The following is a 230,686-nucleotide window of genomic DNA, read 5'->3' on the forward strand; positions in this document are numbered from 1 at the left end:
ATCGAAGGTTAACTTGTGTTGGCTATCGCCATTAAATTGTTTGTCGTAGCTTAATGCATACTGTATGGTTTTATCGTCTTCGAGTTCTGGGTCTCTCCGAATAGTGGTCTCTAAAAGATTATTGTTAATATCAAATCGTTCGGTACGATTAAAGGTATTACGTTCATTGTCACTATCTCTATAGACTAAACTTGCGGTTAATGAACTCGTTTCATTGATGTACCATTCAATTCCGGTATTTGTACTGTAGCCTTTTCGCACACGATCAAATTCACGCTTTTCAAAACTAAAGGCTGTGTTGCCAGGATCTGGATCGAAAAATTCAGTTTCGTTAAGGGCATTTCCTGGGGATTCTCTGTAATCGTAGTTTGTGGTATTAAAGATATTGATATCACCAGTTCTGTAATTGATATTTCCAGAGATACCAGCTTGTGATGGGTAACCACCATTCACCGTTATAGCACCGTTAAGCCCCTGTAACTTACTGCGTCTAAGTATTATGTTTAAAATTCCTGCAGATCCTTCGGCATCATATCTTGCAGATGGAGAAGTTATGACTTCGACACGTTCTATGGCTTCGGCAGGCAATTGGCGTAAGGCATCAGTTGAATTTAGACCTACGAGACCAGAAGGTTTTCCATTAATAAGAATCCTAACATCGTCATTACCTCTCAACGATACAGCACCTTCTACATCTACCGAAACTGAGGGTACATTATCTAGAACATCACTAACGGTACCACCTCTTACAGTTAAATCCTTACCAACGTTATAGATTTTTTTATCGAGTTTTATATCTACCGTAGTAGTTTCTGCTACTATGGTAACTTCACCCAAAGCTTCTATATCTAGCGATAAGCCAACGGTGCCTAAATTTATGGGTTTGGTTAATGTTTTGTTTAAGTACTCTTTGGTCTTGTAGGAGATATATTCGACATATATATTATAAGTACCAGCGACAATCTCAACACTAAATTTTCCCTTACCGTCAGTTATTCCACCAGTTATAATGCTATTATCTGTTGTGGTATTAAAAGTTATTGTAGCATATTCTAGAGGAATGTTTGTACCATCTTCAACAACAGTGCCTTCTATCTTAACTTTTTTTTGGGCAGAGACTATAGAGATTGTAAAGCATACAAATAGTAGGGAGAGCAGATTTAATTTCATTACAAGTAATTAGTATTTTGATGCTTTTTAGATGCGCAAAAATACTTTTGCTTGTCCTGTTTATGGTTAATCTTATGTTAAAGCACAACGCAGAGAAATCTTAAGTGGATTGTTGATTAGCCTTTATCTTTATTTCGCTTTTTGCGTTTTTTCTTTTTAACTTCTTTTTCGTCAAAATCACCTTGTATCAACTCTTTTATCTTTTTCATATCGTTTTCTGATATAAGTTCTTCGAGTTCAACAAAATGCGTGTCTTCGAGTTTTTTTATAGCTTCTTGACGTTCAATGATTCTATCAAATCTTGTCTTTAAAATCGCCAACTTCTCATCAAAAAAACTATTAACTTTTTGTTTAATAATCTCTTTTTGAAAATCATCAGCTTCTAAAGTGGTAAGAAAATTGGTTATATATTCTTTTCTGCGATCTTCAATCATTTGCTTACGTTTAGCAATTTCTTTTTCTGTAGGTTCTCTTGGAACTACAGGGTTGCCCATACGATCTCTACGGGTTTGTGCGTAGGTATTAAAACCTAGCAATAGCGCGAATGCGATTAATACAGCTTTTTTCATTTTAAATAATGTTTAATATCGATTCTGGTGGCCTGCCGACTACGGCTTTTTTTTTATTAATTACTATTGGTCGTTCTATCAGTTTGGGATGTGCAACCATAGCATCAATAATCTGTTTATCACTAAGTGTTTTTCCTTTATAATCTGATTTCCAAATGGCTTCGTTTTTTCTAACCAAGTCAATTGGTTTTATATTTAATTTTGATAAGACTTCCCTTAACTGCTCGGCAGTGAGTTGATCATCTAAATATTTGATGATTTCAAACTCTTTGCCAGATGCTTCCAGTATAGCTAGTCCTTCTCTTGATTTTCTGCACCTTGGGTTGTGGTATATTCTAATCATTTAGATATTAATTGAATAATGTTTTAGTTGTTCTCTTAATGTTTTTGGTGATTCAAAATGTATGCCATTTATCCCCAGTTCTCTTGAAGCTTCTATATTTCTTAGATTATCATCTATAAATATGGATTCTTCAGGATTAATATTGTAGCGTTTTAAAGTCAGTTCGTATATATCTTTAAAAGGTTTTCTTGTTTTTTCTTCACCAGATACTACAATACCTTCAAACCAATGCAAAAAATCAAATCGTTTTAATGCAATAGGAAACGTTTCGTGACTCCAGTTGGTCAATGCAATAACTTTATAGCTTGTATTACCAATTAAGCTTTTTAAAATGTCTACAGTACCTTCAATCGCATTACCCAACATTTCTTCCCATCTATCGTAATAAATACGTATAAGGTCTTCGTGCTCTGGGAATAATGCTATTCTTTCTGATGTTGCTTTTTGTAAAGGATAGCCAGCATCTTGATTTTCGTTCCAATCTTGAGTGCAGATGGTTTTAAAAAACCAATCCATTTTTTCTCTGTTTCCTTCGAATACTTCTAAATAGACATATTCTGGATTCCAGTCTATTAACACACCACCTAAATCAAATATAACGGTATTAATTGTTTTCATTTATATGGCATTTGCATTATCTTCTTTTTGTCCCATCATCATTAAATAAGCTTTTAAAAAGGGCTCAATATCTCCATCCATAACAGCATCTACATTTCCTGTTTCGTGGGCGGAACGCACATCTTTTACCAACTTATAAGGATGCATTACATAATTGCGTATCTGGCTTCCCCATTCAATTTTCATTTTACTGGCTTCAATATCATCGCGCTGTGCCATTTGCTTTTGCAGTTCTATTTCATACAATTGTGACTTTAGCATTTGAAGCGCTCTGGCACGATTATCGTGTTGCGAACGTGTCTCAGAACATTGAATCTGTATACCAGTTGGCTTATGCAACAACTGTACTTTGGTTTCAACCTTGTTTACGTTTTGTCCACCTGCGCCACTAGAGCGTGCTGTAGTGATTTCTAGGTCGGAAGGATTAATGTCTATTTCTATGGAATCATCTACCAAAGGGTATACATATACTGATGCAAAACTTGTGTGTCGCTTGGCATTGCTGTCAAAAGGTGAAATACGAACCAAACGATGTACGCCATTTTCTCCCTTTAGCCAACCAAAGGCGTAATCACCTTCAATCTCTAGAGTTACGGTTTTTATACCAGCAACATCTCCTTCTTGGTGGTTGAGCTCTTTCACTTTAAATCCACTTTTTTCAGCGTACATTAAGTACATGCGCATTAGCATACTTGCCCAATCGCAAGATTCTGTTCCGCCGGCACCTGCGGTAATTTGCAGTACAGCACTTAAACTGTCACCTTCCTCAGAGAGCATATTCTTAAATTCTAGTTTCTCTATAGCATTTAGGGCCTTTTCAAAACGTGCTTCAACATTTGCCATTGGAGCTTCATCTTCCTTATAAAATTCGTAAATAACTTCTAAGTCTTCAAAAAGTGTCTTGGCAGCATTATAGTCGTTAACCCAGCTTTTTTTCTCACGGATGGACCGCATTACTTGTTCGGCTTTTTTAGAGTCGTTCCAAAAATTGGGGTCAAAGGTTTGTTCTTCTTCGTTAGCTATTTCAACGAGTTTGGCATCTAAGTCAAAGATACTGTCTAAGTATGTCTAGACGGGAATTAAGGTTTTTTATTTGATCTGATGTTATCATATTTTGAAGTAATTTCTACAAATATAAGATGCGATATTAAAGTGCCATAATTTTGAATTGCTTTTTTAGAAATTCCGTAGTTTTATATCTCAGTATTATACATATGACTATAGACCTAAGAAGCGATACCGTAACCAAACCAACAAAAGGGATGTTGAATGCAATGTTGACTGCAAAAGTTGGTGACGATGTTTATAAGGAAGACCCAACGGTTAATGCCTTAGAAAAACGACTGGCCAATATGTTCGGTAAGGACGATGCCTTGTTTTTCCCTACCGGAAGTATGGCCAATCAAGCAGCCCTAAAGTTGCATACCAATCCTGGTGAACAAGTGATATGCGATACGTATGCACACATTTATAACTATGAAGGTGGAGGAGCATCTTTTAATAGTGGTATTTCGTGTAAGCTAATTGATGGACATAGAGGTATGTTTACAGCAGAACAGGCAGAAGCATCTATAAATCCACCAGATTTTTATCATAGTCCACTAACATCATTGATTGCCATAGAAAATACTACCAATAAAGGAGGTGGAGCATGCTGGGATTTTGAAGAACTGAAACGTATTAAAAATGTTGCGGATAATTATAATTTAGGGTACCACTTAGATGGTGCACGACTTTGGAATGCATTGGTCGCTAAAGGTGAAAATCCAAAGCATTATGGTGAGCTCTTCGATACCATTTCTGTATGTTTGAGTAAAGGTTTGGGATGCCCAATAGGCTCAGTACTAATTGGAAACAAAGATATAATGAAAGGGGCCATAAGGATAAGGAAGATTCTCGGAGGAGGTATGCGACAAGTAGGATATTTGGCCGCTGCTGGTTTATACGCTTTGGACCATCACTTAGAGCGCTTACGAGAAGATCATATTAAAGCTAAGGAAGTAGGAGAGGTGCTTCAAAATTTGGCATCGATTAAAAAAGTTGAGCCTATCGAAACCAATATCATAATTTTTGAATTAAACGACGATGTGGATGAGGCTAAGTTTTTAAGCAAGCTGAATGAAAAGAATATACATATCATTGGAATGGGAAGCAACAAACTACGAATGGTAACACACTTGGACTATTCAGATGCAATGCACAATACACTTATTGAAACATTAAGAGCTTTGTGATGTTAAGAGTATATCTTTAGCATGTTAACGAGTATTTTTAATTGTAAGGCATAATAGGTATATTTTCGTTTCGACCTAAATTTATAATGATGAAACTCAGCATATTGATTCCTATGTACAATGTCGAAGATCATATTGATAATTGTTTAAATAGTGTCATTAACCAAGATATTCCTACCGAAGATTACGAAATAATTATAATCAATGATGGTTCTACCGACAGTTCGTATAAGATTGCTAAGCGTTATGCGGATAAGTACAATAACATAAGACTCTACTCGCATGAGAATATTGGTTTGTACGCTACTCGTAATAAATTGTTGGAGTTAGCAACAGGCAAGTACATTTACAACCTTGATTCTGATGATTATATCGTTCATAATTCATTTGGCAAAGTAATAAATACAGCACTAGAAAATGATATAGATGTTTTGGGTTTTGATCACATCTCTACACCAAAAAAGGATATGCATGCATCGACTAAGACAAATCAAAAGCTAGATATAAAAGTAGAAAGTGGTAATGATTTTTTGGTAAACAATGCCTACCATGCCAATACTGTATGGTGGTACATCATAAAAAGAGAGTTTATGAATAAACATGCATTGCGCTTTGATGAAAACAATCCATTGGGTGATGGACCATTTACGCTTAGATTGCTCCATATGGCTGAACGTATGCTATATCTGCCACTAGATATTCACAGGTATGTAATAGTTCCTACTTCTATTATGAATAGTAATGAAAGAAAGCACCTTACAAAAATGATTGATAACTATATGGAGATTTTTGATCGTTACAATCTATTGGCTTCTGATATTGCTAAAAAGAATAACCCGAAATTAACTGGTGTGATTAATAGAGTGGAGCATTGGCGCGATGTTAATGTCTATGTTATGTTTTATACATTAATAAAATCTGGAATACCTATAAATGAAATAAATGAAATTCTACGAAAGCTTAAAGCAATTGGAGCCTATCCAATCAGAAATTTCATAGGGGAACGTTATAGTTCTCTAAAGCACAGGGTATTGATTTATATTTTTAATCATAAATTTTTATTTTATACTATATTGTTTCCTTGTAGGTTACTTTATAGGCTTAGACTATTAAATTTTTAAGAAATATTAATGAAGCTAAGCATCATCATCCCGCTTTATAATTCTGGACATTTTCTCCACAAGTGTGTAGATAGTCTACTCAATCAAGATATTCAATTGGATGAGTATGAGATTCTAATCATTAATGATGGCTCCACGGATAATAGTTTAGAAGTTGCAATTACGCTTGAAGAAAAACACTCTAACATAGCAGTTCATACTAAAGCGAATGGAGGTGTTGGCAGTGCTAGAAACTTAGGGCTATCATTATCTAAAGGCGACTATGTTTATTTTATAGATCCAGATGATTATTTAGCTCCCAATGTTTTAAAAACAGTATACAATACTGCCAAAAATAATTCATTAGATATCCTAACTTTTTTATACCAACCCACCAGAGATTCTAAATTGTTTAATGACAATCCGAATTTTGAGAATATAAAACTATCTCAAATTTGTAGTGGCATAGATTACATTGCCGATAATCCATTTCAGAATGAAGTATGGTGGTACTTAATAAAAAATACCTTTATTCAGAAAGCGAATATTACTTTTATTGAAGATCGTTGGATGGAAGATGCCATTATAACGGCTCAGTTATTCTTAGCTGCAAATAAAATGGCCAAACTACCATTAGATGTTCACAGACATTTAATCGTTGAAGGTTCTGCAATGACCAGTAAAGAACCTATACATTATCTAAAGGTTATAGATGACAATAGAAATGCAGCTGTCGTTTATGAGTCGTTAATAAAAGGTCTAATTAAAAAGAATTCAAATCCTAACTGCATAAATAGATTAAGAATAAAACAACAGTCTTTTGTTTTCTTTATGATGGTAAGAATGCTTAAGTCTACAATACATTTAGATCAGGTAAAGCAAACCATTGAAGAACTTTCTAAAACAGGAGCATATCCGTTAACTCATTTTATTAGTAACGATTACAACAAGTTATACTACAGCATACTGACCAAGCTTTTTAATGGCAAAAAAGGCTTTTACCTTCTCTTCAAATTATTCAATCCTATCTTAAGAGTTATTTCCTAACTCAAAATAGCTATTGGTTTTCTAGAATCCTTACAAAATAAAAAAGGAGACAAATTAATGTCTCCTTTTTTATTATTAAAGCTATATTATTTATAGCGTTAGGTTAGGGTATTTAGATAGAAATTAAGTTCTACCACCACCAGCACCAGTGATGTGGAGGTTCGTATTCGCATAATTCACCACCTTGAGAACTATAACCACTTACTACTTCTACAACACCTCTTCTGTATCCAGGGCCGATGTTTAAGTAACAATTTGTTTTTATTTTTGTGTAATAGCAATTGCCAACATAAATGTAAACCCACTTTCCAAAAGTACCATTATTATTAGCACCGTTGATTGTAAAGTTTTCATTTGCTCCTACTACACCATCAAAAATCTTTGTTGCGTAGCATGTGTTTCTATAACGTTGGTAAACTCTTACTCTGTAGTCATGATGCCAATCCCAGTTTAATGTTAGGTTAGTCACCTTGCCAATACAGTCATCACACTCGTCTGGTTGTGCCTCTAATCTAAAGTTGAAATCCATGATGTATAAATGCTCACCAGTAGATAAGTCTGTAAACCATCCCCAAGCACTTAATCCAAAAGCTCCAACGTTAGAGTCATAATTTGCTCCACCAGGACCAATATGAGATCCATAATTTGGTGTACTTGGATCATTAGGGTCAGGTCTTTGCGTTAAGCCAAAAGTACCAGTCATATCACAGTCACCACCACTAGCGGTTACAGTACTTCTAGTATCATCTATTACATAGAAACTCATGTCTTCAGAATTTGAAGCATTACCAGCTGTACCTTCTTTTTTGTGGCCACCACCAATAGCTTCCCATTCATCCCATGTTTTTTTGTCTTTAAACCAAACATCAAGATCAACTGAGCAAGTACCAGAAACTGTGGTTCCTACTAAATGTGCAGTACCATCTTCGTATTCTGTAAAGACTAAGTTATCGTCTCCTACAGTACTGAAGTAAGATGATGGACTATCATAATCTGTACCAGTAATTGACCACCACATATTAGATATTGGCTGACCATCATTACTGTTTGGTGCTCTATCTGCATCAATTACAGTGTAAACTTGCTTAACATCAGCAGAGCTTGACTTTTCGGTCATAGCAAACATACCATTGTTACCCTTAATGGTTTCGCTTTCTGCGTTAAACATAAGTTCTTTGTCTTCTTCACCGTCAGATACGACGATGCCATTTTCGAAACGTAAAGCGTCTAGTCTTTCAGACTCTTGAGGTTCGTTAGATTCTTTTTGACACGATGCAAAAGTAAAAAGCACTGCCAACAAGATCAATTTAGATAATTGTTTCATAATTATGAATTAGGTTAATAGCATTAATATGAAACAAATATATATTTTAACAATTCTTTGAGATTTTTTTTTAGACCAAATACCAAACTTTTAGTTTTAAAAAAACAGCCTAGCACTTTATCGCTTTTTTTTGCACTTCTAGGATGTTTTTTATAAATATTTGATTCTCTGACTTGTACAAAGCAAAAAAGGCAAACTATTAAAACAAAAAAGCCACTCCTAAAATTATTTTATCTAGGAGTGGCTTTTAGTATTATATTCTTAAAGCTTATTTAAACATATCCATGCCCGGTATATTGGGCATACCTTCTTTTGCAACTGCAGCAATTTCTGTTTCGTTAACATTTGTAGCTTTCTCAATAGCTTTGTTTAGCGTAAGGATAAGATAATCCTCTAGCATATCCTTGTCTTGTAATAGCTCATCATCAATTACAATAGATTTAATTGTTCTATTGGCTGTAATTGTAACCTTCAGTTTGTCATCGTTACTAGATTCATCAATTAACACCGAATGTAGGCGCTCTTTAGTTTCTTCAACTTTTTTTTGGGCTTCTTTGAGTTTGCCCATCATTCCCATCATATCTCCAAACATAATTTTATCTTTTAATTTTTTACGTCGCAAAATTACTAAATTGCGCTATTTTCTTGATTAAAATTTTCATAAAACAGATAATAAAAATTTGATGACTAATCCACCTTTAGCTAAAAAGATTCCACATCAGCTAGAAAAACATGACGATATAAGAATAGATAATTACTTTTGGATGAAAGATAGAACGCATCCCGAAGTAATTGATTATCTCAATGCCGAAAACAACTACTGTGATGCTAAAATGGCACATACTAAGAGTTTTCAAAAGGATTTGTTCGAAGAAATGAAAGCCAGAATCAAAGAAGATGATTCTTCTGTACCATATAAGTACAATGGTTATTGGTACATTACTAAATTTGAAAAAGGAAAGGATTACCCAATCTATACAAGAAAAAAAGATACACTGGATAATCCCGAGGAGTTATTATTTGACTGTAACGAAATGGCAGAAGGGGAAAGCTATTTTAAACTGGCAGGCATAAGCATTAGCCCTGACAATAAAAAAGTCTCTTATGGTATAGATACAACAGGAAGGCGTAACTACACCATATATATAAAGAACATAAAATCTGGTAAGCTAGAAAATGATAAGGTAGCTAACACTACAGGTTCTTCAAGCTGGGCTAATGATAATCAAACCTTGTTCTATACCAAAAAAGATGAAATTACGCTAAGAGCTTACCAGATTTATAAGCATAAGTTAGGCGAGAATAAGGATGAGCTAATTTTTCAAGAAGGAGATGAAACGTTTGGTGTTACAGTTTATAAATCAAAATCAAGAAAGTATATTATCATTGCTTGTTATAGTACGTTAACCAACGAGTATCATATTCTAAATGCAGACGAGCCCAACGGTAAGTTTGAAGTGTTTCAACCACGAGTAAGAGGTTTGGAGTATAGTATTTCTCATTACGATGAGCACTTCTATATTTTAACCAATAAAGATAAGGCAACCAACTTTAAACTTATGAAGTGCAAGGAAGAGCACAGAGACATTAAAGATTGGGATGACGTTATAACGCACCGAAAAGATGTATTGATAGAAAACATTGATATCTTTAAAGATTACCTTGTGGTTAGCGAAAGAAGCAATGGGCTAAACGAAATACGAATAAAGCGTTGGGACGGCACACAAGATTATTACCTGCCATTTGATAACGAAACTTACACGGCATATACCAATACCAATATAGAATTTGATACCGAAATTTTGCGATATGGCTATAATGCACTGACCACACCAGCTTCGATCATCGAGTTTAATATGCGTACAAAGACCAAAACGATTTTAAAAGAGCAGCAGGTATTGGGCGGGAAATTTAAAAAAGAAAATTATATATCTGAGCGTATTTGGGCAATAGCCGATGATGGTACAAAAATACCGATGTCCATAGTCTATAGAAAAGATGTTAAGAAAGACGGTAACAATCCTTTACTGCAATATGCTTACGGCAGTTATGGCTCAACAGTAGATCCATACTTCTCTACCATACGTTTAAGTCTGCTAGACAGAGGCTTTATTTATGTCATCGCACACGTAAGAGGTGGTGAGTATTTAGGGCGACAGTGGTACAAAGATGGAAAACTGCTTAATAAAAAAAATACGTTTACCGATTTTGTAACGTGTTCAATCCACTTAATTAAAGAACGCTATACATCATCAAAACATTTATATGCTATGGGCGGAAGTGCTGGTGGATTACTAATGGGAGCCATTGTTAATAAAGCACCAGAACTCTATAATGGTATTATTGCAGCTGTTCCATTTGTTGATGTTGTAACAACCATGTTAGATGATTCCATTCCGCTAACAACAGGTGAATATGATGAATGGGGAAACCCTAATGATATTCTATATTATAACTATATGAAATCCTATTCGCCTTACGATAATGTTGAGGCCAAGGATTACCCTAACATGTTAATCACCACAGGATTGCATGACTCACAAGTACAATACTGGGAACCAGCTAAATGGGTGGCTAAACTACGAGATATGAAAACAGATTCAAATCAATTGTATTTAAAAACCAATATGGATGCAGGTCATGGAGGTGCTTCAGGTCGTTTTGAAAGTTTAAAAGAAGATGCAGAGGAATTTGCCTTTCTATTTGATTTGGAGGGGATTTCGAGCTGATTAAAAAAAAAATGTTACTTTTGCATGTTTTAAATGTCCAACTTTTATTAGCTTAGGATAGATAAACTACATTTATGAGACAAAACAAAAATGTATTTGATAATGTACTTCAACTTATAGGGAGTACACCGCTTATCAAACTAAATAGAATGACCACTGACTTTGATGGTGATTTTTACGCTAAAGTAGAAGCATTTAATCCAGGTCATTCTTCTAAAGATAGGATAGCACTGCACATTATAGAAGAAGCTGAGCGCCAAGGTATTTTAACACCTGGTGATACCATTATCGAAACAACTTCTGGTAATACAGGGTTTAGTATTGCCATGGTAAGCATTATTAAAGGGTATGAATGTATTCTTGCGGTAAGCTCAAAATCCTCTGGAGATAAGATCGATATGCTAAAATCCATGGGGGCAAAAGTTTACGTTTGTCCGGCTCATGTTAATGCAGATGACCCAAGGTCGTATTATCAGGTAGCAAAACGTTTACACGAAGAGAATAAAGGCTCAATCTATATCAATCAATATTTTAACCAACTGAATATTGATGCGCATTACAACACCACTGGTCCAGAAATATGGGATCAAACTGATGGAGAAATCACACATTTAGTGGCTTGTAGTGGTACAGGAGGAACAATTTCTGGTATTTCTAAATATTTAAAAGAACAAAATCCAGATGTCAAAGTTATAGGTGTCGATGCTTATGGCTCGGTACTTAAGAAGTATCACGAAACACGTGAGTTTGATGATAAAGAGATTTATCCATACCGAATAGAAGGTTTAGGTAAAAATTTAATACCAACAGCTACAGACTTTGATTTAATCGATAAGTTTGTAAAAGTCACTGATGAAGAAAGCGCGCACACTGCAAGAGAGATTTCTAATACCGAAGGTCTTTTTGTTGGCTATACAAGTGGTGCAGCAATGCAGGCCGTTAAGCAATTAGTTTTAGAAGACGAATTTAAGCCCACAGATAAAGTTGTTGTTGTATTTCCAGACCACGGATCGCGTTATATGAGCAAAATTTACAGTGATAAATGGATGCAAGATCAAGGTTTCTTTGATAGTAAAAATGAAGTTTCTACAACAATAGAGTATATTAAATAAGATAATTTACACCGCATTGGCCTACTATAGAGATATGGTAGGCTTTTTTATGTTCAAAACATAGTGGATACTTAGATTAAATAATATTATGCTGTCATCATATTATTAATTAATTTTGCAGATACTAACAAAACTAAATTAACGAAGATTAACGTGTAATTTATGCTTTATGAGTATAATGGCAGCGATTAATGGCAAACGCAATTTATGAAGGATTTATTTGAAAAGATTTATAGAGATAAAGGACCGTTAGGAAAATGGGCTGCACAAGCCGAAGGTTATTTTGTATTTCCAAAGCTTGAAGGTGAGATTTCCAATAGGATGAAGTTTCAAGGCAAAGAAGTTATTACTTGGAGTATCAATGATTATTTAGGATTGGCCAATCACCCAGAAGTTAGAAAAGTAGATGCTGAAGCCGCTGCACAGTATGGCTCTGCTTACCCTATGGGAGCGAGAATGATGTCTGGCCATACAGAACTGCATGAGCAATTGCAAAACGAGTTAGCTGAGTTTGTTAATAAAGAAGCCGCCTATTTGTTAAATTTTGGTTACCAAGGTATGGTATCTACAGTTGATGCATTGGTGGGTAAAGATGATATTATTGTTTATGATGTTGATGCGCATGCGTGTATCATTGACGGTGTTCGTTTGCACATGGGTAAGCGTTTCACCTATAAGCATAATGATGTAGAAAGCTTAGAGAAAAACCTTGAACGTGCTACAAAAATGGCAGAACAAACCGGAGGAGGAATTTTAGTTATTTCTGAGGGTGTGTTTGGTATGCGAGGAGAACAAGGGCGTTTAAAAGAGATTGTAGCCCTAAAGAAAAAATTCAATTTTAGACTTTTTGTCGATGATGCTCATGGTTTTGGTACACTGGGTGCAACAGGAGCTGGAGCTGGTGAAGAGCAAGGCGTGCAAGACGACATCGATGTGTATTTTGCAACATTTGCCAAATCTTTGGCAAGTACAGGTGCATTTATCGCAGGTGATAAGGAGATTATTGATTATCTAAAATACAACTTACGTTCTCAAATGTTTGCTAAATCATTGCAAATGCAATTAGTGGTAGGAGCATTAAAACGTTTGGATATGTTACGTACTATGCCAGAGCTTAAAAAGAATCTTTGGACGATAGTTAACGCACTTCAATCTGGATTAAAAGAACGTGGTTTTGATATTGGTACGACACAAAGTTGTGTTACACCAGTATATTTAAAAGGAAGTATTCCTGAAGCAATGGCACTTGTAAAAGACTTACGTGAAAATCACGGAATATTCTGTTCTATAGTAGTTTATCCCGTTATACCTAAAGGATTAATTTTGTTAAGGATGATTCCTACCGCAACACATACTTTAGAGGATGTTAAAGAAACTTTAGATGCTTTTGATGCCATTAGAGAGCGTTTAGTTAATGGAACTTACAAAAGAATGTCTGCAGCATTAATTGCAGCTATGGGAGAATAATTCAATACAATTATCTAAGATTGATTGACGACATAAATAAAAAGGGTTTGCAGAATCTGCAAACCCTTTTTATTTATAAATCCTTCCGAAAGGTTTTTCGTCGTTTATATACAACAGGATCAAAATGCTTCCAAATTTTATGAATAGCTTCGTTATCCTCTAATTCTGGAGTTCTATAACATGTTTTAATACCTTTTTTTGTAAAAGTCTCATACATTTCGTTGAAAATAACAGCATGTACGCCTTTATTTTGATAATCGGGATGTATCCCTATTAAATAGAAAATTACATCCTTACTGCTCTTTTTAGCTTTAAGAATATGTCTAAATCCAAATGGAAATAATTTACCTTTGGCCTTTTGCAAAGCTTCAGCAAACCTTGGCATTACAATAGCAAATCCAATTAGTCTATCATTTTCATCTATAACAAATTTGATATATTCAGGATTAACAAAGCTGATAAATTTATTTTTAAAGTATTCCTTTTGTATATCTGTAATTTCAACAAAAGACGAAAGTGAAGCGTAGCTCTTATTAAATAGGTCGAACATACGATCTGCATAAGGCATTACCTCTTCAGTTTTAGTAAATTTTAAGGCTTTTAGCTTATAACGACGCTTTATTAGCTCTTGCGCTTTTTTGAAGAATTCTGGCTTTACATTTTCAAAAGGAAATTTACTTTCAGAATATTGCTTTTCTATCTCATAGCCATGTTCAACATAATGATTGACATAATAGGGATGATTGTACCACGTAATCATTGGCGCAATACTATCAAAGCCTTCTGTCATTACACCTACTTTATCCAAGTTTGAAAACCCAACTGGACCTTCAGCATATTCCAATTGGTGCTCTTTGCCAATATTTTCTACAATTTCCAATAAAGCCTTGCTGACTTCAAAATCATCAATAAAATCAAACCAACCAAAACGCATTTTCTTGATTTGTTGCTTATTAACTTCTAGCCAATTAACAATGGCTGCAACACGACCTACAATTTCATTACCTCTATAGGCTAGAAAAAAACGCGCATCTGCATCTTTAAAAATCGGATTTTTATCCTTATTAAAAGTTTCAAGTTCTTGTTTAATAATAGGCGGGACCCAGTATTCCGAATCTTTGTAAAGTGAAAATGGAAACTTTACAAACGTCTTTAATTCTTTTTTGGATATGGCTTCTTTAATTGTAATCATGCAGTAGTCTATATGCCATCAGAATCAAAATCATCAGTCTCTTTTTTCTTCTTCTTTTTTCTTTTCTTTTTAAAATTCCCATCATTGCCGTTTCCATTATCAATTTTCTTGTCTTTATGAAAATCTAAACGGTAAGACGCTCCGAAAGCAATATTAAAAACCGAAGGTGTGTCTTTGGTATTAAAAGCTATGTTGGCATCGAGTTGAAAATCTCTAGTCCATAGATAAGCACCACCAAACCTAAAAATATTATCGGCATAAAAATCACCATCAATACCTTGAGCCTCGCCAAAAACTACCCATTGTGGAGTAAAGGAATGGGTTAAAGTAAAAATGTATTGAAACTCTGAAAAATCGGTACCGATTCTATCTTTTATTAAATTCATTACAAACACCCAGCCACCGTTAAAATTGTTTTGAGTGGCAACCATTACTTTTGGGCTAAAGCCACCATCGTTACTAAAAGCACTAACAGCATTGTAAGGAATAAATGGATTGTCTTTGGTGTCGAAATTTGCACCAGCATATACGGCAACTGCTGGGATTAAGGATTTCCACTGAAATTTCCTGTTGGCATGGTAACTATATAGGTTTGGTTTGGCTTCTTCTGCATTTTTATACGGATCATAAACCAAATATTTAGCTCCAATGGTAAAGTTTCTGAAATTAGATCGGGAGTTTTTCTGGGGTATCACGGCTCTATTGTTAGTTACCTCATCATTTTGATAAACACCATCTAGAGACAGTTCTAACTGCTCAAATAGCAAACCATAACGAACCGAAAAATCTAAACCAAATCCAGAAATTTCGTAGTTTAAAGGAGTATGTTCTTCATTTACAGTATAGGCACCAGCTTCAAACTGTACCACATTAGTCCCAACGGAGAAGGCACTTTCTGACACACCAGGGCGATTAGAATTGATGACTTCTGTATATTGAGCATGGATTGTAGAATAGTTAATTAAAAGTAGGAAAACAAAAAATGGTTTTAGTATGCGCATTTGTTTATGGTTTAAAGTCAAATATATATATTTTATACTTTTTTTAAGTATAAATAACGCATTATAAATAACTATAATTGTATTTTTGAATATTACTTAATTTATAATGATACAAGAAGCTTCGGCAATGGGATTATTAAGAACGATATTAATTATTTTGCTGGTTTGGTTTGGATTAAAAATTTTAGCCAGACTTTTTGCTCCTTTACTGATGCGTTTTGTAGCAAAGAAGGCCGAAGAGAAATTTGGTCAACGATTTGGAGGATTTCAAAATCAAAACGGTCAAAGGCAACAACAGCAAAGAAAAGAAGGCGAGACTGTAATAGATAAAATACCCAATCAAAACAGAAAATCCAACGAAAAAGTTGGTGAATACATAGACTACGAAGAGCTTAATTGAGATTGTTGCTAGACGAATCTTTATCTTACCAAAAAAATAACTACTTTTCAGAATCAATTATTAAGCAGATTTTCATGGCTTTTTCTTTCAAACGTTTTTTGCCACACGTCCTTATTTTAATTGGATTTGTGGTATTGTCATTAACATATTTTAGTCCAGTTTTACAAGGCAAAAAGATTTTTCAAAGTGATATTATGCATTATATTGGCATGGCTCAGCAACAAAAAGAGTTTGCCGAAAAAACGGGTGAAGAAACCTATTGGACCAACAGTGCATTTGGAGGTATGCCAACTTACCAATTAGGTGCCAAATATCCGCATAACTATATTAAGAAATTAGATTTAAGCTTACGTTTTCTTCCAAGGCCAGCGGATTATTTATTCCTGTATTTTTTAGGCTTTTATATTTTGCTGCTGGCGCTCAAGGTCGATTTTAAACTCGCAGCTCTTGGTGCATTAGCCTTTGGCTTTTCGACCTATTTAATTATTATTCTTGGAGTAGGGCATAACTCAAAAGCACACGCTATTGCTTATATGCCTATGGTTTTAGCGGGGATTATCCTCACATTCAGAAAAAAGTATATTCTAGGTTTTTTGTTAACGGTCGTTGCGTTAGGTCTAGAAATTGTTGCCAATCACTTTCAGATGACGTATTACTTGCTCTTGTTGGTCATAGTGCTTGGTATTGCATATTTTATTGATGCTTATCGTAAAAAGCTATTGCCACACTTTTTTAAATCTGTAGGTCTACTTTCCATTGCTGCAATTTTGGCCGTTGGCTTAAATGCCACAAATATTATGGCGACCCAAGAGTATGCAAAGGAAAGCACACGAGGAAAAAGTGAATTAACTATTAGTACAGATGGTTCGTCCAAAGAGCCCACAAATGGTCTGAGCAAAGATTATATCACCGAATACAGTTATGGTTTTGCAGAAACCTTTAACCTCTATATTCCAAAATTTATGGGAGGTGGAAATACTGAAGATGTTGGTAAGGATTCTGAAACTTACAAAGCCTATATTAACCTTGGTGCTTCTCCAATTGAAGCGCTAGAAGCTTCTAAAAATGCACCAATGTATTGGGGAGACCAGCCCATAGTAGAAGCACCGGCCTATGTCGGAGCTGTGATTATATTTCTTTTTGTCTTAGGATTGTTTTTAGTTAAAGGAAGGTTGAAATGGTGGCTGGTAGGAGGAACGATTTTATCACTGTTATTGTCTTATGGTAAAAATCTCGATTTCTTAACCAATTTCTTTATTGATTATGTACCACTCTATAATAAGTTTAGAGCTGTGACATCCATACAGGTGATTTTGGAATTGTGTATTCCAATATTGGGAATTTTTGCTTTGGTACGTTTATTTAACGACTTTCAAAAAGATGAGGAAAAGCTTAAAGCTTTAAAGTATACGGTTGGTATTACTGCTGGTTTAGCATTGGTATTCCTTTTGTTTAAATCGATTTTATTCGATTTTGAAGGTTTGCGTGATGACGATTACATAGGAGCTTATGGGCAACCGTTTATTAATGCTGTTATAGAAGATAGAAAAGCTTTGTTTACAGCAGATACCATTAGAACATTGATTTTAGTATTACTTTCTGCAGGAACTGTATTTCTTTTCTTAAAAAAGAAATTATCTGAAACCTTGGTTGTAGTAGTTTTTGCTATTTTAATTTTGTTTGATTTGGTAAGTGTAAATAGGCAATACGTTAACAGCGATAATTTTGAATCGGCGTTACGTGTCGATAAACCTTACCAGCCTAATGCTGCGGATAAGCAAATCTTAAAGGATAAAGGACATTTTAGAGTTTTGGATATGTCTTCAGAAGGCCAACAACGGCCTGGACGCGCTGCTTATTTCCATAATTCGCTATTTGGTTATCATGCGGCAAAATTGGGCCGCTACAACGAACTCATGGAGTTTCATATTTATAATAATAATATGAATGTTCTTAACATGCTCAATACCAAATATATCATTGCAGAAGATCAAGGTCGTGTATTTCCGTATGACAATCCTGATGCTAATGGCAATGCTTGGTTTATTGGCGAATTGAAACAATTACGCGATGCAAATTCTGAAATTAAGGCTTTGGACAGCTTAGATACAAAAACGAAAGCAGTAACTACAGTGTCTGACTTTAGCAGCAAACCCGATATTATCAAATACCAAGTTGATTCTACAGCTTCCATTCAGCTTACAGAGTTTAAGCCAAATTATTTAAAGTATGAATCCACTAATACAAACGATGGATTTGCCGTGTTTTCAGAAATTTATTATGACCAAGGATGGAATGCTTACCTAAATGGTGATTTAGTACCGCACCAGCGTGTTAATTATGTATTACGAGGTATGGAAATCCCAAAAGGAAATCACACTATAGAGTTTAAATTTGAACCTAAAGTCGTAGCTACAGGAAGTAAAATTGCTTTAGCGAGCTCTGTTATATTTGGGGTTTTGTTGCTGTTGGGTATATTCTATACTTTTAAAAGGAAAAGCGATTGATTGTCATTCCTGCATAAGAGGAATCCATATCATTAATTTTGTTAAAATATATTCCTGCTGAAGTATGTCTTGAGCGATAGTAGGAAAGCGGGGAAAGCCAAAATGGACAAAAAAAAGAAAATACTTATAATATGCTATTATTGGCCACCAGCAGGCGGGCCAGGTGTACAGCGTTGGTTAAAATTTGTAAAATACTTACCTGATTTTGGTATAGAGCCTATTGTATATTGTCCAGAAAACCCCAATTACCCAATTATCGATGAGAGTCTAATAAATGAAGTACCAAGTGACATTACCGTTCTTAAGCAACCCATAAAAGAGCCTTATGCTTTAGCGAGCTTGTTTTCTAAGAAAAGTGCAAAAACAATAAGCTCAGGAGTGATACCAAAAGCAAAAAAGCAATCATTAATAGAAAAATTAATGCTTTATGTTCGGGGTAATTTTTTTATTCCAGATGCTCGTAAAAACTGGGTAAAACCTTCGGTAACATACTTATCAGAGTATATTCAAAAGCATCACATAAAAACAATTATAACTACAGGTCCACCGCATAGTTTGCATCTGATTGGACTTCAATTAAAAACGCAACTGAATATTAATTGGATATCTGATTTTAGAGATCCTTGGACAACAATTGGCTATCATAAAGATTTAAAACTGAGCCAATCTTCTCAACAAAAGCATAAAGCACTTGAGTTACAGGTTTTAAATTTGGCTGATGAAATCATTGTAACGAGCAACCATACCAAAAATGAATTTCAAAATAAAACCAAGCAACCTATTTCTGTAATTACCAATGGTTACGATCCACATTCAGTTAGAGTAGAAGGGAAGGACAAAAAATTTACTTTATCGCACATAGGTTCTTTGTTATCTGAGCGTAACCCAAAGGTGTTCTGGAAAGTACTTTCAGAACTAATTACTGAAAATGAAGTATTTTCAAAAACGTTTCAGCTTAATTTAGTTGGATTAGTTAGCGATGATGTTATGGAATCAATTTATCAAAATGGGTTAAAAGACCATCTGAATATTGTAGGTTATGTAAGTCATGATGAAGCGATTAAATTCCAAATGCAATCTCAACTGCTACTGCTTATTGAAATTGATTCGGAAGATACCAAAGCAATTATTCCAGGAAAGGTGTTTGAATATTTAATTTCTGAAACCCCAATATTAGCAATTGGCCCAGAGAATTCTGATGTAGAACACATCATTAAATCAACCCATACTGGCACTTACTTTAATTATAACGATAAAGGGCAATTAAAGACTCAGGTCTTAAAATATTTTGAGGCATATCAAAACAATAATTTAAGCGTCATGGCTATAGGCTTGCAACCTTACAGTAGAAAAGCACTTACTGAGAAATTGAGTAAGCGTATTAATAGTTTATGATTTGTCATTCATTTTTTAATATAAGAGTTTATAGTTGTAATTTGAATTTTTTTAAAGCTTCCAAGTTAGATTTACTATAGTTTAAGCAATGAGCATCGTATTAAAACAAACCTTTAAAAATACAATAAGTACATACTTAGGTTTTGGTATTGGTGCCATAAATACACTTTTTTTATATACTAATTTTTTAACCGATGAATATTACGGCTTAGTGGCATTTTTGCTATCCGCAGCAAATATTATGATGCCGTTTATGGCGTTTGGTGTGCATAATGCCGTAATTAAATTCTATTCGTCATTTAAATCTAAGGCAAGTATCAATAGCTTTTTTACCTTAATGCTATTCTTACCTTTAGCATTCATAATTCCAACAGCCTTAATAGGTTATATTTTTTATGAAGGCATTGGTAATTTACTTTCCAATGAAAACAAAATAGTTGGAGATCACATTTTGCACATCTTTGTTTTAGCAATAGCCATGGCCTATTTTGAAATCTTTTTTGCGTGGTCTAAAGTACAGTTACAAACGGTCTTTGGTAATGTAATGAAAGAGATATTTCATCGTGCATGTATCATGATATTGCTATTTCTGGTGTATTTAGATTGGTTGACTGTGGATCAATTTATTTTGGCACTTGTTGCCGTTTACGTACTGCGCATGCTAATAATGAAGCTTTATGCATACTCAGTTAGATTTCCGAAGATAAGATTTCAAAAAATTAAAGACCTTCCAGCGATTTTAAAATACGCTTTACTTATGATTATTGCGGGCTCCGTAGCCATGTTGATTCTAGACATCGATAAATTTATGATTGGTTTAATGATAGAGGATATAGGGCAAGTGGCTTACTATAGTGTGGCTATTTTTATTGCTACGGTCATTGCGGTTCCACAACGTGCCATGCATCAAATTATGATGCCATTGACCGCAAAATATTTAAATGATAAAAACAAGATAGCTTTAGAAGATCTTTACAAGCGAAGTTCCATGAGCCTATTAATAATAAGTGGATTCATTTTTTTGCTGATTGTTTTAAACATCAACCAATTGTATGAAGTTCTTCCGCAGGAATTTAGAGGTGGGCTTTTTGTAGTTCTTATTGTGAGTTTGGCTAAGCTTTACGATAATAGTATTGGAAACAATAATGCCATTTTATTTAATAGTGATTATTATAGAATGGTACTATTTTTTGGGGTATTACTGGCCTTTTTAGCTATTGTTCTCAACTATATTTTTATTCCCATCTATGGTATAGAAGGCTCTGCTTTTGCTACATTTTTGGCTGTTGCAATTTACAACACTATTAAGGTGGTTTTTGTAAAACAGAAATTTAATATGTTGCCCTTTTCCAGGTCGTCCTTAAAGGTTGTCTTACTTTTAATTCTGCTCACAGGTCTAATGTATTTTTGGGAATTTCCGTTTCATCCTATTATGAATATTGTTTTAAAATCTTTAATGGTAGGAGTCTTGTATTTTACGTCTGTTTATAAGCTCAAGGTTTCTGAAGATGTTTCAAATCAGATAAAAAAGTATTTACGGTTAAAGTGATTCGTGTTTTTATCCTTCAACCTAGCGGGAAATTTTATCTAACTGTAACTGTAGACTTTTCACTATGCTCTAAATGACAAAAAAGATTCCCACGAAAATAGGTATTGTAACGAGAAATCCCGCAAGGTGCTCTGAGGCATACATCATGCGGGATTTCTACTAACCAACCAAAAAAATTATTTTACTTTTTTATCCTCTAGATCGTCTTGTATTAGATCTCGTAGAACGCTGATTGCTCTTTCTACTTGTATTAGATCTGTTCGATACAGAAGATGATTTTCTTTTATTCTGAACTGTACTTCGTTGTCTATTATTTTGCGAGCTAGCTTTATTATATGTACGAGATTTAGTCGCTTTTGGTTTTCTAACCGAAGTACTTTTTGTTCGCTCTACTTTATTAGACACCGAACTTCGTGCTTTGGTCACATTTTTATTTACATTTCTTGTTGACCTTGCTGAATTTGAACCTACAGAAGTTCTTGATGGTGTTGACACATTTCTGTTAGAACGTGTTGACACTGTTCTGCTTGCCGCTCTAGTACTTTCACTAGATCGCGTTGCTCTAGTATTAGTACGTGTCGTTGTCGCTCTATCAGATTGTCTCGTTGTAGACCGAGCTGCACTGGTTTCAGGACTTCTTGTGCTTCTAGTAGAACGCGTCGCTGTACTGTTCTGTGCTAAACGTGTACTTCTGGTACGTGTTATTTCGGTATTTCTACGTGTAACATTTCTCTGTATAGTACGCTCTCTATTATTTCTTGGAGCTTGCACGTACACATTACTTCTATTTCTCCTCGTAGCGACTCTGGTATTACCACGTCTCGTATTATTGACGTTAAAATATCTTACGTTATTTCTGTAAGGTCTATAGTAAATATGTCTCACAGGCGTATAAAATTGTCTATACGGATTTACATTAACAACACAATAGTTAACAGGTGGTACTATGTAAAATCTATGCCATGGTCTGAATATATATGCTCTGTTGTACACATTGATAAACCCGTCATATCTCCAAAACGCATTGTTTCTGTAATATACATTTAGTCCACCAATTCTATTGATTCTATTGAATCTGTTATATGTGATGAATATGTCACCAATTTGATTGACTCTACCATAAAAATCGTAAAAGATTGGTGTATTTTCAATTTGAATAATAGCTCCAAAACTATCATACTGCACATATGGGTTATAGTTATAACCAGAATTAAAACTTAGGGTAAAACCGGGTGTATCAATACCTACGCTTACATCAGGTCCATAATCTGGAATATAAAAATCGAATTGACCATCTCTATATACCGAGAATTCAATACCACCTTCATTAAATATGAAAGAATTACTATAACCTCTCACATAGTTATTGATTGAAGCATCGGCTTCTGATGTTGTGGTGTTGGCTGCAAATGCAGTAGTGCTAAAAGCAACTATGGCTGCAAAAAAATATAGTATCCGTTTCATAGTTAAGGGTTTTAAAATTAAACTCGTTAAGTAATACACAAACAGCGTGCCAAAAAATACAACTATTTGATTATCAGTATTTTTAAAAAAATAAAAACCCCGAAGCATTGGGGAAAGCTTTCGGGATTTTTGGATCTCAATTTCACATTGAGATATTAGTGCTTATGTTTCTTCTGTTTTTTTACTTTACCGTTTTTTCGGTAATAGTAATAACTGTTATCATTGCTCCAACTTTCATCCCAATCATCATTAAAGGAATGGTCATTAAAATGATCTATGGTACAGCTTGTGGTTCCACAGAAACCACAACCTTGATTACTAAAGTTAACATGCCCTCGAGTGCCAATAACATTACCATATCTATTATAAAGAATTCTTAAGCCACCAACTTGCTTTAGTTGACCTCTTCTGTAGCCCATGTATACAGAACCAGCACGTTTAATTCGACCTTGTCTGTCATAGTTAATAAATACGTTGCCGATACGTCTTACACGACCCCATCTGTCGTGTCTTACCAAAACACCTCTGTCTCCACGATGGTAACGTGTTCCGGGAGCACCATATGTACGATTCGTTTGACGCCTATTACGTTTGTAATAGTAATCATCATTATCTGGTATTGTAGGCAGAATTTCGGTATTAAAATCGAAGCTTCCATCCGGAAAAATTAAAAATTCTACACCACGCTCAATGAACACTATGGGTTCGGTAAAACGATAGCGTGCATTATTAAAATCTTCCCCATTAAAAACAGCATCTCCTGCTGTTGTCGCTGTGGCCGATGTTATTCCTAATAACACCATCACCAAAAAAAGTACTTGCTTTTTCATAATTTATAGGTTTTTAGATTTACCCAGTCGCTAACGTATTTAGGACTTTTGGGTTTACGCTATATATTTTTTTGAAAACCAATTAACGTGCCAAGAATTGTAATGTTTTTAAAACCAGATACTTGAGTTGTGATTTGAATATTGAATTGCAATAACTCTAGAATTCTCACTTCTGATTAATAGGGCATATTAACATTAATTTTATTATTTTTAATCCAAGACCAATCATCGCAGATGAAAACCAACCAAGACACTTGTCAAAATTGTGAGCAACCTTACGATAAAGGATTTCAGTTTTGTCCTTATTGTGGGCAAAAAATCAATGATGAACTTACATTGGGTGTACTTTTCTATAATACAATCAGTAATTACTTTTCGTTTGACGCACGCTTTTTAAAGAGTTTCGTTCCGTTAATGTTTAAACCTGGTTATTTAGCGAAGAAATTTTTGGAAGGTAAGCGACTGCTTTATTTGCACCCTGCGCAGATGTACTTGTTTATTTCTGTGGTATTCTTTTTCGTATCCTCATTCACTATTGATAAATGGCAGAAAGATATAGAGGAAATTAATAAAAAAATCGCCAATGCTCCAGTGGAGGTTAATGAAAAGAAGCAATCTAAAGTTAAGTTAGATTCAATAAAAAAAGCAGATCTATTAGAAAATCTAAAAGAAAATAGGTCGAAATTGGGTTTAAATACCGACGAATTAAAGAAAGCAGATTCGATCATTCAATCGGAAACAAATAATACCAGCTTTACTTGGGATTTTGATAAAGCCAAGGTTGATTCTTTAATTGGCGCTGGTGCAAACGACGATATTATATACAAAGAAATGGGAATGTCTGATAATGCTAATTATTTTGAACGAGGCATTTATAAAGGTTTTCTAAATATAGCCAAAGGCTCTGGTGCTGGTAATATGTTTCGACGTGCATTTGATGCTGTGCCAATAACCATGTTTATACTTCTGCCGCTTTTTGCATTATTGCTAAAACTGTTTTATTTTAGGAGGGGACGTTATGCTTACCATTTGGTATTTACATTTTATCTCTTTTCTTTTCTTTTTACACTGTTTACAATTTTAATGGTATTTGATTTATTAATATTGCCAATACCAGGATGGATTAGTACACTCATTATACTTTCAACCTTCTTTTACTTTTATATGGCATTGCTTAAATTCTATGAGCGTCATTGGTTTACAACTTTAATTAAAAGCGGAGTAATTACTTTTATATTCTCAATTTTGGTACTAATAACTACAGTAGGATTGGTGTTTTTTGGTATTTTTAATGGGTAACATAATTAACAAAAATATCAAAAATTAAGTTGTAAAGTCTTACAAATCAACAAATGGAATCCCAAGATTTATCGATTTGGGTTTTAAGTATTAAGTAGATGAAAAATTTGTAAAGATAGCCAATGGGAAATTTCAAAATTGGTTGACTTATTCTATAGAACAAAAGACGAGAGCTGTCATTGGTTTTTGTGTAGGAAGTAATTCTATAGAAAACATTAAACTAATCATAGGTAAACTTCTATTACTAAAACCACAAAAAAATTATACTGACAGATTACCGCTTTCTAGAAATTTAATTCCAAGGCATATTCATAAAGTATTTCAATACTTTACAAACAGAATAGAACGAAAGAACCTGGCTCTTAGGACTCATATTAAAAGATTATTTAGGAAAACGATTTATTATTCAAAAAAAGAAAAGTATCTCGAAGCTTATCTAAGAATCTATTATTGGGGATGATTACTTAAAAGAACTGAGTTAAAAAGACTTGTTTTTTAACTCAGTTCTTTGTGGGCAACGGTAACGGTATTTGATTTTTTGGCAAATGTGTTTAATTTTTAGGATTTACAATTTGCTGTTCCAAATTTTCTAAATACTCAATCGCTTTATTTGAAAACGAGAAGTAATCATCATTATTAAGAGCTGCATCGTTATAAATATAGAAAAAACTAAAAGGATTGGTTAGGGTCTCAATAATCTTTTCTTTTCCAAATTCATTTTCGATTAACTCTGCCATATAAAAACCGTTTGGGTGACAATTAACTGGAAAATTTTTGAATATTTGACTTCCATAACTAACAATACTGTCATTACTCACAGATAGGTATTCTAGTTTATCATTCATAAACTTCAGCTTTTTATTTGAAGTATAGTAGGCGTCCACCCATTTAATGTTGACACTATCTTCAACAGTGGCTCTTTTGTCAATTAGGTCGGCCACTCCTTCAACTTGCAATTGTTTTATTGGTCGATACAAATTATACAATTTGCTCTCTCTATCTGGGCCTTCAATTCTATCCTCAATGAAACCCAAATAATAATGGTGAAATTCATGTCCAATTAGGTTTGACAATTCTTCAGGATTCATATCCATTATGAATTTCATATCAAATATGATGTTACCGCCCATAACCCTTGCATCAGGTGAAAAAACTAAAAACTGAAGTGGTGGAGTTGTATATACTGTATCAATATATTTGGGCAAATACTTTAGCGCTTTTTGCCTACCTTCTACAATGTAATCGTCTATATCTAAAGACTCCACATATCGCTTAAGTCTTGGTTTACGTTCCCTTACTGAAACCAAATGATTTAAATCTCTTTTAAGCCAATATCCAGCAGTATAAGTAATGTATCCAATCGACCCTGTCTTTCTGGATTGAAAACAAGAGTTATTATGGATTTAATATATTCATTGTTTTTTAATGCTTTATACCCTTTGGTTTCAAAGAGATTATCCCAAGCAGCTTCTGAAACATTAACATTATCTTCTAAAGAGTCTGTAATGGCCAAGAACTGATCTACCCCAGAAAAGTCATAGTCAAATTCAATTTTTGGCTCTACAACTTTGGTCTTTACTTTTTCATTACATGAACAAAACACCAGAAAAATTAATAGAGTATGGGCTGAAGTTGATAAAATATTTTTTATGTTCATTATAGTACGTCTTTAAGGTTAATTAATCGCATTTCTGGTGATGCTTTTACAGCGTGTTTTATTATGGGCATATGTCCGTTGCCAAAAATCACTAAAACCCTGTCATTTTTATTTTCAATCGTCTTTCGAATGTTCGAAAATATTCTCAAATTTCTACTATACCACCCAGCCGCCAATGCGTCAGCTTTTGGATAATCTTCACTATTGTTTATTCCTATTGGGCTTAAGATATAATGTCCATGGTTTTCAATTTGATGATCGTCTTCATTAATGTAGATTAAGAAATCTTTTAGAGGTATGGTTGTCTTTAAGGAATCTATATATTCGTATTTTTTCTTAAACAGCTTACCATAATCACTTGATAATAAATGACTTAAATTTTCCTCATTCGCTATATCTTCTCTATCCTTCAGCCCATCCACGCCCATTGATTCAGCATCACCTGCAATTAGCTTTTCGTGTTTCAAGATTTTTCCGAGACGGAAACCCAATTGAAAAATTTCATTAGTCCTCAATTCAAACTTATCCTGGAGGTATAAATTATAAAGCGAATCTATCCTTCTATGCTTGTTTGCCTTAACCTCAATAACGATCTTAGTTGGATTGAATTCTTTTAGGGCATTTGTTATCTCTTCTATTTCTTTTTGTCGGGAATCGGACATTACATCTAAATGAAACTTAGGTTTGTAACCGTCCCTACCAGCATCCCTGAAGTGAAACATCCCCATTAAAAGTATCTGTGGTTTTTTTTGTTTTTTCCTTAAGAAGTCTGGAACTGAATCATTTGCGATTTCTTGACTAACCTCTGTATCCGTTTTATTTTGGTTACACGAAGTCAATATCAATAAAGCGGCCATCGTGTGACCCAGAAATGAAATGGGCTTAAACATTTTAAAAGGTTTCGGCAGGATAATTTTTCTGATCATTTATACAAGATTTACTAATTCATAGATAGGTATTTAATTAAAATGTTACACTTTATATCGCTACAGAAGTTCTGTGTATAGGGTAATGTAGTAAACCGGTGCTTGGCTATTCTTATAAATATGAAATGTAAAAGCTTCATCCAATCCAACTGTATAAAAAAGTAAAAAGTATGTCGAAGCACATCCAAAGATCTACTTTTGGGGATAAAAACGTAAAAGAATATGCTATATTTATAATATGAGCGGAATCTATTACAATTACGCAAAACTTGTGAGCAAGGAAGAACTCGACCAAGAACGAAAACAAATCATTGATCAGCTTATCAAGGAGGCAGTAAATGATGACAATCTAATCGATGATGAAGATTTAGATTTTATTTGAATGAAACACAAAAAATGAGTGGCTAAGTGAGCTACCAAGTTAAGCGTGCAGAAAAAGCATTGTCGCACGATCTCAATGTTCAAAATTATATTTGGATTTGGGCCTATACCATTTAACTACATTTTAATTACAGTTTGATTACATCTCAATCAACCGCTAATTTTAAAATCTACAAAGAAGTCCTTCAAATTCATGTCCTATGCAACATAGCAGGTTTATATTTTTATCTAGTTCCAAAGCTGAAAAGTCAGTTAAATAATCTAAAGACACTTAGAGAGCTTTAGCAATTTTAAACGCAGTCTCAATAAATGGTTTTACTTTATCACGTTCATAACATCCAATTACAGGAGCGTGTACATCAATCTGTTTAGCAAAAGTTCTTATTGCAGTGAGGCTAACTATCATCTACAATTTTTCCTGAAGATACACACCTGTAACTGATTTCTTATTCGAGGCTATTTCTTCAGGAGTGCCTGAGGCTACCAAGTGCCCACCTCGTTTTCCGCCTTCCGGTCCTAAATCAATAATATAATCGGCGCATTTAATTAATTCGATATTATGTTCAATAACGATAATAGAATGTCCTTTTGCAATCAATGCCTGAAAGGATTTTAATAACTTTTGAATATCGTGAAAATGTAATCCTGTTGTAGGTTCATCAAAAATAAACAGTGCATTGTCACTCTTACTGCCTTTACCTAAAAATGTTGCTAATTTAATACGCTGTGCCTCACCACCAGAAAGGGTAGAGGAGGACTGTCCCAAAGTAACATAACCCAAACCAACATCTTGTAAGGGCTGTAACTTGTTCTTGATTTTTGTTTGTTTATACGTGTCAAAGAAATCTATAGCATCATCAATGGTCATGTTAAGAATGTCATCGATGGATTTGTTTTCAAAATGAACCTCTAAAACTTCTTTTTTAAAACGTTTGCCTCCACAAGTATCACAGGTGAGATGCACATCTGCCATAAATTGCATCTCTATAGTCACTTCGCCTTCACCTTTACAGGTTTCGCAACGCCCTCCATCTACATTGAAGCTAAAATGCTTAGCTGCATAATTTCTAATTTTACTCAGCTTTTGGGATGCAAAAAGTGAGCGAATATCATCATAGGCCTTAATATAAGTAACAGGATTAGAACGCGACGAGCGACCTATTGGATTCTGGTCTACAAATTCTACATGTTGAATGTTACTGTGGTTGCCAGTTAAATAGGTAAACTGACCCGCTTTGTCACTAAATCCGGTTAGCTTTTTTTGAATGGCAGGAAAGAGTATCTTTTTTACCAATGTACTTTTTCCGCTTCCAGAAACTCCAGTAACAACAGTGAGCATTTGCAATGGAAACGTTACATCAATATTTTTAAGGTTGTTCTCTCGAGCTCCAACAATATCGATATGATATTTTGATGTTCTACGTTTCTCTGGCACTTTAATTTCTAATTGACCATTTAGATATTTGGCTGTTAAGGTATCGGAAACTAAAATATCCTTAAAATCGCCAGATGCCACAACTTCACCACCAAAAGTACCAGCTTCTGGGCCAATATCAATAATTTGGTCTGCGGCTTTCATAATGTCTTCATCATGCTCCACAACGATGACGGTGTTACCTAAATCCCGTAAAGATTTAAGCACTTCGATTAAGCGCTCCGTATCTTTTGGGTGCAGGCCAATACTGGGTTCATCTAATATGTACATAGAACCTACTAGGCTACTGCCAAGCGAAGTCGCTAAATTGATACGTTGACTTTCACCTCCAGACAATGTATTGGATTTTCGGTTTAGTGTTAGATAATTTAAACCTACATTAGAAAGGAATTCTAGTCTTGTATTAATTTCTGTTAGAAGGCGTTTGGCTATTTTAATGTCGTATTTGTTTAGCTTTAAATTTTTGAAAAATTCCGCTAATTCATTTAATGGTAAATCAACCAAATCGGTGATGGTAGCATCATTTATCTTTACATAACTGGCTTCTTCCCGTAAACGCTTTCCTTTACAAACATTACATTTTGTTTTTCCGCGATAGCGCGACAACATCACACGATTCTGAATTTTATAGGCCTTAGATTCCAGTTCGGCAAAGAAACTGTCCAGTCCCTCAAAATATTTATTTCCAGACCATATCAAAGCTTTATGCTTTTCACTTAGTTCAAAATAGGGTTTGTGTATGGGGAAATCGAATTTGTGTGAGTTATTAACCAGTTGATCCCTATACCAACTCATGCTTTCTCCTCTCCATGGAAAAATAGCATTTTCGTAGACCGATAGTGCACTATTAGGTATAACCAAATCTTCATCTATACCAATTACATCACCATAGCCTTCACACTTAGGACAAGCTCCGTAAGGATTATTAAAGCTAAATAGATGTGCGTTAGGCTCTAGAAACGTTATGCCATCCAATTCAAATTTATTATTGAATGTTGTTTGTTTATTATCTGAAAGTGATTCGATAATACAAGTCCCGACACCTTCAAAAAAAGCAGTTTCAATTGCATCTGCCAAACGATTTAGAAAGTCTTCATCATCTTTGTAGACAATTCTATCAACAACTAGAAATAAATTTTTATCTGATTTAATATTTTGCTTTAAGGCATCATCAATTCTCAAAACACCATCCTTATATTTAATCCTTGCATAGCCTTGCTGCTGAAGCGTTTGTAGTTTATTCTCTACAGTTCTGCCTTCTTCTAGGATAATAGGTGAGAGGAGTAGAAGTTTTGCGCCTTCATCAAACTTTGAGATATAATCGATAACATCTGTTACCCTATGCTTTTTAACTTCTTCACCAGAAATCGGAGAGTAGGTTTTTCCTATTCGAGCAAATAATAATTTTAAGTAATCATAAATTTCTGTAGTTGTGCCAACCGTAGAACGCGGATTGGTAGAGTTCACCTTTTGCTCAATTGCAATAGCGGGTGCAATACCTTTTATATAATCTACTTTGGGTTTGTTTAAACGGCCTAAAAACTGACGTGCATAGCTCGATAGGCTTTCTACATAACGCCTTTGACCCTCAGCGTATAAGGTATCGAAAGCTAAACTCGACTTCCCGGAACCCGATAATCCTGTTATAACAACTAATTTGTTTCTAGGGATAACGACATCAATATTTTTTAGATTGTGAAGCTTGGCACCTTTAATAATGATGTTTTCTTTGGGATTAACGTCTAAAATAGTAGTGTTCATAGGATATCTAGGTGATAGAATTTTGCAAAGATACGTTATCTAATTCAGCTGTTAAAATGCAATAATGGCAAGCTAAATGTTAAAATTTGGTAGTTTTTTTTGTTTTTTCGGAATGATTGTTGTTATATTTACCACATAATCATTTAAAAAACAACTGCGTATAAATAATATTACTTTAAAAAATTAACCCCTTGCTAAGAAGTTTACTTCTTACTACTAAGAGTAATATTATGAAAAGAGAACTTATCCAAGACGCAGAGTTGGTAAGCAACTACATTAAAGGAGACGAGAGTGCACTATCGGTTTTGATAGGAAGGCATAAACAAAAAATCTATAGTTTTATATATTCTAAGGTTTACGATAGAGACATTACTGAAGATGTTTTTCAGGATACCTTTATTAAAGTCATTAGAACCTTAAAGCGTGGCAAATACAACGAAGAGGGTAAATTTTTACCTTGGGTAATGCGAATTGCACACAATTTAGTTATTGACCACTTTAGAAAGAATAGCCGTATGCCTAAGTTTGATAATACTGGGGAATTTAGCATTTTTTCAGTATTAAGTGATTCTAGCCTTAATGCAGAAAAGAGTATGATTAAAGATCAGGTAGAATTGGATGTAAGACGTGTTATTGAGGAATTGCCTGAAGATCAAAAACAAGTTTTAATAATGCGCATGTACCAAGATATGAGTTTTAAGGAAATATCTGAGCGTACAGGTGTTAGTATCAATACGGCACTAGGCAGAATGCGTTATGCACTTATTAATATGCGTAAGGTTATAGAACAAAACAATATCGTTTTAACGAATTAGGCTAAACCTTTTTCGGATTTAAAGTCTTAGAGTTTTTAATTTTTAATTTGAATTTTATTTGTTAGACACAATAAACAAAGTTCAATTGCGTTTTAACCATATAATAAATCCTAAATTATTAATATGGAAAAAATTTACTCTAACATTTCCCGAAAAAATGACAACCTAAAACCAAAAGATGAAACTATAAGTTTCCTTTTGAATTACTCAAAGGCTTTAAGTGTTATAGATTATAATAAATTGAAGTTTGAAGCACTTCTAAATTAAGTTGAAGAAAAAATCCTAATGTGAAAGCATTAGGATTTTTTTGTAAATAACTGCACTTTGTAATTTTTGGTTGTTAAATATTTTTGCTTTAAGTCCTTAAGATATCGAAATATTTTAGATTCCATGGGATGCTTATCTAATAAGTAGTTTTTTAAACTTTCATCATAAACTGTTACGATAAGATACCAATGTCCTTTTCGTGTAGTATGAAGCCCTTCTTCAAACAAAGGATCATTGAATTAGTTGAAAATTCAATGTATCTCGATTTTGCTCAAAACGACAGTATAGGTTATTTCTTCTTTTTGTAATAGTTATCCAAAACCGACTTCCTCCCAATCGTTTTGGTAATAATGTCCTTTTCTAAATCCCAACCACGTGCAGGTGAATATTCACGACCATACCAAATGATTTGAAGATGCAAATCGTTCCAGAGTTCTTTTGGAAATAGACGTTTTGCATCTTTTTCGGTTTGTACCACATTTTTTCCGTTAGTTAAATTCCAACGGTACATTAAGCGGTGAATATGGGTATCTACAGGAAAGGCAGGTATTCCAAATGCTTGGGATAAAACAACGGCAGCAGTCTTATGGCCAACGGCAGGTAAGGCTTCTAATTCTTCATACGTCTGCGGCACTTTACCATTATGCTTATCAATTAAAATATGTGATAAACCATGGATGCCTTTACTTTTCATGGGTGACAAACCAACGGGTTTTATTATTTCCCTAATTTCCTCAATACTCAACTTAATCATATCATAGGGATTGTCAGCACGTTCAAATAACAGTGGTGTAATTTGGTTAACGCGTACATCCGTGCTTTGGGCAGACATTAAAACCGCAATCAATAGTGTATAAGGATCTTTATGGTCTAATGGTATCGGAATTTCAGGATACAGTTGATTTAACGTATTTATAACAAATTGTACCTTTTCTTGCTTAGTCATTCATCGTATTTTTACAGAAACACAAATTTAAGCAATATGACGCATTTAAAAGCAGGTGATAAAGCACCAGATTTTTCAGCAAAAGACGAACAGGGAAATACAGTTTCGTTATCTGATTATAAAGGAAAAAAGCTAGTTGTTTTCTTTTACCCAAAGGCAAGTACGCCTGGCTGTACAGCTGAAGCTTGTAACTTAAACGATAATTACGATAGGTTTAAAGCGCTGGGTTATGAGATCTTGGGTGTGAGTGCAGATAGTGCAAAACGTCAATCGAATTTTAAAAACAAATACGGTTTTCAATACCCATTATTGGCAGACGAAGACAAAGCTGTAATAGAAGCCTTTGGTGTTTGGGGGCCAAAGAAATTTATGGGTAGAGAGTACGATGGTATTCACAGAACTACTTTTGTTATTGACGAACATGGTGTTTTAGAGGACGTTATCACTAAAGTGAAGACAAAGGAGCACGCAGCTCAGATACTAACAGAATAAGGGCTTTTGCATTAACGGAAAATAAAACGACCTATTTCACTTACTCATGGTAGTCAAAATAGGTCGTTTTTTCTTTTATTAAACAGTGTTTTACTTATGCATCACCTCTTCAGACTCGCAACCAAACAAACTCTTCTCCTTTATAAGCTTGGCCACACCTTCAGGTAACATTTCTTCCCAACCTTCTTTTCCTTCTGCTATCATCTTTAAGACAGTTCTTGAGAAAACAGTGAGGTTAGAGGTATCAAAATCGGTAATATCAACTACTTTTCCATTGTACTTAAAGAATTTGTAGAGTTCTTTCATACGTGGATGAACTTTTAGATTTTCGCTTGTAGTTAAGCTGCCATCTTCATTTTGCATAGGGTAAAGATATACGCGCAAATCTTTATAGAACAATTTACCGAATGCTTCTAAAATTCCACCACTTAAATGACGATAGTACTTTTCGTCAAAAATATCGACCAAATTATTCACTCCCATAGCTAATCCCATTCTGCTTCTGGTATACTGGGAGAAATATTCAACTAACTTGTAGTATTCCTGAAAATTGGATATCAAAACCGTTTGTCCTAAAGAGCACAGTAGTTTCGCACGATCCATAAAATCTTGTTCGTCTATTTCTCCTTCTGCTCTTAAATTTGATAAAGTGATTTCAAAAATGACTTGCGTTTTGTCCTTATCTACCTTATTCTCTTTGATAAACATTTCGTATGATTTCTCATACATATCCATATTTACTTTGGTAACAGGCCTAAAACTACCTCTTAAGGCAAGGATATTTTTTTTGTAAAGTACACGTGCCGGAAGTACATTATTGCCGTCTGGAGCAAACATTACAGCATCTGTCATACCATTTTTAACAAGTTGTAGACTCATTAAACGATTATCGACATCTTTATAGACAGGGCCCGAAAAGTTTATGGTATCGATTTCTAATTGATCTTTATCCAGATGGTCATATAAATAGCGAAGTAACTTGCGTGGTTGATTGTACTTGTAAAAAGCACCGTAGATCAGGTTTGTGCCTAATTTCCCAAGAGTTTCTTGCTGTAAACGCGCATCATTTTCTTTAAACCGAATATGAAGAATAATATCATTATAGTCTTGGTCTGGAGCCACTTGATATTTAATGCCTACCCAACCATGTCCTTTATACTTCTTTGCAAAATCTATAGTAGCAACAGTATTGGCATAAGAAAAGAATATCTTATTTGGATTATCGTCTCTTGGAATACGTTGCTCCATGAGATTTACCTCATGAGATAACATTTTACGTAACCTTGCTTCGGTAACATAACGTTTATCGTCTTCAATACCATAAATGGCATCACTAAAATGTTTATCATAAGCCGACATGGCTTTTGCTATAGTACCTGAAGCACCACCAGCTCGAAAAAAATGACGGACCGTTTCTTGGCCAGCACCTATTTCTGAAAATGTACCATAAATGTCTTTATTGAGATTAATACGTAGGGCTTTGTCTTTAAGGGAAGGAATATTTTCAAATTCCGAGTCGCCAGTATACGTTATTTCTTCCATAGATATTGGGATTGCATCATTTTAGCAAAGGTATCAATTTACTATTGCAAACAAAAAAATAAACTTATTTTTGTTTCAAACTAAGAGGCCTTTGAAAATTACATTTTTAGGGACAGGAACTTCACAGGGAATTCCAATAATTGGAAGCACACATCCTGTATGTTTAAGTGACAATCCAAAAGATAAACGCTTACGTGTATCTGTTCTTGTAGAATGGGATAACTTTACCTATGTTGTGGATTGTGGGCCAGATTTTAGGCAACAAATGCTCAATGCCAAAGTTAACAAAATCGATGGTGTTATTTTTACCCATGAACATGCGGATCATACCATGGGTTTGGACGATATTCGTCCATTTTTTTTTAGGCAAGGAGATATAGATTTATATGCGCACAAACGTGTTTTTAAAGCCTTGGAAAAACGATTCGATTATATTTTTACAACCCAACCAAAATACCCTGGTGTACCAAGTGTTACTAAGCATCTAATTAAGAACAAACCTTTTAAAGCTGGTAACATTGAAGTAATACCTGTCGATGGCCTGCATCACAAACTTCAGGTATTTGGATTTCGATTTAAAGATTTTGCATATTTAACAGATATGAAAACTGTACCAGATGAAGAAGTTGAAAAACTGGGTAATCTCGAAGTCCTTGTGGTTAATGCGCTTAGAGAAGAACCACACATGTCGCATTTTAATTTAGAAGAGGCTTTGGCATTCATTAACAAAGTAAAGCCAAAGCGTGCTTATTTAACACATATTAGTCATCATATGGGGTTTCATGATGATGTACAACAAAAACTGCCAGACAACGTTTTTTTGGCATACGATAACTTACAAATTACCATTTAAGATATGAAGAGTAGAGTTTTTATGTATTTGTTTATTTTTTCGGCATTACTGATTATTTTTCAATATGTCAATTCGAAGAGTATCATTGATAAATACGAAAAAGATATTGCTAGCTATAAAACCACTATGGCCGAACAAGAAAAAACTATAGCCACTCTAGAAGAGCAGAATTTTGAACTCAACTACTTTAATATAGATCGTAATGATAATGCCTTAGACTATTTCATTACACAAGGTTATAATGCAGATAAGCTCATTGCAGCAATTACCGAAGGGCTTTATAACATGAATAATTACGAAGGTGAAGAGCATCCAATTGTACCTTTTGTATCGATGACTGATTCTAAGTTGTTAATCAATAAAATACGAATTTTAAATCATAGATGGATTGTTGCCAACTTTACTGACGGCCAGCATTGGGGAGAAATTTTTGTGACTTACGAAATTGATGAGGAAAATAACTTAAAGTATAAACTGGTGGAATACTTTATGTATCCAAAATTCGATTAGATGTATTGGTTTAACCAAGCCTTAAAATCATAAAAGTTCTGTGGAGCTACGCCATGACCCACTGGATATTCCTTGTATATGTAATTAACCTTCAAAGCCTCTAAAAATCCGGGAGTTTTTCTGGCCCAATCTACAGGTATAACTTGGTCAACAGATCCATGGGAGCAAAAAAAGTTTAAATGAGAAACATCTTTGTCTTTAATCGTATCGGGTAAGATATCTTCATTAATATAGCCGCTTAAAGCTACAACATTTTTTACCTTTTGAGGGTAGGTAAGTGCTACGGCATAACTTAAAATAGTGCCTTGACTAAAGCCTAGAAGTGTAACATTCTCAGAATTTAGAGGATAAGCTTTACAAGCATAATCAATAAATTTTGAGATTAGACCTACAGATTTTTTGGCTTGTTCATTATCACTCCATTTGCCTTGCACAGCATCAAAATTTATGGAGTACCATGCATTTCCAAAGGGTTGCATAGGATATGGTGCTCTTAAGGAGATGATGAATAGTTCTTCGGGCAATTCTGAAGCAAAAGCGAATAAATCATTTTCATCACTGCCGTAGCCATGACACATTATGAGTAATGGAGCATTTTCTTTTAGTGACGAAGGTCTTTTAATATAATGCAAATCTACCATGCTTACTGTCCAATATTTTTAAATATATTCTGAAAAACATCCCCTAGCAATGGGATTTTGTTCACTTTACCAGTAACGGCACCAAAAATACCATAGAGATATAATATCGAGAAAAACAACCAAAAAGCCATACTTATATTGATACTGTTAAAACTACTCACAACAAAGGCTATCATTATATATAACAGGCCCAGGCCAAGGGCTTGTCTTGTATGAAAAGACGTAAAAGGGTTCTTTTTATCCTGATTCATAAAAAAAGCAATTAAAGTGCCGAATAGCGTTAAATAAGCAACAACAGCTAAAGTTTTGCCTTCGTCGATTGTATTTTGATTCATTATTTTAAAACAATTTTATTATTGGCAATAACCCCATAAGTTCTGCCTTTTAATTTCATGCCCAAGAAGGCACTGTTTTTAGATCGCGACGTTATATCTGCTTTACTGAATTGGTATTCCCCATTTGGATCAAACAAGCTTAAATCAGCAACTTCACCAACATTTATTGATGCTTCCGCGATACCAAACCTTGACTTTCCTTGGTTTAGAACACTTACAGTTTTCTTGGTGGTAAATATGGTTTGAAGCGCTCCAAAAGCAGATTCTAAGCCTATGGTGCCATATTTAGCGTAATCGAACTCTATTTTTTTGTCCTCTATGTCTATTGGGTTATGGTCTGTGGTGACCATGTCTATAGTACCATCTTTTAATCCTTCGATTAAGGCGTCACAATCCTTTTGTGTTCGTAAAGGAGGTAATACTTTATATCTGGTATCAAAACCGTCGAGAGCATCATCTGTTATCATTAGGTTGTGAATAGCAACACTACATGTAACATCTAACTTCTTGGCTTTTGCTGCTCTTATTAATTCTACAGACTTAGCTGTTGATATTGTTGGAATATGAAGTTTACCTTCGGTGTATTCTAACAAAAATAGATCTCTGGCAATTTGAAGCTCTTCAGCTAAAGCCGGATTTCCCTTTAAGCCTAATTGTGTACTATTAATATGCTCATTGGCAACACCATGACCTGAGATTTTAGATTCTTGGGGAAATGAGCACACCAAACCACCAAAATTACTGGCATATTGTAGCGCAATCTTCATTAAATTTGGATTTCCAATCGGTTTCTGGTAATCGTAAAACGCTATTGCGCCAGCGTTTTTCATATCGTAAAGCTCTGCTAAATCCTTACCGTTACTGGCTTTGGTCAATGCGCCAAGAGGATAAAGGCTTGTGGCCTTATCTTGAGCTTTAGACTTTACAAACGTTATATCTGCATAACTATCAATTGCGGGATTAGAATTGGCATTTAGCGCTACAGCTGTAAAACCAGATTGTGCTGCAGTTTTTAAACCATTGGCAATAGTTTCGCGTTCTTCATAACCAGGTTCACCAAAAGACACGCTACTATCAAACCAACCCTGAGATACATGGAGGTTATCTAGTGTTATCTCTTTGTAATTGTTGGGATTGGAAATACGTTTAGAAATCTTAGCAATACGACCTTTTTCAATTAAAATATCAACCGTTTCGTTGTGAAAATCACTTTTAGAATCAACGATAGTGGCAGATTTTATGAGTGCGTTCATTTAAGATATTTTAGTAGAAGTATTTCTATAATTAAAAATACTAGCGCAAAAATAACAAACCATTTCCATAACGCGTTAATAGTTGCGTTACTTTTTATAGCGTTTATTGTAGTGACTAGACTTTCGCTCACTGTATTGTTAACTGTGTCTTTTAAATTGTAGTAATCTAAATTACTTTCACTGCGATTATAATTAAAGCTTAAGTTTTGCAATACTTCAGACTTGTCTTTAACACTTAAAATTCCTGCTGTATTCGGATAATCTTCAGTTTCCAGTACAACAGATTTACTATATGTTTTTTGAAGCGGAATTACCGAAATTTCATCAGAGCTCAAAGTTAATATGTCATCCTGCCCCAAAAGCGCATTGATAGCAATAGTATTGGGCTGTCCAATAGTATAATAAAGCTGTGATAATTTTAAACTTTGTTTTCCAATATTATACAATATAGGCACTATTAATGGAGAATTCTTGAAATTTGAATTCCGTTGATTTAAAGCCGAGGCAAACACAAAAGCGTTTGAGTTTCCTACGAGAAAAGGTGTACCGTCTTCATAAGATAAAACAGCATTATTATTAGAAGTGAAACGATAAGATGTTTCTACTTTTGGATATTGAAAATTGGTCACTTTAGAATAAAATGCATTTTTCAAAAGTGGGTGATTATAATTAATGGATGTGATCCTCTTTGGGCTAGTGTTAACAGTATTAAAATTAGAAATATTTGATTTATTAAGTAATTGATTATAAGAATTTAATGATATGTTATTTGATGGAATAATTAAAATATGACCATCATCAAGAATAAATGTTTGAAGTGCGATTATTAATGCGTTTGAAATCGTCTCTAACTCATTTAGAACAATTAGGTTTTGATCTGGAATTAAATTAAAATTCAATGTGTTTAAATTGAAACTTTTATAATCAAATTCGTCATTGGTATAGATACGTTTTAAGAACGAATCGTCCGCAGTTTCATTAATGACTAAAACCTTGGTCTTTGGCTTTGAATTAATGTTAAAATAAAACGTATTGTCGTATTGCAAACCTGCATCTTCCAATACGATTCTTCCATTTATAACGGTATTGTTTGCAATTGTAAATGTTGTTTCAGCTTCATCTTCAATATCCACAGCACTTTTAGTCAGCAAAGTATCATTGTTAAATAAAGAGATGGTCACATTCTCTAATGTTTCACCTTGATTAGATAATAATACCTTTAAATTTAGAGACTCAGCAGTAGCATTTTCAATATAAACACTATCAATGCTCACATTGGCAGCTAAAGACGATTTTGGCTGCACCAGTTTTAACTGAACCGTACTATCGGCTTCAAAGGTGATTGAATTATTTTTTTGCTGAAAATCGGAAACTAAAACCAAATTCTTTGTTGCTGTATTGTTTTTAGAGAATAATTGTTTTCCCTTTAAATATAGAGCGTCATAATTGAGCTGAGTAGGTGAATACTCTAACTGAATTAAATCATTTTTAAGTGCTTTAACCGTTGTGTTTTTAAAAGTTTGATTGTTAGTAAAGAGGCTTATCTGCTCATCCTCGGGCAAGGTGTTAATGACATCTTGTATTGCTTCGTTCAAAAGTGTGCCATTCTTACCTTTGGCCTGCATACTATAAGAGTTGTCTAAATAAATAACCGTTTCTTGAGCTTCGTTAAAATCTTCAGTATTTGGAATATAGGGCTGGGCAAAAGCAATGATAGCAAATGCTAAAAGTAACATTCGTGATAAAAGTGTTAACCATTTTTTTAGTTGTGAGCTTTTGCGAGTTTGCAGTTTTACTGTTTTTAGAAACTTTACATTGGTAAACTCAACTTTCTGAAAACGACGTAATTGAAACAAATGAATAAGAATAGGAATGACCAGTAAAAATAAGGCGTAAAGTAATTCTGGGTGTTTAAACTGCATTCGTTATTTTTGATAACCCTAGAGGTTTTATACAGTACTTGATTCAGTATCTAACCTGACAGGTCTTAAAGTCCAAATATAGAAAATACAAAACGATAACGGTATTTAGCTTTTGAGAAATTTAACAGAAAAAGAAATAATCTTGCATTGATAGCATTTTCTGTTGCTCAAAGTAGAGTCGTATGTCTTTTTGCGCATCCGCATTGGCAACAGTGACAATACTCTGCGGACGATTAAGCTTTGCTAAATAATTAAAGTTAAAAAGTTTCTTTCCATAAATATATTTTCCAATTTTCTTTTTGTTATCGCAAATCCAGTGGAATGGTATTCCTTTTTCAATTAATAATTTCGCAACGGTTTTGCCTTTATTGCCAGCGCCCCAAATAGTTAAAGGTCTATTGCTATCATGATCGAGCTCTAAAAAGTAATGCACCTTAATGTCTAAAAAGTAATTAATCGCGTAATGCTCGTGGGTTCTAGAAGTGCGTGTGCTATAATCACGCCAATGAAGTAGGACTTTATCACATGGAATACAAGTGTAACCAGCTTTATAAAACCTGAAAGCGAGGTCATAATCCTCAGGGTAACGATTGGGATTAAAACCCTCACAAGCTTCAAAATCATTACGATGCAACATCCAACACGGAGAAGGAATAACACATTCTTTGTAGATTTCAGAGTAATTGCTACCTGTTTTGGTTAGCTTATTTATCCAAGTTTCATAGCGTGCGTAACCATCACTAACCCCATCGGCTCTAAAATATTTCACCTGCCCAATTGCTAAATGGTTTTTACCATGTTTTAACAAGCTATCCATCATAACTTCAAGACGATTAGAAGTCATAATATCATCGCTATCCATTCTCGTAATATAAGTGCCTTTAGACTTAGAATATGCTGTCTGTAATGCCGGAATGATATCACTTCCCTTATTTTTAAAAAGTTTTATCCTGTTGTCTTTACCAGAAAAGTTTTCAACAATACTGTACGACAGATCTTCTGAATTGTCATCAATAAAAATAGCTTCCCAATTGGTATAGCTTTGATCTATAATTGATGTTATACATTTAGAAATAAAGGTTTCGGTATTCTTAAAAGGAATCAATATGCTAACAAGAGCTTGTGACATGGTGCGAATTTAACAAAACCTTTAGATTTAAAGCAGTAACAGATTGTAGATTTGTGCGTCAAAGTAAAAACTAAAATATTAAATATGAAGAATTCCCTAGCCATTCTTGGCCTAAGTTTAATATTGGTTAGCTGTGGTTCGGCTAAACCAAAAGCTGATGATTTAGCAGTAAATAATCCTATTGAAACTGCGTTGGATTTAACATCCGTGGTGGATGATAAAGTACCTGTTACGATTAACCCTGGTCGTTTTACTACAGAAACCGTAACATACAGATTGCCAAGAGTAGTACAGGGCACATACTCGGTAAGTGATTTTGGAAAATATATTGACGATATGAAAGCCCTTGATTATGATGGTAAAGAGCTTAAAGTAACCAAAGTAGACACCAATACTTGGACTATTTCTGATGCAACCAAATTAGATAAGTTAATGTATTATGTGAATGATACGTTTGATATTGAATCTACAGGAGGTATAGGAGGTGAGAATCCATTTTCTCCAGCTGGTACAAATATCGAAGAAGACAATTATGTGTTAAATCTTCATGGATTTATAGGGTATTTCGATTCTTTAAAAAATAATCAATATGCATTAGACGTAACTGCACCTGCAACTTTTGTTAGAACTTCTGCTTTAGAAGACAAAGGCATGAAATCTAGTGCAGATGGCAAATCTATAACCAGTAGTTATTTTGCTCAACGTTATTTTGATATTACTGATAATCCAATGATGTATGGAAAGTTAGACGTAGAAGAGTTTATGGTTGGTGATATAAAGATTGTATTGAGTGTTTATTCTCCAAACAAAGTTCATACTGCAGCAAGTCAGAAAGAGACAGTTTATAAAATGATGCAAGCTCAGAAAGCGTATTTGGGAGATATTAATAGTACGGCACGTTACGATATTTACCTGTATTTATCAGATGGCAGCGAAACAGCACCAAAAGGAATGGGAGCTTTAGAGCATCATACATCTACAGTAGTAGTTTTACCAGAATCCTCAAGTAAAGAAGGTTTGGCAAGCTCTATTATCGATGTAGTGGCACATGAATTTTTTCATATTGTAACACCATTATCGGTACATTCTGAAGACGTACATTATTTTGATTACAACAAACCAACATTCTCTAAACATTTATGGATGTACGAAGGCGTAACGGAATATTTTGCGCAGCACTTCCAAGTATATGAAGGTCTTGTAGAACCAGATGCATTTTATAATACAATTATGTCCAAGATAGCAACGTCTAAAAATTTAGATGATGCTATGAGCTTTACTATAATGAGTGAAAATGTATTAGAAGAGCCTTACGCATCTAACTACTACAATGTATACATGAAAGGGGCTTTAATTGGCATGTGCATAGATATTTTAATGCGTGAAGAGAGCAACGGAAACAGAAGTATGTTATCATTAATGAAAGAACTTTCTGCAAAATACGGGAAAGAAAAGCCATTTGTGGATGACAATATCATTACTGAAATTACAGAAATGACCTATCCAAGTGTCGGTGAGTTCTTAAGAACACATGTAGAAGGAGATGTACCAATTAATTATAATGACTTTTTTGCCAAAGTGGGCTTGACTTTAGGCGAATCTGAAGTCCCGACAAATTATATTTTTGCAGGAGGACAAAACATTATTTTTGATGGAGACCAAGAAAAAGGAACGATTTTCTTTTCGCCAATGGCATTAAAGAATTCGTTTTGGGCCTCTCAAGGTGTACAGGCTGGTGACGTTATCAAAAAAATCAACGGACAGGATTTAACATTACAGAATGCACAGCAATTGATTGGTGGTATGTTTGGATGGCAAGAAGGTCAAGTATTTAGTGTAGACTTAGAACGTGATGGCCAACCTATAGCACTTAAAGGTAAATTAACTAAAGCTGTGGCTAAAAGTGAAACCTTAATTGAGGATAAAAATGCAACCGAAGCGCAAAAATCCTTAAGATCAGCTTGGCTAAAAGGATAAACTATGTCATTCAGAGCATAGTGAAGGATCTCATTCTTATATAAAAAGGCTTTCAAAAAGAAAGCCTTTTTATATTCTAGAAATTATAATGACTACCAAAACAACAAATGCAATTCCGATTATAGTATTTAAGCAACCGTTTGCTCCATCGTGGCGTAATATGTCTTCTTCAGAACTATAAATATATTCTCTGAAAGAATGTTTTGGCGTATTGAAAATTAACTTCCATGTAGTCGCAAAAAACCATCTAATGGAGCCACCTATAAAGTTTAAGATGGTAAAAACAATCATTCCACCTATAATCTCTCCCATGGACTAATACTTAGCGGACTTACCTTTTGGTAATGAGTTTTCAATAAATTCCCTTAAATCATCATTAGCTTTGATTAAATCTTCATTTCGTAAATACATCATGTGACCACTTCTATAACCTTTAAAGGAAAAACGGTCTTTCATTTTTCCACTGGGGTCGATTTGCCATTGTGAGTATTTTGCAGAGAAGTAGGTTGTAGCACCATCGTAATAACCCGATTGTGTCAAGACTTTCAAGTACGGATTCTGGGCCATAGCTTGTCGTAGGTTTTTGCGTGTATTATCATTCGTTCTATCCCAATTACCCACATTGCCAAAAACATTGTATTTTACATCGGTCTTAAAGCCTAATTCATTCTGAATGTAATAATTAATAGCTGGTGTAAAACTATGTAGCCAAGACGTTAGTTCTGCACTGTAATCTGGGCTTGAACCCGTTTCAACTTTATCTAAGCCAATATATCTTGAGTCTAATCTTCCAATAGTTTCACCTGTCTTATTTCTTAATAATTCTTTCCAAAAGAAACGATTCGGAACATCTAAATTCATTTGAAGAATCACCTTTTTGGACAACCCAGAATAGTAGCTCATTTGCCCTGCTATGAATTGTTTTTCAGTATCAGAAATAAAACCACCTTTAGCAATTGCTGGCATGAGTTTATTGATTGCAAAATCTTCTGCTTCTGGCAAAATTTCTAATAAATCCTTATTCTGAAGCTTTGGTGGCAAAGCTTTGTGATACCAAGCAGCGGCGGTATAATATGGTAAGTTTAAACTCGATGATAGCGGGCCGCCAACACGCAATACTTTGTAGTCTGCTGGCGAAACCAAAATTACCCCATTAAGATACATCCATTGACTGTTCTGAAGCTCTAGTGACAATCCCATTACTCGCGTGCCACCATAACTCTCTCCAATGATATATTTTGGTGACTCCCAACGGTTGTGGCGCGTCGTAAAAGTGTTCATCCAACCAGCTAAATATTTTATATCTGCATTCACGCCAAAAAACAGTTTATCATCTGGCATCTTACCATCTTTGTTGGCAATTTTTCGGGAATAGCCTGTGTTTACAGGGTTAATAAATACAATATCTGCAACGTCTAAAATGGAATTCGGATTGTCTTTTATGCCATAAGGTTGTACAGGATAACCTTCTTCATCGATTTTAAGAACTTTTGGACCTGTATAAGCAATATGCATCCAGACCGAAGCAGAACCTGGTCCGCCATTAAACGAATAAATGATTGGGCGTTGATTACCCTTAGTATCGTTAGTCCGTTTATAATACGTGTAATACAACGAGGCTATCATTTTTCCTTCTGCATCCCAAACCGGTTGAAAACCAGTTTCCGCTTTATAGTTGATTTGTTTTCCTTTTATGGTCACTGAACCTGTTGTAACATAAGCCGTGTCAACAGGAATTTTTAAATCTTGTGAAAAGCTAAAAATGAATGTTAGTAAGAATAAGAGTGTAATTTGAAGTTTCATAAATTAAATTTTATAGTATAGTGCTGCAATAAGCGCAGTCTAAGTGCGATGACTGGTAACTTAGTTTAAGATTTTAAAGATAAGCAACCAAAACTAAAATCCTTCAAAAATGCCTAACCCAAATAAAGCAAAATCATATTTTACAGGATCGTTTATATCTAGTTGGCGTAAGTTTTTGTCTAGTTCTGCTAAGGCTTTACCATCGTTCTGTTTACGTTTTAAGAGTCCTAATTTACGGGCTACGTTGCCAGAATGTACATCTAGTGGACAACTGAGTTGGGCGGGAGAGAGGCTTTTCCAAATACCAAAGTCAACACCAGCATTATCGTGGCGTACCATCCAACGCAAATACATATTAATACGTTTGGCTGCTGAGTTTTTTAAGGGGTCACTCACATGCTTTTTTGTACGTTCTAAATGTGGAACTTCAAAAAATACTTTTTTAAACTCATGGATGCTTTTTTGTAATGAATTGTGTTCTACGTATTTTGCAAAAACGGCTTCTAATCCACCATGAATATTATATACATGTTGCAAGCTCTTTATAAATTGTGTAAAGTCGTTGCCATTAAACGTACGGTGTACAAAGGCTTGTAAAGTCTCTAAATCTGAATCTTTGTGCTGCATAACAAACTCAAAAGGGGAGTGGTCCAATAACTCCATCATTCTATGGGCATTTTTAATAATGCTTTTACGATTTCCCCAAGCTATGGTTGCTGTTAAAAATCCTGCAATTTCAATATCCTCTTTTTTTGAGAATTGATGAGGAACTTGTATTGGGTCACTCTCAATAAACTTTGGGTTATTGTAAAGATGGACTTTTTCGTCTAGGAAGATTTTGAGTTCTGAATGTTTAAGTTTCAAAGGCAAAATGTAATTTACACAAAATAAACCAACCTACTTGACCGCAATCATACTAATCTCAACATTTACAAACTTAGGTAAGTTGGCGACTTCAACGGTTTCTCTGGCTGGCGCTGTAGCTTCATCAAAGTACTGAGCGTAAACAGCATTAATCTTTGAAAAATTATTCATGTCGCTAATAAAAATAGAGGTTTTAATCACATTGTCAAAGGTCATGTCTGCAGCTGCCAAGACCGCTTTCATGTTTTCCATAACTTGTTTGGTTTCTACTTCGATAGTATCCATAACCAGTTCCATTGTTTCAGGATGTAAAGCAATTTGTCCTGAGGTGTAAAGTGTGTTTCTGGTTAATACTGCTTGATTGTATGGACCGATTGGTGCTGGTGCTTTTGCTGTATTTATTATTTTTTTCATTTTGAGTTGGATATTACACCAAATTTAAGAGAATTATTTCAAAAGTGTGGTGAACTACAGTTTATAAAAAAACCCAATGCAAATGCACTGGGTCTAAATATTTAATGTTCAAAAGAAATTAATTTTCCGCAGAAAGATTTTTCATTTCCTCTTCAATCATTTCATAAAACTCATCGATTTTTGGAAGTACAATAATGCGTGTGCGTCTATTTTTGGCCTTGTTCGCTGCAGTATCGTTTTCAACCAAAGGTACATGATAACTACGACCAGCTGCAATTAACTTTTGAGGGTTTACATCTAAACTTTCCAAAACACGTACTACAGATGTGGCACGTTTTACGCTCAAATCCCAATTATCAAGTAATGGTGGTTTGTTGTAAGGTACATTGTCAGTGTGAGATTCTACCATGGCTTCAAAATTAGGCTTACCATTGATAACAGTGGCAACCTTACCCAATACTTCTTTAGCTCTATCGGTAACGTTGTAACTTCCACTTTTAAATAATAACTTATCAGCAATAGAAATAAAAACAACGCCTTTTTCTACGTTAACTTCAATATCTGGATCGTTAATACCAACTTCTTTCTTTAAGCTAGAAACCAAAGCAAGTGTAACACTATCTTTTTTGCTTAAGGCATCTTGTAAACGTGAAATTTTTAAATCCTTTTCTTTTAAACTCTCTAAAGATTTTTCGAGATTATCAGCACCTTTTTGTGTTAAGGTTGTTAGATTACCCTTAGTATCAATCAAATCTTGATTGGCTTTACGCAAATCTGCCAATTGATCTTTCATGGTTTCTACTCTGGCATTCGCCGCAGAAGCATCTGAAAGGCACTTGTTAAGTTTTACGGTGGCACTATTTAATAAGTCTTGAGTTTCTTGTTGTCTAGCTTCAAGTGCTGCATACTCTTTCTTCGACACACACGATGCCAGTAATAGCATAGCGCAAACGCTTAATAACATTAGTTTTTTCATAATTTGAATGGAATTTTTTAGTTGCTAATTATAACAATTCAAAATTATAGAAAAGATAAGGTGTGTGTACATGGATTAACAAAACTTTTAACAGTTTTATAAACAAAGCATACTGGTCGAAAATTAATTTAAGTATTTTGAAATATGAATAACTTCTCGTTCAAAGAAAATTTAACCAATAGAATTAAAATGTCTTGTTCTTTTTTACAAAGTAAGACCATACTATAGAATTGATTTTATAATAATTTGGGCGTTTGGAAAGTTGCTTTCTTTGCCTTAAAATAGTCCCCAATTTTTTATAAAAGGACAAGTGCGCTCTAAGTATCGCAAGAAAGTAATGTGGTTTTAGTTGCATCAAAAACCGGAATGCTGCAACACCATCGAGTTTCATCCTAATTACAGTTCTAATAAAAACATTTTTATCCGTGTTTTTTACCAATGTGAATAAGCTATTTCTAAAATTGAGATATGCTTTTTTTGGATTTGTATCATTTAATGTGGCACCACCAAGGTGATAAACGGTTGAAGTTCCGACATATTTAGCTTGATGATTACTATTGAATGCACGCCAACACAAATCAATTTCTTCCATATGTGCAAAATAGCTTTCATCAAAACCGTTGAGCGTTTTAAAAACAGAATTTCTAATAAAAAAACATGCACCCGAAGCCCAGAAAATAGTCTTAATATCGTTGTACTGACCGTTATCTTTTTCAATCGTATCAAAAATGCGACCGCGACAAAAGGGATAACCATACTTGTCTATAAATCCACCAGCTGCACCAGCATATTCAAAAAGCGATTTATTTTTATAGTCTAAAATCTTGGGCTGAATTATAGCTGTATCACTATCAGAATTAAATACTTCAACTATGGGCTGTAACCAATTCGGAGTAACTTCTACATCACTATTGAGCAAACAGAGTAGAGGTTCTTCAACTATTTTTAATGCATCATTATAGCCTTTGGCATAACCACCATTCTCAGTATTCTGAATTAATTTCACTGTCGAAAAGTGCTCAGTAACAAAAGCAACGGAATTGTCCGTAGATGCATTATCAGCTACATAGATTTTGGCATCATTTGAATGTTTAATTACTAATGGCAAAAACTGCTCTAGCAGATCTTTACCATTCCAATTTAAAATAACAACAGCTATGTCCTTGGTTTGTAACATTTATGGTTTAGTGTAATTCGGAATATCTTTTAAAAACGAATAGCATTCATTCTCAGTATCCATTTGGCAATAATAATGATTTAAACCATTGGTTACCATTAAGTAATTAGCTTTTAATGCTAAATTATAGCGTGCAATCTGATCAAAGGTGTCTTGATTTATGTTTATCGAATAGGATTTGCACTCAACTATTAAGTGAATGCTACCATCAGAATTAAAAACAACAATATCATATCGCTTTTTTAACCCATTAATGGTCAGTTCTTTCTCAACGTTAATTAGGGATTTAGGATACTTTTTTTCATTGATAAGATAATGCATACAATGTTGACGCACCCATTCTTCGGGTTGAAGAATGATGAATTTTTTCCGAATAACATCAAAAATAGAAACTTTATTTTCTGTACTTTTGAAACGGTATTCAAACTTTGGAAAGTTGAGTTCTTGCACTGCACAAAATTAAAATTATAATGTCATTTCGAGTAATTTTCGTGGAAAATTTTATCGAGAAGTTCTCGATACTCTGACCAAGGTTAAAGCTCTAACTGACTTACAAATTAAGATATTGGACGACGTAAAACTACTTGTTTCAGCAATAAAAAAAGGAGACCTTAAACCTATTTATTTTTTAATGGGAGAGGAGGCGTATTATATTGATAAGATTTCCGATTTTATTGAAGATAATGTTTTGGATGAAGCTGAGAAAGGATTTAACCAAATGGTACTTTATGGTAGAGATGTATCTATCGATGATATTGTAAGCAATGCCAAACGCTATCCTATGATGGCAGAACGGCAAGTGGTTATTGTTAAGGAAGCGCAGGATTTAAGTAGAACTATTGAGAAATTAACTCCATATGCTGAAAACCCCCAACCAACGACAGTTTTAGTTATAAACTATAAGTATAAAAAGCTAGATAAACGAAAAGCTTTATATAAAGCCATCAGCAAAAATGGGGGAGTCGTTTTTGATAGTAAAAAGCTTTATGATAATCAAATGCCAGACTGGATTAGACACGTATTGAAAGGGCAGGGCTATGATATTTCTCCCAAAGCTGCACAGATGTTGGTTGAATTTTTGGGAACAGACTTAAGTAAGGTAAACAACGAACTCAATAAGTTAAAAATTGTACTTCCAAAAGGTACACAGATAACTCCAGAACATATTGAAGAGAATATTGGTATAAGTAAAGATTACAATAATTTTGAATTGCGAAAAGCTGTAGGTGAACGCAATGTCGTAAAGGCGCATAAAATTGCGAAATACTTTGCGGATAACCCAAAGGACAACCCAATGGTAGTGACCGTATCGTTGTTGTTTAGCTTCTTTTCACAGTTATTGCATTTGCATGGTATGCACGATAAGAATCCACGCAACGTGGCGTCGGCATTACGAGTGAATCCTTACTTTGTAAATGAGTACTTAACTGCTGCTCGAAACTATCCGATGAAAAAAGTCAGTTCTGTTATTGCCCTGCTACGTGAATTTGATGTTAAGAGCAAAGGTGTAGGGTCTAATGCTGTACCGCAAGGCGACTTATTGAAAGAGCTGTTGGTTCGCATATTAGGATAGTACAGATTCTGAAACGAGTTTAGAACGACAAAACAGAGAACATCACTATCTTTTTTAATCATTAATAACCTTAGAAGAAGCCATTTGACTAAAATTAGCTAAATCTTTAAACATCTAATTAATTATTTGATAATCAACCGCTTGATAGTATAATAATCAGTTGTATTACTTTCAATTTTCACCAAATAGATATTAGGAGCCAAATTAGAAATATCAATCTCTTTTTTTGAAGATATCATAACCAATTCGCCTAGGGTTGAATAAATTTTTGTTTCAAAACCGTTACGATTTATAGTGATTAAACCTTTTGCAGGATTCGGATAAAAGGAAACATCTTTTATGTCAACATCTGATATGCTTAAGGTAGAGGTGTTAAAACTATATAAACCTGAAGCATTACCCGAAATTTCCTCTGCAGATACATAGTATTCTGTAGCATTAATAGGAATAATACCTTCAATTTGCGGTGAGTAATTTGTCGGAACAGCAATAGAAGTTTTTACAACAGATCCATTTGAAAATAAACCTGAACTATATCCACTTAATTGAATTAAAAATGCGCCATTGGAATCATAGCCTGTTAGAAAAATGCTGCCATCTAGCGGATTATATGTCGCTCCAGAAACTAAGCCTTGCGCAGTAATGGTGTCGACTAGAGAAATGCTATGTGTACCAGGTGTTTTTGGTAACTCATAAATATTAGTGTTACCATCAAGCCAATTTTTTGAGAACACATATAATGTATTGTTATAGTGGATTAAACCTTCTGCATCAAAATTTGTAGCTAATGGACTTGTAGTAAAATCGGTTTGATTACTATAACTAAAATTTATAATTTCTGCTGTAATAGAATTACTTGCAAAATAATCTGCAATAGTAATACGATAAACTTTTAAGTTAGTTCGGTCACCTTGGTAGTTTCCAAAATCACCGATATAGATGTAAGTGTCATCATGCGTTAAATCTTCCCAATCAGTATTTGAAGCATTTGTAATAGTTACTGTTCTGGTTACGGCACCAGTCTCCGTATCTACATCAAACAACTGATTAGTAGACGCTGTATCATTATGTGTTATGAGTGTGTTATTTATATAGAGTAACCCAGAAGTTTCACTTAGAGCAGTATCCAAGCCTGTTTCTAATATAAACTGCTGCGCTATGCTTACTGAAAAGAGCATTGAAAAAATGGCACTTAATAAAATAGATTTCATAATTGGGATACAGGATTCTGCATAAATGTATCAATCTATTCATCTAGTAACTAAAAAACTATGTGAGCCACGTTTTTTGGGGATGAAATGTAAAAGATGAGTTTATCGAATGCTCTAAAAGTCTAATTTACGATGATAGTGCAACAGTTCTGCATTGTCATTTGGTAGCGAACCAATTCCCTTTAAACTAAAGCCTAAACGCTCAAGTAATTGTCTTGAAGATGTGTTTTCTTCTAAGGTATAAGCGCTTAATTCAGTTAGTCCGTAATCATCTTTTGCAGTAACCATAAGCTGATGCGAAGCTTCAGAAGCATAACCTTTGCCTTCATACTGTGGTAAAAATGCGAAGCCAATATCAGGATCTTCTCTGTCTTCTCTATGATATAAGCCACACGTGCCAAGCTTTGTGTCATCCTCTTTTCTTATGATGACATTGTTTGTGTAACCGTATTTTTCCAATTGTGGAAATACTTTTCCCTGAATATAAATCTCAGCTTCTTTAACGGTTTTTACATTTCTATCTCCAATAAACTGAATCCACTTTGGTGTATTCATTAGTTGTAGAATAAAAGCGGCATCTTCAGTTTTAACAGGCCTTAAAATTAATCTTTGGGTTTCAAAAATTGAATTTTTTTTCATTTCTTTTTCAATAGAAATTTTTTCAATTCCTCATATGAATCAATAGAAATTGCCACTTTCTTTTTATCCATAACTGCTTTAATTTGTGAAGGAAGTGGTACACTTTTTTCGATCACATTTTCAACCACGTCCAAAAATTTGGTTGGATGCGCAGTTTCTAAAAACACTACATGTGCATTGTTTTGATTTAAATAAGCTTTGGCACCCAAATAACCTACAGCACCATGCGGATCTGCAATGTAATTGTAGTCTTTGTAAAGCTCTAAAAGTGCAGCTTTTGTATCGCTATCGGTATAACTGTAAGACGACAAGTTTTCTTTTAAAGCTTCAAAATTATTGTTGTGCAATTCTTGGATTCTTATAAAATTACTAGGGTTGCCAACATCCATAGCATTGCTAATGGTCTGTACTGATGGTTTTGGTTTATAAGACTGGGTTTCCATGTAATTAACAACCGTATTGTTTGCATTGTTTGCTGCAATAAAATGTTTTACAGGCAAGCCCATTTTTTGAGCGACCATACCAGCACAAATATTGCCAAAATTTCCGCTAGGCACCGAAAATACAATGTCCTTATATTTCGGTTTTAGCTGTTTGTAAGCAAACATATAATAGAAGAGTTGTGGTAACCAACGCGCAATGTTTATAGAGTTGGCAGAAGTCAGTTGCATTTTGCTGGTCAATTCCTCATCCATAAAAGCACGTTTCACCATGTCTTGGCAATCATCAAAAACACCATCGACCTCTAAAGCTGTTATATTCTGCTCTAAGGTTGTGAGTTGTTTTTCTTGGATATTACTCACTTTTCCACTTGGATAAAGAATAACTACATTTACACCTTTGACTCCTAAAAAGCCATTGGCAACTGCACCGCCTGTATCCCCGGAAGTAGCAACCAAAATGGTCACCTCATTAGGATTTTTTTTGTTGAAATACCCTAAACATCGTGCCATAAATCGAGCTCCTACATCTTTGAATGCCATAGTCGGCCCATGAAATAGCTCTAATGTTGAAATATTTTTGTTGATTTCAACTATGGGGAAATCAAAATTCAAGGTGTCTTCTACAATGGTTTTTAATATGGCTTCAGGAATTTCAGGTACTATAAATTGTTTTATGGCTTCAAAAGCAATTTCAGTATTGGGCTTATCTTCAATAGTTTCAAAAAATGAAGATGGTAATGGAGTAATCTTTTCAGGAAAATATAAACCTTTATCCGGTGCGAGACCTCTTACAACGGCATCCTCAAAGGTTGCTTTAGGTGCTTTTTTATTTAGTGAGTAGTATTTCATTTATGATGTGTGGTAGATATCAGTTATGTTAATATTTTTATGCCCTCTGTGTTAATTTCGGAAACATAAGTCTCAAATGCAACACCAGTTTCTGAATACACGTTACGCAGAGCTTGCTCAACAGTTTTAGCAACCACTTCTCCTTTACTCAATACAAAAATGGAAGGACCAGAACCCGAGATGGCACAGCCCAAAGCACCAGCTTCCATTGCATGTGATTTTATGTTATCAAAATGAGGGATCAGTTGTTTTCTATGGGGTTCAATGACTACATCGTTTAAGGAATCCTTAATTAAATCGTAATTAGAGGTGTGTAAACCGTGTACCAAACTACCAACATTTGCCCATTGTGTTATGGCATTTTTAAGAGGAATGTCTTTTGGTAGAATAGCCCTAGATTCTGATGTTTTTATTTCTATCTGCGGATGAATTAAAGTGACATATAATCCTGATGGAGTGGGGAGTTCTATAATTTGTAAAGGATGTGTTGACTTTACCAATGTAAAACCTCCAAAAATTGCAGGAGCCAAATTATCAGCATGCTCTGATTGGCTTGCCAGAGCTTCTCCCTTCATGGCATAATTGGTCAATTGTGTTTTATTTAGTGGGTTGCCTAGTAAACTATTCATGCCAAAAACAGAACCTGCAGCACTTGCTGAGCTACTACCAATACCACTTCCTGGTTTTATTTTCTTGTAAATTTCAATTTCAAAACCACAATCGGGTTTCAAATCGTTATACATAGCCAAGGCTGAAACTCCTGCTACATTTTTTTCAACTTCAAAAGGTAAGTCATAGCCTTCAATTTTAACAATTTTGATGCCTTTTTTATCTGTTTGCCTTATAATCATTTCATCTCCAATAGTAGCGAGACAAAAACCAAGCACATCAAAACCACAAGCGACATTTGCTACGGTTGCAGGTGAAAATATTTTAATTTCTTTCATGTTAACTTACTTCGGTTATCTTTTGTAAGACAGCATAATGCAAATTCTAATTATTGGCAATTCGTATAATATCCGCAAATAAACCAGAAGCCGTTACATCTGCACCAGCGCCAGCGCCTTTAACAATTAATGGTTGTCTTGGGTAGCGTTGCGTATAGAACATCACGATATTGTCCTTACCTTCCAAATTAAAAAATGGATGACCCTCAGGGATTTCTTGTAGCCCAACTTTTGCTTTACCATTATCGTATTCCGCAACATATTTTAGTTGACAATTCTTAGCCTCTGCAGAAGCATACAGCTTTTGAAAATGGGCTTCATCTTGCTGTAATGTTTCATAAAAATCATCAACGGAAGTGCTTGCAAGATTGGCTTTGGTTAAAAATGGTTCTACTTCAATATCTTCAATTTCCATAGCAGCTCCATTTTCCCTTGCTAAAATAAGTACCTTTCTGGCAACATCAATTCCACTAAGGTCAATTCTGGGATCTGGCTCTGTATAACCTTCAAATTGGGCACGTTTAACTGTATCATGAAAATTATTCTTATCGCTAAAATTATTGAAAACGAAGTTTAAGCTACCGGATAATACGGCTTGTATGTTAGTAACCTTATCTCCAGAACTCACCAAATTATTTAAGGTATTTATAATTGGCAAAGCTGCTCCAACATTAGTTTCGTAAAGAAAAGGCGTATTGTATTTTTTTGATAAGTCATGAAGGTTTTTATACGTTTCATAATCTTTTGAGCATGCAATTTTACTGCAAGCTACAACAGCTATACTATGCTTTAAATAATCTGAATAGATGTTAGCAACTTGTTCACTGGCGGTTACATCAACAAAAATACTATTTCTAAGATTCATTTCTACGGCCTTTTTGTAAAACCCATTAATACTTGACTTTTCAGCAAAATCAAATTCTGAAACCCAATCTTCTAAATTAATTCCATCATCTTTAAAGACCATTTTTCGAGAGTTGGACATGCCAACAATGCGTAGACTAATCTGTAGGTTTTTTTTCAGGAATGATTGCTGTTGTTGAATTTGATCAATGAGGCGCTCTCCAACATTACCTACACCTGTGATGAATAAGTTGATTTGTTTGGTTTTGACCTCAAAGAAGCGCTCATGCAAAGCATTAAGCGATTTTTTGACGTCGTTTTTATGAATTACAGCAGAAATATTACGCTCTGAAGCTCCTTGTGCAATGGCTCTAATATTTACATTGTTTTTTCCCAAAGTACTGAAGGTTTTACCACTTATACCTTGGTGGCTTTTCATATTATCTCCTACTACTGCGATAATAGATAAATCAGTTTCTACGATTATTGGGTCTATTTTTTTAAGCGCGATTTCGTACTCAAAAGTAGTATCGATAGCAGTTTTGGCCTGTAGAGCATTATGCTCTGAAATTCCGAAGCAAATAGAATGCTCGGACGAGGATTGTGTGATTAAAATAATATTGATTTTCTCTTGCGCCAAGGTCTCGAACAACCGTTTGCTAAAACCTGGAATACCAACCATTCCGTTGCCTTGTAAGGTCAGTAATGCAACATGGTCTATGTTACTAATTCCCTTAACAGGTGATTGTCCATTGGGTTTATGCTCTTTAGAAACCGTAGTTCCAACCGCATCTGGTTGTAGAGTGTTTTTTATCACAATAGGAATTTGTTTCCTTAAAACGGGCATTACAGTTGGCGGGTACAGTACTTTAGCACCAAAATGGGAAAGTTCCACGGCTTCTTGATAGGTAAGGTTTGTGATTGGCTTAGCGTGTTTTACCAATTTTGGATTAGCCGTAAACATACCACTAACATCTGTCCATATTTGTAGCTCTTCTGCAGATGTGGCTGCAGCTATAATTGCAGATGTATAATCTGAACCACCACGCCCCAAAGTTGTAAGCTCTCCTGTTAACGATTTAGAGACAAAACCAGGGAGTACAACAATTTTATTAGCATTTGAAGTAAAGAATGTATTAATGTTGGCATTGGTTATCTCAAAATTTACTGCGGCATTATTGAAATTTAAATCCGTTGTAATGAGTTCTTGTGAATTTTTTAAAACGACATCGAGGTTTCGAGATGCTAGTGTCTTCTGAATTATGGTTGAGGATAACATCTCCCCATAACTTAATAGTTTATCTTTTGTTTTTGGCGAAAGTTCGTTTATTAAATAGATTCCGTCTAAAAGCTTTTTTAGCCCATCTAACTTCTTTGAAACTATTTTTTGTAATTCGTCATGCTTTTTTTGCGAGCTTTTATCGGTTTTAAAATCTTCAAAGAGTTTTTCAATAACTTTTTTATGCGTAGAAGCAATAGCATTATAATGAGTCAGGTAGGCTTCATCTTTTGAACAAGCTAAATTACCAGCATCCAACAAATTGTCTGTAATGCCACCAACAGCAGATACGACAACTGCCAGCTTAGAGTCTTGCGACTGTTGTTCTAAAATGGATATGACTTTGTTTATATTTTTGGCTGAACCTACTGAAGTTCCACCGAACTTGAGAACTTTCATATACTATAAATTTAAATGGACAATGGTCTTTTATGGACTGATAATATTACGGAAAACTATAATGAAACAACCCAAAGGGTCGTTATAAAAAAACATGTAGAAGTAAAGATTGAATGGGTTTTAATCACAGTATTTTCTGCTATGTTTATTTTTTGTTCATTACATTTCAAATGTATTATTTTTACGAGAATAAAAAAATTAATTGCGAAATAAATGATGAAGCTAATTTTCGCTGTAAATAGTTAGGTAATTTTATGAAAGTTTTTTCTAAAGTACAGATATATGAAGGAGATAAATTGACCACTGAACGCCAGAATATAGCATCTACTGATTTAATGGAACGTGCAGGAACTCAAATTTTCAATTGGATCCATGCACGAATGCAAGGTGCGCAAGTACCTATCCATGTATTCTGTGGTATTGGTAATAATGGAGGCGATGGTTTGGTGTTGGCAAGACATTTAATTACACATGGTTATAATGTTGTAACCTACATTATTAACTGTAGTGATAAGCGTTCTAAGGATTTTTTAATTAATTACGATCGCATAAAAAATGTAACTAAAGATTGGCCTAAAGTGTTAAGTTGCAGTGGTGATTTTTCTGAAATTACGATTGCAGAAAAAGATATTATCGTTGATGCAGTCTTTGGAATTGGATTGAATCGTCCTCCAAATGATTGGGTTAAAGAGTTATTTGAAAGATGGCGGTTGTCAAAAGCATTTACTTTGGCCATAGATATCCCATCAGGATTATACACGGATAGAGCGGTAGAGGATGAAAATGCTGTAGCATATGCTGGTTACACTTTGAGTTTTCAGTCTCCAAAATTGGTATTCTTTTTACCAGAAACAGCAAAATATACCATACAATGGGAGGTTTTAGATATTGGAATTGATAGAGATTATTTAATGCAGACCGAAACTGAAGTAGAGCTTATATCAAAGTTTGAAGTTTTACCGTTGTATAAGACCCGAGAAAAATTTTCGCATAAAGGAGATTTTGGACATGTTATGATACTCGGCGGAAGTTATGGGAAAATTGGTGCTGTGAATTTAGCGAGTAGGGCAGCCTTAAGTTCTGGAGCAGGCCTGGTTACAGCTTATGTACCAAAATGCGGTTACCACAGTCTTCAGACCTCTTTGCCTGAAGCGATGGTCATTACTGATAATGAGACTGATTTTATTAACACAATAAATTTTGATATTGAACCAACTATCATTGGAGTTGGAGTAGGCCTTGGCACGGCTAATCAAACCATAAAAGCATTAGAAATCTTTTTGAAAAAGAACAAAGTTCCTTTAGTGATTGATGCTGATGGTCTAAATATTCTATCAAAAAAGAAGACCTTACTAAGGCTTCTGCCAGAACACACTATTTTAACTCCACATCCAAAAGAATTAGAGCGATTAATAGGGAAGTGGTCTGATGATTTTGACAAGTTGGAAAAAACAAAAGCATTTTCAAAAAAGCATAGTGTTATAGTTTTGATTAAAGGTGCAAATTCAATTACAGTTTTTGGGGATAAATTATATATTAATACAACAGGCAATCCTGGTATGGCAACTGCAGGAAGTGGTGATGTTTTAACAGGTATTATTTCTGGTCTAATAGCACAAGGTTATGAACCGTTAGCTGCTACAATTTTTGGTGCATATCTGCATGGAAGATCTGCGGATATTTCTTTAGAGGATTATGGTTATCAAAGCTTAATAGCCAGTCATATTATTGAAACTATTGGGGAAGCCTATATCGATTTGTTTAAACAACCAGAGCAAGATCAACCTAAAAACAGTGAAGATGAAGGTCAATAAAAAAGTCTTCAAAAATGAAGACTTTAATACTCTTGTGATTTGTATTGGCATTTTAGATTTTAGATATCCAAACTATTAAATAGTTTTACCAATTTAGGACTTGATGGGCTTGGTGCGTTTGGACTAACTATATTGCCGTCAGGGTCTAGCAGGATAAATCTAGGAATTCCATCGATTTTAAAGTCTAAAATAAAATCTGATCTAATGCTTTTGTCTGCGATTAATTGTATTCCTCCTAATTCCTTTTCAGCAACCATTTTTTTCCAACCCTCATAAGCTTTAGCTTTATCTCCATCATAACCTCTTCCGCCATCTACTGAAATACTGACAAATTGAATATTTTTATCTTCAAATTCTTTTTCGAGCTTTTTTAAGGATGGTATTTCTTTAATACACGGTGGGCACCAAGTAGCCCAAATATCTATGTAAAGGTATTTACCTTTTAGATCATCTAGCGATGTGGTACCACCGGCAAAATTCTCATAATTGATAAATTTAGGTGCTGCACTGCCTTTGGGGAAATCTTTAAGTATTTCTAATCTTGGAGCCACTAAAAATTTAAACTGTTCTTCTATCATTATTCTACTATTGTTCATTATATGTAAATGAGTAGAATCCACATAAGCATATTCATTGGTCAGTGCCAAATAATCTGACCTGTAATTTTCAATTGCCTTATCAATATCTTCTTTTGTACCGTATTCAGCCAGCTCTTTATTTAAATATTTATTTACAAGACGTATGGACTGCATATTCATATTATTAATATCCGAGCCATCTCCTTTAAAGGTTGTAGTCTCCAAAAAATTGTCATAATCAAATGTAAGAGAAGAATCAAAGTTATTTTTGAGATATATCTGTCCAAATTCATTACCGTGCTTAAACGTATAATCTCCTTCTTTAATTTTTAGAGTATCTTTAAAAGTACCATCTTCTTTTATTCTAATAATCTTTTTATATGCGTTTTCGTTAAAGATCATGAGCGTATCACTCTCGTGTGCATTTTCTATTTTTCCAGAAACTGTAGCATAATCCCTTGACTGTTCTTTTTTGCATGCAGATAGAATAAGTATAAAACTAAATATTAATAATCTTTTCATCATAATTTTTTTTCGAGGATAAAAGTAAACATTCTTTAATAAATTCAATAAAAAAAGCCTCCACATAAAGAGAAGACTTTTTAGGCTTTACTAGAAGCATATTAAATTTTTAGTTCTTTGAACATTTCAATAAGCTTAGGGTCTGAAGGTCTTGGCGCATCTGCATCGACAATATTACCATCTGGATCAATTAATATAAATCGTGGAATGCCCTCGATAGCATAGTCTTGAACAAATTGGGAGTTCCAATCTTTATCTGCGATTAATTGTATTCCTCCCAACTCTTTTTCCTCAACCATTTCTACCCATTCTTTATGTTTTTCAGCTTTATCGATAGAGGTGCTTACAAAAGCAATATTCTTATCATGAAATAGTATTTCTACTTCTTTAAGTGATGGGATTTCCCTAATACAAGGACCACACCATGTCGCCCAAACATCTATATAAACGTATTTCCCTCTTAAATCTTCTAAGGAGGTTGTGCCCCCTTTATGGTTTTCATACTTAACAAATTTTGGCGATAGCATTCCTTTAGCTAATTTCATTACTTTATCATACTTAGCTTTGAGCTTCTCTTTGTACTTTTCGTCTGATGACATATTCATTAATCCATTGTAATAGGCTTCATTGTACATATTGTTTGGACTTATATTGTAGATTAAGCTATTTGCAAGATCCTTTTTAAGATCAGGAAAGGCTTTGGTATTTAATGTTCTAAAAATCTCAGACGGATTATCACTATTACTAATTTTATTTGAATAATAGCTTTGTGTTAATCTTTTGTAGCTATTCAGTTTATCATAGTCTTCTTCGTTGTTATAATCAACGGTTTCAATTAAGTTCATAAAATTATCAGAAGGCATAAAATCTTCTTTTTTGGAAAAATAAGAATGGTATGATTGATAATTCTGGAGGTTAGATAAATAATCGTATTCAATATTTTTTTCTTCAAGAGCTCTAAAATCTTTCGTTACATCTTTAGCTTCTTTGAGTAATTTCATTTTAGATGCTTTTCTCTCATCCAATTTGGAGATAAATTCATTTTCCTCCAAGGCAAATATTTTGGCAACATCAAAATTGGCTTTTTCCTCAACTAAATATTTTCTGGCAAGGTAGTTACTGTTTCCTGCTCCATTTCCAGAGTAAGTAAGGCTTTCATCAAATTCTTCAAAATTCAATGTTACATTAATATTATCGCCAGGAGAAAGGTATATCGATGAGCTTTCCTTGTCGTGACTTAGCCTATAGTAACCCGATTCAATTGTGAGTGTGTCAGCAAAAGTTCCGTCTTTCCTTAAAGCCATTTCTTTTACCTTTTCTCTGCCATCATAGACAGTAATTACTTTGTCTGCTGGATTTTCAACTTTACCAGAAAAAAGAGCATAATCAATTTTTGGCTCTTCTTTACAGGTATACATTGTTACTGCTATGCATATAATTAATAAACGTTTCATAACTTAATGTTTTGGTCTCTTTCAAAAATAAACATTGAAAATCTTAAATTCAAAGAAGGGTGAATTATTAACAATATGTTGTGAAACCAAAAAATATTCTCACTTTTGAAGTATTATAATTGTTTTTATGAATAACTATCATATCATTTCTTCTGATGCCTTAGATATTGTTACGATATACAATATTTTTAATGACAAAAAAAAGTTAAAACTCTCTGATGCCTCGATTGAAAAAATAAAAGCTTGCAAAACGTATTTGGACCATAAGCTTGCCAAAAATGAAAAGCCTATTTATGGTATAAATACAGGGTTTGGGTCACTTTGCAATACTAAAATTTCTAATAAGGATTTAACTAAACTTCAAGAAAACTTAGTAATGTCCCATGCTTGTGGCACTGGTGACCGCGTACCAGAATCTGTAGTAAAAGTGATGCTGCTTTTAAAGATTCAGTCACTGAGTTACGGACATAGTGGAGTACAATTAGATACTGTAAACCGGTTGATCGATTTTTTTAATAATGACATCTTCCCTTTTGTATATACTCAAGGTTCTTTAGGAGCTTCAGGTGACTTGGCTCCTTTGGCACATTTGGCTTTACCGCTATTGGGAAAAGGATGTGTTGTGCATGATGGGAAAAATTACGAAGCGTCAGAGCTCTTGGACAAGTTTGATTGGCAACCTATAAAACTTGAAGCCAAAGAAGGTTTAGCTTTGCTGAATGGTACACAATTTATGAGTGCTTACGGTGTTTATTTGCTGCTAATGTCTCATAAAACTTCGTACATGGCAGATATTATAGCATCTATTTCCTTGGATGCTTTTGATGGTCGTTTAGATCCTTTTCATGATTTGGTACATGAAGTAAGGCCTCATCCTGGACAAAGAAAAGTCGCAAAGCGTTTTAATGAACTCTTAAAAGGAAGTGAACTTATAGAAAGGCAGAAAGAGCATGTGCAAGATCCCTATTCTTTCCGTTGTATACCACAAGTGCACGGAGCCACCAAGGATACCTTAGATTTTGTGGAAAAAGTGATTTTAACTGAGATTAATGCTGTTACTGATAACCCCAATATTTTTTATGAAGAGGATTTGATTATCTCTGGTGGAAATTTTCATGGTCAACCTTTGGCCTTAGCGTTGGATTATCTAAAAATTGCCATGGCAGAAATTGGTAACATTTCTGAACGGCGTACATTTCAATTGGTTTCAGGATTGCGTGGATTGCCAGCATTTTTGGTCGACAATCCTGGGTTGAATTCTGGTTTTATGATTCCTCAATATACAGCTGCAAGTATTGTAAGTGCAAATAAACAATTGGCGACTCCAGCAAGTATCGATAGTATTGTTTCTAGCAATGGCCAAGAAGATCATGTGAGTATGGGAGCTAATGCCGCAACACAAGCCTATAGATTAATTAAAAATGTAGAACGTGTCATTGCCATAGAATTGATGAATGCTTCACAAGCTTTAGAATTTAGAAGACCATTAAAAACATCACCTTTATTGGAATCGTTTTTAGAACATTACAGAAAAGTGGTTCCATTTATAAAAGAAGACCAAGTGCTACATGATGATATTGAAGCTTCGATCCAGTTTTTAAATGATGTAGATATAGAGGTCGAAGAATTATTTTTAAATAACTATGGAGTAGAGAAGCACTAACAAATTAAAGCGCATCATTTTTTGTAAGTACATCTGCCCACTTAAAAGCATGCTTTAAATTAGTGAATATTTCAAAAGGTTTTGTAAAAAATCTTTGTTCTATCTGTGCATTGATCTTGGCTTGGTAATTATTGGAGACTACAGCAAAGCCTTTTAAATTTTTAATTTTAACGATTTTGTAATAGATTTTTGGATCTACGGAATAAGAATTTATTCTATGTGTTATATATACAAATGGTTTATTTGGATAGTATGTATCTGCTACTTCAACCAAAACATCATTGTACTTTGGTTTTATATTTATGCCTTCTTTTATTACAACAACGAGATAATTATCATAAATCGTAATATCACAAAAGTCGAAAGTTAGGGTTTCTTTCATGATGTAATTCTTATGAATCGTTAAGATAAAAAAAACTCTTTCATATGGAAAGAGTTTTTAATTATAATTATTTAAATAACTTAAGATTCTGTTGTCTTACTCGAACTTTTAATTTTAATCTTAAGCTCATCACTTTTAGTGTCCAAATCTATAGTAATGGTATCTCCTTCCTGAATTTTAGCATTAATTATCTCTTCGGCAAGTGCATCTTCAACATATTTTTGAATAGCCCTATTGAGTGGTCTTGCACCATATTGCCTGTCGAATCCTTTTTCAGCTATATAGTCTTTAGCCTTGTCAGTCAGTTTTAAGTTATAACCTAAATCTTTAATTCTACTGATAAGCTTAACTAATTCAATATCAATGATTTTATTAATATCTTCTTTTTCTAGAGTATTGAAAACAATGACATCATCTATCCTGTTTAAAAACTCAGGCGCGAAGGCTTTTTTAAGTGCATTTTCAATGACTGCTTTCGCATAGTCTGTTTCTTGGGCTTCTTTTGCGGATGTACCAAAGCCAACACCAGTACCAAAATCTTTCAATTTACGAGCACCAATATTAGAGGTCATAATAATTATGGTATTTCTAAAATCTATTTTACGACCTAAACTATCTGTTAAATAACCATCATCCAACACTTGTAATAACATGTTAAAGACATCTGGGTGAGCCTTTTCAATTTCATCTAAAAGTACAACAGCATAGGGCTTGCGTCTAATCTTTTCGGTTAATTGCCCACCTTCTTCATAACCAACATAGCCAGGAGGTGCACCAATAAGTCTAGATACGGCAAATTTTTCCATGTATTCGCTCATATCAATTCGTACTAACGCTTCATTGCTATCAAACAATTCGCTTGCCAATACCTTTGCTAATTGCGTTTTACCAACACCAGTTTGTCCTAGGAAAATAAATGACCCAATTGGCTTGTTAGGATCTTTTAGTCCAGCTCTATTTCTCTGAATGGCTTTAACAACTTTCGCAACAGCATTATCCTGACCGATAACTTTTCCTTTTATTAGTTCTGGCAACTTTGCTAATTTGTTAAGCTCTGTTTGTGCAATTTTATTTACTGGAATGCCAGTCATCATTGAAACCACATCAGCTACATTGTCTTCAGTAACAATTTCGCGATGCTGTTTTGTTTCCTCTTCCCATTTCTCTTGAGCAGAAGCCAACTCTTTTTCTAATCGTTTTTCATCATCACGTAGCTTTGCTGCTTCCTCATATTTCTGCTTTTTAACGACACTATTCTTGGTTTCTTTAACTTTTTCAAGTTGTTGCTCCAATTCAAGTATCTGTTTTGGGACATCAATGTTAGTAATATGAACACGAGATCCAGCTTCATCCAAAGCATCAATAGCTTTGTCTGGTAAGAAACGTTCTGTCATATAACGATTTGTTAATTTGACACAAGCCTTAATAGCTTCATCAGTATAATCTACATTATGATGTTCTTCGTATTTAGACTTAATATTATTAAGTATTTCTATTGTCTCTTCAACCGTAGTAGGCTCTACTATTACTTTTTGAAAACGACGCTCTAAAGCACCATCTTTTTCAATGTACTGTCTGTATTCATCTAAAGTTGTAGCGCCAATACATTGTATTTCACCTCTTGCAAGTGCAGGTTTAAACATGTTTGAGGCATCCAAGCTTCCAGTTGCGCCACCAGCACCAACAATAGTATGAATCTCGTCAATAAAAAGAATGATATCGTCATTCTTTTCTAACTCATTCATAACAGCTTTCATACGTTCTTCAAACTGTCCTCTATATTTTGTGCCGGCAACTAAGCTTGCCAAATCAAGAGTAACAACACGTTTATTGAATAGGGTACGAGATACTTTACGTTTTACAATTCTTAGTGCAAGACCTTCTGCAATGGCAGATTTACCTACACCAGGTTCTCCAATTAGAAGCGGGTTATTTTTCTTTCTTCTACTTAAAATTTGGGATACACGTTGTATTTCTTTTTCTCGACCCACTACAGGATCTAATTTACCTTCTTCGGCAAGTACGGTTAGGTCTCTACCGAAGTTGTCTAAAACAGGTGTCTTAGACTTTTTATTCGTTTTACTAGACTGGCCGCTTCCAAACGGATTTTGCTTAGCGTCATCTTCTTGATCATTAATATCGTCATCAGAGAATGATTCTGCTTTTAGTTCGTCTAGGTAATCATCGTCGCTAGTAATCATAGATTTAAATTCTTCTTTTACGTTATCATAATCCACTTTAAGTTTGTTCAATAGCTTAGTCGTTGGATCATTTTCATTTCTTAAAATGCACAATAACAAATGTGCGGTATTTATTGAGGTGCTTTGAAACAGTTTAGCTTCCAAAAACGTTGTTTTTAAAGCACGTTCTGCTTGCCTGGTTAAATGCAAGTTTTTCTTTTCGTTGGATGTTGTGGTAATATTAGGATTGGCAGGACTCAGAATCTCTACTTTTCGTCTTAAGTGATTGAGATCTACATCCAATGAACTTAATATATCTATTGCCTTTCCGTTTCCATCACGTAAAAGGCCCAACATTAAATGTTCGGTACCAATAAAATCATGACCCAAACGCAAGGCTTCTTCTTTGCTATACGCTATAACATCTTTAACTCTTGGGGAAAAATTATCGTCCATAGTAAACTCCTTTCTGCATTAAAAATAGTAAAAACATATTATCTATATGTCAAAAACTATACCTTAATTATTATAGATAAACGAATAGACTAAAAAACCTTTTTAAATCAAAGTAAAATTTAGGATACTTATTAACGAAAAAGATATTAAAAATTGTTAATAAAAACTCCTAAAATAGGCTTTCAAAGTCTCAATAAACACTACTAAATTGGTTATATTAGCACGTTTTGAAAACCTACAAAAACTAATTTATTTTATATATGGCAGAAGGAGAAAAACTCATTCCAATTAACATTGAAGATGAAATGAAATCGGCTTACATTGACTACTCAATGTCAGTCATTGTGTCACGTGCGTTACCAGATGTAAGAGATGGTTTAAAGCCAGTGCATAGACGTGTACTTTATGGTATGCATGAGCTGGGTGTTAGAGCAAATACAGCACACAAAAAGTCAGCAAGAATTGTTGGTGAAGTTTTGGGTAAGTATCATCCACATGGTGATACATCTGTTTATGACACTATGGTACGTATGGCTCAAGAATGGAGCTTACGTTACATGTTAATTGATGGCCAAGGTAACTTTGGTTCTGTAGATGGCGATAGCCCCGCAGCAATGCGATATACAGAAGCACGTATGCGAAAGATTTCTGAAGACATGTTAGCAGATATAGACAAAGAGACTGTAGATCATAAGCTTAATTTTGATGACACTCTAGAAGAACCAACTGTTTTGCCGACGCGTATTCCTGGCCTGTTGGTCAATGGAGCTTCTGGTATTGCGGTCGGAATGGCAACAAATATGCCTCCGCACAATCTTACTGAAGTTGTAAATGGTACAATCGCATATATCGACAATAATGATATTGAGATTGATGAATTAATGCAGCATATAAAGGCTCCAGATTTTCCAACAGGAGGTACCATATATGGATACGATGGTGTTAAAGAAGCTTTCCACACAGGTCGCGGACGTATAGTAATGCGTGGCAAGGCCAATATAGAAGAAGTTAACGGGCGTGAGTGCATTATTGTAAATGAGATTCCTTACCAAGTGAATAAAGCAGACATGATCAAAAAGACTGCAGACTTGGTTAATGATAAAAAGCTTGAAGGAATTTCTACCATTAGAGATGAGTCGGATAGAAATGGAATGCGTATCGTCTATGTATTGAAGCGTGATGCTATTCCAAATATTGTTCTTAATAAATTATATAAATACACAGCGTTACAATCGTCTTTTAGTGTCAATAATATTGCATTAGTCAATGGGCGACCACAACTTCTTAATTTAAAAGAGCTCATCCATTATTTTGTAGAGCATAGACACGATGTAGTTGTAAGACGTACCAAGTACGAACTACGTAAAGCTGAAGAACGTGCTCATATCCTAGAAGGTTTAATCATTGCCTCTGATAATATAGATGAAGTAATTGCACTAATTAGAGCGTCTGCAAATGCAGAAGAAGCAAAAGCAAAGTTAATTGAACGTTTTGAATTATCTGAGCTACAAGCTAAGGCTATTGTTGAGATGCGTCTACGTCAATTAACAGGACTAGAGCAAGATAAATTACGTGCTGAGTATGAAGAGTTGATGAAAACCATAGAAGACCTTAAGGATATTCTAGAAAAGAAGGATCGTCGTATGGATATCATTAAATCAGAACTAGAAGTAGTCAGAGATAAATATGGAGATGAGCGTCGTTCGGTTATAGAATATGCAGGAGGTGACCTAAGTATTGAAGATATGATACCAGATGAAAAAGTAGTGATTACTATTTCTCATGCAGGTTACATTAAGCGTACATCACTTACCGAATATAAAACTCAGAATAGAGGTGGAGTAGGCCAAAAAGCATCTACTACACGTAACGAGGATTTCTTAGAACATTTATTTGTGGGCACTAACCACCAATATATGCTATTCTTTACGCAAAAAGGAAAATGTTTCTGGATGCGCGTTTACGAAATTCCAGAAGGCTCTAAAACTTCAAAAGGTAGAGCAATTCAAAATCTTATAAATATTGAGCAAGACGATAAGGTAATGGCCTTTATCTGTACTCAAGATCTTAAAGATGAAGATTACATCAATAGTCATTATGTTATCATGGCGACTAAGAAGGGGCAAGTAAAGAAAACATCTTTAGAACAATATTCTAGACCTCGAACTAATGGTATCAATGCAATTACAATTAAAGAAGATGATACATTATTAGAAGCCAAGCTTACCACTGGGGAAAGTCAAGTGATGTTAGCATTAAAATCTGGTAAGGCTATTCGTTTTGAAGAAGCTAAAACTAGACCAATGGGCAGAAACGCATCTGGTGTAAGAGGTATTAGGCTTCAAGATGAAAAAACTGACGAAGTAATTGGTATGATTGCTGTAGATGATATGGACAGTAATATCCTTGTAGTTTCAGAAAATGGCTACGGAAAGCGCTCTAGCTTAGAAGATTACAGAATTACCAATAGAGGAGGAAAAGGAGTAAAAACTATTTCTATTACAGAAAAAACAGGTAACTTAGTATCCATTAAGAACGTAACCGATGATGATGATCTTATGATTATTAATAAATCTGGAATTGCCATACGTATGGAGGTTGCAGATTTACGCGTTATGGGTAGAGCCACACAAGGCGTAAAACTTATTAACTTGAAAGGTAATGATTCTATAGCAGCTGTGGCTAAAGTTATGAAAGACGATGAAGATGAAACCGAAGATATTGACATAGAGACAACTGATAGTCAAGAGCCTAACGAAGATGGCACGGCTATTGATAATAATGAAACCGAAAACTAAAAATTAACAATAAAATTATTTATTACAAAATGAAAAAATTGATAACATTAGTGTTTGTTTTTGCTGTGGCAACAGTATCTTTTGCTCAAAAAAGCGAAGTTAAAGCTATCGAAAAAGCACTTAAGAATAATAATTTCTCTGATGCCAAATCTGCCGTAGCTGCGGCAGAAGCATTAATGAGCAATATGGACGATAAGACCAAAGCAAAATTTTACTTTTTAAAAGCACAAGCATTATATGCAAACGGTGCTGGTAACAATGCTGAAATTAATACAGCTATAGCTACAATAGATGAGTTAAAGGATTTGGAATCTTCTATAGGTAAACTTAAGTATACAGAGCAAGTCAATGCCATGAAAGACAGATTATTAAAAGATTTTTTGGACAAAGCAAACAAGGATATAGAGAGAAAAGATTTCAAATCAGCAGTAAATCGTTTTGAAACTATGTATAAAGTGTCGCCTAAAGATACACTATACTTATATTATGCTGCGTCTTATTCTGTAAACGATAATGATTATGAAACTGCATTAAAAAATTACAATAAACTAAAAAATTTAGGTTTCACAGGCATTAAAATGAACTATATAGCCACTAATTTAGAAAGTGGGGAAGAAGAAGTATTTGGCGATAAAGCCAATAGAGATTTTGCAGTTAAAACACTAAAAACGCATGCTGATCCAAAAGATCAAAAGAGCACTTCTAAAAAGGCAGAGATAGTTAAAAATATTGCTCTTATTTATGTATCAGAAGGAGAAGATGAAAAAGCTTTAGCAGCTATGTCTGATGCCAGAGAGGAAAATCCAGATGACTTAGGACTTTTATTATCTGAGGCTAATGTATATTTAAAAATGGGTAATAAAGAAAAATTTAAAACACTTATGGAAGAAGCTGTTGAAAAAGACCCAAATAACCCAGAACTGTTATTCAATTTAGGTGTTATTTCTTCTGAAGCTGGAAACACTGAAGAAGCTAAAAAATACTACGAAAAAGCACTTGTCCTAAACCCAAATTACATTGAAGTATATAACAATTTGGCTATTGTCGCTTTAGCAGAAGAATCCGCAATTATTGAAGAGATGAATAGCTTGGGTAATTCTTCAGCAGACAATAAGCGTTATGATGAGTTAAAGGAAAAGCGTATTCAATTATATAAAAATGCAATTCCTTATTTAGAAAAATCATTAAGTTTAGTGGAAAAAGTGGACACAATAACGAGCTTAATAAATATTTATAGTGTTATTGGAGATACCGAAAAAGTGAAGAGCTTAAAGGCTAAAAAAGAACAACTAGAAGCTTCATCTGGTGGTAACTAATAATCCCTAATCATGTATAAATCAAAAAGCGACTTTTAAAAAAAGTCGCTTTTTTTTATATGATTTTTTTTATGACTCTAAGCCTATGTGTATGTACATTTTTATCTGTATTATAGATACCGCTATGATCTAATCGATCTATACGTACTTTACCATGCGCATGAATGATATAGTTATCTTCCATTATAATGCCAACATGAATGATATTGCCTTCGGCATTATCGAAAAATGCCAAATCACCAGGTTCACTTTCTTCAATAAAACTTAAAGGCATACCTTGTGTAGCCTGCTCAGAAGCATCCCTTAAAAGCTTATATCCATTAAGTTTGTATACCATTTGTGTAAAACCAGAACAGTCGATGCCAAATGGTGTTTTTCCTCCCCAAAGATATGGTGCATTGAGATATAGAAATGATGTTTTTACAATTTCAGATTTAAGATGCTTCGATGTTATACAATTACCATCAAACTTATGGTTCATTAATTGTAGCGCGTTTAAATCTGATCCTATAGGAATTGGGTATAAATTGTCAGCATCATCCGAAACATATTCAATCAAATCCTTGGACAAGTTAACGTTAGATTTTAAAAGATTTGTATAATCAGCTTCTTCAATTTCTTTGTACTGCTTATTATCTATCCAACCTTCATACTTATCATAAGCAAAACGAATACGGCTCCACTTTTTACGCTGCTCCAAAACCTTAAACTGATCTCCATACAAAGCTTGCGTTACCATTTCACTGGTATCGTTAGCTTCTAATCTTATCGGTACAATTCCTAGATTACAAATGCCGTATTGCATAAATAAGTTTTAAGCGCGCTCTAATACCATAGCTGAAGCACCACCACCGCCATTACAGATAGCTGCGGCTCCAATTTTAGCATCATTTTGATGAAGTACATTAATTAATGTCACTAAGATTCTGGCACCAGAACATCCAAGCGGATGCCCCAAGGATACAGCTCCGCCATTAACGTTAACATTGCTATCATTTAATCCTAATAGTTTCATATTGGCTAAACCAACAACAGAAAATGCCTCATTAAACTCAAAGTAATCAACATCATTTAAATCTATATTAGCTTTAGCTAGAGCCTTTGGTAAAGCTTTAGCTGGTGCAGTAGTAAACCATTTCGGCTCTTGTGCAGCATCGGCATAACTCTTTACAGTCGCAATAGGGGATAGGCCTAATTCATTTGCTTTCTCTCGACTCATCAATACCATTGCCGCAGCTCCATCATTTATTGTCGAAGCATTTGCCGCAGTTACAGTACCTTCTTTAGTGAATGCAGGACGCAAAGCAGGGATTTTTTCCATTTTCACATTAGTATATTCCTCGTCTCTATCCACAACAATTGCATCGCCACGACGTTGAGGAACTTCAACAGGAATAACTTCATCATTAAACTTGCCAGCATCCCAAGCTGCTTTTGAACGTTCGTAAGATTGAATTGCAAAGTTATCTTGATCTTCTCTGCTAAATTCATATTCAGCAGCACAGGCATCTGCACAGACACCCATGGCATTTTTATCGTAAGCATCTACCAAACCATCTTTTTGCATACCATCTTCAAGCGTAGCTGGGCCAAATTTTGTAGCACTACGAGCATGATAATAATGAGGTATAGCGCTCATGTTTTCCATGCCACCTGCAACAACTATTTCAGCATCACCCAACTGAATGGCTTGTGCGGCTTGCATAATAGCTTTCATACCAGACGCACAAACTTTATTTATCGTAGTACAAGGAACCGTATCTGGTATACCGGCATATATCGCAGCTTGTCTCGCTGGTGCTTGTCCTGTACCAGCTTGTACAACATTCCCCATTAAGACTTCTTGAACTAATTCTGGTTTTAGATTAATTTTATCTAAAGCGCCTTTAATAGCCGCTGCGCCTAATCTTGGTGCAGGCACGCTAGATAAACTCCCTAAAAAACTTCCTATCGGTGTTCTAACTGCAGATACGATTACAACGTCCTTGTTCATTCTTTTTGTGTTTAAATTAATTGCTGCGAAATTAATCATTTTTTAAGATATTTTAGAATGAATTAATGAATATAGCCACGTAAAATTCTAATATTTGTTACATTTGATTATATATGAAGGAACTTCTGAACAAATGGTATAAAAATCATGCGCTAGTATATAAAATACTGCTGTTTTTGGTGACCACGCTTTTTATTGTCTACTTATTTCCAAAAACAGGGAAATTCAGATATTCATTTGAAAAAGGAAAACCATGGCAATCTGAAAATTTATATGCGCCTTTTAATTTTGCCATAAAAAAAGCGCAAGATGAGATAGAAAAAGAGCAGGCAGAAACAGAAAAAAATGCTTCAGTTTACTTTGATGTAAATACACAACTTAGTAATAATACACTTTCTGATTATGCAAAAAAATTCAATCAAATATTTAATGATACGCTTTACTTAAATGTTCGAAATTCAAATCTATATAAGTCAGGTAAAACCTTTATAGATAAACTTTATAACAATGGAGTTCTAGATTCTGACTATTCGTATTCCAATGATAAATCCGTTGTCTTAGTAGAGTCCAATACAATTGAAAAAGAGCTGTTATATGGAGATTTGGTTGAAATTAGCCAACTAAGACAACTCCTAGAAAATCATCTTCCAAATTCTATAGCTTCAGACAAACGAAATAAAATGATATCACTATTTTTTGATATCGTAAAACCAAATGTAACACTCAATGAAAGTTTAACACAAAAGACACTAGAAGAGGAGCTCTCTCAGATTTCACAAACACGAGGTAGTATTGAAAAAGATCAGTTAATCATATCAAAAGGGCAGGTTGTTAAGGATGAAGAGTACAATATTTTAAATTCTCTAAAAGCGGAATACGAATCCCAAGTTTGGAATACAGCAAATTACAATTGGGTACTTGTTGCCTATACATTATTAGTTGCCTTAGCACTTTTGATGCTTCTATTATTTCTAAGAAAATACAGAATAGTGGTCTTTCTCAACAATACAAAAGTTACTTTTATTTTCTTCAATGTCGGGTTAATGATTTTATTGACCACATTGGTTATTAATTATAATTCACAATACATATATGTTGTGCCATTGTGTATTTTACCATTGGTTTTAAAAGCATTTTTTGATGCAAGATTAGGCTTGTTTGCCCACGTCCTTACAGTGTTGTTATTAGGCTTCATTGTACCAAATAGCTATGAATATATGTTTCTGCAGATTATTGCAGGAATTGTAACTATTCTCACTGTTTCGGAATTATATAAACGTGCCAATTTATTTATTTCCGTGGGACAAATTACACTTATCTATATCATTGCTTATTTTGCTTTCTTTGTAATTCATGAAGGGCAAATAACGAGTCTAAAATGGGAAACATTTGGTTTGTTTATTCTGTGTGGATTAGCGACACTATTTGTACAACCTTTAATTTATATTTATGAAAAGATATTTGGCTTAGTTTCTGACGTATCGCTTTTAGAGCTTTCAGATACCAATACCAGACTTTTAAAGGAACTTTCCAATAAAGCACCTGGTACATTCCACCACTCGTTGAATGTGGCCAATTTAGCAGAAGCGTCAGCCAATGAGATAGGTGCGAATTCGATGTTGGTTAGGGTAGGAGCATTGTATCATGATATCGGTAAGATGAGTAACCCAACTTACTTCACAGAAAACCAAAGTACAGGCATTAATCCTCATGATGAGTTATCTAATCTAGAGAGTGCAAAAATAATAATTGACCATACGCTAAGCGGTATTGAAATTGCCAAACGAAATAACCTTCCAGATCGTGTCATTGATTTTATAAGAACGCACCATGGAACAAGTTCAGTATATTATTTTTACATGAAAGAAAAAGCTGAAAATGAAGATGTTGACATTAATGATTTTTCATATCCTGGCCCAAAACCGTTCAGCAAGGAAACTGCGATTTTAATGATGTGTGACAGTGTAGAAGCAGCATCTAAAAGTTTAAAAGAACCCACAACAACTAAAATTAATGAGTTTGTAGAAAACATTGTTAATAAGCAAATGGAAAGTGGTCAGTTTTTAAATGCTAACATTACTTTTAAGGAAATTCAATCTATAAAGAAGGTTTTAAAGCATAAGTTAGCTAATATTTACCACCTTAGAATTGAGTATCCAGAATAAAGTCACTTTTATTACAAAAAACTAAAAAAAATTGTTGCGTTCTTTAATATGAAAAGTTACATTTGCACCCGCCTAAATGATAAAGATATATTTGTCTACAGGCTTACAATTTCATAGAACGTTCTATAAGTATTGTTTGGAGAGGTGCCAGAGTGGTAATGGAGCAGATTGCTAATCTGTCAACGCGTAAGTGTTGCCCGGGTTCGAATCCCGGTCTCTCCGCAAATTAGATAACCAGTTTTCGGGGTGTAGCGTAGCCCGGTTATCGCGCCGCGTTTGGGACGCGGAGGTCGCAGGTTCGAATCCTGCCACCCCGACTTTTTAGGGTTTTAAACTCTTGAATTGTAATATAGCTCAGCTGGATAGAGCATCCCGATTTTATCGGGACGGTCACAGTTTGAGTCATAAAGGTGGCATAGCTCAGCTGGATAGAGCACCTGCCTTCTAAGCAGGCGGTCCTAGGTTCGAATCCTAGTGCCATCACAAAAGGCTTCACTTGTAATAGTGGGGCTTTTTTGTTTTTCAATAGCTTATGTACTGTACCTATATTTTATATTCACAATCAAAGGACCGATACTACATCGGTCACAGTGCGGATTTGGACGATAGGCTAAAACGCCATAATGGTGGGAGAAGCAAGTCCACTAAATATGGTATCCCATGGAAAATCGTCTACACAAAAGAATTTGCGACCAAACCGGAAGCCTATCAGCACGAAATGCATATTAAGCGACCGAAATCCAGGGATTTCATATTGAAGCTGATAGAGCTACAGAGAGAATAGAGCATCCCGATTTCCTATCGGGACGGTCCTAGGTTCGAATCCTAGTGCCATCACAAAAGGCTTCACTTGTATAGTGGGGCTTTTTTGTTTTTCAATAGCTTATGTACTGTACCTATATTTTATATTCACAATCAAAGGACCGATACTACATTGGTCACAGTGCGGATTTGGACGATAGGCTAAAACGCCATAATGGTGGGAGAAGCAAGTCCACTAAATATGGTATCCCTTGGAAAATCGTCTACACAAAAGAATTTGCGACCAAACTGGAAGCCTATCGGCACGAAATGCATATTAAGCGACAGAAATCCAGGGATTTTATATTGAAGCTGATAGAGTCAACTAAAAAACTATAATTCAAGTATCAACTTTTGACCAATTCTCAACGTAGAGGTTTTCTTAATTTTATTGGTTCTGCATATTGCAGCAATACTTGTTCTATTTCTTTTTGAAATTCGAGATAATGTATCGCCCTTACGAACTACATAGACTTTTCGTTGTTTTTCCAGACTTGCCAAAGCTGCTTCTTTGGTTTCAAAAAGTGTCAACTTTGCTAAACTTTTAGAACTGTGGTAACTTGGTCTGGTCCACTTGCGAGTCACCCAAATATTTTGTGAGCGTATACTATTAGAACCATCAAAATTAAAAAGGTATTCAGGATGAATATATTCACCTTTGTAACTTGTTACCAAATGCAAATGACTTCCTCTTGAACGTCCTGTATTGCCACCTTTACCTAAATATTGTCCTTTAGAAATTGTATCATTTGCTTTAACAGCAATGTGCGACAAATGGGCATAAGTGGTTTCTATACCATTATAATGGCGTACAACTACGGTTTTACCGTGCCCACGACTATATCTGGCAAAGCGCACTATGCCATCAAGCATGGAAACTACTGAATCACCTGTAACCAAATCGATATCTATACCTTTATGTGGGCGACCTTTACGCCAACCGTAACGTGATGTAATTACTTTTTTGTGTTGAACTGGAGAGGAGTAGGTGCTGTCCTTAAACTTTATTTCAAATGGAAATTCTGATACTGTATTTCTGTAAGGGTTATAAACAGTAGTATCCCAATAACCAGCCTTTATATCAACAATTTGTTTATTTTTTGTGTCTTTGCCTTCTATAGGAATTTCAATTTCTTCAATTAACAGGCTCTTTTCAACCGTTTTAGGAATCGTGATTTTTATAGAATTTTGAATAGTATCTTGTTGAGCAAAAACACACATAGTAAAGACTATGGATAAAATAGTAAAAAGGGATAATTTCATCAGTAATAAAAAAGCATAAAAATAAACCAACGCAAAAATATCACAAATATTATTTATTGAAATTTAAAAACGATATCGACATTAGTTTTTTCAGATTTTAGCAAATAGACTATAAAATCTATCGTATCAGTTAAATACTTAACGGTGTAAAAAGTAAGTTTGTTATCAATTAATAAAAATTACTATGAAAAAGATATATTTAATTTGCATTGTGCTAGTATTTGCTTGTAATAAAAGTATTAAAGCGCAAGCACCAGAAGCTGTTAAGACAACCTTTAAGGCAAAATACCCCGGGGAAAATGATCCTGATTGGCATAAAGACGACCAGGGTTACTACGAAGCACATTTTAAAATAGATGGTGTAAAGTATAGAGCAGATTTTAATGCTGATGGTTCTTGGGTGGAAACTGAAACCAGTATTGACGAGGACGATTTGCCTGAAGCGATAAAAAAAGTGATTAAAGAAAAATTTGATGATGAAGAAATCACTGAAGTTGAAAAAGTTGACAGTGCAACCAAAGGCTTATTTTATGATGTCGAATTCAAGAGAAAAGGAAAGAACAAAGACGTTGAGTTTAAAGCCAACGGCAAAATTATTAATTAAACGAACCATTTCATCCAGTCGTAGCATCAATTAATCTTGATGCTTTTTTTATGCGCAAACTGTTGTAAATTTGCATTTTTATAAAACGTTTCGAAATCAAGTATATGTCTCAGACCAACCAAGCTATCCAAGAAAAGAAAACCGATAAAGAATTATATGACTATCAGCAAGGTGCTATAAGCCAAATTTTCGAAAAGTTTGATACCGCTCCAGACGATTACCATTTATTATATCAGCTACCAACTGGAGGTGGGAAAACAGTGATTTTCTCTGAGATGGTGCGCCAGTACTTAAAAAATCACAATAAGAAAGTTTTGGTAATGACCCACAGAATAGAGTTGTGCAATCAAACTTCTAAAATGCTGACCAGTTTTGGTGTCACCAATAAAGTGGTAAACAGTAAAGCAAATCTCGATGACCAAGCTGAATATTCATGTTTTGTGGCCATGGTAGAGACTTTAAACAACAGGTTGAATGACGACAAATTAGATATTTCTGATGTGGGCTTAGTGATTATCGATGAGGCACATTACAACTCATTCACCAAGCTTTTCAAGTTTTTTGAAAAGTCCTTTATTCTTGGAGTTACGGCAACTCCGTTGAGTTCTAACAAAGAACTACCAATGAAGGATAATTACCAAGAGTTGATTACTGGTGAGACTATTGAGAACCTAATTGAAAACGAGTTTTTGGCAAGAGCTGAAACTTACGCTTACGATATGGGCTTAACATCATTGGAAGTTGGTTCTAATGGGGACTATACCGTAAAATCTTCAGAAGATTTATACTCCAGTCCGGCAATGTTGCAAAAAACAGTAGACGCTTATAAAAAGCATTCGCTAGGGAAGAAGGCCTTGATTTTCAATAATGGTATCAACACATCTATTAGTGTCTATTATGCTTTTAGAGAGGCAGGTTTGCCGATTATGCATTTAGACAATACCGCAACCAAAAAGCAACGCCGACAAATTTTAGATTGGTTTCACGAAACACCAAATGCCATATTGACTTCGGTAAGTATTTTAACCACAGGATTTGACGAACCAACCATTGATACCATTATCTTAAATAGAGCCACAAAATCCTTGACGCTCTACTACCAAATGGTGGGTAGAGGCTCTCGTATACTGAACAATAAATCAAAATTCACCATTATTGATCTAGGTAATAACCTTTATAGATTTGGGCCATGGGGAGCGGATTTGGATTGGCAGCTCATTTTTAAGTCACCAAATTGGTATGCAGACCGTATTAAGAGTGATGAAGCTATTGAAGCCAATTTTAAGCACGATTTAGCTGACGAAATTAAAGGAGAGTTCTCTAAATCTGAAGACACCTATTTTGATATTAGGCAGACCTACAAAGATGCTGTAGCCAAAGGTGAATCTTCTAAGGTGGTTTTGGAGCGTTCCATAGAACAGCATGCCAAAATTTGTATTGAGAACAGTGAAGATGTCTATGATGCATTAGGTTTAGCCAAATTGCTTAAAGATGATATTAATCAACGTATTGAAATCTATGCGAAGTGCATCAGTAAAAGCACTTATAATTTTTTAAAATGGTTAAAGGACGATTATAAAAAGAAGCTCAACTCTTATTTACGTGCAAATTTTGATGAGAAGTTTGAAGAAATTCATGGTTATCCACCAGAAAAATAATTTTCGTAAGTCACTTGTTTTTAAAAACTTAAATATTCTTAAATTAAGTTTTAATTTATTGTTAAACCCGCCTCTAAGACGTTAAGATTTCTTAATAAATTTGACTCGTATATACTACTCTTATATATTAAAGATAGAATCATAAAATCTTAGAACAATGAAAACACTTATACTAGCACTGGCATTACTGTTTACAATTCAACTTTCGGGACAAGATCCTATAATGCAAAAGGATCACGATGCCTTGGAAAATGTCGCCACAAAAATCACTAAGGCTTACGATGACCAAATAGGGTTGGACGGTAGCCAATTTGTACCATTTCAAAAAATAGTTGAAGAGTATTTAATTAGAGAGGAAACTATTCATAAAAACTTTAAAGGTAGACAAAAATTAGACTTGCTCTATAATCTACGTAAAGCTGAGAGCATGGAAATTAGAAATGTGTTGACCCAACCACAATTCAATCTTTACAAGACCATAAAGCCACAAATTCAACCTTTGGCGAAAATCAATTCCAAAAAAGATATTTCTGACGATACCGATAAGTAAGAATTGAACAGTTTGGTATTAACGATGGTAATCTTTACCATCGTTATTTATTTACGTTAATATTAGAACAGGTCATAAAAGACTGTTAATGTGGTTGTTATTTGTAAATTAAGGTTGTATATTTAGCTCTCTAATGAATAGAAGCATCTTACATTATCGCCTAAATTTATTCCTATTGGTTGGAATTTTAAGTCTATTATGGACATGCAAATCTGCTGATAAAGCTGAAAATAGAGCAAATGATTTGCTTGCTTTAGAGCAGCTGTCTGAACAAGAAGAGTATCGTATTGATGTAAAAGTTGCGTTTCCTTTTAATACTTTGGCAACCACACAAGTACTAAATGCTTTATTGATACAGAATGCAGGAAACAATCCCAATAGAATTGATGTAGCCGGAAATGGTAATTTTATAGAGATACGCAAAGACTCCGTGAAAGGTTATCTGCCATTTTTTGGAGAACGCCGCATAAATGGTGGATCTTATGGTGCAAATGAAGCTGGTATACAATTTGACGGTAAGCTAGAAAACTATACCAAACAAGTAAACGAAAAGAAAGGCAAACTGGTTCTTGAGTTTAGTACAGAACAAATAAAGAATGGATCGGATAGCTACGATGTTATTATTGAGATCTACCCAAACGAAAATACCATGGTAACTGTAACACCAACGTATAAAACCTTTATGCGTTATTCGGGAATGTTAACTGCAGTGGATATTGTGGAATAGTGAAAGGGGAATTTTGGACGAGATTAGTTTGTGTATTATTTTACATAATGTAAGTTATAGGACATTTTTAATATTTGATTATCCAGTGGATGATTAAATATTAAAACCAATGTTCAGCGCACACTATTTAGTGTTGAATGTCCTGCGGACATTTGTTGCTAAATACACAAAGCCTAGCTTTTAGTCATAATCGCGTAAACGACAAAATGTACATGATAAAAAATTTTAGACGATTACTCACAAGTTTAATATTGTTTTAAGTGTTCGTGAATGCTGCGCATGTCTCGTGGATTGCCACAAGAGCATAATTATTTAAAGGATTTGTATTTAAAACCAATCATCCACTGGATAATCGATTTTAAATAATCTATGCACTTGTTATATATAGAATTCCAAATTGGCTTTTTTAAGTTTCAATATCTTTTGTCTTGAAACAAAAGAAACAAAAATTCTTCATTAGGTATTTTAAAAATTGATACTCAATCAATTCTTTAAAATAGTATATAATTTTGGAAACAATTACGGTTCTTTACGCTATATTTTAAGAAACATTTGAACTTCTTAAGATTGCTTTGGAATCCAATTAAAAGGTAGAATTTTTAAGAATATTTATTACTAGCTCCTTAAAATCTTACGCTTCATTCACCTATTGTTTTACCAAATAAACTAGGTATTAAACTTACATTGTTACTTATAAAGATATCGCTGTCTGATTGCGACAAATCCTTTGACGGAATTATATAAATCATTCGAGATTCTTCTTCAATTGTTAAAACTAGAATAAGAAATAAATTATCTCTTAATTCTCCTAAGTCTTTTTTTACAATTTTAGCACTACGATCTATAGTATCTAAATCTAATGATTGTAGAAAAATTTCATTAGTTCCTATAAGAAAATCGACTCCTTCCCTTCCACTCTGTTTTGGTGCTAATTTTAATCCGAATTTTTCTAGTTCTGTTTTGACAAAAGCAACTATTTTGTTTTGCTTATTCACAAGCTATTATTTAAGGTAGAACATATCATTATCAATTTCCTTAACCGATGAATGTTAGAGAACAATATCAATATCATTAACATTTCCACCAGCTCTCAAAATAATTTCTTTAATATATCCTCTACTGACTGTTTCTAAAGATTCCACCATCATTTCGGTCTTAATAATTCCTAGATAAGCATCAATGACAGTATTTTCCATATTGTCTATCTTATTTTTAAAAACTTTATAATCTTTTGAAGAAGTGCACCATTATTATAATATTCTAAAAAACTAACTACAGTATTACAAGAACCACATTTAATAGCACTCAATTTAAAATTATAATCTCTAACCTCTACCACTTCTGATACAAAATTGTTGGCTCTTTCGCATTTTGGGCATTTTATATTTGTAAACATAGTTTATTTATTTTTTTGGTGGCGGAGGTGGTGGATTTCTCATCGTAGGAACACTTCCTTTTACAATACCGGATGATCTTTGAGTTGTTTTGGGTTTAGGTGCTTGTGACCTATTTCTTTCTTTTGCCATAATTATTGATTTAAAAATTATTAAAATATTCTCTTGTTCTTATATCTGCTTTCTTTTTAAGCTTTTTCCAATGTTTGATGTTTAATTTATCATCCAATTTTTCTATTGCAACAAAATCTGTGTCCTTAAGCATGAAAAACTCTTTCTTTATTCGTTTTTCTTTTTTAGAATTATTATCGCATTCATACCAAAGTTCCTCTAATTTTGTAAGATATTTAAGGTACATATTTCTTAATACTGATATTTCTTCAAGTTCTGAATCAGATCTTACAATTTGATTTTCAATTAAAGCAATTAATTGAATCACAGCTATAATAATACATGCAACCCAAGCCAATGGCTCCCAAAATGCCCAACCAAAAACTCCTGATCCAGAAAATATTAATGTAGCTATTTTTATGTATCGCTTTAAATCTTTCTGGAAATCTAAATACAAGGAAAGGTAAATTTCGCCGAACTTTATCTGTAGCATTTCATACCAAACCTTTTTTCTCATAATTCTAGGACTTATTTTTTCCTTTTTTTCGTTGGCCCCACTTTAATTGTCTCAATGGTTGTCGTTTTTGGTCTTCTCTTTGCTTCTTCAATTTTTATGAATTGACCACTTCCAGCATCTCTGCCTCTTTTACTTGTTCTTGCCATTTTAATTGCTTTTAATTATTATAATCTATTATTTATTGAATTGAATATTATTTATCGGTTTATACTTTATAATGCGTTCTTTTTCAAGTTTTAAAGCTTCGATTCTTGGTTTTGGATTATCTTTTATTACTCTACTAAAAATCTTTCCATTTTTTCTATGTTCTGTCATACGTTTTTGAAATCTATCTGCATAAGTAATTCCTTCATATACACGTTTTCCTTTATAAAAATGAGTGTAATTAATAGTGTTGTCAGGACTTCCAAATAAATACATTAGACTATATCCACAAGTACTACCAAAAAATACGCTTGGCAGAATTTCAAATAACAAGACCTTTTCTTTATTATTTTTAGTCTTTTCAATATATGCATATATACCGCCTGCAAAACCACCAATTAATAGGCCAAATATTTTTTCATTTTTTGTTGCCATAATAATTAGCTTCTTATTGGTTTCATATTTATTGAGTTATCTAAATTATCTTTAACCGTTGCATTTGCTACAGTGCGCAGAAATTCTCGACCATTATTAGAGAAATAGGTTACTTCTGCTCCAATTGACCAATCTGGATATCCCCAGGTTATAGTTTTTATTAAGAATTTTTGCTTGAGCAATTTTATAACTGTTTGTTCGTCAGTTTTCTCTCCAAATTTGAAAGAATTATCGTCGTTAACTTTATGAAGTAATACGTGTGTTATGTTATCATTAACATCTTTCCAAACACCTGAAATGAAAAAGTTTGCAAGTTTTGCCATCTTTATATATGTTTAATTATCTTTTTTCTACAATAGTTATTTAAAACTATTTTACGATACAAATAAACAACTACATGACGCACTCTATTTGCGCCATATAAAAAATAGTCAGATTTTAGTAATTTTTAAGTGCATTATTGAGTATATCCTTGATTCTTAAACGAAGACTTTCTGGTTCTAAAACTTTTACAGAGCTACCATAACTTAATATTTTGGAGTGTAATTCATGAAAGGGAACCACTTTGAAAGAAAAAATCAATTTATCGCTTTCTTCTTTAATTAATTGCTGAGACTTATGAATAGGAGATGAAATTAAGTATTTGCCTCTCCAAGAATCAAATTCCAAAACAACATCTTCTACTTCTCCATCAGGAACTGAAATTCCAAAAGCATGATTAAAATATTTATCAGAATCAAAACCAGTTATTTCTTCACAGTTATCTTTGGTTAATTCAAAATTTATTATTCTATCGAGAGCAAAAATTGTAACAAATTCTTTTCCTTCTATTTTACCTATTAAGTACCACAGGTGATCGTACTCCTTTAATAGAATTGGTGTTACTGTATGATTTTTTATTTCTTCAGAATTATGCCTTTTGTAATCAAAATTGAATTTAAAATTAGTATCGTAACCAGAAATAATTTCTGGGATTAAATCACTTCCTTGAAATTTAGGAAAATTTTCGGGCTGAATGGTTATTCTATTTGAAGCTTTTTGTTGACTTGCCTCAATCTTAACTGCATCAATTACTTTATCTATTGCATTGGTGAAATCCTTAAAAATTCCTATATCCTTATAGTGAGCAATATTATTAGTATAAAATAATAAAGCATTCAGTTCTTCATCTTTTAGCTCTATTGCTGGAAATATGTCATCAACATCATCTGGGTAGTAATATGCTCTTTTTTGACTGGAATATTCTATTGGAGCATGCAATTCCACTTTCATATCATTTATATCTTTATTGATAGTTCTAGTTGCAACTGAAATATCATATCTTTCATAAAGCTTATCAATAATTTCGTCCGTCTTAACGTAATCATAATCCCTGAGCAGACTATCAATAAATCGATGTCTTATATATGCATTTTTATTACTAGGCATGAACTAATTCTTTAAAATGTTCATATACCATAACCATAGCTAGAGTGTCTAACTCACAATATTTCAACAAGGCATTAGTAATTTGCTCAATTTCTGATTGTTTCATATCTGTATACTGCAACTTACCGTATGCTGTTAATGCTGCTCCACCATCATTAATATCTTTAATGTCAGAAATAGAATTCTCTATTTCTACCTCTGTCCAATCGTCAAATACAGGTGGAAGACGTTTGTAAGGATTAACAACTTTCCCTTCTTCTTGCTTTAACCAAACAAAGTTGGTAGGGAAGTTAGTAGAGGTTAATAAGATTTTATGAATTGGTTGTGAATACTTGGTTTTCAAAAAATCACTACTATTGAGGGCAGCAGGCAACAAATCCTTTAAAGAATTCGAACCATTTGTCAATGGATTGAAATAAAAGTTTTTCGCAACAACCCAAAGATCTACCATATCTCTATTGCCTCGCCATTCTATAGAACTCTTTTCTTTTGAATGAGAAATACTTTCAATAAATTGAATTAAAGAATCTTTGTCTGCTTCATCAGATTCCAAAAGTTGGAAATAAATGGCATTTAAAATAGTGTTTTCGTGGTTGTGAAATCTAAAAATAGTACCATTATCATTTTCAAGGGCTTTTTTTAGTTCACGGATAAAATCAAAATTAGGGAAATAAGCAGCTTCGTTATTTATATATTCTGTTGAATGCTCAATTTCACCATTTTCCAAATAAGTGTGATGAGAAAATTGAAAAGCAATTTGCTCATAAGGCCTTCTGTCTTTTGAAAATGGTAAAGCTGCTGTGCAAGTTTCGAAATCAATAAAATGCAAAGGAAACACCCATTTATTCATTTCTTCCTTTAATCCATCTTTATCAAGATAAATAGAATCGTCATGATTTATTGCTTTTTCTATCTGAATCCAAGCTCTTTCACTATCTGATAGTTTTCCAACTCCTTCTTTAAACCCTATATCTTCCTTATTCAAACTTTCAGCAAAAATTAAATTGCTTTCAAATAATTTAACTGATTTTGTCCAGTGTATCCCACTAATATCAAATAAATTAGTTTTCTCAAAATCTTTATCATTCCATTTATTTTGCTTTTCAAAACATTCAATAAAGCCAGATTTTAGTCCTTGTTTTTTATCCTCATCTGAAGTTCTAAATTCACACTTATTACATGCCGAATATGAGGTCGCCGAATTCATATATTTATCATTAATATATGTTTCTTTATAATCTTGTATTGCGTCAATAAAAGTTATACCGTTAGCATAAGCATATTTTCCACTTTCAATGCCAGTTATAATGTCTGTTATTTCTAATTTTCCTAATATGGGATTTCCTAATTCATCTTTTGATTTTGCTAATACTGTTACTCCAGTTCTATTATCTGCTGATTTTGTAATTCTGAAAAGTTGGTTTATACCATCTATAGAGGCTTTTTTAGATTTATCTGCCATCATAATAAATGACTTTATTTCCCATTCAGGAAAACAGAGTTGTATAACGTGTTTTTGAAAGGCTACATCAAATAGATAAGATTTCCATTTGCTATCTATTCCTCCTCTTTTTCCTATGAAAATATTCTCATTATCTGGTTCATATGACTTTGATTTAACCTCAATCAATTCGATTATATTTCCTTTTTTTACAAGAATATCTGTTCGAATAAAAAGTCCGTCAACTAAAAAAGCAGCCTCATAAATAATGACATTTTCATTTTTCAATAATTCTTTAGTTTGATTCCAATGTTTTTCATAATCCCAATCCTCACCTTCTAAAAGATGTCCACCAGGATAATATAGTCTTGCGAGTTCCTCAACTTGAAAACCACCTTTAGCTAATGCTTCCAAAAAAGGATTTTCATTTTTTTTGTTAGCATAATCCTTTTTGCCAGTATAGTAAAGCTTATTTGGACATTCAAGCCCAAGCTTAAATCTTGATTTTGATAATAATCTCATAATTATTCATAATAACTTAGACCATAGCAGATGCTATAGCTGATTTATTTTGCTAATAATTAAGGGAATAATCGAATATACTAAAATTGTAGAAGTTGCTTATACGGAAAACCGTAAATATTTGAATATTAGACTATTTAAAATCATTCCACACACATTTTCGCCACTACTCCACCCTTGCAGAAAAAGAGTGTTCCATTAACTGAGAAGAGAAAAATAAAGAGACCTATTATTTAACATGGGCTTTTAACCAAATCGAGCTTGCGAGATTCGTGAACTCATTAGTTTAAAATAGAAATCTTGTGAATAAAGCCCATGTTTACATAACGCTAGTACATTATAGGACATTTTTAATATTTGATTATCCAGTGGATAATTAAATATTAAAACCAATTATTTCTGCCTGTTATAAGTGTAACTATTATTTGTTTTCAAATAGAAACATCCTATGCGCAGCATTCATGAGCTCTTTATTAAAACAATAGAAATCTAGCGAATAATTTACCAACCCTTGGCCAGCGCACACTATTTAGTGTTGAATGTCCTGTGGACATTTGTTGCTAAATACACAAAGCCTAGCTTTTAGGTGTTATTAAAATTTTGAGGTATTTGGGTATTTGTAGAAGAAGCTTTTGGAAGTAATTTTATTATCCTCTAGCATTTCAACTAATATTAAATGCATATAAGTTAAAGCAACTAGAGTCTAGAAATTATATTTAGGAAAATAAAAAAAATCAAATTATGAGTAACGACAATATAAATAACAATGTCATTTTTGAGTATCACGATGTAACCGCAAGTGATACTTTAGAAAAGTATACAAAAGATAAACTGCAAACCCTATTTACACGATTCGATTTTGTAATTAGGGCCGATGTGTTTTTTAAAACCGAAAACACAACATCTGATGACACAGGAATGAAATGTGGCATTAGACTAAGCGCACCAGGACCTCGCCTATTTGCTGAGTCGTCCCACAATACGTTTCAAAATGCCGTTGATGAATCGATCAACGAATTAACAAGACAGCTACAGAAACGAAAAGAAACCATGAAATCTTATTAATTAAAATTATGGCTACAAATACAAAACACAACCTTATTAATTGCTATTATGCTGGCGGTTCGGAATTCGGCGATCAGTTAGAGGCATTTTTAGAAGCATCAGACAAGAACACTTTGCCCATTGATATTACCAAATCCATGCCGTCCGATACCCAATGGCACGATATGGCAAAACGATTGGGAGTAAGTCTTAAGAGCTTTTTAAATACCGAACGGGTTGACGAATTTTATGAAAAAGATTCTTATTCTGAAGAAAGCTTAGTAAAGATTATAAACAAAAACCCTAAAGCCTTTATCGGAGCCATTGTAATGGAGGGCGATAGAATTGCCCACATAACAAGATATACTGAACTTTTAGAGTTTTATGATGTAGATTCTGCTGGTTTAGAAAAAACGTTTCACCATCAAGAGGCAACAACTAAGTCACAAACCAAAGATGATGATTTTGTTTAATACTGAACAAGATTTAATAGTACTGATCAAAGCACAACATTTATAGTTGTGCTTTTTTGTATTGTATGAGTTGAATGATTAACAAGCTAACTTTAAGTAACCCATTTCCATACGTAATATACCATAATATGATATCAGCAGAACTTAGCTTATTAAAACAAAACAGAAGGCACAACAAATTGCCGTACCTTCTTTTCACTAACTATTGACTCAATCAATCAAATCAAAGTCTTTATATCAATTATCTTTTTTATAGTTTACCATCCAGCTAACATTGTATTGATCCGAACATCTACCGTAGCAGGCATTCCAAGGCATATCCTGAAATGGTGTATGTACAGTACCTCCTTCACTCAGTTTAGAAAAAACTTCTTGGGCTTTTTCCTTAGATTCCAAATCAACACTGATATTAATATTAGTTCCGTTGGTCAATGGTGTATCTGGTGAAGCGTCGTATGCTAAAAGGTGCATACCATTACCTTTTAATTCTGCATGCTGTAATTTATTGCGGTAGTGTTCTGGAATATCAACATTCGCATTTTCATAGGTCTGCTCATTTATTATTGAACCACCTAATATAGATTTATAAAATTGAAGTGCATTTTTGCATTCACCTTTAAAGGCTAAATAAGGCTGAACTTTCATAAAATATATGTTTTTTAATTAATTATTTCACAAAGCTAAAGGACGTAGAGGACTACTTTTAACTCTAAAAATTAAATTATTAAAACAAATGAAATCTACATCCCACGTTTCCTCAAATCTTTTTCAACAGTGTTCATAACCCATTTGGTCAGTTTTCTAGATACTTTACCAATAACCAGACCACGGGATAACCACCAAAAAAATCCTGAAAATTTTGAGTTCAGCTCTGCTTTTAAAATGGCTTTTACTCTATTTTTAATTGGTTTTTCGAATTTTTTAAAGGCTTTGGCATCAAACTTTGGGAACTCTTGTATAGGGTAACGTGTTGGGTTTGGGTCGTCATTGGGATCTAACTTACTGACATCTGGTATAATGGGCATATAGGTTTTTCCATCCACTACCCTACTGAATGCCTCAACGGCTGCATCGTCCACACCATAAAACAAATTATCCTTATCCTTCGGATTGCACTCCGCAAAGAACACTCCTCTTAAAAAGTTTCTGGCATTTTTACGGCCTAAGAAGAAATCGTGCTTTCTAAATTCTATGTCCAAAAATCCCCCAAATCCCCCAATGCCTCCTGTCGCCAATGGTGGATGATCCACTTCTTCATCAACCTGACCTAATTTTAGTTTCCTCGGAAAGGCCATAATTTTGAATACCCCAGAACCAAAAGTATCACTTTGTTTGTTCCTAGCTTGATTTAATATCGTTGGCACCAAATTGCCCACAATATCCATAATACTGGTTTTTTCATAATCCGGTGTCGGATTAATGATTTCATCTTCAAAATTTGGAAATGGGTCTATAAGTATGGTTCCATATTTTGGATTGTTAACGTCTTCTGGACCATGATTGTCCTCTAAACAACGTAAAACTTCATCGAAAGGTTCGTTATTTATCGTTCCTCCATCTACGGCAGTAAACTGAAAACTATTGCCCAAGTCCTTATCGAACTCTAAATCCATATGTGCAGTAAAAGCTTTTCGTTTCTTTAAGTTGTTTTGCACATAGTCCATAGGAAATTCAGTATCAAAATAACGAGGAGCCAATCCCACAGGAAACGCTCCTGTAGCTTTAGTCACTTTAATTAAGAAATCTCTATTGGATGCACCATCTAAAGTTGGGGACAATGGCCTAAAAGGCAAGTACTCTCCTTTATCTTTTGTTTCATCATAGCTGACCTTAAAATGTGCAACAATATCGTGATTGCTAATACGATGACCAGGAGTAGAATCGAGAAACTTAGATTGAATTCGACTTAACTTAACCTTATAGTCCAATGGTCTTAAACTTGTTACGGTCAGTAATATTCGTAAATCCTTAGAGATGTAACTCGGAAAATTATCTATACTGGCACTATCTGGTAGTTGTTCAAAAACCTTTTCGGCGATATTGTCAATGGGTTTAGAATTGAGTAATGACGGAGCTCCTTTTTTGTCATCGAGATCAGAATTAGACAACATCTTCTTAAAAGTGGTTTCACCGCTGTTGCTCCCATTATAAAGACTATCATCGTCGTCTAAAAACACCCAGCTGTCATAAAGGATGTTTCCGGTTTTAGTGTGGGCAACTTCAGTAACTGGCTTAAGATTACCATCGGTAAGTGCCAAAGCGGTAATCATACTTACCATGCCTCCTGCAGAAGCTCCACCAATAGCATCAATGATGACGTTATGGTTCGGAATGCTATGATTTGAGTTTTCCTGCTTTGCCTTTTCCCATTTCGATAAAGCTTCAAGAATGTAATCCATAAACCCAGCTGTGTAGGCTCCGGCAGAAACAGCTCCCGCCATAGTTAACCCAAGGTGAAATGTGTTTTTTGTGTCACTCATAATATAATAAAAATTGATTACCCCAATACCATTATTTTGAATATCGGAATGTATCAGTCAACAAAAATCAATAACAAGGAATTATTAAGGGATAGCTAAAGGTAAAATTTTTATGAAATATATAAGCATAAAAAAACCTTGAATAAAACATATCCAAGGCTTTGTGATTATTATGTCTGTAAATCTATTTAGCAGGTTCAGACAATACAATATCTTTATGGGCTATAAGAATGCCGTTTTCTTTTTTCGTTTTTAGAATTCTATCCGTTTGATTTTTTTTCGCCAAACGTTTTCTGCAACGCTTAGTCAACAACGGGTCATCATCAAATACAAAAGAATATAATTCATATTCTTGCATAGCAGGTGCTTTAATCAAAGGAAATATTTGTTGCAATTGATTATAACGCCTATCGTTACCTGGCACAAATGTATGAATGGTATATCTCCCTTCAGCATCCGTCTTAACCCAACTTCTATGTAACACATAGCGTTCGTCTCCTGCTCGCCTCAAATCGAAATCTCCGTCTTCATCTGCTTGTTCTATATAAATGATAACATCCTTAGCAGGAGTTATACCATCACTTTGATAAACAATACCTGTTAATTTTAACTTGTTGGTCTTAGATCTGTATTCTGGAATAGTGTCTGTATGGCTAATTAGAGCCTCATCTCTATCGTGTATAGGACTGTTCTGGGCAGAAACTGGGTTAATCGCACTGTAAAAACATATTAAACAGAAAGCTATAATAAGATTTTTCATGAGCTTAAAAGATTTGGATTCCGTCAAATTTCTTCTAAAAAATCCCATAATCCTTAAAAATCTCATAAAGTCCTGATTTTTACGACTAAACGAAAAGAGTAACCAAATTCTTCGACGAATAACTTAACCATTTACATCAAAATATTTAGTAATGTTGAAGATTACATAATTAAGCACAATACATGTTCTATTCGATTTTTCACGAAAGAACAATCATTTTTCTCAATCCAGAAATTCATTTTTAGGACAAATTTTCATCTAAATTTTGTTAAAATTTCCATTAAAAAATGCAAAAATAGCAAGATGTATTTCGTCGATTAAATACGCATTTAATCCAGTAATTACGCAGTTTGTCTAATTTTTTAGCACTTAAAGTGTTAAAATTTTTTAAAGAAAAATGCTAAAATTTTGTTGTTTTTCATATAAAATTATATAGATTTGTCTTCATTAGACCAAATCTAAAACCAAAAACATGAAAACTAAACTTACTTTATTTGGCGCAATTTTTTTCATAATGATGAGCATGGGGCATGCTCAAGAAACAAAAATTGTAAAAAAGAAAAAGAACCACTCTGAAAGTATTATTACAGGTAAGGTAAACATCTCTAAATATCATAGCCGCGATCAATTAGATGCTATGACTAAAGGGAAACTATTAGATCTTTATATAGAACGTATTGAGGTTATAGTTAATATTCTTCCAAACATTGCTTTTGCAACTAAGCCAGGCATTACGATGGAGAACCTGGGGATTCCTGAAACAAAGGAAAATAAAAAGGCTTTAGAAGCTAATAAAGAAGCTTCAGGGGAATACTTTGATAGTACCGTTGAGTTTCAGACAAAAATATTACCGTATTCTGATACCAACGATCTTATAGCAGCAATCTTATTCTACGAAGCGACATTAAAATCATTACACACTTACAACGATTTTAAAGAGGATTAGTATAGACTTGTGAGCATATATATTTAGTTATCCATGCATTTGGTTAACCCTAAATAGTACTGCCTAAAGTTAAGCATTTGATTTACAGTACATTAATTACACCTGCAAAATTTGGGCTAAAAAATATTTATTTTGTAGGAAAAATAATTTTTATTGTAATAAATTATGTATTTCGTCGATATTTTTTGTGTTTCATAGGTTGAATCCCTATGTTTGATACTCATAGACCTAACTATTTTTTAACCTGAAATAATTGAATTAACTACTATGAAAAATCTTATTCAAACCGCTCTTATAATCTTGTTGGTGCTAAGCAATTGCTTTGCTCAACAAGAAAAAGGAATAATTGGTTACGACAATTGGTTAAATACCTGGACAGAATTTAAACCAAGTACTACCGAGTACGGTGAACCCACGCAAATTTTAAGTGGCAATATCTCTAAGGATACCAGATTACTAAAAAGAGATGTCTATCTTCTATTAGGTGATGTCTTTATTACAAATAATGCAACACTTACCATAGAGCCTGGCACAGTAATTATGGGCGACTTTAAAACTAAAGGGTCGCTTACAATTAGCAATGGTTCTAGAATCATTGCAAAAGGAACACAAACCGATCCCATTGTATTTACTTCCAGTAGAGGAAGTAAAAAGCAAGGTGATTGGGGCGGACTGTTTATTTTAGGTGATGCACCATTAAATATCTTTGGACAAGTATCTGCATTAAATTACGGATTAAAATCATCGTCCACCGAAAGTATTGCTTATGGTGGCGATAATGTTGAAAATGATTCAGGGATCTTAAGATACCTTCGAATTGAATTTGCTGGCAAAAGAACCAAAGGCTATGGCTACTTCAATGGTCTTACACTGGCCGGTGTAGGTAATAAAACCATAGTTGAAAATGTAATGGTTAGCTACTGCGCAGGTAATTCATTTAACATCTTAGGCGGAACGCCGATTTTAGAACGTGTAATTTCATATAGATCAAGCAGGAATGATTATGAGTTCAATTATGGTACACAGTGCCAGTTGATTAATTCACTTGCTGTAAGATCACCATATATTTCTAGTGCTGATGGCTCACGTTGCCTCGTTGTTAAATCTTATGAAATAAAGGAAGAAGCAGACACGACTAAAAAGCAAACGTTTGTAAATGCAGAGAATTTAACACTGGTAAATATTTCTGAAGATATAAAGTCAGATATAAAGGTGGGCTTAGTCCAAGAAGCTATATACATTGGCGCAGACACTTCTTTTTCAATAAATAAAAGTGTGATTTCTGGTTTTTATCCAGCAGTAATTTTAGATAATGAAATTGTTCTGAATAATGAAAATCTAGAAAAAATACGATTTACAAGAACATATTTTAACAACTGCAAAGGAAATATTTACAGAAGTGGCCACACCAATAACGATGATTTAGAAAGCTGGTACGGAAGTAGAGCATTCGATAATTTATATTCTAGAGGCTCAGATGCCGAAACGTTTATTGATGCTAAAAGTACAAGAAATCCAGATTTTAGATTACAGGTAAATAGAATTATTGCATCTAATGATTTTATAGACGATGATGATGACAATGACGATTAAGTTTAATACACAACAACAAAAAATTTAATTTATTTATTAAAATAGAAATATCCAAAGGCTTATAGATTAAATAATTACAATTCATATAAAATGTTCACCCTAACTAAACCAAAAATAATTCTTATTGGAATTTATCTCATGGCTTTTGCCTTGCAATATCGGGCGAATGCACAGTTGGTTATTGGTGCCCCTAACCTTGGTTTTAGTCAAGCATGCGCAAGTGATTCTTTCAATTCTTATAGTACATCATTTATATTTACACCAGAATCTGCAATAAATGCCACTAATGTTTTCTCTGTAGAATTATCTGATGCTGACGGAGATTTTTTAAACTCAACAATAATATATACATCATCACCTGGTTCGGTAACAAGCTCACCAGCCACGTTGAACTTTTCAATTCCTGAAACTACTGCAGGCGAAAATTATAGAATTCGTATTAAAAGCAGTTCTCCTGCTGCGACCAGTTCGCCATCAGCTGCATTTGCTGCTTACTATAAATTACAGGATTCCCCATTTACAATAAATAATCTGGTATCTACAGGGGCTTATTGTATCGGTGGAAGTTACTTACTTACTATAGATAATCCTGGGACTGGCAATAATGATTCGCCGCTCAATTACCCTTCGCTTACATTCAATTGGTATAGGGAAACTGGCCCAACAACATCAGTATTTGTTGCTGAGGGCACTACTCTATCCGTTAGTGAAGAAGGTACTTTTTTTGTTGAAACAAATTATGGCAGTTGTACATCGAGCTCATTTTCTAATCGTGTTACGATAAGCGAGGCCAGTGCTTCGGGAGAAGCCGATGCTACAATTTTCTCAAGCTTAGGGAATCCCTATTGTCCTGAGCAAGGTTTAACAACGCTTAACACCATTGGCGGTAACAGTTACCAATGGTTTAAGGACGGAAATGAAATACCAGATGCTACCAACCAAATGTATCAAACTGATGAGTCTGGTACATTTTCCGTTATTGTAGATTTAGGTGATTGTTCTGCTTCTGGCTCTATAGAACTGGTAAGCGAGCTTTTTGAAAGTAGCATCAATGTTGGTGAAAACAACAACATGCTCGAAGGTGAGACATTAAACGTCATAGTAACCACAACGGCTATTAATCCAGAATTTAATTGGTTTTACAATGGCCAATTGATGATCGATGTAACTGGTGATACCTTTGATGCCGTCGAATTTGGTGATTACGAAGTTATTATTACAGAAACAACAGGTTGTGAAGGTTCAAGATCTTACCAATTTTCAATTGAACAAGGTATAGATCCTTTTCCAGATGTAGACAAAATTCCAAATGTTATTAGCCCAAATGGGGATTTTACCAATGACACATGGGTTCTACCCTTAAAATACACAATCGGTACCAATACAGAAATTGTAATTCTAAACGAGCAAGGAAAAGTCGTTTTTCAAACTATGGATTATCAAAATAACTGGCCAGAGGACGATTTAAACCTTACTAGCGTCAACCAGCTGTTTTATTACATTATCACTACTTCAGATGGCAAAACCAAAAAAGGATCAATAACCATTATTAAATAAGATGAAAACACTCCTCCTTATCATCATATTTTTATGCTTCTCGATACAGCTTGTCTGGTCGCAGGAAGATGATGGTGTGGTTTCTTTTGATTTACCAATACGAAATTCTCTGGTTTTTAACCGTTTTGCCATAAATCCAACATTCACTTTCGTTAGAGAGCAACAAAAATATATCAGTTTTAATAATAAACGTGAATGGGTACAATTCGATAATGCGCCAGAAACATTTGTGGGTAGTTTTTCTGGACGCTTTTCTGAAAATATTGGGGCTGGTGTGGCTGCTTTTCAACAAAATTATGGAGTCTTAACAACATTTGGCGGTTTACTAAATTTCGCCTACAATGTAAAACTTAGACAAGATAACAACCTTACTTTTGGACTTAATGTTGGTGCTTATAAGAGTGGTGTCAACACCTCTAATGTGGTTACAAATTTTGATGACCCTTCATTACAGAATGTGCCAGAGAACTTTTTATTAACCGTAAACCCAGGGATAAACTACGGAACAAGATTTCTCGATTTTGGTGTATCTATAAACAACCTTGTGCTCTATAATTTTGAAACTTCTGAAATGATTCAAGATGATCCAAGACAAAGTATTCAAGCACACGTTATGCATACAGGTTTTTTTAATGGCCAAGGTTTTTTTGAAAAAACTAAATTTTCAGGATTACTAATGTCTGAGTTTAGAGAAGATGAAACCATTGTTTCTGGATTGGCTTCACTTAATGTACCAAGAGGAATTTGGTTGCAAATTGGTTATAATAGTCGGTTTGGTGTTTCAGGTGGATTAGGATTAAACATCACAAAAAATATTGCTTTAGAATATAATGTAGAAAAGGCTATAGGAGAAATGGTTGAGTTTGGACCATCTCACGAAATCACATTGGCATACCGATTTATCACTAGAAAAAAATATGACTATAGCGGAGACGAAAAAGTAAGTGGACTGTTCACAAAAAAAAGAAAAAAGCCTATTGTTAAAGCTTCAGATGAAGAACTTGCTGGTATAAGGGAACGTGCCGCAGAACGAAGAGCTCAAGCAGAGTTAGATAAAGAAGCAGCGCTTAAAGCTCAAAAAGAGGCAGAAGCCAATGCACTTGCCGAGGCAAAAGAAAAAGCACAACAAGAAGCCGAAGCTAAAGTCAAACAATTGGCTGAAGAACGCGCTAGAAAAGAAGCGGAAGCTGAGGCAAAACTCATAGCCGAGCAAGAAGCTAAGGAAAAAGCGGAAGCGGAAGCAAAAGAAAAAGCAGCGAACAGAGCTAGATTACTGGCTGAGAAAAAAGCAAAAGACGAAGCAGAAGCTGAAGCGAAACGATTAGCTGAACAGAAGGCTAAACAAGAAGCCGAAGCAAAGGCTAAGGCTTTAGCAGAGAAGTTAGCAAAAGAAGAGGCTGTAGCAAAAGCCCAGTTACTTGCCAATCAAAAAGCTAAGGAAGAAGCTGCAGTACGCGCAATACAATTGGCAGAACAAAAAGCCAAGGAAGAGGCTGAGGCAAAGGCTTTAGCAGAAGAACAAGCACGAGAAGCTGCCAAAGAAAAAGCAAAATTACTTGCAGAGCAAAAGGTTAAAGATGAAGCCGAAGCTAAAGCTAAGGAATTAGCTGAACAAAAAGCACGTGAGGAAGCTGAAGCTAGACAATTGGCAGAAAAACAAGCGCAAGATGCAGCAGCGGAAAACGCAAGACTACTCGCCGAACAAAAGGCAAAAGATGATGCTAAAGCAAAAGAAGAACTGATAGAAAACCCTAAAGATGAATTAGGGAAGACGATGCTAGAACTTACTAAAGAAGCGGATAGCACAGAAACTAAACAAAAAGAATTACTGAAAGAGTTCGATGATATCGTAGAAATTAAGAATAAAGATCTTAAAGACTTAAAAGAAGAAAATGATCTTAGCGAACAAGGTGTTAAGGTTCAGCCTAGACCATTTAAGAGTGTAACGGCAGAAAACAATAAGTTAAATGCCATAAAAGCTGATTTAGATGATATTATTGAAGAAAGAAGTGAAAAAATAGATGAGCTTAAATCATTGTACGAACAACGAACCAGGATCAAAACGACAGAACTTGATGAAGTTAACCTTTTCTACAAGAAAAAAATTAAGCGTCTTACAGAAGAACAGGTTAAGAGTATTAAAGTAAAAGAAGATCTCGAAGTTAAGCTAGAAGCCATTAGGGTTGCCACAGAATTCGAAAAAAGAAGGCGCATTAAGCGTGCTGCTTACAATAACGAAGATGATAGATACGCTCAAGATAGAGCTATGTTGCAAAATATAAAACGTACCACAAGACCTGCAGATACTCCATATACATCAGAAGATTTTGATTTCGGAGAAAAGCAAAATGATAATATTAAAATCTTAAAGAATGTAAAGAATGCCGAAAGTGGGTACTATCTAATTATTGCAGTACATAGTGATATTAAGAAACGAAATGATTTTGTGACCAAAGTAGTAGCTTCTGGACGTGTAGATGTAGATTTTTTCTACGATGTTAATACCAGTAAGTACTATATATACTATAACAAATTTGACAGTATTAATGCTGCAAATAAGATTATGGAAACTAAAGGAGACAAACCTTATAACGTAAACATGACCCTCGTGAAAATAGAAAATTAAAATAAGTTAAGCCGTTCTTCACTATGTCATTGCCCCACAAGACATAGTGCGGAAGTAAATCAAAACATCATGAAAAAACCTACTTTTTCAAGAGTTCTAACTATTGCATTGATGATATGTATTGGTCTAGTATCATCTGCGCAAAATTATGTACCATTCACTCCAAGATTCAATCAGGATCTAAAAGGAGATATTGTGTTAATAGGTAATAACATTCTTGGCCCAGATAACAATGCCTTTAACGACGGAACCGTTTACAATCATAATGTCAATATGCAATATATTGATATTGATGCAGATCCTACCACATTCAGTTCTTCTAGCGCTGATTTAGAAATTTCCAACCCAAATTGCTACCGAATTATTTATGCAGGCTTATATTGGGGAGCCGTAAATCCCGGAGACGAACCTATTACTGAAGTAAAGTTAAGAGGTCCATCTGGTGGCTATAATGATATTACTGGAACCATAATATACGATGCAGATGGTACTACAGTAGATGGTGGCGATAGTTTTTCTTATGCTTGCTTTGCCGATGTAACAAATATTGTGACGAGTTTTGGTTCTGGTGCAGATCTAGGAACTTACACAGTCGCAAATGTATCTTCTGGTTTAGGGGAAACAGCAAATTTCGATCCTTATAATGGTACAGGGCAATCTGCAGGATGGTCTCTTTTTATTGTATATGAAGACCCTACACTTCCCGGAAAGTCTATAACAAGTTTTGATGGTTTTAGTGCTATTAGTGTTCCTGGTAACAATCCAAATTTAGATATTCCTGTTGATGGTTTTAGAACTGTTCCCGCTCCTGCTCCTGTTAGAGCAAATTTTGCTTTTGCAACACTTGAGGGAGACAGTCCTATTTTGGGAGATCGCCTAAGGTTAAATGGTGTAAGCTTATCCACTACAGATCGACCTGTTGCTAACTTTTTTAATAGTTCGGTTACACGCCTAGATGCCACTCCTGTTAATAACAGAGTCCCCAACAGTACTAATACTTTAGGGTTTGATACAGGTACTATTACAATCCCCAACCCAGGAAATTCGGTTATTGCCAATGATGCTACATCTGGCACCATTAGATTAGAAACCAGTGGTGACACTTACTTCCCCTATTTCTTTGCTTTTGCTGTGGAAATTATAGAACCAAATATTGTACTTACCAAAATTGTAGAGGATGATTTGGGAAATAATATAGGAGGTGAGACTGTAGATTTAGGAGCTGCGTTAAACTATGTAATTGGTTTTCAGAATACAGGAAATGATAATGCTACCAGTTTTCAAATAAGAGATATTTTACCAATAAACATAATTTTTGATTACCCTTCGGATCTAATATTACCTCCCGGAGTTACAGTAAATAGTTATGATCCCTTAACTCGCGAGCTTATTTTTGACATCGACAATTCTCTTGTTGAAGAAAATGATCCGGTATACGAAATAAGAATTGAAGTACAAGTCGTTGATACCTGCGGAGAATTAGCAGATGCATGCTCAAATATCATAAATAATCAGGCTTATGCTACTTATAGTGGTTTTTTCAATCCTACATTTCAAATCACTGATGACCCAAGTTTAAATAGTAATACAGGTTGTTTGTTTACTCCACAGGCTACTAACTTTTTAGCTGATTTGGATTGTGAGTTTATTGAGGAAATTATACTCTGTGGCGATACAGTTGAATTAACTGCGGCAGATGGTTACGATTCTTATACTTGGTCAACAAGTCCGACAGGAACACCAGTAATAGGCAACACACAAACCATAACAGTTGATGCTACTGGGACGTATTACTCATTCAACAATGCCATTGCTCCGTGTCAATCTATTGAACAGCAATACCAAGTAGAGCTTTTTGGTGGTGACGTAGAGAATCCTGTGATACCCTATGCTGATGAAGTTGTCACTTGCCCTAATGATGGAAAACTATTGCCAAATATATTTTTATGTGGTGCTAATGATTCAAGACTGATAGAAACGAATATTGCCAATAGCATATCCATTATATGGGAGCAATTGGACGAATCTAGTTGTGCGGCAGTTTCTGACCCAGATTGTGCAAATGAAGATGATACTTGTGTTTGGAATGAAGTTACAACAGGATCTGATTTTTTGGCGGATACCTCTGGCCAATTCAGAATAACTATAAACTATCCGGGCGGATGCTTTAACAGATTCTATTTTAATGTTTACCAAAATCTACTGGTACCAACTGTTGTTGCAACAGATATTATTTGTACAACAAATGGTAGCATTACGGTAAATGATGTGCCATCAGGCTATGAATATAGTATTGATGGTACAAACTACCAAACAAGTAATATATTTACGGTTACAACTCCAGGAACATATTCCGTGTTTGTAAGACAAATTGGCGTACCAACAAATCCGTGTATTTTCTCGGTTCCTGATGTTTTAATTAGAGATAGAGACTTTACAGTAACATCTACGGTTTCGCAGCCTTTGTGTTTTGGTGATAAAGGAAGTATTCAATTGGCAGCAAATGATGTAGATCCGCAATACACATTTACACTTAGCGAAGGTGGAACTTTGGTTAATGCCGTCGGGCCAATTGTAGACAACACTTATATTTTTGAAAATTTAAATACGGGAACATATACTGCAACTGTAGAAACTGAAAATGGATGCTTATATTCTGAAGATATAACTATAGTTGAACCACCATTACTAACTGTCAATGCAGCTTTAACCATACCTTTAAACTGTACTGATGGGGAGATTACTATTTACCCAGAAGGTGGTACTCCACCCTACTTTTATTTTATAAACGGTTCTACAGATTTTCAAACAGTGCCAGAAATCTTGGTTACTGCGCCAGGTACATTTGATATAACCGTTTTAGATTCTAACAACTGTAGCGCAAGTACAACAATTACCGTAGACGATATTCCTGAACCAGAATTTAATATTACCTCAACGGATATTTTATGTGGTGGCACTGGCGATACGGGTACAATTACAATTAACGTAACCAATGCAAACGGAAACACTATTGAATACAGTATTGATGGCGGATCCACATACACCAACTCAAATGTATTTACGGGACTTACAGCAGGAGATTATGATGTGGTTTTACAATATACATTAGGAGCATCAGTTTGTACAACCAATCCCCAAACGGTTACAATTATTGAAAACACTGCTATTTCAGGAACTGCCGAATTATCTGCTCCTTTTACCTGTAATACCAATGGAACGATTACGGTAATTAATGTTATTGGTGGCAATCCACCTTACGAATATAGTATTGATGGTACAACATTTCAGCCAGGTAATACGTTTACTGATTTAACACAAGGTACATATACAATCACTATCAGAGATGACAATGATTGTACTGCTGTCACAAACGAAATTGTTATAGAAGCTTTAAATCCTCCATCAGATTTAGAGTTTACAAGTACAGCGATTACTTGTCCTGCATTGACGAGCGATGTGACAATATCTAATGTAGTTGGAGGCACAGGTACAATAGAATATCAGATTATTGCTCCAGCTTCAGCTGCAACACCATACCAAACATCTAATGTATTTACAGGGTTAGTTCCGGATACCTATACGTTTCAAGTAAGAGATGAAAATGATTGTATTTATAGTGAATCTTATACAATAAACCCAATTCCAACTCCAACAGTAAATGTAGTATTAACAGAAGGATTGGATTGTACGGCAACACCAGATGCCGAATTTACAGGTACCATAACAGGTACTGCACCCTATACCTATGCAGTATCCATTAATGGTGGGGCTTATTCATCATTAGGTGCTACTTCAGCTACGTTTACGTATAATACCTCAACTGCAGGCACATATCAATTTCAAATTACAGATTCAAATGGCTGTACAGCAGAATCATCTGTAATAACTGTTAACCCTATTGCGCCCCCTGCGTTTAGTACCGTTATAGAAAGTCAGCCTATTTTATGTAATGGTGATGCTAATGGGGCAATAGATATAACTATTGACGATACGGTTGGTACTCCTCCATTTACAATAAATGTAACTAACAATACCACAGGTACGGATTATGGTACGCAAACTTCAAGTTTACCCGCAGGAACATATACAATAACTATAACTGATGCCAATTCGTGTTCTACAACGGAAACCATTACAATTTCTCAGCCTGATCCAATTACATTTGATTTAAGCAAAGTAGATATTACATGTAACAACCCTGGAGGTTCTTCATTAGGTTCAATTACTGTTGAAAATGTTTCAGGAGGCACAGTACCATTTACGTATTTCATTTCGAATAATTTTGGCGATGTTATTGTAGGTAATCCTTATAATGCAGTATCAAATGAAGACCATACCTTTAATATTATCAATTTTGGTATATATACAATTAACGTTGTTGATGCTAATGGATGTAGCTTATCGCAGCAAATTACAATAGCGTCTCCTCCATCAGATTTAGATATCAATGTCAATATTGCTGTCCCAGACTGTACTGTAGGTGGTACAGCAGAGGTTACAGCAATATCGGCCGTTGGTAGTGGTAGTTATGAATTCGGAATTTTAGAATTCAACACCATTCCTTATACATCAACATATCTTCCGCCAGATACACCAGGAGGTAATGTAAGAACGTTCACCAATCTTGTACCTGGCGTGATATACACCTTTGTCGTACATGATTTGGTAACAGATTGTTATTACGTAAAGTCTGCTGATGCGGCTATAGATCCTGCTTCGACATTAACATCTATTGTAGATCCAAACAACGTGTCTTGTTTGGGTGCCGATGACGGAAGTGTAACCTTTACTATTAACAACTTCGATAGCACTACTACATCGGTAGATTATGCTATCTATTCCGCATTTGATAACCAATTAGTGGATGGCCCAACCAATTTACCTGTAACTTTTGGAGTTCCAGAAACGGTAACAACACCAAATCCAGGAACACTTCAACCTGGGCAATATTACATTGTATTTACCGAAAATGGTACAGGGTCTTTTAATGGATGTGAATCAGCATCTCAAATTTTCGAGATTTTAGAGTCACCTGTAGCACTAGATTTGACGGTCTCTGTAGATCAAAATGCAAATTGTAATCCAAATTCAGGAGTTATTAGTGCTATTGGTCAAAATGGTACTGCGCCTTATGAATACCAAATTACAACAACTCCTGCAACTCCATTAGTAACTGATGCTGCATGGGATACTGCAAGTATATTCAATGTAGATGCCGGCAGTTATTATATTCATGTCTTAGATGCTTTTGGCTGTATTGTTACAAGCCCAGTTGTGGTAGTGGATTTGGATGACTCACCTGTTATTTCCGCTGTAGTCAACAATCCGTGTGAGATCACTGACGGTAACTACGAAATTGATATTACATTAGACACACCGAGTACTGCACCATATAGTTTTAGTATTGATGGTGGTGCTTTTCAAACACAATTAGTACCATTTACGATTTCAAATCTATTTGCTGGTACGCATACTATTGAGATTCAAGATGCGAATGGTTGTGGAAATTTAATTTCTGTTGATATTAATGCCCCAATAGATGTAATAGCTGATGCTACAGCCCTGCCATCATGTAACAATGACGACGGAGAAATTACAGTAACAGGCTCTGGAGGTTCTGGTTCTTACACCTATAGCATTGCACCAAATCCTGCTTCAATGAGCTTAAGTGGAACTGTATTTTCAGGAGTACCATCAGGAATTTATACAGTTACAATTACCGATACCGTAACATCCTGTACAGCAGATGTTACTATATCTGTACCGGAAGCAACACTTCCATTATTTACATTATCATCAACATTAGTAACATGCTTTGGTGACAACACAGGTGCTTTCGATATTAATATAACAAATTATACGGGATCTTATACTTATGAAGTGTTTGATAATTTGGGAGCGTCAGTAACTGGTATTGTCAATGCCAATACATCTACAAACCCATTAACTGTAACAGGTATGGAAGCTGGTACATTCTCAGTTTTAATTACTGAAACTGAATTTCCATTTTGTTCAAATACATCAAACATTATAATTTCTTCACCTCAAGAAGCATTGACACTAATCTTATCTGAAACGTCTAATGTGACTTGCGATAATAGCCAAGGAACAATCACTGCTATTGCCGAAGGCGGTTGGGGAGGTTATGAATTTGAATTAACTGGAGATGCTACAGCGGCCTATTCTACAAATAACACTTTTACAGATTTGTCTGCAGGAACTTATACAGTCAACGTAAGAGATACTGAAGGTTGTATTACTTCAGAAACGATAACCTTAGATGAGCCTAATCCAATTACCGCGACATTTACACCAAGCACAACTGTGTTAGCGTGTTTTGGAGATCAAGATGCAACTATTACTGTTAATATGGTTTCAGGTGGACAAGGTTCTAACTATGTATATACATTAAATACGATTGCCCCAGTGGTAAGCTCATCTGGCCCTCAACTATCTAATGTGTTTAACGATTTAGGTGCAGGAACATACTCTGTTACAATAACTGATGGATTTGATTGTGAAATGACGTCGTTGGATATAGTGATTGCCAATCCTACTCCACTTGATGTTAATTTAGTAAGAGCTACAACGCAAACCTGTTTAACGGAATCTACATTAACACTTAGCGCCTCTGGCGGAACAGGACCTTATGAATACAGTGACTCAAGTACATTTGCAAGTGTTTTAGGAAATTTTGCATCATCCATAACATTTTCAGTTCCAGAAGGAACATATACATATTACGTCAGAGATGCCAATGGCTGTATTTCTAATGCATCAAACGATATTGCTGTCGATCCACTGCCTGAGTTAGTAATTAATTTAGAATCTACCAGTCCGACTATTAATTGTGCCGGTGACAATACAGGGGTAATCTTAGCTACGGCACAAGGTGGATTGGGGAATTATAATTATACCCTACAAGATGGTTCGGGAACTACAATTCCTGCAACTCAAAATACTCCTGGCTACTTTACTGAGCTTCTAGCTGGTACTTATATTGTTATGGTAGAAAGTGGCGATTGTGATACAGCTTCTGCACCAATAACAATTACGGAACCAATAGCACCATTAGATGCAACCATAGCAGTAAGTGATGTGACTTGTGCTGGAAATGAGAATGGCTCTGTTGAAATTACAGCTACTGGCGGAACAGGTATTGTTAAGTATGCGATTTCCCCACAGTTGAATCAGTTTTTTGAGACTAACATATTTGAAGACTTAGCACCTGGTGATTATGATCTTATTGTACAAGATGAACTGGGTTGCTATCTAACATTCAACTTTACTATACTAGATCAAGAACCTGTTATTTTAACAATTGTACCAGATTCATTCTTCCCAGAACTATGCGAGAATGACGGTAATGGTGAATTTAGTATTGATATTTCAGGAGGTAACTTGCCCTATAGCGTGAGTCTAGATAGTTACGATGGTCCATATACTACTGGTGGCGCTAATCAAACTGTATTCGATTTTACAAACCTTGAGGGTGGTGACCATATTGTATATGTTAGAGATGCTGAAGATTGTGAGTCTGAATGGAATATTACGTTCCCAGAACCTGTGGTAATAAATCCAGAGGTTGAAATCGAATATATCTGCGAAAACAACTCGCAAACTAATATTGTTACGGTAACTATCGATGAGTCCAACACAGATTTATCACAGTTTGATTATTCATTAGATGGCAGTGCGTATCAACTTAGTAACGTATTTGAAAACGTACCTGTAGGCACAGGCCATTATATAGATGTTAGACATACCAATGGTTGTATTCAGCGAACAGAATTATTCGACATTGATGGCTATGAACCAATAACCCTAACACTTACTGAAGGAGACCTTAATGAAATTATAGCTAATGCTTCTGGTGGTACCGGCGTATATGAATTCACTATGAATGGCGAAAACTATGGCAATGTAAGCAACTATATCATTACAGAAACCGGATTGTATGTAGTAACCGTAACCGATAGTGCTGGTTGTATTGCCGAAGCACAGATAGAGCTAGAGTTTGTTGGCCCATGTATACCAAATTGGTTTACACCAAATGGTGATGGTGAATACGATACTTGGGCACCTGGTTGTGTAGAAAATTACCCTAACCTCACCTTCGATATTTTTGATCGCTACGGACGTAAAGTGGCTACATACCGTGTTGGAGAAGTTTGGGATGGCAGATATAACGGCCAAGAATTGCCAACAGGTGACTATTGGTTTGTTGTAAAGACCAATGATTCAAATTATAACAAAGAGTTTGTCGGACATTTTACACTATACAGATAGCCCAAATTGAATAAACTAAACCCTAACCATGATGAAAAAGATTATTCTATATATATTATTTCTAGCTGTGACACAAAGCTACAGTCAGGAGTTGAATTTACCAGTTTGGACACAGTATCTGGCAGATAATGATTTTGTGGTCTCACCTACCTTTGCTGGTATTGGCGACAACTTAAAAATTAGAGCAAATGGATTGACCCAGTGGGTTGGTATTAAGAACGCACCAGATAATCAATCCATTTATGCCGATTTTAGAATTTCTAACCGATCTGGTATTGGTGTTTCGGCTTATAATGACAAAAATGGAAACACACGCCAGAAAGGTTTAAAGTTATCATTTGCACATCACTTAATTTTAGATTGGAAGTCCAAACAGTATTTATCCCTAGGACTATCCTATAACATTAATAATTTTAGAATAGACATAGAAAACTTTAATACCACTTATGAAATCCCAATTCTAGATCCTGCAATTAATGGGGATAGAGCAGTTAACAACAATAACTTCGATGCTGGTATACTCTACAGATGGAATAAATATTATTTAAGTTTTAATGCCAATAATTTAGTATCTAAGGATATTGCTGATTTTACAGGTGGTATAGAACCTTCACTTCTATTAAACTACCAGATTTATACAGGTTATGTATTTAGCCCAAAGAACAATAAGGATGTAGAATTTGAGCCTTCAGTTTTCTTTCAGTTTTTTGATAGTGATGACCGTTCTGCAACAGATCTAAATTTTAAGTACAGAAAGTTTAACAGGAATGGTGATTACTATTGGATTGGAGCATCATACCGTTTTTTAAATGACCAGTTTTTTAATCCTTTGAATTTAGGTCCGATGGCAGGTATATTGCACAATAAACTGTATTTCGCCTATTCATACCAATTGACCTTAAACGATTTGTCTGGTTTCAATTCTGGTACACATGTCGTTACCATTGGTCTCAACTTATTGCAAAGTGCCAGTAATTGTCCTTGTACAAAAGGAACCAGCCAAAGTTATTATAGGTTATAAATCTCTAGTTTATACCCAACCCCATGAATATTGATAAGCTTTACAGAAGTATCTGCATGTAGTTTTTTACGCAATTTAGAGATATAGGTGTCTAAGCTTCTGCCAACAAAAACACCATTGTCTTCCCAAACTTTTTTGGTAAGCTCGTCTCGTTTTATAACCTCATTAGGTCGTTCAACAAAAAGTGCCAAGAGCTCACATTCCTTTTTAGACAAGGCTATTTCTTCAGCTTCTTCAATCAACTTATTCTGTTCAGGATAAAACTTGAAACTACCAATAGCTTCATAGTTTTCGGAAACTTCATTTGTCTTTGTTTTCAGTTTTATTTTATAGCCTAAAAACAGTAGAAATAACAATGAAATACCAATGATAAACCATGTTAAGAAGCGTGATTCAGAATTTGGCTTTTCATTTTTGTCAAAAAATATCTCAATCTCATAACATGCCTCTGGCAAATATCTACCGATACAAGGTACAATGGTATTTTCTAAAACTTCACTCATTCGATAGCTATAAGCAACCTCACGGTCTTTACATTGCACAACCTCAACTATATAATGTTCTGGAAGCTTTAAAGTCCTTAGACTTGCATCTACATAAGTAACGAGATGATCAGGATTTATAGCTAGCGGATGATTGAATGTAAGCCTAAATTTATTAAAATCTAATTCCTTCACAGGTAAGATCAAGGATGTAGAATCCCTTTGGCTCAATAACAGCTTATTACCAGCATCTCGTAAGGCAATTTTTGTACGTTCAGAGAAATTGCTTTGCTCAGTATCACATGATACTAAGCCAGCAAAAAGAATAATTATCAGAAATTTAATGGTGCATCTATACTTCATATCGTTGCACAAAGAACAGCTATTTTGATTGAATTTTGCAAGGCTTTGACACTTCTTTTGCACTTTTTTGACATTCTTTAAACTCGTCAAGTCTAGTTTTATCACCTTATTTAATCAAAAATTATATATCATGAAAAAATTGACATTATTTATTGTATTTACTATTGCTTCTGTAGTATTTACCAATGCACAAGAAAAACTTAAAATAGACACTTCGAAAAGTGAAATTAAATGGTCCGGAGAATATTCGTTCTATTTTGGTGGCCATAACGGCACTATAAGCTTTAAGGAAGGTTTTTTTGAAAAGACAGATGATGTAATTTCTGGAGGAGAATTCATCATTGATATGAATTCCATAATTTGTCTAGATATTGATGATGAAGATGGTAACGCTAGTCTCGTCGATCATTTAAAAAATGAAGATTTTTTTGCTGTTGATAAATTTCCAACAGCAAAACTCACAATTACAAAGGTAGAGTATCAAGATAACAACAATATGAAGGTTTTTGCAGATCTTACCATAAAAGAGGTTACTTTACCTGTTAACTTCCGAGCTGAAATCGATTACGAAAAACAACAGTTGATGACAAAGTTTAAAATCGACAGACAACGTTGGGGCATTGACTACAATAGTAAATTACGAGATGGAGCCATTGCAGATGGTATTGGATTTGAAGTCGTACTAAGCATATAGTACTTTAAGCGATTACTTATTTTAATAGCACTACCAATCATGTAGTGCTATTTTTTTTAACAAAATGAGGATTTGCATTTGCAAAAGAGGGACGGTATTTATTGAGGTCTAACTTCCCTCCAATTCTCGTTTTCAATCTGATCGAAAAAAGTTTATGCCATTAATTATTTTCTTTAAACTTTACATCACCAAACATTAATCATTTTAAGGTATTTAATCGAAAATATAATATGAATTTACCAATTCATAGGATTTTATATTCAATTAATCGAATATAAAAAAGTATTTGACCATTATTATTTAGTTTTAAATGCTCTAAATGAATAAACTTAAAATAATATGGCTTATCAAAATATGTGCCTTCTCAGTTTTCTTGGGAAGAGCCTATCAGTTATATTTTTTTGGTGCTCCATTCAGAGCTATACTATGGGACGAGAGTCTATTAACTCCTGTAGTTGAAGGATTGACTAATTACTCTTGGGGTGATTATGTTACCAGCCCAAAGGTTAATGCCTGGATTGATGGCATAACAAAATTAAGCAGCATCGTATTTTTATTTGCTGCAATTATTAGCTTGTTTTGGGATAAAATAGGTTACCAAAAGCTGAAGAAAACAGTAATTGGTTTAGCACTAGCAATTTTACTAATAATTGGCATTTGTATGGTGAAGGACAAAAACTATGAATATTTAATGTTTTTTGAATTATTCATACAGTTTTCGCCACCAGTAGTATTATTGCTAAGCTTTAAAAAGGATATAACAGATAACAAAAAGATAATTAATGGCTTAAAAATAGCTATTGCATGTACGTTTATTGCGCATGGTCTTTTTGCTATGGGACTGATATATTTACCTGGATACTTTGTGGATATGACCATATTGATTCTAGGTGTTACAGAACCTCAGGCGACTACATTTTTGTATGTGGCCGGTGTTTTGGACATAGTAATGTCGGTCTTAATTTTTATACCTAAAATATCAAAGTATGCGTTGTTGTATATGGTGTTTTGGGGTTTAGCAACAGCTTTTGCTAGGTTACTAGCTGGCTTTAATTTAGATTTTGCAGCATCTACGATCCACGGCAGTTTATTTTTGGTTGTATATAGACTATCACATGGTTTGTTGCCACTTGTAGTGTTGCTAATGGAAGAAAAAAATAAAAGAAGAAAAATTACTCGCTGATGAAAACGAAATTACTTTTAACAAAACTATTCTTTTTTATTATCTGTTGTGCTTACGCCAACAATGATAGGTACCGTATTATATTGGTTGATGACCCAGCTACAACAATGACAATAGGTTGGGATCAAATATCTGGAACAAACCCTGTAGTGTATTATGATACCATAGACCACGGTGTAGACCATACTCTTTATGCCTTTTCCAAAGCTGTAGACAGAGGTATTCTTGCAAAAGGTATGGAAAATAGATTTGCACGATTAACCGGATTAACGCCAAATACGAATTATTACTTTGTCATTAACGATAGTGAAGGAACGAGTCAAAGGTTTTGGTTTAGAACAGCTCCAAATGACAATAGTCGCTTATCCTTTATAGCTGGTGGTGACTCAAGGAATTTTAGAACTCCAAGACGCGCAGCTAACTTGTTAGTAAGCAAATTAAAGCCACATGGAGTGCTTTTTGCTGGCGACATGACCGATGACAGTACAGATATAGAATGGGTTAAATGGTTTGATGATTGGCAAGATACAATAGCTTCCGATGGGAGAATGTTTCCTATTATACCTGCCCGTGGTAATCATGAAGATGGTTCTGAAATTTACGATTTGTTTGATACAAATGTAGACTCTTATTATGCTATTACCTTTGGAGATAATCTCTTTAGAGCCTATACGCTAAATACAGAAATTTCGGTACTTGGTAGCCAGCGTACTTGGTTGCAAAATGATTTAGCCGCATCATCTGGGGTGACATGGAAAGCAGCACAATACCACAAGCCTATGCGACCGCATACGGGCAGCAAAAATGAAAATTATGTCATATATAACTCATGGGCTCAGTTGTTTTATGATAACAGTGTACGTTTGGTTGTAGATTGCGATTCGCATACTGCAAAAACAACATGGCCAGTAATGCCTTCTTCCGGACCAAACAATGATGAAGGCTTTGTTATAGACCAAACCAACGGTACCGTATATACTGGTGAAGGATGCTGGGGAGCTCCACTAAGACCAAATAATGATGATAAAAGCTGGACAAGAAACTCGGGAAGTTTTAATCAATTCAAGCTTATTTTTGTAGAAACCTCTAAAATTGAATTGCGAACTATTAGAGTTGATAATGCCGATTTAGTTGGTGAGGTTAGTAATACAGACCCTTTTACGCTTCCAGCTAATTTAGATGTATTCTCACCACCAACTGGCGATGTAGTAACGATATCCAATTCTAATGATATTAGCTGTCCTGTGGCCTATAGCCCATGTGATGATAGTGATCCAGATACTATATATGATGAAGAGGACGGTTCGTGTAATTGTGTAGGTTATGACAGCATTAACACTACAGCCTATGTTACTGAAGTTAGTGCTTCAAGTGATGATGCTGAAGAAAATACGCTTAGTGGAGATGTTAACGTTTCAAGTAGTGATTTAGAATTGGTTTTCGATAACGAAGACCAAATAATTGGCGTACGTTTTGATGATATTGAAATCCCAAAAAGTGCAACTATTTTCAGAGCTTTTATTCAATTTTCTGTGGATGAAAGAGATGATATCCAAACACCAACAAGTCTAACCATACATGGAGAATTATCGCCAAGTAGTGCTACTTTCAGTACTGCAACCAATGACATTTCATCTCGTACCCCAACTACAAATTCAGTCCCTTGGAATGATATACCAGAATGGGGAACTGTTGGCAATGAAGGTTTTTACCAAAGAACACCTGACTTAACGGATATCGTTACTGAAATTATCACTCAACCAGCTTGGGCTTTTGAAAATGCAATTACATTCATAATATCTGGTACAGGCGAACGAATTGCGAATTCATATAATGATAATGAACCACCGAAATTAATTGTCCTTTATGACTCTAATTGTCCATTAAAAGGTATAGAAGCTGGGCAAACATATGCGTGTGATGAAATTAGCGATACATATTCACAAGATATAATTGTTACACACGTAAATCCACCAGGAACAGGAACTTTAGACGTTAATGGCCAATCCTTTTCTATAGGTACAAGCCCACAAACTGTAACCTTAACTGGATTAACGGCAGATGGTTTAGATGTGGACGTTAGTGCAAATTTTAGTGCGCTTCCTACATGTATTATTTCTGAAGACCATCTTTTTGAGGCACCAAGCGAATGTAGCAATGGAGGTATACCAGACAATATGCCAGATGATAGTATAAATCTTGCATTGCTTGCAGAAGCCACTGTCACAGGCTCTATTTCGGGAGGAAGGGGAATACCAGAAGAAATATTATATGATCCTGCAATTGACGATTACCGTACTATGACGGATTGGAACGAGTATGGAGTTAACTTTAATGAGAACTTAGGTGTCCCAGATATTGATGAAGGCATGAAGTGGCAAGTAAATTGGCCAAATGTTAAATATATCAACTATATCACTATTGGTGGTACATACGATAGCCAACCTCAACCAGATACCATGTGGAGAATTAGTTACAGAACAGATGGTGTATGGAATACCCTAGAAGAAGGTCAAGGTGGCTGGATAGATAGTGGTATCTACGAATGGGGAGGTGCAAATACCAATCCTATTGAGGCTGATGCATTAAGAGTACAACTTTATAGTGATGGCTTAAACAGTTTGGTAAGCATACATTTGAGAGGACGAGGAGGTATATCAAATAATAGAGATGATAGCGCTACTACTCCAAAAGCAACATTAATTCAGTATTTAGATCCAGGTAACAGCTGTGCCGTAACGGTCCCATCTGGTTCCATATTATATTGTGGAGATGATTGGATATATAGTGATGGTCCAGACGACACTTCCGGTACAATTAATACTATTATTGCTGATGGTATTTACACCATAGATGGTGAAAAAGATGTTGAAGTCAATAATCTTGAAATTTATAGTGGAGCCTCTGTGATTGTGGAAGAAGGTTCTAGCTTAACCGTAAAAGGAAATTTAATCACTAACGGATCTTTACAATTAGAATCCATATCGAGTATGTATTCTAGTTTAATTGTTGAAGGAACCAGCACAGGAAATGTGTTATACATGCGCCATGTAAATAATGCAGCAGCTCCCAATACCACAACAGGAGACAATGACTTAATAAGCGCACCAGTAACTGGGCAAACTTTTGGGGATTTTAGAATGGCAAACCTTAATATTTTATCAGGTAATATAGGCGGTAACTTAGCATATTTATTTGGTCCGTTCGATACATCTACCGTATCCTTTGTAAATTACTCCGCTTCAGATGACAGTAGCATTTTAACTCCAGGGGTTGGTTACAGATCTGGTTCAACAGATGGAAGTACTTACACTTTCGATGGTTCTGTACAAACAAGCTCGGTTAATGTGCCTATAATTGCTGGCGGTGGAAGTAACTGGAACCTTATAGGAAATCCTTATCCAAGTTACCTCAACGTTCAGGACTTTTTAAATAATATGGCTAATTCTGGATTGATTGATGAAAATTCCGTTGGAATATACGGTTATGATGGCTCTGCTACAGATGGTTGGACTATTTATAATTTGGCAACCACAACTGCCAGTACCGTAATAGCCCCAGGTCAAGGTTTCTTTGTCGATGCAGAAACATCAGGAAACATTGCCTTTACGCCTAATATGAGAAGAAAAGGAAATAGTGATGATTTTATAGTTGGCCGTAATTCTAACCTCCTCACCTATTTTAAACTTAAAGCGAATACAGATAATAAGTCATACCATACGGATTTTTACTTTAACGATAATGCAAGCCTAGGCTTAGATCCAGGATACGATGCAGCCATTTGGAACGAAGTCGCACCAAACTTTGCTATCTATTCTAATTTAGTACAAGATAACACTGGTGTACCTATAGCCTTACAGTCACTAAATACTAACGATTTAACTAACATTGTTATCCCTTTAGGTGTTAATGCTAATGCTAATGAAACTTTAAGTTTTAGTATTTTAGAATCTACACTGCCAAGTACAGTGAATGTATATTTAGAGGATGTAGTCGCTAATTCCGTAGTACTTTTAAACTCTGGAGATTATACATTTACACCGTCAAATAATATTTCGGGTACTGGTCGCTTCTATTTACGTTTTAATGCTGTTACACTTAGTACAGTAGAACAACCTTTAGAAATGCTCAATATATTTACTAATTCAACAGATAAAACTATTGTTATTAGTGGACAATTATCTGCAGAAACGAATTTTAATCTGTACGATTTAAATGGTAGAAATATAAATTCTATGCCACTAGACACAAATGAGAATAGACAATCTATTGATGTCTCTAATTTGAGTGCAGGTGTTTATATTGTAGAATTAGTTTCAGAAACTAACGAAAAACGTATTAAAAAGTTGGTCATTAATTAGTATTACAACTTTAATTTATAAATGGGCTAGATGTAATCTTAATTAAATATCTAGCCCATTTTATTATACAATCAAAAAATATTTGTAATTTGAAAGTAACATTAATTCTGTATCTGTATATAGTGTTTTACTATATTGCAGACGCATTACCAATTCACTAGCTTAATGAGTAAATCTTTATCACCATTTACCAAGGCACAATTGTTACCACAAGAAGAAACCTTGGAAATTCTAAAGAAAAAAGGGGACTTATTTATTGGTATTCCCAAAGAAACCCATTTTCAAGAAAAAAGGGTGTGTTTAACACCAGATGCAGTTTCTGCATTAACTGCCAATGGACATCGTGTTTTGTTTGAATCTGGTGCTGGCGAAGGTGCCAATTTTAAAGATAAAGATTATAGTGAAGCTGGTGCAGAAGTCTCTAAGGATACAGCAAAAGTCTACTCCTGCCCTATTATTCTTAAGGTAGAACCGCCGTCGCTAGATGAAATAAAACTCATTAATCCACAAACTATATTAATTTCTGCTTTACAAATAAAAACACAGAGCAAAGCCTATTTTGAAGCTTTGGCCAAAAAACGAGTTACGGCTTTGGCTTTTGAGTATATTAAAGATGAAGACGGTGCCTATCCCGCTGTACGTTCACTGAGTGAAATTGCAGGAACTGCCTCTATATTAATAGCTTCAGAAATACTATCCAATGTCAATGGTGGTAATGGTTTAATGATGGGCAATATCAACGGAGTACCGCCAACAGAAGTTTTAATTTTGGGCGCAGGCACTGTTGGTGAATTTGCAGCACGTTCAGCAATTGGACTTGGAGCCAACGTTAAGGTTTTTGATAGTTCCATTACAAAACTACGCTGTATTCAGAATAATTTAGGACGTACAGTTTATACGTCCACAATGCAACCAAAAAATCTTCTTAAAGCATTAAAACGTTGCGATGTAGCCATTGGAGCTGTAAGAGGCACAAATCGTTCGCCCATAGTTGTAACAGAAACTATGGTAGACCACATGAAACCCGGATCGGTAATTATAGACGTTAGTATTGATATGGGTGGCTGCTTTGAAACCAGTGAGGTAACAACACACGACCATCCTACCTTTGATTACAATGGTGTAACACATTATTGCGTACCCAATATTCCTGCACGCTATTCAAGAACCGCATCAGTTTCTATCAGTAATATCTTTACTCCATATTTGTTAGAAATCGGAGAATACGGCGGATTAGAAAATGCATTACGTTTTGATAGAGGATTAAAAAATGGGTTGTATTTTTACCACGGTATTTTAACCAATAAATCTGTAGCCGAGTGGTATGGTTTAGATTATAATGATGCCAATCTGTTGATATTTTAGCATCTATTGTTCAAAAATTATATTTTATGAAATTTACGCAACGCTTAGCTTACTATCTAGGCGGTTTTTCTTTAGGTCTTATTATTCTTATGTTTTTTTTAAACGGAAAAGATGCATCTTGTGACTATGGCCCCAATGCCCGAACTGTAAAAAACATTAGCTCCAAGCCCTTTGTCTACTCTTCAGATGTAGCTTCTTTTATAAAAAATCAGGCATTAGATTCAAGCACAGTATTGAACTTGGTAAAATATGGTAGTGTGGATTTTTCAAAAAGTAAAACAAAATTAGACTCCTGTAAAATTTATCATATTGATAATATCTACAAAGATAAAGACATAGAACTTACCGTTAAGAATTGTGATTCCCTCGCAAAGGTTTTGACCATAAATTATATAAAAGATTAATCCATAAATTTTTAGATGAAAATTTAGAGGCTTCAATATAAATTTTCATCTTTGATGTCGAATTTTATTAATGAATAATAGAATATGAAAGTATTAGTAACGGGAGCAGCAGGTTTTATCGGTTTTTTTACAGCCAAAGTACTCTTGGAAAAGGGACACAAAGTCGTTGGGTTAGATAATATTAACGATTATTATGATGTCAACTTAAAATTTTCGAGATTAAGAGAGCTCGGTATTGATAGACATGATGCAGAAGTGTTCAATAAAGTTTGTAAAAGCGAAAATGATAATTTCACTTTTGTCAGAATGAATCTCGAAGACAGAGATGCACTTCCTAAATTATTTAAAAATGAAGGTTTTGATATTGTTTGTAACCTTGCAGCCCAAGCCGGTGTGAGATATAGCTTGGAAAACCCCGAAACTTATATTGATTCGAATTTAGTTGGCTTTTTAAACATATTGGAATGTTGTAGACATAACTCAATAAAACATTTAGTGTATGCAAGTAGCTCTAGTGTTTATGGACTTAACGAAAAAATTCCATTCTCTACAGAGGATAATGTAGATCACCCCATAAGCCTTTACGCTGCTACCAAAAAAAGTAATGAACTCATGGCACATACCTATAGCCATTTGTTTAACATCCCCACAACAGGCTTAAGATTTTTTACAGTTTATGGCCCTTGGGGCAGACCAGACATGGCAATGTTTTTGTTTACAGATGCCATCGTAAACGATAGACCCATTAAGGTGTTTAACCATGGAAAAATGGAGCGTGATTTTACCTATGTTGACGATATTGTAGAAGGTGTAGTAAGAATCATTGAAAAGCCAATAACTGAAAGAACAGATAATAAAGAACTCTATAAGGTTTATAATATTGGTAATAATAATTCCGTAAAACTGCTTGATTTTATTAAAGAGATAGAATTTAATCTAGATAAAACCGCTGAGAAGAACATGCTTCCCATACAACCGGGAGATGTAGAGCGTACTTGGGCAGATGTAGATCAGTTAATTAAGGATTTTGATTACAGACCAAACACGTCAATTAAAAATGGCGTAAAATCCTTTATAGATTGGTATAAAGATTATTATAAAAATTAACCGCATTATAACGATAGATTGTGCTGGTTCTTATAGTGTAATGAAGTTTATCGTTAAAACACGTCGTTGATATATTAATTTAGAAGAAACCGAATACTTCTTTCAAATTTGTGTTCCAGAAAAGGAATTAACCCAAGTCAAATAAACTTAAAACAATGAAAATAAATAAAATATGTTGCATTGGTGCTGGTTATGTTGGTGGACCAACTATGGCGGTAATAGCAAAGAAAAACCCTAATATACAGGTTACTATAGTAGATATAAATGAAGAGCGTATTGCGGCTTGGAACGATGAAGATGTATCAAAACTTCCTATCTACGAACCTGGACTTGCGGAAATAGTTGCAGAGACCAGAGGAAAAAACTTATTCTTTTCTACAGAAATTGATAAAGCCATTAATGAATCTGAAATGATTTTCATTTCAGTAAACACGCCGACCAAAACCTATGGTAAAGGAAAAGGTATGGCTGCAGATTTAAAGTATGTAGAGCTTTGTGCAAGAAATATTGCTGAGGTCGCCACTACTGATAAAATTGTAGTAGAAAAATCTACATTACCAGTTAGAACGGCTCAAGCCATAAAAAGTATCTTACATAATACTGGAAGCGATGTAACGTTTGAAATACTTTCTAATCCAGAGTTTTTGGCTGAAGGTACAGCGATTCAAGATTTATTAAATCCAGATCGCGTATTAATTGGTGGAGAATCCGAATCCGCTATTGAAAGTTTAGCCAACATCTATGGGAGTTGGGTATCGCAAGATAAAATTCTTAGAACAAATGTTTGGTCTTCAGAATTATCAAAGTTGACCGCTAATGCATTTTTAGCACAACGTATATCATCTATTAATGCGATTTCGGAATTGTGCGAGCATACAGAAGCTAATGTTAATGAAGTAGCGAGAGCCATTGGTATGGACTCTAGAATTGGCCCTAAATTTTTAAATGCTTCAATTGGTTTTGGAGGTTCTTGTTTTCAAAAAGATATTTTAAACCTTGTTTACATTGCAAGAAGTTACGGTTTAAATGCTGTTGCTGATTATTGGGAACAAGTTATCATTTTAAACGATCATCAGAAAAGACGTTTTTCCGATAACTTAATAAGTACATTATATAATACGGTTTCTGGAAAAAAAATTGCTATGCTTGGCTGGGCTTTTAAAAAGGATACCAATGATACACGTGAGTCTGCTGCCATTTATGTTGCAGATCATTTATTAAGCGAACAAGCGAATATTGCAGTTTACGACCCTAAAGTTCCATCAAAAAAGGTATATGCAGATTTAAACTATCTACAGACACGTACTGATGCTGAAAATAAGGAGCTCGTAACAACTTATAGCGACCCTTATGAAGCTCTTAAAGGTGCACACGCTATTGCGATAATGACAGAATGGGATGAATTTAAAACTTACGATTGGGAAAAGATTTATGCTAACATGAAAAAACCAGCATTTATTTTTGACGGTAGAAATATATTAGATAAAGCTGAAATGACTAAGATAGGCTTTGAGTACTCATCTATAGGACAATAAAGTCTAATATATATAAATAATATCAAAAATTAACGGCACCAAAGTTTCAATATTATTGAACATTTTAGTGCCGTTCTCACTATAAAAATAACTAACTTAATTTATCTAATCATTAATTTTTTAGAAATTTCTTGTTGTATATCTACCATCCTAATATAGTACATTCCTGGATGTAGCATACTCACATCTATTTGCCTTGTAGTTGATATACTTAAGTATTCATTTGAAATTATTTCAGAGTGAATCAACTTACCAGTAATGTCGTATAAATATATTCTTGAAAGAGCTGTAGAACCCGAAAGTCTAACATTTACATAATCTGAAGCTGGATTTGGAAATACAGAAAAATCAAAATCAAGTGGTTCACCCTCATCTGGGTCAACAGGATCGACATCGTCCTCACAGTCAGTATCGACAAATACAGTTACACTGTCCTCATCAAAATCTAAGGCATTAAATACTGTAACGGTATATTCGGTTGTTGCATTGGGAGATACTAGAATGGTTTGCGTCGTTTCACCAGTACTCCAAACATATTCATCTCCACCACTAGCTGTTAAGGTTGCTGATTCTCCTAAGCATATATCCACATCATCACCTGCGTCAGCTTCAACATCTGGTATAACGTTTACGGTAACCTGTTTTTCGTCATAGCAATCGCCAATAAAACCTCTCACTTCGTAAGTCGTTGTAATCGCAGGGCTAACAGCAATATTAGGTTGTGTTGCACCATTGTTCCATTCATAAGTATTTGCGCCAGTTGCAGATAAGGTTATGAAATCACCACTCATAATATCTACACTATCACCGTTAACTATTACAACATTTGGATTAGGATCTACGTATACCGTTACCTCATCTGTATCTTCTTGAATTCCTTGAGTTACTGTAACTGTATAAGTAGATGTAGATAGTGGACTCACAGTTATACTTTGCGTAGTTGCTCCCGTATTCCACAAATAACTATCACCTTCATTTGCCGTTAAAACAATCTCATAATTATCATTTTGACAAACACGCTCATCAGGACCAGCTGAAGCATCAAATACGGGTTCTACGGTTACAGTGACTTGTGCCTGTGCTGAACACGTATCCGATGTTCCTGTCACGGTATATGTTGTTGTTTGTGTTGGACTAACCGTTATAGAACTTGTAATTTCACTTGTACTCCATTGATATGTTGTAGCTCCATCTGCGTTTAAGGTAACCGACTCACCTTCTACAATAGTAATATTATTACTTACGGTTACATTAGGTGTATCGTTCACTGTAATTGTAACACTATCAGAGTCTGAGTTGCCAAAAGCATCTTCAACAGTTACAGTATATGTAGTTGTTACTGATGGACTAACTGTTGGATTTGCACCTGTATCACCTGTATCCCATGTGTATGAAACACCTCCAGAAGCATTCAACATAATACTCTCACCACTACAAATTGTAGCATCCTCACCAGCATCTGCAACAACTTCAGGAATTACTGTTACTAAAATATTTTCAGTAGTGGAACAACCATTGTTACCATTAGAAGTAACTGTATATGTTGTCGTAACTGTAGGTGAGACTATGATGGAAGCTGTTGTTTCATTTGTACTCCAAGTATAATTATCACTACCGCTGACATTGAGCGTAGTAGACTCCCCTTCTATAAGTACAACGTCTTCACTAACAGTCAGATTTGGTGCTTCACTTACAAAAACAGTAACTGTATCTGTACTCGAACAGTTATTTGAAATTACTTCTACATCATAAACCGTATCTGTACTTGGGCTGACATCTATTGAAGCTGTTGTTTCACCTGTATTCCATAAATAAGAATCACCACCGGAAGCCGTCAAAGTTATGGTCTCACCATCACAAATAGTTTGGTCTTCACCAGCATTGGCGACAGGAATAGCATTTACAGTAACCGTTACGCTATCATCGTCTATATTTCCTTCATTGTCAGATACTGAAACTGTATACGTTGTTGTAACCAATGGACTGACATCTATTGAAGCTGTAGTTTCACCATTGTTCCATAAGAAATTTGGGCCACCAGATGCAGTTAAGGTTGCGGTTTCTCCCTCGCAAATATCTTGATCTGGACCAGCATTTGCAACAGGTAGTGAGCTGAAAAAAAAAGTTAGTGCAAATGTGTCTGTAGCTACTACATTACCAGAACCATTGTCTTGACTGTAATAAGTAATAGTAAAATTATAAGTGCCTTCCTGTACAACATAAGGTTCAAAATTAAAACCCACATGTCCATTAGGTAAACCTGCATATATTGGCCCGCTCTCTATCCAGGTACCAGATGTTGGACCTGTCCAATCTACTCGTACACTCTCCACTTGTGCATTCTGATCCCCACCTTCAGGAATACTTCTAAAGTTAACTTCATTACCTTCTCCTTCCAAGTTAATATCAGTATCTCCTGTAATATTCATTAACATTATGTCTGTATTGGCATTATAAAATTCATATGTACCATAAAACGTATCAATTACAGTAACAGTTGCACTGTCAGTTATAGTATCGACACTAGATGTGTATGTTATATCAACTTGTCCAACACTAATACCAGTTATATTTCCATTTTCATCTACAGTTGCGATAGATTCATCACTACTGGCCCAAGTACCTAATGTATCTGTTGTATCAGTAGGAACAAAAGTTGTGGTAAGTTGACTGTTTTCTCCAACTTCTAGAGTAATTACATTCGGGTCGATTGTTACTGAAGTCAACGGAATAACAATATTTGTTACTGTTATATCAGCAGTATCAGTAAACCCTCCATCATTAGAGGTAAATGTAATTGTAGCGTTACCCTCTGATACAGAAGTTACCAAACCATTGGTTACAGTAGCGATTGATGGATCACTTGAAATCCATACACCACTTTGGTTTGTTGTACTACTTGGTGTAAAATTAGTTGATAATGTTATCGTTTCTGGTACATTTAACGTAGCAGTACTTGGTGTAATTTCAACACCTTCTGCTGGTACATCTGGAATTTGACCGTTTGCTGTTTGATTAAGAAACTCTTCTAAATCTGTATAACCATCACCATCTGTATCAATAATACCATCACTTCCTAAGTTACCGAATTCTGAAGTTTCCCAAGAATCTGGCATGCCGTCTGTATCGGTATCTATGTAAGGAGTTCCATTGCTGATTATTGGAAACACGTTGTTTACCCTATCTTCAGTACTGCCACCAGTATCTACGTCGTTAACAGCTCTTGCATCTTCTGCATCTCTCTGTGGTAACGATGCACCAACATGGGTTCTCAAGTTGTTCCAAATATCAGTTGCGTCCCACAAAGGCACGTTATCTGTCATTATTGGCGTATTATTTAAGGTATAGCTTCTTAAGTTATCTGGAATTAAAACATTGTTATTAGCCTGGCCACCACCATTTTGTCCTATTTCCCATTGGTCATAGCTATCATTTGGTCTATATGGTGTTATATTATCTTCAACATATATTTCCATACCATTACCAACCGTGGCTGCACGCAACCAACGTCTACTTGAAATATTAGTGTTTTCAATTGTAGGTGAAGGAATTCCGTTTTCTTTAGCCCAATTTTTAATCACATTGACATAATAAATACCAGCATCAACACTTGGGTCATTATTATTGTAAGAAGGGCCATTTGTGTAATCGTAATGAAAATTATTAACATGTTCATAATAACAATCCCACGTAGGTGCTTCATTAACGGGTGTAGAAACAGAAGGGTTTCGTGTAGCGGTACTTAACCAAGCATTTCTGAACCAACTTATATTTGTTGGTCCTCTTGACACTAAAAACGTTTTGTTATTACCACCATAAGAATTTGTAAAAATACAATATTGAATAGTGATATTAGATAGCTCTACTTGTGGAGGCCTTCCTGGTTGTCCGTCATAATTTGCTATATCTAAGTTACCATCAGATGACCAAGCAAAAGAGCAATGGTCAAAAATAATATTATTACCACTATTAACCCATACGTTATCTGCATTATTACCACTCCTGTAAGATGTAGAGCGTCTAAACCTTATATATCTTATAATAACTTCGTCTGTGTCAATCTCTAAGATAGGTCTATCAATTGTCTCTCGAGTTAACATAATACCTCCGCCCGGAGCAGTTTGACCTGCAATTGTGATATTAGGATCGGTTATTTTTATTGTAGTGCCTGTAATATCTATTCTTCCACCAACCTTAAAGATAACCACTCTTGGTCCGGAAGCTTCACATGCAGCTCTAAAAGAACCAGGACCACTATCATTGAGATTAGTTACCTCAATGACTTGACCTCCTCTTCCACCGACAGTGTATTTTCCATAGCCTTCAGCACCTGGAAAAGCAGGGATTTGCGCAAATAAATTAAGTGATGTTATACAAAAAAAAGTTATACCAAGAATTATCTTAGTTAGATAGTTTGGGGCATTCATAACTATTAGTTAGGTTTTAATTATGGTTATGCAATATATATAAATAATATCCGATAAAAAGTTTAAATACTTTATTATTCGACAAAAAGAAATTAATTGTAATATTTTATATACAATTAATGTAAGTGTTTATATACATGGCTATTTATATCAACAATTTTAGTTTTATATACGGTGAAATACATGTTTTAGATGTTGAAATAACAGTTTTAACATATTGAAGAAGATCTTTACAAAACAAGGTGAAAAGTACAGCTTAAATCTTGAAGAAAATTCAGCATATAGCATGATGACTTTGTACTTTAAACGGTTTTTAAAAAAAACATATTGGTATTAAAAGAAAATTCCTTTGTTTTACAAAAAACTAACTACATGTGTGGTATATACTTAACTAATATTCCTTTCGAAGAAAAAATTGTAAAGGAAAAATTAGATTCAATTTCATTTAGAGGTCCAGATTTTACTGGTATAGATAAAATTAAAAATCTCACTTTTGGTCATTTACGTTTGTCCATATTAGATTTAGATCCAAGATCCAACCAACCAATGACCTATGAAAACCTAACTATAGTTTTTAACGGTGAGATCTATAACTATTTAGATATAAAGGAAGAACTCATTACATTAAATTATGAGTTTAAAACAGAAAGTGATACCGAAGTTCTTCTAATCGGATACAAACATTGGGGGAAGTCAATTTTAGACAAAGCAAATGGCATGTTTGCTTTTAGTATATATGACACCACAACCAACACCTTATTTTCCGCAAGGGATAGAATGGGTGTAAAACCATTCTATTATTACTGGAACGGAAGCGACATAGAAATTTGCAGTCAAATACGACCAATGCTAAAAGGAAAAAAGATTAATGAAGAAGCTATATCCATATTCCTCGATTGTATGTTTGTTCCAAGTCCATACACAATAGCAGAGCACATATACAAGCTACCTCCAGGAAATTACATGGAATTGGATTTTAATACCAATGAATTGACAGTTAACGAATACTGGAACTTAAAAGATGTAAAAATCAAAGATATATCTTATGAAGATGCTAAGAAAGAACTGCATGAACTTCTACTTGATGCTGTTAAAATAAGATTACAATCCGATGTGCCTATTGGCTCATTTTTGTCTGGAGGCATAGATTCCGCCTTGGTTTCAAGTATGGCATCAAAAGTTTCACCAACGCAAATCAATACGTTTTCAATAGGCTTTAAAGACCCAAAGTATGATGAAAGTAAAATTGCCGAGCAATATGCTGAAATTATCAATTCCAAACATACAACCACAATTTGTAGCCCTGAAGATATTTTAGAATTAATACCAAAGCTTACAGAAGTATATGATGAGCCTTTTGCAGATAGCTCTGCATTGCCTTCGTTGCTACTTAATAAAGTGACAAAACATTATGTAACCGTTGCACTATCTGGTGATGGTGGTGATGAGAGTTTTATAGGTTACCCATATTTTGATTCCTTAATTAGAAATAAAAAGATTATAGATATTCCCTACCCTATTAGAAAGTTATTGTCTCACCCAACATTACTAAAACTTTTTGGTATAAACTCGCATAGGGTTAAAAATGCTTTAGGAACAAAAACCAGAAACGATTTTATTGAAAATATTTTTTCTAGAAAAGGTCTATTGTTAAAGAAAAAGAATCAGAGTTGGATGAAACATTATCAAGGCTACAAAAAATGGTCTGATATATTTTTACAAAAAGCAGCTGATCTCAATATAAAACTATGGCTAGAAAACGACAGTAACGTTAAAGTAGACAGAGCGAGTATGGCATATTCTGTTGAAGTTAGAAGTCCATTTTTGGATTATAGAGTTGTGGAATATGCCAGAACGCTTCCAATGCATTTTAGGTATGAGAAAGGAAGACAGAAAAAAATACTAAGGGATTTACTTAAAGAATATATTCCTGAGGATGTTTTTAACCAGCCCAAAAGAGGCTTTGCCGTACCTATTGGTAATTGGATGCGAAATGAATTAAAAGAAGAATTTATGACTGCTCTTAATGATGATTTTCTCAATAAAGTCCCCAATCTAAACGTTAAAAAGTTTAAGGTGCTTTTAGACGAACATATGAGCGGCAAGGCCAAGCATACACCAAACATCTGGAAGCTTTTTGTATTAAGTAAATGGTACGATGAATTTGGTTTTAAATAATAAACTTATAGTTGCTTAGTTCTTTAGCGTATAGTTGATATCAAAGTTTATATTCTTATTGGGATTATACTTTATGTAACGTTTAAATTCAGTGAGGTTGGGAGCTTCAAGGATAATATGCCCTGTTATGTCTTTAACACCGTTTAGCGTCCCTAAACTAGAACCCCTAATTGTAAAAAAAGTCGATTTAGAATCGAATTTCACATATGTGTTTTCAAAAGAAAATCCACCTATGGGACCTGAAGACTTAAAATAGTTTGGGACTTCTAAATATATGACACTCATATTATCTTTTTGTTGACATATATTAATAGCGCTAAGATTTTTAAACGAAGTATGATAAGCATCACTTGGCTTTCTTGAATAAATTAAACCCCATTTACTTCCATCAACAACGATATTATTAAATGTTACTTTACCTTTCACAGGATTGTTGGGGCGAGAAGACACGATAATCTCTGCCTTAGGATAGCGATTAGAAATATCATGATTCATGCTTAAATAACAATCTATAAAATTTATACTAACGGGCTCTGATTTATCTGTTAAATTATCTAAACCTAGCACAATACCCGAATGATAATTATTAGTAAAAGAACAATGTTCAAAATTAACATTAATTACTACATCCGTATCTTTATCGGGTTCTATATCTAAACCCGCTTCTGGCAATGTGCCTTTTGTTTTTGTAAATACTGAATTTTTCACCCAAACATCCTTAGCACTAATAATACTTATACCTTGTCGTTTGTTGTTTGTAGAAACAACGTTATTTATTCTAATATTTTCAGAATAACGCAACGCCTTATAACCATCAATATATATGCCATCACCACCAGAATTGGCTATGGTAAAATCAGCAACTACCACATTGCTACATCCCATAAAACTAAGTCCCATCCTCCACTCTCCATCAACATACTCTTCTTTATTCATAGTAAGCAAAGCACCATTGCCTATAATATTAATATTTTTACAGCTTATAAACTTTAGTAAACAATCACTCGTGGTAACATAGGCATTGGGTTTTGCCCTAAAAATAACATCCTTTTCAAAAATTATAGTCTTGTTCTCTAAATTCCTAAACTTTAAAGGAGACACCAACCATTCGCTATCCTGTTTATCTATAATAATAGTATCATTATTTCTAATGGCTTTATAAACAGACTTTTTATTATCATCAGTATTAAATCCGTATGCAGATACCTTTATACTTTGCCCAAACGATAAAAGTGGAACGCATAATATAATGGCATAATACTTCAGATTGCCTATGAAGAAAAGGAAATTGATATATAAAGGGTTTTTCATTGAACGCAAAATACCTACTTTTAATCGTATTAATTGATGTTGGACGTGAAATACTGTTTTTTATCAAAAAAAATATTTGATGTGCATTGGTTTTATAATCTTTGTCATTGACCAAATTTACTAGATTTATCGCTATTTTTAACCAACGGAATTAAAAGAATAATCCAAACCTTAGGCATTCTAAAACGTGTTTTCAGTCAATATTTAATACAGCAGACACTAACAAGAAGACAAAAAATTCCCTTAACCTTATTACGATATTTCTAGAAATGGTGAACAATCCAAAAAGTATTTGTTTTAATACTTGATGGTAAGAGAGTTACACTGTAAAAATTAAAAAGAATAGAAGTTTTATAAATAAAGTAAAATTTATATCCTTGTAAACCTGTAATGCTATTGAGTAGCAAAATACTTATAGATGTCTAGAGTAAAGAAATCTTTAAAGAATGCAAAAGTTGGAATATTCTTCTTCATTGCTTCCATTTTCGTTCAGTTTTTCTCTAGAAAATTATTTTTAGACAATCTAGGAGATGAGTTTATCGGTTTAGAAACGACATTAAGAAGTGTCTTGGGATTTCTTAATTTGGCAGAACTTGGCATTGGTACAGCTATTGGTTTTACTTTATACAAACCCATTTTTGATGAAAACCATAAAGAGATCAACAAGATCATTGCATTACTTGGAGTACTTTATAAACGAATAGGCTACTTTATTATCGGTATTGGCGTTATCGTATCGCTCTTTTTTCCTTTAATTTTTGATGATACATCCTTTACCTTGGCTTTGGTCTATTTTGTGTTTTACACGCTTCTATCTTCTACATTACTCAGTTATTTTGCCAATTACCATCAGAGCTTGCTTGGTGCGGATCAAAAAGGCTACATTATCCAAGGCTATTTTCAAACTTTAAATATCATACGAGTTATTTTACAAGCTTTTGTAGCTGTATATTTAAAGGACTTCTATATTTATATTGCTCTTGAACTCGTCTTTAGTATTATATATAGTGTTGTTGTGAGACAAAAAATAAAAAAAGAATATCCTTGGCTTATTATTAATTCTACCGAGAAAGCAGAAATTATAAAGGAGTATCCAGATATTATTAAAAAGATAAAGCAGGTTTTTGTACACAAAATGGGTTCGTTTGTAAAAAACGGAACGGACAATATTCTAGTTTTTGCTTTGGTAAGCTTAGAAAGTGTAGCCTTTTTTGGTAACTATCAACTCATTTTCACTAAACTTGGTGGCTTGGTAAAAATGGCATTTGCTGGTACAGGCTCTGCAGTTGGCAATTTAATTGCCGAAGACAATCAACAGAACATTAAAAAGGTATTTTGGGAACTTATGGCGGTGCAATTTTTTATTGCTGGCTTTTTTGGACTGATTATGTATTTTTCCATGGAACCATTTATAACACTTTGGCTAGGTGAAGAATATATCTTAGCAAAAACAACGTTATTGTTAATGGTGGCGAACTTTTTTATCTTCCAAATTAGTTCTACTGTAGAACGGTTTAAAAATGCCTATGGTTTGTATTCCGACACTTGGGCAGCTGCGACAGAAGCTATTCTAAATCTAGCCATTTCTCTAATTTGTGGAAGTTTTTGGGGAATTGACGGTATTATACTAGGTACGCTTATCAGCCTTATTTTAATGGTTGTTATTTGGAAACCTTATTTTCTTTACAAACACGGATTTAAAAAGAATGTATGGTTATACTGGCAAGGTGTATTGCCATTAGCTGTAGTATTTTGTGTTTCTGTGCTTTTAGTAAGCTTCGTTGCTGATTATGTTGTCTATGATAGAAGATCTTCAAATTTGATTAACTGGATTATTTATGCCGCTATAATTACAAGCATAGTTACCATAATCTATGGCACGCTAATGTTTATATTTATAAAAGGGTTTAAAGTGTTTGTTTTCAGAATGAAGGATTTAGTAATCAAAAAATTCACTGGATAATTCAAAATGAGCCATAAAAAGAACATAGGATTTGTTGTCGGCACATTATCATCTGGTGGTGCAGAACGTGTTATATCTACACTAAGCAATTCGCTTATCGAAAGATTTGATGTTACCATAATTACATTTTCAAAATCTACACCGTTTTATACTTTAGACAACAGAGTTAAAGTAGTTCATTGCAGAGAAAACATTGAAAAACCAAAGTCTGCGTTAGATTCACTAAAGCTAAATTATAGCTTAACAAAACGCATTTCGAAAATTTCTAAACAAGAAGGCGTAGATATTCTTATTGGGTTTATAACTTCAGCAAATATATTAACAGTACTTGCCGCAAAATTAAATGGCATCCCTTCTATTATAAGTGAACGCAATAATCCTTTGGTTGAGGATGTTCCAAAATTGTGGGAAATACTGAGGAAATTCGTTTATCCAAAAGCTGACTCGTTAGTACTTCAAACTAAGGGTATAAAAAAACTATATGAGAAAAAAATAAGGCCTAACAAAATTACTATATTACCAAATCCTATTTCGTCTGATCTGTCTAAATTACGAAATGTCGACACAAAACAGGAAAAGATAATTTTATCTGTAGGACGACTCGATAAAAACAAATGCCATGATGAATTAATCACAGCTTTTCACACTATTAATCCAAAAGATTGGAAAGCAAAAATTATTGGGGATGGCAATAAAAAACAAGAATTGACCAAACTTATCAAACAATATAATTTATCAGATCGTATAGAAATTATATCTAAAGTAAAGGATATAGATAGATATTACAACGAAGCCTCAATTTTTGTTTTCACATCAAAAACCGAAGGGTTTCCCAACGCACTTTTAGAAGCGATGCACTTTGGTTTGCCATGTATTTCAACGGATTGTAACTTTGGCCCATCGGATTTAATAAAAGATGGCAAAAATGGCTTTTTAATTCCTGTAAATGACCAACAAGCATTAACAGCTAAATTATCACAGTTGATAAACGGTGAAGAATTACAAACTAAGTTCTCACACAATGCAAAACAAACCACAGAAGCTTATACAAGTGAAAAAGTTGTAGCACAATGGGAAGCATTGATTAACAAACATATAAAATGAATTTAAAACATGAATCGTGAAGTAGTGATACCATTAGCATGAAAATTATAAAGTACATAACATTAGCACTGGTTATATTCAATTTGCCTTCAATTGGGCTCTTTGCATATGGTGGCGGTGTAGGTGGAATGTTGAGTTATGGTACTATTTTTATGCTGATTGTTTTTTATGCTTTAGAGAAAAAAACTGCACCTAATTGGTGGATAATAGTTATTGCCCTATTGTATTTTATTATAGGAAGTTTACAGTTCTATGGCGCACCAATGGTTTTTATGATGGAATTAATTAAATATTTCATTTTTGTTATTGCTGGCTACGAACTCACAAAACATGTTAGCATTACAGAGTTATATGTGTTCTTTATAATAGGCGCATTGAGTGTTGGTGTTGAAGCGATGTCCTTTACAAACGACTATGGGAGATATGCCGGGTTTTACCTTAATGCCAATGTAGCTGGTTTTATCTGTATTTATGGCTATTCATCAATTTATGGTTTAAAGAATGGCACTTTAAAATTATTTGGGCAATTTGTCTTTACTTTAATGGGGTTATTAACATTTTCAAGAACATTTATAGTCATTTGGTTGTTGCTAAACGTTATCTCATTAAAAGTCAGTATCAAAAATATTAGAATTTTTGGTATTGCTTTTTTAATCTTTTCAGCATTGTTATTTATCGATCAAGTTGTAGGACTGAACAACCCAAGATTTGAACAACTTAAAAATATAGTAAGTAGCGAAAATAAAGTATCCAGTGAAGAAATCAGTGAAGATTCTAGAACAGAAACATGGGCAAAGTTTTACGATCAAATATTGGATGCACCCTTAATTGGTAACGGTTATGGTACATTTTCTGGGAAAATCAATTCCATGGGAGTTCATAACACGTATTTAATGATAATTGGAGAAGCAGGTATAATACCTTTTTTACTATTCTTGGTATATGTAGCACGTCTCTTTTTTAAGAGTTTTATATATTTTAAACCAGCCCCACATCTTATAATGCAAACTATTTCGCTAGCTGTATTTTTGTTGGCCAATCATAATTTTTTCACATTTTATTACATGACATTTGCAGCAATGTGGATACAGTATCAAATATTTAAACTGGATAACGGAGAGGAAGAGGAAGAAGAAAAACTTTTAGAAGTATGATAAGTTCTAAAACAGAATATCACGATTATTTAAATCAAGATAAAAAAGCACTAGGTATAAAATCCAATGGTCTAGCAGGTAAGATAATGAGTTACTTCTCCCCTAACCACATTTGGAAGTTTCAAAAAACCATGCGAAAACTTGAATATTATACCAATTGCAAAAACAGAGGACTGAATAAGTTCTATGTATTATATCTAAGGTATAAGTTTAAAAATATATCATTAAAGCTAGGCTTCTCAATACCAATCAATGTGTTTGGCCCTGGCTTGTCTATAGTACATTATGGTACAATTGTAATAAATAGAAATACAAAAGTTGGCAGTAATTGCAGAATGCATGCCTGTGTCAATATTGGCGCTTCTGGTGGAGAAAGTGGTGCGCCACAAATTGGTGATAACGTCTATATAGCTCCAGGTGCAAAAATTTATGGAACTATTACAATTGCCAACAATATTGCTATCGGTGCCAATGCCGTGGTCAATAAATCTTGTGAGCAAGAAAATGTAGCGCTTGCTGGTGTACCCGCAAAACCTATTGGTAGCGTTGATATTAAAAAAATAATAAAACACATCTAACCTAAATCGATGAGTACTGATTTAAGAAAAAAAGGCTTGAGAAAAAGGCTATCAAATATTTATGGTACGGATATAGGATATTATATTATTAGGCCTATTTATAAAATATATGAGTTTGTACTCAAAATGATACCAGACGATGTTTTGGTAAAACATAGTTTTAAAAAACATATGGGTTACCCTCTAGATCTTAACAATCCCAAAACCCTAAATGAAAAAATCAATTGGCTAAAAGTTAATCATAAGAAAGATATACATACTATCATAGCAGACAAGTATAAGGTAAGGGCTTATGTAGAAGAAAAGATTGGAGAGGAGTATTTAATTCCACTACTCTATCACACCAAAGACCCAGAAGATATTAGACCTGAGAACTTACCAGATGTAGATCATATTATAAAATGTAATCACGATAGTTCTGGCGGTGTAGTAGTAAAGGATAAATCTGCTATAGATTGGGTACAAACCAGAAAACGGTTTAAACGTCTCCTAAAGTCCAATCACTATTACAGTACCAGAGAATGGCAGTACAAAAATATTGAACCAAGGATTGTTGTAGAGGAATTGTTAAATATGGAAGACGGAAACCTCCCTGATGATTACAAAATACATTGTTTTCATGGTAAGGTACAATTCTTCGGTGTAGATGTAGATAGGCATTTACCAACACGAGGTAGAAATATATACGACACTAACTGGAATCTTTTGCCATGCAATTGGGGAAGGCCAAACGGAAGAGAGTTGCCGAGACCAGAAAATTTAGAGGAAATGATAGCTTTGGCAGAAAAACTAGCGGAAGATTTTGTGTACTTGAGAGTAGATTTTTATTCTGTAAAAGGAAAAACCTATTTTGGTGAATTAACCCTACATCAATCCTCTGGATTTAGAAAATTTTGGCAAAAAGAATGCGATGAAGAATTCGGGAAATTATTGGATATTAAACATTTAATTAATAAAAAAGTAACAAGCCCTTAATATAGAAATCATGAATTTTGTTTTGTTTCCCAGCGCACAACAAAACAAAAAGACATGAAAAAAATGAGACAAGCAATTTCTGGTTTCTATAGAGAAACTGACTTAGGTTATTTAATGTTAAAACCATTTTATAAAGCATATGAGCTTGGACTAAGATTGGTTTCAGATAAGTTTATTATTAAAAACAGTTTTAAAAAGCACATGGGTTATTCTATAGATTTAGATAACCCACTAACCTTAAACGAAAAAATTAATTGGTTAAAGCTGTATGAAAGGAAAGAACTGCATACAAAAGTAGCAGACAAATATAAAGTTAGAGATTATATTGAAAGAACTATTGGCGGTGAGTATTTAATTCCTTTGCTTTTTCACACGAAAGACGCAAGAGATATAAAAAAGAAGAACTTACCAGATACAGAGTTTATTATAAAAACAAATCACAATAGCTCAGGAGGTATCATTGTAAGAGACAAGTCTAAGGTTAAATGGAAAAAAGTAAGAAAGAAACTAAAACGGTTGATGAATGAAAACCATTATTATTCTACACGAGAGTGGCAATATAAAAATATTGAGCCAAGGATTGTTGTAGAAAAACTTTTAACCTATAGTGACGGTAGCATACCAGAAGACTTTAAACTGCACTGTTTTAATGGTAAACTAGCATTTATAATGGTCGATTTGGGAAGGCATAGTGATAAAAGATATAGAAATATATATGATAAAGAATGGAATCTATTGCCCTGTAATTGGGGAAGACCAAATGGCGATGATGTTGAGAGACCATCTAATCTAGAGGAAATGATACAACTTGCTGAAAAAATTGCCAAAGACTTTATATATGTAAGAGTAGATTTCTACTCGGTTCGTGGTAAAACATATTTTGGAGAGTTAACGTTTCATCATGCATCTGGGCTTCAAAAGTTTTTTCAAAAAGAATGGGACTATAAATTTGGCAAGCAGTTAAATATTAAGAAATTTGATGAATAATAAAATAAAAATCTTTTTCGTTTTACCAACACTTTTTGCAGGTGGCGCAGAAAGAGTCATGTCTTTTGTTTCGCAAAATTTAGATAAAGAAAAGTTTGATGTCACACTGGTTGTAATCGGTTTAGAAAAGGAAAGCAAGTATCCTGTATCTGGTATACCTGTAATACATTTAAACAAAAAACGCGTAATGAGAGGCGTTTTCTCACTTTCTCGTTTAATAAAAAAACAAAAGCCCCAGATTGTAGTCAGCTCAATTTCTCATTTAAATGCCGTTATGGGTTTAATTTCCATTGTGTTTCCAAAAATCATTTTTGTCGGGAGACATGCAAGTATACTCAATAAAGCCCATGCTGTAAAGAAATCATTTTTTCAATCATTTTTCGATTACTTTTCATACGGTACAAGACAACTAGACCATTTCATTTGCCAGTCAGTAGACATGAAGCAAAGTATAATAGATTTTCACAATATAGATAGTGACGCTATTAGCATAATCAACAACCCAATCACCCAAACGGATATTATAAAAACCAATACCAACAAAAGTGGCATAAAAAAGTTTATCACGGTTGGCAGATTAAGCCATACAAAGGGTCAAATGAGAATCCTTGAGGTATTAAAAAAACTTACTATTCCTTTTCATTATACAATTATAGGCGATGGTCCTTTATATAATGGCGTAGTTAATAGAATAAAAGAATTTGGATTAGAAGAAAATGTAACCCTAATTAAATTTACGGATCAGGTATTCGACCATCTAATTGAGCACGATATGTTTCTACAAGGCTCATATTCCGAAGGTTTTCCTAACGCACTTTTAGAAAGTTGTGTCGTTGGTGTGCCCGTAGTCGCTTTTAATTCTCCGGGAGGAACTAAAGAAATCGTAGAAAACGGAATTAACGGGTATTTGGTTGAAGACCAAGACGAATTTGTAAAAAGACTTTCGGAAAACAAAGATTGGGATCCTGAAGTGATTAGGGAATCTGTATACAAGAAATTTAATAAAAACAAAATAATAAAGGATTACGAACATCTATTCATAGAGGTTTTAAGAAAAAGATAATTGATTGATTAGCCTATTTATTTATCAACTTAAACCAACAGAATTATGAGAAAAATTGTCGATGCAACCAAAAACATTCTTGAAAAAGGCAGATGGTATGCCTTTCATAAGGAACAAAACAATACAGCAAGAAAGCATCTCAAAAACATTGAAGCGGCAAAAGGAAAGCTCGATGCAAAGAATATTAAACTGTGTAAAGAATATTCAAAAGATGTATTTGGACATGAGAGGTACGCACAATGGCTAATCGTCTATACAACTTATACCAGAGAGTTTAGAGAAGGTTGGATTCCAGATAATTATTACGGAGAAGTTGTTCTCCCCCAGCTAAATGGCGAATACGGAAGAATCAGTAACCGAAATGCAGTAATCACCCAACTGTTAAAAGAGGAAGACACCTTAGATATCTGCTACTATGTCAACAGGTATTTTTTAACCACGGATTACAAAGTATTAAATGACGAGGCATTAAAAACATTACTTTTCTCTCAACATGAAAAAGTCGTTTTTAAACTCGAAAACTCGCGTCAGGGAAAAGGTATATATGTACTTAATGAAAAATCTTTTGATGCTAACGAAATAAGAAAACTGGGCAATGGTGTTTTTCAGAAATTTATTGAGCAACATCCCTTTTTCTCGCAGTTTAGCACATCATCAGTAGCTACAATCCGTATTACATCTATGTGCGATGACAATGGAGTACCACAGGCAAGAACTGGTTTTTTTAAATTTGGAAATGAAAATGACGAATATATAAAGTCAAGTTCTGCAATCTATATTCCTTTTGATGTTAAAACGGGTAAACTCAGTCACGAAGCTTATACCTATTATTGGAAATTGTTGAAACAACTTCCTGGTAATGATTTTGCTTTTGGAGGAAAAGAATTGCCCTCATTCAACGATTGCCTAGCAGAAGTTAAAAGAGCTCACAGCCAAATACCGTTTGTAAGATGTACAGGTTGGGATATAATTTTAGACAAATATAATAAGGTTAAAATAATTGAAGTCAATGGCGGGCACAACGGAATCACACTGAATGAGACAACATCGGGTCCAAATTTTAAAGATTTAGGTTGGGAAAATTTGAGAAAGACTAAATAATAGTAGTCATTTGAGCTATTAAACACGAAAAATGCTCAACAAATCGAAGAAATATATGGTTACAGTTAGTAACCATTATATTTGGCCAAGAAACAAAATCAATAATTTTCAAGCTCTAAAAATCTACCTACTAGATTTCAGTTTTATTGAACTTACGATTGAAAATTATTGATTCAAGCTAATTTGCCTTTAAGCAACTGCTTTTGTTTCAAATAGTTTAATACAATAAATTAATGGCCCCAAAGACCAAAAAAAATATAGCCATACTTAGTATTACTCTGGGTAGTGGTGGCGCAGAAAAGGTTATAAGTCTTCTTTTAAAAGAGCTAAGGAAGGATTACAATGTTACTTTGGTGCTTTTTCATAATTCTATACATTTTCCCATTCCAGATGATATTGCAATAAAAATACTTTCAGATAATCCGCCAGACAGGGCATTTTATTTAAAGTTTATAGACACGTTTGGATATATCATTAAGTATTACCGCTTTGTTAAACGCAATAAGATTGGTATCTCAATATCATTTCTTGCATTTCCAAATCTTATAAACGGAATCGTTTCAACCTTCAATAAAAAAGTAAAAACTATTATCAGTGAAAGAGGATTTCCTTCAGACAATGTAACGAGTAAACTTTCATTTTATATTTCAAAACTGTTCTACCCTATTTTTTATAATAAGTGCCATAAATTGTTTTCCAACTCGGTACACATCAATAATGATTTAAAAGATAATTTCGGTATTAAAATTCCAATGGAAGTTATATACAATCCTATTGAATTACCACAGCAAACCATTGAACCCGCCAGTCTTAATATAAATACAGAAAAACTAAAAGGCATAACAGCTGGCACGCTCAATAAAAGAAAAAACCAAATTATGATTGTTAGAGCTATTGAAGCTTCTAATTTAAACTATGATTTTACCATTCTCGGTGGTGGTGATTTAGAAAACTACCTTTCAGAAGAAATTCGTAAAGCCAATCTCGAAAAAAGTGTGGTACTTGGTGGTAAAGTAAAAAATGTAAATGAGCACCTATTATCTAACCACTATTTTGTGCTGTGTTCGTTTACCGAAGGTTTTCCAAATGCTTTGTTAGAAGCCATGGCAATTGGGTTACCTTGCATTTCGTCCAATTGTCTTTCGGGTCCCTTGGAGTTATTAAATGAGAATAAAGAGATTACTATAAATGATGGCGAATTTTACATAGGAAAATATGGGCTTCTCGTTAATAATGATGACCATATTGGCTTGAGCAAGGCTATGGATTATTTTCATAACAATCCAAATGAAAGAGAAAAATTTAGTGCGCTTAGTTTACAGCGTGCAACACAATATAATTTAGAAAATATATACGCTAAGTTTAAACAGTTTATAGAAAGTTAATTAACCAAACATATGTGTGGAATTAATGGCATAATAGCTAAGACCAACCGAAATAAGAATGAGATAACCTCTATTCTTAATAGTATGAATGATCTTATCATTCACAGAGGCCCTGATGAAGACGGGTTGTTTTCAGAAGAAAACGACACATTCTCTGTTGGTATGGGAATGCGACGTTTATCTATTATAGATTTATCTTCTGGTCAGCAACCAATTTTTTCTGATGATAAGCAGATTGTAATCGTTTTTAATGGAGAAATCTATAACTATAGAATCATAAAAGCTAAGCTAGAATCCGAAGGTGTTAGCTTTAAAACATCGAGTGATACTGAAGTTATTTTAAAAGCTTACGAAAAGTATGGTGTTGAGTCGTTTCAATGGCTAGATGGTATGTATGGCTTTAGCATTTATGATAAGACAAAGAACAAATTATTTATTGCGCGAGATTTCTTTGGTGAAAAACCATTGTATTACACACATACAGAAAAGGAATTTATATGGGCTTCAGAACTAAAATCAATTATCAACACTATTGATTTTACACCTAGCATTTCTAAAAAAGGTTTGAACCTCTATTTTAGACTAACGTATATTCCTGCACCGCACACAATCTATGAAAATATATATAAGTTAGAAGCTAATCATTATATGGAATACGATCTAGCATCTCACCAAACCACAATACATAAGATTAATGCCGAGCCTCAACCAAATACTATAGATATTTCTTTTGATGATGCCAAAGCAAAAACCAAGGAGTTGGTTTATAATAGCGTAGACAGCAGATCTATTGCAGATGTTGGCTTGGGTACGTTTTTATCTGGTGGAGTGGATTCGTCCATTATTTCACTTTGTCTTTCCCAAACCACAGATAAAAAAATAGATACGTTTTCTATAGGATTTAGAAAGGCATCTTACGATGAGACCGATAAATCTAGGGTTGTAGCTAAAATGATAAAGAGCAATCATCATGAATTTATTATTGATGAAGACGATTTAAAGAATAACATCCACGATATATTAGTCAATTTTGATGAACCATTTTCTGATACAGCTGCACTACCCACTCACCTATTATCAGAAAAAACCAGAGAGCACGTCACAGTGGCGTTAACAGGCGATGGCGGTGACGAAGTCTTTGGTGGTTACAACAAGTATTACATTGGTATAATGAATAAGAGGTATACAGGAGTGATACCAAAAGGCATACACAAAACTATATCGAGATTAAGCAATAAATACCTTGTTGAAAAAGACGATAAACGCGGTAGAAACTTTAAGATTAATAAATTATTAAATGCCATAGACTACGATGGTGATTTCTATTGGGACATTATTTCTTTAGCAAACACCAGTAATCAACTCAAGGAAATTATGAAGCCAGAGTATTTTGAAAACAATCTTTTTCAAGAATACAAAGATGTACTCGGCAAACAAAAGATCGAAACCTTAACCGACTTTAGATTGGTAGATAAAATTCTGAGTTTAGAAGGCGGAATGCTTGCCAAAGTAGATAGAACCAGCATGATGACATCTTTAGAGTGTAGAGCTCCATTTTTAAATAAAGAGATTTGGGAGTTTACCAATACATTACCAGAAAGCTACTTAATGAAAGGCTGGAACAAAAAACACATTTTAAAAGAAGCATTTAGAGATCAATTTCCTGATGAGTTTTTAGAAAAAGGCAAAAGTGGTTTCGGTAGCCCAACTGGCGATTGGTTAAGACAAAGTTTGCGTAAAGAACTAGAAAGTTACATAGATACTGATATGCTTAAAGCACAAGGTATATTTAACGTAGAGATAATTACAAAATTGGTGAAAGATCATTTAGACAGCAAGAAAGACAGTACATTTAGGGTATGGTCGTATTATTGTTTTCAAAAGTGGTACAAGTATAATTTTCTCAAGCAGAATTAAAACGAGATGGACAAAAAAAGAATATTACTTATAGCATCTTACGATGGCTCTCTTATAAGATTTAGAGGCGACTTTATAAAAAGTCTTGTTGATAGTGGTTTTGAAGTATTTGCAGCAGCTCCAAGTTTTGCTAAAAAAAACAGTCAAGACATAAAGAAGCTTGGTGCTACCCCAATTGAATTTAACTTGCAGCGTACAGGTCTTAATCCTTTAAAGGATTTTAAATCCATAAAAGAGTTAAAATCCATCATAAAGGACAATAAAATAGATTTAGTTTTTCCATATACCGTTAAACCAGTTATCTATGGCTCAATGGCAGCAAATATGTGCAAAGTACCTGTAGTTTCTTTAATTACTGGTTTAGGTTATACATTTACCGGGTTAACTAAAAAAGCGCGAACACTTCAACGTTTTAATGAAACCCTATATAAACTGTCCATAAGAAAAAACAGATCCATTGTATTTCAGAATAGAGATGATTATCAGCTGTTTTTAGATAGAAATGTAATTTCCAAAGAACAGAATGTAGATTTTGTTAGTGGTTCTGGCATTAATCTTAAGAAGTTTAGATTTAAGGAAAAGAATGCCTCAGATAAGGTAAGTTTTCTTTTTATTGCCCGATTAATCAAAGAGAAAGGGGTTGCGCTATATACAGAAGCCGCAAAAATTTTAAAGAAAAAATATCCCCAGACAGAATTTCATGTCATTGGAGCTCCAGAAATATCACCTTCAGCAATTAGTCTCGAAGAACTTGACGAATTGCACAAAGAAGGAGTTATTATTTTTCACGGAAAACAATCTAATATTGAAGAGCATTTACATAAAACCGATATTTTTGTATTGCCTAGCTATTATAGAGAAGGGCTTCCAAGAACCACTTTAGAGGCAAATGCATGTGGGAACCCAATTATCACAACAGACTCTGTAGGATGCAGAGAAGCTGTTAAGGAAGGTGTAAATGGGTTTTTAATTGAGCCACAAAACTTAGATGCACTGATAAAACCTATGGAATATTTTATCACCAATCCTAATAAAATAAAGGAAATGGGAATTAATAGTAGAACATATGCCGAAGAACGTTTTGATGTTAATATTATTAATAATGACCTTATAGAGATTATAAATAAAGCCCTTAATTAATTTTTCAAATATTTGAAAACTAAATATTTAGAATTATGAAACTTTACCATATAATAAAACGTACAGCTGATTTTTTCGCAGCATTGATTAATATAATTATTGCGTCTCCAATATTACTTACGCTCATAGTGATATTGGCCATAGCAAATAAAGGCAAGCCTTTTTTCTATCAAACCAGAACTGGCAAAAACGGAAAACTATTCACTATCATTAAGTTAAAGACCATGAATGATAAAACCGATAGTGAAGGTAACCTTTTACCCGTAGTACATCGCATCACAAAGATTGGTGATTTTTGCAGAAAATATTCTTTAGACGAAATTCCGCAACTGTTTAATATTTTAAAAGGTGATATGAGTTTAGTTGGTCCTCGCCCACTTTTGCCAAAGTATTTGCCGCTTTACACTGAGGAACAAAACAGGAGGCACGAGGTTACACCTGGTATTACCGGATGGGCTCAAGTAAACGGAAGAAATACTATAAGTTGGGAACAAAAATTTGAATACGATGTTTACTATGTTGATAACCAGTCTTTTTTACTAGATTTAAGAATTATTTTTAAAACTATAGACAAGGTCATTAGTAGAAAGGATGTTAATCATTCTGATAATGATGATATGCCAATATTTACAGGAACAAAGAATATTTAAACGATTTTTATGTCGCTTAAATTCAAAATGAAGTCTAGAGGCTTATGCTCTACATCCATATATTTGTGTGAAGCATAATGAATGTTTTTTCCATTATCTATGAGGCCAAGAGTATTCCATCCTAATTGGTTAGGCGAAATGAAGTCTTTCTTTAAGTTATCTGCAATGTACCAATAATTGCAATTTGGAAATTCAGATTCAATAATTCTAAAGTTATTAATATTTGGTTTTTCCGTACCAATATCTTCCGATATTATTACTTTATCGACCAAATCAGTAATGCCAAGAGCATTGATTTTTGCCCTTTGCGTTTTAGATCTACCATCAGTTATAATTCCTATTTTACCCTGTTTAGCCTTAACAGAATTAATCATTTCCATAGCACCTTCAAACAATTCAATATTGGGAATATGGTTTCGATACATATCGATTAACAATTGTATCTCAACATTATATTCTGAACTTAAAAGCTTAAAGACATTTTTATTGTTACGATATAATGAAAACATATTAATATACAAGGACTTGTGATTTTTTACCTCAAGTTTTTGTGCAATATACTGGTAAGCTGATTTTAAAAAATCTAACTCATTATAAAGTGTGTCATCGAGATCAAAAACAACGACTGTATTAGTATTAACCTTTATATCCATGCACTAAAATTTCATCATCATATCTAATCATAAGCAAATCGCTTTCCCAAGAGTTAAATTTGTCTTCAATATTATTTTCTAACAAATATTCTTCAATAATCCATTTGGGAAAATTAGCGCCAGCTAAGTAAGACAAAGGAAAACCACCACCAAATCTAGGATTTATTTCAATAGCATAGATTTTGGATTCGTCATTATTATGCAGAAAAAATTGAGCCGTAATACAGCCAACAGCTCCGTCTATGTGTAGAAGATGTTGTCTTATATATTTAACCAATATATTGTTTTGTGTTAATGCCTTGTATACTTCACCATCCCTGACCTCTAAACGTTTTCTTGGCACAGCACATTTTAATTTATTGTTTTTATCATAATACAAATCACAGGTAAACTCAGTAAACTCATTATGATCTAAGTATTCCAAAAACATCAGTTTTTCATTTTCAAAATGATAGTCCGTTAATTCACTCTTTTTATTTATTACATAAGTATCAACACTTCTGCTACCGTCATAAGGCTTAATAAACATAGGAAGAGAGTAATTATCTTTCCCATACTCTTTTGCGACCCTCAACCCTTTAGTTTCAAAGAAGCTATGTATAGACCTTTTGTCACGGCATTTTGTGATAAAGTCTATCGAGGAGATAACAACCGAGACACCTTTTTCTTCTAAACGTACTTTATTTTGTGCTAATTGAAGTAGCTCCGTGTCAATAGTTGGTATAATAAGTTTTATGTTGTGTTGCTGACATAGACTTATAAATTCTTCAAAATATAAATCTTCATTCAATCTTGGAACTTCAAAATAATGGTCAGCTATCTGGCAAGCTGCAGAGAGTTTAGGTGTAGAATCAGAAGCAAATACTTTAGACTCGGGGAAAAATTTCTTTAGCTCTTTTTGAAAAGATCTAACCAATGACACACGTCTTCCTGCAGAAGTAATTAAAATGTTCATCTTATTTAGTTAAGGGCAAAATAATATTGATAATGTAATGAAAAACAAATATAATTTTGTTGGTCAACTATTTAGAATTGTTCCTATATAAAGCATATTAATTGGTTGAAACATCAATTAAACTATTCTAAAAATACTTTGGCTACCCAATAGAGTTAAGTATGGCTTCAAATGGGTCAACAGCAGTGTTGTATTATTGAATTTAAACAAACAGATTATTTAATAAACAAACTTAAAACAGCTTGGTATAAACATTTAATCTCACTCACAATCAACAACGTAAATATCTGCCTTTTATCGTCTTTATTTGGGCAGTCCCACTTTATTAACGCATATTTAACCGATTTTTAGATCGTGTCCCAAATCCCTCTAAGACATGAAATTGAGAAAGTAATATCAATTACTTAACAATTTTTGCTTATGAAACCTAAAATATGGTTATCGTCACCTCATATGAGTGGTGTTGAAGAGACTTACATAAAACAAGCTTTTGAAGCTAATTGGGTTGCACCATTAGGGCCAAATGTCAATGGCTTTGAGAATGATTTACAATCTTATCTTAATGAAGACCGATATGTTGCCGCATTGGCATCTGGTACTTCTGCCCTGCACTTAAGCCTTATTTTATTAGGTGTTACCAATGGTGATGAGGTTGTTTGCCAGAGCAAAACGTTTTCGGCATCAGCAAATCCAATTGTGTATCAAGGAGCTACTCCCGTTTTTGTGGATAGTGAAAAAGACACATGGAATATGTGTCCAGAGCAATTAGAGACTGCTATTAAGGATAGGATTGAAAAAGGCAAAATACCAAAAGCAATCATACCAGTACACTTATATGGCATGCCATACAAAGTCAACGAAATTCACAAAATCGCCAAAGAATACAACATACCAGTAATTGAAGATAGTGCAGAGTCATTGGGAAGTCACTATAATGGACAAAATTGTGGCACTTTTGGTGATCTTTCAATACTCTCATTCAATGGTAATAAAATTATAACTACATCTGGTGGTGGTGCTTTGGTAACCAGAACTGAAGAGCACAAAGAAAAAGCTGTTTTTTTAGCTACTCAAGCCAGGGATGATGCACCACATTACCAACACTCGCATATAGGTTATAATTACAGAATGTCTAATATCGTTGCAGGTATTGGCCGTGGACAAATGACAATTTTAGATAGCCATGTAACAAAGCGTCGGTCTAATCACGAACTGTATAAAAAGACATTTTCAAGCAATAATAAAATTACATTTTTAAATGAACCAGAAGGCCATTTCTCAAATCGCTGGTTATCTACTATATTATTAGATTCTAAGACTACGAGAGAAGGTTTGAGGTTGGCTTTAGAAAAAGAAAATATTGAATCGAGACCTTTATGGAAGCCAATGCATCAGCAACCTGTTTTCAAAAATGCACCTAGATACCTAAATGGTGTTTCAGATGATTTATTTGAAAGAGGACTTTGTCTTCCTAGCGGATCGAATCTTACTAATGAGCAATTGGATAGAGTAATTTCTGCCATAAATACGTATTTTGCAGTATGTTAGTGGAGTTTCTAAATAGAATATCTCAACGGTACGCCTCTAAATGGTTAGTACTATTATTTGACGTATGTATTGTTATAGCCACTTTTTTTCTGGCATTTTTAATTCGATTCAACTTTAAGGTAGATTTCGATTTTTTTACGGCCTTAAAACAAACACCATATGTGGCCTTAGCGGCTGCAATTAGTTTAATCGCTGTAGGATCTTACAAAGGTGTTGTTAGGTTTACTGGATTTAAGGATATAGTCAATGTCATTATTGGGGCTAATATTTTAGCTACGATTCTTATTTGCTGTACATTTTTGAGCAGAAAATTTTTGGGTGATAATAACCTGTTTGATATTTCTGGCTCTATTATATATATACACTTGTTGCTCAATATACTATTTTTAATTGGAGCAAAATTATTTATAAAATCACTTTACAATCAAATTACGCAAGATTTTAATACAATTTCCAATGTGTTGATTTTTGGAGCTGGTAATTCTGGTATGCTTACCTATGATGCCATCCAAAACGATACCAAAAGTGGCATTGAGGTTGTTGGTTTTATTGATGATGACGAACGTAAAATAGGCAAAAAAATAAACCTACTTAAGGTTTACAGCATTGATGAGATTAATGAAGCATTTATTAAGAAGAATAATGTAGAATATGTTATTATCTCCATTCAGAATATCGACCCCACACGACTATTACAAATAACAGGAAGTTTATTCGCCTTAGAGCTTAAGGTAAAAATAGTACCTCCTGTACAAAGTTGGATAGATGGAGATTTAAGCGTAGGTCAAATAAAAGAGGTGAAAATAGAAGACCTCTTGGGCAGAGATCCAATCAATATTAAAAATCCAGATTTAGAAGATCAGTACGATAATAAGGTTATTTTAATTACCGGAGCTGCTGGTTCTATTGGTAGTGAAATATGTAGAAAGGTCAGCTTGTACAATTATAAAAAGTTAATTCTTGTGGATAATGCTGAATCCGCATTGTATGATATTCAGCAAGAATTTAGACAACAAGGTCTAACCAATATAGATGCTATTGTTGCTGACGTAAGAAATAAATCTAGAATCGATCAAATATTTAACCTATACAAGCCAAAGATAATTTTCCATGCCGCAGCTTATAAGCATGTACCATTAATGGAAAATAATCCATTTGAAGCTGTTAGTGTAAATATAGGCGGTACTAAAAATGTAGCTGATATTGCAGTGAAGCATAGTGTAGATAAGTTTGTTTTGATCTCAACGGATAAAGCCGTAAACCCAACTAATGTTATGGGTGCAACCAAACGAATTGCAGAACTTTACGTCACTTGTCTTAAAGGCAAAGGACATACTAAATTCATCACCACAAGGTTTGGTAATGTGTTAGGTTCTAATGGTTCTGTAATTCCGCTATTTAAAAACCAGATAGAAAAAGGCGGTCCTTTAACCGTAACGCACAGAGAGATAACGCGTTATTTTATGACAATTCCCGAAGCATGCCAATTAGTATTAGAAGCAGCGGCTATGGGTAACGGTGGTGAGATATTTGTTTTTGATATGGGAGAGCCTATCAAAATTTTCAATTTGGCCACAAACATGATTGTACTTTCTGGTTTGCGTTACCCTGAAGATATAGATATTAAAATTACCGGATTAAGACCTGGGGAAAAAATCTATGAAGAACTATTGGCTGATGGAGAGAACACTAAAAAAACGTATCACGAAAAAATAATGATCGCAAAATCAAGACATGTAGATATTGACGCTGTGGAAAAACAAATAAATACGCTTACAAACATCAATACCTTAACGCAGCCATTAGAAATAGTGTCATTAATAAAAAAACTAATACCAGAATATATTTCTAATAATTCCACATACGAAGTATTGGATACAAAGAAATAACCCTAATTATAAACTATACCAAAAAACTACAAATGAAAACTCGTAACCTTTTTATTCCATTGTTAGCCATTTTTATGTTATCCTCTTGTGGCTCACGTAAAAATATTGTTTACTTTCAGGATGAGCCTTTAGAAAGTGGTGTTTTAATGTCCGAACCCAAACAATTAGTTTATAAACCAGACGATATTTTAACGATCAATGTCGCTGCTTTAGACCCAGATACGGTAAGACCATTTAATTTAGCATTGGTACAAGGTGGTAATACGGATATTGTTTCTGCCAGAGGCGGAATGCAACAACAAACATATTTAGTGGATTACGATGGTAATATTGAGTTTCCTGTGTTAGGAACTTTACAAATTGCTGGATTGACCAGAACAGAACTCACAGATATGCTAACCGAAAAGATAAGCGAATATGTAACCAATCCTATTGTAAATGTGAGGTTAGCAAACTTTACCGTAACGATTTTAGGAGAGGTGAGAAATCCTGGTACATTCACCATACAAGACGAGAGAATCACAGTTTTAGAAGCATTGGGCTTAGCAGATGATTTAACCATTTTTGGAAAACGTAAAAATGTGATGCTAATAAGAGAGGTTGATGGAAAAAAGAAATATGCCAAAATGGATCTTACCACCGTCAATGTTGTTAACTCACCAGTATACTATTTACAACAAAATGATGTTATATACGTTGAGCCAAACAATGCCAAGATTCGCTCATCTACGTACAACCAAAATAATTCAGTATTAATCTCTGCTATTGGTACACTAACAACTGTTATAGCTGTATTCTTAGTAAGATAAAATTTCATATTCATATTCTTCATGGAATCTAAACCAAATTCAGTAACTGCAGATATAAAACAAAGAATAGAGCTTTTCCTTTCCTATTGGAAATGGATAGTGCTTTGTGTTGTTTTAGCTATTGCATTAGGCTTTACTTATTTGCGATATACAACATATGAATACAAGGCTACGGCAACTATTAAAATAAGAGATGAAAAGCAAGCCAATAAATTACCTAGTATTGAAGAAATAAATAGTGAAGGCTTATTCTCTGGTGGTACAGATAAGATTAAGGATGAAATTCAGATTATAAAATCGCGTACTTTGATGGCGAACATCATCAAAATGCTAAACTTAAACATTAGAGTTTTTGAACAGGGCAAAATAAAGGAAAAAGAACTATATGTTAACCCGCCTGTGAGTGTAAGTTTTTTTGAAAGCGACTCCGTTATACATAATACAAAAGCAAATCTTTATCTAAAAATTAAATCGGATACAGAATTTATCTTGTTTAAAGATGATGGCAAATCATTTATAGACAGAGATGAGTCTGAAGGTAAAGTTTATGCGTTTGGAGACAAAATCGAAACAAGTTATGGAGGTATTGTTGTTGTACCCAATGTAGGCTCTCATGCTCCTAGAAAAGGCAGTAATCTTAAAATTACAATTACTCCTGTTGTAAAACTTGTAAGCCATTATCAAAAAAGCGTGAGTGCTTTTACCGAAAAAGGTTCTAGTGTTGTCGAATTAGAGTTAAAAGAAACTGTCGCACAAAAAGCTGTCGATTTCTTAGATCAACTCATTATTGAATATAACAATGATGTCTTACACGATAAGGAAGAGGTTGTGAGAGTAACTTCAGAATTTATTAATAAACGTTTGGAGCAAGTACAAGAAGAATTGGGAGAAGTAGAATCTAACGCACAGCAGATACAGCAACAAAATAATCTTACGGATCTGGGCTCACAGACCAATCTAAACTTACAAGCCAAGAAGCAACTAGAACAGCAGATTTCTACCACAGCCACTAATATTCAAATGATTTCTTATTTACAGGAAGAAATGAATGATGAAAATAAAATTAGTGATATGCTACCTGCTAATGTTGGTATTGGCGACTCTAATACGGCTCAGATCATTAAAAGTCATAATGATTTAGTGGCAAAAAGAGATAAGCTACTAAAAACCTCTACCGCAAAAAACCCTACGGTTGTTCAATTAAATAATCAGATCGATGCGTTAAAAAATAATCTTGAAAGCTCATTAAGCAGTATAAAGAAAACATCAGAATTGACATTAAACAACTTAAATTCCGAAAGCAATAGAATCAGCGGACAACTTTATGCGGCACCATCAAAGGCAAGAAAATTTAGAGGTATCCAAAGGCAACAAGATATTAAGGAATCGCTTTACTTGTACTTATTAGAAAAACGTGAGGAATCTGCCATTAGACTTGGCATGTACCAACCAAGTGCTAAAATTGTGGACAGCGCATATTCGTCGTACAAACCTGTTGCTCCAAATAAAACAATTACATATTTGGCATCGTTTATTTTTGGCCTCATGATTCCTTTAGGTCTAATTTATGTGTCCGATTTACTGGATACTAAACTTTATAGAAAAGACGATTTGGTAAATATATTAGATATACCATATTTGGGTGATATTCCAAAATCGCCTAAAAAGATGAAGCTGGTAAAAAAAGCGGATTATTCACCTAGAGCTGAAGCGTTTAGAATCGTAAGATCTAATGTAGATTTTATGCTCAAAGGTGTTAGCGGTAGAGCTAAAAAACTATTTGTTACATCTACAAAGGCGCAAGAAGGCAAATCCCACACAAGCACTAATTTGGCAACTTCAATTTCCTATTCCAACAAATCTGTTTTATTAATAGAAATGGATATCAGGGTTCCAAAAATTTTGGATTATTTGGATATAAAGGAAAAGCCTAAAAAAGGACTGACAGATTTCTTAGCGGACAACTCTGTTAAACCTCAAGATATAGTAATGAAGCAAAAGGACAATAGTTTCTTCGATATCATACCATCTGGTACTATTCCACCTAATCCATCAGAATTATTGATGAGCGATAGAGTTGAGGAACTTTTTAAGCATTTTGAAAAGAAATATGATTATATCATTGCAGATACTTCTGCCGTTGGTTTGGTAAGCGACACCTTGCTGATTTCTAAATATGCAGACATGTTTATATATGTTGTCAGTGCGGATGGTGTTGATAAAAGACAGCTTGTGCATGTTGCTAAAACGTTATACGACGAGAAGCGATTACCAAATATGACAATGCTATTAAATGGCGTTAAACACGGAAAGAAAGGTTATGGCTATGGTTACGGCTATGGGAATAACCCAAATAAGAAAAAGAAGTGGTATCAATTTTCTTAATTCAAGATTCAAAAATCTAAAATAAAAAAAATGCCTTGTCTTACAGATGAGGCATTTATAGTTTTCTTCGCCTTTTTTCAGATTTCAATAAAGAAAGTTCTCTATTGGTTTGCCCAGCAACAGAAGTATTCTCCTCTGCCCTTCTTATTAAATATGGCATCACATCTTTTACCGGTCCAAAGGGAATATACTTAGCCACATTGTAGCCTGCAGCTGCCAAATTATAACTAATATGGTCGCTCATACCGTATAATTGTCCAAACCATACATTATTATCTTTTTTGTTGACATTAAATTTTTCCATGAGTTCCATTGCCAGATAGCAGCTTTCCTCATTATGCGTTCCAATGAAAACAGAAATATCACTAAGGTTTTCTAAAATATATTTTAATGTGTTGTTGAAGTTATCGTCAGTCGCTTTTTTGTTTTCACATATTGGTGATGGATAGCCTTTATCCTCTGCCCTTTCGCGCTCCTTTTCCATATAGGCACCTCTCACAATTTTCATTCCTATTTTAAACCCACCATTATTGGCACGTTGATGTAGTTTCTTTAGGTAATCTAAGCGATCCCATCGATAGGTCTGCAACGTATTGTAAACTATGGTTTTATCTTTATTATAGCGACGCATCATATCTTCAACCAAGTCGTCTGCTGCATCTTGCATCCAACTTTCCTCTCCGTCAATTAAAACCTCGACATCTTTCTCTTTTGCGAGTTTGCAAACGGCATCAAATCTTCCAACAATTCTATCCCATTCTTCTTGTTCTTCCTGAGTAAACTCAATACCCTCAGTCTTTTTTTGGTACAGATAAAAGCGTCCAAAACCAGTAGGTTTAAAGACTACGATTGGCATAGCTTCTCTCTCATCACAAAATCGAATAATCTTCAATATCTTCTTTAGTGCATTATCAAACTGATCTTTTGTTTCCTTACCCTCTACAGAATAATCCAATACAGAACTTACACCTTTTGTATATAGCTTGTCAATAACATGCAAACAATCTTCTTCACTAACTCCACCACAAAAATGGTCAAAAACCGTAGAACGAATTAAACCTTCAACCGGTAAATTGGCTTTGAGCGCAAAATTAGTTGCGGCTGTACCAATACGTACCAAAGGCTGTGAGGAAATCATTTTGAACAAAAAATAGGCACGTTCTAATTCAGAATCAGATTTTAAGGCAAACGCAGTGCCGGTGTCTTCAAAGAGTGAGTAGTTTATCATTTGATGGGAAATATATAATTACAAATATATTTAAACCTTAGCTTACTTTTTTCTAAAAAAAGGCAGTAATTTTAACAGCTCAAATTTTGGCTCAATTAATATATGACTTCGATAACAACCAAAAATTCCGTAGTTCACTTTAACACCAAGGTTTACAAGGAGTTAAATGCTTATATAAAGCAAACCAACCCTTCAATTATATTCGTTCTTGTAGATACAAATACCCATAACTTTTGCCTACCTAATTTCTTAGCGCAATTAGAGTCTGGTGATATTATAGTTGAAGTTATGGAGATGCCCGAAGGTGAAGATCATAAGACCATCGATATTTGTACAGGCGTATGGGAAGCCCTATCTGAGTACAATGCAGATCGTAAGAGCTTACTCATCAATTTAGGCGGAGGCGTCGTTACGGACTTGGGTGGTTTTGTGGCAAGCACGTACATGAGAGGCATAGACTATATTAATATACCAACATCATTATTAGCAATGGTTGATGCGTCTGTAGGCGGAAAAACAGGAGTTGATCTGGGAGTGTTGAAAAATCAAATTGGAATTGTCAGTGAGGCCAGCATGGTATTGATTGACACTTCCTTTTTAGAAACATTGCCTCCTAATCAAATGGTTTCTGGTTATGCCGAAATGCTTAAACATGGCTTAATCTATGATAAGAACTATTGGAAAAGCTTGATTGATTTTGAAAATTTGGACATTTCAGAATTAGACGGTCTTATATACGATTCTGTTATCATAAAAAACAAGGTAGTTACTGAAGATCCTAAGGAACAAGGTTTAAGAAAGATTCTTAATTTCGGGCACACACTCGGCCATGCCATAGAAAGTTATTTTTTGGGCAATGCAGATAAAACACCTTTATTGCATGGTGAAGCCATTGCTATTGGAATGATTTTAGAAAGTTTTATATCCAATAAATCCGAAAGTTTATCAGATCAAGAGCTAAAAGAGATAACCGAAGGTATCTTAAAAACGTTTTCGAAAGTAGAGATTGATAAAAACGACCAGAAGATAATTATTGATCTCTTAAAACATGATAAAAAGAATAGTCATGGTATCGTAAAATTTGTACTATTAGAAGCCATCGGTCAACCAAAAATTGATTGTCAGGTTACTAATGAATTGATTGTCGAAGCTTTTATGTATTATAATAGCCTAACTTAAAGATAACGTTCAGTTATTACTTGGTTATGATGGTTTTCGTGGCCAGTAATAATGTAGCCAATTGCCCTAACCGATATGGGTGAACCACTAGCCTCACCTATAAATTCTAATTGATTTGCTTCAAAGCTTTCAAAAAGTGCAATTGTACACTGTCGTACCGTCTTGTATTCACTTAAAAGATTTTCTAAATTCCTACTTTTAGTATTTCCGTTTGCTACATAATCATCTTGTTCAAAACCTGCTAAAGGTGTTTTATCTTTTCTGGCGATGCGCAATGCCCTATAGGCAAAAATACGTTCTGTATCTACAATATGTAAAAGGATGTCTTTAATTGTCCATTTACCTTCTGCATAAGCGTAGCTATGTTTAAGTAAAGGTATTTTTGAGTAGAATTCTATATTCGTATCAAGATTATATTTTAGTCCTTTTACAATATCTATATCAGCTGCATTATCGATATAAGGCTTGTAATAAGGATTGTATTCTGTTGAATGGAGTTGGTCTGAAATCATTGATGTAATTTAATAAAAAAGCTCTTAGAAGAAATAACTAAGAGCTTTAAAATAGTCTTTATATAAATTTTACATTAAAGTTCGTTGAAAATAGTATGCATTAATCGCTTTTTATCGTTGATGCTTTCCTCTAGAGATATCATCGTTTCTGTTCTATAAACGCCTTCAATATCATCTAACATAAAAATGATGTCCTTGGCATGCATGGTATCTTGCGCTCTTATTTTACAGAAAATATTGAATTTTCCTGTTGTAATATGCGCAACCGTTACATAGGGAATCTGGGTAATACGCTCTAATACAAATTTGGTCTGTGATGTATTCTGAAGAAAAACACCAACATAGGCTATAAATGAATAGCCTAACTTTTTATAATCTAAAGTTAAGGATGACCCTTTAATGATACCGGCCTCTTCCATTTTTTTAACCCTTACATGAACTGTACCTGCAGAAATCAGTAATTTTTTTGCAATATCTGTAAATGGAATACGCGTATTATCAATAAGCATATCAAGAATTTGGTGGTCTATCTCGTCTAACTTAAACTTTCCCATAAATCAATTATTATTAGTGATAATGCAAAATTAAGACATTTTATTTAAGAAATATGCATCAAAATTTAATTATTTAAAGGTTTTAGTGCGATTTTTTCATTATTTATCACTACGAAATCGATTTCGTTAGTAACTTTTAGTTCAGATTTTTCCGATGTAATAAGTAAATTTCCTTTGGCATCAATTTCGCGATGCCCAAAATAACCTTCAAAATTTGAAATGACTTCCACAATAGGTACAAACTCAATTTTACCATCAAATAATGTTTCTTTATACAGTATTGCAATGTCAGTTACAATATCTTCATTTTCTTTAAGCCTTGCGTTCCGTATGATGATGTCGTAAAATAATTTGCCGTTTTCAGGTATGTTAAAATAATCTTTATAACCAGATTCGCCAACACCTTCAGCTATAGTATACAAACCTTTTAAAATGGCCATAAATGCATAGCGTCTTACCTCTTCTCGTTTATAATCATTTGTGAAATGACCTGTTTCGTACAATAGTGTTGGCACTCCAAGATTCTGAAATGTATCACCAACACAATTGAGGTTAAAACCATCGTCATAACGCCCTATACCATCTGGTATTACAGTTTGCATCAAATCATTAATTTTTGAAATGATGGACATAGCCAATTTTCTATTCGGTGTTAATGACCGTTCTTTATCTTGTGCAGGTGATAAAAAGGACAACGTAGCAGGCACATTGCTCGTGGCTACATTATATATCGTTCGTTGGCCATGTAGATTGAAGCAGAAGTCAGGTTGAAAGTCATCAAAAACCGCTCTAAGCAATTTACTTTCTGGCTGTGATAGGTCTTGGGCATCTCTGTTTAAATCTACGCCATTAGCATTTAAACGCATATAGCGTTCAGCACCATCTGGATTTAAAATAGGAATTACCAATAAAGTACAAGTCTCCAAAATAAGATTGGGAATCGCATTATTGGTGAAAAAGAGATTAAAGCAATCAAACAAGGCTTTTGTAGTTGTAGATTCATTGCCGTGCATTTGGGACCACAATAATATTTTCTTTGGTCCCGTACCAAATTTTAAACTATAAATTGGTCTTTGTTCCACAGAATAACCAATAGTAGAAATTATAGAATCAGGATACTTAGCTAGACATTTTTCGATATCAGAATTGGTGATATAACGCCCAAATAATTTTGGGTTTTTTACTAAAGAATATAGACTATTTAAATGTTCGGATTTCATTAAAAAATTAATTGATTACAAATGTAATCATTTGTGTTTTTACAATTGTAAACAATAAAAATCGATAAAAATGTTACAATATTATACAATTTAACACGACTCATCATTACAAAACGTTAGTTCTATTGCTAAAAATTTAACACATAATATATATTGAATTTAATTATTTTAATATCAGATATTTATGTACTAAAATCAAACTTTTAATTTAAATTAATAAGATTATTTATTCAAACTATAAACGTATTTAAATACTATTGTTTACATTTGTATCGTTATTTATAGATAATAGTGAGTTTACAATGGTCAACACTACTGAATTTATAGAACGATTACAAAAAGTCATTGATTTTTACGATGAAACTGCTTCAGGTTTTGCCGAAAAAATTGGTGTGCAACGCTCTAGTATTTCTCACATTCTCTCCGGAAGAAATAAGCCCAGTTTAGATTTTGTAATGAAAGTACTTCACTCCTATCCCGAAGTTGAATTGTATTGGTTATTGAATGGAAAAGGCAGTTTTCCTAAAGCCAACCAAATTTCAGAATCACCAAGTTCAAATTTTACAGATACAACTCAAGACACAACCTCAAATCAATCAGAAATAAATTCAGATATTGAAAAGATTGTTATTTTTTACAAGGATGGAACTTTTAAAAGCTACAAGCCTTAAATTTAATTTCGCTATTCATTACCTTTGTACAAAGACTAAGAATGAAACGTTTTTTTTTATTTCCACTATTAATGATAGCCTTTGGCTGCTACGATGTAGAGCGTAACTGCAGCGAATTTAAAACTGGTAAGTTTAAGTTTAACTACACTATTGACGGTATTGAAAAAACTGGAAGATTTATCCGTACAGAGACTTTGAATATTGATTATTACGAAAACACAACAGACACCTCTTCTGTACGCTGGATAAATGATTGTGAGTTTATCCTCAAAAAGCTAAATCCAAAAACCAATGCTGAAAAAGAAGCCATCCATATGAAAATCTTGTCGACTACCGGTGCATCTTCATACACATTTGAATATAAACTGGCGGTAGATAAACCCAACCTACCGCAACGCATAGAAAAAGGTGTCGCCCATAAGATAAACTGAATATCATGTTAGACTTTTTATTGACCTCTGATGCTATAATGGCATTGATTACACTAACGTTTTTAGAAATTATCCTTGGCATCGATAATATTGTATTTATATCCATTGCCGCAAATAAACTTCCCAAAGAGCAACGTAACAAGGCTACCAATATTGGTCTTCTATTGGCCATGGTGCAGCGTATTGTTCTTTTGTTCTTTGTTTCGTTTTTGGTGGGACTAAGTGAACCTTTCTATACTGTTGAATTGAATTGGTTAACTGTAGCTATTAGCTGGCAGGCAATTATTCTATTTATGGGTGGTCTATTTTTGATTTATAAAAGTACTTCTGAAATAAGAGAAAAAGTAGAGAGCCCATCTTATGATGAAGATGGCGTAAAATCCAAAGTTATAAAATCACTATCACAGGCCATTACCCAAATTTTGATTATCGATTTTATTTTTTCTGTAGATTCTATACTCACAGCCGTAGGTATGACCAATGGTTTGCATCCAAATAATAACTATACATTGGTACTTATGATCATTGCAGTTATGATTTCCATTGCGGTTATGATTGGGTTTGCCAATCCAATACGCAAGTTTATAGACCGCAATCCCAGTATGCAAATCTTAGGCTTGGCGTTTTTAATTCTTATTGGTTTTATGCTTATTACTGAAGCAGCGCATTTATCTCATACAGAGTTTTTAGGAAAATCTGTAGGCGCTATTCCAAAAGGATATCTCTATTTCGCTATAGCATTCTCCTTGTTTGTGGAGTTTTTGAATCATAAAACCAAAAAGAAACTTTAGTGGCGATAAAATTATAGTTCAAACTGTTGTGTATTTGATGTAATTCGTGATTTTACTAATATAATAGTCTCGATACGAATTTTCGTCCTCAAAACCATTCGAACTGACGTATTATCGGATTTTTCCACTTAAAATGTATAACGGCGGGTACAATTATAGTTTTTTATTAAAACAAAGTCACCTGACCTGTATCATCAATATCTAAATTCTCATCATCATCTTTATTTGATGACGGACTCTCTTTTGGTTTCTCGTTTTGCCCTAAATCTTTAGAGACTTCTAAATCTACCGAAACTGTTTGCTCATCAACTACTTCCAACTCGTCTGCATGCACTTCTTCTGGAGCTTTGTAAGGCAATGGAGCTAACAAACTCACTTGGTTGATTTTATCTTTGGTCAATTGGTTACCTAATGCGTTAATTCCTTTTATTGCTATGAACTCTTCTAGGTTCACTTCCATATTTGGCTTTCTATCCTTACCGCGTTCTTTGGTAAACTCCACTTCTGCCATTGGTCTCCAATGCGTGGCAACAATTTCTAATTGCGAATCGGGATGATCAGAAATAAAGGATTCTTCTTTACCTTCTTGCTCAATTAAAAAACGTTTAACGTAGTAACGCTCCTTTTCTCCATCGTAATAAATAGCCGAAATAGGCTTTTTAGGTATCCACTTTTCTAGCACAATCATATCGCTATCGAAATGCGTCGTCAATTCTGGTATAATGGTTTTTGCAATTCCAGATTGTGTAATAACCAAAAGTCGATCTTCTCCCCTAAACTCACCAATTAGCTCTCCACGCTCATCAACGTTAAGTCGCTGAACCGCATCATCAAACCAGATTTTACGAGGTTTTAAAGTAGACACGCCTTTTTCTTTGAGCTCTATGCGCTTAACGGAATATTTTGTAACCAAATTCCCTTTTGAAGTTCTGCCTTTTATAAGAATATCAGCAAAATCGAGATCCCATTTTAATTTTTTTATGCTTCCGACCTGGCGTAACAATACCGTAACAACTTCAGCTTCACCATTTGGATTGGCTGAGAAATACCAAACTACCGAACCTTTATCTCCATTGGTTAAATCGTACTCCCTGTCTCTCGTAATACTCGTCACGGCAAAACGCTTTACGTAGGATGGCCCTTTTTTACCATCGCGATAAATCATATTATAAATGGTACGCTTATCCTTTTTCTTAAATACAGCCACATGGATAATATTCTTACCGATAAAGGTTTTAGAATCTACTTTAGTTACCATCATTTTACCTTCTTTGGTAAAGACGATAATATCATCTATATCACTACAATCGCAAACATATTCATCTCTTCGTAAAGAAGTTCCAATAAAGCCTTCTTCCCTATTAACATAAAGTTTTGTATTACGAATAACAACTTTGGTAGCATCTACGTCTTCAAAAACACGAAGCTCTGTTTTGCGTTCTTTACCTTCTCCGTAATCTTTTTTAAGTCTTTCAAAATATGCAATGGCATATTCAATAAGATTGGCAAGGTGATGCTTAACCTCAGCAATTTGATCTTCTAAAGCATCAATCTTTTGCTGAGCCTTATCTATATCGAATTTTGAAATACGCTTAATCCTTATCTCCGTCAACCTAACAATATCATCCTCAGTAACCTTACGCTTCAAGTGCTTAACATGGGGTTGAAGTCCTTTGTCAATAGCTTTGATTACACCTTCCCAAGTTTCTTCCTCTTCAATATCGCGGTAAATCCTATTTTCTATAAAAATACGCTCTAGTGAAGCAAAATGCCATTGTTCTTCAAACTCACCTAATTTTATTTCTAACTCTTGCTTTAAAAGTTGAACCGTGTTATCTGTAGAACGGCGCAACATTTCAGAAACACCTACAAAAAATGGCTTGTTATCCTCAATGACACACCCTAGAGGTGAAATTGACGTTTCGCAATTTGTAAATGCATAAAGCGCATCAATAGTTTTGTCTGGTGATAATCCCGAAGGTAAGTGAATTAATATCTCTACTTCTGCAGCTGTGTTATCTTCTATTTTTTTAACCTTGATTTTACCTTTATCATTAGCCTTTAAAATAGAATCGATTAATGACGATGTTGTAGTGCCAAAAGGAATTTCGGTAATGGCAAGTGTATTTTTATCATGTTGGGCAATTTTGGCTCTTACCCTTACTTTTCCGCCACGTAAACCATCATTATAATTGGTAATGTCAGCTATACCAGCTGTTGGAAAATCAGGAAATATAGTATATCGTTTCCCTTTTAAGTGTTTTACAGAAGCATCGATAAGTTCAATGAAATTATGCGGTAAAATCTTAGTCGACAGACCTACAGCAATACCTTCTCCTCCTTGTGCCAAAAGTAACGGAAACATTACTGGCAAATTGATTGGTTCTTTTCGTCTGCCATCGTATGAGGCTTGCCATTCTGTTATTTTTGGATTGTAAACGACATCTAAAGCAAACTTAGACAAGCGTGCTTCAATATAACGAGATGCTGCCGCTCGATCACCCGTTAATATATTTCCCCAGTTTCCCTGAGTATCAATCAATAAATCTTTTTGACCAATCTGTACCATGGCATCGGCGATACTGGCATCTCCATGAGGATGGTATTGCATGGTGTGCCCAACAATATTTGCTACCTTATTGTAACGGCCATCGTCTAAATCTTTCATAGAATGCATAATACGGCGCTGCACTGGCTTAAAGCCATCTTCTATGGCTGGCACAGCACGTTCTAAGATTACATAAGAAGCGTAATCTAAAAACCAATCTTTATACATTCCTGTAACCTTGGTAATGGTTTCCTGGTTACTGTTGTCTTCATTTAAAATTTCGTCATGTTCTTCTGCCATCTATCCTTGTTTAAGCTTTCTGTTTGCTTTTACTGTTTTACTAAGTGATTGCTTTACGTACTTTAACTTCTTTGGTTTTAGAAGCGTAACATTAAAGCGTTCTTTTATTTTTTTTCCATCATAAGTCTTAACCAAAACCACCAAAGACTTATAAAAAATGTAATTTCTTATCTTAAATCCAACCAATTGCTGTCTAGTAAATTCGATCTTGTTTTCCCTGTAATTGACATATTCTGTTAGGATTAGCCCTTTGTTGAGTATAATGATTTTGGCACCATCACTATCATATTCGAAATAACCAGCAATGGAATGAAATATAACCAATAACACAAAGAATCCCAGAAACACAAAGAACGTACTATCTGAAAAAAACTCTAATGATTTAAATACAGTCGCCAATAATATGGCAAAGACTATCAATAGAAAATAGATAGAAACAACTGTGTTTTTTACTTTTCTGTTGTCGGTTCTCATACTGCGTCTTCTATGACATCTAGTTCAACCTTAAGATTTTCAATAATGAATTCTTGTCTGGTCGGTGTGTTTTTACCCATATAGAAAGACAGCAACTCTTCAATAGACATATCTTTATCTAACATCACAGGATCTAAACGTATATCTTCACCAATAAAATGCTTAAACTCATCTGGCGAGATTTCACCCAAACCTTTAAATCTCGTAATCTCTGGCTTTGGCTTTAGTTTTTCTATAGCTTTAACACGTTCCTCGTCAGAATAACAGTAAATTGTTTCTTTCTTATTACGCACTCTAAACAATGGCGTTTGAAGTATATACAAGTGGCCTTCTTTTATAACTTCAGGGAAGAATTGCAAGAAAAACGTAATCAGCAATAATCGAATATGCATGCCATCTACATCGGCATCTGTAGCAATAACCACATTATTATATCTTAAATCTTCGAGAGATTCTTCAATATTTAAAGCAGCTTGCAATAGGTTGAATTCCTCATTTTCATAAACAATCTTTTTGCTTAACCCATAACTGTTCAATGGTTTTCCTTTTAGGCTAAAAACCGCTTGTGTATTAACATCACGAGATTTTGTTATACTACCAGAAGCCGAATCACCCTCGGTAATAAACAAAGTGGTTTCAAGATTTCTTTCGTTCTTGGTATCGCCAAAATGCACTCTACAATCACGTAATTTTTTATTGTGAAGACTTGCCTTTTTTGCTCTATCCTTAGCTAACTTTCTTATTCCTGATAGTTCCTTACGCTCACGTTCAGCCTGAAGAATTTTACGCTGAATCTTTTCTGCCGTATCCGGATTTTTATGTAGATAGTTGTCTAAATACGTTTTTACAAAATCATTGATATAAGTCCTTACGGTGGGCAAATCGCCTCCCATGTCCGTAGAACCTAATTTGGTTTTTGTCTGACTTTCAAAAACGGGTTCCATTACTTTTATGGCAATTGCAGAAACAATAGACTTTCTAATATCTGACGCATCGTAATTTTTACCGTAGAATTCTCTGATGGTTTTTACAATACCTTCTCTAAATGCTGCAAGATGTGTTCCGCCTTGCGTTGTATTTTGTCCGTTTACAAACGAATGATACTCTTCGCTATATTGTGTTTTACTGTGCGTCAATGCTACTTCTATATCATCTCCTCTAAGATGAATTATAGGATACAGTAAATCGGTTTCGCTAATATTTTCGGATAAAAGATCTTTTAATCCATTTTCACTAAAGTACTTTTCTCCATTGAAAACTATGGTCAATCCAGGATTGAGATATACATAGTTTTTCAGCATTTTTATAACATACTCGTTACGATACTTGTAATTTTTAAAGATAGTATCATCTGGAATAAAAGTGACCTTTGTTCCTTTTCGTCGGCTGGTTTCATCTAATAGTTCCTCGTTGGTGAGATTTCCTTGTTCAAACTCAGCTGAGGCAGATTTACCGTCCCTGGTCGATTCTACTCTAAAATAATTTGATAAGGCATTTACCGCTTTGGTACCAACACCATTAAGACCAACGGACTTTTTAAAGGCTTTCGAATCATACTTTCCACCGGTATTCATCTTAGATACTACATCCACAACTTTACCAAGGGGAATACCACGACCATAATCGCGCACAATAACACGTTCTCCCTGTATAGAAATTTCAATGATTTTACCAGCACCCATAACAAACTCATCGATAGAGTTATCGAGCACTTCTTTTAAGAGAATGTAAATACCATCATCTGGAGACGAGCCATCACCCAATTTTCCGATGTACATACCAGGTCGCATTCTGATATGTTCTTTCCAATCGAGTGAGCGAATATTAGCTTCAGTATAGTTAGTCTGTTCTGCCATAGAAATTAGGACGAAAATTTTGATAGAATGCTAATATAATACTATACCTTAAAAAATGAAATATGGTTATGGTAAAGTAATTAACAAGTTATGAAGCAAAATACATACGTACTTACAACTGTAATTCCTAATACCGTTAACTAAAAGCTTTTAAGCGTAAAACCAAACGTTAAAAACTGATCTTCCTCTTTTTGATCTTGAATCACAATACTCTCGTACATCTGAAGATAATTAATCTTAAAACTCAGAAACTTCCACAAGGGAAATTCTGCGCTCAAGTCTGCTCGCCAACGGTAATTATCACTTTGAGATAAGGAAGGCTGAAAGTAGCTTTCGTGTTTCAGCACCACCTTTTTCTTAAACAATTCGTACTTACCACTGACCCAAAGCGTACCTCTAAATGTATTTATGGTTTTGCTACCATTGAAATCCGCATTGTTAAACACACTGCTTTTAAAATCGGTTTCCTCATATTCAAAAGTCAACGATGCTTTAAGCCAATGCTTTTTCTGTTTAATAATTTGATATGTAGCACCAGCACCAAACAGATATCGAAATTCTATTTCCCTACGGAAATTGGTACTTACAAAGCCCAATACCTGCGGGTAAAGTCTCTGCTCAGGGTTGAAATACAAAAAGTTAAGGCTTAAAAAATCTGAATCCGCTTTTTCTTTTCCGAATTCTTGATAGACATAAGAATTTGTGTTTTTATACACCCATTTTTTCCAAGGCTTAACACTAAAATCCGTTCGGCCTCTAAAAATTAAGGTTTCGACATTGCCATCTTGCCATAAGCCTGTTAAAGATAAGTTGGCCTTGATGTTTAATGAATCACTCTCATTGATTTGACCCGAAATTAAACTAGGGAAAACTAAAAAAAAGAGAAGGTACTTTTTCATCTCAACTTATTTAAATTGAAACTAAGCTACATATTTTAAAAGTATTTACACGTTGAACAAGAAATGCATTACATCACCATCCTTTACTATATAGTTCTTTCCTTCAACACGCATTTTACCAGCTTCTTTAACTTTGCTTTCGCTGCCGTATTGCACATAGTCGTCGTAACCTATCACTTCTGCTCTAATGAAGCCTTTTTCAAAATCAGTATGAATCACTCCTGCCGCTTGTGGAGCCGTTGCTCCAATAGTAACGGTCCAAGCCCTTACTTCTTTTACGCCAGCTGTAAAATAGGTTTGTTGATTTAAAAGCTTGTAAGCCGAACGAATAAGCTTTGCGGAACCTGGTTCTTCTAAACCTATATCTTGAAGAAACATTTGGCGTTCTTCATAATCATCCAATTCATTAATATCTGCTTCTGTTCCTACGGCTAAAACCAATACTTCTGCGTTTTCGTCCTTAACGGAATCTTTTACTTTTTCTACATAAGCATTACCCGTTGTAGCTGCACTTTCATCAACATTGCACACATACATTACAGGCTTATCGGTAATAAATTGTGATGGTTTTACATATTCTGCATAATCTTCATCCGAAAATTCTAAAGCCCTAACAGAAACCCCAGATTCTAAACCTTCTTTAATCTTAAGTAAAACAGACGCTTCCTTCTGCGCTTCCTTATTACCTGTTTTTGCAGCACGCTTCACTTTGTCTAATTTCTTCTCTGCCGTTTCCAAGTCTTTTAACTGCAATTCCATATCGATGGTTTCCTTGTCCCTAATCGGATCTATAGAACCATCTACATGGACAATGTTGTCATTGTCAAAACAACGCAAGACATGCAGAATTGCATCGGTTTCCCTTATATTGGCCAAGAACTGATTCCCTAAACCTTCACCCTTACTCGCACCTTTTACCAAACCAGCAATATCAACAATCTCTACCGTTGCAGGAATCACTTTCTCTGGATTGACCAATTCTTCTAGCTTAGCCAATCTTGGATCTGGTACATTTACCACACCAATATTAGGTTCTATGGTACAAAACGGAAAGTTGGCACTTTGCGCTTTGGCATTAGATAAACAGTTAAATAAGGTTGATTTTCCTACGTTTGGTAATCCTACAATTCCAGCTTTCATATTTATTTCCTGCGAAAGCAGGAATCTCATTTTAATTAGACTTTTTTGCGAGTGCAAATGTAGTTAATTTGCTGAATAATTTAAGCTAAAAGGTTTTTGAAAAAATTGAATGTGATTTGTTATTTTACTTAATGGCTTATTATAATATCTAGTCAATATTATATTTACAAAAAACCCAAAGCTAATAACCTTGGGTTTATCTAAATAAGAGTATGTTTAGCGAAGTTCTTCACAATAAAATCCATGCATACCTAATAATCCCAAAACAGATTCTGGCTGTAGATGGTTTGTTTCTATTCTAAGGATATTATCACAGTCTTCTAGATCAAAATTCCAAAAATCATTTTTGGTCATTACTGTATTTAAAATTGGTTGTAACCTACTAATATCCTTATTATTTTCAACTGAAGTCTTAAAGACTAATACCGTATTGTTTAATTGTGATCTCATCTGTAATTTATTAATCGCGTACATAAAACAATGGTGGCTCTATACCCAAAGATCGCAAATACACATAAGCTTGAGCCCTATGATGAATCTCATTATCAATAAAGTATAAAATCTGTGAATAAACAGTTCCTTCATACTGTCCAAACAAAGTCACTGTTTCCTGAAATTGCTCTAGCTTAATTTGTGTCCAATAAGTGTTTATAGCTTCTGTAGAATCGTCCCATAGTTTTAGAAATGTAGCTTTAGTATTATCATGCTTAAATTCTTCATCAAAAACTTCGGGTTTGCCATTTACAATTTCTTTAAGTCCTGGTTCTGCAATAGCTAAAAGCTCCATAACCATTTTAGAAAAAGCACGCATACCTCCAATGGTATGATTAAAAAAAGCATCTTCAGGAAAGGCTTCTATAACACGTCGGGTTACACGTCTATGACCTTGCCAATGCTCTAGAAGTGATGACGGGCTAATGATTTGTGGGTAAGTTCGGTTTGTTGTAGTTTCCATATTCATTAATTTTAAAATTAGTATTACTGCAAATGTATTTACTGGTTGTGACAGCCTTATGTCAGTAGTGATTATGAATAATCAAATAAATTTTAAATTACTTCATATCAATATGTTACGTAATAATTAAGTGAAGCTTGTTAACTACTGACAATAGGTTGTCATCATTATGGTCTTTCTTTATGAAATAATTGAGAGCATCACTTAAAGACCAAGGTTCTTCTAATGGATGAGTCATTATGATTAAATTAAAAACCTATTTCAAATCACACTTTTATTTGAAGTCCTATCTTTGGGAGATATGCTATGCCATTATGAGTACAGACACTATTAAACGATTCGACCGTATTGTTTCCATACTAATACAATTACAATCTAAACGCATTATCAAGGCTCAAGAATTAGCCGATAGATTTAATGTGAGTTTACGAACCATTTACAGAGATGTAAGAACATTAGAAGCATCTGGAGTGCCTATTATCAGTGAAACTGGTGTTGGCTATTCTATAATGGAAGGTTATCGTTTACCACCTGTTATGTTTACGCGAGAAGAAGCCAGTAGTTTTGTTGCTGCCGAAAAACTGATGCAAAAGTACGTAGATAAATCACTTGGAAATTATCACGAATCTGCAATGCTAAAGATAAAATCAGTTTTAAGAGGTCGTGAAAAAGATTGGATTTCTGCTTTAGATTCTCAAATTACAGTGAATTCTACTCAGAAACTGTTTAACCAGAACCTACCTAATGCTTTAGAAATTCTTTTTGAAAGTATTGCTGAAAGTAAGCAGTTCTTTTTAAAATATCATTCCATGCAAAGTGAATATCCATCGGAACGTTTTGTTGAACCCGTTGGACTGTATCACGAAAAAAATAATTGGTATTTATATGGTTATTGTCATTACAGAGAAGACTATCGTCAATTTAGAACCGATAGAATGCTTGATATCAAAAGAACATATATCCCATTTACCAAAACTCATGGAAGTATAGAAAATTATTTAAATAAGACCAATACTATAGAGAAGACTAAAGTTGTTATTCGTGTTGATAAATCTGTAGTTAGATATATAAACAACTCAAAAGAAGCACATGGATTTGTTTCTAAAAAAACGCTAGATAAGCAAGTAGAAATGACATTTATGACTACCAATGTCAAGGATTGGTTTTCGAGATGGTATATTACTTTTGCAGATTATGCTGAGGTTATTGAGCCAGAAAGCTTAAAACTGTACATCAAAAACATTTTAAAGAAAGCGATTGAAAGACTTTAATTTATTTAGCTTAGTTGTTAAAAAAAATCCCAAGCAAAAGCTTAGGGTTTATATGTCTAAATGATGTTTAGTGTCTAATCCTCAGGATGCATAAAGCGTTGTTTACCCAATAACTCTTCTTCGGTTTCTACAACATCTTCGTCTGGGACACAACAATCTACAGGGCAGACTGCTGCGCACTGTGGCTCTTCATGAAAGCCCATACATTCGGTACATTTGTCTGGTGCGATATAATAAACTTCATCGCTTATAGGTTTTTGTGTTTCGTCTGCGTCAACTTCTTTACCATTAGGCAAAACTACTTTTCCTTTTAAACTGGTACCATCGGCATAACGCCAATCGTCAGCACCTTCGTAAATGGCAGTATTTGGGCATTCTGGCTCACAAGCTCCACAATTAATACATTCGTCTGTGATTATAATTGCCATAGTAATTCTTCTTTTTATTGCTTAATTTTGCACCTGCCTATTGGCAGATAGGATTACAAAAATAGAGCCAAATTGGCGTTTTACCAAATAGGGAATGGATTTACAACAAAGAATTAACGCTTTTATAAAATTAGGCACTTTTTTAGGTCAGTTTACTACAGATGGTATTACTAAAAAAAATGACATAGAGGCCAATGATTTGTTTTTTGATGGATTTAAGCATCAAATTAAATTGGCAAAAGCACATAATGGCTGGTTTACAGAAAACAATATACTTTTTAGTTTAGAGTCTTGGCATAAAGCACTGGCAGATAGAACTATTAACAAGTGGGTTAAAAAGTATAACTTCAATAGTTTAAATCCTCAGAAAATAGCCATAATCATGGCTGGTAATATTCCTCTGGTTGGTTTTCATGATTTTCTATCTGTGCTCATTTCGGGTCATAAGGTTTTAGTAAAACAATCCTCAAACGATAAGCACCTTCTCCCCTTTTTAGCAAAGTATTTAGAAGTTGTTGAGCCAGGGTTTAAAGGAAAGATTACATTCACTGAAGAAAAGCTCGAAGGTTTTGATGCCGTGATAGCCACTGGCAGCGATAATACAGCACGCTATTTTGAATATTATTTTAAAGACAAACCATCTATAATAAGAAAGAACCGAAATTCGGTGGCTGTACTAACTGGTGATGAAACTCCTGAACAACTCGAAGCTTTATCCGAAGATATTTTTAGATATTATGGCCTGGGCTGTAGAAATGTATCAAAACTATTTGTACCAGAAAGCTATAATTTTGATGCTTTTTTTAGTGCTGTCTACAAATGGCATCCTATTATACATCAAGCCAAATATGCCAACAATTACGACTATAACAAAGCTGTTTATTTAATGAGCGAGTTTGAAATGCTTGAAAATGGTTTTTTAATGGTAAAAGAAGATCAAAGCTATGCCTCGCCTATTGCCACGATATTTTATGAAACCTATAATTCAATAGAAGCTTTAGAGCAGAAACTAAAAGCAGATGATGATAAAATACAATGTGTAGTGGCTCATAATCTTTCAGAAAATGAAATTGCCTTTGGCGAAACCCAAAAGCCACAACTTTGGGATTATGCAGATAATGTAGATACTGTTGATTTCTTGTTAAAAATTTGACCTAAAAATTATCAATTTATTAATGTTTAATCACCAATTAATTAGCACCTTTGTAGCTGTTTAAAAAATGACTGTTCAGGGTTTTTTATGAGATCCTGAAATAAATTCAGGATAAAATGAAAAAACATAATTTTAGCGCAGGGCCTTGTGTACTACCAAAATCAGTAATGCAAAAAGCCTCTGAAGCCCTTTTGGATTTTGACCAAGGCTTATCACTTATAGAGATTTCGCATCGTAGCAAACCATTTGTTGATGTGATGGAAAATGCCAGAGCATTAGCTTTAGAGCTGCTAGGCTTAGAAGGTAAAGGTTATAAAGCCTTATTTCTACAAGGAGGAGCAAGCACACAGTTTTTAATGGTGGCTTTAAACCTTTTGGAAAAAAGAGCGGGTTATTTAAATACAGGAACCTGGAGTGATAAAGCCATTAAAGAAGCTAAAATTTATGATGATATTTACGAAGTAGCATCTTCAAAAAGTGCCAACTTCAACTATATCCCTAAGGGATACGATATTTCTGAGGATTACGATTATTTTCACTGTACATCTAACAATACCATTTTCGGAACACAAATGAAGCGTTTTCCAGAATCGCCAATTCCGATGGTATGTGATATGAGCAGTGATATTTTTTCGCGTCAGTTAGATTTTACACAATTTGATCTTATTTATGCTGGAGCTCAAAAAAATATGGGGCCAGCTGGTACTACTCTAGTTATCGTTAAGGAAGATATATTGGGAAAAGTATCTCGTAAAATTCCATCAATGATGGACTATAAAGTACACATCGGTAAAGGCAGTATGTTTAACACACCACCAGTATTTGCAGTATATGTATCGATGCTAACCATGCAATGGCTAAAAGACTTAGGTGGTATTAAAGCTATTGAAGAGGAAAATGAAAAGAAAGCACGATTAATTTATTCTGAAATAGATTTAAACCCATTATTTAAAGGTTATTCCGTAAAAGAAGATCGTTCTAACATGAATGCCACTTTCACCTTAGAAAACGAAAATCTTAAGGAAACTTTTGATGCCATGTGGAAGGAAGCTGGTATCAATGGCTTAAACGGTCATAGAAGTGTTGGTGGTTACAGAGCATCTATGTACAATGCCTTGTCTTTAGATAGTGTAAAGGTGTTGGTTGAAGTGATGAGCGATTTAGAGAGTAAAGCATAAAAAATAAGTTTGTAGTAATCAATTGCAATTTGCAGTGTTTACTCAAGCTAAAAAATCATAAACAAAAGATTTCCGTTTCAACGGAAATGAAAATTAAAATTTTCAATGAAAGTATTAGCAAACGACGGAGTTTCACAAAGTGGAATTAAAGCATTAGAAGCTGCTGGATATGAAGTTATCACAACAACAGTTGCACAAGAGCAATTAGAAAACTATATCAATGACAATGAGATTTCTGTTCTATTGGTAAGAAGCGCAACAAAAGTTAGAAAGAACATCATTGACAATTGCCCTAGCCTTAAAGTTATTGGTCGTGGTGGTGTTGGGATGGATAATATCGATGTAGAATATGCACGCAGCAAAGGTTTACATGTTATCAACACACCGGCAGCATCGTCACATTCGGTTGCAGAATTGGTGTTTGGTCATTTCTATGGCTTGGCACGTTTTTTACACAATTCTAACCGCGATATGCCCTTAGAAGGAGATGCTAACTTTAAAGGTTTAAAGAAAGCCTATGCTAAAGGTACAGAGTTAAAAGGCAAAACACTTGGTGTCCTTGGATTTGGACGTATCGGTCAAGCTACAGCTAAGGTTGCTATTGGAGCTGGAATGAAAGTTTTAGCCTACGATCCATTTATGGAAAAGGCAAATCTTGAATTAGAGTTTTTTGATGGACAAAAAGTAAATTTTGAAATTGAAACCATCTCAAAAGAAGACGTTTTAAAACAAGCTGATTTTTTAACACTACATGTACCGGCCCAAAAGGATTATGTAATTGATGAAAAAGAGTTTGGCCAAATGAAAGATGGAGTCATCATAGCTAATGCAGCTCGAGGTGGCGTGGTTAATGAAGTAGCACTTGTAAAAGCTATCGAAAGCGGTAAGGTTGCAAGAGCTGCATTAGATGTTTTTGAAAAAGAACCGAAGCCTGAAGTGCAATTATTAATGAATCCTGCATTGTCCTTAACACCTCATACAGGCGCTGCGACCAATGAAGCACAAGATAGAATTGGCACGGAACTGGCACAGCAGATTATTAAAATCCTTGGTTAATTAATAAATGTGACCTAAATAAACAAAATGAGTCCTATTAACTATAAGGACTTTTTTTGTATCTTATAGGAAGAAATTATTAATCCCTAATTATTATATAACGAAATGGAAGGAATTTTAGACTTATTAAACAGCGACTTAGGAAAGACCATAGTAAATGGTGTTTCAGGTTCTACAGGAACAGACCAAAGCAAAACAAGCAGTGTGCTAACAATGGCTCTGCCAGTACTAATGAAAGCTATGGAACGTAATGCTTCTACTCCTGAAGGTGCGCAAGGACTTATGGGAGCTCTAAGCAACAAACATGACGGAAGTATTTTAGACAATCTAGGTGGTTTATTTGGCGGAGGAGTTGATGAAGAAGTAAAAACTGATGGAGATAAGATTCTTGGCCATGTGTTAGGTCAAAGACGTCAAGGTGTCGAAAAAGTTATAGGTGAAAAATCGGGCTTGGATATGGGTTCCGTTGCTAACATCTTAAAGGTAGCCGCACCAATACTAATGGGTGTTTTAGGAAAACAAGCTCGTGAAAAAAACGTATCTTCTCAAAGTGACTTGGGAGGATTACTTGGTGGATTACTAGGTGGAAACGACACAAAACAAGAACAAAGTTTCTTAGAAAAAATATTGGATGCTGATGGTGACGGAAGCGTTGTTGATGATGTTGCTGGCATGATATTAGGCGGATCAAATAAAAAAGGCGGACTTGGTGGGCTTCTAGGAGGCTTATTCGGAAAATAAAGTTTACCCTATTACGTATAAAAAGCAGTTATTTTTAAAACTGCTTTTTTTGTTTCAAACTTGCCGAAAGCACCCATTTACTAACCCTATAATTATGATTACTAATTTATGGTTTAAAATGGGCTAGATATTACTGATGTTTGTAATGTTAAATTCAAATTGAATAAAAACAATACTCACAAATTTTTAATATCTTTAAAATTATGAAAAAGGTTATACCCATTCTTATTCTTATCGCCTTAATTGCAAGTTGCAAATCTTACAACAGTAATCAGACCATAAATAATGGAAACGACAGTAATCTAGTTGATAATGATACCGTTTCAATTAGTAGTGACGAAACAGATTACGAAATTATTATTATTGAACCTGGCTTTAATGCTTGGCTAGTTGGTACTGCTAGACCCAGGGGACATTACTCTCAACAATGGCTAGAAGCTAGAAATGTACTTTTAGTACAATCATGGAATCAAAGAAATATGCAACCTAGCGTTTACGATCCAAATCTTTATGAACTACGTATAGACTATGATACACGTACTGATTATGGGTACGATGTAAACTATAAACTATATAATTACTTTGTGTATTTTCAACTAAAATACAACCAGCGATTAACATCATTTGTTCCAAGAATTTAATGTAAATTTGCAGCACTTTAAAAAGTGCTATGGAGAAATTTAAAACACATTGGGAAATACAACACAATTGGCAGTTGTTATTTCCCTTTTTAGGTTTGCTTATTTTAGGATATTCTGCATATAAAATTGCGAGTGCCTTTTTTAAAAACTATGCAATAGTGTTTGTGATTTTTGCTTCAATCGTAGTGTTTTTTTTACTGCTTAAACTCACACTTTTTGTTTTCAAAAAACTAGAAAACAAATGGATTCTAGACTACAGATGGGAAATGATCCGTGTGTTTATGGTATTTGCTGTAACAGGGTCTTCTTCGCTTTATGTCGGAAGGCCAATTATGAAACTTATCGGAATAACTAAAGAAAACTTAAATCCTACTCTATATTGGATATTATTTATTATCATTGGACTAATTTTCTATCAAATTCTATTGGTAACATTTGGGTGGCTTTTTGGTCAGTTTAGATTTTTCTGGGAATTTGAAAAGAAAATGCTAAGACGATTTGGTCTAAAGCGATTTGTAGATTGAAAACAAAAACAATCATAACGTCATTTTTAAGGGTTATGGCCATAGTGTTAACGCTAGTGGTCTTAATGCCTTCTGCTGTAAAATTGCTACATGCGCTTAATCATCACAAGCATGAGGTTTGTAAGAATGACAATAATGGATACACCCATTTCCACGAGACCGATTTAGATTGCGATTTCTATAAATTTAAGCTTACAAAAAATCAATACTTTTTAGTTTATGATTACGACGAAAGTTTTTCATTTTTATGTGCGTCACAATCATTATCATATTATATTTCTTTAAATAATCATCAGCATTTAACTAGGCACCTTAGAGGGCCACCATCGTTAGTATAGTCTCATATGCACTATTTTTATTAACGAAATGATTTAAATGACACGATTAATTATTGGTCTAATTATGGCATATTCTTGCTATGGTTACAGCCAAGATTGCAGCTATACTTTTTTAGGAGAATTAAATGATTTTCATGATGGATCACCAATTGAATCCGCTACAATATTCATCAAAGAACTTGATAAGTATTTAATTTCGGATTTTGATGGTAAATTCAAAATTGAAAGTCTATGTTCTGGTACCCTAACGTTAACCATATCTCATGTGGGTTGCGAAACCAAAACTGTAAGTTATGATGTTGATGGAGATACTTTTAAAAAAATCTTGATTGAACATCATGTAGAGGAACTCGATGAGGTTTCTGTTTCTACTAATGCATCTAGAAAGGAAACAAAAACTGCTCAAGAAACAGTTATAAAATCAAATACCTTACGAAGGTATTCATCATTAAGCCTTGGTGATGCCTTAAAAGAAGTATCTGGTGTATCATCAATCAATACAGGAAATACCATTGTAAAACCAATGATTAACGGTTTGCACAGTAGTAGATTATTAATTCTAAATAATAACGTACGCCTTCAAGATCAGGAATGGGGAATAGAACATGCGCCTAATATAGATATCAATAGTGCTAGTCAAATTTCTGTTATTAAAGGCTCTGGTGCATTAGCGTATGGTGGAGATGCTATTGGCGGAGTTATTGTAATTAAACCTAATAGAATTATTCGCAGAGATACACTTTATGGTCGTACTATCATTGGCGGACAAACCAATGGACGTGGATACAATTTAACATCGTCATTATATAAAAACTATAAGTCTGGTTGGTTTGCAAGTATTCAAGGAACCTTAAAACAAAATGGTGATTTTGAAACACCCGACTATAATCTCAACAATACCGGTGTTAAATCCCATAGTTTTTCAGTTAGAGCTGGAAAAAGACAATTTGAATCTGGATTTGAAGTATATTATAGTTTTATCGATAATGAAATTGGTATTTTAAGTGCTTCACATATTGGTAATGTTAACGATCTAATTACGGCTATAAACTCACCTAGACCATCAATTATAAGGAACTTTGATTATGATATTACTAACCCGAGGCAAAAAGTTAAACATCATCTATTAAAAACAAATTATTATAAGCGTTTTAAAAATTTTGGTAAAGTAAGCCTACAATACGACTATCAAAATAACAACCGTTTAGAGTTTGATATTAGACGTGGTGAACTTAATGAAAGGGCTGCTTTGGATTTAACTCTGCAAACGCACACATTGCTAGCTGATGTAAATTTAGATTCTAACTTGGATAGAAAGATAAACTTCGGGATTTTAACACGCTATCAAGAGAACGATGCGCCAAACACGGGGGTTAGGCGATTAATTCCTAACTATCAAAAATACGATTTTGGTACTTATGTAACTTCAGAATGGCAATTGAGTGATAATGTATTACTAGATGCTGGTATTCGTTATGACTTCAACAGAGTTGATGCTAAAAAGTATTATAGAAGAACACGCTGGGAAGAACGTGGTTATGATGTAGATTTTGCGGATTTTGTTATTCCTGGAGATTTTGGTTCCGATGTATTTACAAACCCTGTTTTTAATTATCATAATATATCCGCAGCTACTGGCATACGTTATAATATAAATGAAACCAGCTATTTATTGGCTAACTATAACCTTGCAAGTAGACCGCCTAACCCTGCTGAATTATTTAGTGACGGTCTGCATCATTCTGCAGCAAGAATAGAATTGGGGGATTTAAGATTTAATCCAGAAATAGCCAACAGGCTTTCGGTAACCTATAGTTATCAAAATTCAAAATTTCATGGGGTTTTCGAAACATTTTACAATGTTGTAAATGATTATATGTATTTAAGACCCTCCGGTGTTCAGCAAAGCAATAGAGGTGCGTTTCCTGTATGGCAGTACGAACAGACCAATGCCACGCTATTTGGATTAGACGTCTCATCTCAATATAATATTACCCAGAATTTTAGCTGGCTTAACAAGACATCATTTATAAAAGGTTACGATACTACTGAGGACTCACCATTAATAGACATACCTGCATTTAGCACTTTAAACGGTATAACATATACAAACAATGATTGGTATAATTTTTCAGTGAGTTTAAAATCGGAATGGGTTTTCGAACAGAACGAATTTCCGGATTTTGATTTTGAAACTGTAAACCCAACTACCGGAGAAACTGTTCTTTTAGACGTAAGCACTCCTCCACCTGCATACAATCTATTTCATTTTTACAGTGAGGCTACTTTTAGTTTTAACGAAACTACCGATTTAAATGTTGCGCTTGGGGTAAACAACATACTCAACACATCATACAGAAATTATCTCAACCGCTTACGGTTTTTTGCAGATGATTTAGGAAGAAATATAACAATACAATTACAACTTAATTTTTAAACTATAATAAACATGAATATTAATAACTCAAATTTTAAAACAATGAAAATCAATTATTTAAATTTTAATTTTATGAAAACCACTCGATTATTTGCAAGTGCATTTTTAGGTTTAGCACTTTTAGCATCGTGCTCTGACGACGACGATGGCGGACAACCTAATGAAGAAGAAGTAATCACTAATGTTACGTTAGAATTTGTTAACATTAATGACGCTAACGACACGGTTACCATAGAAAGTATTGACCCTGATGGTGATGACGGACCTACTGTGCCCACACAAAACGTTAGTGGCCCTTTTACTGCTGGTGCTACTTACACGGCAACCGTAGACTTATTTAACTCTATTGAAAATGAGGATATCACTGAAGAAGTTACAGTAGACGAGCCAGATGAGCACTTCTTTATATATGCTATTAATGGGTTGGATATGACGTTCTCAAGATCTGCTAATGACGTCGTTAGACCTGATGGCAACAACCTTGGATTTAGAACCACATGGGTAGCCAATACAGCTAGTACAGGTAGTATTACTTTACAATTGTTCCATGAGTCAGAATCTGTTGATGACACTAACGAGTTTGGGACACAAACTGGTGGTTCTACAGATGTTAACATCATATTTACAGGAGTAAGTATTCAATAAAATAACAACCAAGTGTTTTATAAAAGGCTGCTTTTATCAAGTAGCCTTTTTTTGTATTGTATTTTTAGTAAAAACATAAGTATACAACCACATTATTGTAAATGTTGGTATAACATCCGCTACAGGTAAAATTTCTTCAACAAAAGTAACCACACCGGCAATTTTACCCATTTTTCCTTTGTACAGCTTTGTCATTAACCAAGCCGATACTGGTGCCCATACAATATCCGAAAACTCGCCTATTCCCGGTATAATAAAAGACACATAACCAATAGCGTCAAACAAAAGACTTAATATAAGTTTTTGGTATTTTTTCATTTAATCCTCAATTTATTTCAGAATCTCCTTGATGCATCCTGAAATTTCAATTTATGTATAATGAGTTAAGCAATAAGCATTCCAAACCACTATTGCTGACAGTTCGTCTACTATCCACCTATATACCTGAAATCTTTTTAACTTTTAATTAAGAGCAATGCTCAACGCGAGAATGTAGATTTGTACTTTATAAGTACATCAACTATTCAATAATCCTTCTTTATTGCAAGAACTTAAGTAATCATCAATCATTTCTTATGAACATCCGTTCTATAATTATACTACTTGTTCTTTGTTTACACAATTTTACTCTAGCACAGGAAAATACTGTACATACCGCTGATAAAAAAATACTAAATATAAAGCGTACCGATAAAAAGCCAAAAATCGATGGCATTCTTGATGAACAAGTATGGCAAAATGCAGATATAGCAACAGACTTTATCTCGTTTAGGCCTATAATTGGTAAAACTCTCCCAAAAAACAAGCGCACCGAAGTAAAAATCACTTATGACGACAAAGCAATATATGTGGCAGCGTATCTTTATGACGATCCAAATCTTATAATGAAACAATTGGTAAATCGTGATAATTTTGGTCAGACCGACTTTTTCTCCGTGATTATTAATCCCAACAATGATTCGCAAAATGATACAAATTTTTTCGTATTTAGTTCTGGGCAACAAGCAGATGCCATAGCAAATCCAAGTATAGGTGAAGATTTTAGCTGGAATGCCGTTTGGCAAAGTGCTGTAAAGCTACAAGATGATGGTTGGACGGTAGAGATTGAAATACCCTATAGAACCCTACGCTTCGCTGAGGAGGAAAACCCAATTTGGGGCTTACAGTTTAGCAGGCAATTTAGACGTAACCGAGAACAATACACATGGAGTCCAGTAGACCCAACAAAAGGTAATTTTGGTTTATACCATGGAGAACTTCATGGACTTAGTGGTCTAAAGCCACCAACACGCTTAATTTTTTATCCCTTCACCACTGCAATACTCGATAATTTTGATGGGGACACGGAAACATCATTGACTTTGGGAATGGATGTAAAGTATGGTATCACTGATAATTTCACTTTAGACGCAACACTCATACCAGACTTCAGCCAAGCTGGTTTTGATAATCTTGTTCTCAATCTTGGTCCTTTTGAACAGACTTTTGCTGAACAACGCCAGTTTTTCACGGAGGGAGTTGATCTATTTTCAAAAGGAGGGCTATTCTTTTCGAGGCGTGTTGGAGGCGCACCTGCCAGAGAACTGGAATTGGCAGAAAATGAGGAGGCAGATGTACCAAATGAAGTAAAAGTTTTAAACGCCGTAAAAGTTTCAGGAAGAACCAAAAATGGTTGGGGACTTGGCATATTTAACGCTATCACTGAAAAAACATTTGCAACCATTAGAAACACAGATACTGGTGAGTCTCGCCAAGAAATCGTAGAACCTTTTGCCAATTACAATATTTTGGTCGTTGACAAGCAATTTGGTGGAAATTCTGCTATTAGCCTTATCAATACCAATGTAATACGTGAAGGTGAATTTAGGGATGGTAATGCCACCGCACTTGTTGCCAACCTTGTTAACAAAAAGAACACCTTTAGATTTGATACTGAATTGCGGATGAGCAATGTCAATTATCAAAACGAACCTAGTGAGACAGGCTTTAGTAGTTTTATGTTTGTTGGGAAAGTGGCAGGCAATTTTCGCTATAGTTTCGATCATAGATTTGCAGATACTAAATATGAAATTAATGATCTTGGTCTAAACTTCAGAAATAATAGAAACGATTTTGGGGCTGATTTATCTTATGAAACCTTTGAACCTTCAGGAAAATTAAACAGTTATCGCTTCAACTTTTTTACAAATTACAGGAGATTGGTAAATCCAGATACTTTTTCGCGTTTTAACTTTGGAGGTGGTTACCGTGCTTTTACCAAAAAACTAGATGCCTATGGGTTTCGTTTAAATATTGAACCTGGTAAACAATATGATTTTTTTGAATCCAGAGATGGACGTCCTTTTATTTTTGAAAATTTCGTAAGCACTGGTGGTTGGGTATCCTCTAACTACAATCGTGTTTTTGCAATAGACGGAAACGCCAACATTTCAACGCTTTTTGAAGATGGTCGAGACTTATTCCGTTATGATTTTGAAATCGAACCTCGTGTCAGGGTTTCTGATAAGTTATTATTAATTTACGGTTTTAGTTTCGACTTTAGAAATGGTGACCGTGGTTATGCTACCGAAATTGATGACGAACCTATTCTTGGCGAGCGTAACAGACAAATCATTACTAATAGTCTTTCGGGTAACTATACATTTAATCCGTTTCATACTTTGGGGTTAACGTTTAGACACTATTGGGACACAGTAAATTATGATTATGAATTGTTTACTTTATTGGACAACGGACGTTTAACCAAAGAATCAGGGTTTAATTTAGATAATCTTGAAGAAGATCCGAATATTAACTTTAGCACATGGAACGTGGATTTGAGTTATTCATGGCAATTTGCACCGGGAAGCTTTTTAACAGCACTTTACAGAAATCAGATTTTTAATTTTGATGAAAATGCTGATGATGGTTTTTCTGAAAGTTTAGATTTATTATTTCGAGAGCCCATGCAAAATATTTTTTCTCTGCGCATACAATATTTCATTGATTTTAATAACGTGAAGTCTCTATTTAAAAAAAAGAACAAGACCAAAGGCAGACAGGTTAATACGTTAAATAATGTGAGGCCATTTTATACGGTTCCTTAAATTATGATGTAATAATCGTATTAAAATAGTATTTTCGCTAACCATATGATTAAGGCTAAAAACATTCATAAATCTTACAGTTCGCTTCGGGTATTAAAGGGAGTTGATATTACCATTTCTGAAAGTGAAGTTATATCTATTGTTGGTGCTTCTGGAGCAGGCAAAACAACGCTTCTTCAAATTTTAGGCACTTTAGACACACCAGATTCTAAATCCCATACAGAACTCATTATCAACGACCAATCCATAACAGCTTTAAATGATAAAGATTTAGCAAAATTCAGGAATAAATATATTGGTTTTATCTTTCAGTTTCATCAGTTATTACCAGAATTTACAGCCTTAGAAAATGTTTGTATTCCTGCTTTTATTGGTAACACACCAAAATCTAAAGCCGAAAAACACGCCAAGGAATTGTTAGATTATTTAGGTCTCAAAGAACGTATACACCACAAACCCAATAGTATGTCTGGTGGCGAACAACAACGCGTTGCAGTGGCCAGGGCTTTGATAAATCAGCCAAAAATTATCTTTGCAGATGAACCGTCTGGAAATTTAGATAGTGAGTCCGCAGAACAGCTTCACAATTTGTTTTTTAAACTAAGAGACGAGTTTAAACAAACCTTTGTAATCGTTACCCATAATCAAGAACTCGCTGAAATGGCAGATCGAAAGTTGACCATGGTAGATGGTAAAATACTATAAATTTATACGCAACCTTTTACAACATTTTGCATCTAAACTAAAAGCCAACTATGCGTAAGCTATGTTTTTTGCTTAGCCTTTTCTTGTTGCTGAATTCCTGCGCCACTGTTTTAAACAAAAAAACAACTAAAGTAAAAATACATGCACCTCATGGCACAAAGGTTAGTCTTAATGGAAAAACGCATTTTGTTAAGAATGAAAGCATTAAAATTTTCCCTAAACGATCTAAAGACTCACTAAGGCTTATAGTATCTAATGACAGTATTTCTAATAATTTTGCATTACGCAAAAAAACTTCTGGTACAATCGCATTAAATTTGTTTTTACCGTACACTTTTGGTGCTGGATTTTTAGTAGATCTAACCAATCACAAAAGGTTTACTTATAAAAAAAACTTATATTTTGATATTGATAGCATCAATAATAGGTTTTATATGCCTAGAAAGAAGCCACTTTTGTTTAAAAAAAATGATGTCTTTATATACACAACACCTCTAAAAGCTATAGATATTTTTTCACAACCCATGTTAACGATAGGTGCAGAATATTTTTTTACGAACAAGATGAGTTTCAGTGCAGAATACGGTACGGTTTATACAAAAAGATTGGGAAGTGGTAGAAACCCAAAATTACAGCTTGTTGAAGACAAAGGAAGAGCTTTTAGGTACGAACTTAAATATTATAATTTAATTAGTATATCAAACAACCCACGGGTTAATGAATACATAGGTGTTGAAGCTCGTTTTTTAAGATATCAATTTAATGACGATATAAGGTTTTCGAGAAAAATAGACGATATAAGATATACTGTTGATGAAACTTTAGTAGTTCAAAAATCAATTGATATTTTCAATATTAAATACGGTTTAAACTATCCTATAGGCAAAAGACTTTACATAGACTTATATTCTGGTTTTGGCATAAGGATTAGAACACTTAAAAACCCAAACAGAAATTATAACCCAGATACAGATTTTCTTCTAGATGAGGATAGTCATTACGATTTTAGGCGAAATAATATAGAAGGTATTAATGAAGGTAATGATTTCAATTTCTCATTAGGGTTTAAATTTGGATATAAGTTTTAATTACAATATAAAATCTACTCTATTTGTTCACCATGCTGACTTAGGTCCAAACCACGTTCTTCTTGATCTTCCCGTACACGCATTTTTAGCAATACATCTACAATTTCAAAGAGTAAATAACTTCCACCAAACGTAAAAATAGCTGTTACAAACAAGGCTATAATGTGATAATAAAATGTTTCTGTTTCCCCGTAAACCAAACCAACATTAGCTGCAAACACGGCCGTTAACAACATACCTACAACACCACCAATACCGTGGCTTGGAAACACATCTAAAGTATCGTCTATACCCGATTTATTTTTTAAATGAATCATCCAATTAGAGACAATGGAAGCCACAAAACCAATAACTACCGATTGCCCAATATTTACAAAACCAGCAGCTGGCGTAATAGCTACTAAACCAACAACAGCACCGATACAAGCCCCCACAGCAGACATCTTTCGTCCCATAAAACGTTCGTAAAACAACCATGCAATCATAGCTGTAGCTGATGCAATATTAGTATTAGCAAATGCAATAACAGCATCTCCATTAGCGCCTAAGGCCGAACCGGCATTAAACCCAAACCAACCAAACCAAAGCAAACCTGTACCAAGAATAACATAGGGTACATTAGCATGTGTTTCTTCAGCAACTCTTCGTTTCCCCAAATACAATGCTCCAGCAAGTGCAGCAAAACCTGCTGACATATGCACCACAGTTCCTCCTGCAAAATCAAGAACTCCCCAATTTCTAAACAAACCATCAGGATGCCATGTCATATGCGCTAATGGACTATAGATCAACAAACTGAAAAGTACCATAAACAAAATATAGCTCCTAAAGCGAATACGTCCCGCAAAGCTTCCTGTAATCAATGCAGGAGTTATTATGGCAAATTTTAATTGAAACAGTGCATATAACAAAAAGGGAATAGAACCAGAAAAATCAGGATTAGGCTCCACACCCACGTTTTTAAAATTAAGGTACGTTAACGGATTACCAATAATTCCACCAATACTATCACCAAAAGCCAAACTAAACCCAACCAATACCCAAAGCACACTGATGACGCCTAAGGCAACAAAACTTTGAAGCATTGTAGATATTACGTTCTTCTTATTGATCATTCCTCCATAAAAAAAGGATAAACCTGGTGTCATCAGTAAAACAAAAGCACTAGCTACAAGCATCCATGCTGTATCGGCTTTATCTATACTAGACGTTAATTCTTGATAGTTAGTTGCAGTAAAGGCAATAAATAATACAATGATCGTTAGGACAATGAAGTTGATTTTCTTTCCCATCATAATTGGTTGAGTTAGTTAATTTTATTCTGAAAACAGCAAGCAAAATATACTTAATATCGCTGAAAATCAATGTAGAATCTGTAAAAAACAGAGTTATTTTTTTGGAATATGATAAAAATATTGTCCATAAATTTGGTAAGGTAGAAGACAAAAAGTTCTAAACAGATAAAGTCAACAACTTACTACTTAGCTTTTAAAAAGTTTTAGTAACACTAATGGTTTTTAATTTCTTAAATCAGTATTTTCGTCAACCCTAAAAAATTAATCAATGACAGTGATGGAGTTTAATCCAATAATAGAAGTTTTAGAAGAAGCCTACGAAATTCCACATCTTAATGCTACCCGAAAAATTTCAGCAGTATTACCCCATAATTACTACGAAACCGAAAAACGTTATCCCGTACTGTATTTACAAGACGGTCAAAATTTATTCAATCCGTTAGCACCTTACGGTGATTGGGCCATTGATAAATCTATGGCAAAGTTAGCAAAAGAAGGCCATGGTGACCTTATCATCATTGCAGTAGATCATGGTGAAAAAGAGCGTATTAATGAGTACTTGCCCTATTACCATCCACGCTTTGGAGAAGGTAAAGGTAATTTCTATATTCAATTTATGATAGAAAAACTAATACCATACATCAATAGCCATTACAGAACATTGACCGATTTTGAAAACACAGGTATTGGTGGTAGTTCTATGGGTGGCTTAATTAGTTTGCATGCAGGGCTTAAAAATCCAGGTATATTTGGTAAAATGATGATTTTTTCACCTAGCTTATGGATTTCAAAAACTGTTTTTAACCATACGAAATCATTTAAGCCTTTAGCAGAATCAAAGATTTATCTTTATGCTGGTGGAAAGGAAAGTATAGAACACTTGCCTAACGCAACAAAACTTGGCGGAATCATTAAAGAAAAAATGGTGAAAGGCTACAATATCGATTTTCATTTTTCTATTAATGAACAAGGTAGTCATGCTGAAGTACATTGGCGTGAAGAGTTTCCGTTGGCCGTAAAATGGCTCTATTTTTAATTGATACAATTATGACATTTAACCAAAAACAACAGTTAGACACTTCCAAAGATTATATAGTACCAATAAGGAAGAATAATCTCAAAACCGTTAAAGACATATTACCAATTGCCAATCCAGATTTTGATGGCAGTTTTTCTGAGCATCTACTACTCTATGGAAAAAACGGAAATCGTATTTACCTTTTGGGACTCGGCGAAGATAAACATGATGCAAAACTCGAAGAAGCATTTAGAAAACTTTGTGTAGATACCCAAAAAAATTGGGATAAATCCATACAAATTTATGCTAATGATTTAAATGATCAACAAATCCGTAAAGCTATTATTGGTTTACAATTGGCGCAATATGAAATTGGAGAGTATAAATCTACTAAAGCTAAGGCTTTTACAAGTGCTGTTTCCATCTGTACATCTGCAAATATTGATGCTGTACTAAACGAAGGAGAACTTATTGGGCAAACCATAAATAGAATAAAAGCATTAGTTGATGCTCCACCAAACATTAAAACACCAGAGTTTTTGGCAAAATGGTCTGATGATTCAGCCAAAAGTGCAAACTATAAATGTACGGTTCTGGATGAAAAAGAATTAGAATCACAAGGATTCAAAGCTGTACTTGCAGTAGGAAAAGGAAGTGTAAACAAGCCTGTAGTAATTTTTAACGAATATAAAGGCAGAACTGATAAAGACGTGGATTTGGTCTTGGTTGGCAAAGGTATAACCTTCGATTCTGGTGGTTTATCTATAAAACCTTCTACCAATCTACATTACATGAAAAGTGATATGGGTGGGGCTGCTGTAGTTTTGGGTATTATAGAACTTATAGCCAAACTACACCTTAATGTTAATGTAACAGGAATTGTTTGCTCTGCAGAGAACGCAGTAGATGCAGCAAGTTATCGACCTGGAGATGTCATAGAATCATATTCGGGCAAAACCATAGAAATTATTGATACCGATGCAGAAGGACGTTTAGTGATGTCCGATGGGTTAAGCTATGCTGTTAAAAACATTAAACCAAAGTATCTTATCGATATTGCCACTTTAACTGGAAGTGTGGTAAGAACATTGGGCTACTCTGCTGCTGGAATGTTTACACACAACAAAGAGATGGCGCAAACATTTTCTGAGATTGGCTATAAAGTTAATGAACGTGTTTGGCCCTTACCATTATTCGAAGATTTTGAAAGTGATTTGCATAGCGATATAGCTGACATTAGAAATTTTAGTGGTAAGCCCATAGCAGGTGCTATTAATGCCGCAAAATTTTTAGAAGCATTTACTGATAATCATGAAAATTGGATGCACTTGGATATAGCAGGTGTGTCATTCGGAGATTCACCTTATGCTAAAATGAAAAGTTCTTCAGGCTATGGAATACAGTTGTTTTTAGAATTTATTAAAACTCTGGAGTCTAAATAATATAAGTTTTTGTACTTTCAGTCTACAAAATACACTTAAATGCTAAAATGAATAACTACAAAACTAAAACCATGGCTAAACAACCCTTAAATTTTCTTTGTATTTGTACATATTTTAAAGGAGCAGATTTTTTAAAAAGCTGTAAAGCAGATGGCAATAATGTATTTCTTTTAACAAAGAAAAAGCTAGAGCACGAGCCATGGCCTTGGGAAGCTATAGATGAAACATTTTATATTGAAGAATGGAACCAAGATGACGTTGCAAAAGGTATTGCTTATAAGTTTCGTTCTATAAAGTTTGATAGGTTTGTTGCTTTAGATGATTTTGATGTTGAAAAAGTAGCCTTGTTACGAGAACATTTTAGAATGCCAGGAATGGGACGCACAACCGCACATTATTTTAGAGATAAATTGGCAATGCGAATGAAAGCAAAAGATGAAGGTGTTAATGTGCCAGAATTTTCAGATCTATTTAATGACCAAACTATTAATGATTATGCCGATCGTGTAAGTCCGCCATGGTTAATAAAGCCGCGTATGGAAGCATCTGCTACGGGCATAAAAAAAATACACAGTAAGGACGAACTATGGGAAGTTGTTCATTCCCTAGGTGATGAACGTGATGGCTATTTGGTAGAAAAATTTGCCCCTGGTGACGTATATCATGTTGATGGTCTTAATGTTGATGGTAAAGTTGCTTTTTCTAGAGTGAGCAAATATTTGGATACTCCTTTTGAAGTGGCTCACGGTGGAGGCATATTTAGATCAGCCACTTGCGAAATTGGATCTAAAATTGAGAAAGCCTTACAGAAAATGAACAAGGATGTAATGAAGGCTTTTGGTATGCTATTCGGTGCTTCTCATACTGAATTTATTCAATCTAAATCTACCGGAGAGTTATTCTTTTTAGAAACCTCCTCGCGAGTTGGTGGTGCTAACTTGGCTGAAATGGTAGAATACGCATCTGGTGTAAATCTTTGGTCAGAATGGGCCAACGTAGAAGTTGCCAATTTGAGAAAAGTAACTTATAAGTTGCCAAAGGTTAACAATACATATGCGGGCATTGTGGTTTCGCTCAGTAGGTTTGAGTACCCAGATACATCGAGCTTTACCGACAGGGAAATTGTATGGAGAATGAACAAAGCATGGCATATTGGACTCATTGTAGTGTCTGATTCTAGCGAGCGCGTTTTAGAATTGCTAGATAATTACACAGAACGTATAGGGAAAGAGTTTCATGCAAGTTTGCCTGCACCACATAAATCGGAATAAGCTTCAACCCTCAAAAAAACCAGTACTACCACCAACCCAAGTTTTATCCTTATTGTATTTAACCCCAACCATTTCCCCTTTGCTTAGGCGAATTAGGTTGCTTGCAATTTCTATTTTATTGGTTTTACTGTTGTGTACCATCATCATACGTACTTCGCACTTAGCAGGTACATCCATAGTCTCTATAATTGGTGCGTAAGCTACTTTTTCTTGTAGTAGATAATTAGATTTATCTGCTATACTTTCAATAATATTTGGAGTAACATTGATGTAAACTCCAGAACCCGCAAAAGAAAATAAAGGTTTTAAAACATAATTCTCTAAATCTTCAGGAATTGTTTTCAGCTTATCCAAATGATAGGATTTTGGTACATAATCACCTTTTAAAAATGGCATTGTATACTTACTGATTCTAAAAAACCAGTTAGGATGACCAATCCATTCTACATCTACTTCATCTTGAAACCTGAATTGACCATCCAAATCTTTTCGTTGATGCAACTCATCAAAAATAATACGATTGTATATTTTTAAAATTTTAATTTCATTGCCTTTATCATCTTTATAAAATAACTGCTTACCTTTCTTAATCAGATCGGTAATACACAATATTTTAATACCCAAAATGGCTTCAGTAGCATAAAAATCGATAGCCGTAGCTTGCTCATCGGGTTCAACTTCTAATAAAATTACCTGTTTAGGGTCTGTATCTCCAACGATTTCCGTTCTAAGTAAATCAATATATTCTTCAGTACTCATGCCATTGAGGTGTTGTGAATAGTTTTCAGGAATGGCATCTCCAAAGTGTTTCCTATACATGCGACCTAAAAGTTCTTGAAAAAAATATAGTGACGGGAATCCCTGAAGTTCAATCAGTTTTGGAACTAATTCTCCTTGGTCATTTTTGCAAATCCCAAAATCCAATTGAATAAATTTTGGTGGACCAACTTCATTAGGAACAATAGTATCACTATCAAAAAACGCATTTTGTGTCAGTTCGCTGAAATTAGGCTGATTGATGACATCAATGATTTCACTACAGGCATCAACCAATTTATTTCTGAGTGCTTTAGGGATAAATACTGGTGTTTCAGCAATCTTAAACCTTACCTTATAGTCAAATTCACTATTAATTTCATTTAATAATGCCTTGTACTTTTCTTCGGTAAAATTATCATTATAGACTTTTCTATTGCTCTTTATCATCGTTTTTAAGACATTACTGGTTGCTTAATATCCGTTATGGCATTGGTGATAAATTTTGGAAGTATGGTATTGTATGTCATGATGAGCTTATCGGGATCATCTACTCTATCCATCATTTGATTATATTTTTTCTCACCGAAACTTTCAATGACTACCCTTTTATTTTCTTCGAGCTTAAAAAACGCTTCCATACTTACAGGATCTGCTTCGGGATGAAACTGAGTACCCACAAATTCATCAGAAAAACGTACAGCCATAATGGCACGCTCTAATTCTACGTGTGTTCGAATTTTTTCTAAACTCAAAATAGTAGCCCCGTGAGTTTTAAAGACAGTGAGTTTAGGCTGAACAAGCTGCCAATCTCTAGAATCTACAGCATAAAATGGATCATTAAGTCCTTCAAATATAAGATCGTTATGCCCTTTTTTAGTTTGGTGAACCTGTAAAATACCAAAAGATGTGCTTCGTCTCGGCTTTATTTCGCCCAATTCAAAATAATCACAGATGACTTGAAACGAATAACAAATAAAAAATACATGTTTCTTTTGTACTGTTTTGGTTTTATTGATATTCCACAGCTCTTGAATTAAATCTAAGTACGGCTTCCTCCACTCACCTTCTTCTAACGGACTTCCTGGTCCACCACTGGAAATATATATATCGTATGACGTATCAGGAATTTCACCCTTTGCCCTCACGTCAAATATTTTAAAGGAAGTATCTGCACTAAAAGTCTCAACAATCTCTCTTATACAACGTAAACCTTGATTGGGCTCGTTGTTGTTCATGTCTAAGATGGCTAATTTCAGTTTGGTCTTTGTCATAAATAATTGCAGGTCTTAAAGGTCTGTTATGGTTTGTTCTGCTATGTAATCCACAACTTTTTTGAGGTCTTGTGCGTGTTCGTATATTGCCAACTGGCGATCGGCTCCCGTACCCATTTTCATCATGTTTCGTACATTTTCAACTTCTTTTTTAGAGCCTAGTTCATCCACTACATCATCAATAAAGTCTAGTAATTCTTCCATTAAAACTTTAGTATCAACTTCAATCTGTTTACCAAAATCAATCATTTTACCATCTATTCCATAACGGCACGCTCTCCATTTATTCTCGTTAATGAGCGCCCTATGATAAGTTATGAAGTTAAGATTTTGACATTTTAATTTATAAAGCTTGGCCACCAATGCTTGAATTAATGCCGCAATACTCAAGGTTTCCTCATAAGTCATTGGAACATCGCAAATTCTGACCTCTAACGTTGGAAATACAGGATGTATTCTAATGTCCCACCAAATTTTCTTAGGGTTATCAATACAATTGGTCTTTACTAAAGTATCAACGTAATTTTGGTATTGCGCATAATTATCAAAAATACCAGGAATGCCTGTTCTCGGAAATTTATCAAAAACCTTGGATCTGTAAGATTTAAACCCTGTATTTCTACCTTCCCAAAACGGTGAATTGGTAGATAGTGCGTACAAATGCGGTAAAAAATAACGCATAGCATTTGTAATATGAAGCGCTAAATCCTTATCTGCAATACCTACATGTACATGAAGCCCAAAAATTAAATTTGAACGTGCAGTGTCCTGTAGCTCATTGATGATTTGATCGTAACGTGGGTTTGGTGTTAGCAGTTGTGTTTCCCATTTTGAAAAGGGATGCGTACCAGCAGCTGCAATATTAAAACCCAAATCGTTAGCTATAGCAGATATTGATTTTCTTAGGTGTTTAATCTGTTGCCTAGCATCAGTGATATCCTCACAAATGTTAGTACCAACTTCTACAACGGCTTGATGCATCTCAGCCTTAACCTGCTCACCCAAGACCTTGGATGCTTCTGCAACAATTTGCTGATCGTGCGAAACGAGCTCTCTAGTTTCTGGATCTATGACCTGATACTCTTCTTCAATACCTAATGTAAACTTCATATTAAAAAGGTTTAAATTCAACCTGACTAGAATAAGCTAATCAGGTCTCTAATATATCTACTTCTTAGAAGTTTTTCTTTTAGGAGTAGTTTTCTTTTTGGTTACCGCTGATTTAGCAGGTGTTTTTTTAGCTACTGTTTTCTTCGCAACAGTTTTGGTAGCTGTAGCCTTTTTATTTGATGCCGTTTTAGTCGCAGCTTTCTTTACTGGTGCCTTCTTAACAGCAACCTTTTTAATTTTTGATACAGTTTTACTTGTTGGTGCTTTTGGTGCAGCTATTTGGTCTTTTACAAAAGTTCCCCAAGTTAAATTCATTTGCCCTTTTTTGTACTGCTTTGCCTTTGCAATGGCCATATCCGCTGCATTTTCTACAATCCAATCGAAATTTTCCTGCCCTACAGAATGTATATCTGCATCTGGTGCTGGATTACAAAAATCAATAGCATATGGTACTCCGTCTCGTACGGCAAATTCCACAGTATTAAAATCGTAACCTAAAGCCTTATTTAGTTTTATACAATAATTTTCCACTAAATTGAGTAACTTTTTATCAACTTCTGGGCCGTCAATTACATATCGAAGGTGGTGTGGGTTTCTAGGCTCGTATTGCATAATGTGTACCTTATCCGTACCCAAAACATAACACCTAAAGTATTCTGTAAACTGAATTTCCTCTTGCAACATCATTACCAAATGCTCCGTTTCTGAATGTTTTGCCCACAAATCTTCGGGATTGTCTACACGATAAACACTTTTCCAGCCTCCACCGTCGTGGGGTTTCATGTATGCCGGAAATCCTATGGTACTAAACATTTTTTCCCAATCAAATGGAAATTTCATGTTTCTAAATGAGTTTTCATCAGTGTCTGGCGGTCTGTGAGATGTTGGCAAAATAAATGTCTTTGGTACTGGCACACCTATTTTTTCTGCTAAAGCATTATTGAAAAATTTCTCATCAGCACTCCACCAAAATGGGTTATTAATTACCGCTGTACCTGTAATGGCTGCATTTTTAAGATAAGCTCTATAGAATGGTACATCTTGTGAAATTCTATCAATTATTACAGTGTACTCATCTGATTTTGCTTGCTCTACAGTATCAATAGATACAGCTTCTGCCATCATATTTTTTATACCCTGCGCTTTTATTTTTTCGTTTACCCTATCGATAAATGCCCAAGGGAAAGTGTCCTCTTGACCGAATAGTATTCCAATTTTTTTCATGCTTTCAATTCATTAGTTGTTTTAGATTAATCTCTAAGTTATTATAATTTTGATAAATAATGCGGAAACATCTGATTCCATAATGGCCAATCGTGTTCAGCCCACTTACGCTCATCGTACCAAAAAGGTATATTTTTATTGGTTAATATAGCTGCCATTCTTTTGTTAGCGTCTAGGCATATGTCCCATTCACCTACTCCAAGAACAATCTTCATATTCCATAAGTCTGGGTGGTTGGCATCGGGCATAAAATCTACTGGGTTATTAAAAAACACATTATCGTCATAATAACCATCCATAAAAGATTTAATATCAAATGAACCGCTCATGCTGTACATATGGCTTACACGTTCTGGGTGTCTAAACGCAAAATTTGCGGCTTGATAGCCCCCAAAACTTGGTCCAGCCATAGCAACTTTCTGCAATCCTTTTTCGCTACAAATTTTATTGACCAACTCATTCATTATAAACTCATCATAAACAACATGATTTTTAACACGCATTGATGGGTGAATATTCTTGTTGTACCAACTTAGCTCGTTAATACCATCTGGACAGTAAATCTGAACGATGCCTTGCTCAACAAACCATCTAGCAGACTCTACAAGTCCCATATCCCTACATTCGTTATGTTTACCCATTGTAGTGGGAAACAAAATAACAGGATAACCCGTGTGACCAAATACAAGCATCTCAATATCCCTACTCAATGTTGGCGAATACCATTTAAAATGTTCTTCTTTCAATTGTTTTATTTTAGTTAGTTATAGTTTCGAACGAGCAAAATTATAGTATTTTAATCAACCAAAATAAATAATTAGGTTCTAAATAGGTGTAAATCAGTTAATTTTATTAACTATATCGTTTTCGAAAAATTAAAATTGAAATATAATAGGAGTGAAACCCTTACAATATTGCAAATCCAGAAAGTCTAATGCGAAAGAATTATTCATTTTTCAAGACCTAATAATTTTTCGTACCTCAAAATTACTCGAACTGACGTACAATCAGATTTTCTACTCAAAATGCATAACGGGTAGGTCACATTAAAATAAAAGGATTGGAATTCTTAAATAAAATTCTCAAAAGCTGTAATTTTGCAATCAAAATACTCTTGTTTTATGACTTACAGAATAGAAAAAGACACTATGGGCGAAGTTCGCGTTCCTGCTGATAAGCTCTGGGGAGCACAAACAGAACGTTCTCGTAATAATTTTAAAATAGGTACACCAGCATCAATGCCATTGGAAGTTGTCTATGGTTTTGCCTATCTAAAAAAAGCTGCAGCATATACCAATTGTGAACTTGGGGTTTTAGATAAAGAAAAACGCGATTTAATTGCACAGGTTTGTGATGAGATTTTAGATGGAAAACATGATGACCAATTTCCATTGGTGATTTGGCAAACGGGTTCTGGAACACAAAGCAATATGAATGTCAATGAAGTAATTGCCAACAGAGCGCATCAAATTGCCGGAGGTGTTATCGGTGAAGGAGAAAAGACCATTCAACCCAATGATGATGTGAATAAATCGCAATCATCTAATGATACGTTTCCGACAGGAATGCATATTGCAGCATATAAAAAGGTTTTAGAGACTACAATTCCTGGTGTTATACAATTAAGAAATACACTCCACAATAAATCAATTGCCTTTAAAGATGTGGTAAAAATTGGACGCACACATCTTATGGATGCTACTCCTTTGACATTGGGTCAGGAATTTTCGGGTTATGTATCGCAATTAGATCATGGATTAAAAGCCCTAGAAAGTACTTTAGCACATCTCAGTGAACTCGCTTTAGGTGGTACTGCTGTAGGAACAGGATTAAATACACCAGAAGGCTATGATATTTTAGTAGCAAAATACATTGCAGAGTTTACAGGGTTGCCATTTGTAACCGCAGAAAATAAATTCGAAGCATTGGCAGCACATGATGCTATTGTAGAAACCCACGGTGCTTTAAAGCAAATAGCTGTATCCCTTAATAAGATAGCCAATGATATTAGGATGATGGCTTCTGGACCACGCTCTGGTATAGGTGAGATTATCATACCTGCTAACGAGCCGGGAAGTTCTATTATGCCAGGAAAAGTAAACCCTACGCAATGTGAAGCGTTGACTATGGTATGTGCTCAAGTTATGGGTAATGATGTTGCTATTACTATTGCTGGTACTCAAGGTCATTATGAGCTTAATGTGTTTAAGCCAATAATGGCAGCCAATATTTTACAATCTGCGCAATTAATCGGAGATGCATGTGTGAGTTTTGACGAAAACTGTGCACAAGGTATAGAGCCAAATCATGCTGTAATTAAGGAATTATTAAATAACTCTTTAATGCTAGTAACGGCATTAAATACAAAAATTGGTTATTATAAAGCTGCTGAAATTGCAAATACTGCACATAAAAACGGAACAACTTTAAAAGAAGAAGCCATTAATTTGGGTTATGTTTCTGAAGAAGATTATGACGAATGGGTAAAGCCTGAAGACATGGTTGGTAGTTTGAAATAATGTGAATACCCTGAAAACAACATATTTTACACATAAAATTCTAAAATCCCTCATATGAAAAGAACTTTACTTATCTTATTATTAATAATTTACACAACAGCAACCGTAAAATCGCAAACTGTTTGGTCTGCAAAAAATACTGTTGACGCCGATACTGGCAATAACCCTTACACCATTGCCTCAGGTTTAATAGACGGAGATTCCAACTTAGATATTCTAGTGGGTACAGATGAAGATAATATCATTGTATGGTACAAAGGAAATGGTGATGGAACATTTGTAAAGCAAACTGCCGTGGCCAATACTATAGTTAATGTTGTTGGATTGAAATTAATTGATTTAAATACGGATGGGGATTTGGATATTTTAGCTGTAGGCTTTGGAAATTATGCAGCAGGTTATGGTCAAAATTCTAAACTGGTTTGGTTTGAAAATGATGGCAATGGCACTTTTGGTGCAGAACAGTTAATTACTGATGTTTATGATGGTATGAGTGGTGTTTTTGCTGGTACTATAGATGGTGATGCCACAATTGATATCGCTGTAACATCTTTGGTCGGTAGCGAAGTTATTTGGTTTCCAAATAATGGTTCTGGAGTTTTTGGATCTGCTGTTAGTATAGACCTAACGCTTAATTCGCCAGCGGTTATTAATATGAAAGATATAGATAGCGATGGAGATTTAGATGCAGTAATTGCAACTGCAAACTACGCTACAGATGTTATAGAGATATTTAGAAATAACTTGGTTCCAAGTGGAACAGCTACTTTTACCAAAGATGCTACCTCAGTAGCAACAGGTAAAAAAGGGATTTTCAATGCCACTTTCGAAGATTTGGATGGAGACTCAAATTTAGATATCCTAGCCACCGAAGTATCATGTGGTGCTTTTTGTGGTAACACACCTGGCAACTTATTTTGGTACGAAGATAATGGCTCTGGTTTTACTGAAACAACGTTTACCACAACCATCACCAATCCTTCTGTTGCCCAATTTATAGATATTGATGAAGATGGTGTAAACGATATTATCCTTAGCAGTGGCACTTCTGGTGGCGGTAATGATTTAGTTTGGTTTAAAAACAACGGCTCAGGAAGTTTTGATGGTGAGACGGTTATAGATGCTACACAAAGTCAAGCTTTTGTTTATTCAGTAAATGACTTTGACGATGATGGAGATATGGATATAGCGAGTTGTGCATACAATGAGGATGATTTAAATTATTTTGAAAATTTATTTGAAACCTTAGATGTAGATAATTTAGATTTTAGTAGTATAAAGATATTTCCTAACCCGACAAAAGATGTATTAAATTTTGAAGGTTTTACTAGCTCAACTATTAAGGTTTCAATCTTCGATCTACAAGGAAAACGTATTTTGAAGCAATCGCATAACACCGATGAGCTACTTGATGTTTCAGGTTTGGCAAATGGGCTTTACACCATAAATATAAATAGTACATTTGCTTCAAAATTTATAAAAGAATAATATTCTAAATCAATAGTAATATCCTTAACGCTAGTCATTTTGTCTAGCGTTTTTTTTATTCAAAAAAAATAGAGAACTTTACAAAAAGCCAACAACATGTCTATTCTTATTACTAATATTAAGCAGTTATTGCAAGTTCACGACTCTAATGTCACTATTGTTAAGGGTGAAGCCATGAAGACGCTGCCCGTATTGGAAAATGCCTACTTATATGTTGAACATGACACTATAATTGAGTTTGGTGAAATGAAAGACTGTGAAGGTATTGAAGCAGAAACTGTCATTGATGCCACAGGAAAAATTGTTTTGCCTTCTTGGTGCGATTCCCACACACATATTGTTTATGCTGGTGATAGAACATCTGAGTTTGTAGATCGTATTAATGGGCTGACTTATACAGAAATCGCAAATAAAGGAGGTGGTATTTTAAACTCTGCCAAATTACTTCAAGAAACAGCTGAAGAAGATTTATACGAACAATCCATGAATAGATTAGATGAGCTCATAAAAATGGGAACTGGAGCGTTTGAAATTAAAACAGGTTACGGTTTAACGGTTGAAGCAGAATTAAAAATGCTACGCGTTATAAAACGAATTAAACAAGAGAGCTTAGCTAAGATAACTCCTACTCTTTTGGCTGCTCATGCCATTCCCAAGGCTTACAGAGATAAGAAACAAGATTATATTGAATACATTACTAAAGATTTAATACCAAAAGCAGTAGCATTGAACATTGCTCATTACATCGATGTATTTTGTGAAGAGGGTTATTTTGATATTAAGGATACTGAGGCTATTCTAAAAGCTGGAAAACAATATAAGCTAAAACCAAAAACACACGTTAACCAATTTAATGTTCTCGGTGGTGTGGCATTGAGCGTAAAATATGATGCGCTCTCAGTAGATCATCTCGAAGAATTGAACGAAGCTGATATTGAAGCTTTAAAAGGAAGCAATACCATTCCTGTAGCGTTACCTGGTTGTTCATATTTTTTAAGTATCCCCTATACACCAGCCAGAAAACTTATAGATGCTGGATTACCATTAGCAATTGCCACTGACTACAATCCTGGCTCTGCCCCAAGTGGTAACATGAATTTTGTGGTAAGCGCTGCTTGTGTTAAATTAAAAATGACTCCTGAAGAAGCTATTAATGCAGCAACCATAAACGGAGCTTATGCTATGGGAATTAGCAATATGTATGGTAGCATAACTAGAGGGAAAAAAGCCAATCTCATCATTACAAAACCTCTAAACCATTACAGCCAAATTCCGTATGCTTTTGCCCACAATCCTGTTGAACAGGTCATTATCAATGGGCAATTAAAGGACATAAAAAATCCGGAAGAAAACTTCCGGATTTAACTATCAATCAATCAAATTATCAATTCTTATTTCAGAACGAATTCTGAAGACGAAATCAATGCTTTATCGTTAAATACGTTTACTTTATAACGTCCTTTTTCAAACTTAGAATCCTTATCCTGAGATATGTACTCACAAATAGCAAGGTTTCTATTTTCGTAATTAAAACGGCTTATTAAACTATAATTCAATACTTGGTCTTCAAACTCAATCTGATCATTAGATCCAAGTACATTATTTTTAGGATCGATTACCTGTACATACAATTCCTTATCTCCAGCCTCAGTCAATGTATTTTTTGCTACAGTAAAGCAAACCTTAACTTTATCACTTCTACTTGCACGCTCTGTTGGTATTTGTCTTCCGTTTCTTCTCTCAATTACTCCCATACCTACAAGTCCAACAGTTTGTAAAGCTGCAGCATCTTCTACAACATTAGCCAATTCTGTGTTTTGTACTAAAAGAGAGTCTGTAAATATAGTACGCTCTGCTAATTGTACTTGAGTGCTATCTAAAGATGATGCCAAGTATTCGTTTTCCACTTTTAGCTTGTCATTTTCTACCATTAGCACATCCATTTCTTCTTGTAAAGCCAAGAACTTCTTTTTATATCTCCATAAGCTATTTACACTATTTTGAGAGACTTTAAGAGAATCCATTAAACCTTGTATACGGTCTCTTGCGGCTATTAAATCTTGATTTTTGATTTCGCTCTCAGCAATGGCTTCATCGTATTGCATTGCCATATTGTTTAAGTCGTTCATCACTTGTTGCTTTTCTGTTACAAGTGTTTTTTCGGTTTCTTTTTTGTCTGTGTAAAGTTTAGAAGCATAAAATGCTGTTACCAAAAATAAAACCAATAAAATTCCTAATCCTACTTTTAATCCTGTACTTGTTTTTTGCGAACTTTCCATAAATCTTTTGTTTTAAGTTATTGTTAATTCTAGTTTTTAAAATCTAATTTAAGGGTCATTATAATTAAATAAAACTGTACTTTTATTTTGCTAAACATCAACTCCAAATGGAAAATCTCACATTATTTACTTCAAAAGACCGCGATACACTTTTAAAGCCTCGTAAAGGAGAATCAAAATTCGGAGAACATATTCAGTTATTATCTAACCTCACTAACATATACGATGACATTGTTGATTTAGATGTTGACTATGTAATTTTTGGTATTTCCGAAGATATTGGAGTTTATGCAAATTACGGGAAAACAGGCACTTATAAAGCTTGGGAGGCTACACTTAAAATTTTGTTAAACATACAAAGTAATCGTTTCACGAAAGCAAAACGTGTTCTCATTTTGGGTCATTTAGATTATAAAAAGGAACGTGATATCACAACACAGAAGCCTACCAAAAAAGTGATTTCCAAAGCCCGAAAATTGGTTGAAACCATAGATAAAGATGTCGCCTATATAGTATCTTCTATTGTTAGAGCAGGAAAAACACCAATAATCATTGGTGGCGGACACAATAATGCTTACGGAAATATAAAAGGCCTAGCGTTAAGTACCAATAATAAAGTTAATGTTGTAAATTTTGATGCGCATACCGATTTTAGGCCAGAAGAAGGTAGACACAGCGGAAATGGTTTCAGTTATGCCTATGCTGAAGGCTTTTTGGAAAATTATTTCATTTTTGGTTTGCATGAAAACTATACTTCAGAAAAATTGCTTAAAACATTAAAAAAGGTAAAACATATAAAGCATAATACCTACGAAGCATTGGATGTTAGAAATGAATTAGATTTTAATACTGAACTAGAGGCAGCATTAAATCATGTTTCAGGTACAAATTTTGGTATAGAAATAGATTGTGATGCTGTTGAAAATATACCAAGCAGTGCTATGACACCAAGTGGTTTCAATACAAAACAAGCACGACAGTTTGTAAACTATTTAGGAAAGCATAAAAATGCAAGTTACCTTCACATTTGTGAAGCTGCACCAACAAAAAAGACAAAAACCAAGGTCGGAAAGTTCATTACCTATCTCATCACTGATTTTATTAAAGCAGAAAAAAATTGAGTAAGATAGGCTTAAAATTATTTCATTTATATTATATTTACATAAGTACTTATATAAATGTTTATTATTATGGATTCATTAAGAGGTTATGGCTATTTGGGCATTGGATCGAGATTGAAAAGAATTAGTGACTATATGATGCGCGAAACGCAAATTGTCTATGATACTTACAACATTGATTTTGATCCTTACCTATTCCCTATTTTTAAGACAATTAGCAACTATGATGGCATAACAAATACGGAGCTGGTTGAGCAACTAAAATTTACACAGCCAGCAATAACACAGTTTGTAAACAAATTAAACAAAAAAGGATATGTAACACAGTGCAGTGATAAAATTGATAAACGAAAAAAAACTATTCTTTTAACTCATAAAGGCGAAAATTTATTGCGTACCATTAAGCCTATATGGAATGCTATAGAAAAGACAATAAAGCAAGTGACAATATATAAATCTGATACGCTACTAGATCACGTAAATCAATTGGAAGATACTTTTAATCAAACCGATTTTAGCCAGCTGATTTTAAATAATATGCATTCTAGCATGAAGGGTTCATTAACACTAATTGATTATAAAACCGAGTATAAAAATGCGTTTTATAATTTAAATATTGAATGGCTGAAAACCCATTTTTATGTGGAACCTTACGATGAAGAAGTCTTAAGCCAGCCAGATAAATACATAATAGATAAAGGTGGCCATATATTCTTCGCTTTAAAGAACGAAACTATTGTTGGTACCGTTGCTTTAATGCCTACGGAAGAAAGCGGCATTTTAGAACTCACAAAAATGGCTGTTCTACCTGAAGAACGTGGGCAAAAAATAGGTCAGAAATTGTTACAACATTGTATAGATTTTGGTAAGGCACAACAATTAAAAGGACTACTGCTCTACTCTAATACCGAATTAGAAAATGCTATCTATTTATATAGAAAGTATGGTTTTAAAGAATTGGAACTCGAACAAAATAGTCCTTATAAACGTTCTGATATAAAGATGTTGTTAGAATTTTAAGCTTTTATATTTATTACAATATAAGTAGTTTGCCAATCAAAAAGTTACAAAAATTAAATCTTAAGAGTCGTTTTTAAATAATCGAAAGCCTCTTGTATATTATCAAAAATATGAGCTTCAGATATTAAATCCGGTACAATATCTATTGAAATGAGCTTGTCTTTAGGTTGCTCTTGTACAGCGGTTAATAAAACCTGAACACCTTTCTTCTCTAAATCCATAACGGCATTTTCTAAAGCATACAAGCCCGATTGATCTATATATGGTACGCGATCCATACGAATGATTAAAGCTTTGATTTGCTCTGGAATATTTTTTATTTCATTCTGAAAGTGAGAGGTAAATCCAAAAAACAACGGTCCATATAAGTGCTTTATATAGACTTTATCTTTGTAGGAGTTATAAAACTCAACTTCATCTTGCCATGGTTTTTCTCCATCAAAACCTGCTAAAGTGCCAACTTTCATGCCTTCTTCTCCAATATCACTTGATCGCTTCATAAATAGTAATGATGCCAACAACAAACCAATACCAACGGCTTGTATTAAGCTACCAAAAGTAGTCATCAGCAATACCAATATTAGAACAATAGCGTCTGCTCTAGGTACTGCAAATAAATGTTTTAAGCCTTTGGTATCTACAATTTTAAATCCAATAGGAATTAACAATCCTGCTAAAACCGATAACGGAATATAACCCGCCAACTTACCCAAACCGAGTAAAACAGCTAATAAAAACAAACCGTGTATAGTTCCTGAAACTCTTGTACGTCCACCAGCATTGATATTTACAACCGTTCCTTTTGTAGCACCTGCACCAGGAATTCCCCCAAAAATTGCTGATATGGTATTACCTATACCTTGTCCGATAAGCTCACGGTTACTGTTATGCTTTGTCTTGGTCATGTTGTCCGCAATAACAGAAGTCAATAAAGAATCTATGGATCCTAAAATGGCCAAAATTGTAGCGTATTCACCAATTAAAACATAAGCACTAGAGTCTATTGAGAAAAAACCATCGACTTTTAAAGAAGGCAATCCCGATGGTATTTCTCCAATAATAGGCACATCCCAGTTTAGAAAATATCCAGCTATAGATGCAACTACCAACGCCACCAAAGCGCTTGGAATTGCTTTAGTTATATAAGGAAACACATAATAAATTAAAACCGTTAATAAACCCAATGTTAGAGCTTGCCAGTTAAAATCAGTAAATAAACGTGGTAAATCTTGCATAACCAACCATGTAGATTTTGCAGATCCCAACCCTACAAATGGAAAGATTTGAAGAATTACAATAATAAGTCCGACACCACTCATAAAACCAGAAACTACGGGATACGGAAAATACTTTACGTAATTGGCAATGTTGAGAAACCCAAATACAATTTGAAAAATACCACCAAATAGAAAGGTTAAAATAATTATTGGCATTGCAGTTTCTAGACTACCTGTAAACTCAATAGCGGCAGCAACCAAAGCCGCTGAAACGACTGTCATAGGTCCTGTTGGCCCACTTGCTTGTGTAGCTGTCCCTCCGAAAATTGCAGCAAAAATACCAACAGCTATAGCTCCATAAAGTCCAGCTATGGCACCTAAACCAGATTGTACACCAAAAGCTAAGGCCAAAGGTAAGGCTACCACACCAGCAACTAAACCACCTGTTAAATCCCCTTTTAAATATTTAAAATCGTAAAATTTTGAATTCATAATTTGTTTTGATTTAAACGTTTATAAATATAAAACAATCGTAAACGAAATATAAAATATCGTAAAGATAATTTATACGACTTGTATTTCCGTTATTCAACATTTCTAATTGTGATAATTTCTATCTTTAACAATAGCATCTTCAGGTACTAGATAGTCTTTTACAGTACGCTCTTTATTTCCAAATTGTTTATGCTTAAAGCTTACTACCAATAGTGTATCAGATAATGCTTCAATCTTAAAAAACTTGTAATCCTTCTCTTGTTTGAGTAATACTTTTACTTTTTCACCTTTTAATTTAATGTAAGCTCCATCATCATTAGTATAGAACGTCCAGTTGGCTTCAAGGGATTCGCCACAATTTTCATTTTGATAATTATTATCAACGGTTGTTCCATCAGAATTATAGGTTATGCGATAAGAAAGAAAACAATCCCCCATGTTCATACGATAGCCATCGTTATAACGCTTGGCGAGCATCCAGGTTTTGGATGAATCATTAGTAAGTAATTTAGGGGCATTTTCAGGAAGTTCAAACTTCTCAGAAGCGCAAGAGGTAATGATTACGAAAAGTATTAATCTAAAAAGAATACTATTACCGACTTTCATATTAATTCCCTACAGCTTTTAAAGAATCGATTTGTCTTTGTAAGGCTTCAATTTGTTCAGAGTTATCTTCTACTTTAGGAATAGTTTTAAGTGAATCTAAAACCTGTTCAATGATATCTTCATCTTTTGGTTGCTCATTATAATAATACCCAATACCTTCCTCAGATCTCCAAGCTTCATTCAACTGATTATAAACTGCTTCATCCCATGAGCTAGGATGCTTAACGTCTATCCAAACCACATCGCGGTATTCACTATCTATCAGTACCAAATCTGGTGTAGCAGACCCATCGAATTGTTGTACATTTTCTGAACTTATTGAAGAAATTGTACCCAAGAAAAACATACGTTTTCTACCGGCAATATCCTTTATGCATGGTCTAAATTCTACTGGTGTACTGGCATTCCAATCGTATTCTTTACGAGATTCCTTGACTTTTAGCGGCATGGCAGATACGCCTGCATAGCCTTGTTTTTTAGTGGCATGATCGTAATAATATAATCGATCTGTTCCGTCTGCAGGTACAAATACACTGTAGCTTAAACTGGTACGTTCATTTCCTACGGGCTCTAATCCAAACCAATGATATAAACCACTATATGCATCGGAATTACTGCCTGCGAAATCAAAATCCGTAACGTATGGTTGTTGATTCTGGTCTTTTGGCATTAACGGGATTTTAACCGCAGTCTCCATATTCCAAGGTAAAGGATCGCTAAATCCGCCTAAAAACTTTAAGGATTCTGCTTGAAGTTGCGATACTTCTTCCGCTAAGGTGTTTTGCTTATTTAAAAACGGGTAATTTTTAATCTCATCTGGGCTTACAAAAGTGCCCTTACCAATAGCAACACGCTCAAAATAATCGTTTATATCGTGCTCGCCGTTATCAATAATCATAACGCCTCCAAACGATGGATATGGAAAGAAAAAGCCTTTCCACTTTATGAGGCTTACCACTTGTACCCAAGCACCTTGATCATTCTTCATGTAAAAGGTATCGCTTGGCTCATAATTAAACAACATCCATGGGTTGAAACGTTGCACAACAGCATTATAAGTGTTTCTGCTAAACTTTAGAGATTCGCCAATTGAAAAGGTTACATCTATTCGGTTTTCATTAGAAAATCTAGGAAATGGTGTTGTACTGCTTACAGCAAAAATCTCTTCAGTATTATCGCTAATGCGTTGCATTATATATTTTTCGCTAGGTTGGATGGCCATGGTCCATTTATTCTCTGTACCAATTCTTACCAAATGCGGTAGCGAAACATCCTTAGTCTCACCGACACTTTCGTTAGCCATTGAGAATATATTTCGTAAGGGCTGAATGCGTTCATTCTGTGTTAGCGGCAATTCGTCAATTTCAACTTTATTAAGGCTGTTAAACACGTTATAGGTTTTCATGTAGTCATATAAACCTTGATTCCAACCTAAAAAATATAAAAGTCCGAAAAACACAATTAATAAACCTAAAATACCAAGTCGACCTCCTGTGCTCGCTGTTTTTCTAAATTTCCTTAAGCCCAATATTAATACCAAAAGGCTTATTAGAATTACAAAAATGTATTTTCTTATGAATAGTAGAACAGGTTGGTAATCGTCTCTAAAAAAGAATAGTATAATAAGTAACAATAATGCTACGAAAATTGTAATTCGTTTTTGCTTTGGGCCTTTATTCCAATAGTTTTTAATCATGTTTTGCTTTTTGTCATTCTGAACTTGGTTCAGAATCTTGAATGTTATATTAGCTTAATGTGGATTCCGCATCAAGTGCGGAATGACAAATATTAGATGACATCCTGAAGTAAATTCAGAATGACACCCCAAATTACATCAATCCCTTATCCTTCAATCTATCTCGTGCAGATTTTTTATCTACCTCTGGTTCTGGGTCATTTTTTATTTCCTCTTTAGCTACTTCAACGGCCTTGTTGTCTTTATTTTTTAAATCTTCAATAAAATCTTTTCCCTTTTCTACGGCACCTTCAACCATATCACCAATAGAATCACTCTTTTCCTCTACAACTTCTGTAGTTTTAATAACAAAATTAGCTAGGTATGTACCAATTAGCGTTCCTGTAGCAAATGTTGCAAAGCCAGATAGAGCAAAATAGTTGGTAAATACTTCAATAGGTGTTAAAAATTGTAATATCAATCCGATCACTAAAAGAAAAAAGACAATGAACAACAACCTTGGTATGAAGGGTTGTTTATAGATAAAGCCCTTTGGATTATCTGCACTCATCTGAAGCTCTTTGCTATTCATCATTTTATTGACAAACCGATAAGCGCCATTGCCATTGGATTCTCTCCAATACAGGAAAATTCCAAATAATATGGCTGTTATAAAAATTATAATATCTGGTCCTAATCCCATGGTGCTTATAAATTATAAGTTGGTACAGCGTTTGAAGCACAAACCAACTTAATTAATATTTTACTATTTACTGTTCTTTTAAATTCCATATTCTACTTAGACTAAGTTCAGTATAACAGTACGAAATAACGGTCAACTATAAAATTAGTCTAAATTTCTTAAATATTGTTACTAATCGTTTCTATTACCCAATCCCTAAAGGAATCGTCCCAAGTATCATAACTGTTATAAAACTGTTCTTTATCATACCAATACAAAAACAACACATCTTTTGGTGAGATGTTGACCAAAAGCTTATGAATTAAATCACGATGCTCTGCTGAGAGTGATGAATGTGGATGATGCAGAGCAAAATACATAGATTGGTCCACCATATCTTCAATTTTATATGCATTGCTTCGTTCAAGCTTATCGAGATATAACTCTACTCCCATAACTTGTTTACGTGCCTTAATATCGATTTTATTCAAATAGCTTTTAAACAATGGTTTACTATTCAGAATTTCTTTGATTGGGTGTTCGGTTTCCTTTAGCGACCGGTATAGTTCAAACTTTTTAATACGTTCATAATTTGGTGTTTTTACCATATACTCTAAATCGCATTCTATGATGATATGATCTTTGAGTTTATGTACTAGCTCTGGTTGTGATATATGATAGATCAACACATCGTGAACAGTATCTTTTATTGCTTCTTTATAAGCTTCTTTACTTTCAAAAACCACAATCGGTTTTATAAAATCCCTTAATAAATATACTCCATCAAAAGCACGTGTATAAAAAGAACCTGTGGTGAAATGCAATGGATGTAAATTTAAATCCCTATTACGTAAATCGCCATAAGTTTTAGCTGAGTCTAATAATTCCTGATGAATATTTTCGTCTATAAAATTATTGCCTGTTCTAAATTTATCGACCAATCGTAATTGTTCCTTTTGCTTTTCTCCTAGATTATCTATAAGCCTGAATGTAATGCTAACATCATCATATTTTAATATATCTAGCGGTTCGTAAAATACATCTATATCCTGATCGAAATCGATACATATTGCAGAATCTCTGGTAATGTCATTAATCTTTCTACCATGGGTTCTAAAAATATGCTGCATCATTTCCCTATCAAAAGAATGGAACGGCAAATACACAGGTTTTCCTTTTTGCAATGGAGAAATAATAATACCATGAGGATTGGCATCACCGTGATTAAGATACTGAACGTCTTTTTTCTCCTCAGCAACCTCGGGACTCCAACCTACTCCATCAATGGAAAACGACTTAAGCTTTGTTTGCTTAAATCCTAAAGTTTTCAGGCACTTATTATAACGCTCTACTAACTTGCCACTTACGGGGATAAGTTCGCTTCTGTATAGATTTGCTTGTTTTAGTTTGTCCATTTTATTGTCGCAAAGGCGGTAATCTTAATAATTCAAAAACTTTGTTCAATGAGATTCCTTATCACCTGTTTCTCACTCTATCGGAATGAAAATTATTTTACCAATTTATTAATTAGGGCATATTGCAAAAGCATTATAGTTTTTGCATCAATAATCTCCTCATTTTGTACCATTTGTATAGCTGTATAAAAAGGAATCTCTAAAATTTCTATTTCTTCATCTTCGCTGTCTAATCCACCACCATCATTGATTTTCATTGTGTCTCTATATTCAGTTACAAATAAGTACATCTTTTCTGTTAATGCACCTGGTGACGTATAAGCTGTTAATACGTGTTTTGCATCACTAATGCTGTAACCCACTTCCTCTTCTGTCTCTCTTATAATGGTTTCTAATGGTGTATCATCTTTATCAATAGCGCCTGCACAAGCTTCGATTGACATACTATCATTTTTATCATTTTCATATATGGGCATTCTAAACTGTTTCGTTAAAATAACAGTCCCTTTCTCTTTATTGTACAACAATATTGCTGCACCATTTCCACGATTATAGGTTTCGCGAGATAAGCGTTTCCATTCACCATTTTTGAACTTAAAATCATAGTCAATTCTATTTAATTTTGCCCAAGCATTAGAAAGATTGATATGTTCTATGTTTTTTAAATTTTTCATCAGAGCTAATCACGATTTCCAAACTGCTCTCTCGCTTCAGTCTCAATATTCAATTGATCAATCCTTGCATCTACTTTACGCTTAAAGTCTGTATCCGCTATGGTTGCCACATTATCTAAATAGCGTACAACTTCTTGCCGTCTTATGTCGCTAAAATCGAGTCCTTTCATATTAGCACGCATCAATTCTTGTAACATCCCATATTTAGTGTCGTAATCTTTTTTGAAATACACTTCAGGGTTTTCGAACCAATCTTGTTCTAAATCAAAATCTGTTAACCTAAGTGAAACTGCTTTCTGAATATTACGCACATCACGAGATGAAAAGAATGGAAATATCTTCTGAATCTCCGTATACAAATGTGCATAGAACATATGTTCGTTATCTTTGTACTTCGTCGATACTCTTTCAAAAGTATCAAGAACACGCTCTTCAGTTGGTTTATCTACCTTATCTAAAATTTCACCTAAATTTTTAGCCACTTGTTGTGCATCCAAATAGTTGTAATTATCAGGATTGCTCATATTAATAAACTCTGGCATGGTATTTTCAAGTTTTTTCCACCACAAATAATCTTGATCTACAAAATCTTTTTCGTTACGTGCTCCATCAATCTTAAAGCGTCCTTGTACACGAGAAATTACAGCTTTATCTAGCATTTCTGGTAAATTGGTAAACAAACCAATAGAACTATTACCATAATTAACGGCATAAGCACCTTCGGTATATCTTAAAAACACACCTATAACCTCTTTTACACCAGCTGAAACCCCTTGTGCTGTTCGTTCTTGGAGATTGTTTTCAGCATCATCTATTGGTGCAAAAATTAAGCGTGTTGGGTCTTGTAATGGTTTCATCCACTCTACCATTTTTTCCGCAGAACCACCTTGAAACGTACTTACAATGGTATCTGGCATAGGGTGAAACAAAAATGGAATCTCTAAATTTTCACTATACTCTTTAAGTCGTGTAGCAATTGCGGCTATAAGCATACTTTTACCTGTACCCGGAATTCCATAGCCCATAAATACAGGCATAAAACCTCCCAATTCTTGAAATGGGTTTTTTTGGACTTCAAAATCATAGCTTAAGATGCGTTCGGTTAAACGTCTCGCAAAGTGTTTGGCATCCTTGTTTCCTACGATTTGTTCAAACTTAACCTTATTGAACTCTACACTAACAGCTGTACCCGCGAACACGTTATTCCAACCATCAACTGTAAAATCTGAATTTTCTAGTTTATAAGTTCTGTCCTCTATCGTTTCTGTGTATTCAAGTGTGCTTTTACGTAATTGTATTTCATCAATCAAAGCTTCAAAATAAACAACCGTGAAGTCAGTAACATCCTTATCTGATTTAATAATATCTGGGTGACCTAAATATTTATCGTAATAAAATAATTGACAAGAAATACCTTTTAATGGTGACATAAATGATACCTCAGGAATACCTGCAAACTTTTGTTTCATTACAGATAAATCATCTGATGCATGTGGTTTTAAGTCATGTAATATTTTGTAGGCAGTTGCAAACAACATAAATGCTGTTGCGGTTTGCATTTTACTTTCATATTCGCGTTTTCCTGTGCTATCTAACGCAGATCTGTTTTCGTACAAGGTAGATAATCCCGATGCATCATAGTAGCTATCCTTAACCCAAATACCCAAAGTTAAACCTTCTTGAACTGCATATAACGTGTGATTCAAATGAATAGGAATTGCCACCGACTCAGGTAGCAAACGTTTTTTTAGAGCCAAAATAGTTTTAGATACCGAAGTGACAGAAACATTGCTCCCATTATTTGCCCTAGATAAATACAACAAAATAGATTCATCTTTACCATTACTGTCTTTATTCTTCGCACGTTGGCTTTGTTCCCATTGTATAGATTTTAAATAGGATGTCGCTTCATCACGAAGCATATCGAGTTCATTTTGTTTAATAGGAAAGGTAGAATTGTGTTGCATTTAGATTTATGTAATTATATTGAAAGAATAGACTTATTCCCAAGATTCGAAAAACTCGGTTATATCCGTTCCATTGTTGTCTATATAAATATTATCCCAGTATAAGCTTTGGTTAGTTTTAATGAATACCCGATAGTAGCCTGTATTAAAACCATCTAGATTTAAAGTAATATTGGTATTTGACAGGTCATTAAAAGCTAGCACAGAAGCTTGGGAAATTTCGTTTACCGTATAAGTGTTCTCATTTAGGATTTCGTCAAAATCGATATCCTGATAAATTTGCTGAGCATTTGCATTAACTAACCAAACATCGGTCATAACTTCATTGGTCTGCGAAATCTCTATAGTTAGAGCACTAATTACGGGATTGGGGTAGGCTATTATAGCTACTGAAGATAGGCCGATTGGCATTCTTACGTTTGGATTGCCCAACCTAAAAATATTATTCACACCTGATTTTGCATTCATACCAGTTACAAGATTAATGGCCGTTGTGTTATTTGACGAACTATTATCATCATCATTTGAACAACCAAAAACAATGGGTATCCAGAGCAAAAGTGCGTAAAACTTTAGTTTGTTTTTCATAATAAATTTTAATCCTTAATTTTTAAATTAGAGACCTGAACAGGCGGAATAGCCAACTTATTCATAATTTCTGGTGTTTTGTTGTGCAACAGCTGTATAATACGATGTGGCGCAAAAATATAACGCTGCCTAAAAGTATTATCCCATTTTTGAAAGGTTTGCTTACTAAAAAAGCTACCTTCTTTAAATTCACTTTTAGAAGTGAGTTCGTCCATTTTGAGTGATATAGCGTAAGATTCCAATGGAATTATTTTCTTAGCTACACCATCTAATATGGCATGTGTTACTTCATTTTCATCTTTTGCAAAAATATTATGAATTGGCCCTAAATCAATACGTTTTATCAGCTTTGGTAAAACTTTTGGCAAACGTTTGTCTATGGCATAACCCATAGTATCTAAAGCCATTTCTCGGTCAGAGGTGTTTTTTAAAACCGTATAAATTTCATCTTTATAATCTTGCACATCTCTACCATCATAGTTAAAATACAAATAACATATAAACGGTCTGTTGTGTGTTACATCATAGAAACTCCAACTCACTAAATGCGCTGCAGGTGAACCTTTTGGTGCAGGAATTATTTTTCCCTGTACAAAACGATTAAAAATGTATTCTTTTTTAGCCGATGTATAGTAAACAATAGATGAAGCTTGAAATAATTTTCGTTTGGAAATTGGTTGCTTTTTACGCATCAACGTATCTAAGAATTCATCTTTTAAAACATCAATATCCGTAAGTTTACTCAAGAATTCTTCTCTTAATTCCAAATCATTAAAAAGATAACGAAACTCAAGATAATTTGGAAAGCTAGAATCTGTTAGATCAACTTTCATGTTATCTTCATCATCATACATATACTTTACACGCATAGCCTCAATAGAGTACAACAACAAATCGGTATATTGCTTAAACAATAGTATTTCTTGTTGATTTAGTATTTGCTTCTGTTGTACAGCAGTAATTAACTCTTTGAGTGTAAAATCTATCATCTTGTGATAGAATACATATTGCTCTTTAGAGTCTAATACTGCTGAATCTAATGGTGTAACAATCATTTTTTAGTAACAAGTATTAAGTACGAAGTGTAAAGTGAACAAGCTATATTAGAAACTTAAAACTAATGACTTGTTACTTTATACTCATTACTATCCAAGTAAATCATCCTCATTAACCTCTGGTTTTGGCTCGCCAACAGGTTCACCACCATTTGATGGAGCATTAGGATCTGCTTTATAGTACTCATCAAAAATCTCTTTCATGTCAATGCCATAACGGTCTGCAAAGTTTTTCTGAATTTCTGCATCTTTAGATCGGATATCTTTTAAAGCTTCAGCATAACTTCCATATACACCTTGCATCACTTTTTCATGAACTGGTATGTTATCCATCATCTCCTGACGCGCTTTGGCGCTAGCTGTATGCATCGCGGCAAGTGTTTCTCCAATATGCTCGTCTGTTTTAACACCCAAATGTTCTAATATTGCAGCAAACTCTTGATCTGTACGTGCTTTTAAAGCTACCACATAACCATCGTAATATTTTAGACGCTCGTCCGTGTCTGATTTTAATTTAGCACGGTGGGTCTGTAAATTACTTCTCAAAGAGGTCAATACCTTAATCGTTAAGTTATGTTTATGCACAAAACTATCTTTTGAAGCCGCTAAAGTGGTGTAGGCATTTTTAAGACCTTCTAGCTCTTCAACCTTCTGTTCTAATTGTGTTACTTTTTCCAAAGCTTCAGAATATTCGGTAGACTGCTTGTCTGCAACTTCTTCTAAAGCTTGGCGTGCTTGTTTTAACAGAGCATATTGCTCTTCAAGCTTTGCTTCTACTTCTTTTTTCTTCTGTAACGCTTTTGTGTGGTTGTTACTCGCTTCTACAATAGCCGTTTTAAGACTCTCTTCAACCTCTTTAATTTCAAGCTCCCTATCTTTTAATCGTTTAATAGCAGCCTGACTTTTAAAAGACAATTCGTTTAGCAAGGTTTGTACATCTGCAGTCTCTATACGTTGCTGAAACATGGCCTTAGCTTTATTGTCTGCTCCATCACGTTGCTTTTGAGCTGTAGCTAATTCTTGCTCGGCATCTCTGATCTTTCCTTTACGTCCCCAGAGATTATTCCACCAAGTGTCTGGTTTATTTTTAGCATCTTCTAGCTCAACTTTTGCACGTTCTAGACGTTTTACAGCATCATCTATGATTTTTTGCTCTGCCGCATTAAGTGCTGAAAAGCCTTCGAACATAATACCAACTTCATCTTGATAGTCGGTTAAATCCTTAATGGCATCAAGAAGTGTCGTTCTATCTTTCTCTGCCATGTCCACAACATTATCTAATGTGGCATTTAAAATTTTCTGACGACTTTCTGGATCATCCTCTTGAGCAAGCTTAGACTTCATTTGGTCTATGGCTTTACCCCAGTTTACATCTACTTTTTCAGCTTTTTCTTGTGAATTAGTTTCTAATAAATCAAAATCATCAGACATATTGTTTAGTGTTATTTAGTTGAACAATTTTTCGGATAAGCAATTTCGGTAATTTTTTAAGACTATAAAAGCTTTACCTGCAAATTATATGTAGCATTTGTAATAAAAATGTTACAATATTTTATATCTAACCAAATGTTGAATACCTTTATAGAAAATCAAAAAAATGAAATCCATAAAATCTGCATTGATCTTATTGCTTGTAGTGACTGTACTTTGCTGTAAAAAGGAAAAAGAAAATACAGCCATTATCGAAAAAGAAGGAGAAGTCGTTACTGACGAGTCTGTAAACGTCATTCCTATTACTCATGGCACATTAATTCTCGAAACTGAGAATGATGTTATATACATAGACCCCACAGGTGGTTTAAAAGCCTTTAAGAATCAAAAAGCGCCAACATTGGTTTTGGTTACAGACATTCACGGAGATCATTTAAGCAAAAACACCCTAGAGTCATTAAATCTCAATACCACAACACTAATTGGACCTAAAGCAGTAACCGATAAAATCCCAAGTACCATAAGTAAAACCATAATCACCTTAAATAATGGAGATACTTATATGCATGGTGATATGAAGATTGAGGCTATTCCGATGTACAACTTAAGAGAGGAGGCTTTGCAGTATCACACAAAAGGAAGAGGTAATGGCTATGTATTGGATATTAAAACAGAACGTATCTATATTTCTGGTGATACTGAAGATATTGCTGAAATGAGAAATCTAAAACATATCGATAAAGCTTTTGTTTGTATGAACTTACCCTGGACCATGACTGTTGAAAGTGCCGCAAACGCTGTCCTAGAATTTAAGCCTAAAACTGTTTACCCCTACCATTACAGAGGATCTGATGGTATGAGTGATGTAAATAAGTTTAAGAAAATTGTCGTTAAGGGAAATGACTCAATTAATGTTAAACTATTAGACTGGTATTAATGAATAAATATGTTAAATTTTTACATTGTTAACAAGTTAAAAAACCATGTTCCCTAGCCTAGAATAGTGCGTTTCGTAGCATTATACCTCCCTTTCATCGGTAAAATTGTTGAAAACAATATTCTAAATAATTTAAAATTAAGCATTTAGATTAGGATTTTTTACTATATTAGCCCAGTAGAACCCAAATCTAACTATTCCGATCATGCTTAACAATATGCTTTTCAAGGCTTTAGTTGTGACTACAGAGCAACTTACCATCATTTTAATAGCTGTTGCTTCAATATTCCTTGTTTTCATTATTCATGCTATAATTAAGATGTATAAATTGAAAGCTGAAAACAAAAAATTAATGGAGACAAATGCGTTTCGTGATGCTGATGATTCCTATAAGGATTTTACCAGTAGTCATCTTTATGATGTTGACAATTAATAATTAAATAGTAAAACAAAAAAAGCCTGCAAAAGCAGGCTTTTTTTGTACAGCTATCTAAGCTTTATCTTACTAACTTTTTATATTTTATACGTTTTGGTATTAAATCACCACCTAAACGTTTTTTCTTATTTTCTTCATAATCGCTAAAGCCACCTTCGAAGAAATACACTTGACTATCACCTTCAAAAGCTAATATATGCGTACAGATTCTATCTAAAAACCATCTATCGTGACTAATCACTACAGCACAACCTGCAAAGTTTTCCAAGCCTTCTTCTAGTGCTCGTAGTGTATTGACATCTAAATCATTAGTAGGCTCATCTAAAAGTAACACATTACCTTCTTCTTTAAGTGTCATTGCCAAGTGCAAACGGTTACGCTCCCCACCTGATAATAGCTTTACTTTTTTATTCTGTTCGCTTCCTGAGAAATTAAATCGACTTAAATACGCTCTAGAGTTAACTTGTCTTCCACCCATCATCACCAGTTCTTGCTCGTCACTAAAATTCTGCCATATCGATTTTTCGGGATCAATATTTGAATGCTTTTGGTCTACGTATGCAATCTCGGCAGTTTCACCTACTCTAAATTCTCCTTTATCAGGAGTTTCCTCTCCCATTATCATTCTAAAAATTGTCGTTTTACCAGCTCCGTTGGGACCAATAACACCAACAATACCTGCTTGTGGAAGATTAAAATTTAAGTCATCATATAATAATTTATCATCATAACCTTTGGCTACACCAATGGCTTCAATTACGTTTGTTCCTAAACGCGGTCCATTTGGTATGTATATTTCAAGTTTTTCGTCAAGTTGTTTTTGATCTTGACTCATCAATTTATCGTAATTCTTTAAACGCGCCTTTTGTTTCGTTTGCCGTCCTTTAGCACCTTGCCTCACCCATTCCAATTCACGCTCTAATGTTTTCTGACGCTTAGATGCCGATTTGCTTTCTTGTGCCAAACGTTTAGATTTTTGATCTAACCAAGACGAATAATTGCCTTTCCACGGTATACCTTCTCCTCTATCGAGTTCTAGTATCCAACCTGCCACATTATCCAAGAAGTACCTATCGTGGGTTACAGCGATGACTGTGCCTTTATATTGTGCCAAATGATGCTCTAGCCAATGAACAGACTCAGCATCTAAATGGTTGGTTGGCTCATCTAATAGTAATACGTCTGGTTCTTTAAGCAGTAAACGGCATAATGCTACACGACGACGCTCTCCTCCGGATAATACACCAATCTTTTTGTCTCCATCTGGTGTACGCAAAGCATCCATGGCTATTTCAAGCTTAGTGTCAAGTTCCCATGCATTGGTTGCATCAATTTGATCTTGTAATTCAGCTTGACGATTCATAAGTTTTTCCATCTTATCCGGATCACTATAAACCTCTTCTAAACCAAACTGATCATTAATACTGTTGTATTCATCGAGTATGGCAACTGTTTCTGCAGCACCTTCTCGCACAACTTCCATTACGGTTTTATTATCGTCTAACTGAGGTTCTTGTTCTAAATAACCAACAGTATAACCAGGTTTAAACACCACGTCACCTTGGTAATTCTTATCAACACCTGCGATAATCTTTAAAAGTGTTGATTTACCTGATCCGTTAAGACCTAAGATTCCTATCTTAGCACCATAAAAGAAGCTTAAGTAGATGTTTTTTAAAACTGGTGTATTGGCTGATTGAAATGTCTTGGTAACACCAGACATTGAAAAAATTATTTGTTTATCGTCACTCATGTAGTAATTAGTCTTTAGTAAAAAGTATTTAGTCTTGAATTTTTTATATTAATCTATTAGGGTACAGTAAAAGTAGAAACAATAATGATTTTTAAACTCTCCCTTTTAAAGCGTTAAACACCCAAGCAATAGCAAAAAAGCCAAACCCTACCGTTGCAAAACCCCAGCCTGCAACATCATCGTATTTATATGCACCCATTAATATTAGTATCACCCCCATTATCAACATGAGAACCGTAGCCCAAGCTAATACTGTATTTTTATTCATCGCCATAATCGTATTCTTAGTTTTAGATCGTTAGTTAAAAACAAATATCGTGAAATAAACTAAAAAAGCATTCTAAAATTAGAATGCTTTTTCTGCTATTAACCAATTGTTGTTAATCTAGTTCATTGGAACTTCAATGATTATCAATTCTGAATTGGCAGTAGATTTAATTGATACTCGATCTGTTTCTGAAACCCCTATGGCATCTCTTTTAGTTAAAGAATTACTTTCTACATCTACCTCACCATCAGCAACAAAAACATAGATGCCGTTATTTTTAGATTTAGGGTTTATATCTATTGACTTATCAACATCTAAATGAGTTCTGTATATATAAGCTTGTTGACTAATCGGTAAAGCATCACCTTCTAATTTATCTTTAGGTGCAACAACAGTCTGAATTTTATTTCGTTTTCCTTCATCAGAAAATCGCTTTTGCTCATAATTAGGTTCTACACTCTTTTCTTCTGGAAGAATCCATAATTGAAGAAAATTAACTTCATCGGTTTTACTGTCATTAAATTCAGAATGTGTTAGGCCTGTTCCTGCACTCATCACCTGTACTTCACCAACTTCAATAGCACGCTTATTTCCCATACTATCTTTATGTGACAATGCGCCTTTTAGTGGAATTGAAATGATTTCCATATTTTGGTGCGGATGAGTACCAAATCCCATTTTAGGTTGTACCACATCATCATTTAAAACGCGTAACATACCAAAACTCATTCGCTCTGGGTTTTGATAGCCAGCAAAACTGAATGTATGGTGTGATTTTAACCAACCGTGATCTGCATAACCTCTTGTATCTGCTTTGTGAATTATAGTTTTCATAATATTTTGTTTTAATTTATATTCCCAATAAAATGGGAAAACTTGTTATACTTAATTTAAATTTTTACTTATAATTAACTTTGACTGCACTCAATTTAGCAATCATTAACTTGCTGGAAGAAATCCCATTTTACCCATTTGGTAATCTCGCATTGCTTCCATTAATTCTGTTTGATTATTCATTACATAAGGACCATAGGTCGCTACAGGTTCATTAAACGGATCGCCAGATAGAAACAACAATAAGCTATCCGATGAAGCTTCAATTGTAAAACCATCTCCATCCTGATTAAACTGAATAAGTTGATTTTTATCTAACTCTAAAGTCGTCTCTCCGTTAATCTTTACTTTACCTTTTAATAGATATAATAAACTTTGATGTGAATTAGAAAATGAAATAGACTCTAGTCCACCCGCTTTGGTCTTTATAATGAAAGTATTTACAGACGTCTGAGTTGCTATCCTCCCATAGGTATTGTTTAATTCGCCAGAAATAATTCTTGTTTCTACATTACCATCTTCAGAATTAACAACTCTAAAATCTTTATACTTTGCATGCTGATAGTTGGGTTGCATCATCTTCTTTTCAGCTGGAAGGTTTAACCATAATTGAATTCCTTCTATAGTTCCACCTCGACTAACAAATTTCTTTGTTGGACCTTCAGCATGGATAATTCCGCGACCAGCTGTAGTCCATTGTACATCGCCTGCTTCAACGACACTTTCATTACCTAGCGAATCTCGATGTAATTGTTCCCCTTGTACTAAAAAGGTTATAGGCTCAAAACCTCTATGAGGATGAGGTCCTAAATCGAATGGATTACTTTTTTCATTAATTTCATAAGGACCGTAGTGATGTAATAGAATAAACGGGTCTATCATATCTATACCTTGCGTTGGCAATGGTTGACGCAAACGTATTGGCCCCATATTAACGAAATCACTTCGTCCTACTCTTTTTATTGAATTTAATTTCATTTTAATTTTCCTTTTATTTAAAATATTTTCCATGGAAAATATTTAGTTAAAAAAATACGACTAGCGCATCTTATCTAATAAATCACTTAATTGTTCTGCTTCTTCTTCGTTTAGGTTTTTTAGCAATTCTTTATTTAAATTTTTAGGTATTGAATCTAACAAGTCCTTACCTTCTTGGGTTATAGCAATCTTTACCACGCGCCTGTCATGCTCAGACGGTAAACGCTCTATATAATTTTTAGCACAAAGTTTATCCATTAACCTGGTGGCATTAGGTGAACGTTCTAACATTCTGTCTTTTATAGTTTGAACTTTTAATGGCTCACCAGCACCGCGTAATATCCTCAAAATATTGTATTGTTGAGGGCTAATTCCATATACCTTAAAGAATTCGTTTTGGCAACTGTTGATCCAGTTGGCCGTGTAAACAATATTAAGCAATGCCTTTATTTTATTGTTCTCAAACTTTGAATTGATATCTTTTGCTAAATCACCCATATTAAAATCTTACATCATTATATTCACTTCGCTTCTTAAAAACTGCATTGGCGAAAGGGCAAAGCGGCATAATTTTAAGATTGTTTTCTCTGGCGTAAATTACAGAAGCTTCTACTAATTTATAGCCTACACCTTGTCCTTTAAGAGATTCATCAACCTCTGTATGGTCAATTATTATTTTATCAGCACCAGCATGGCTATAAGTCATTAACCCAAGCTTTTTTCCGTCTACTTCATAAAAGAATTCTCCTTTCTTTTCGTTGTCGTTTTGTTGAATTTCCATATTTATAAGCTTGCTTTAAATTGTTTTACTTCTTCTAACAATTCATTGTTCAATTCTTCATTAATAATTTTTCCATTTTCAAAATTTTTATGAAAACCAGGTAATGAGAACTTACCGACAATATTGGCTTCGTGCCTTGGAAAACGGTCTGAAGCTATCCCTAAAACCGAAAGCCCACCTCTTTGGCCTGGTGAAGTTGCCATAAGCAACATTGATTTTCCCAAAAAGGTTTTTTGTTCTACTCTACTCGCCCAATCAAAGATATTCTTAAAAGCACCAGAATAAGCACCATTATATTCAGCTAAAGAAATGATAATGCCATTAGCGTTTCTAATTTCATCTACAAAAGCCAGAGCTTCTTTTGGATAGCCCGATTCTTTTTCTCTGTCCGAGCTATAGATAGGCATTTCATAATTATTTAAATCTAAAACTTTAACTTCTACTCCGTCGACCAATGATGCCGCATAGGTTGCCAATTGTTTGTTTATAGAAGTGCTACTATTACTTCCTGCAAGTGCTATTATTTTTTTCATTTATATATACGATTAATTTTATAGTACAAATATATAATAAAAATATTTATATTCCAAGGAATATATTTCCGTGTTATGTATTTTAACAAAGTATTCACTTTTTATACATCGATTGGTTTTGTAAATTCGTGGAAATCAAATTTGAAAATTACTAATTTTAAAGATACCCAATTTCTGGGCAATTCATATGGATATAAAATTCAATAAAAACGAAGACCACAATAAACTCTTAGTATCAGCACTAAAAAAACGCTTAACAAAAGTAAAACTTGGTGGTGGGCAAAAAAGTATTGACAAGCACCACAGCAAAGGTAAAATGACAGCCAGAGAGCGTGTAGATTACCTATTGGATCCAAAAGCCAAATCTATTGAGATTGGTGCTTTTGCAGGTGAAGATATGTACGAGCAGTATGGTGGTTGTCCATCAGGCGGAGTGGTCGTAAAAATTGGTTATGTAAAAGGCAAACAGTGTATTGTTGTTGCCAATGATGCTACAGTAAAGGCTGGAGCCTGGTTTCCTATAACAGGAAAGAAAAACCTCCGTGCTCAAGAAATTGCCATAGAAAACAGACTCCCTATTATATATCTTGTTGATAGTGCTGGTGTTTTTCTACCTATGCAAGATGAAATCTTCCCTGATAAAGAACATTTTGGACGCATCTTTAGAAACAATGCAGTAATGAGTAGTATGGGAATTACACAGATTGCTGCAGTAATGGGCAGTTGTGTTGCAGGTGGAGCTTATTTGCCCATTATGAGTGATGAAGCACTTATTGTTGATAAAACTGGTAGCATTTTCCTGGCAGGCAGCTATTTGGTAAAGGCAGCTATTGGTGAAACCATAGATAATGAAACCTTAGGCGGAGCCACTACACATTGTGAAATTTCTGGTGTAACGGATTATAAGGCTAAAGACGATAAAGATGCTCTAGATAAAATTAAAAACATAATTGATAAAATTGGTGATTATGACAAAGCTGGTTTTAATCGCATAGCTTCAAAAAAGCCTACAGAAAACCCTGAAGATATTTATGGTATTTTACCAAAGAGTAGAGCTGACCAATACGATATGAAAGACATTATAAAACGTTTGGTCGACAATTCTGAATTTGAAGAATACAAGGAAGGCTATGGCAAAACCATTATTACAGCTTATGCCAGGATTGATGGTTGGGCTGTTGGTATTGTTGCCAACCAACGTCATATTGTAAAAACTACTGGAGCAAAAACCAAGCCTAGTGAAATGCAGTTTGGTGGAGTAATATATAACGATTCAGCGGATAAAGCGACGCGATTTATTGCCAATTGCAACCAAAAGAAAATACCATTGGTGTTTTTACAAGATGTAACAGGCTTTATGGTTGGTAGCAAATCTGAGCATAGTGGCATTATTAAAGATGGTGCTAAAATGGTAAATGCAGTTAGTAATTCTGTTGTGCCAAAATTTACAATCGTTATTGGCAATAGCTATGGTGCAGGCAATTATGCCATGTGCGGAAAAGCTTATGACCCAAGATTGATCGCTGCTTGGCCAAGTGCTGAACTTGCCGTTATGAGTGGTAAATCTGCAGCTAAGGTTCTATTGCAAATAGAAACGGCCTCTCTTAAAAAGAAAGGGGAAACAATAACCAAAGAGAAAGAAGAGGAACTATTCAATAAGATTAAGTCTAGATATGATAATCAAGTATCACCTTACTATGCCGCTGCAAGACTTTGGACAGATGCAGTTATAGATCCATTGGATACTAGAACATGGATTAGTATGGGTATTGAAGCGGCTGACCACTCACCTATTGAGAAACCTTTTAACTTAGGTGTGTTGCAAGTATAATATGCAACAAGACACTGTAAATAAAAAACGACCTTTATATGTAATACTATTATTGATATTAGCCGCAGAGGCTGTTTTTATTTTACCCTTTGTTTTACAGCGCATTTTTAGAACTACTTTTCTAGAATCGTTTTCTATTACCGATACTGAAATAGGAAGTTGTTTTGCAGCTTATGGTACTGTGGCTTTAGTATCTTATCTTTTTGGCGGACCGCTAGCAGACAAGTTTAAACCCAACGTATTAATGTCAGTTGCGCTAATTTTAACAGCTTCAGGTGGATTCTACTTAGCGACATATCCTACACTTTATAATCTTCATATACTTTACGGTTTTTGGGGTTTTACAACTATTTTTCTGTTTTGGGCAGCAATGATAAAAGCCACAAGAATTTGGGGAGGATCTAATAAACAAGGCATAGCCTTTGGATTTTTGGATGGTGGCCGCGGTCTTGTCGCAGCTCTTTTTGGCTCAGCAGGAGTGGTTATCTTTTCATTATTTATTACAAAAGAGGTTGAACTTACATCAATTGAAGAGCGTCGTATAGCTTTTAAACAAGTCATCACCTATACCTCTATTGCTGTAATGTGTATAGGTTTCATTGTTTTTTTCTTTTTAAAATTCTCTGAAACTGAAACTGTAGATTCTGATAAACCTTCAAAATTATTGACCTTAGAGAACCTTAAATCAGTTGTAAAATTTAAAGCCGTTTGGCTACTCATGATTATTATTCTTTGTGCGTACTATGGCTATAAAATGACGGACCTTTTTAGTAAATATGCCGAACAGGTTATGAATTACAATAAAATTGAGGCTGCTAAAGTTGGCACTTATCTACTTTACATAAGACCCGTTATTGGTATTGTTATTGGTATATTGGCAGATAGAACAAAAGCCTCTTTATGGATTGTTATAGGTTTCTTATTAATGACGATTACAAGCTTAATTTTTTATTTAGGTATTATTGATGATTCTACAACACTTCTTTTTATTCTCTCCATAGGAACAATGGCATTAGGAGTATATTCAGCTCGAGTATTATATTTTGCCACACTTGAAGAAGCGAAAATTCCATTAGCAGTAACAGGAACTGCTGTTGGTTTTATTTCTATAGTTGGTTATACACCAGATATTTTTGCAGGTTTGTTAATGGGTTATTTTTTAGATGCAAATAAAGGTGCTATTGGTTTACAACATGCTTTTGGCGTAATGGGACTATTTACATTTGTGGGTTTAGTCGCTTCATTTTTGTTTTATAGGCAGGTTCAGAAGAATCATGTGAATTAGATTACATCTAATAATTAGGCATAAAAAAAGAGCACAAAATGTGCTCTTTAAATTTTATATTTTAAAACTTAGTGCGATGTATTTTCACGCTTAGCTTTCTTCTCTTCTCTAATCTCCTTAAAACGCTCTATTGCCGAACCAAAGACCCAGTAAGGAATAACAAATGTTAAAAGGAATATCATTAACCAAAACCCAATAGTTAGTATGGTTAAAAAAGCTAAAAATCCTAAATACTGATCAAATTCGAACATAATTACGTTTAATTTTTACTTACGCAAAGATATAACCAAAATATAAGTTTTACAATAGCAAAATTGAGATTTATTAACATGAAATGAACAGTGGGCTAAACTGCTTTAATTAATAATTCTGCAGTTGCTGGATTTGTCGCTAAAGGCACATCATGCACATCACAAAGTCTCATTAACATTAAAACATCTGGTTCATGAGGATGACGATCTAAAGGATCCCTAAAAAATAACACCATATTACATTTACCTTCTGCAACTCTAGAAGCTATTTGTGCATCACCTCCAAGTGGCCCAGAAAGAAGTGCATTAACTTTAAAGCCAGCTTTTAAAACTTTTTCACCTGTTGTACCAGTAGAAACCAGGGAAATTTGTTTCTGATGTAGTATATCGCTATGCGCATTTAAAAACTGAACCATCTCAGCTTTTTTTCCATCATGAGCAATAATTGCAATTTCCATTTATAAATTTTTAACGTGATACTCAACCAAACCATCTATTGGTCGTCTTACAAAGTTACCTACCTTGTAATTATACTCTGCTGCAATTTCCTTAATTTCTTCTTGTGAAAAATAAGCTATAGATCCTGCAAAATGAACCGGAATCCCTGTACTCAATTCTTCTTTAAACTGAAGAATCATATGCTCAGTAAATTTTCGCAGCCCTCGTTTAATTAAATCTTTAATATAATCTGAATCTTTATTCAAAAACATGAATTCTGCAAAATTTGCCAAATATGCATTGGGATTGGGTTGTTTATACAGATTATATTTTATGTAATCAGCTTCTAAATCATATTTATGATCAAATGCCAACTTTAAATAATGAGGCATTACATCAAAGTAATAATCTCGAATCAATTCCTTACCGTAATAATTACCACTGGCTTCGTCCATTAAGGTATATCCCAAACTCAGTACTCGTTGATGGAGTTTTTCACCATCAAAATAACAACAATTAGATCCTGTACCCATTATACACACTACTGCTGCTTCGTCGTTAGTGTCGATACATGCTCTTACAGCCGCCATAGTATCTTCTTGAACTTCGACTTTTGCATTGGTGAAAATGTCTTCTAAGATGGTTTTTAGTATAAGTCTAGGATTTTCAGTTCCACATCCTGCACCATAGAAAAACACATGGGTTACTTCGTTACTCATCGCTAAGAGTTCATCACTCTTTCGTATAATTTTATCTAGCTTTTTCTCACTGAGTATTGCAGGATTTAAGCCTTTAGTCCTAATTTTTTGGGTAGCGAGATTTCCTTTTTCGTCAATTGCAATCCAATCGCATTTTGTAGAACCGCCATCTGTAATTAAAATCATAGTAATAAAAATTAAAAATTCCGTAGGTATGATTAATTCATAATCCTACGGAATTTCTGAATTAATGATGAATAATATTATAAACTATTAATCTTCTGTGCTAAATCTACCAACTTATTAGAGTAAGCAAATTCATTATCGTACCAAGATACAACTTTGAAGAATTTTGAATTAAGCTCAATACCTGCACTTGCATCAAAAATACTTGTACGCGCGTCGCTAACAAAATCCTGAGAGACGACTGCCTCTTCCGTATAGCCCAATACTCCTTTCATGGAACCTTCAGAGGCTTTTTTGAATGCTGCCTTAATCTCTTCTAAAGACGTTTCGTTTTTGGTTCTTACCGTTAAATCCACAACAGAAACATCTGCAGTTGGCACTCTAAATGCCATACCTGTTAATTTTCCGTTTAATTTTGGAATAACCTTACCAACAGCTTTTGCTGCTCCAGTAGTCGAAGGGATAATATTATTTAAAGCTGAACGCCCTAATCTATAATTTTTACGTGATGGCCCATCAACTGTTAATTGCGTTGCAGTAGATGCATGAATCGTTGTCATTAGAGCTTCTTCTATACCAAAATTATCATCTAAAACCTTAGCGACTGGTGCCAAACAGTTTGTTGTACAAGATGCGTTAGAAACTATTTTATGATCACTTGTTAATTCATCATCATTAACACCCATAACAAACATAGGAGCATCCTTACTAGGTGCAGAGATTGCTACTTTTTTGGCGCCAGCATCAATATGGTATTGTGCCGTTTCCAATGTTGTAAAAATACCTGTACATTCAGCAACTACATCAGTGCCAACTTCGTCCCATTTTAAGTTTTTAGGGTCGCGCTCAGCAGTTACACGGATTGTTTTGCCATCTACAACCAAGTGACCATCTTTAACTTCTACAGTACCATCGAAACGACCATGTACTGAATCATACTTTAATAAATATGCTAGATGCTCTACATCTAATAAATCATTTATAGCAACAACATCTACATCTGGACGTTTTACCGTAGCTCTAAATACTATTCTACCTATTCTACCGAATCCGTTGATTCCTAATTTTAAATTTGACATTTTTTTCTTAGTTTAATTTAAGTGTTATCTTTCATATGGACATTATGTCCGAAACTCTTAAGAGTTCCATATTTATTTTTGACTTTCCTTTGACAGCTTGGTCAAATGGTGTTAAATCCATGATGTCGTTTTTAAGCCCTACCATGTAATTGCTTTTTCCTATAATTAGGCTTTCTACGGCTTTAACTCCCATTCTACTTGCCAAAACCCGATCGAAACAAGATGGCGAACCTCCACGTTGCATGTGACCTAAAACAGATACTCGCACTTCATATTCTGTCATATTTTCTTCTACATAGTCTGCTAATTCAAATACGTTTTTACCAATTTTATCACCTTCAGCAACAACGACTATGCTCGAAGATTTACCTGATTGCTTACTACGTCTTAATGATTCCAACAAACGATCTAGACCCAAATCTTCCTCAGGAATTAAAATCTCTTCAGCACCAGCACCGACACCAACATTTAGAGCAATATGCCCCACATCACGCCCCATTACTTCAATAAAAAACAAACGGTTATGCGAACTTGCGGTATCTCTAATCTTATCTATAGCTTCTACAACTGTATTTAAAGCTGTATCATAACCAAGTGTATGCGTTGTACCAAAAATATCGTTATCTATTGTGCCGGGAATACCCATTACAGGGAAACCAAACTCTTGATTAAATATCATGGCTCCAGTAAAACTTCCATCTCCTCCAACAACTACAAAAGCATCAATACCTGCTTTTTTTAATTGTTCGTGCGCTTTAGCTCTTCCTTCTTTAGTTCTAAATTCTTGTGAACGCGCTGATTTTAAAATTGTACCACCTTTATTGATGATACCTTTTACGCTACGCGCATCCATCTTTTCAAAATCGCCATCTATCATACCTTCATAACCTCTGTAAATTCCATAACATTCTATATCGTGAAAAGCACAGGTTCTAACAACAGATCTAACAGCGGCATTCATTCCCGGAGAATCGCCTCCAGAAGTCATTACACCTATTTTTTTTATTGTATGTAGCATTTTTTTGAATTCTTTACAGTAAAATTAATAAACAATACACAGTTAAATGTGACTATTGTCATAAAATAACTGACCAATAATCAATTCAAACGTTTTCGTTAATAAATATTTTAATAAAATAAAAAATGATGTGATTTTTAAGACTTAGATTTTGTCTTTTTCTTTTTCATTGACATATATTCTGGCATAAAACTATCTTCCTCTTCGTCTTTGTTTTCTTCTTCTTTTTCAACCTTTTTATCTTTCTTGTTTTTTCCTGAAAATACAATATCAAGTAATTCTTTAAAATCATTGAACTCTACATTATAGGATAATCCCACTCCTTGAGTATAGCCGATTTCCTCACCAAAGTTTCTAATTGTATTTTCTCGATTAAATACCTTGGCACGAAGTGTTCCATCATCATTGAGCAGCCAGTCAATCTGTACATCGCCAGTGATGGTAGTTTGTTGCGCTGTACCAAAAGGGACACCAACCTTACCGTTTATCAAAATTTTATCTGATAATTTAGTTTGTAATGTTAAACCTACTCTACTATTGGTTTGTAATTCTGGGGTATCTTGACCTAATTCTAAATCCACGCCTACTCGTAGGTCTTCGCTATCACCGCCCAAAAGATTATTAACTATTCCTGAGAGACGCTCTGCAATTGTTCCATTAAAGTCGAGCCCACTAACTCCACTTGCAAAACCACCAGTAGCTAAAAAAATCAGTGCTTGATTATCGCGCTCATCCTTTGAAGACAATCTATAATCTAGCTCCGACTTTACAGTGGACGTTACAGTTGGAAATCTAAAATTAAACTCTGGATCTGGTTGTTCTAATTGACCTGTAAGTTGTATCTCTACTTCAACAGGTATACTTTGGTTTATTGGATTGTCCAATAAAACAGACGGATTGGCCAAACCTTTATAAACTGCTTTTATGTCTATTTGTGCTTTCAAAGGGTTTCCCTCCCATACAATACTACTGCCCTGCTCTACATCAAATCGTTTTTCTACGAGTCCTCGATACTTAAAATTGTAAGTTCCTTCAAATACGGAAAAATCTCCCCACATATTAAAAGTACCTTTGGTATTTATTAAAAAATTTAAGTTACCCTCACCTCTTCCTTTTATAGTGCTACCAGATTCTTTGTCTATTACAATTTCTATAGTAGCATTTTGATTTACATTTAAATCAAAGTCTAAGACCAAACCTTTTACTGCTATCTGCTCTTGTATTTCTCCATTTATTCTGGCTTCTTTTTCTTCTCGAGTTAAGAAATGGATAAAAGAATTGTCTCCAAAACTTTCTGAATCATTAAGAGGGATAAAGAACTCTGTACCAGATTCAGTTCTTCCATCTTCTACCTTAATAACCAACTGGTCGGTTGGCCCGTTGATTTTTGCAGTTCCGGATATAAATCCTGTACCATAATACAGTTCGTCTTCAGATTCTTCTGTATTTAATACTAAAAGACGACTTGTGGAGAGGTCTAAGCCTAATTTCCAATCTGAAAAATTATTGTGTTCTATATAGCCATTCAATCTTCCTTGCGAGAAATATTTAGAATCTGTCATGGCAACGTTATTGAAAATAAAGCGTTGATCGCGGAGTGTTACTTTTGAGTCAAAATCAAAACCATAATCCACATTGAGATATGGAATGGACAAGCCTGCTCTATCTAGTAACAACTCTCCATCTATACTTGGCTTTTTAAGGCTGCCTGTTACCTTAGCATTACCAGAAACCAGCCCTCTTATATTACTAATAACTCCCTCACCTAAGGGATTTAAAGGATCTAGCAAAAATTCTTCAAAAGCAACATCTAAGTTAATTTTTGGGTTACGCTCTGCGACATCTATGTTACCCTTTGCCAATAAAGAGGTTAAGTTATCATTAATGAGTGATACATCTACCTTGTAATTTGTGATTGAATTATTGCCTTCTAACTTGGCCGTTAAGTTTCCTAAATCATAATCATTCACAAAAAGATTACTAACCTCTATGTTAGATTTTGGCAAATACACTCCATTGGTTTGTATAATATCTACTTTACCACTAACGACTCCCTTTAATGCTAAACTATCTATGCGAGGCGTAATTTTCACCAATTGTACATCCTTAAAATCAACTTTCAAATTCTTATTGGCTTTATCACTAATGTTGCCAGAGATTTCGATCTCTTCATCTCCTTGATTTATGGTAATAGGAAAAATATCGAAAGCCTTAAATTGCCTATCAAAACGTATTTTATTGAAAGTGTTTTTCTCAGAATTGATAAACCAGTCATAACCCTTGAATAAAATATCAGATTTTCTAAAGCCAACGATAGATTTATTGGCTTCATCTATAGTATAAAATAGATTGAGGTTAAATTCATCCTTATTACCGACACCACCTTTAAACTCAGATTTAATTAGCAACGTATCTCTTTTAGTAACATTGATAAGACTAAAATCTGAAGCATTATAAACACCAGCACTTAAGCTATCTATTTCAATAAACGTGTTGTAAACAGGGTTCCTATTATCGATGGTGACATTGATATTATTCACAAAATACTCTTGAAACCTAATTTCTGGCGAATTGAATGTAAGTTCAAAGTCTTTTTCGTTGGTTTCGATACGACCTTCGATAAAGGTGTTACTTGCCAAGGTTAGATCTTTATAAAATACAGCAGCAATTTTATTGTAAATGTTGAACTTAAAATTCATATACTGGCCTTCTTCCACTTCATTGGGTATGTAATTGGTATAAATACTTCCAATAGAATTCTCAACCAATTTTAAAATATCCTTGGTTTTAAATTGCCCTGTAACCTTACCATTGATAATGTCGGGTGAATTCACAGAAATTGTACGCTCATTTCCATTGAAAGAAGATACAATGTCAAAATCCTGAAACTCATAATCACTATCTTGATTTTTATAGGTGGTATTTTTAATATTTACAGCTCCACTGGCATTATCAAAAGTTGAACCTGTTGCGGTCATACTAACCAAGCCTCTGAATTCTGATATACTATCTCGGGTTACAAAATTTAAAACTTTAAGGTTGGCATACCCAACATTTGCTTTAAAATCGAATTTCTTTTCTTCTTCTGCGTAATCCACCAAGCCATTAAAGTCTATTTTAAGATTTGGATCATCAGCGTTTAATTTTCCATTAAAAATTTTATTACCTAAATCTCCTGAAACATTGATGCCTTCGTAAGTGTAGTCGTTATATTCCAAACTATACACATCACCTTTTACATCGGTTCGCAGGTTATCTAAGGTAAAGCCTTTGCCATCGACATCGACATTGGCCGACACATATTTAACCTTGGGATCTTCAATTAACTCACCAATATTGAATTCATTAAAAAAAATATTACCGATGTAACTGGCATTATCAATATCATCAATCTCGGTAAGCTCTAAGTCAGATTTTACAAATCCCAAATCAGTATCAATTTCTATATCTGCATCAATGCGTTTTGCAGTAATATAAGATGTTCCGCTAATTTTAAAATTACCAACTTTAGATAATACTGTTGGAATAGACTTGCCAAGAATATTTGGAAGCAAAGCTACAAGGTCATTGTAATTAGATGCTAAATTTTGAAATCTACCATTTAAGGCAAAACTATCACCTTCTTTATTAAATAAGTTCTTAAAGGTAATATCACCAATAATTCTTGTGTTTCTCGTTGTACTAACATTTAGGTTTTTTGCCTCCAGATTGTTTAAAGTGCCAGATAAATCAGCATTTAGACTTGCACGTTGGTTGATGCCAAATTCGTCAAAGAATACATTAAGTTCAGTTAACGATACTTCAGAGTCCCTAAAACTAGCAGTCACATTTACCTTATTTGTAAAATCCTTTAAATCTTCGCGCTTATAATCAAATCTTAAATCTCCTTTTAGTTCAGAACCCTTGGTTTTTATATTTAGGTCACCAAAATTCATATGGTCCAATGTGTATTCAAAATTTGCCATAAGGTTTTCTATAGCAATACCCCTACTATCCGTAAAACTGAACTTATTGATTCGCGAACTTACATCTGGCCCGTCAATTAAGAAATTAGTTGTATTGGCATTTAAATTACTAAACTCAAACACTTTTGGTATTTCTAAGTTTTCATCAATCAACCTAAAAGTTCCATTTTCTATGGATAGATCACTCGAAGAGAATAAGAATTTGCTCGGCCCTTGTCTTGGGTTATCATCATCGAACTTAGCAACAAAAACGTCTAGATTTGTATCCTCTTCACCTTTATAGGTTTTAAGGTTAAAAACTAAGTCTTCAATATCAATATCACCAAAGTTCAGCTTGCTATTATAAAGATTATTAAAACTAACAATAGAACTGTTTAACTCGCCAATGGCAATAAGCGTATCCTTTTTATAATCTCTGATAAGGATTTCCTTAAGTTCTATATCTCCATTAAGCTGAAGACCAACCTTACCGATATTAATGTCGGTTTTAAAATCTTCATTGAGTCGCTTTGTAGCATATTTACCAAGTTTGGTTTGTACGGCAGGAATACCAAGAATTAAAAAAACAATAAGGAAGAGCAGCAAAAATATGCCCACTATTTTACTTATTATTTTGAGTACTCTTTTGATAAGATTTACGCTTAAGAATTGATGAAATCTTCATTACCTTTGCATGTAATAATACGTTGTTGCGTAAGGTATTGGATTATATACTGTAAAATTAACAATTATAGTGCCATCATCGACTATGGAAAAAGAAAATATTTATATTCTCGGAATTGAATCCTCTTGCGATGATACTTCGGCTGCTGTATTATGTAACGATAGAATTTTAAGCAATGTTGTAGCGGATCAAAGAATACATGCGGAATATGGTGGTGTTGTGCCCGAGTTAGCCTCTAGGGCGCATCAGCAAAACATAGTTCCCGTGGTTCATCAAGCACTGGAAAAAGCTAACATTACCAAAGAACAATTGAGCGCAATTGCCTTTACCCGTGGACCAGGTCTAATGGGTTCACTTCTTGTTGGCACTTCGTTTGCTAAATCCTTAGCTTATGGTTTAGGTATTCCATTAATTGATGTTAACCATATGCAAGCGCACATTCTTGCGCATTTTATTGATGAAGATAATCACAAAAAGCCGCTATTCCCATTTTTGGCCCTGACCATTTCTGGCGGACATACTCAAATTGTAAAGGTGAGCCATCATTTTGAAATGGAAGTTTTAGGCGAAACCATTGACGATGCTGTTGGTGAAGCCTACGACAAAAGCGGAAAAGTATTAGGGCTGGGCTATCCTGCAGGCCCAGAAATTGACCGACGTGCACAATTGGGAAACCCTAAAGCTTATAAATTTACCAAGCCCAAAGTTGATGGTCTTAAATTTAGTTTTTCAGGATTAAAAACCGGAATCCTCTACTTTGTACAACGAGAAACCAAAGCCAATCCTAATTTTGTTGAAGAAAATCTTAATGATATTTGTGCCTCAATTCAGTATACAATTATTGGTATTTTAATGGATAAACTGAAACTCGCCGTAAAACAAACCGGTATAAAGCATATTGCTATTGGCGGAGGCGTTTCTGCGAATTCGGGAATTAGAAAAGCACTAAAGGATGCCGAAAACAAACATGGCTGGACCACCTATATTCCAAAATTTGAATACACAACAGACAACGCAGCTATGATTGCTATTGTTGGTTATTTAAAGTATTTGAAAAAAGATTTTTCGTATTTTGATGTTATGGCTACGGCTCGGTTGAAGATATGATTGTTAAAACATCTGTTGATAAGCAAAACTGTATTTCTTCAATTTAAAACTAAAAATTAGTTGTTTTGTGATACAATCAATCTCGAAATAAAAATGAAACAACTTTTTGTACTGTTATTAGTTTTTCCAATAATCGGTTTTTCCCAAGAAACCTTAGAACAAGAACTAGATTCCATAAGCACCGCAGAAGAAGCCAAAACATTTGCAAAAGCGCATAAAAAAGCGAATAAGAGTAAACTCTTTACCTTTAATAAAGAAAAGCACAAAACACGTTTAGCTGACGATCTTTTTAAACTTGTAAAAGGTGGGAAACAAGTCGTAAAGACAGATTACAAAAAAACATATTATAAGGTTATTGACAAAAATAAAGTAACACACTACAGGGTAAGCTATATTTATTTTGATGGGAGCAAAATGACACTAGAGGAAATTAATGACAAAAGAAACAAAATACTGGGACAATACAGTGATGGGTATAAATTTGACGCACTAGCTAAATTGCATTCTATGGATCTCAATGCAAAACGTGGTGGTGATTTGGGCTGGTTTCCCGAAGGGCAAATGCATCCAGAATTTGAAGACGCTGTAAAACAGCATAACACCAACGACATTTTCACCTTAGATATTGCTGACAAAAATTGGTCTTACATTGTTTTAAAAACTTTTGATGCCAAACCCATTGAAGAAATAACGGTTTTAAAATATACTGAAGCTGTTGAGTAATGCAACTATTCTACAACCCAAATATAACCGAAAACGATACAACGTTTAACTTTAATAAAGATGAAAGTCGGCACATCGTAAAAGTGCTCCGCAAAACAGTAGGTGACCAATTTTATATTACCAATGGAAAAGGTTGGCTATTTAAGGCCGAATTGACTCTGACCGACATAAAGCATTGTACTGTTAAGATCTTATCACAGAATTTAAAATCCAAACGGAATTACAGTCTACACTTAGCCGTTGCCCCAACTAAAATGAATGATCGTTATGAGTGGTTTTTAGAAAAGGCAACAGAAATTGGTATTGAAGAAATTACGCCCATAATCTGTGATAATAGTGAGCGCAAAGTCGTAAAACTAGAACGTTTTGAAAAGATTATTCAATCCGCCATGAAACAATCTTTACAATGTTATTTGCCAAAACTCAATCCACCGGTTTCCTTTAAAGATTTTGTAAATCAAGATGTTACTTATCAAAAATTTATAGCACATTGTGAGGACATCGATAAAAAATCTTTAAAGTCGCAACTCAAAGCAAACGAGAATTGTACCATTTTAATTGGCCCTGAAGGAGACTTTAGCGTTAAAGAAATTAAAATGGCTTTGGCTGATAACTATATTCCTGTAACTTTGGGTGATACACGCTTACGGACTGAAACTGCTGCAATAGTTGCTTGTCACTCCGTAGCATTTACCAATGAATAATGCATGAAATACTTAATCACATTATACTTAACCTTTTTTACGTGTTTACTTTTTTCTCAAGATGTTGCAATACTAAAATATAAAGGTGGAGGCGATTGGTACAGTAATCCAACAGCAATGCCAAATTTGGTGAAATATTGTAATGATAATATTGATACCAACATCAATGAAAACATTCAAACGGTAGAAGTTGGTAGTACTGATATTTTTCAGTTTCCTTTATTGCACATGACAGGTCATGGTAATGTTTTCTTTGACGATGACGATGCCAAAAATCTAAGAAACTATTTAATATCTGGTGGTTTTCTTCATATTGATGATAACTATGGTATGGAACCCTACATTACCAAAGAGCTCAAAAAAGTGTTTCCGAACAACGAATTGAAAGAAATCCCAAAAGATCACAAAATTTTTAATTCGGCATACAGTTTTCCTAACGGTTTACCAAAAATACATGAGCACGATGGCAAAGCACCACAAGCTTTTGGTATTTTTCACGAAGGAAGACTCGTATTACTTTTTACTTTTGAGAGTGACTTAGGTGATGGCTGGGAAGATCAGGAAGTACACAATGATCCAGAAGAAATACGCGAAAAAGCTCTAAAAATGGGAGCTAATATTGTTAAGTATGCCTTTACCAATTAATGGTTTTATGGTTAATGAATCATAAATTGTAATTCATATATCTAAAAATCGACTTGCAACTCACACACTACACTTCGAACTTTAAAAAGCAAACGCATCCCATAACTTTGATTTGCGATAATATAAGTAACGCTCCAAATATTGGAAGCCTATTTCGTATTGCTGATGCTTTTGGTGTTGAAGAAATCATTTTCTGTGGCAACCACGTTCCATTGGGAAAACGCATGACCAAAACATCGCGCTCTACTGAAAACTATGTAAAACACAGAATTGAAACTGAAATCTATACGGTTATAGAAAAATTAAAAGCAGACGACAATTATCTAATCGCCCTAGAAATTACAGAGAACAGTATAGAGCTTAATAATTTTAAACTCAATACAAATCGCCCCATAGTATTGATTCTTGGTGATGAAAATTTTGGTGTATCTGAAGCTATTCTTAAACATTGTGATGCCATTTTACATATTAATATGTATGGTAATAATAGTAGTATGAACGTAGTGCAAGCCACAGGTATCACGTTATACGAACTTACAAAACAACTCAACTCTTAAACCAAAAATTAGTTTATATTTAAACCATGAATTCAAAAATAATAGCAAACGGTATTTTAAGAGCGTTAGGGATTTTACTTGCCATAGCATCAGTACTCTTCTTCCTTTACAAAATACAATCCGTTATTGTTTACATTGCCATTGCCGCAGTAATCTCGTTAATTGGAAGACCAATCATCTTGTTTTTAAGACGTAAATTAAGATTTAATAATACAGTCGCTGTTGTGGTCACTATGGTTGTGTTTGTAATTTTATTATTGGGATTGATTAGTATGTTTATCCCATTGATAGCAGATCAGGGTCAGAAATTATCACTTGTTGATCTTAAACAGCTAGAAATCAATGTTGAAAATCTATACAA

200 protein-coding genes, 3 tRNA genes and 2 pseudogenes (2 of these 205 only partly in view) are annotated in these 230,686 nt (G+C 34.3%); 101 read left to right on the forward strand and 104 right to left on the reverse strand.

What is annotated here, in order from left to right; genetic code table 11:
• The 5 genes from KCG49_RS02395 to prfB form a co-directional block, all read right to left on the reverse strand.
• On the reverse strand, positions 1-1,170 hold the 5' end (the start) of the coding sequence (locus KCG49_RS02395; RefSeq protein ID WP_218544590.1) for a TonB-dependent receptor. The gene continues 1,314 nt to the left of window position 1, outside the view; 1,170 of the gene's 2,484 nt are visible here — the first part of the coding sequence; its start codon is at positions 1,168-1,170; its stop codon lies beyond the left edge, outside the window.
• Between the two features lie 116 nt (positions 1,171-1,286).
• Complete coding sequence (locus tag KCG49_RS02400; RefSeq protein WP_218544591.1) at positions 1,287-1,739, reverse strand: hypothetical protein; 453 nt, start codon at positions 1,737-1,739, stop codon at positions 1,287-1,289.
• A 1-nt stretch (position 1,740) separates the two neighbouring features.
• Positions 1,741-2,082 (reverse strand): arsenate reductase (glutaredoxin), encoded by a 342-nt coding sequence (gene arsC, locus KCG49_RS02405; protein ID WP_218544592.1) that lies wholly within the window; start codon positions 2,080-2,082, stop codon positions 1,741-1,743.
• Positions 2,083-2,700, reverse strand: coding sequence for an HAD family hydrolase (locus tag KCG49_RS02410; protein WP_218544593.1), 618 nt, complete (start codon positions 2,698-2,700; stop codon positions 2,083-2,085). It abuts the gene before it with no gap.
• Positions 2,701-3,811 (reverse strand): peptide chain release factor 2 gene (gene prfB / locus KCG49_RS02415; RefSeq protein ID WP_218544594.1). Its coding sequence is split into 2 segments (ribosomal slippage): positions 2,701-3,747 and positions 3,749-3,811, totalling 1,110 coding nucleotides; the frame shifts between segments, so codons are not numbered across the junction.
• Between the two features lie 103 nt (positions 3,812-3,914).
• On the opposite strand from prfB, the gene KCG49_RS02420 reads away from it, so the two are divergent.
• The 3 genes from KCG49_RS02420 to KCG49_RS02430 all read left to right on the forward strand — a co-directional run bounded on the left by KCG49_RS02420 (position 3,915) and on the right by KCG49_RS02430 (position 7,081).
• Complete coding sequence (locus KCG49_RS02420; RefSeq protein ID WP_218544595.1) at positions 3,915-4,934, forward strand: threonine aldolase family protein; 1,020 nt, start codon at positions 3,915-3,917, stop codon at positions 4,932-4,934.
• 89 nt (positions 4,935-5,023) lie between these two features.
• Positions 5,024-6,055: a glycosyltransferase gene (locus KCG49_RS02425; RefSeq protein WP_218544596.1), complete on the forward strand. Its 1,032-nt coding sequence runs from the start codon at positions 5,024-5,026 to the stop codon at positions 6,053-6,055.
• Between the two features lie 9 nt (positions 6,056-6,064).
• Positions 6,065-7,081 (forward strand): glycosyltransferase, encoded by a 1,017-nt coding sequence (locus KCG49_RS02430; protein ID WP_218544597.1) that lies wholly within the window; start codon positions 6,065-6,067, stop codon positions 7,079-7,081.
• A 130-nt stretch (positions 7,082-7,211) separates the two neighbouring features.
• On the opposite strand, the gene KCG49_RS02435 is transcribed toward KCG49_RS02430, so the two are convergent.
• Positions 7,212-8,405: a hypothetical protein gene (locus tag KCG49_RS02435; protein ID WP_218544598.1), complete on the reverse strand. Its 1,194-nt coding sequence runs from the start codon at positions 8,403-8,405 to the stop codon at positions 7,212-7,214.
• A gap of 268 nt (positions 8,406-8,673) precedes the next feature.
• Positions 8,674-8,997 carry a YbaB/EbfC family nucleoid-associated protein gene (locus KCG49_RS02440; RefSeq protein ID WP_218544885.1) on the reverse strand — a complete coding sequence of 108 codons (324 nt, stop codon included), beginning with the start codon at positions 8,995-8,997 and terminating at the stop codon, positions 8,674-8,676.
• 91 nt (positions 8,998-9,088) lie between these two features.
• On the opposite strand from KCG49_RS02440, the gene KCG49_RS02445 reads away from it, so the two are divergent.
• The 3 genes from KCG49_RS02445 to capB all read left to right on the forward strand — a co-directional run bounded on the left by KCG49_RS02445 (position 9,089) and on the right by capB (position 13,713).
• Positions 9,089-11,134 carry a S9 family peptidase gene (locus KCG49_RS02445; RefSeq protein ID WP_218544599.1) on the forward strand — a complete coding sequence of 682 codons (2,046 nt, stop codon included), beginning with the start codon at positions 9,089-9,091 and terminating at the stop codon, positions 11,132-11,134.
• A 74-nt stretch (positions 11,135-11,208) separates the two neighbouring features.
• Positions 11,209-12,246: a cysteate synthase gene (gene capA / locus KCG49_RS02450; protein WP_218544600.1), complete on the forward strand. Its 1,038-nt coding sequence runs from the start codon at positions 11,209-11,211 to the stop codon at positions 12,244-12,246.
• Between the two features lie 207 nt (positions 12,247-12,453).
• Entirely contained in the window at positions 12,454-13,713 is a 1,260-nt protein-coding gene (capB, locus tag KCG49_RS02455; protein ID WP_218544601.1) for a cysteate-C-fatty acyltransferase, read from the forward strand.
• 73 nt (positions 13,714-13,786) lie between these two features.
• On the opposite strand, the gene KCG49_RS02460 is transcribed toward capB, so the two are convergent.
• Both KCG49_RS02460 and KCG49_RS02465 read right to left on the reverse strand, forming a co-directional pair.
• Entirely contained in the window at positions 13,787-14,905 is a 1,119-nt protein-coding gene (locus KCG49_RS02460) for a GNAT family N-acetyltransferase (protein ID WP_218544602.1), read from the reverse strand.
• A gap of 8 nt (positions 14,906-14,913) precedes the next feature.
• On the reverse strand, positions 14,914-15,906 hold the full coding sequence (locus tag KCG49_RS02465) for a transporter (protein ID WP_218544603.1): 993 nt from the start codon (positions 15,904-15,906) through the stop codon (positions 14,914-14,916).
• A 106-nt stretch (positions 15,907-16,012) separates the two neighbouring features.
• On the opposite strand from KCG49_RS02465, the gene KCG49_RS02470 reads away from it, so the two are divergent.
• From KCG49_RS02470 to KCG49_RS02485, 4 genes are all read left to right on the forward strand, one after another.
• On the forward strand, positions 16,013-16,306 hold the full coding sequence (locus KCG49_RS02470; protein WP_218544604.1) for a DUF4834 family protein: 294 nt from the start codon (positions 16,013-16,015) through the stop codon (positions 16,304-16,306).
• A gap of 74 nt (positions 16,307-16,380) precedes the next feature.
• Positions 16,381-18,813 (forward strand): YfhO family protein, encoded by a 2,433-nt coding sequence (locus KCG49_RS02475; protein WP_218544605.1) that lies wholly within the window; start codon positions 16,381-16,383, stop codon positions 18,811-18,813.
• Between the two features lie 102 nt (positions 18,814-18,915).
• The gene (locus tag KCG49_RS02480; protein ID WP_218544606.1) at positions 18,916-20,208 is read left to right on the forward strand and encodes a glycosyltransferase; all 1,293 of its coding nucleotides are present in this window, start codon (positions 18,916-18,918) and stop codon (positions 20,206-20,208) included.
• Positions 20,209-20,296: 88 nt separating this feature from the next.
• Entirely contained in the window at positions 20,297-21,757 is a 1,461-nt protein-coding gene (locus KCG49_RS02485; RefSeq protein WP_218544607.1) for a lipopolysaccharide biosynthesis protein, read from the forward strand.
• 189 nt (positions 21,758-21,946) lie between these two features.
• On the opposite strand, the gene KCG49_RS02490 is transcribed toward KCG49_RS02485, so the two are convergent.
• Positions 21,947-23,221 (reverse strand): hypothetical protein, encoded by a 1,275-nt coding sequence (locus KCG49_RS02490; protein WP_218544608.1) that lies wholly within the window; start codon positions 23,219-23,221, stop codon positions 21,947-21,949.
• A gap of 155 nt (positions 23,222-23,376) precedes the next feature.
• On the reverse strand, positions 23,377-24,051 hold the full coding sequence (locus KCG49_RS02495; protein ID WP_218544609.1) for a hypothetical protein: 675 nt from the start codon (positions 24,049-24,051) through the stop codon (positions 23,377-23,379).
• A 234-nt stretch (positions 24,052-24,285) separates the two neighbouring features.
• On the opposite strand from KCG49_RS02495, the gene KCG49_RS02500 reads away from it, so the two are divergent.
• Both KCG49_RS02500 and KCG49_RS16525 read left to right on the forward strand, forming a co-directional pair.
• On the forward strand, positions 24,286-25,350 hold the full coding sequence (locus KCG49_RS02500) for a DUF3667 domain-containing protein (protein ID WP_218544610.1): 1,065 nt from the start codon (positions 24,286-24,288) through the stop codon (positions 25,348-25,350).
• 109 nt (positions 25,351-25,459) lie between these two features.
• Positions 25,460-25,810, forward strand: a pseudogene (locus KCG49_RS16525) (IS1 family transposase); the annotation flags it as partial.
• Between the two features lie 91 nt (positions 25,811-25,901).
• Here the strand turns inward: KCG49_RS16525 and KCG49_RS02510 are convergent.
• The 3 genes from KCG49_RS02510 to KCG49_RS02520 are packed head-to-tail and all read right to left on the reverse strand — an operon-like array spanning position 25,902 to position 27,897.
• The gene (locus tag KCG49_RS02510) at positions 25,902-26,657 is read right to left on the reverse strand and encodes a DUF5700 domain-containing putative Zn-dependent protease (protein WP_218544611.1); all 756 of its coding nucleotides are present in this window, start codon (positions 26,655-26,657) and stop codon (positions 25,902-25,904) included.
• A gap of 5 nt (positions 26,658-26,662) precedes the next feature.
• Positions 26,663-27,007 (reverse strand): hypothetical protein, encoded by a 345-nt coding sequence (locus tag KCG49_RS02515; RefSeq protein ID WP_218544612.1) that lies wholly within the window; start codon positions 27,005-27,007, stop codon positions 26,663-26,665.
• Complete coding sequence (locus KCG49_RS02520) at positions 27,007-27,897, reverse strand: DUF5694 domain-containing protein (RefSeq protein WP_218544613.1); 891 nt, start codon at positions 27,895-27,897, stop codon at positions 27,007-27,009. The genes KCG49_RS02515 and KCG49_RS02520 overlap by 1 nt, the downstream gene beginning before the upstream one ends.
• Positions 27,898-28,171: 274 nt before the next feature.
• Here KCG49_RS02520 and KCG49_RS02525 point away from each other — a divergent pair, with 274 nt between their 5' ends.
• A complete protein-coding gene (locus tag KCG49_RS02525) occupies positions 28,172-28,315 on the forward strand; it encodes a hypothetical protein (RefSeq protein WP_218544614.1) in 144 nt (47 codons plus the stop codon).
• Between the two features lie 270 nt (positions 28,316-28,585).
• Here KCG49_RS02525 and KCG49_RS02530 read toward each other — a convergent pair whose 3' ends face one another.
• Positions 28,586-28,720: a helix-turn-helix domain-containing protein gene (locus tag KCG49_RS02530; RefSeq protein ID WP_218544615.1), complete on the reverse strand. Its 135-nt coding sequence runs from the start codon at positions 28,718-28,720 to the stop codon at positions 28,586-28,588.
• Positions 28,721-31,510: an excinuclease ABC subunit UvrA gene (gene uvrA, locus KCG49_RS02535; RefSeq protein ID WP_218544616.1), complete on the reverse strand. Its 2,790-nt coding sequence runs from the start codon at positions 31,508-31,510 to the stop codon at positions 28,721-28,723.
• A 230-nt stretch (positions 31,511-31,740) separates the two neighbouring features.
• On the opposite strand from uvrA, the gene KCG49_RS02540 reads away from it, so the two are divergent.
• Positions 31,741-32,325 (forward strand): RNA polymerase sigma factor, encoded by a 585-nt coding sequence (locus KCG49_RS02540; RefSeq protein ID WP_218544617.1) that lies wholly within the window; start codon positions 31,741-31,743, stop codon positions 32,323-32,325.
• A 123-nt stretch (positions 32,326-32,448) separates the two neighbouring features.
• Positions 32,449-32,592, forward strand: a complete 144-nt coding sequence (locus KCG49_RS02545) for a hypothetical protein (protein WP_218544618.1) — start codon at positions 32,449-32,451, stop codon at positions 32,590-32,592.
• A 289-nt stretch (positions 32,593-32,881) separates the two neighbouring features.
• Here KCG49_RS02545 and KCG49_RS02550 read toward each other — a convergent pair whose 3' ends face one another.
• Positions 32,882-33,538 (reverse strand): endonuclease III domain-containing protein, encoded by a 657-nt coding sequence (locus tag KCG49_RS02550; RefSeq protein WP_218544619.1) that lies wholly within the window; start codon positions 33,536-33,538, stop codon positions 32,882-32,884.
• Positions 33,539-33,574: 36 nt separating this feature from the next.
• Here KCG49_RS02550 and bcp point away from each other — a divergent pair, with 36 nt between their 5' ends.
• Positions 33,575-34,030, forward strand: a complete 456-nt coding sequence (gene bcp / locus KCG49_RS02555; protein WP_218544620.1) for a thioredoxin-dependent thiol peroxidase — start codon at positions 33,575-33,577, stop codon at positions 34,028-34,030.
• Between the two features lie 90 nt (positions 34,031-34,120).
• Here the strand turns inward: bcp and KCG49_RS02560 are convergent, their stop codons facing one another.
• On the reverse strand, positions 34,121-35,572 hold the full coding sequence (locus KCG49_RS02560) for a TonB-dependent receptor (RefSeq protein ID WP_218544621.1): 1,452 nt from the start codon (positions 35,570-35,572) through the stop codon (positions 34,121-34,123).
• A 91-nt stretch (positions 35,573-35,663) separates the two neighbouring features.
• On the opposite strand from KCG49_RS02560, the gene KCG49_RS02565 reads away from it, so the two are divergent.
• Both KCG49_RS02565 and KCG49_RS02570 read left to right on the forward strand, forming a co-directional pair.
• Positions 35,664-36,425 carry an MBL fold metallo-hydrolase gene (locus KCG49_RS02565; RefSeq protein ID WP_218544622.1) on the forward strand — a complete coding sequence of 254 codons (762 nt, stop codon included), beginning with the start codon at positions 35,664-35,666 and terminating at the stop codon, positions 36,423-36,425.
• A gap of 3 nt (positions 36,426-36,428) precedes the next feature.
• Positions 36,429-36,935 carry a hydrolase gene (locus tag KCG49_RS02570; RefSeq protein ID WP_256259837.1) on the forward strand — a complete coding sequence of 169 codons (507 nt, stop codon included), beginning with the start codon at positions 36,429-36,431 and terminating at the stop codon, positions 36,933-36,935.
• Here KCG49_RS02570 and KCG49_RS02575 read toward each other — a convergent pair.
• The 5 genes from KCG49_RS02575 to KCG49_RS02595 form a co-directional block, all read right to left on the reverse strand.
• Positions 36,932-37,576, reverse strand: coding sequence for an alpha/beta hydrolase (locus KCG49_RS02575; protein WP_218544623.1), 645 nt, complete (start codon positions 37,574-37,576; stop codon positions 36,932-36,934). The genes KCG49_RS02570 and KCG49_RS02575 overlap by 4 nt on opposite strands.
• Before the next feature lie 2 nt (positions 37,577-37,578).
• On the reverse strand, positions 37,579-37,911 hold the full coding sequence (locus KCG49_RS02580; protein WP_218544624.1) for a magnetosome magnetite crystal formation protein family: 333 nt from the start codon (positions 37,909-37,911) through the stop codon (positions 37,579-37,581).
• Positions 37,911-39,164: a dihydroorotase gene (locus KCG49_RS02585; protein ID WP_218544625.1), complete on the reverse strand. Its 1,254-nt coding sequence runs from the start codon at positions 39,162-39,164 to the stop codon at positions 37,911-37,913. The genes KCG49_RS02580 and KCG49_RS02585 overlap by 1 nt, the downstream gene beginning before the upstream one ends.
• On the reverse strand, positions 39,161-41,086 hold the full coding sequence (locus tag KCG49_RS02590; protein ID WP_218544626.1) for a BatA domain-containing protein: 1,926 nt from the start codon (positions 41,084-41,086) through the stop codon (positions 39,161-39,163). The genes KCG49_RS02585 and KCG49_RS02590 overlap by 4 nt, the downstream gene beginning before the upstream one ends.
• Before the next feature lie 121 nt (positions 41,087-41,207).
• The gene (locus KCG49_RS02595; protein ID WP_218544627.1) at positions 41,208-42,215 is read right to left on the reverse strand and encodes a glycosyltransferase family 2 protein; all 1,008 of its coding nucleotides are present in this window, start codon (positions 42,213-42,215) and stop codon (positions 41,208-41,210) included.
• Positions 42,216-42,299: 84 nt separating this feature from the next.
• On the opposite strand from KCG49_RS02595, the gene KCG49_RS02600 reads away from it, so the two are divergent.
• A complete protein-coding gene (locus tag KCG49_RS02600; protein ID WP_218544628.1) occupies positions 42,300-44,192 on the forward strand; it encodes a M61 family metallopeptidase in 1,893 nt (630 codons plus the stop codon).
• A gap of 69 nt (positions 44,193-44,261) precedes the next feature.
• Here KCG49_RS02600 and KCG49_RS02605 read toward each other — a convergent pair whose 3' ends face one another.
• The 7 genes from KCG49_RS02605 to KCG49_RS02635 all read right to left on the reverse strand — a co-directional run bounded on the left by KCG49_RS02605 (position 44,262) and on the right by KCG49_RS02635 (position 49,876).
• Entirely contained in the window at positions 44,262-44,504 is a 243-nt protein-coding gene (locus KCG49_RS02605; protein WP_218544629.1) for a hypothetical protein, read from the reverse strand.
• 3 nt (positions 44,505-44,507) lie between these two features.
• Complete coding sequence (locus tag KCG49_RS02610) at positions 44,508-45,995, reverse strand: S10 family peptidase (protein WP_218544630.1); 1,488 nt, start codon at positions 45,993-45,995, stop codon at positions 44,508-44,510.
• A gap of 93 nt (positions 45,996-46,088) precedes the next feature.
• Positions 46,089-46,865 carry a TIGR02757 family protein gene (locus KCG49_RS02615; protein WP_218544631.1) on the reverse strand — a complete coding sequence of 259 codons (777 nt, stop codon included), beginning with the start codon at positions 46,863-46,865 and terminating at the stop codon, positions 46,089-46,091.
• Positions 46,866-46,892: 27 nt separating this feature from the next.
• Entirely contained in the window at positions 46,893-47,273 is a 381-nt protein-coding gene (locus KCG49_RS02620; protein ID WP_218544632.1) for a Rid family detoxifying hydrolase, read from the reverse strand.
• Positions 47,274-47,391: 118 nt separating this feature from the next.
• Positions 47,392-48,249 carry an OmpA/MotB family protein gene (locus KCG49_RS02625; RefSeq protein WP_218544633.1) on the reverse strand — a complete coding sequence of 286 codons (858 nt, stop codon included), beginning with the start codon at positions 48,247-48,249 and terminating at the stop codon, positions 47,392-47,394.
• A 184-nt stretch (positions 48,250-48,433) separates the two neighbouring features.
• The gene (locus tag KCG49_RS02630) at positions 48,434-49,426 is read right to left on the reverse strand and encodes a glycosyltransferase family 2 protein (protein WP_218544634.1); all 993 of its coding nucleotides are present in this window, start codon (positions 49,424-49,426) and stop codon (positions 48,434-48,436) included.
• Entirely contained in the window at positions 49,427-49,876 is a 450-nt protein-coding gene (locus KCG49_RS02635) for a type I restriction enzyme HsdR N-terminal domain-containing protein (protein ID WP_218544635.1), read from the reverse strand.
• 115 nt (positions 49,877-49,991) lie between these two features.
• Here KCG49_RS02635 and holA point away from each other — a divergent pair, with 115 nt between their 5' ends.
• On the forward strand, positions 49,992-50,999 hold the full coding sequence (holA, locus tag KCG49_RS02640) for a DNA polymerase III subunit delta (protein WP_218544636.1): 1,008 nt from the start codon (positions 49,992-49,994) through the stop codon (positions 50,997-50,999).
• Between the two features lie 122 nt (positions 51,000-51,121).
• Here the strand turns inward: holA and KCG49_RS02645 are convergent, their stop codons facing one another.
• The 5 genes from KCG49_RS02645 to thrA all read right to left on the reverse strand — a co-directional run bounded on the left by KCG49_RS02645 (position 51,122) and on the right by thrA (position 57,609).
• Positions 51,122-52,210 (reverse strand): T9SS type A sorting domain-containing protein, encoded by a 1,089-nt coding sequence (locus tag KCG49_RS02645; protein WP_218544637.1) that lies wholly within the window; start codon positions 52,208-52,210, stop codon positions 51,122-51,124.
• A 114-nt stretch (positions 52,211-52,324) separates the two neighbouring features.
• Positions 52,325-52,849, reverse strand: coding sequence for a GNAT family N-acetyltransferase (locus KCG49_RS02650; RefSeq protein ID WP_218544638.1), 525 nt, complete (start codon positions 52,847-52,849; stop codon positions 52,325-52,327).
• Positions 52,846-54,141, reverse strand: coding sequence for a threonine synthase (gene thrC, locus KCG49_RS02655; protein WP_218544639.1), 1,296 nt, complete (start codon positions 54,139-54,141; stop codon positions 52,846-52,848). Before thrC ends, KCG49_RS02650 begins: the two co-directional genes overlap by 4 nt.
• A gap of 23 nt (positions 54,142-54,164) precedes the next feature.
• On the reverse strand, positions 54,165-55,088 hold the full coding sequence (locus tag KCG49_RS02660) for a homoserine kinase (RefSeq protein ID WP_218544640.1): 924 nt from the start codon (positions 55,086-55,088) through the stop codon (positions 54,165-54,167).
• A gap of 46 nt (positions 55,089-55,134) precedes the next feature.
• Positions 55,135-57,609, reverse strand: coding sequence for a bifunctional aspartate kinase/homoserine dehydrogenase I (gene thrA / locus KCG49_RS02665; RefSeq protein ID WP_218544641.1), 2,475 nt, complete (start codon positions 57,607-57,609; stop codon positions 55,135-55,137).
• A gap of 254 nt (positions 57,610-57,863) precedes the next feature.
• On the opposite strand from thrA, the gene KCG49_RS02670 reads away from it, so the two are divergent.
• The gene (locus KCG49_RS02670; protein WP_218544642.1) at positions 57,864-59,423 is read left to right on the forward strand and encodes an NAD(P)H-hydrate dehydratase; all 1,560 of its coding nucleotides are present in this window, start codon (positions 57,864-57,866) and stop codon (positions 59,421-59,423) included.
• Between the two features lie 59 nt (positions 59,424-59,482).
• Here KCG49_RS02670 and KCG49_RS02675 read toward each other — a convergent pair whose 3' ends face one another.
• The gene (locus KCG49_RS02675; protein WP_218544643.1) at positions 59,483-60,523 is read right to left on the reverse strand and encodes a TlpA family protein disulfide reductase; all 1,041 of its coding nucleotides are present in this window, start codon (positions 60,521-60,523) and stop codon (positions 59,483-59,485) included.
• A gap of 101 nt (positions 60,524-60,624) precedes the next feature.
• Entirely contained in the window at positions 60,625-61,977 is a 1,353-nt protein-coding gene (locus KCG49_RS02680; protein ID WP_218544644.1) for a TlpA family protein disulfide reductase, read from the reverse strand.
• 127 nt (positions 61,978-62,104) lie between these two features.
• Here KCG49_RS02680 and hutH point away from each other — a divergent pair, with 127 nt between their 5' ends.
• On the forward strand, positions 62,105-63,640 hold the full coding sequence (hutH, locus tag KCG49_RS02685) for a histidine ammonia-lyase (RefSeq protein ID WP_218544645.1): 1,536 nt from the start codon (positions 62,105-62,107) through the stop codon (positions 63,638-63,640).
• Positions 63,641-63,644: 4 nt separating this feature from the next.
• Here hutH and KCG49_RS02690 read toward each other — a convergent pair whose 3' ends face one another.
• Both KCG49_RS02690 and KCG49_RS02695 read right to left on the reverse strand, forming a co-directional pair.
• A complete protein-coding gene (locus KCG49_RS02690; protein ID WP_218544646.1) occupies positions 63,645-64,022 on the reverse strand; it encodes a hypothetical protein in 378 nt (125 codons plus the stop codon).
• A gap of 80 nt (positions 64,023-64,102) precedes the next feature.
• Positions 64,103-66,658: an ATP-dependent Clp protease ATP-binding subunit gene (locus KCG49_RS02695; RefSeq protein WP_218544647.1), complete on the reverse strand. Its 2,556-nt coding sequence runs from the start codon at positions 66,656-66,658 to the stop codon at positions 64,103-64,105.
• A gap of 260 nt (positions 66,659-66,918) precedes the next feature.
• On the opposite strand from KCG49_RS02695, the gene gyrA reads away from it, so the two are divergent.
• Together gyrA and KCG49_RS02705 are read left to right on the forward strand one after the other, a co-directional pair.
• Complete coding sequence (gene gyrA / locus KCG49_RS02700) at positions 66,919-69,456, forward strand: DNA gyrase subunit A (RefSeq protein WP_218544648.1); 2,538 nt, start codon at positions 66,919-66,921, stop codon at positions 69,454-69,456.
• Between the two features lie 29 nt (positions 69,457-69,485).
• Entirely contained in the window at positions 69,486-70,772 is a 1,287-nt protein-coding gene (locus tag KCG49_RS02705; RefSeq protein ID WP_218544649.1) for a tetratricopeptide repeat protein, read from the forward strand.
• Positions 70,773-70,827: 55 nt separating this feature from the next.
• Here the strand turns inward: KCG49_RS02705 and KCG49_RS02710 are convergent, their stop codons facing one another.
• Complete coding sequence (locus tag KCG49_RS02710) at positions 70,828-71,577, reverse strand: C40 family peptidase (RefSeq protein ID WP_218544650.1); 750 nt, start codon at positions 71,575-71,577, stop codon at positions 70,828-70,830.
• Positions 71,578-71,586: 9 nt separating this feature from the next.
• Positions 71,587-72,765, reverse strand: coding sequence for an acetyl-CoA C-acyltransferase (locus KCG49_RS02715; protein ID WP_218544651.1), 1,179 nt, complete (start codon positions 72,763-72,765; stop codon positions 71,587-71,589).
• A gap of 113 nt (positions 72,766-72,878) precedes the next feature.
• Between KCG49_RS02715 and KCG49_RS02720 the strand changes: the two genes are divergently transcribed.
• The 6 genes from KCG49_RS02720 (at position 72,879) to KCG49_RS02745 (ending at position 76,070) form a co-directional block, all read left to right on the forward strand.
• Positions 72,879-74,930: an HD family phosphohydrolase gene (locus KCG49_RS02720; protein ID WP_218544652.1), complete on the forward strand. Its 2,052-nt coding sequence runs from the start codon at positions 72,879-72,881 to the stop codon at positions 74,928-74,930.
• Between the two features lie 138 nt (positions 74,931-75,068).
• Positions 75,069-75,152: transfer RNA gene (locus KCG49_RS02725), tRNA-Ser, on the forward strand.
• Between the two features lie 20 nt (positions 75,153-75,172).
• Positions 75,173-75,247, forward strand: a tRNA-Pro gene (locus KCG49_RS02730).
• A 92-nt stretch (positions 75,248-75,339) separates the two neighbouring features.
• Positions 75,340-75,413, forward strand: a tRNA-Arg gene (locus KCG49_RS02735).
• Between the two features lie 49 nt (positions 75,414-75,462).
• Positions 75,463-75,714 carry a GIY-YIG nuclease family protein gene (locus tag KCG49_RS02740; protein WP_218544653.1) on the forward strand — a complete coding sequence of 84 codons (252 nt, stop codon included), beginning with the start codon at positions 75,463-75,465 and terminating at the stop codon, positions 75,712-75,714.
• 101 nt (positions 75,715-75,815) lie between these two features.
• Positions 75,816-76,070, forward strand: coding sequence for a GIY-YIG nuclease family protein (locus KCG49_RS02745; RefSeq protein WP_218544654.1), 255 nt, complete (start codon positions 75,816-75,818; stop codon positions 76,068-76,070).
• On the opposite strand, the gene KCG49_RS02750 is transcribed toward KCG49_RS02745, so the two are convergent.
• The gene (locus KCG49_RS02750) at positions 76,065-76,994 is read right to left on the reverse strand and encodes a M23 family metallopeptidase (RefSeq protein WP_218544655.1); all 930 of its coding nucleotides are present in this window, start codon (positions 76,992-76,994) and stop codon (positions 76,065-76,067) included. The genes KCG49_RS02745 and KCG49_RS02750 overlap by 6 nt on opposite strands.
• Before the next feature lie 184 nt (positions 76,995-77,178).
• On the opposite strand from KCG49_RS02750, the gene KCG49_RS02755 reads away from it, so the two are divergent.
• The 4 genes from KCG49_RS02755 to KCG49_RS02770 all read left to right on the forward strand — a co-directional run bounded on the left by KCG49_RS02755 (position 77,179) and on the right by KCG49_RS02770 (position 80,533).
• Positions 77,179-77,598 (forward strand): PepSY-like domain-containing protein, encoded by a 420-nt coding sequence (locus tag KCG49_RS02755; RefSeq protein ID WP_218544656.1) that lies wholly within the window; start codon positions 77,179-77,181, stop codon positions 77,596-77,598.
• 104 nt (positions 77,599-77,702) lie between these two features.
• Positions 77,703-79,256 carry a DEAD/DEAH box helicase gene (locus KCG49_RS02760; RefSeq protein ID WP_218544657.1) on the forward strand — a complete coding sequence of 518 codons (1,554 nt, stop codon included), beginning with the start codon at positions 77,703-77,705 and terminating at the stop codon, positions 79,254-79,256.
• A 157-nt stretch (positions 79,257-79,413) separates the two neighbouring features.
• Positions 79,414-79,806 (forward strand): hypothetical protein, encoded by a 393-nt coding sequence (locus tag KCG49_RS02765; RefSeq protein WP_218544658.1) that lies wholly within the window; start codon positions 79,414-79,416, stop codon positions 79,804-79,806.
• A 133-nt stretch (positions 79,807-79,939) separates the two neighbouring features.
• Positions 79,940-80,533 (forward strand): DUF4251 domain-containing protein, encoded by a 594-nt coding sequence (locus KCG49_RS02770; protein ID WP_218544659.1) that lies wholly within the window; start codon positions 79,940-79,942, stop codon positions 80,531-80,533.
• 638 nt (positions 80,534-81,171) lie between these two features.
• Here the strand turns inward: KCG49_RS02770 and KCG49_RS02775 are convergent.
• The 10 genes from KCG49_RS02775 to KCG49_RS02810 form a co-directional block, all read right to left on the reverse strand.
• Positions 81,172-81,528, reverse strand: a complete 357-nt coding sequence (locus KCG49_RS02775) for a hypothetical protein (protein WP_218544660.1) — start codon at positions 81,526-81,528, stop codon at positions 81,172-81,174.
• Between the two features lie 54 nt (positions 81,529-81,582).
• The gene (locus KCG49_RS02780) at positions 81,583-81,729 is read right to left on the reverse strand and encodes a hypothetical protein (protein WP_218544661.1); all 147 of its coding nucleotides are present in this window, start codon (positions 81,727-81,729) and stop codon (positions 81,583-81,585) included.
• Positions 81,730-81,734: 5 nt separating this feature from the next.
• Positions 81,735-81,929, reverse strand: a complete 195-nt coding sequence (locus tag KCG49_RS02785) for a hypothetical protein (RefSeq protein WP_218544662.1) — start codon at positions 81,927-81,929, stop codon at positions 81,735-81,737.
• 7 nt (positions 81,930-81,936) lie between these two features.
• Entirely contained in the window at positions 81,937-82,059 is a 123-nt protein-coding gene (locus tag KCG49_RS16390; RefSeq protein WP_256259838.1) for a hypothetical protein, read from the reverse strand.
• Between the two features lie 10 nt (positions 82,060-82,069).
• The gene (locus KCG49_RS02790; protein ID WP_218544663.1) at positions 82,070-82,555 is read right to left on the reverse strand and encodes a hypothetical protein; all 486 of its coding nucleotides are present in this window, start codon (positions 82,553-82,555) and stop codon (positions 82,070-82,072) included.
• A gap of 11 nt (positions 82,556-82,566) precedes the next feature.
• Positions 82,567-82,701: a hypothetical protein gene (locus KCG49_RS16395; protein ID WP_256259839.1), complete on the reverse strand. Its 135-nt coding sequence runs from the start codon at positions 82,699-82,701 to the stop codon at positions 82,567-82,569.
• A 28-nt stretch (positions 82,702-82,729) separates the two neighbouring features.
• Entirely contained in the window at positions 82,730-83,134 is a 405-nt protein-coding gene (locus KCG49_RS02795) for a hypothetical protein (protein ID WP_218544664.1), read from the reverse strand.
• Between the two features lie 5 nt (positions 83,135-83,139).
• Entirely contained in the window at positions 83,140-83,457 is a 318-nt protein-coding gene (locus KCG49_RS02800; RefSeq protein WP_218544665.1) for a DUF3892 domain-containing protein, read from the reverse strand.
• 115 nt (positions 83,458-83,572) lie between these two features.
• The gene (locus KCG49_RS02805) at positions 83,573-84,562 is read right to left on the reverse strand and encodes a helix-turn-helix transcriptional regulator (protein ID WP_218544666.1); all 990 of its coding nucleotides are present in this window, start codon (positions 84,560-84,562) and stop codon (positions 83,573-83,575) included.
• Positions 84,555-86,525 carry a DUF2779 domain-containing protein gene (locus KCG49_RS02810; RefSeq protein WP_218544667.1) on the reverse strand — a complete coding sequence of 657 codons (1,971 nt, stop codon included), beginning with the start codon at positions 86,523-86,525 and terminating at the stop codon, positions 84,555-84,557. The genes KCG49_RS02805 and KCG49_RS02810 overlap by 8 nt, the downstream gene beginning before the upstream one ends.
• A 741-nt stretch (positions 86,526-87,266) precedes the next feature.
• On the opposite strand from KCG49_RS02810, the gene hpf reads away from it, so the two are divergent.
• Together hpf and KCG49_RS02820 are read left to right on the forward strand one after the other, a co-directional pair.
• Positions 87,267-87,590 (forward strand): ribosome hibernation-promoting factor, HPF/YfiA family, encoded by a 324-nt coding sequence (hpf, locus tag KCG49_RS02815; RefSeq protein WP_218544668.1) that lies wholly within the window; start codon positions 87,267-87,269, stop codon positions 87,588-87,590.
• 8 nt (positions 87,591-87,598) lie between these two features.
• A complete protein-coding gene (locus KCG49_RS02820) occupies positions 87,599-88,042 on the forward strand; it encodes a hypothetical protein (RefSeq protein ID WP_218544669.1) in 444 nt (147 codons plus the stop codon).
• A 237-nt stretch (positions 88,043-88,279) separates the two neighbouring features.
• On the opposite strand, the gene KCG49_RS02825 is transcribed toward KCG49_RS02820, so the two are convergent.
• From KCG49_RS02825 to KCG49_RS02835, 3 genes are all read right to left on the reverse strand, one after another.
• Positions 88,280-88,687 carry a VOC family protein gene (locus KCG49_RS02825; protein ID WP_218544670.1) on the reverse strand — a complete coding sequence of 136 codons (408 nt, stop codon included), beginning with the start codon at positions 88,685-88,687 and terminating at the stop codon, positions 88,280-88,282.
• A gap of 95 nt (positions 88,688-88,782) precedes the next feature.
• A complete protein-coding gene (locus tag KCG49_RS02830) occupies positions 88,783-90,522 on the reverse strand; it encodes a patatin-like phospholipase family protein (protein ID WP_218544671.1) in 1,740 nt (579 codons plus the stop codon).
• Positions 90,523-90,706: 184 nt separating this feature from the next.
• Positions 90,707-91,282, reverse strand: a complete 576-nt coding sequence (locus tag KCG49_RS02835) for a hypothetical protein (RefSeq protein WP_218544672.1) — start codon at positions 91,280-91,282, stop codon at positions 90,707-90,709.
• Positions 91,283-91,754: 472 nt separating this feature from the next.
• On the opposite strand from KCG49_RS02835, the gene KCG49_RS02840 reads away from it, so the two are divergent.
• The 6 genes from KCG49_RS02840 (at position 91,755) to KCG49_RS02865 (ending at position 107,317) form a co-directional block, all read left to right on the forward strand.
• Positions 91,755-92,228, forward strand: coding sequence for a hypothetical protein (locus KCG49_RS02840; protein WP_218544673.1), 474 nt, complete (start codon positions 91,755-91,757; stop codon positions 92,226-92,228).
• Between the two features lie 267 nt (positions 92,229-92,495).
• A complete protein-coding gene (locus KCG49_RS02845; protein WP_218544674.1) occupies positions 92,496-93,821 on the forward strand; it encodes a beta-helix domain-containing protein in 1,326 nt (441 codons plus the stop codon).
• Positions 93,822-93,911: 90 nt separating this feature from the next.
• On the forward strand, positions 93,912-95,378 hold the full coding sequence (locus KCG49_RS02850) for a T9SS type B sorting domain-containing protein (protein ID WP_218544675.1): 1,467 nt from the start codon (positions 93,912-93,914) through the stop codon (positions 95,376-95,378).
• A 1-nt stretch (position 95,379) separates the two neighbouring features.
• The gene (locus KCG49_RS02855) at positions 95,380-98,004 is read left to right on the forward strand and encodes a PorP/SprF family type IX secretion system membrane protein (protein WP_218544676.1); all 2,625 of its coding nucleotides are present in this window, start codon (positions 95,380-95,382) and stop codon (positions 98,002-98,004) included.
• 69 nt (positions 98,005-98,073) lie between these two features.
• Complete coding sequence (locus tag KCG49_RS02860) at positions 98,074-106,296, forward strand: T9SS type B sorting domain-containing protein (RefSeq protein ID WP_218544677.1); 8,223 nt, start codon at positions 98,074-98,076, stop codon at positions 106,294-106,296.
• Positions 106,297-106,327: 31 nt separating this feature from the next.
• Complete coding sequence (locus KCG49_RS02865) at positions 106,328-107,317, forward strand: PorP/SprF family type IX secretion system membrane protein (RefSeq protein ID WP_218544888.1); 990 nt, start codon at positions 106,328-106,330, stop codon at positions 107,315-107,317.
• On the opposite strand, the gene KCG49_RS02870 is transcribed toward KCG49_RS02865, so the two are convergent.
• Positions 107,305-108,162 carry a winged helix-turn-helix domain-containing protein gene (locus KCG49_RS02870; RefSeq protein ID WP_218544678.1) on the reverse strand — a complete coding sequence of 286 codons (858 nt, stop codon included), beginning with the start codon at positions 108,160-108,162 and terminating at the stop codon, positions 107,305-107,307. The genes KCG49_RS02865 and KCG49_RS02870 overlap by 13 nt on opposite strands.
• 130 nt (positions 108,163-108,292) lie before the next feature.
• Between KCG49_RS02870 and KCG49_RS02875 the strand changes: the two genes are divergently transcribed.
• The 7 genes from KCG49_RS02875 to KCG49_RS02905 all read left to right on the forward strand — a co-directional run bounded on the left by KCG49_RS02875 (position 108,293) and on the right by KCG49_RS02905 (position 118,811).
• Positions 108,293-108,856, forward strand: a complete 564-nt coding sequence (locus KCG49_RS02875) for a YceI family protein (RefSeq protein WP_218544679.1) — start codon at positions 108,293-108,295, stop codon at positions 108,854-108,856.
• A gap of 319 nt (positions 108,857-109,175) precedes the next feature.
• Entirely contained in the window at positions 109,176-110,039 is an 864-nt protein-coding gene (locus tag KCG49_RS02880; RefSeq protein ID WP_218544680.1) for a hypothetical protein, read from the forward strand.
• On the forward strand, positions 110,039-114,400 hold the full coding sequence (locus tag KCG49_RS02885) for a DUF8693 domain-containing protein (protein ID WP_218544681.1): 4,362 nt from the start codon (positions 110,039-110,041) through the stop codon (positions 114,398-114,400). The genes KCG49_RS02880 and KCG49_RS02885 overlap by 1 nt, the downstream gene beginning before the upstream one ends.
• A gap of 165 nt (positions 114,401-114,565) precedes the next feature.
• Positions 114,566-115,765 carry an alanine dehydrogenase gene (locus tag KCG49_RS02890; protein ID WP_218544682.1) on the forward strand — a complete coding sequence of 400 codons (1,200 nt, stop codon included), beginning with the start codon at positions 114,566-114,568 and terminating at the stop codon, positions 115,763-115,765.
• Positions 115,766-115,791: 26 nt separating this feature from the next.
• A complete protein-coding gene (locus KCG49_RS02895) occupies positions 115,792-116,169 on the forward strand; it encodes a hypothetical protein (RefSeq protein WP_218544683.1) in 378 nt (125 codons plus the stop codon).
• Between the two features lie 84 nt (positions 116,170-116,253).
• A complete protein-coding gene (locus KCG49_RS02900) occupies positions 116,254-117,276 on the forward strand; it encodes an NAD-dependent epimerase (protein WP_218544684.1) in 1,023 nt (340 codons plus the stop codon).
• Between the two features lie 155 nt (positions 117,277-117,431).
• On the forward strand, positions 117,432-118,811 hold the full coding sequence (locus KCG49_RS02905) for a nucleotide sugar dehydrogenase (RefSeq protein WP_218544685.1): 1,380 nt from the start codon (positions 117,432-117,434) through the stop codon (positions 118,809-118,811).
• Between the two features lie 101 nt (positions 118,812-118,912).
• On the opposite strand, the gene KCG49_RS02910 is transcribed toward KCG49_RS02905, so the two are convergent.
• Positions 118,913-123,238, reverse strand: coding sequence for a T9SS type A sorting domain-containing protein (locus tag KCG49_RS02910; RefSeq protein WP_218544686.1), 4,326 nt, complete (start codon positions 123,236-123,238; stop codon positions 118,913-118,915).
• A 372-nt stretch (positions 123,239-123,610) separates the two neighbouring features.
• On the opposite strand from KCG49_RS02910, the gene asnB (KCG49_RS02915) reads away from it, so the two are divergent.
• Positions 123,611-125,416: an asparagine synthase (glutamine-hydrolyzing) gene (gene asnB, locus KCG49_RS02915; protein ID WP_218544687.1), complete on the forward strand. Its 1,806-nt coding sequence runs from the start codon at positions 123,611-123,613 to the stop codon at positions 125,414-125,416.
• A 15-nt stretch (positions 125,417-125,431) separates the two neighbouring features.
• Here asnB (KCG49_RS02915) and KCG49_RS02920 read toward each other — a convergent pair whose 3' ends face one another.
• Positions 125,432-126,727 carry a right-handed parallel beta-helix repeat-containing protein gene (locus KCG49_RS02920; RefSeq protein WP_218544688.1) on the reverse strand — a complete coding sequence of 432 codons (1,296 nt, stop codon included), beginning with the start codon at positions 126,725-126,727 and terminating at the stop codon, positions 125,432-125,434.
• Between the two features lie 418 nt (positions 126,728-127,145).
• Here KCG49_RS02920 and KCG49_RS02925 point away from each other — a divergent pair, with 418 nt between their 5' ends.
• The 12 genes from KCG49_RS02925 to KCG49_RS02980 all read left to right on the forward strand — a co-directional run bounded on the left by KCG49_RS02925 (position 127,146) and on the right by KCG49_RS02980 (position 140,744).
• Positions 127,146-128,690 carry a lipopolysaccharide biosynthesis protein gene (locus tag KCG49_RS02925; protein WP_218544689.1) on the forward strand — a complete coding sequence of 515 codons (1,545 nt, stop codon included), beginning with the start codon at positions 127,146-127,148 and terminating at the stop codon, positions 128,688-128,690.
• Between the two features lie 6 nt (positions 128,691-128,696).
• A complete protein-coding gene (locus KCG49_RS02930; protein ID WP_218544690.1) occupies positions 128,697-129,794 on the forward strand; it encodes a glycosyltransferase family 4 protein in 1,098 nt (365 codons plus the stop codon).
• Positions 129,795-129,832: 38 nt separating this feature from the next.
• Complete coding sequence (locus KCG49_RS02935) at positions 129,833-130,948, forward strand: O-antigen ligase family protein (protein WP_218544691.1); 1,116 nt, start codon at positions 129,833-129,835, stop codon at positions 130,946-130,948.
• Positions 130,945-131,526 (forward strand): serine O-acetyltransferase, encoded by a 582-nt coding sequence (locus tag KCG49_RS02940; RefSeq protein ID WP_218544692.1) that lies wholly within the window; start codon positions 130,945-130,947, stop codon positions 131,524-131,526. The genes KCG49_RS02935 and KCG49_RS02940 overlap by 4 nt, the downstream gene beginning before the upstream one ends.
• Before the next feature lie 9 nt (positions 131,527-131,535).
• The gene (locus KCG49_RS02945; RefSeq protein WP_218544693.1) at positions 131,536-132,501 is read left to right on the forward strand and encodes an ATP-grasp fold amidoligase family protein; all 966 of its coding nucleotides are present in this window, start codon (positions 131,536-131,538) and stop codon (positions 132,499-132,501) included.
• A 54-nt stretch (positions 132,502-132,555) separates the two neighbouring features.
• The gene (locus KCG49_RS02950) at positions 132,556-133,488 is read left to right on the forward strand and encodes an ATP-grasp fold amidoligase family protein (protein WP_218544694.1); all 933 of its coding nucleotides are present in this window, start codon (positions 132,556-132,558) and stop codon (positions 133,486-133,488) included.
• The gene (locus KCG49_RS02955; RefSeq protein ID WP_218544695.1) at positions 133,481-134,551 is read left to right on the forward strand and encodes a glycosyltransferase; all 1,071 of its coding nucleotides are present in this window, start codon (positions 133,481-133,483) and stop codon (positions 134,549-134,551) included. The genes KCG49_RS02950 and KCG49_RS02955 overlap by 8 nt, the downstream gene beginning before the upstream one ends.
• 45 nt (positions 134,552-134,596) lie before the next feature.
• Positions 134,597-135,652 (forward strand): sugar-transfer associated ATP-grasp domain-containing protein, encoded by a 1,056-nt coding sequence (locus KCG49_RS02960; RefSeq protein ID WP_218544696.1) that lies wholly within the window; start codon positions 134,597-134,599, stop codon positions 135,650-135,652.
• A gap of 233 nt (positions 135,653-135,885) precedes the next feature.
• Positions 135,886-137,037, forward strand: a complete 1,152-nt coding sequence (locus tag KCG49_RS02965) for a glycosyltransferase (RefSeq protein WP_218544697.1) — start codon at positions 135,886-135,888, stop codon at positions 137,035-137,037.
• Positions 137,038-137,049: 12 nt separating this feature from the next.
• Complete coding sequence (gene asnB / locus KCG49_RS02970; RefSeq protein WP_218544698.1) at positions 137,050-138,954, forward strand: asparagine synthase (glutamine-hydrolyzing); 1,905 nt, start codon at positions 137,050-137,052, stop codon at positions 138,952-138,954.
• Between the two features lie 6 nt (positions 138,955-138,960).
• A complete protein-coding gene (locus KCG49_RS02975; protein ID WP_218544699.1) occupies positions 138,961-140,094 on the forward strand; it encodes a glycosyltransferase family 4 protein in 1,134 nt (377 codons plus the stop codon).
• Between the two features lie 35 nt (positions 140,095-140,129).
• Entirely contained in the window at positions 140,130-140,744 is a 615-nt protein-coding gene (locus KCG49_RS02980; RefSeq protein ID WP_218544700.1) for a sugar transferase, read from the forward strand.
• On the opposite strand, the gene KCG49_RS02985 is transcribed toward KCG49_RS02980, so the two are convergent.
• Together KCG49_RS02985 and KCG49_RS02990 are read right to left on the reverse strand one after the other, a co-directional pair.
• Positions 140,741-141,397 carry an HAD family hydrolase gene (locus KCG49_RS02985; RefSeq protein WP_218544701.1) on the reverse strand — a complete coding sequence of 219 codons (657 nt, stop codon included), beginning with the start codon at positions 141,395-141,397 and terminating at the stop codon, positions 140,741-140,743. The two genes, KCG49_RS02980 and KCG49_RS02985, sit on opposite strands and share 4 nt — an antisense overlap.
• Positions 141,381-142,352, reverse strand: coding sequence for an ATP-grasp domain-containing protein (locus tag KCG49_RS02990; protein WP_218544702.1), 972 nt, complete (start codon positions 142,350-142,352; stop codon positions 141,381-141,383). The genes KCG49_RS02985 and KCG49_RS02990 overlap by 17 nt, the downstream gene beginning before the upstream one ends.
• 420 nt (positions 142,353-142,772) lie before the next feature.
• On the opposite strand from KCG49_RS02990, the gene KCG49_RS02995 reads away from it, so the two are divergent.
• The 4 genes from KCG49_RS02995 to KCG49_RS03010 are packed head-to-tail and all read left to right on the forward strand — an operon-like array spanning position 142,773 to position 148,983.
• A complete protein-coding gene (locus tag KCG49_RS02995) occupies positions 142,773-143,900 on the forward strand; it encodes a DegT/DnrJ/EryC1/StrS family aminotransferase (protein ID WP_218544703.1) in 1,128 nt (375 codons plus the stop codon).
• Positions 143,894-145,789: a polysaccharide biosynthesis protein gene (locus KCG49_RS03000; protein WP_218544704.1), complete on the forward strand. Its 1,896-nt coding sequence runs from the start codon at positions 143,894-143,896 to the stop codon at positions 145,787-145,789. Before KCG49_RS02995 ends, KCG49_RS03000 begins: the two co-directional genes overlap by 7 nt.
• 32 nt (positions 145,790-145,821) lie before the next feature.
• Positions 145,822-146,598: a polysaccharide biosynthesis/export family protein gene (locus KCG49_RS03005; RefSeq protein ID WP_218544705.1), complete on the forward strand. Its 777-nt coding sequence runs from the start codon at positions 145,822-145,824 to the stop codon at positions 146,596-146,598.
• A gap of 21 nt (positions 146,599-146,619) precedes the next feature.
• Positions 146,620-148,983 carry a GumC family protein gene (locus tag KCG49_RS03010; RefSeq protein WP_218544706.1) on the forward strand — a complete coding sequence of 788 codons (2,364 nt, stop codon included), beginning with the start codon at positions 146,620-146,622 and terminating at the stop codon, positions 148,981-148,983.
• A 55-nt stretch (positions 148,984-149,038) separates the two neighbouring features.
• Here the strand turns inward: KCG49_RS03010 and KCG49_RS03015 are convergent, their stop codons facing one another.
• A complete protein-coding gene (locus KCG49_RS03015; protein ID WP_218544707.1) occupies positions 149,039-150,211 on the reverse strand; it encodes a proline dehydrogenase family protein in 1,173 nt (390 codons plus the stop codon).
• A gap of 102 nt (positions 150,212-150,313) precedes the next feature.
• On the opposite strand from KCG49_RS03015, the gene aroB reads away from it, so the two are divergent.
• A complete protein-coding gene (aroB, locus tag KCG49_RS03020) occupies positions 150,314-151,390 on the forward strand; it encodes a 3-dehydroquinate synthase (RefSeq protein ID WP_218544708.1) in 1,077 nt (358 codons plus the stop codon).
• Here the strand turns inward: aroB and KCG49_RS03025 are convergent.
• From KCG49_RS03025 to KCG49_RS03035, 3 genes are all read right to left on the reverse strand, one after another.
• Positions 151,387-151,902 carry a DinB family protein gene (locus KCG49_RS03025; RefSeq protein ID WP_218544709.1) on the reverse strand — a complete coding sequence of 172 codons (516 nt, stop codon included), beginning with the start codon at positions 151,900-151,902 and terminating at the stop codon, positions 151,387-151,389. The two genes, aroB and KCG49_RS03025, sit on opposite strands and share 4 nt — an antisense overlap.
• A 74-nt stretch (positions 151,903-151,976) precedes the next feature.
• Complete coding sequence (locus KCG49_RS03030) at positions 151,977-152,456, reverse strand: Lrp/AsnC family transcriptional regulator (RefSeq protein WP_218544710.1); 480 nt, start codon at positions 152,454-152,456, stop codon at positions 151,977-151,979.
• 65 nt (positions 152,457-152,521) lie between these two features.
• Positions 152,522-153,676 carry a M14 family metallopeptidase gene (locus KCG49_RS03035; RefSeq protein ID WP_218544711.1) on the reverse strand — a complete coding sequence of 385 codons (1,155 nt, stop codon included), beginning with the start codon at positions 153,674-153,676 and terminating at the stop codon, positions 152,522-152,524.
• Between the two features lie 302 nt (positions 153,677-153,978).
• On the opposite strand from KCG49_RS03035, the gene KCG49_RS03040 reads away from it, so the two are divergent.
• Genes KCG49_RS03040 through KCG49_RS03050 form a run of 3 tightly spaced genes read left to right on the forward strand, consistent with a single transcriptional unit; the run spans position 153,979 to position 155,569 of the window.
• Positions 153,979-154,347 (forward strand): helix-turn-helix domain-containing protein, encoded by a 369-nt coding sequence (locus KCG49_RS03040; RefSeq protein WP_218544889.1) that lies wholly within the window; start codon positions 153,979-153,981, stop codon positions 154,345-154,347.
• A gap of 41 nt (positions 154,348-154,388) precedes the next feature.
• On the forward strand, positions 154,389-154,778 hold the full coding sequence (locus KCG49_RS03045; RefSeq protein ID WP_218544712.1) for a hypothetical protein: 390 nt from the start codon (positions 154,389-154,391) through the stop codon (positions 154,776-154,778).
• Between the two features lie 5 nt (positions 154,779-154,783).
• Entirely contained in the window at positions 154,784-155,569 is a 786-nt protein-coding gene (locus KCG49_RS03050; RefSeq protein ID WP_218544713.1) for a TerC family protein, read from the forward strand.
• A gap of 166 nt (positions 155,570-155,735) precedes the next feature.
• Here KCG49_RS03050 and KCG49_RS03055 read toward each other — a convergent pair whose 3' ends face one another.
• From KCG49_RS03055 to KCG49_RS16400, 8 genes are all read right to left on the reverse strand, one after another.
• Positions 155,736-158,417 (reverse strand): DNA gyrase/topoisomerase IV subunit A, encoded by a 2,682-nt coding sequence (locus tag KCG49_RS03055; protein ID WP_218544714.1) that lies wholly within the window; start codon positions 158,415-158,417, stop codon positions 155,736-155,738.
• Positions 158,418-158,891 carry a hypothetical protein gene (locus KCG49_RS03060; RefSeq protein WP_218544715.1) on the reverse strand — a complete coding sequence of 158 codons (474 nt, stop codon included), beginning with the start codon at positions 158,889-158,891 and terminating at the stop codon, positions 158,418-158,420. It abuts the gene before it with no gap.
• Positions 158,888-160,747, reverse strand: a complete 1,860-nt coding sequence (locus tag KCG49_RS03065) for a DNA topoisomerase IV subunit B (protein WP_218544716.1) — start codon at positions 160,745-160,747, stop codon at positions 158,888-158,890. The genes KCG49_RS03060 and KCG49_RS03065 overlap by 4 nt, the downstream gene beginning before the upstream one ends.
• Positions 160,748-160,887: 140 nt before the next feature.
• Positions 160,888-161,646 (reverse strand): DUF481 domain-containing protein, encoded by a 759-nt coding sequence (locus KCG49_RS03070; RefSeq protein WP_218544717.1) that lies wholly within the window; start codon positions 161,644-161,646, stop codon positions 160,888-160,890.
• 45 nt (positions 161,647-161,691) lie between these two features.
• The gene (gene ychF, locus KCG49_RS03075) at positions 161,692-162,786 is read right to left on the reverse strand and encodes a redox-regulated ATPase YchF (protein ID WP_218544890.1); all 1,095 of its coding nucleotides are present in this window, start codon (positions 162,784-162,786) and stop codon (positions 161,692-161,694) included.
• A 216-nt stretch (positions 162,787-163,002) separates the two neighbouring features.
• Positions 163,003-163,236, reverse strand: coding sequence for a hypothetical protein (locus KCG49_RS03080; protein WP_218544718.1), 234 nt, complete (start codon positions 163,234-163,236; stop codon positions 163,003-163,005).
• Between the two features lie 10 nt (positions 163,237-163,246).
• Positions 163,247-163,741, reverse strand: a complete 495-nt coding sequence (locus tag KCG49_RS03085) for a DinB family protein (protein ID WP_218544719.1) — start codon at positions 163,739-163,741, stop codon at positions 163,247-163,249.
• Between the two features lie 115 nt (positions 163,742-163,856).
• Positions 163,857-163,979, reverse strand: a complete 123-nt coding sequence (locus tag KCG49_RS16400; RefSeq protein ID WP_256259840.1) for a hypothetical protein — start codon at positions 163,977-163,979, stop codon at positions 163,857-163,859.
• A gap of 76 nt (positions 163,980-164,055) precedes the next feature.
• Here KCG49_RS16400 and KCG49_RS03090 point away from each other — a divergent pair, with 76 nt between their 5' ends.
• On the forward strand, positions 164,056-165,012 hold the full coding sequence (locus tag KCG49_RS03090; RefSeq protein WP_218544891.1) for a helix-turn-helix transcriptional regulator: 957 nt from the start codon (positions 164,056-164,058) through the stop codon (positions 165,010-165,012).
• A 74-nt stretch (positions 165,013-165,086) separates the two neighbouring features.
• Here the strand turns inward: KCG49_RS03090 and KCG49_RS03095 are convergent, their stop codons facing one another.
• Complete coding sequence (locus KCG49_RS03095; protein WP_218544720.1) at positions 165,087-165,440, reverse strand: 4Fe-4S dicluster domain-containing protein; 354 nt, start codon at positions 165,438-165,440, stop codon at positions 165,087-165,089.
• 94 nt (positions 165,441-165,534) lie between these two features.
• Between KCG49_RS03095 and KCG49_RS03100 the strand changes: the two genes are divergently transcribed.
• The 9 genes from KCG49_RS03100 (at position 165,535) to KCG49_RS03140 (ending at position 174,153) form a co-directional block, all read left to right on the forward strand.
• Entirely contained in the window at positions 165,535-166,593 is a 1,059-nt protein-coding gene (locus KCG49_RS03100; protein WP_218544721.1) for an acyl-CoA reductase, read from the forward strand.
• Positions 166,594-166,709: 116 nt separating this feature from the next.
• Positions 166,710-167,771, forward strand: a complete 1,062-nt coding sequence (gene serC / locus KCG49_RS03105; RefSeq protein WP_218544722.1) for a 3-phosphoserine/phosphohydroxythreonine transaminase — start codon at positions 166,710-166,712, stop codon at positions 167,769-167,771.
• Between the two features lie 105 nt (positions 167,772-167,876).
• Positions 167,877-168,827 carry a D-2-hydroxyacid dehydrogenase gene (locus tag KCG49_RS03110; RefSeq protein WP_218544723.1) on the forward strand — a complete coding sequence of 317 codons (951 nt, stop codon included), beginning with the start codon at positions 167,877-167,879 and terminating at the stop codon, positions 168,825-168,827.
• A gap of 105 nt (positions 168,828-168,932) precedes the next feature.
• The gene (locus KCG49_RS03115; RefSeq protein WP_218544724.1) at positions 168,933-169,568 is read left to right on the forward strand and encodes a DUF937 domain-containing protein; all 636 of its coding nucleotides are present in this window, start codon (positions 168,933-168,935) and stop codon (positions 169,566-169,568) included.
• A 203-nt stretch (positions 169,569-169,771) separates the two neighbouring features.
• Positions 169,772-170,209, forward strand: a complete 438-nt coding sequence (locus KCG49_RS03120; RefSeq protein WP_218544725.1) for a DUF6146 family protein — start codon at positions 169,772-169,774, stop codon at positions 170,207-170,209.
• Positions 170,210-170,238: 29 nt separating this feature from the next.
• Entirely contained in the window at positions 170,239-170,733 is a 495-nt protein-coding gene (locus KCG49_RS03125) for a DUF6787 family protein (RefSeq protein ID WP_218544726.1), read from the forward strand.
• Positions 170,730-171,071 carry a hypothetical protein gene (locus tag KCG49_RS03130; protein WP_218544727.1) on the forward strand — a complete coding sequence of 114 codons (342 nt, stop codon included), beginning with the start codon at positions 170,730-170,732 and terminating at the stop codon, positions 171,069-171,071. Before KCG49_RS03125 ends, KCG49_RS03130 begins: the two co-directional genes overlap by 4 nt.
• A 37-nt stretch (positions 171,072-171,108) precedes the next feature.
• Positions 171,109-173,508 (forward strand): TonB-dependent receptor, encoded by a 2,400-nt coding sequence (locus KCG49_RS03135; protein WP_218544728.1) that lies wholly within the window; start codon positions 171,109-171,111, stop codon positions 173,506-173,508.
• A gap of 72 nt (positions 173,509-173,580) precedes the next feature.
• Positions 173,581-174,153, forward strand: a complete 573-nt coding sequence (locus KCG49_RS03140; RefSeq protein ID WP_218544729.1) for a type 1 periplasmic binding fold superfamily protein — start codon at positions 173,581-173,583, stop codon at positions 174,151-174,153.
• Between the two features lie 36 nt (positions 174,154-174,189).
• Here the strand turns inward: KCG49_RS03140 and KCG49_RS03145 are convergent, their stop codons facing one another.
• A complete protein-coding gene (locus tag KCG49_RS03145) occupies positions 174,190-174,471 on the reverse strand; it encodes a hypothetical protein (protein WP_218544730.1) in 282 nt (93 codons plus the stop codon).
• Positions 174,472-174,728: 257 nt separating this feature from the next.
• Between KCG49_RS03145 and KCG49_RS03150 the strand changes: the two genes are divergently transcribed.
• From KCG49_RS03150 to KCG49_RS03160, 3 genes are read left to right on the forward strand one after another with little or no spacing between them, the layout of a single operon-like run.
• Positions 174,729-177,239: a DUF5916 domain-containing protein gene (locus KCG49_RS03150; protein WP_218544731.1), complete on the forward strand. Its 2,511-nt coding sequence runs from the start codon at positions 174,729-174,731 to the stop codon at positions 177,237-177,239.
• Positions 177,240-177,284: 45 nt separating this feature from the next.
• A complete protein-coding gene (locus tag KCG49_RS03155; protein ID WP_218544732.1) occupies positions 177,285-177,944 on the forward strand; it encodes an ABC transporter ATP-binding protein in 660 nt (219 codons plus the stop codon).
• A 50-nt stretch (positions 177,945-177,994) separates the two neighbouring features.
• A complete protein-coding gene (locus KCG49_RS03160) occupies positions 177,995-179,032 on the forward strand; it encodes a hypothetical protein (RefSeq protein WP_218544733.1) in 1,038 nt (345 codons plus the stop codon).
• Between the two features lie 14 nt (positions 179,033-179,046).
• Here KCG49_RS03160 and KCG49_RS03165 read toward each other — a convergent pair whose 3' ends face one another.
• Complete coding sequence (locus KCG49_RS03165; protein ID WP_218544892.1) at positions 179,047-180,324, reverse strand: ammonium transporter; 1,278 nt, start codon at positions 180,322-180,324, stop codon at positions 179,047-179,049.
• Positions 180,325-180,595: 271 nt separating this feature from the next.
• Between KCG49_RS03165 and KCG49_RS03170 the strand changes: the two genes are divergently transcribed.
• From KCG49_RS03170 to KCG49_RS03180, 3 genes are read left to right on the forward strand one after another with little or no spacing between them, the layout of a single operon-like run.
• Positions 180,596-181,363, forward strand: a complete 768-nt coding sequence (locus tag KCG49_RS03170) for an alpha/beta hydrolase (protein WP_218544734.1) — start codon at positions 180,596-180,598, stop codon at positions 181,361-181,363.
• A gap of 11 nt (positions 181,364-181,374) precedes the next feature.
• Positions 181,375-182,787: a leucyl aminopeptidase family protein gene (locus tag KCG49_RS03175; protein ID WP_218544735.1), complete on the forward strand. Its 1,413-nt coding sequence runs from the start codon at positions 181,375-181,377 to the stop codon at positions 182,785-182,787.
• A 47-nt stretch (positions 182,788-182,834) separates the two neighbouring features.
• Positions 182,835-184,058 carry an ATP-grasp domain-containing protein gene (locus KCG49_RS03180; RefSeq protein WP_256259841.1) on the forward strand — a complete coding sequence of 408 codons (1,224 nt, stop codon included), beginning with the start codon at positions 182,835-182,837 and terminating at the stop codon, positions 184,056-184,058.
• 3 nt (positions 184,059-184,061) lie between these two features.
• Here KCG49_RS03180 and KCG49_RS03185 read toward each other — a convergent pair whose 3' ends face one another.
• From KCG49_RS03185 to KCG49_RS03205, 5 genes and pseudogenes are all read right to left on the reverse strand, one after another.
• Positions 184,062-185,264: a hypothetical protein gene (locus KCG49_RS03185; protein ID WP_218544736.1), complete on the reverse strand. Its 1,203-nt coding sequence runs from the start codon at positions 185,262-185,264 to the stop codon at positions 184,062-184,064.
• 5 nt (positions 185,265-185,269) lie between these two features.
• Positions 185,270-186,088, reverse strand: a complete 819-nt coding sequence (locus KCG49_RS03190; protein ID WP_218544737.1) for a type 1 glutamine amidotransferase — start codon at positions 186,086-186,088, stop codon at positions 185,270-185,272.
• Positions 186,089-186,103: 15 nt separating this feature from the next.
• The gene (locus KCG49_RS03195) at positions 186,104-187,198 is read right to left on the reverse strand and encodes a carboxylate-amine ligase (protein WP_218544738.1); all 1,095 of its coding nucleotides are present in this window, start codon (positions 187,196-187,198) and stop codon (positions 186,104-186,106) included.
• 276 nt (positions 187,199-187,474) lie between these two features.
• Positions 187,475-188,422, reverse strand: a pseudogene (locus KCG49_RS03200) (ATP-grasp domain-containing protein); the annotation flags it as partial.
• Positions 188,423-188,463: 41 nt separating this feature from the next.
• Entirely contained in the window at positions 188,464-189,168 is a 705-nt protein-coding gene (locus KCG49_RS03205; protein ID WP_218544739.1) for an alpha/beta fold hydrolase, read from the reverse strand.
• A gap of 375 nt (positions 189,169-189,543) precedes the next feature.
• Between KCG49_RS03205 and fumC the strand changes: the two genes are divergently transcribed.
• The 3 genes from fumC (at position 189,544) to hutI (ending at position 193,794) form a co-directional block, all read left to right on the forward strand.
• Positions 189,544-190,941, forward strand: coding sequence for a class II fumarate hydratase (gene fumC, locus KCG49_RS03210; RefSeq protein WP_218544740.1), 1,398 nt, complete (start codon positions 189,544-189,546; stop codon positions 190,939-190,941).
• A 54-nt stretch (positions 190,942-190,995) separates the two neighbouring features.
• On the forward strand, positions 190,996-192,429 hold the full coding sequence (locus KCG49_RS03215) for a T9SS type A sorting domain-containing protein (RefSeq protein ID WP_218544741.1): 1,434 nt from the start codon (positions 190,996-190,998) through the stop codon (positions 192,427-192,429).
• A 96-nt stretch (positions 192,430-192,525) separates the two neighbouring features.
• Positions 192,526-193,794, forward strand: a complete 1,269-nt coding sequence (gene hutI, locus KCG49_RS03220; RefSeq protein WP_218544742.1) for an imidazolonepropionase — start codon at positions 192,526-192,528, stop codon at positions 193,792-193,794.
• A 26-nt stretch (positions 193,795-193,820) separates the two neighbouring features.
• Here hutI and KCG49_RS03225 read toward each other — a convergent pair whose 3' ends face one another.
• The gene (locus tag KCG49_RS03225) at positions 193,821-194,708 is read right to left on the reverse strand and encodes a DUF8428 domain-containing protein (RefSeq protein ID WP_218544743.1); all 888 of its coding nucleotides are present in this window, start codon (positions 194,706-194,708) and stop codon (positions 193,821-193,823) included.
• A 107-nt stretch (positions 194,709-194,815) separates the two neighbouring features.
• Between KCG49_RS03225 and KCG49_RS03230 the strand changes: the two genes are divergently transcribed.
• Together KCG49_RS03230 and KCG49_RS16530 are read left to right on the forward strand one after the other, a co-directional pair.
• Positions 194,816-195,829 (forward strand): formimidoylglutamase, encoded by a 1,014-nt coding sequence (locus KCG49_RS03230; protein ID WP_218544744.1) that lies wholly within the window; start codon positions 194,816-194,818, stop codon positions 195,827-195,829.
• Positions 195,830-195,898: 69 nt separating this feature from the next.
• Positions 195,899-196,849 (forward strand): bifunctional helix-turn-helix transcriptional regulator/GNAT family N-acetyltransferase, encoded by a 951-nt coding sequence (locus KCG49_RS16530; protein WP_218544745.1) that lies wholly within the window; start codon positions 195,899-195,901, stop codon positions 196,847-196,849.
• A 53-nt stretch (positions 196,850-196,902) separates the two neighbouring features.
• On the opposite strand, the gene KCG49_RS03240 is transcribed toward KCG49_RS16530, so the two are convergent.
• The 10 genes from KCG49_RS03240 to KCG49_RS03285 all read right to left on the reverse strand — a co-directional run bounded on the left by KCG49_RS03240 (position 196,903) and on the right by KCG49_RS03285 (position 208,654).
• On the reverse strand, positions 196,903-198,558 hold the full coding sequence (locus tag KCG49_RS03240) for a SulP family inorganic anion transporter (RefSeq protein ID WP_218544746.1): 1,656 nt from the start codon (positions 198,556-198,558) through the stop codon (positions 196,903-196,905).
• Between the two features lie 105 nt (positions 198,559-198,663).
• Entirely contained in the window at positions 198,664-199,167 is a 504-nt protein-coding gene (locus KCG49_RS03245) for a lipocalin-like domain-containing protein (protein ID WP_218544747.1), read from the reverse strand.
• A 1-nt stretch (position 199,168) separates the two neighbouring features.
• Entirely contained in the window at positions 199,169-200,863 is a 1,695-nt protein-coding gene (locus KCG49_RS03250) for a hypothetical protein (protein WP_218544748.1), read from the reverse strand.
• A gap of 133 nt (positions 200,864-200,996) precedes the next feature.
• Positions 200,997-201,545, reverse strand: a complete 549-nt coding sequence (locus KCG49_RS03255) for a hypothetical protein (RefSeq protein WP_218544749.1) — start codon at positions 201,543-201,545, stop codon at positions 200,997-200,999.
• 158 nt (positions 201,546-201,703) lie between these two features.
• A complete protein-coding gene (locus tag KCG49_RS03260) occupies positions 201,704-202,939 on the reverse strand; it encodes a DUF6638 family protein (protein ID WP_218544750.1) in 1,236 nt (411 codons plus the stop codon).
• A gap of 92 nt (positions 202,940-203,031) precedes the next feature.
• Positions 203,032-203,613, reverse strand: a complete 582-nt coding sequence (locus KCG49_RS03265; RefSeq protein WP_218544751.1) for an NUDIX domain-containing protein — start codon at positions 203,611-203,613, stop codon at positions 203,032-203,034.
• Between the two features lie 5 nt (positions 203,614-203,618).
• Positions 203,619-205,580: an AAA family ATPase gene (locus KCG49_RS03270; protein WP_218544752.1), complete on the reverse strand. Its 1,962-nt coding sequence runs from the start codon at positions 205,578-205,580 to the stop codon at positions 203,619-203,621.
• Between the two features lie 33 nt (positions 205,581-205,613).
• The gene (locus tag KCG49_RS03275) at positions 205,614-206,168 is read right to left on the reverse strand and encodes a hypothetical protein (RefSeq protein WP_218544753.1); all 555 of its coding nucleotides are present in this window, start codon (positions 206,166-206,168) and stop codon (positions 205,614-205,616) included.
• A gap of 8 nt (positions 206,169-206,176) precedes the next feature.
• On the reverse strand, positions 206,177-207,223 hold the full coding sequence (locus tag KCG49_RS03280; RefSeq protein ID WP_218544754.1) for a hypothetical protein: 1,047 nt from the start codon (positions 207,221-207,223) through the stop codon (positions 206,177-206,179).
• 90 nt (positions 207,224-207,313) lie between these two features.
• Positions 207,314-208,654: a microtubule-binding protein gene (locus KCG49_RS03285; protein WP_218544755.1), complete on the reverse strand. Its 1,341-nt coding sequence runs from the start codon at positions 208,652-208,654 to the stop codon at positions 207,314-207,316.
• 166 nt (positions 208,655-208,820) lie between these two features.
• Here KCG49_RS03285 and KCG49_RS03290 point away from each other — a divergent pair, with 166 nt between their 5' ends.
• Both KCG49_RS03290 and KCG49_RS03295 read left to right on the forward strand, forming a co-directional pair.
• Positions 208,821-209,591 carry an MBL fold metallo-hydrolase gene (locus KCG49_RS03290; RefSeq protein ID WP_218544756.1) on the forward strand — a complete coding sequence of 257 codons (771 nt, stop codon included), beginning with the start codon at positions 208,821-208,823 and terminating at the stop codon, positions 209,589-209,591.
• A 205-nt stretch (positions 209,592-209,796) separates the two neighbouring features.
• Positions 209,797-210,024: a hypothetical protein gene (locus tag KCG49_RS03295; RefSeq protein ID WP_218544757.1), complete on the forward strand. Its 228-nt coding sequence runs from the start codon at positions 209,797-209,799 to the stop codon at positions 210,022-210,024.
• A gap of 64 nt (positions 210,025-210,088) precedes the next feature.
• Here KCG49_RS03295 and ettA read toward each other — a convergent pair whose 3' ends face one another.
• The 7 genes from ettA to KCG49_RS03330 form a co-directional block, all read right to left on the reverse strand.
• Positions 210,089-211,780 (reverse strand): energy-dependent translational throttle protein EttA, encoded by a 1,692-nt coding sequence (gene ettA / locus KCG49_RS03300; protein ID WP_218544758.1) that lies wholly within the window; start codon positions 211,778-211,780, stop codon positions 210,089-210,091.
• Positions 211,781-211,871: 91 nt separating this feature from the next.
• A complete protein-coding gene (locus KCG49_RS03305; protein ID WP_218544759.1) occupies positions 211,872-212,054 on the reverse strand; it encodes a CAL67264 family membrane protein in 183 nt (60 codons plus the stop codon).
• Between the two features lie 111 nt (positions 212,055-212,165).
• On the reverse strand, positions 212,166-212,882 hold the full coding sequence (locus KCG49_RS03310) for a pirin family protein (protein ID WP_218544760.1): 717 nt from the start codon (positions 212,880-212,882) through the stop codon (positions 212,166-212,168).
• 105 nt (positions 212,883-212,987) lie between these two features.
• Positions 212,988-213,860 (reverse strand): pirin family protein, encoded by an 873-nt coding sequence (locus tag KCG49_RS03315; protein ID WP_256259844.1) that lies wholly within the window; start codon positions 213,858-213,860, stop codon positions 212,988-212,990.
• Between the two features lie 60 nt (positions 213,861-213,920).
• The gene (locus KCG49_RS03320; RefSeq protein ID WP_218544762.1) at positions 213,921-214,358 is read right to left on the reverse strand and encodes a MarR family winged helix-turn-helix transcriptional regulator; all 438 of its coding nucleotides are present in this window, start codon (positions 214,356-214,358) and stop codon (positions 213,921-213,923) included.
• Position 214,359: 1 nt separating this feature from the next.
• Positions 214,360-214,641 (reverse strand): GNAT family N-acetyltransferase, encoded by a 282-nt coding sequence (locus tag KCG49_RS03325; RefSeq protein WP_218544763.1) that lies wholly within the window; start codon positions 214,639-214,641, stop codon positions 214,360-214,362.
• Between the two features lie 2 nt (positions 214,642-214,643).
• Positions 214,644-215,174 (reverse strand): NADPH-dependent FMN reductase, encoded by a 531-nt coding sequence (locus KCG49_RS03330; protein WP_218544764.1) that lies wholly within the window; start codon positions 215,172-215,174, stop codon positions 214,644-214,646.
• Between the two features lie 187 nt (positions 215,175-215,361).
• On the opposite strand from KCG49_RS03330, the gene KCG49_RS03335 reads away from it, so the two are divergent.
• A complete protein-coding gene (locus tag KCG49_RS03335) occupies positions 215,362-217,005 on the forward strand; it encodes an acyl-CoA carboxylase subunit beta (RefSeq protein ID WP_218544765.1) in 1,644 nt (547 codons plus the stop codon).
• A gap of 1 nt (position 217,006) precedes the next feature.
• On the forward strand, positions 217,007-218,290 hold the full coding sequence (locus KCG49_RS03340; RefSeq protein ID WP_218544766.1) for an MFS transporter: 1,284 nt from the start codon (positions 217,007-217,009) through the stop codon (positions 218,288-218,290).
• Positions 218,291-218,358: 68 nt separating this feature from the next.
• On the opposite strand, the gene KCG49_RS03345 is transcribed toward KCG49_RS03340, so the two are convergent.
• From KCG49_RS03345 to KCG49_RS03370, 6 genes are all read right to left on the reverse strand, one after another.
• On the reverse strand, positions 218,359-218,541 hold the full coding sequence (locus KCG49_RS03345) for a hypothetical protein (RefSeq protein ID WP_218544767.1): 183 nt from the start codon (positions 218,539-218,541) through the stop codon (positions 218,359-218,361).
• Between the two features lie 95 nt (positions 218,542-218,636).
• The gene (locus KCG49_RS03350) at positions 218,637-218,999 is read right to left on the reverse strand and encodes a methylglyoxal synthase (RefSeq protein WP_218544768.1); all 363 of its coding nucleotides are present in this window, start codon (positions 218,997-218,999) and stop codon (positions 218,637-218,639) included.
• Positions 219,000-219,863 (reverse strand): N-acetylglucosamine kinase, encoded by an 864-nt coding sequence (locus KCG49_RS03355; protein WP_218544769.1) that lies wholly within the window; start codon positions 219,861-219,863, stop codon positions 219,000-219,002.
• Positions 219,864-219,940: 77 nt separating this feature from the next.
• Positions 219,941-220,942 carry a type I glyceraldehyde-3-phosphate dehydrogenase gene (gap, locus tag KCG49_RS03360; RefSeq protein WP_218544770.1) on the reverse strand — a complete coding sequence of 334 codons (1,002 nt, stop codon included), beginning with the start codon at positions 220,940-220,942 and terminating at the stop codon, positions 219,941-219,943.
• Positions 220,943-220,973: 31 nt separating this feature from the next.
• Positions 220,974-221,960: a 6-phosphofructokinase gene (pfkA, locus tag KCG49_RS03365; protein WP_218544771.1), complete on the reverse strand. Its 987-nt coding sequence runs from the start codon at positions 221,958-221,960 to the stop codon at positions 220,974-220,976.
• Between the two features lie 137 nt (positions 221,961-222,097).
• Entirely contained in the window at positions 222,098-226,522 is a 4,425-nt protein-coding gene (locus KCG49_RS03370; RefSeq protein ID WP_369680345.1) for a translocation/assembly module TamB domain-containing protein, read from the reverse strand.
• Between the two features lie 151 nt (positions 226,523-226,673).
• Here KCG49_RS03370 and tsaD point away from each other — a divergent pair, with 151 nt between their 5' ends.
• The 6 genes from tsaD to KCG49_RS03400 all read left to right on the forward strand — a co-directional run.
• Positions 226,674-227,696, forward strand: a complete 1,023-nt coding sequence (gene tsaD, locus KCG49_RS03375) for a tRNA (adenosine(37)-N6)-threonylcarbamoyltransferase complex transferase subunit TsaD (protein WP_218544772.1) — start codon at positions 226,674-226,676, stop codon at positions 227,694-227,696.
• A gap of 93 nt (positions 227,697-227,789) precedes the next feature.
• Positions 227,790-228,419, forward strand: coding sequence for a peptidylprolyl isomerase (locus KCG49_RS03380; RefSeq protein WP_218544773.1), 630 nt, complete (start codon positions 227,790-227,792; stop codon positions 228,417-228,419).
• Complete coding sequence (locus KCG49_RS03385) at positions 228,419-229,123, forward strand: 16S rRNA (uracil(1498)-N(3))-methyltransferase (RefSeq protein WP_218544774.1); 705 nt, start codon at positions 228,419-228,421, stop codon at positions 229,121-229,123. The genes KCG49_RS03380 and KCG49_RS03385 overlap by 1 nt, the downstream gene beginning before the upstream one ends.
• 3 nt (positions 229,124-229,126) lie before the next feature.
• On the forward strand, positions 229,127-229,768 hold the full coding sequence (locus KCG49_RS03390) for a DUF4159 domain-containing protein (RefSeq protein ID WP_218544775.1): 642 nt from the start codon (positions 229,127-229,129) through the stop codon (positions 229,766-229,768).
• A gap of 53 nt (positions 229,769-229,821) precedes the next feature.
• Complete coding sequence (locus tag KCG49_RS03395; RefSeq protein WP_218544776.1) at positions 229,822-230,325, forward strand: TrmH family RNA methyltransferase; 504 nt, start codon at positions 229,822-229,824, stop codon at positions 230,323-230,325.
• A gap of 26 nt (positions 230,326-230,351) precedes the next feature.
• Positions 230,352-230,686: the 5' portion of an AI-2E family transporter gene (locus KCG49_RS03400; protein ID WP_218544777.1), read on the forward strand. 754 nt of this gene lie beyond the right edge of the window; only the first 335 of its 1,089 coding nucleotides appear in the window; it begins with the start codon at positions 230,352-230,354; its stop codon lies off the right edge, out of view.

It is taken from the genome of Winogradskyella luteola (genome assembly GCF_019203985.1).
GTDB classification, from domain to species: Bacteria; Bacteroidota; Bacteroidia; order Flavobacteriales; family Flavobacteriaceae; genus Winogradskyella; species Winogradskyella luteola.

Bases quoted from the DNA above. Each gene is read 5' to 3' on its own strand.
- KCG49_RS02600 (WP_218544628.1), top strand. From the start codon at position 42,300: ATGAAGAATTCCCTAGCCATTCTTGGCCTAAGTTTAATATTGGTTAGC.
- KCG49_RS03115 (WP_218544724.1), top strand. From the start codon at position 168,933: ATGGAAGGAATTTTAGACTTATTAAACAGCGACTTAGGAAAGACCATA.
- KCG49_RS03310 (WP_218544760.1), bottom strand. From the start codon at position 212,882: ATGAAAACTATAATTCACAAAGCAGATACAAGAGGTTATGCAGATCAC.
- serC (WP_218544722.1), top strand. From the start codon at position 166,710: ATGAAAAAACATAATTTTAGCGCAGGGCCTTGTGTACTACCAAAATCA.
- KCG49_RS02715 (WP_218544651.1), bottom strand. From the start codon at position 72,765: ATGAACAAGGACGTTGTAATCGTATCTGCAGTTAGAACACCGATAGGA.
- KCG49_RS03350 (WP_218544768.1), bottom strand. From the start codon at position 218,999: ATGGAAATTGCAATTATTGCTCATGATGGAAAAAAAGCTGAGATGGTT.
- KCG49_RS03260 (WP_218544750.1), bottom strand. From the start codon at position 202,939: ATGGACAAACTAAAACAAGCAAATCTATACAGAAGCGAACTTATCCCC.
- KCG49_RS02810 (WP_218544667.1), bottom strand. From the start codon at position 86,525: ATGAGATTATTATCAAAATCAAGATTTAAGCTTGGGCTTGAATGTCCA.
- KCG49_RS03080 (WP_218544718.1), bottom strand. From the start codon at position 163,236: ATGAGATCACAATTAAACAATACGGTATTAGTCTTTAAGACTTCAGTT.
- KCG49_RS03175 (WP_218544735.1), top strand. From the start codon at position 181,375: ATGACATTTAACCAAAAACAACAGTTAGACACTTCCAAAGATTATATA.
- KCG49_RS02400 (WP_218544591.1), bottom strand. From the start codon at position 1,739: ATGAAAAAAGCTGTATTAATCGCATTCGCGCTATTGCTAGGTTTTAAT.
- KCG49_RS02620 (WP_218544632.1), bottom strand. From the start codon at position 47,273: ATGAAAAAAATAATAAATACAGCAAAAGCACCAGCACCAATCGGTCCA.
- KCG49_RS03285 (WP_218544755.1), bottom strand. From the start codon at position 208,654: ATGTCTGATGATTTTGATTTATTAGAAACTAATTCACAAGAAAAAGCT.
- pfkA (WP_218544771.1), bottom strand. From the start codon at position 221,960: ATGCTACATACAATAAAAAAAATAGGTGTAATGACTTCTGGAGGCGAT.
- KCG49_RS02530 (WP_218544615.1), bottom strand. From the start codon at position 28,720: ATGATAGTTAGCCTCACTGCAATAAGAACTTTTGCTAAACAGATTGAT.
- KCG49_RS02580 (WP_218544624.1), bottom strand. From the start codon at position 37,911: ATGAATCAAAATACAATCGACGAAGGCAAAACTTTAGCTGTTGTTGCT.
- KCG49_RS03055 (WP_218544714.1), bottom strand. From the start codon at position 158,417: ATGGCAGAAGAACATGACGAAATTTTAAATGAAGACAACAGTAACCAG.
- KCG49_RS03025 (WP_218544709.1), bottom strand. From the start codon at position 151,902: ATGATTTCAGACCAACTCCATTCAACAGAATACAATCCTTATTACAAG.
- KCG49_RS02940 (WP_218544692.1), top strand. From the start codon at position 130,945: ATGATAAGTTCTAAAACAGAATATCACGATTATTTAAATCAAGATAAA.
- KCG49_RS03100 (WP_218544721.1), top strand. From the start codon at position 165,535: ATGGATTTACAACAAAGAATTAACGCTTTTATAAAATTAGGCACTTTT.
- KCG49_RS02670 (WP_218544642.1), top strand. From the start codon at position 57,864: ATGAAAGTTTTTTCTAAAGTACAGATATATGAAGGAGATAAATTGACC.
- KCG49_RS03240 (WP_218544746.1), bottom strand. From the start codon at position 198,558: ATGAATTCAAAATTTTACGATTTTAAATATTTAAAAGGGGATTTAACA.
- KCG49_RS02905 (WP_218544685.1), top strand. From the start codon at position 117,432: ATGAAAATAAATAAAATATGTTGCATTGGTGCTGGTTATGTTGGTGGA.
- KCG49_RS03255 (WP_218544749.1), bottom strand. From the start codon at position 201,545: ATGGGATTAGGACCAGATATTATAATTTTTATAACAGCCATATTATTT.
- KCG49_RS02800 (WP_218544665.1), bottom strand. From the start codon at position 83,457: ATGGCAAAACTTGCAAACTTTTTCATTTCAGGTGTTTGGAAAGATGTT.
- KCG49_RS02980 (WP_218544700.1), top strand. From the start codon at position 140,130: ATGAAACTTTACCATATAATAAAACGTACAGCTGATTTTTTCGCAGCA.
- KCG49_RS02875 (WP_218544679.1), top strand. From the start codon at position 108,293: ATGAAAAAATTGACATTATTTATTGTATTTACTATTGCTTCTGTAGTA.
- KCG49_RS03385 (WP_218544774.1), top strand. From the start codon at position 228,419: ATGCAACTATTCTACAACCCAAATATAACCGAAAACGATACAACGTTT.
- KCG49_RS02845 (WP_218544674.1), top strand. From the start codon at position 92,496: ATGAAAAATCTTATTCAAACCGCTCTTATAATCTTGTTGGTGCTAAGC.
- KCG49_RS03015 (WP_218544707.1), bottom strand. From the start codon at position 150,211: ATGATAAACTACTCACTCTTTGAAGACACCGGCACTGCGTTTGCCTTA.
- KCG49_RS02475 (WP_218544605.1), top strand. From the start codon at position 16,381: ATGGCTTTTTCTTTCAAACGTTTTTTGCCACACGTCCTTATTTTAATT.
- gap (WP_218544770.1), bottom strand. From the start codon at position 220,942: ATGTCAAATTTAAAATTAGGAATCAACGGATTCGGTAGAATAGGTAGA.
- ettA (WP_218544758.1), bottom strand. From the start codon at position 211,780: ATGAGTGACGATAAACAAATAATTTTTTCAATGTCTGGTGTTACCAAG.
- KCG49_RS02950 (WP_218544694.1), top strand. From the start codon at position 132,556: ATGAAAAAAATGAGACAAGCAATTTCTGGTTTCTATAGAGAAACTGAC.
- KCG49_RS02630 (WP_218544634.1), bottom strand. From the start codon at position 49,426: ATGTTACAAACCAAGGACATAGCTGTTGTTATTTTAAATTGGAATGGT.
- ychF (WP_218544890.1), bottom strand. From the start codon at position 162,786: ATGAAAGCTGGAATTGTAGGATTACCAAACGTAGGAAAATCAACCTTA.
- KCG49_RS02650 (WP_218544638.1), bottom strand. From the start codon at position 52,849: ATGAAAAAAAATTCAATTTTTGAAACCCAAAGATTAATTTTAAGGCCT.
- KCG49_RS03280 (WP_218544754.1), bottom strand. From the start codon at position 207,223: ATGATTGTTACACCATTAGATTCAGCAGTATTAGACTCTAAAGAGCAA.
- KCG49_RS03035 (WP_218544711.1), bottom strand. From the start codon at position 153,676: ATGAAATCCGAACATTTAAATAGTCTATATTCTTTAGTAAAAAACCCA.
- KCG49_RS02485 (WP_218544607.1), top strand. From the start codon at position 20,297: ATGAGCATCGTATTAAAACAAACCTTTAAAAATACAATAAGTACATAC.
- KCG49_RS03010 (WP_218544706.1), top strand. From the start codon at position 146,620: ATGGAATCTAAACCAAATTCAGTAACTGCAGATATAAAACAAAGAATA.
- capA (WP_218544600.1), top strand. From the start codon at position 11,209: ATGAGACAAAACAAAAATGTATTTGATAATGTACTTCAACTTATAGGG.
- KCG49_RS02420 (WP_218544595.1), top strand. From the start codon at position 3,915: ATGACTATAGACCTAAGAAGCGATACCGTAACCAAACCAACAAAAGGG.
- KCG49_RS02945 (WP_218544693.1), top strand. From the start codon at position 131,536: ATGAGTACTGATTTAAGAAAAAAAGGCTTGAGAAAAAGGCTATCAAAT.
- KCG49_RS03180 (WP_256259841.1), top strand. From the start codon at position 182,835: ATGAATAACTACAAAACTAAAACCATGGCTAAACAACCCTTAAATTTT.
- capB (WP_218544601.1), top strand. From the start codon at position 12,454: ATGAAGGATTTATTTGAAAAGATTTATAGAGATAAAGGACCGTTAGGA.
- KCG49_RS02930 (WP_218544690.1), top strand. From the start codon at position 128,697: ATGAGCCATAAAAAGAACATAGGATTTGTTGTCGGCACATTATCATCT.
- KCG49_RS02820 (WP_218544669.1), top strand. From the start codon at position 87,599: ATGGCTACAAATACAAAACACAACCTTATTAATTGCTATTATGCTGGC.
- KCG49_RS03315 (WP_256259844.1), bottom strand. From the start codon at position 213,860: ATGAAATTAAATTCAATAAAAAGAGTAGGACGAAGTGATTTCGTTAAT.
- KCG49_RS16395 (WP_256259839.1), bottom strand. From the start codon at position 82,701: ATGGCAAGAACAAGTAAAAGAGGCAGAGATGCTGGAAGTGGTCAATTC.
- KCG49_RS03030 (WP_218544710.1), bottom strand. From the start codon at position 152,456: ATGGGAAAGTTTAAGTTAGACGAGATAGACCACCAAATTCTTGATATG.
- KCG49_RS03325 (WP_218544763.1), bottom strand. From the start codon at position 214,641: ATGGAAATTCAACAAAACGACAACGAAAAGAAAGGAGAATTCTTTTAT.
- bcp (WP_218544620.1), top strand. From the start codon at position 33,575: ATGACGCATTTAAAAGCAGGTGATAAAGCACCAGATTTTTCAGCAAAA.
- KCG49_RS02985 (WP_218544701.1), bottom strand. From the start codon at position 141,397: ATGGATATAAAGGTTAATACTAATACAGTCGTTGTTTTTGATCTCGAT.
- KCG49_RS02825 (WP_218544670.1), bottom strand. From the start codon at position 88,687: ATGAAAGTTCAGCCTTATTTAGCCTTTAAAGGTGAATGCAAAAATGCA.
- KCG49_RS03245 (WP_218544747.1), bottom strand. From the start codon at position 199,167: ATGAAAGTCGGTAATAGTATTCTTTTTAGATTAATACTTTTCGTAATC.
- KCG49_RS03265 (WP_218544751.1), bottom strand. From the start codon at position 203,613: ATGAAAAATTTAAAAAACATAGAACATATCAATCTTTCTAATGCTTGG.
- KCG49_RS03335 (WP_218544765.1), top strand. From the start codon at position 215,362: ATGGATATAAAATTCAATAAAAACGAAGACCACAATAAACTCTTAGTA.
- KCG49_RS03120 (WP_218544725.1), top strand. From the start codon at position 169,772: ATGAAAAAGGTTATACCCATTCTTATTCTTATCGCCTTAATTGCAAGT.
- KCG49_RS03140 (WP_218544729.1), top strand. From the start codon at position 173,581: ATGAAAACCACTCGATTATTTGCAAGTGCATTTTTAGGTTTAGCACTT.
- KCG49_RS02525 (WP_218544614.1), top strand. From the start codon at position 28,172: ATGAGCGGAATCTATTACAATTACGCAAAACTTGTGAGCAAGGAAGAA.
- KCG49_RS03290 (WP_218544756.1), top strand. From the start codon at position 208,821: ATGAAATCCATAAAATCTGCATTGATCTTATTGCTTGTAGTGACTGTA.
- KCG49_RS02850 (WP_218544675.1), top strand. From the start codon at position 93,912: ATGTTCACCCTAACTAAACCAAAAATAATTCTTATTGGAATTTATCTC.
- KCG49_RS02920 (WP_218544688.1), bottom strand. From the start codon at position 126,727: ATGAAAAACCCTTTATATATCAATTTCCTTTTCTTCATAGGCAATCTG.
- KCG49_RS03330 (WP_218544764.1), bottom strand. From the start codon at position 215,174: ATGAAAAAAATAATAGCACTTGCAGGAAGTAATAGTAGCACTTCTATA.
- KCG49_RS03000 (WP_218544704.1), top strand. From the start codon at position 143,894: ATGTTAGTGGAGTTTCTAAATAGAATATCTCAACGGTACGCCTCTAAA.
- KCG49_RS02425 (WP_218544596.1), top strand. From the start codon at position 5,024: ATGAAACTCAGCATATTGATTCCTATGTACAATGTCGAAGATCATATT.
- KCG49_RS16390 (WP_256259838.1), bottom strand. From the start codon at position 82,059: ATGGCAAAAGAAAGAAATAGGTCACAAGCACCTAAACCCAAAACAACT.
- KCG49_RS03185 (WP_218544736.1), bottom strand. From the start codon at position 185,264: ATGATAAAGAGCAATAGAAAAGTCTATAATGATAATTTTACCGAAGAA.
- KCG49_RS02765 (WP_218544658.1), top strand. From the start codon at position 79,414: ATGAAAACACTTATACTAGCACTGGCATTACTGTTTACAATTCAACTT.
- KCG49_RS03230 (WP_218544744.1), top strand. From the start codon at position 194,816: ATGGAAAATCTCACATTATTTACTTCAAAAGACCGCGATACACTTTTA.
- KCG49_RS02690 (WP_218544646.1), bottom strand. From the start codon at position 64,022: ATGAAAGAAACCCTAACTTTCGACTTTTGTGATATTACGATTTATGAT.
- KCG49_RS02965 (WP_218544697.1), top strand. From the start codon at position 135,886: ATGGCCCCAAAGACCAAAAAAAATATAGCCATACTTAGTATTACTCTG.
- KCG49_RS02445 (WP_218544599.1), top strand. From the start codon at position 9,089: ATGACTAATCCACCTTTAGCTAAAAAGATTCCACATCAGCTAGAAAAA.
- KCG49_RS03275 (WP_218544753.1), bottom strand. From the start codon at position 206,168: ATGAAAAACAAACTAAAGTTTTACGCACTTTTGCTCTGGATACCCATT.
- KCG49_RS03215 (WP_218544741.1), top strand. From the start codon at position 190,996: ATGAAAAGAACTTTACTTATCTTATTATTAATAATTTACACAACAGCA.
- asnB (WP_218544687.1), top strand. From the start codon at position 123,611: ATGTGTGGTATATACTTAACTAATATTCCTTTCGAAGAAAAAATTGTA.
- KCG49_RS02795 (WP_218544664.1), bottom strand. From the start codon at position 83,134: ATGGCAACAAAAAATGAAAAAATATTTGGCCTATTAATTGGTGGTTTT.
- KCG49_RS03155 (WP_218544732.1), top strand. From the start codon at position 177,285: ATGATTAAGGCTAAAAACATTCATAAATCTTACAGTTCGCTTCGGGTA.
- KCG49_RS03065 (WP_218544716.1), bottom strand. From the start codon at position 160,747: ATGGCAGAACAGACTAACTATACTGAAGCTAATATTCGCTCACTCGAT.
- KCG49_RS03070 (WP_218544717.1), bottom strand. From the start codon at position 161,646: ATGAAAAAGTACCTTCTCTTTTTTTTAGTTTTCCCTAGTTTAATTTCG.
- KCG49_RS02515 (WP_218544612.1), bottom strand. From the start codon at position 27,007: ATGAACATAAAAAATATTTTATCAACTTCAGCCCATACTCTATTAATT.
- KCG49_RS03320 (WP_218544762.1), bottom strand. From the start codon at position 214,358: ATGGGTGATTTAGCAAAAGATATCAATTCAAAGTTTGAGAACAATAAA.
- uvrA (WP_218544616.1), bottom strand. From the start codon at position 31,510: ATGAACACTACTATTTTAGACGTTAATCCCAAAGAAAACATCATTATT.
- KCG49_RS02660 (WP_218544640.1), bottom strand. From the start codon at position 55,088: ATGAAAGAAATTAAAATATTTTCACCTGCAACCGTAGCAAATGTCGCT.
- KCG49_RS02695 (WP_218544647.1), bottom strand. From the start codon at position 66,658: ATGGACGATAATTTTTCCCCAAGAGTTAAAGATGTTATAGCGTATAGC.
- KCG49_RS03060 (WP_218544715.1), bottom strand. From the start codon at position 158,891: ATGAGAACCGACAACAGAAAAGTAAAAAACACAGTTGTTTCTATCTAT.
- KCG49_RS03355 (WP_218544769.1), bottom strand. From the start codon at position 219,863: ATGATTTTAATTACAGATGGCGGTTCTACAAAATGCGATTGGATTGCA.
- KCG49_RS03050 (WP_218544713.1), top strand. From the start codon at position 154,784: ATGTTAGACTTTTTATTGACCTCTGATGCTATAATGGCATTGATTACA.
- KCG49_RS02435 (WP_218544598.1), bottom strand. From the start codon at position 8,405: ATGAAACAATTATCTAAATTGATCTTGTTGGCAGTGCTTTTTACTTTT.
- KCG49_RS02430 (WP_218544597.1), top strand. From the start codon at position 6,065: ATGAAGCTAAGCATCATCATCCCGCTTTATAATTCTGGACATTTTCTC.
- fumC (WP_218544740.1), top strand. From the start codon at position 189,544: ATGACTTACAGAATAGAAAAAGACACTATGGGCGAAGTTCGCGTTCCT.
- KCG49_RS02550 (WP_218544619.1), bottom strand. From the start codon at position 33,538: ATGACTAAGCAAGAAAAGGTACAATTTGTTATAAATACGTTAAATCAA.
- KCG49_RS02900 (WP_218544684.1), top strand. From the start codon at position 116,254: ATGAAAGTATTAGTAACGGGAGCAGCAGGTTTTATCGGTTTTTTTACA.
- KCG49_RS03345 (WP_218544767.1), bottom strand. From the start codon at position 218,541: ATGTTCGAATTTGATCAGTATTTAGGATTTTTAGCTTTTTTAACCATA.
- KCG49_RS03160 (WP_218544733.1), top strand. From the start codon at position 177,995: ATGCGTAAGCTATGTTTTTTGCTTAGCCTTTTCTTGTTGCTGAATTCC.
- KCG49_RS02885 (WP_218544681.1), top strand. From the start codon at position 110,039: ATGAAAACGAAATTACTTTTAACAAAACTATTCTTTTTTATTATCTGT.
- KCG49_RS02745 (WP_218544654.1), top strand. From the start codon at position 75,816: ATGTACTGTACCTATATTTTATATTCACAATCAAAGGACCGATACTAC.
- KCG49_RS02755 (WP_218544656.1), top strand. From the start codon at position 77,179: ATGAAAAAGATATATTTAATTTGCATTGTGCTAGTATTTGCTTGTAAT.
- KCG49_RS03005 (WP_218544705.1), top strand. From the start codon at position 145,822: ATGAAAACTCGTAACCTTTTTATTCCATTGTTAGCCATTTTTATGTTA.
- KCG49_RS02585 (WP_218544625.1), bottom strand. From the start codon at position 39,164: ATGAACGCACTCATAAAATCTGCCACTATCGTTGATTCTAAAAGTGAT.
- KCG49_RS02720 (WP_218544652.1), top strand. From the start codon at position 72,879: ATGAAGGAACTTCTGAACAAATGGTATAAAAATCATGCGCTAGTATAT.
- KCG49_RS02855 (WP_218544676.1), top strand. From the start codon at position 95,380: ATGAAAACACTCCTCCTTATCATCATATTTTTATGCTTCTCGATACAG.
- asnB (WP_218544698.1), top strand. From the start codon at position 137,050: ATGTGTGGAATTAATGGCATAATAGCTAAGACCAACCGAAATAAGAAT.
- KCG49_RS02440 (WP_218544885.1), bottom strand. From the start codon at position 8,997: ATGTTTGGAGATATGATGGGAATGATGGGCAAACTCAAAGAAGCCCAA.
- thrA (WP_218544641.1), bottom strand. From the start codon at position 57,609: ATGAAAGTTCTCAAGTTCGGTGGAACTTCAGTAGGTTCAGCCAAAAAT.
- KCG49_RS03110 (WP_218544723.1), top strand. From the start codon at position 167,877: ATGAAAGTATTAGCAAACGACGGAGTTTCACAAAGTGGAATTAAAGCA.
- KCG49_RS02955 (WP_218544695.1), top strand. From the start codon at position 133,481: ATGAATAATAAAATAAAAATCTTTTTCGTTTTACCAACACTTTTTGCA.
- KCG49_RS03380 (WP_218544773.1), top strand. From the start codon at position 227,790: ATGAAACAACTTTTTGTACTGTTATTAGTTTTTCCAATAATCGGTTTT.
- KCG49_RS02500 (WP_218544610.1), top strand. From the start codon at position 24,286: ATGAAAACCAACCAAGACACTTGTCAAAATTGTGAGCAACCTTACGAT.
- KCG49_RS02785 (WP_218544662.1), bottom strand. From the start codon at position 81,929: ATGTTTACAAATATAAAATGCCCAAAATGCGAAAGAGCCAACAATTTT.
- KCG49_RS02645 (WP_218544637.1), bottom strand. From the start codon at position 52,210: ATGAAATCTATTTTATTAAGTGCCATTTTTTCAATGCTCTTTTCAGTA.
- KCG49_RS02545 (WP_218544618.1), top strand. From the start codon at position 32,449: ATGGAAAAAATTTACTCTAACATTTCCCGAAAAAATGACAACCTAAAA.
- KCG49_RS02570 (WP_256259837.1), top strand. From the start codon at position 36,429: ATGAAGAGTAGAGTTTTTATGTATTTGTTTATTTTTTCGGCATTACTG.
- KCG49_RS02490 (WP_218544608.1), bottom strand. From the start codon at position 23,221: ATGAAACGGATACTATATTTTTTTGCAGCCATAGTTGCTTTTAGCACT.
- KCG49_RS02925 (WP_218544689.1), top strand. From the start codon at position 127,146: ATGTCTAGAGTAAAGAAATCTTTAAAGAATGCAAAAGTTGGAATATTC.
- thrC (WP_218544639.1), bottom strand. From the start codon at position 54,141: ATGAAATACTACTCACTAAATAAAAAAGCACCTAAAGCAACCTTTGAG.
- aroB (WP_218544708.1), top strand. From the start codon at position 150,314: ATGACTTCGATAACAACCAAAAATTCCGTAGTTCACTTTAACACCAAG.
- KCG49_RS03165 (WP_218544892.1), bottom strand. From the start codon at position 180,324: ATGGGAAAGAAAATCAACTTCATTGTCCTAACGATCATTGTATTATTT.
- KCG49_RS02605 (WP_218544629.1), bottom strand. From the start codon at position 44,504: ATGGGAGAGATTATAGGTGGAATGATTGTTTTTACCATCTTAAACTTT.
- KCG49_RS03045 (WP_218544712.1), top strand. From the start codon at position 154,389: ATGAAACGTTTTTTTTTATTTCCACTATTAATGATAGCCTTTGGCTGC.
- arsC (WP_218544592.1), bottom strand. From the start codon at position 2,082: ATGATTAGAATATACCACAACCCAAGGTGCAGAAAATCAAGAGAAGGA.
- KCG49_RS03095 (WP_218544720.1), bottom strand. From the start codon at position 165,440: ATGGCAATTATAATCACAGACGAATGTATTAATTGTGGAGCTTGTGAG.
- KCG49_RS02410 (WP_218544593.1), bottom strand. From the start codon at position 2,700: ATGAAAACAATTAATACCGTTATATTTGATTTAGGTGGTGTGTTAATA.
- KCG49_RS02880 (WP_218544680.1), top strand. From the start codon at position 109,176: ATGAATAAACTTAAAATAATATGGCTTATCAAAATATGTGCCTTCTCA.
- KCG49_RS16400 (WP_256259840.1), bottom strand. From the start codon at position 163,979: ATGACTCATCCATTAGAAGAACCTTGGTCTTTAAGTGATGCTCTCAAT.
- KCG49_RS02870 (WP_218544678.1), bottom strand. From the start codon at position 108,162: ATGAAGTATAGATGCACCATTAAATTTCTGATAATTATTCTTTTTGCT.
- KCG49_RS03270 (WP_218544752.1), bottom strand. From the start codon at position 205,580: ATGCAACACAATTCTACCTTTCCTATTAAACAAAATGAACTCGATATG.
- KCG49_RS02835 (WP_218544672.1), bottom strand. From the start codon at position 91,282: ATGAAAAATCTTATTATAGCTTTCTGTTTAATATGTTTTTACAGTGCG.
- KCG49_RS03085 (WP_218544719.1), bottom strand. From the start codon at position 163,741: ATGGAAACTACAACAAACCGAACTTACCCACAAATCATTAGCCCGTCA.
- KCG49_RS03340 (WP_218544766.1), top strand. From the start codon at position 217,007: ATGCAACAAGACACTGTAAATAAAAAACGACCTTTATATGTAATACTA.
- KCG49_RS02830 (WP_218544671.1), bottom strand. From the start codon at position 90,522: ATGAGTGACACAAAAAACACATTTCACCTTGGGTTAACTATGGCGGGA.
- KCG49_RS02935 (WP_218544691.1), top strand. From the start codon at position 129,833: ATGAAAATTATAAAGTACATAACATTAGCACTGGTTATATTCAATTTG.
- KCG49_RS02590 (WP_218544626.1), bottom strand. From the start codon at position 41,086: ATGCAGTTTAAACACCCAGAATTACTTTACGCCTTATTTTTACTGGTC.
- KCG49_RS02610 (WP_218544630.1), bottom strand. From the start codon at position 45,995: ATGAAACTTCAAATTACACTCTTATTCTTACTAACATTCATTTTTAGC.
- KCG49_RS03305 (WP_218544759.1), bottom strand. From the start codon at position 212,054: ATGGCGATGAATAAAAATACAGTATTAGCTTGGGCTACGGTTCTCATG.
- KCG49_RS03125 (WP_218544726.1), top strand. From the start codon at position 170,239: ATGGAGAAATTTAAAACACATTGGGAAATACAACACAATTGGCAGTTG.
- hpf (WP_218544668.1), top strand. From the start codon at position 87,267: ATGAGTAACGACAATATAAATAACAATGTCATTTTTGAGTATCACGAT.
- KCG49_RS03195 (WP_218544738.1), bottom strand. From the start codon at position 187,198: ATGAAGTTTACATTAGGTATTGAAGAAGAGTATCAGGTCATAGATCCA.
- KCG49_RS02790 (WP_218544663.1), bottom strand. From the start codon at position 82,555: ATGAGAAAAAAGGTTTGGTATGAAATGCTACAGATAAAGTTCGGCGAA.
- KCG49_RS02780 (WP_218544661.1), bottom strand. From the start codon at position 81,729: ATGGAAAATACTGTCATTGATGCTTATCTAGGAATTATTAAGACCGAA.
- gyrA (WP_218544648.1), top strand. From the start codon at position 66,919: ATGGCAGAAGGAGAAAAACTCATTCCAATTAACATTGAAGATGAAATG.
- KCG49_RS02895 (WP_218544683.1), top strand. From the start codon at position 115,792: ATGAAATTTACGCAACGCTTAGCTTACTATCTAGGCGGTTTTTCTTTA.
- KCG49_RS03090 (WP_218544891.1), top strand. From the start codon at position 164,056: ATGAGTACAGACACTATTAAACGATTCGACCGTATTGTTTCCATACTA.
- KCG49_RS02910 (WP_218544686.1), bottom strand. From the start codon at position 123,238: ATGAATGCCCCAAACTATCTAACTAAGATAATTCTTGGTATAACTTTT.
- KCG49_RS02975 (WP_218544699.1), top strand. From the start codon at position 138,961: ATGGACAAAAAAAGAATATTACTTATAGCATCTTACGATGGCTCTCTT.
- KCG49_RS03225 (WP_218544743.1), bottom strand. From the start codon at position 194,708: ATGGAAAGTTCGCAAAAAACAAGTACAGGATTAAAAGTAGGATTAGGA.
- KCG49_RS02865 (WP_218544888.1), top strand. From the start codon at position 106,328: ATGAAAAAGATTATTCTATATATATTATTTCTAGCTGTGACACAAAGC.
- KCG49_RS02705 (WP_218544649.1), top strand. From the start codon at position 69,486: ATGAAAAAATTGATAACATTAGTGTTTGTTTTTGCTGTGGCAACAGTA.
- KCG49_RS02740 (WP_218544653.1), top strand. From the start codon at position 75,463: ATGTACTGTACCTATATTTTATATTCACAATCAAAGGACCGATACTAC.
- KCG49_RS02560 (WP_218544621.1), bottom strand. From the start codon at position 35,572: ATGGAAGAAATAACGTATACTGGCGACTCGGAATTTGAAAATATTCCT.
- KCG49_RS02625 (WP_218544633.1), bottom strand. From the start codon at position 48,249: ATGAAAAAACTAATGTTATTAAGCGTTTGCGCTATGCTATTACTGGCA.
- KCG49_RS03250 (WP_218544748.1), bottom strand. From the start codon at position 200,863: ATGATTAAAAACTATTGGAATAAAGGCCCAAAGCAAAAACGAATTACA.
- KCG49_RS02990 (WP_218544702.1), bottom strand. From the start codon at position 142,352: ATGAACATTTTAATTACTTCTGCAGGAAGACGTGTGTCATTGGTTAGA.
- KCG49_RS02465 (WP_218544603.1), bottom strand. From the start codon at position 15,906: ATGCGCATACTAAAACCATTTTTTGTTTTCCTACTTTTAATTAACTAT.
- KCG49_RS02540 (WP_218544617.1), top strand. From the start codon at position 31,741: ATGAAAAGAGAACTTATCCAAGACGCAGAGTTGGTAAGCAACTACATT.
- KCG49_RS02960 (WP_218544696.1), top strand. From the start codon at position 134,597: ATGAGAAAAATTGTCGATGCAACCAAAAACATTCTTGAAAAAGGCAGA.
- KCG49_RS03295 (WP_218544757.1), top strand. From the start codon at position 209,797: ATGCTTAACAATATGCTTTTCAAGGCTTTAGTTGTGACTACAGAGCAA.
- KCG49_RS02890 (WP_218544682.1), top strand. From the start codon at position 114,566: ATGAGTAAATCTTTATCACCATTTACCAAGGCACAATTGTTACCACAA.
- KCG49_RS03135 (WP_218544728.1), top strand. From the start codon at position 171,109: ATGACACGATTAATTATTGGTCTAATTATGGCATATTCTTGCTATGGT.
- KCG49_RS02860 (WP_218544677.1), top strand. From the start codon at position 98,074: ATGAAAAAACCTACTTTTTCAAGAGTTCTAACTATTGCATTGATGATA.
- KCG49_RS16530 (WP_218544745.1), top strand. From the start codon at position 195,899: ATGGATTCATTAAGAGGTTATGGCTATTTGGGCATTGGATCGAGATTG.
- KCG49_RS02595 (WP_218544627.1), bottom strand. From the start codon at position 42,215: ATGTCACAAGCTCTTGTTAGCATATTGATTCCTTTTAAGAATACCGAA.
- KCG49_RS02770 (WP_218544659.1), top strand. From the start codon at position 79,940: ATGAATAGAAGCATCTTACATTATCGCCTAAATTTATTCCTATTGGTT.
- KCG49_RS02995 (WP_218544703.1), top strand. From the start codon at position 142,773: ATGAAACCTAAAATATGGTTATCGTCACCTCATATGAGTGGTGTTGAA.
- KCG49_RS02805 (WP_218544666.1), bottom strand. From the start codon at position 84,562: ATGCCTAGTAATAAAAATGCATATATAAGACATCGATTTATTGATAGT.
- KCG49_RS02520 (WP_218544613.1), bottom strand. From the start codon at position 27,897: ATGTTTAAGCCCATTTCATTTCTGGGTCACACGATGGCCGCTTTATTG.
- KCG49_RS02470 (WP_218544604.1), top strand. From the start codon at position 16,013: ATGATACAAGAAGCTTCGGCAATGGGATTATTAAGAACGATATTAATT.
- KCG49_RS02750 (WP_218544655.1), bottom strand. From the start codon at position 76,994: ATGAAATTATCCCTTTTTACTATTTTATCCATAGTCTTTACTATGTGT.
- KCG49_RS03150 (WP_218544731.1), top strand. From the start codon at position 174,729: ATGAACATCCGTTCTATAATTATACTACTTGTTCTTTGTTTACACAAT.
- KCG49_RS02680 (WP_218544644.1), bottom strand. From the start codon at position 61,977: ATGAAACGTTTATTAATTATATGCATAGCAGTAACAATGTATACCTGT.
- hutI (WP_218544742.1), top strand. From the start codon at position 192,526: ATGTCTATTCTTATTACTAATATTAAGCAGTTATTGCAAGTTCACGAC.
- KCG49_RS02495 (WP_218544609.1), bottom strand. From the start codon at position 24,051: ATGAAAAAGCAAGTACTTTTTTTGGTGATGGTGTTATTAGGAATAACA.
- KCG49_RS02840 (WP_218544673.1), top strand. From the start codon at position 91,755: ATGAAAACTAAACTTACTTTATTTGGCGCAATTTTTTTCATAATGATG.
- KCG49_RS03390 (WP_218544775.1), top strand. From the start codon at position 229,127: ATGAAATACTTAATCACATTATACTTAACCTTTTTTACGTGTTTACTT.
- KCG49_RS03145 (WP_218544730.1), bottom strand. From the start codon at position 174,471: ATGAAAAAATACCAAAAACTTATATTAAGTCTTTTGTTTGACGCTATT.
- tsaD (WP_218544772.1), top strand. From the start codon at position 226,674: ATGGAAAAAGAAAATATTTATATTCTCGGAATTGAATCCTCTTGCGAT.
- KCG49_RS03170 (WP_218544734.1), top strand. From the start codon at position 180,596: ATGACAGTGATGGAGTTTAATCCAATAATAGAAGTTTTAGAAGAAGCC.
- KCG49_RS02480 (WP_218544606.1), top strand. From the start codon at position 18,916: ATGGACAAAAAAAAGAAAATACTTATAATATGCTATTATTGGCCACCA.
- KCG49_RS02710 (WP_218544650.1), bottom strand. From the start codon at position 71,577: ATGCAATACGGCATTTGTAATCTAGGAATTGTACCGATAAGATTAGAA.
- KCG49_RS03040 (WP_218544889.1), top strand. From the start codon at position 153,979: ATGGTCAACACTACTGAATTTATAGAACGATTACAAAAAGTCATTGAT.
- KCG49_RS02760 (WP_218544657.1), top strand. From the start codon at position 77,703: ATGTCTCAGACCAACCAAGCTATCCAAGAAAAGAAAACCGATAAAGAA.
- hutH (WP_218544645.1), top strand. From the start codon at position 62,105: ATGAATAACTATCATATCATTTCTTCTGATGCCTTAGATATTGTTACG.
- KCG49_RS02675 (WP_218544643.1), bottom strand. From the start codon at position 60,523: ATGAAAAGATTATTAATATTTAGTTTTATACTTATTCTATCTGCATGC.
- KCG49_RS02460 (WP_218544602.1), bottom strand. From the start codon at position 14,905: ATGATTACAATTAAAGAAGCCATATCCAAAAAAGAATTAAAGACGTTT.
- KCG49_RS02575 (WP_218544623.1), bottom strand. From the start codon at position 37,576: ATGGTAGATTTGCATTATATTAAAAGACCTTCGTCACTAAAAGAAAAT.
- KCG49_RS03190 (WP_218544737.1), bottom strand. From the start codon at position 186,088: ATGACAAAGACCAAACTGAAATTAGCCATCTTAGACATGAACAACAAC.